Raw genomic sequence first — 230,686 nt, forward strand, 5'->3', positions numbered from 1 at the left:
AGATAATAGTATTCATATAGAATCATTTAGTGATATTAGATATTTTCAAAAAGATATTTTATTAACTCGTTTTGAGTTTATTACTTTATCTTCTTTGCTTATATTTAAAAGTTATAATTTGGATATAATGATTTTAGAAGTAGGTTTAGGTGGTAAATTAGATGCTACTAATATTTTGGATTATGACATTTCTGTTATAACTAATATAGGTTTAGATCATATGAATGTATTAGGTAGAGATCGTAAATCTATTAGTATTCAAAAATCTGGAATATTTAGAAAGAACAAGATTTGTGTTATTGGAGATAAAAATCTTCCTACAGTTTCTAAAAATATTGCTAAAGCACGACAAGTTAAGTTAAAAATAATTGATGAAGATTGGATGTATACAAAGTCACAGTCTAGTTGGAATTTTTTTAGTAAACGTGTAGAATGGTTAAATTTATCGTTACCAAAAATATCTTTAGAAAGTGCTGCCATAGCTTTAATGGTTGTCTTAGAATCTGGAATTAGCATTCAAAAAAAAATTTTTAGGAAAAGTGTTTCTAAAATAAAATTAAAAGGTCGTTTTGAAATTATACATAATGACCCCACTATTATTTTAGATGTTGCTCATAATTATCATGCTGTTTATCATTTGTTTAATAACTTCTTATCTAAAATAAAAGTAAAAGGAAAACTTTATGCAATAGTAGGAATGATGAAGGATAAGGATATACGTAGTACGATGATACCATTGATTTCAATAGTGAATTATTGGTATTGTGTAACATTATGTACTAATCGAAGTGCTACTTCTAAACAAATATTACAGTATTTACCTGTTTCTGTATCTCAGCGTGTTAAAAACATGAACATTGCTTTAAAATCTGTATTAGATAGAATTAAATATTCTGATACAATTTTAGTATTTGGGTCATTTCATGCAGTATTTGAAGCTAGACATTTCTTAATAAAAAATAAAATTTTTAAGGTATAAATTAAATTATAAGAAATATTATTTATTAGAATAATTTATGAATATAATCGATTATATTTCAATAACTATTGTTATTTTTTCAGCTGTAATGAGTTTTTTTAAAGGATTTTTACAAGAATTATCTTCAATATTGATATGGGTGTTAGGTATATATTTATTTTGTAAGTATTATAATTGTTTCTCCATATTTTCTATATATGTACGTAATTTATTTTTACAGTATGTAGTTACTTTTTTAGTATTTTTTATTTTTATCGTAGTGATAAAAAGTTTTTCAAATTATTGTATTTCTATTACTATAGATCAATTTGGAATGTCGTTTCTTAACAAAATATTAGGAATATTTTTTGGAATATTTCGTGGTGTATTAATTTTGTGTATTATAATATTTATATTAAGATTATTTACGAATATTTCTGATAATTATTATTTTAAAAATTCATTTTTTATTCCATATTTTAATTATTTTATTAAATGTATTGTAAAATTTTTTGTTAAAAATATATTTTTTTTAAAAACTAAATATTAATTTAATACAGTTAATTTTAAGTGTTTTTCGTTTAGAAATTTTTAGACTATTTTTAATATAGTTTGTAGTAATGATTTGTTTTTGTAATAGAGATTTTTTAAACATGTTAATTTTTATAAAATATTTTGCGAGTACAATAATATTTATTAGTTTTTTTATAATTTTATTGTATTCGCATGTAAAAATTTTATATATACAAAATATTTTTAGTGTTCAAACATAGCTGAAATAGATTCTTCATTACTAATTCTTCGAATTGCTTCAGCTAGCATTCCTGATAACGTAAGTGTTTTAACTTTAAATAGCATTTTTATTTTTTGAGATAAAGGAATAGTATCACATACTACTACTTCATCAATATGTGAATTTTTTAGGTTTTCTGAGGCATTTCCTGAAAATATTGGATGAGTTGCATACGCAAAAACTCGATTTGCTCCTCTTATTTTTAATGCTTCAGCAGCTTTACATAAAGTATCTCCTGTATCAATCATATCATCTACTAAAATACAATCTCTATTAGATACTTCTCCAATGATGTGCATTACTTGTGATACATTTACATTTGGTCTTCGTTTGTCTATTATAGCCATATCTGTATCATGAAGAAGTTTTGCGATGGCTCGTGCTCGTACAACACCACCTATATCTGGAGAAACTACAATAGGATTTTTTAATTTTTTTTTAAGCATATCTTCTAATAGAATTAGACTCCCGAAGACATTATCTACAGGAACATCAAAGAATCCTTGTATTTGTTCTGCGTGCAAATCTACTGTTAATACTCTATCTATACCAACACTAGAAAAAAAGTCAGCTACTACTTTTGCAGTAATAGGAACACGAGATGATCTTACTCTTCTGTCTTGTCTTGCATATCCGAAATAAGGAATTACTGTTGTGATTCTTCCTGCTGATGCTCTTCTTAGAGCATCTACCATAACTACTAGTTCCATTAAATTATCGTTAGTGGGGTAACAAGTAGATTGAATTATAAAGACATCACTTCCTCGAACGTTTTCATTTATTTGTACGCTTATTTCTCCGTCACTAAATTTTCCAACAGATGCATTTCCTAAATTAATATATAATTTATTAGCAATAGATTTAGCTAATTTTGGAATAGAATTTCCAGAAAATAATTTCATATCAGGCACAAGAAAAACCTCAATAGTGTATAAACATTTTTACGTTTATTTATACTAAAAATTTGCGACTATTTTAATTAATGTTAACATAATTATTTATGTGAAATATAAAATATTATTGTTACAAGGTAAAATTAATTTTGAAAAAGACTTTTTTTGTAATTATAAGATATAAGATGTTAAGATAGATATTGAGTATATATTTTATATAATTAAAAATTTATACATGTTAAAACAATAAAATTTTTAACTTAAAAATTAATTAAATATTAATATAATATTTTTATAATGTGATTTACTATAAATTAGTTGTTTTAGTTGATAGATTTAAAAAAATTTAGGTTTTTGTTATCTAATTATTCCATTATAGATATATATTTTAATGTATATAGAATTATTTTGTATAAAAATTTTTTTAGGAAATGGTAAACTTTTTTTAGTGGTGTTATATGAATATGTTATATTCCAGATTTTTTTTAGATAAATATATTTAATTAATTTAGTATCTTTATTTTTATAAATTTCTTTTATTTTAGATTTTCCAGGCATTTCAAACATCCATTGATTTAAACATGTAAACGGTATATTAAATCCTGTTTCTTGTAGTAGTTCGTTTTCTGATTTTTTATTAAGTTTTATTTTTCCAGTATGATCAAATATTGTTATTTTATTTTTTTTTATGTAGCATTTGAGTGATATTTGTCCTATTGGATTTATTAAGAGTATTAAATAATTATTAGATGAAAATTGTTGTAGATATAATCTTCCAAAAAATTTTATTTTATTAGTAAAATATAGAATAATATATCCTTGAATATAAAATCTTTTAAATTTTTTAAGTTTTTGTGTATTGGATATATGCAAATTATTTTTTTTTAATTCTAAGTTATTAGTTGTGCAGCATGAAGAAGAAAATATGCATAAATTTAAAATTAGTATTTTAGATAAATATTGAAGTTGTGCCATAAGAATTATGTTTTTAAGAAAAATAGTTATAAAATTTTTTATTTAATGTGTAATATATGTTAAAGGTTTTTATGAATAATTTTAGTATTTTAAATATACGTATTGAGTATTTTTTATATAAATTTTTTAAAATTCATCAATATTGAATTAATTATACTATGTTTTTTGTTAAAATATATTTAATTACATGATTATATTTTATTATCAATGAATAAGTATCACAATAATAATTTTTATGTATTATTTAAAATAGTTTTTATTAATTAATAATAGTTAATAATAATTTATAAGTATTTTAAGATAGTAAGTGAGTATTTTAATTGTATTTTTTTAAATTGTTATCAGTTAGTTTATATAAAATAAATTAAATGAATATTATTAAAGGTATGTAGATATTTATAGTTAATGCAAAATAATAGTTGTATTAATTTTGCAAATTAATTGAAGGATATAACTAAAACTTATGAAAAGTTCTGTTATAGAAAAGTTAGAATCTTTGCATAAAAGATATGAAGAAATTGAAAGTATGTTGTCTGATAGTAAAATTATTTCAAATCAAGAAGAATTTTGTAAATTATCTAAAGAATATTTAAGATTAACTAATATTAATAGTTGTTATATGAAGTGGAAAAAAAGTACAAATGATATTAAATCAATTAAATTATTAATGTTGGATAATGAATTACGTGACATAGCTGAAGAAGAGTTTAAGATTATTTCAGCTAAAATAGAAAAATTAGAAACTAAGATAAATTCTTTATTGTTACCGTTAGATTTTAATGATGTAAAAGGTTGTTTTATTGAAATTAGAGCGGCAACAGGAGGTGATGAAGCAGCTATTTTTTCAGGGGATTTGCTTCGTATGTATGTTAGATATTCTGAATTTTATAATTGGAAAACGGAAATTATTAATAGTACGTATGGAATTAAAGGAGGTTATAAAGATGTCATTGTAAAAATCATTGGAAAATATTCGTATGGAAGATTAAAATTTGAATCTGGTGGTCATAGAGTTCAGAGAGTTCCCAAGACAGAATCTCAAGGTAGAATTCATACTTCAACTTGTACAGTAGCTGTTATTCCTGTAATTCCAGAAAAAGAAGTCAAACAAATAAATATGAGTGATTTAAAAATTGATACATTTAAGTCATCCGGAGCTGGAGGACAACATGTCAATACAACAGATTCAGCGATTAGAATTACACATATTCCTACAGGTCAAGTAGTAGAATGCCAAGATGAGAGGTCACAACATAAAAATAAGGCTAAAGCACTTTCTGTATTAATTTCTAGACTTCATGCATTAGAATTATGCAGTCGTCGTGAGAAAAATGCTCTTATTCGACGTGATTTATTAGGTACCGGTGTGAGATCTGATAGAAATAGAACTTATAATTTTTCAAAAAACAGAGTAACTGATCATAGAATTAATTTAGTTGTATATTGTTTAGAAGAAGTATTAAATGGCAAGTTAGATGTATTAATTGAACCTATTATTCGCAATCATAATGCAGAACTTTTATCTAATATATCAAATATTGAATTATTATGAACATTCAAAATTGGTTAGAATGTGCTAAAAAAAAATTAAAAAAAATTAGTTTAAGTCCTAATTTAGATGCAGAAATTTTATTAAGTTATGTATTAAATAAAAGTAGAACGTGGATAATTGGATATAATTTTTCTGTGTTGACTAATTATCACATGGATAAACTAAATTATTTATTAGGTAGAAGAATAAGTGGAGAACCTATTGCATATTTAATTAAAAAAAAAGAATTTTGGTCTTATTCTTTTTTAGTTACACATAATACTTTAATACCTAGGTTAGATACTGAGATTTTAGTGGAAAATGCTTTATTTTATTTAGAAAGTTTTAAAAATGCAAAAATATTAGATTTAGGAACTGGATGTGGTTGTATCGCTATTTCATTAGCTATTGAAAGACCTGATTGTAAGATAACTGGTATAGATTATAATTTTCAATCAATCAATGTTGCTAAAAAAAATGCTAAAAGATTTAAAGTAAAAAATGTTCGTTTTTTATATAGTTTTTGGTTTTCTAAAATTAATTGTGTATTTGATATGATTGTTTGTAATCCTCCTTATATTGGTTTTCATGAAATTAAAGATTTAAGAAAAGAAGTTTTATTTGAACCACTATCAGCTTTAGTATCTTCTAAGTGTGGTTTGGAATCTATTATTTATATTATAAAATTTTCTAAGAAATATTTATGTTCTAGAGGATGGTTATTAGTTGAACATGGTTGGAAACAAAAAAATTCAGTTCAGAAATTATTTTATAAATATAATTTTATTAACATAATTACATATCAAGATTATTGTGGTAATGATCGCATAACAGTAGGACAAACTTATTAAAATGATAATTTTATTTTTAAAATATATTAATTTATTAAATGGTTTTATTTTGTTGTATTAATGTATAAATTTAAATTAATTTTATCAAATTATGTTATGTTAGTATTTAAAATAAAATTTTATTTTGTTATTGGAAATATTATGAAACGTGCATTAGATTTTGATTTTTCGGAATTATCATTATTTGAATCTATTTGTTCTGCTTCTAAATTTATTCGAAGTGATTTTCCTGTAAAATATGTAGTTCAGAAATTAGAATCTATGATAAAAGAAACACAAGATGTCATTATGTCTGAACAAGACACTTATTTTAAATTAAAACGGTTAATAAAATTATTTTATAGAGATTGGAAATTTGAATGTGCTTGTGGAGTATATAAATTATCTGACACTTTATGGTTAGATTATGTATTAAATACTTGTCATGGAACAGCTGTTTCATTAGGAATAATATTTTTATATCTTGCTAAAAAGTTTAATCTAAATGTTGAACCGGTAATTTTTCCAACACAGTTAATTTTAAGTTCTCATGATTTGCAAGGTAATGTGTGGTTTATTAATCCTTTAAATGGAGAAACTTTAAATAAACGTATTTTACGTGTTTGGTTACAAGGAAGTGTTAGTCCTACAGCAGAACTATATGATAATTATTTAAGTAAAGCAAAATCATTAGACGTAGTTAGAAAAATGTTAGATATCTTAAAAATTGCTTTAATGGAAGAAAAAAATATGGAATTGGCATTAAATGTAAGTAATTTATTATTAAAGATTAATCCAAAAGATCCTTATGAAATTCGTGATCGAGGATTAATTTATGCACAGTTAGAATGCAATCATGTAGCTTTAGCTGATTTGATATATTTTATTAAGCATTGTCCTGAAGATCCTATTAGTGAAATATTGAAAATACAAGTACATTCTATGGAACAAAAAACGACTATTTTACATTAGTAAAAAAATGTTTGTTTTTAAAAAAAAATTGTTGTGCTTAAAAAACAGTGTTTATTAGTTTTATAACTTTTTTGAAAATACAATTTAAGATAATAAAATTTAGATATTTTTCAGAAAAATTTTTTATTTTTATTTTTTATGTATTATATATTTATGAACATTGTTTGATTGTTATAAGTTTAATTATTTTTTTAAAGAAATTTATTTTTTTGATGATAAATAGTATATTACTCTTTTTTTAATTTATTTATTTATAATATAAAACTTAGTTGCTTATTGGTATTTTTATTTTTTATTTAAAAGTAAAGGTATATAAGATATTAAGTTTAGAGAGAGTTATATTTTCAGAATATATTTTAAATAAATATGATTATTAAATATTTTTTTAAATAGCGTGTAATAAAATTTAATATTTAATTACAAATTAAAAAATTTTATATAAGGGATACGTATTGAATAAGTTAATATTAGTATTAAACTTTGGTAGTTCTTCTTTAAAATTTTCAGTAATTAGCAATAAAAATTATTTTATAAAATTAAAAGGAATAATTGAATTTTCTAATTTTGAAAAAACAAAAATATCCTGGAAAATTTTTGAAAAAGATTATAATAGTACTATATATAAAAATTTTTCGTATGAAGATGCATTGAATTTTCTTTTAGTAAACATTTTAAAAAAACAACCAGAAATTTTTTTTAACATTGATTGTATTGGACATAGAATTGTACATGGCGGTAGAGAGATTAAAACGTCTGTATTAATCACAAACAAAATACTTGAATATATTAAAGATGCGTGTAAATTTTCGCCATTACATAATCCTATTAATTTATTGGGTATTAAAGCATCTTTTAATATTTTTCCTAATTTAAAGAAAAAAAATGTAGCTGTTTTCGATACTTCTTTTCATAGTTACATTTCTAAAGTAGCTTATTTATATGCTATTCCATATGAATTTTATACAAAATATGGTATTAAGAAATATGGTGCTCATGGAATTAGTTGTCAATATTCTATGTATCGTTCTTCTAAAATTTTAGATATTAAGATACCAGATTTAAATTTAATTATTTGTCATTTAGGTAGTGGTGCATCTGTATCTGTGGTAAAAAAGGGTGTATGTATTGATACATCAATGGGATTAACTCCTTTAGAAGGATTGGTAATGGGAACAAGAAGTGGTGATATTGATCCATCAATTATATTTTTTATGCATCAAGAATTGAAGTTAAGTATGAATGAAATAAGTAATATTATAATTTATAAGTCTGGTTTATTTGGTTTAAGTGGAATTAGTAATGATTGTCGTGATTTAGAAAATAAATATGGTTATGATTCTAGATCAAAGTTAGCTATAGATGTATTTTGTTATCGTTTATTAAAATATATTAGTTTTTATATTTCTTTAGTATCAGGTAAACTAAATGCTATTGTATTTACTGGAGGTATTGGAGAAAATTCCGACTTAATTCGTACTATAATTATTTCTAAATTGTCTTTTTTAGGTTTTAAATTAGATGTTAAAAAAAATTTGTTAGTGCGTTTTGGAAAAGAAGGATTTATTAATGAAGTCAATACTATTCCTATATTAGTGATTCCTTCGAATGAAGATTTAGTTATAGCTAGAGAATCTTTTTCTGTTATTAAAAAACTTTTTAAGGACGAGATAAGTAAGTAATATTTTATTCATTGTGTAATTTAAGGAGAGATTTATGACAAAACGAGTGATAATGTTAATTCCATTAGGGAAAAATATTGGATTAACAACTGTAAGTTTAGGATTAATTGAATCATTGCATCAAAAAAAAGTGGTTGTTAGATTTTTAAAATCTTTAGTTGAAAACTTTAATATTAAAAATGTGGATATTGATGATACTTCTAAAATTATAAGAGATGCTAATTTTGTTGATTATATTGATCCGTTTATAGCTGATATAAATAGCAATTATTCTTTATCACAAAATAGACAAAAAATTATAGATTATGTTTTATCAAAAATATTTGATAAAAATATTAAATATGATGTATTGTTAATTGAAGGAATAAATATTAGACCTGAAAATTTTTTGGTTTTTAGTGAAATTAATTATGATATTGCTAAAAGTCTTAATGCAGAAATTATTTTTTTTTGTTCTTTAGAAAAAAATAATTTTTTTAACACTAATAATGTAATTAATATTATTAATAGGGTATTTAGAAAAGATACAAATTTAAATATAAAAGGAATAATTGTAAATGAAATAATGGTTAATCAAATGAATAATCTTATATCTTTTAATTTATTTGATATTTTTCAATTTACAGACAAAAGAATACGTTCAGATTTTTTTCATCACAAACTTTTATTTGAAAAAAATAATATAAAAATATTAGGATGTATTCCATGGTTTAATAAATTAATACAGCCTTTAGTTAAAGATGTATGTTGTAAGTATTTAAATGCGAATATAATTCAGTATTCATCTGTAGATTTTAAGTATATCAAAAAATTTTTTATATATGATGAAAATGAAATTTTTGATCGTACAATTAACTTAGATTATTCTTTAATAATTGTATCAAATGTATTTAGTAGTTCTAAAATTAAAATTTTATTTAATTATATAAAAAATAATAGTTTAATTAGTGCTGTTCTATTGACTAGTTTTTCTAATTCTAATAAACGATATAATGATATTATGAGTATATTTAAAAAATTAGATTTTACTATATATATTACTTCAGATAATATTTTAACTGTAATTTCATTATTATATAAATTTAATTTTAAATGTTCTAATAGTATTGATAGATTAAATATGATTAGAAATTATATACCTAAGTACATTGATATAAATTGGATTAGATTTACTAAATCTGTTGATTTTTTTGTAAAATATAAATATCCTACTCCACCTTTATTTATATACTCTTTAAAAAAGTTAGCAAAAAAATCTATGAAACATATTCTTCTTCCAGAGGGAAATGAATTACGAATTATTAAGGCAGCATCTATTTGTGCGAGTAGTAATTTAGCTTATTGTACTTTATTAGGGAATCCTAGTGAAATTAGAAATATAGCTATATCTAATAATATTGTTTTAAATTCCAATGTAACTATTTTGGATCCAAAATTAATTAGGAAAAATTATGTAGAACGTTTATTATATTTAAGAAAAAAAAATAATATAACTACTTTTCAAGCTAACGAATTAGTAAAAGATGATTCTATTTTATCTACTTTATTATTAGAAGCACAAGAAGTGGATGGTGTAGTGTCTGGATCTGTAAATACTACTTCTAGTACTATTCTTCCAGCGCTGCAATTAATAAAAACATCTAAAAATTCTTCTTTGATATCTTCTGTTTTTTTTATGTTGTTGCCAGATCATGTAGTATTGTATTCGGATTGCGCTATAAATATTAATCCTACTGCTATTCAATTATCAGAAATAGCAATTCAATCTTCTAATACTGCGAGTTTATTTGGAATAGAATCTAAAATTGCAATGTTATCTTATTCTACAGGAAGCTCTGGTTTGGGTAGTTCTGTAGATAAAGTAAAAAATGCAACAGAGATAACTAGACTATCTAGACCTGATTTAGTAATTGATGGTCCAATACAATATGATGCAGCTGTCAGTGAGATTGTATCTAAACTTAAATGTTCAAACTCTTTTATTTCTGGTAAAGCAACAATTTTTATATTTCCGGATCTTGATGCTGGTAATATTACTTATAAAGCTGTTCAACGTTCTACTGGAGTTATAGCTATTGGACCAATTCTTCAGGGAATAAATAGACCAGTTAATGATTTATCTAGAGGTTCATCAGTTCAAGATATAATTTATACTATTGCAGTTACAGCAGTTCAATCTGGATCTAATATAATATAAAATAAAAATTATGAAAAATATATTTACTAAAATTTAATATGTGAATTTTTAATGTTAATGAAAATTATTTAGTAGAATATTTGATATATTAAGTAGTAATATGTGTTTTATTTTAAAAATTTACTAAAATATTTCCATTAGCTATACAACAACATGGGAAAATTTCACCAGGTTTGTAAGAGGCTAATGGTAAGTTTTTATTGTAAATAATTTTCCCTTTTAATAATTGAATTCTACATGTTCCACAATAACCTTGTCTGCATTCTGAATTTATAAAAATATTGTGTATTTCAAATATAGTAATTAAAGCTATATTTGTTTTTTTATAGTAAATGACGTTATTTTTATTTAAAATTTTAATTTTTGAAAAACACATATATATTTATTTATAGTTTAAATTTTTTAAAATCAGAACTATCAAATTCTGAATTAATTTGTCCAACTAGATATGAACTGACAGCTATTTCTTGAGGCGCTACTTGAACATTGTCTGATATTAGCCATGAATTAATCCATGGAATTGGGTTAGATGTAATTTTAAATGGTAATGGTAGTCCTATTGCTTTCATACGAATATTTGTAATATATTCGATATATTGAGATAGTATTTCTTGATTTAAACCCAACATAGATCCGTTTTGAAATAAGTATTTAGCCCATGTTTTTTCTTGATTAGCAACTCTAATGAATAAATTATAACATTCTTCTGAACAGTCTTTTGTTATTTCTGACATGTTTTCATTATTTTTGTCGTTTTGTAAAATATTTAAAATATGTTGGGTGCTTGTTAAGTGTAATGCTTCATCTCTTGCAATTAATCGAATTATTTTAGCATTTCCTTCCATTTTTTCTCTTTCAGCAAATGCAAAAGAACAAGCAAAACTAACATAAAATCTAATAGCTTCTAATGCGTTTACGCTAATTAAACATAGATATAATTTTTTTTTTAACTCGTATAAATTCACATTTATTTTTTTTCCATTGAGGTTATGATATCCTGAACCAAATAGATGCCAATAACTAGTGATTTCTATGAGATCATCATAGTATTTTGAGATATCTTTTGCTCGATTTGCTATATTTTTATTATTGATAATATCATCAAATACTAAAGAAGGTGTATTTATAATATTTCTAATAATATGAGTGTATGATCTAGAGTGTATAGTTTCTGAAAATGACCAAGTTTCTATCCATGTTTCTAACTCTGGTAATGAAACAATAGGAAGCAATGCAATATTTGGACTTCTTCCTTGAATGGAATCTAATAGTGTTTGATATTTTAAATTACTAATAAAAATATGTTTTTCATTTTCTGGAAGATTCTGAAAATCTATAAAATCTCTTGATAAATCTACTTCTTCAGGTCTCCAAAAAAAGGATAGTTGTTTTTCGATTAATTTTTCAAATATTTCATATTTTTGTTGATCATATCTTGAAATATTAACAGATTGTCCAAAAAACATAGGTTCTGACAGTTGATCATTTTTATTTTTAGAGAATGTAGTGTAAGCCATATGTATCCAGATAGTAGTGGTAATGTAAATAATTTTATAGTTTTTAAAATATAAAATATAAGTTTTTTGTTTTATTTATATTTTACAAGCTCCATCGTTACAATGATGGTTATGATTTAATTGTATGTTATCAGTTTGATTGTCTTTTGCACCATCTCGAGTATTTTGATAATATAATGTTTTTATTCCTAGTTTATATGCTGTTAATAGATCTAGTATTAATTGTTTCATGGGGATTTTATTATTAGGAAATAATTTTGGATCGTAATTTGTATTTACAGAAATTGATTGGTCAATGAATTTTTGCATAATGCTAGTTAATTGTAAATATCCTGTATTATTTGGCATATTCCATAATAATTCGTATTTATCTTTTAGATTTTTGTACTCTGGAACTACTTGTCGTAACATTCCTTCTTTTGATGCTTTAATACTTATAAATCCTCTAGGAGGTTCTATTCCGTTAGTGGCATTGGAAATTTGTGATGAAGTTTCTGATGGCATTAGTGCTGATAATGTAGAATTTCTTAATCCATATTTTTTTATTTTTTTTCTTAGTTTTTCCCAATTTAAATGTAGCGGTTCTTGGCATATCTTATCTACACTTTTTTTATATGTATCTATAGGTAGAATTCCTTTATAATAGTTTGTATGATTAAACCATGTACAAGTTCCTTTTTCTTTTGCTAATTTATATGATGCTGTAAGTAGATGGTATTGTATTGCTTCAAAGGTTTTATGTGTTAAATTATTTGCACTTCCATCTGAGTATTTTACTCCATTTTTTGCTAAGTAATAAGCATAATTTATAACTCCAATTCCTAGAGTTCGTCTTGATAAAGCAGATTTTTTAGCGCTTATAATAGGATATTGTTGGTAATCTAGTATTGAGTCTAGAGCTCTAACTATTAAATTAGATATTTCAGATAAATCTGTAAGTGTTTTTATAGATCCTAAATTTATTGCTGATAAAGTACAAAGTGAAATTTCTCCATTTTTATCATTGATATCATTTAAGGGTTTAGTAGGTAAAGTAATTTCTAAACATAAATTAGATTGACGTATTGGTGCAATTTCTGAATTAAAAGAGCTATGAGAATTACAATGATCAACATTTTGTATGTATATTCTTCCTGTTGAAGTTCTTTCTTGCATCATTAATGAGAACAAATATAATGCTTGTACTTTTTTTTGTCTAATGGTATTGTCGTTTTCATATTTTACGTATAAAGATTCAAATTTTTTTTGATTATTAAAAAAAGAATCATATAGATTTGGGACATCTGAAGGACTAAATAAAGTAATATGTTTTCCTAATATTAGACGTTTATACATTAATTTATTTAATTGTACACTATAATCTATATGTCTTACTCTATTTTCTTCTATTCCTCGATTGTTTTTAAGAACAAGTAGATTTTCTATTTCAAGATGCCATATTGGATAAAATATGGTTGCAGCACCTCCTCTTATTCCTCCTTGAGAACATGATTTTACGGCGCTTTGAAAGTGTTTATAAAATGGTATACATCCTGTATGAAATGTTTCTCCATTTCTAATAGGACTTCCTAATGCTCTAATTCTTCCTGCGTTGATACCTATTCCTGCTCTTTGAGAAATATATTTAACAATAGCGCTAGTTGTTGCATTAATTGAATTTAAACTATCTTCTGTTTCAATTAATACACATGAACTGAATTGTTTTGTAGGTGTTCTTAGTCCAGCCATAATAGGTGTTGGTAAAGAAATTTTAAATTTAGAAATTGCATTATAGAAGTCTTTGATGTATTTCATTCTAGTTTTTGATGGATATTTTGAAAACAAGCAAGCAGATATTAACATATATAAAAATTGTGCACTTTCGTAAATTTTTTTAGTAATTCTATTTTGTATTAAATACTTTCTTTCTAACTGTTTTACCCCTGAATATGAAAAATTCATATCTCGATAGTGTTTGATAAAATTATCCATGATTAAAAAATCTTTTTTAGTATAATCATTAAGTAAATGTGCATCGTACTTTTTCAATTTTACCATTTTTTTAACGTGGTTATATAATGTAGGTGGATTAAATTGTCCGAATGCTTTCTTTCTAAGATGAAATATAGCTAGTCTAGCAGCCATGTACTGATAATCTGGTGCGTTTTCTGAAATTAAATCAGCTGCTGCTTTAATAATTGTTTCATGTATAACTGTTGTTTTGATATTATTATAGAATTGTATTCTGGATTTGAGTGCTACTTGTGATATGGAAATATTTTCTAATCCTTGTGATGCCCAGTTTAGAACTCTATGAATTTTATCTAAGTTGATTAATTCTATTTTACCATTTCTTTTTGTAACAAATAACATTTGATTCATATGTTTTACCAAATTTAAAATTTAGAATATAAATTTATTTTATTGATAATATTTCACACAAGATTTTTATATTATACATTATGTTTAAGAAGTATTTTTTTAGTATTAATAAGAAGTATAAAAAATTATTTTAGTTAATTAAAAAAAAACAATCATGTTTTTAGTATAATGTAATATTAGTATTTATTTTAAAAAAGTGCATTAGCTTTTTGTAGAGCTACTACTTTTTCTTGTTTGGAGGTTCTAATAAGAATTACTCCTTGTGTGTTTCTTTTTAATATTCCAATTTCTGATACTCGAGTTCGTACTAATGTTCCTGCATTGGTAATGATCATGATTTGATCTTTATTTATAACTTGCATGGTGCCAATCATAACTCCATTTTTTTTTGTTATTTTTATTGCAATACTTCCTTGTGTAGCTCTAGATTTAATAGGAAATTCATGTATTTCAGTTCTTTTTCCATATCCGTGTTCTGTAACCATTAATATATTTCCATTTTGTTTTGGAACTACTAAAGACACTACTTTATCTGATTTTTTTATTTTGATTCCTTTAACACCTATAGCATTTCTTCCCATTTTTCGAACTAATAATTCAGAAAAATGAACAGCTTTTCCATTAGCTGTAAAAAGCATAATGGTATCATTACCTTTCGTTAGAGATACTCCAATTAATTCATCATTTGGTTTTAAACTGATAGCAATGATTCCTTTAGTTCTTGGATTTTTGAATTCATATAAACTAGTTTTTTTTACTATTCCTTGAGCAGTTGCCATAAATATGTTTATGTTATCTTTGTATTTTGGAATGGGTAGTATTGCTGTAATTCTTTCTTTTGGTTGTAGAGGTAATAGATTTACAATAGGGCGTCCACGTGCATGTCTGCTAGCTTCCGGTAATTGATAAACTTTCATCCAATATAGAATTCCTTTACTAGAAAAGCATAGTATAGTATCATGAGTACTAGCTACTAGTAAATTGGCTATAAAATCTTCTTCCTTAGTTTTAACTGCTAATTTTCCTTTTCCTCCTCTTTTTTGTGCTTCGTAACTAGATAGTGGTTGATATTTTACGTATCCAGAATATGATAATGTAATAATTACATTTTCTTTATTAATCATATCTGAAACATTAATATCGGAGTAGTTGATATTTATTTTTGTACGTCGTTTGTCTCCAAAGCTATTTTTTATATTTATTAATTCATTTTTCATAATTTTAGTTAGTTCAAATGAATTTTGTAAAATATTATTTAAATTTTGTGCTTTTCTAAAAAGTTTGTGGTGTTCAGAAATTATTTTTGAATATTCTAGATTAGTTAATTTTTGAAGACGCAAATCTAGAATAGCTTGAATTTGTTCTTTAGTGAATATTAATATTTCTTGCTGTATGGAGAGAAATGATGTTTTATAAAATTCAGAAGAAAAAGTATTATTTTTTATTATTTTTATGTATTTTGAGTTTTTAGAATACCAATTTTTTTTCTTTAATTTTTTTTTAGCTTCGGTTAATGTAGATGAAGTTTTTATTAAGTTTATAATTATATCAATATTTTCTAAAGATATCATTAATCCTTCAAGTATATGTATCTTTTTTTGTATTTTTTTTAATTCAAAAAGACTTCTTCGAGAAATTATTTTTCTTCTATGATTTATAAAAGCATATAATATTTCTTTCAATGTCATTATTTTAGGTTGACCATAAATTAATGCTACCATATTAATTCCAAAAGATGTTTCTAATTGTGTTAAAGAAAAAAGTTTATTTAAAATAATTTCTGATTTCATTTCTTTTTTAACTTCAATTACAATTCTCATTCCATCTTTGTCTGATTCATCTCGTAATGTACTAATACCTTCTATTTTTTTCTCTTTGACTAAATCAGCTATTTTTTTTATAACTCGCGCCTTGTTGACTTGATAAGGTAATTCTGAAATTATTATAGATTCTTTTTTTGTTTTTTGGTGGATTTCTATTTTGTTTTTAGCTCGAATATAAATTTTTCCTTTACCAGTGCGATATGCTTCTTCTATTCCGTTTATTCCATTGATTAATCCAGCTGTAGGAAAATCAGGTCCTGGTATGTGTTGCATAAGTTCTTGAAGAGAAATATTTTCGTTATCAATATAAGCTAAACATCCATTGATAATCTCTGTAAGATTATGGGGTGGTATATTAGTAGCCATTCCTACTGCTATTCCAGAAGATCCATTGATAAGTAGATTAGGGATTTTTGTTGGTAAAACGTCTGGAATTTTTTCTGTTTCGTCATAATTAGGGGAAAATGGAACTGTATCTTTATCTAAATCGCTTAGTAATTCATATGCAATTTTAGACATTTTTATTTCTGTATATCTCATTGCTGCTGCTGAATCACCATCTATAGATCCAAAATTACCTTGTCCATCAATTAATGTATATCTTAATGAAAAAGGTTGTGCCATTCTTACTATTGTATCATATACAGCTGAATCTCCATGTGGATGATATTTTCCGATAACATCACCTACTATTCTTGCAGATTTTTTATATTTATTATTCCAATCATTGTTTAGTATTTTCATAGCAAATAATATTCTTCTATGAACAGGTTTTAAACCATCTCGTACATCGGGTAAAGCTCGTCCAATAATAACTGACATAGCATAATCTAAATATGATTGTTTTAGTTCATCATCTAGATTTATTTTTATAATTTCTTTGGCAATATCTTGCATGAAGTTTTTCTCTAAGGATTTTATTTTGAAGTAATTTAATTTTAATTAAATAATATTAAAGTATATATTAAAAGATATTATTGTAAGTATTTTGTACCTTAATATTTTAAAAATAAATAGTTTTTATTTAAAAAAATACTTATTGTTTTTATTGAGAGTAGTGAATTATAACAAATATTTTATCATGTATTATTGTTCATTTATAAAGATGTTGTATTACATTTTGATATAATGTATGATAAACTGTTAAATATTTTTAATTTTTTTAATATGTAAATGTTATTTTAAATTTTTTTAAATTTAAAAAATATGCTTTAATTTAACCATTTTATTGACTCTATTTAAGTAATAAAAAAAAGTATGTTTTTTTTATAAAATGAGGTTTTTTATTATGAATAGTGAAGAACAAAGGTTAATAGAGAACTTGTTTGTACGGTTTCATAAAACTGAACATGATTTTCCAAACAGAGATAATGAAGCTGAAAAATTGATAAGTGATTTGTTTAAAAAATATAGTAATGTATCTTATTATATGGTTCAAACGATTTTAATTCAAGAAACTGCAATAAAAAAACTAAGTGAGAAAAATTCTGAATTAGAAAAGAAAATATCTTTGAAAGAAACAGATATTAAAGATAAATCATCTGGTTTTTTATCGGGTTTATTTAAATCTAAAAAGAAGTTAAAAAATTACAATAGTCAGAAATTAACAAGTGATAATTGTAAAAATATTCCTTCTAATTTATCATCTAACACTGGTTGTAATAATGGAAATTTAGAGTCACCATCATCTAATTTTGGAAGAGTTTCTTCCCCTGTAACGGGTGGTGTTGGTGGTGGTTATACTTCAGCTGCTTCTAATGTGTCTTCTCCTATGTCTAGTTTTCTCAGTGGTTCTTTACAAACAGCAGCAGGTGTAGCTGGTGGTATGGTAATGGCTAATGTTTTAATGAATTTATTTCAAAACAAAAGACCTGAAGAAGAAATCATTAGTCATATTAGTAGAGATGATTTTTCTCCTGTTTATGTAAATTCTGAAAATGAATCTTTTTCATTTTTTAATTCTCATGATAAAGAAGATAATTTTTTTGGAGATAATTCTTCTCGAGAAGATCATACTTTTGTAGAAGATTTAAAAAATGAAGGTGAACAAGATAGTAATGAGAAAATTTTAGATAATCGTAATAATTTTGAATACAATAATCATTCTGATTCTTTACAAAATTATAGCGAAAATGTTATTAATAATCGTGATGACAATAATAACTTTTATAATGTTGTAAGTAGTCATGAAGATAATAGTAATGATTCTAGCGATAGTTTCAGTGATGTTGATGACGAAACTTTTATATAAGATAAAAATATAGTTTTTGGTTTTATTTTTAAGTATAAAATAGATTAATTTGTGGTTTATTATATTTAATGTTAGAAATAAAAAAAGTAGTAATGATTTGTTTAATTAAATTTTATAAAACCAGCAACAAATTTTTTTATGCTGGTTTTTAGTAGTTTTATTATTTTATAAACAAGTATAGTTTTAAAGATTTTTCTAAATTAATAGATTGTATTAGAAGAAATCATATCTAGGTATTTTGCAACACTTTCTTTTGTTGCTTGCATGCTCATTTGGCCTTTTTCCCAATTAGCAGGACATATTTCTCCATGTTGTTCGTTTAAATGCAGTGCATCTATCATTCGAACAGTTTCTTGTATGTTTCTACCAAATGGTAGATCATTTACTACTTGATGACGAATAATTCTATTCTTATCAATTAAAAATGTAGCTCTTAATGCGATTCCTAATTTTTGGTGTTCAATTCCGTATGAACGCTGTATTTCTCGTTTTATATCTGACACCATAGTAAAACTTATTTCTTTTATTTTTTTGTTATTTGTTAATTGTTTTTTCCACTCTTGATGTGCATAGATTGAATCAATGGAAACGCCAACAAGTTTTACGTTTCGTTGATTAAATTCAGGAAGAGCTTGATTAAATGCTATAATTTCTGATGGGCATACGAATGTAAAATCCATAGGCCAAAAAAATAATATAGTAGTTTTATTATTGGTAAATTCTTTAAAATTGAAATTGTTATTTATAGTTCCATTCGGTAAGATAGCTGGTGCTGTAAAGTCTGGTGCTGGATAGGTTACTAAAACCATATTTTTTGAATCTCCATTTTGATATGAATATAAATATTAGTATATCATATTTAATTTAACAATAAATTGAAAAAGTATTTTATTTATATAAAGATAGAGATTAAATCTAAAATTTGATATTATATAGTTAATTATATATTAAAAGAATATAAATAATTAAACATGTAGATATATTCTATTTATAGAATAATGAAAATAATGTTTTATATTAGACAGTTGTATGTTAGGTATATTATGAATAATCGTGCGTATTTTACTTGGTTTGATATATTAAGCAGTGAAAAAAAAAAAATTATTTTACTAATATTATTAAAAAGTTAGCTAAAGAGAGATTAAGTAAGTTAGTTTTTCCGCCTAAAGGAAAAGTATTCAACGCGTTTTCATGTACTCAATTTAAAAATATTAAAGTAGTTATACTTGGACAAGATCCTTATTATAAATTTAATCAAGCTAATGGTTTATCATTTTCTGTAGAAAAACATGTTTCTATTCCTCCTTCTTTGAAAAATATTCAAAAAGAAATAATTAATGATTTAGGATGCAATCATATTTATTCACATGGTTGTTTAGAATCGTGGGCATATCAAGGAGTTTTATTGTTAAATTCGGTGTTGACGGTGGTATCAGAACAACCCGGATCTCATGAAAAATTAGGATGGGGAATTTTTACTGATCAAGTTATAAAATATATTAGCTTGTATTGTGATGGTATAGTGTTTTTATTATGGGGAGATAAAGCAAAGAAAAAATTGTGTTTAATAGATCAAAGTAAGCATCATGTTTTTTTGGCGTCACATCCATCACCATTGTCAGTACATCGAGGATTTTTTGGATGCCGCCATTTTTCAAAAACAAATAAAATTTTAATTCGTCAAAAAAAAAGTCCTATTAATTGGTTATTTTAGTTTTTAATGTTATTGGTATTGATGTGTTTTGTTTTTTTTGAATTTATTCAGAAATATAATATGAGTATTTTAAGTATTATTTTTTTTATTTGATATTTCAACTAGAGCTTTTCTAATAATATTATTATTTAAAGTGTATCCATGTTGTAGTACATCAGTTATATAATATTTTTTGGAATCTAAAATTTTTGTATTTTGTTTAGTTTTATGTAATAAAAAATTAAAGACATGTCCTTGGCTTCCTTCTTCTTTTAATCCAAATTTATTAGTAATAGTTAGTAGAGATTTTAATATTAATGGAATTCCTTGAATCATATTATGGTCTTTAATACCTGTTTCATTAACATTTTTATTTATCTTTTTAAAATTATCAATAATTGGAATTAAATCTTTGAAAAAGTTTTTAAGTTTTATGTTTTTTATTTCTGTTATTTTTTTTTGATGGTTTTTTTTTATATTTTCTATTTCAGCTTGTTCTCTTATGTTTATATCATGAATTTTTTTTTTAATTTTTAGTATTTTTTTGTTTAGTTCATTAATATTTTTTTCGTATATTTGTTTTTTATTCTTTTCATCTTCAACTACGTTTTTATTACTTTTATAATCTTGTTCTTTAAGATTAATAGATTTTTTTTTTTTAATTATGTCATTCATATGTATTCCTTTAGTATTAATATTATTTTTTGTTTGCTTATTATAAAAACAAGATATACAGTATTTCATGTTTATATTTTGTATGTTGAATACAATTTATTATAAGGAAACTATTTTTGTGAAACAATACTTTAATTTTATTGGTATTATTGGTTGTCCTCGTCACCGTCAAGCATTAAATACGCATAAATTTTTATATAGTTGGTTGATAAATCAGGGTTACAATGTAATTTTTGAACATGAAGTTGCATCTAAATTAAAATTAAAAGATATAAATATCGATTCTTTAGATAATATAGGTATTAAATGCGATTTAGCAATAGTAGTTGGTGGGGACGGGAATATGTTAAGAGCGTCTCGTGTTTTATCTTATTATGATATTAAAATAATTGGGATTAATCGTGGTACATTAGGATTTTTAACTGATTTGAATCCTGATACTGCATTGCAACAGCTATTTCAAGTTCTTTCTGGAAAGTATTTTGTAGAACAACGTTTTTTATTAGAACTCAAAGTTATTAAAGATGATGGTTCTTATTTGATAAATCAAGCTATAAATGAAGTCGTGCTGCATTCTGGAAATGTTGCTTATATGATTGATTTTGAAGTTTATATAAATAACGAATTTTCTTTTGCTCAAAGAGCAGATGGATTAATTATTGCTACTCCTACTGGATCAACTGGATATTCTTTATCAGCTGGAGGGCCGATTCTTGTTTCTTCTTTAGAAGCAATGGTATTAGTTCCTATGTTTCCACACACTTTATCTTCTCGTCCATTAGTAATTGATAGTTCCAGTGTTATTTTTTTTAAGGTGGTTAGCAATTTAGATTTTGAATTTAAAATTAGTTGTGATAGTCAAACGGTTGTTTCAGTCAGTGAAAACGATAATATTTTTATAAGTAAGAGTAAAAATTTTTTACATTTATTACATCCTAAAAACTATAATTATTTTGACACTTTAAATTCTAAATTGAATTGGTCTAAAAAGTGTATGTAATAAATTAAAATTATAGTTTTATTTATTAGATTAATTATTATAAATGTAAATTTAGTTGGAGCTGGCGGGAATCGAACCCGCGTCCAAAATTTTTACGACGTTAGTACTACATGTTTAGTCTATATTTTTTTTTTGTATCTATGAATTTATAGACAAATTATAGATATATATTCTGAAAGTATTATTTAGCAATATAAATTTTCAAAATAAATTTATTTTGCGATCTCTTTTAAATTGACCTTCTTATATTTTCAGTTTAAACTTCAAGAGAAAAGTTATAAAAAAGAAGGGCTTTATACAGATTATTAGGCTGCTAAAGCGTATTTTTCTTGTTTTGCTACTATTTTTTTATGGCTTTTTAACGAGGCAAACCATTCCTCGACATGCACTGCAGTTTTCAATAATTCTGTCGAATCCAACATCAGCCCCTAATTAATTATAAAAATCATTGAATTATACAACATATTTAAATAATTTTCAACTGTTTGTTATATATCAAATAATATAATTTTTTAAATGGATAGTAGAGAGGTTATTAATTCATATGAATGATGTTATAAAAAAGATTAAAAATCAAATTAAAGTGAATCCAATTATAATTTATATGAAAGGATCTCCTAATTCTCCTAGTTGTGGATTTTCTTCTCAAGCTATTGAAGCACTTTCTAAATGTGGGAAAAAATTTGCATACGTAGATGTCCTTGAAAATCCAGATATTAGGCTAGAATTACCTAAATATTCTAATTGGCCTACTTTTCCTCAATTATGGATAAATGAAGAGTTAATTGGTGGGTGTAATATTATTTTAGAATTATTTGAAACAGGAGAATTAAAACGACTTATTACTAACAGTAGCACAGAAAAAAATATTAATAAAAATGAATAATATATCGGATATTTATTTATTTTTATAAAATTATAATAAAATTGTGTATGAATGAATTATCAGCTAGTCAAGTAATTTAGTATGATTTCTATCATTGGGTGGCCAACCGCCCAATGTTTTCCATCGATTTACAATTAAACAAAATAATTCGGCTGTTTTTTGTGTATCATATAAAGCAGAATGCGCTTGATTATTATCAAAAGTTAATCCAATTGATTTACAAGCGCGTGCAAGAACGGTTTGACCTAATGCTAATCCACTTAATGTAGCTGTATCAAATATAACAAATGAGTGAAAAGGATTGTTTTTTATTCCTGTTCGTGTTATAGCAGCAGTTAAAAAATTATAGTCAAAAATGGCATTATGAGCAACTATAATACTTTTTGTACATTTATTTAATTTAATTTCTTTTTTAATTAAATTAAATATAGAATTAAGAGCTTTATATTCGCTAACTGCACCTCTGAGTGGGCTAAATGGATCTATTCCATGAAATAAAATTGAATTTTTATCTATTTTAGCTCCTTTAAAAGGTTTAATATGAAAATGTAATAAATGTTCTTTTTCTAGAAATCCTAATTTATTCATTTTAAGTGTCATAATAGCTATTTCTAATATAGCATCGGTTTTTGGATTAAATCCTGCTGTTTCTATATCCAGTACTACTGGATAAAATGTTCTAAATCTTTTTCTTAAAAAATAATTTGAATTATTATATTGCATGTAGAGTCTCATTTTTAAAAATTTATTAAAGATGTTTATATTTTTATATAAAATATATTTTAATTTTACTATAAAATTTATAGAATTTAAATGGTAATATTGATACTATAGACTTTAATTTATTAAATAAATAAAATTTTATGTTATTAAATTAGAGTTTAGAATTTTATTTATAGGTTGATCTTTGTTTGTGTAAAAAATAAAAGAGGTGCTTGAAATATGGTGTATAAATTACCGTCATTAAAATATTCTTATGATGCTTTAGAACCACATTTTGATGAAGAAACAATGAGAATTCATCATACTAAACATCATCAAACATATATAAATAATACCAATAATATTCTTATAAATACTTCTTATTGCAATTTATCTATTCAGGAATTAGTTTCAAATTTAAATATAATGGTTATTGACAATAAATTATCACTACAAAATAATTCCGGAGGACATCTTAACCATACTTTATTTTGGACTGGGTTAAAAACTAATTCTATTTTAAATTGTGATTTTGAAGATGTATTAAAGAAAAATTTTGGATCATTTGAGAGTTTTAAAAATGCTTTTGAACAGAAAGCTATGAATCATTTTGGTTCTGGTTGGATATGGTTAATTAAGCGGGATGATAATACTTTATATATTGCTTCAACTATTAATCAAAATAATCCATTGATGGGAATAAAAATATCAGGTGTTTCAGGAAAACCTATTTTAGGTTTAGATCTATGGGAACATGCATATTATTTAAAATACAAAAATAATCGTATAGATTATATTAATTCATTTTGGAACGTAGTTAATTGGGATGAAATTAGTACTAGATTTTTTGAAAAATAAATTTAACGCTTATAGTTTTAAAATATTTAAAAGTGACAGTGTTATGTTAATATATTTTTGATATAGAATAAATAAATTTATATTTTTTTTAAAATGGAAAAATATTTGAAGAGAGTTAAATTAATAGTTGGTTTAGCTAATCCAATTGAAAAATATGATCATACTCGTCATAATATTGGGGCGTGGTTTATTCAAGAATTAGCTTTTAAATATAATAAAAAATTAAAAAAAAATAAAAAATTTTTAGGTTATTTTTCTAAAATCGATCTCTTGTCTAAAGAGATCTATTTATTGATTCCAAATACGTTTATGAATTTAAGTGGTGTATCAGTATCTTCTATATTAAAATATTATAATATAAAATTAAATGAAATATTAGTAGTACATGATGAATTAGATTTAATGCCAGGTGTTTTAAAATTTAAATTAGGATGTTCTCATAATGGACATAATGGACTGAGAAATATTATTTCTATATTAGGTAGTAATATAAATTTTTTAAGAGTTAGAATTGGTATTGGTCGACCTAAAAACATATATGAAAAAATTTCAAATTTTGTTTTATCTAGACCTACAAAATCTGAATTAATATTAATTAAACAATCGATATATAATTCAATAAATACTTTTTGTTATTTAATAGAAAATGATAATAATATTTCTATGAATAGTATTTTAGATATTAATTTGAGACTTGATTTTAATAGAAAACTATAAATGATATTTGTTATAGTAAGGTTAAATATATTATGGAAGTGAAATTTGGTTTAGTAGGTTTACCTAATGTAGGAAAGTCTACTATTTTTAATGTATTAACTAGATTAAAAATTCCAGCAGAAAATTTTCCCTTTTGTACTATTAAACCTAATATTGGTAAAGTTCCAATTTTTGATAGTCGTCTTTTTAAACTTTCTAAAATAGTTTTATCAGATAAAGTTATTCCAATTATTATTGAATTAGTAGATATTGCTGGATTAGTAAAAAATGCACATAAAGGTGAAGGATTAGGTAATCAGTTTTTAGATCATATTAAAGATACTAATGTTATACTTCATGTTGTGCGTTGTTTTAAAAATGATAATGTCACTCATATTTATGGAAAGATAGAACCTATACAAGACATTAATGTTATTAATTTAGAGCTTATATTAGCAGATCTTGAAGTATGTCATAATAGACTTATTAAACTTAAAAAAATAAATTTATTTGATACAAATTCAAAGATTAAAAAAGAAATATTAATGTTAAAGCGTTTTATTGATCATTTAGAACGAAATAGAAGTTTAAGATCTTTAAATTTAACAACAGAAGATTTTTTTTTAGTAAATCATTTAAGATTAATTACATTAAAACCTATGATATATATTTTAAATATGAATAGAGAAAGTATGTTTAATAATATATATGAAAAAGAAACTATTAATTTTATACGAGGTGAATGTAATGCTGCAGTAGTTAAGATATTTTTAGATGAAATGAATGATATTTTGCAAGATAATTTATTGAATAAAAATACTTTATTTTCTAAGAAAAATATAATCAATGAAAAATTAAATGAAATTTTTTTGTTAGGATTTCATTCATTAAATTTAGTGACTTTTTTTACAGCAGGCTCTAAAGAAGTTAGAGCTTGGATAACTACTAAAAATTCGTTTATTTATAAATCTGTAAAATGTATTCATTCTGATTTTAGTAGGGGTTTTATTAGAGCTCAGATAATTTCTTATTGTGATTTTATTAAATATGGTGATAAACAATCTAAAAAATTAGGAAAAATGAAAACAGTAGGAAAGAAATATTTTATTTGTGATGGTGATATTGTTTACGTTTTATATAAAGTGTAAATTTTTATATGAGTATTATTTTTCGTAATTTTATTTGTATATAGAGAGAAAATCTCTCTCTATAAAATAACTAGATTATTTTGTTAGTAAGAAGTTTCTTAATTTTACAAAATCTGGATTTATATTGTAGGATAAGAGTGGTAGTTTAATTGGATTACGTAGTTCTGATGGTAACAACAAGTTAATATTTAATATTTTTTCTATAGTGTTTTTAAATTTTGCAGGATGAGCTGTTCCTAAAAACAATCCAAATTCATTTTTTTTTAATTTATGTTTTAATGTATAATATGCTATTGCTGCATGAGGTTCTGATATATAACCTAATTGAGCTAATTCCTTTAAACTGTCTTTAGTTAGTTCATCTGATATACTTTTGAATTTTAAATCTTGTAACAACCATTTTTTTCGTTTAAATAATTCTTCTACTCTTATCCAATTGTTAGGTTGACTAATGTCCATAGCATTGGAAATAGTAGATATGGTAGGATAAGGTTTCCAAACACCTGTTTTAAGAAAGCGTGGAACTGTATCGTTTAAATTTGTAGATGCAATGAATGATTTTATAGGTAATCCTAATGATTTCGATAATAGTCCAGCTGTTAGATTTCCAAAATTCCCGCATGGTACAGAGATGATTAAATTATTTTTTTGTTTTTTATTTATTAAGGAAAACGCTTCGAAATAGTAACAAATTTGTGCTAATAGTCGACTAATATTAATAGAATTTGCTGAATTTAAACCTATTTCTTTTTTTAATTCGATATCGTTGAATGCTTGTTTAACTAGATTTTGACATTCATCAAAACTTCCGTTGATTGAAATAGTTGTAATGTTTTCACCTAGAGTACAAAATAATTTTTCTTGTAATTGACTTATTTTTCCTTTTGGATATAAGATAATAACTCTTACGTTTTTCATTTTAAAAAAGGCATGTGCTACTGCTGCTCCTGTATCTCCTGATGTAGCTGTTAAAATAGTAATAGTATCATTTTTATCGCAATTTAAAAAAGATATAATTTGAGCCATAAATCTAGCTCCAAAATCTTTAAAAGCTAAGGTAGGGCCATGAAATAGTTCTAAACAAGCGATATTTTTAGATACAAATACTATTTTAGGTGCTGTAAACGAAAATGCATTTTTGACCAGTGTTTGTAATTTATAATAATTAATTTCATTTCCAATCAGCATGGATAGAATTTTACTACTACGTTTTAAAAAATTCATGTTGAGTAGTTGTGTAAGGTCTTCGTTGTTGAGGATTGGTAATTTTTTAGGGAAAAATAATCCTTGATTTTTACCTAAACCCAATTTTACAGCTTGAGAAAAATTAACTATTTCGTTATTGTTTTTAAGATTATATAATTTCATTTATAGTCCTATAGTACGAGCTCCAATGGTATCTAACTTACAAATATGAACGAATCCCTGATCGTTTTGAAGATAATTTTTAGTTAACCATTTAGAAATTTTATTAGAAACGTTTAGATTATCTGAAATTGCAAAAATTGTAGGTCCTGATCCAGAAATTCCACATGCAATTGCTCCTATATTTTTAATTTTTTGCTTTGTTTCTATAAAATTAGGAAGTAATTTCATTCTGTAAGGTTCAGCAATGACATCATTTATTAACATTGAAGCAAGACGTGGTTGATTGGTATATATAGCATGAATGAATCCAGCCAAATTTTGGCTATGTTGTATACAGATTTCTTTGCTGTATTTTAATGGTAATAAATTCCTGGCTTTTTCTGTGGATACTTTTAGACCTGGCCAGGCAATAATCCAAAACCAATCTTTAAAAATTGATATATTTTGACATATTATATTATTTTTTTTTATAATTAATTGTAGTCCTCCTAAATATGCTGGAGCAACATTATCATAATGTGTACTTCCTGAAATTTCTCCTTCTAATTTCCCCATTAGTTTTAGTAGTTTAATATTATTAATAGGATTATTAAAAAATTTGTTCATAGCAACTATTGTCGCTACAATAGAACAAGCACTCGATCCTAAACCTGATCCTATAGGCATGTTTTTTTCAAGAATAATTGAAATAGGAAGAGTTCTTTTTAATATAGAACAAAACAGATTCCAACATTTCCATACTATATTTTTATTAACATCAACAGGTAATTGATATGAAAATATACCTTTATTTATTAAATTAAATTTTTTGGCAGTAGTAATAGTTATGAAATCTCCTAAATAAGAGCCATCTATTGGTGCAATAGCTGCACCTAGAATATCAAAACCTACTCCTACATTTCCAATGGATGCAGGAGCATAAACTTTTATCATTTTTAATTTTCCTTGTATATTATGATAATATTCGAAGTACATCAGAAAATATACCTGATGCTGTTACGTTGTTTCCAGCTCCGTAACCTCTTAAAATTAGCGGAAGTGGTTGATAGTATTTACTATAAAATACTAATGCATTTTCTCCATTTTTAACGTTATATAATGGATCATTTTTATGAACTTCATCTAATTTAACTTGACAATTTCCATCTTTGTTTATTATTCCAATAAATTTTAAATGATTGCCTGATTTTTTTGCTTTTTTAACTTTATTTAAAAATGTTTCATCTAAATCTTTTAGTTTAATTATAAAATCATTTACGTTGGATATTTTATAAAGTTCTTTGGGCAATAGAGGTTCAATTTTTATATCTTTTAATTCTAGTTCATATCCTACTTCTCTAGCTAAGATTAATAGTTTTCGTGCGACATCAATTCCAGATAGATCGTCTTTTGGATGTGGTTCAGTTAATCCTAGAGTTTGCGCTTTTTTTGTGGCTTGAGATAATGTGATACCATCTTCTAATTGACCAAAAATAAATGATAATGATCCTGACAAAATTCCTTTAAAATGTATTAACTTATCTCCGGTATTTAGTAGTTGTTTTAGATTTTCTATTACAGGTAGTCCTGCTCCTACATTGGTATCGTAAAAAAATTTTTTTTTAGATGTTATTAATGCTGATCTTATTTTTTTATAGTAGATTAAATTTGAAGTATTAGCTTTTTTATTTGGAGTAACAACGTGAAATCCAGCATTGATAAAGGATACATATTGATTTGCTATATTTTGATTTGATGTACAATCTATTATTGTTGGATTAATTAAATAATGATTTTTTATCTTGTTAAGTAAATATTGAAGATTAAATGGATGTTGAATTTTGTTTATATTTTCTTCCCAATTTTTTAGATTTAGTCCATTTGGATTTATAATGCAGTTTTTAGAATTTGATATTCCAATAATTTTAAGAAATATATTTTTAGAATGTAGATATTGTGTTTGTTTTTTTAGTTGTTGTAAAAATGTTTTTCCAATTCCACCTATGCCAATTAAAAATATTTCAATAGTATTTTTATTGCTAAATATTTCTTGATGTATAGCTCTCATTCCTAAGATGACGTTTTTGTTTTTTATTACTATAGAAATGGAAAGTTTTGATGATCCTTTTGAAATTGCAATGGTGTTTATATTAACTTTTTTAAGTGATGAAAAAATTTTTTTAGAAATTTCAGTTTCTGATTGTGTATTTGAATTTACAATAGAAATAGTTGCTAATTTATTTATTATTTTTATGGGTTTTAATAATTTATTTTTTAATTCGAATTCAAATGTATTGTTTAATACATCTAAAGTTTTTTTAGATTCAGTAGTAAGTATACAAAAACTAATTGAGTTGTTGGCACTTGCTTGATTTATTATAATAACCCAAATTTTAGCTAACGATATACAAGAGAAGATTCTTGGAATCACATCTATCATAGTATTTCTATTATAACTAGAAATTATAAACATGGTAACATCGTTAAGATAAGTAATACCTTTTATAGAATTACATTCATTATTATAGTTATTATGTACAATTTTAGTTCCAATAGCTGATGGATTATGTGTATTTTTTATTTTGCATAGAATGTTATATTTTTTTAATGGATATATAGTTCTTGGATGTAAAACTTTAGCTCCAAAATGGGATAGTTCTATTGCTTCTTGATAAGATAGAGTTGGCAATAATTTAGCATTAGAAATTATTTTTGGATCACATGTATATATTCCATCTACGTCTGTCCAAATTTCACACGTACTATTTTTGAAGCATGTTGATAATATAGCTGCAGAATAATCTGATCCATTTCTTCCTAGTATTACTGTTTCTTGTTTTTTATTTCCAGCTGTGAAACCAGCCATTAGAATTATATGGTTTTTTGGGATATTCATAGAATGAATTTTGGACTGAGATATCTTTATATCTATGCTAGCATTTAGATAATTATTTCCTTTTGCTAAAAATTTTTTAACAGGATTAATGATTGTAATATTATGTAATTTTGCTTTTAAAATTACATTAATAATAGCAACAGATAAATATTCTCCTAAACAAATTATTTTAGCTTTAATATTATCTGGACATTTTTTTAAAAAATAAATTTCTTGAAATAGATGGTTAAGTTTTAAAAATTTGTTATTAATTATTTCTAGAATTTTTGTATCAATAATTTTTTTTTCTATTTGTTTAATATCATAAACTAATTTTAAAAAAAAATTTTTGATTTCGTCAATTATAATTGAAATTTTTTTTTTGTCTTTTCGGTTATCGATGGTGGATACTAATAAATTAGTAATTTTTTCTGGTGCTGATAATACTACAGCAACTTGTTCTGTTTGTGATTTTTTTTCGATAATAGTTACCACATTGAAAAAATTTTTTGCGTTAGATAATGAAGTTCCGCCAAATTTAAGTATTTTCATATTTATTTATTCTCTAACATATTTATATTAAAAAAGCTCACACTGATTAAAGTGTAAGCATTAATTCTAATTTAGTTTTTTTTAGATTTTTGTACTATTTTTTTGTGATTATTTTAATAATAAAGATTAATTTAAATATAAATTTTAGATTGTATTAATGTAATAAATATTTAAGAGTATGTTTTTATTAATTTTTAATATATTTGTTAATAATAATTATAAATAGAATTTTAATATTATTATGTTTTTTTTTAAAGGAAATAATTATATTTATTTAGAAATTCTGTTATTTAGTATAAGATTAAATGTCGATTTTAAAAATAGTGTAATTTTATTTTAAAGAATTGTTAAAAATTATTTTGGTTTTTAATGTTGAGAACATTTTTTAACAATAAAAATTTTATTTAGAAATTAATTTTTTATAACATAAAAAATATATTTTTAATTTTATTGAATTGATTTTAAAAATTTGTTAATTAATTTTATATCTTATAAAATAAATTTTAAAATTATATTTATTATAAATTATTTTATCAGTCTTTAGAATTGTTAATAAATGTTTTGTAAATGTACTTAAAAATTTTTAATTATAGTTTAATTATACTATTTTTTTTTAATTGAATTGTTTAAATGTTAATAATATGAACAATTGTTAATGAAATTAGATTATAAAAATAACTGAATTATTAATATTTAAGTGTTATTTATTAGAAGTGAAACGGGTAATTTCCCGTTCACTAAAAGTGTATTATTTTTTATATTTTTTATCCTTGTGTTTGTTTTTCACGAATTTCGGAAAGTGTTTTACAATCTATACATAAATTAGCTGTTGGTCTAGCCTCGAGTCTTTTAATTCCTATTTCTATTCCACATGCATCGCAATATCCAAATTCTTTTGTTTCTACTTTATAAAGTGTTTTTTCAATTTTTTCTATTAATTTTCTTTCTCTATCTCGATGACGTAATTCGAAGCTAAATTCTTCTTCTTGTACAGCTCTATCTATTGGATCAGGATAATTTGTGGCTTTATCTTGTATATTTAGTTGCGTTGTAGAGATATCTGTTTTTAATTGATTTTTCCAAGCAATAAGTATTTTTTTAAAATGATAAATTTGTTTAGGATTCATATATTTTTCATGTTTTTCATTTTGATAAGGTTGTACTCCTGCTATAAATAATATATTTAATGATGATTGTTTTTTATTATTTTTTTGTTGCATAAGGTTATATCTCATTTTGAAATTATATTAATTTGTTGTTGAGGATTATATAATTTTTTTCGTACTTTCTATTTTTTAGTATTTTTGATAATATAAAAGTATATATTTTTTATAAATTTTAACAACTATATTTCATTTTATGTAATTAATACGTAACATGTGATTAAAATTATTTGTTTTTTTTTAATTACATAAAACCATTTTACAATTTTAACTGAATTTATTTTTTTATTTAAATCAAATGAAAAAAAAAATTTTTAAAGTAGCTTTAGGTATTGAATATAATGGTAGTGCTTATCATGGATGGCAATATCAAAGTTTTGCATCAAATATTCAAGAAAAAATAGAATTTGCATTATCTATTATAGCTGATCATCCTATTCGAGTATATTGCGCAGGAAGAACTGATGCAGGTGTTCATAGTACTGGACAAGTAGTACATTTTTATACTTATGCTATTAGAAGTAATTATTCTTGGGTCATTGGTGTAAATAGCTATTTACCTAATGATATTTCAGTAATATGGAAACATGATGTGCCTGACGATTTTCATGCACGTTATAGTGCGTTATCTCGTCGATATCGATATGTTATATACAATCATTACTACCGATCATCAATTTTTTATCAGGGATTATATTATTTCTATAAAAAATTAAATATTACAAGTATGAATTTGGCAGCAAAATATTTAGTAGGAGAACATGATTTTACTGCATTTAGATCTAGTAGATGTCAATCTAATACTCCTATTAGAAGAATTTTATATTTAAATATTTTTAGAGTACAACGTAATTTAGTAATAATAGATATTATTGCTAATTCTTTTTTACATCATATGGTAAGAAAGATTGTTGGATGTTTATTGGAGGTAGGTACTTCTAGAAAAAAAGATTTTTGGATAAAAGATATTTTAAAGTCTAAAAATAAAAATTTTTCTATTTTAACAGTCAAACCTAATGGATTATATTTAGTTCAAGTTACATATTCTTCTTTATTTAAATTACCGAATATCCCTATCGGCCCTTTTTTTATATGAATTCTTTGTGGTGAGTTTTTAAAAATTTTATATATGATTTATATATCATACTAAATTTATTAATTTTATTTTTTTAGAATTTGAGTATAAAAGTTAAAATATTTTAAAATAAATTATAAAATGATTGTTTTTAGATATTTTAAATATATTAGATAGTTTATTAATTTATATTATTTATTTAAAGTTTTATTTTAAGAATAAGAATAAGTAACTTTAATATAATAATGGGTGCCTAGTGTGTTTAAAATAAATTTAAAATGGAATGTAAAAATTTTTTGTTTATTTTTTATTTTTTTGTTGGTAATAATTTTATATGGAATTTATTTAGATTTGAAAATTAATATATTATTATGTGATAAAATATGGAAAGTACCAGTTTCAGCTTATAGTAGGATTATTACCTTAAAAGTAGGTGATTGTTATAATAAAAATGAAATTGTCTTAATGTTAAAAAATAATCGATATAAACAAGTTAGTTATTTGTCTATGTCTGGAGAATTTTTAGTATATGAACATTCTCTAATTTTAATTAGGAGATCTTTTTATTTTTTAAATGGTTTTGAAAAAAAAATAGTTGTTAAATTGATTTTTAACAAAAATAAATTAGTTAAAATTATAAATTTATCTCAAAATAAAATTTTTAATGAATTACGATTAGATTCTCAATTAATTTCTATGATAAAAGTTTTTAAAGGAGAAAAATATTTATTTTTATCTAAAAATAATTTTCCTAAAATATTAATTAAATCTTTATTAGCCATTGAAGATAAAGATTTTTATAATCATAGTGGAATAAGTTTATATGCTATTTTTAGAGCTTTCTTAACAAATATAGTTTTTGGTCATATAATGCAGGGTGGTAGTACATTAACTCAGCAATTGATTAAAAATTTATTTTTAACTAATGCACGTACTGTATGGAGAAAATTTAATGAGATATATATGGCGTTAATTTTAGATTTTAAATATAGTAAAAATAGAATACTTGAATTATATTTAAATGAAATTTATTTAGGACAAAGTGGAAATAAACAGATTCGTGGATTTCCTTTAGCAAGTATTTATTATTTTGATCGACCTATTAATGAGTTGAGGCTGGATCAATATGCTTTATTAGTAGGTATGGTAAAAGGTGCTTCATTATATAATCCTTTTAAGAATCCAGAATTAACGTTATATCGTAGAAACAGAGTGCTGTGTTTGTTATTTCAACAAAACATTATTGATAGGTATTTATTTGATAAATTTAGAATTAAACCTTTGGATATAAAATCTAACAAATTTGTTTTTTGGAATTTTGATGATTTACATCAATTTTAGAAACAGATTTTTATTAGATAATAACATATGGTATTAAAAAGTGTTAGGAAGTTAATTTTTTTTTATTATCTGAGATGTAAGAGCTAAAATATTAATAGAGAGTATTTTAAGAAATTGCATAATTAGATTAAATAAAGAAAAATTTAAAAAAATAGTTGTATCTAAAAATATAATTGATAAAGTTAGTGGATAATTTAAATTTATTTTGGAAGGGTATATTTTTAATATTAATAAAAATTATTATTTTAATAATTACTATAATTCATTTATTAAAATATTTTTAAATTGATTTTTTATTTTAATTTATACTATTGAAAAATAATTTTTTTAAAATAATATTTTAGGTAGTGAAATTTTAAATAATTTTTAATATAGAATATTATAGAATAACGTGTATAAAAATTTTAGTATATTTATTAAAAAATTACATTAATTTTTCTAATTTGAATTTTTCATATTAGTAAATTTTGAAACAAATAATGAACAATCATTTTTTATTAAAAAATATTTAGATATCATATTTTTTTTATCGTTTCTAAAATCTATAAATTCAATTTTAATGATTTTGTTTAATTTTTTAAATTTGTTTTTAATAAATACAGAATTGTAAATTTTAAATTTATTCAATGTTGTACTATCTTAAAATAGTCATTTATTATATATTTATATTTAAATAATATTTGGTTAAAGTAGTTACTGAATGTGGATATATTATGTATTATTAAATTTATTATTCAATGTTTTATTACTAAAAAATGAGTATATAGCACTTAATAACAAATGTATTTTTTTTAGTAAATTATAAAATTGTGATTTTAATTAATTATTGGTTAATTATATGTTGATTTGTAAAATATTAGTTTTTTTTCTATTTTGATGTGAAATAATAATTAATTTATTTCATTTTATTTTTTTTATTTTTAAAATAAAAATTTTGGTAAATTATTATATTTGAAGACTTAATGAATATTTGTCATTATTCATTATGTTTATAAATTTTTTATTCTGTATTTTTTTATATTAAATGCAAGCTTTGCAACAAGATTTAATTTATTTAAAAATATAAAATAAATTTTATATAGATATTATTTTTTATATAATATTTATTTTTTTTGATTATTTATAGATAATTTATTAAGTATAATTTTATAATTAATTTATTTTTAGTTTGTTTAAAAAACATATAAATTTTTAATAATTTTTTAATATTAAATATTTTTAATTTTTATATATTGAATTTTAATTTACAATTTTATTCAATATAAAATAATTTTATGTTTATATTTTTGTAAAAAACAATAAAGTTAGGCTATGTAATTTATGCATAATTTTATCATATGAATATATTCTTATAAATTAATTATATTGGTATATATAATAAATATGATTTGGAAAATATTTTAGATATGAGTATTTTAATATGATGAAAAAATTTTTTAGAAAGTTATTTATTAATAGAAATGATAGAATATTAAAAAATCTTGAAAAAATTGTTTATAAAATTAATAGTATAGAATGTAATTTCAAAAAATTATCAGATTTAGAATTAAAAGAAAAAACATATCAATTTCGTACACGTTTGAAACATGGAGAAACTTTAGATGAGTTACTTCCTGAATCTTTCGCAACAGTAAGAGAAGCTAGTAAGCGTATATTTGGTATGCGTCATTTTGATGTTCAGTTGGTAGGAGGTATAGTACTTCATCAAAGATGTATAGCTGAAATGCAAACTGGAGAAGGTAAAACTTTAACTTCAACATTGCCAATTTATTTGAATGCACTACAAAAGGAAGGTGTTCATATTGTAACTATGAATGATTATTTAGCTAAACGAGATGCTGAAAAAAATAGTATTTTATTTAATTTTTTAGGTTTAACTGTTGGTGTTAACGTATCTGGGTTATCCTCTGTATTAAAAAAATTGGCTTATAATGCAGATATAACTTATGGAACTAACAATGAATTTTGCTTTGATTATTTAAGAGATAATATGGTTTTTTCTAGTAAAGACAAAGTTCAAAGAGAATTAAATTATGCACTTGTAGATGAAGTGGATTCTATTTTAATTGACGAATCTAGAACTCCTTTAGTAATTTCTGGATTTATTGAAGATGATTTGGAATTATACGTAAAAATTAATAAAATTGTTCCAATTTTATTGAGTCAAGAAAAAGAAGATTCAGATGAATTTATTGGAAAGGGACATTTTTATATTGATGAAAAACAACGTCAAGTATTTTTAACAGAAAGAGGATTGATTAAAATAGAAGAGTGGTTAATAGGTGCAAAATTAATAAAAACTCGAGAATCTTTATACACTGCTAAAAAAATATCTTTAATGAATGGTATAATTTCTGCTTTACGAGCTAATTATTTATTTTTTAAAAATATTGACTATATAGTTAAAAATAATGAAATAGTAATTGTAGATGAGCATACAGGAAGAACAATGGAAGGTAGAAGATGGTCTGATGGATTGCATCAAGCTATAGAGGCTAAAGAAGGAGTAGAAATAAAACATGAGAATCAAACATTAGCATCTATTACTTTTCAAAATTATTTTCGTTTATATAATAAATTATCAGGTATGACTGGAACTGCTATTACTGAAGAGTTTGAGTTTCGTTCAATTTATGATTTAGATACGGTAGTTATTCCAACTAATTCCCCTATGATAAGAAAGGATATGCCTGATTTAGTGTATATGACTGAATTAGAAAAGATTGACGCAATTATAGAAGATATTAAAAACTGTTTTAAACGAAAACAACCAGTATTAGTAGGTACTGTATCGATTGAAAAATCAGAATTTATTTCTAAAAAATTATCTCAATTAAAAATAAAACATAATGTACTTAATGCTAAATACCATGCAAAAGAAGCTGAAATCATTTCTCAAGCGGGAAAATTACAAGCAATTACTATTGCAACTAATATGGCAGGTAGAGGTACAGATATAGTATTAGGAGGAAATTTAGATTTTTCTGTATTAAAACAGACGTCTTATAATGATACAAAATTAAAAGATAAAATTAGTAAATGGCAGAAAGAACATGATTTAGTATTACAATCTGGTGGTTTACATATTATAGGTACTGAGAGGCATGAATCGCGTAGAATTGATAATCAATTAAGAGGTAGATCCGGTCGTCAAGGAGATCCTGGTTCATCTCGTTTTTATTTATCTATGGAAGATTCTTTATTGAGGATTTTTATTTCTGAACGTATTATAAACATTATGAGAGCAATAGGAATAAAAAGTGGTGAAGCAATTACGCATCCATTTGTTACTAAAGCTATTTTAAACGCTCAGGAAAAAGTTGAAAGTCGTAATTTTGATTTAAGAAAACAATTATTAGATTATGATAATGTATTTAATGATCAAAGAAAAGTATTTTATTATATTCGTAATTATATAATAAATTCAACACATATTTATATTCATAGTGTTATAAAAAATATTTATAATGATGTGGTATCTAAAATTATAGATGGTTTTATAAAAAAAGAATTAATAAAAGACTCTCTACAAATTTTAGAACTAGAAGTTTATCTAAAACAGAAATATCAAATACTATGTTGTGTTTTTAATCGATTTAAAAATAATGTTGCTATCTATAAATCGGATATAATAAGTTTTATCGTTCAAATAATGTATGATAAATATAGAAAAAAAATTAGTACACTTAATAAAAATGATGTTCATGAATATGAAAGGTTGATTTTGTTAGAATCTTTAGATTATTTTTGGCAAGAGCATTTATCTGCTATGGAATATTTACGTCAAAGTATTCATTTAAGAGGTTATGCTCAAAAAGATCCTAAACAGGAATATAAACGAGAATCTTTTTTTATGTTTGAAAGCATGTTAAAATCTATTAGGTATGAAATATTTTCTATTTTATCAGACGTCAATGTTTTTAAAAATTAAATTAATAATATTTAATGATCTTTTTAATAAAATATGTTTTTTATAAAACAAAGGTTAATACTTGTTTGTAAATTTTGTTAAAAAATTTTTAATAATTATTTATATTTTTTAAATTATTTATGGATTAGTTTTTAGTATAGTGTTAAATTTGAAGAATAATACAAAAATTTTTATTTTTAAACATTTACTATTTGTTATGTAAGTTAATTCTTAATTCATCTCCCATCATAAATTATTTTCAATAAAATAACTAAGTATTATTTTCAAATTCAATAATATATTATTGATTTATTCTTATTTTTTTAAATTAATATTTTATTGTTTTATAAAATTTTTGTTTGTTTTATTTATGTTTGTATTTTAATAAAATAAGAATTTTGATGTAAAGTATAATATTTAACATTTATGAATTTACTGATATTTAATTTTTATTGCTCTATATTTTTGTTTTTATATATTTTGTGTTTTAAGTGTATGTGTAGTTTGATTTTTGTGTTAATTATTTAAATATTATATCAAATTATTTTAAATTTTATACTTTTAATTAATTTCAATTAAATTATTTAATATAAATTTTGTAATTTTAATTTTAGAAATGTTTTATTGAAATTTTCAAGTATTTTTTAATTATTAAAGATTATAATTGTGAGTATTTTACCTGTTTAGTGTTTTTAAATGATGTATTTTTCAAAAAGAGATAAATGAAAAGATATGCGTATTGAAGAGGATATTAAATTAGGTTTTAAAGATGTATTAATTAGGCCTAAAAGATCTATATTAAATAGTAGATCTCAAGTTGATTTGACACGTAATTTTATATTTAAAAATTCTAAGAAACAGTGGTTAGGAATTCCTCTTATTGCTTCTAATATGGATACTATTGGTACTTTTAAAATGGCTGAAGTGTTATCGTCTTTTGGTATATTAACAGCTATTCATAAATATTATTCTTATTGTAGTTGGAAAAATTTTATTAATAATACTTCTACTAAAGTAGTAAAGCATGTAATGGTATCTACTGGTATGTTAGATGAAGATTTTTTAAAATTAAAAAAAATTTTATCGTTATCTTCTTATTTGCAATATATTTGTATAGATGTAGCAAATGGATATTCTGAGAAATTTGTAACTTTTTTAAAAAAAATTAGAGAATGTTTTCAGGATAAAATTATATGTGCAGGGAATGTAGTTACTGTAGAAATGGTTGAAGAATTAATTTTATCTGGTGCTGATATAGTTAAAGTAGGTCTTGGTCCTGGATCTGTGTGTACTACACGTGTTAAAACGGCTATAGGATATCCTCAATTATCTGCTGTTATTGAATGTTCAGATGCGGCACATGGTTTAGGGGGACAAATTATTAGTGATGGAGGATGCATTGTATCAGGAGATATTGCAAAGGCTTTTGGTGGAGGAGCTGATTTTGTAATGTTAGGAGGTATGTTAGCAGGACATAGAGAATGTGAAGGTGTTGTTTTTGAAGAAGATAATAAACAATATATGGTTTTTTATGGAATGAGTTCTAAATCTGCTATGGATCGTCATATTGGTGGTGTGGCTAGATATAGAACTCCGGAAGGTAAAACAGTAAAAGTATTATTTCGTGGTTCTGTAAAGAAAACTATTAGTGATATTTTAGGTGGTTTACGTTCTACTTGTACTTATGTTGGTGCTTTCACTTTAAAAGAATTAACAAAACGAACAACTTTTATAAAAGTTTCAGAACAAGAAAATATGATATTTAATAATCAAGAAATATAAAATTAATTTTTTTAGTCAAATTTTTTATAGAAATATGTAACTTTTGTATATTTAATTTTATGTTTAATATTTTTATGTAAATTTCAATATCTATTATTTTTATTTTTGATGAGTAATCGAAAAATAAAAACTGAATTTTTATTGATATTTTATATAACAGAATATATGGATATCTTAAATTTTTTGTAAAGATAGTTAATGGTATAATTTAATTAAGTAACAATATTTTGTATATTATGTTAAATAGTTTTTATTTTTTTAAGTCAAAATATAAAAATTTAGAATATAGAAATTAAATTAGATTAATAAATAAATTTGCTAAAATAATTAATAAGGAATATTTTATGATAGAGTATTTGTCAGAGGATATAGATCCACTTGAAACACATGAATGGATAGAATCTATTGAATCAGTTATTTCAAAGGAAGGTTTAGATAGAGCTGTTTTTATTTTTACTGCTGTCAGTAAATTTTTATCTAAGAAGGGTATTAAGGTTATTACAGATAATGCTGGAGAAAATTATATTAATACTATACCAGTAGAGTTAGAGCCTAAATATCCAGGAGATTTGTATATAGAGTATAAAATACGTTCTGTTATTCGTTGGAATGCTATAATGATGGTATTAAGAGCTTCAAAAAAGAATTTAGAATTGGGAGGACATTTGTCTTCTTTTCAATCAGCAGCGACTATTTATGAAGTATGCTTTAATCATTTTTTTCGTGGAGTTAATGAAAAAGATGGTGGAGATTTGGTGTATTTTCAAGGCCACATTTCACCTGGAATTTATTCTCGAGCTTTTATTGAAGGAAGATTTAGTGAAGAACAGTTAGATAATTTTAGACAAGAAATTGGAGGTTTGGGTTTATCTTCTTATCCACATCCTAAATTAATGCCAAAATTTTGGCAATTTCCTACTGTTTCTATGGGATTAAGTTCTGTATGTGCGATTTATCAAGCTAAATTTTTAAAATATTTACAGCATAGAAATTTACAGGATACTCAGAACAAAAAAGTTTATGCATTTTTAGGAGATGGTGAAATGGATGAACCTGAATCAAAAGGAGTTATTTCTATTGCTGCACGTGAAAAATTAGATAATTTAATATTTATTGTAAATTGTAATTTGCAAAGATTAGATGGTCCAGTTATAGGTAATGGTAAAGTTATTTCTGAATTAGAAAATGTATTTAAAGGATGTGGTTGGGAAGTTATTAAAGTAATTTGGGGTAGTAAATGGGATATTTTGTTTAAAAAGGATGTTAGCGGAAAATTAATAGAATTAATGAACGAAACTTTAGATGGAGATTATCAAACATATAAATCTAAAAATGGTGCTTATATAAGAAAACATTTTTTTGGAAAGTATATAGAAACGAGACGTTTAGTAGAGGATATGTCAGATGAACAAATTTGGAATTTAGATAGAGGAGGTCATGATTCTAAGAAAATTTATGCAGCTCTTAAAAAAGCTAATTCTGTTAAAGAAAAACCAGTAATAATATTAATGCATACGGTTAAAGGATATGGAATGGGAGATATTGCAGAAGGTAAAAATATAGCTCATCAAATCAAAAAAATAGATATTAATGGTCTAATTCATATTAAAAATAGGTTTAAAATTCCAGTAAAGAATCATGAAATTGAATCATTACCGTATGTATCTTTTGATATTAATAGTAAAGAACATAGGTATCTTCATGAACGTAGAAAAATATTAGGTGGATATCTTCCTACGAGATTATCTAATTTTACTAATACTATTGTTTTACCTGAATTGAGTGATTTTAATTCTTTGTTAGAAAAACAAAGAAAAGAAATTTCTACTACTGTAGTATTTATTCGTATATTGAATATTTTATTAAGAAATACTTTTATTAAAAACAGAATTGTTCCAATAGTTGCAGACGAAGCACGTACATTTGGGATGGAAGGATTGTTTCAAAAAATAGGAATTTATAGTTTTAATGGACAAAAATATATACCTCAAGATAAAGAATTATTTTCTTATTATAAAGAGGATAAGCAAGGACAAATTTTACAGGAAGGAATAAATGAATTAGGAGCTGCTGCTTCTTGGTTAGCTGCTGCTACATCTTATAGTACAAATAATTTTCCTATGATTCCGTTTTATATTTTTTATTCTATTTTTGGATTTCAAAGAATTGGTGATTTATTTTGGGCTGCAGGGGATCAACAGGCAAGAGGGTTTTTAATAGGAGGTACTTCGGGAAAAACTACATTAAATGGAGAGGGATTACAACATGGTGATGGGCATAGTCATATTCAAGCATTAACTATTCCCAACTGTATATCGTACAATCCTTCTTATGCTTATGAACTTGCTGTAATTATAAATGATGGTTTGAATAGAATGTATGGTTCTAATCAAGAAAATATTTATTATTATATTACAACGATGAATGAAAGTTATTTAATGCCAGGTATGTTGGATAATATTAATGAGGGTATTTGTAAAGGAATTTATAGATTAAAATGTTTTGGTAAAACTAATATTAAGGTTCAAATATTAGGTTCTGGTTCTATACTTCAATGTGTATTGCGAGCATCGAAAATTTTATTAAAAAATTATGATATAGGATCAGAAGTATATAGTGTAACTTCATTTACTGAGTTAGCTAGAAATGGACAAGATTGCGAAAGATGGAATTTATTACATCCAACGAAAGAAAAAAAAGTTCCTTTTATTTCTAAAAGTATGAGTAAATTACCAGCTATTGCTGTAACTGATTATATGAAATTATTTGCTGAACAAGTTAGAGCTTATGTTCCTTCAATAAGCTATCGCGTTTTAGGAACGGATGGATTTGGACGTTCTGATAGTCGTCCAAAATTGCGCAGTTATTTTGAAATTGATGAGCATTATATAGTTCTTGCTGTTCTCGGAGAATTATCAAAACTTGGGAGTGTGGATAACAATACTATTGTTAACGCGATAAATCGGTTCAATATTGATATAGACAAAATTAACCCGCGTTTAGCATAGGAGTAAAAATTAATGGATATTGAAGTTAAAATGCCTGAACTTGGTATAGAATTAGTAGAAGTTGTTGAGATTTTAGTAAAAATTGGAGATCAAGTTAAAAAAAATGATTCAATAATTACAGTTGAGGGACAAAAAGCATCAATCGAAATACCAACTTTGCATTCAGGAAAAATTAAGGATATAAAAGTACATGTGGGAAGTAAAATAGCAACTGGTGGACTAATTTTAATATTAAATAATTTAGATTCTTCACGATTAAATAAAAATTCATTATTATCTTCTGAACATAGTGTTAGTAAATATGTTAGTTCAAAGGAAAAAGACATAACATGTAATGATACTAATAAGAATTATGTTGTGTATGCTAGTCCAATAGTTCGTCGTTTGGCTAGAAAATATGATATAAAATTAGAGAACGTCGTAGGTAGTGGTAGAAAATTTAGAATTTTAAAAGAAGATGTAATTTTTTATCGTAATAAATCACAAAAACAACAAAATAAGCGTAATTATGCAGATAATAATAAAAAAATGAATTATCATGGTGATAATAATGTCATTGATGATTTGTCGAAGAATATTGAATTAACTAAAATACAAAGAATTTCTAGTGAAAATTTACTTTCAAGTTGGTTAACAATTCCACATGTCACACAATTTGATGAGTCGGATATTACTGAATTAGATATTTTTAGAAAAAAATATAATGATAGTTTATCGGATACTTCTAAAAAATTGACTATTTTAGTTTTTGTTATAAAAGCTGTTGCTGTTGCATTAGAAAAATTTTCTAAATTTAATAGTCGTTTATTGATTAAAAAAGATAGAAGTTTTTTAGTACAAAATAACAGTATAAATATAGGTATTGCGGTTAATACGAATCAAGGATTATTAGTTCCTGTGATTAGTCATGTAAATAAAAAACGTATTTTTAATTTATTTTCTGAAATGTGTATTTTATTGGATAATGCTCGTTTAGGGAAAATAAATTTTTCGGATGTTCAAGTAAAGAGTAGTTTTACAGTATCTAATTTGGGTGGAATAGGAGGTACATATTTTACGCCAATTATAAATTATCCTGAATTAGCAATTTTAGGTATTTCTAGAACTTCAATTAAACCATATTGGAACAATGATCGTTTTATTCCAAAATTGTTTTTACCTTTATCGTTGTCTTATGATCATCGTGCTATTGATGGGGTAGAAGCTGCTAAATTCATTACTTTTATAAGTAATGTTTTATCTGATATTCGTTTATTGTTAATGTAACGTGAGATTATAACTATGAAAAAATTATTTTTCTTATTATATATTATATTTATGTAATTTTTGTCTTTTTGATAAAGAAGTATTAGAGATCTATATTCCTATAGATAGTTGTACTAAATTAATCACAACATAACTATATTAAATAGGTAGATAATGACAAGTAAAAAAATTAATACACAGATAGTAATTATTGGTTCTGGTCCATCTGGGTATTCTGCTGCATTTCGTTGTGCAGATTTGGGTTTAAATACTGTATTAGTAGAACAATATGATACTTTAGGAGGTGTGTGTTTAAATGTTGGTTGTATTCCTTCTAAATATTTATTACATATAGCTAAAGTTATTAAAGATTCTAGGAAATTATCTGAATTAGGAATAAGTTTTTCGGATTTTTCTATAGATTTAAAAAAAGTTCAAGATAGTCAAAAGAAAATAATAAATGATTTTAGTGTTGGCATAGAAAGTATGGCACGTAAAAGAAATGTTAAAGTAGTAATTGGTCATGCTGAATTTTTAAATACTAATAGTATTATTGTAAAGAATTGTGATAATACTTGCGTTATTTCATTTGACAAGATTGTTATTGCAACAGGTTCCATTGCTAAAAAATTATCTTATATTCCATATAATGATTCTAGAGTTTGGGATTCTAGTAAAGCAGTATTAATTCCAGATATTCCAAAACGTTTGCTGATTATAGGAGGTGGTATTATAGGTTTAGAAATGGCTACTGTATATAGTTCTTTAGGTTCTAAAATAGATATCATAGAAAATTCTCATGAAATATTATCTCATTTAGATAGGGATGTAATGAATACTTTCATTTCTTCTATTCAAAGTGATTTTAATATTTTATTAAATTCTAAAGTCATCAACATTGTATCTAAACCAGAAGGATTGCTAACTTATATAAAAAATGATAGTAATAGTGAATTTTCTTCATTGTATGATGTTGTTTTAGTAGCTACAGGAAGAATTCCTAATATAGATACATTAAAAATTTCTAATACAGGAGTTAAAATAAATTCTCATGGATTTATTAATGTAGATAAGCAATTTTGTACTAATATTTCTAATATTTACGCAATTGGAGATGTTATCGGTCAACCTATGTTAGCTCATAAAGGAGCACATGAAGGTCATATAGTTGCAGAAGTTATATCTGGTAAAAATCATTATTTTGATCCGTATGTTATTCCATGTGTAGCGTATACTAATCCTGAAATTGCTTGGGTAGGTATTACTGAAAAAGAAGCTATTAGAAATAATATTAGTTATGAAGCTTCTTTATTTTCTTGGAAAACTTTAGGACGTGCAGTATCTTCACAATGTCAAAATGGTGTGACTAAGTTAATATTTAATAAAAAAACTAACCAAATTATAGGTGGTTTTATAGTTGGCGTCAATGCAGGTGAATTATTAGGAGAATTATCATTGGCAATTGAAATGGGATGTGATGCTGAAGATTTATCTCTAACAATACATGCTCATCCTACTTTATATGAATCAATTAATTTATCTTCTCAAATTTTTCAAGGAACAATTACTGATTTAATTAATAATAAATTATAATATTTATACTTTAATAATAAAAACTGATGTATGTGGATATTTTTATAAAAATTTTACAATATTTATTATGCAACGAAGTATATTTAAATGTTTTATTGTTCAGTAGCAAATGTATATTTAATTTTTAAGTTAAAGTTAAAATAATTCTATTTAAAATATTTTATATTTTTCTATCGCAGATATTATATGTAGATAAGTGGTATTTTATTAAAGTATCAATTATTAATTGGCAGTATTTTTACTATATTGTATAGTTATTATAAAAATAAATTTTATTAATAAATATTGATAAAATTTTTTAGTGTATATTGAATTTATTTTTTTTTAATTCAATATATTTAGACATTTATATTTTTTATTATTAAAATTTTTAAGCGTTTTTAATAAAAAAAATATAAACAGTATAGTTTTGTATGATGAATAAAATTTTTTATTAATTTAAAGATAAGTTTATTTTTTACAAGATAATTTAGGACAATTTTATATTTGTCCTAAATTGTGTTTAAAGTTATTAAGATAGATTTTTTTAATAGAAAAACAATTATAAAAGTAATTTTTATTTAATAAGTTTTAACGTAATATAAGTTTTTTATTAATAAATAATTTTGTTTTATATTTATATCACAGAAATGTAGTATTTTTTTTAAGATTGTTTCTAATTTTTATAGTTAAATTTAAATAATTTTTATATTATTTAAATTTTAAAGATGTTATGTTTATATATTATTAGTAAGAAATGTGGTGAATTTTATCTTTAATATGAAATTAATTTGGAATTTTAGATTTTTAGTTTTTTTTATTAATTACGATTGTTATTTTGTTTTAGATACTGAATGAAGATCCGCATCCACAGGTAATTTTAGCTTGTGGATTAGATATTATAAACTTTGATCCTTCTAAATTTTCTATGTAATCTATGTTTCCACCTTGAAGATATTGAAAACTAATTGGATCTATGATTATGACATTATCATATATATTTATGATAATATCATTTTCATTTTTATTTGTTTCAAATTTGAATTTATATTGAAATCCACTACATCCTCCTCCTATTATATAAATTCTAAATTTTAGATTTGGAATATTTTTTTTTTTAACTACATATTTTATTTTTTTTATTGCTGAGTTAGAAAATGATAAATTTATATTTTTTGCGCTGATATTTATGTTCATAAAATTTTATTTGAAAGTATTGAAATATGTTTTTTACGATTAGATATTTATAATAGATATTATTATATATAAATTTATAAGAAAAAAAATATATATAAAATATTTTAATTAACTTTAGTTATATATAGTTAATTTAAATGTATATAAATTTTATTTAATAAATACATTTTAACATTTTTGTTTATAACAATTTTTTTTAAAATTTTAAATTTTAGTAATAAATATATATGTTATACATTTAATTTTATTCATATTTTTTTCTTAAAAATGCAGGTATATCTAGATAATCGGTATTTTTGTCTATTTTTGAATTTTTATTGAATTCATTATAGATATTTTTTTTAGAATAGTCTTGTGTATAAGAAATTTGATTGGGTTTAATACTATCGGAATGCAATAAAACATTTTTAGGAGGTTGATCTTTGGAAGGATTAGTAGTATTTTGTTTAATTGTTTTACCAATTCCTGTTGCTACTATAGTAACTCTTAACGTATTTTCTATATTTGTATCTAAAGATGTTCCAATTACAATAGTTGCATGATTGGATGAAAATGATCGAATGGTATTTCCTATAGTTTCAAATTCATCTAATTTTATATCTAATCCTGATGTAATATTAACTAGTACACCTTTAGCTCCAGATAAATCAATATCTTCTAATAGTGGGCTAGAAATTGCTATTTCTGATGCTTTTTTTGCTCTTTCTTCCCCAGATGATATTCCAGTTCCCATCATTGCATGTCCCATTTTAGACATTACAGTTTTTACATCAGCAAAATCTACATTGATTAATCCTGGTTTAGTAATTAGTTCTGAAATTCCTTGAACTGCTCCTTTTAAAACGTTATTAGCTGTATCAAATGCTTCTAATAAAGAAATACCTTTAGAAAGTACTTTTAATAATTTGTCGTTTGGAATGATGATAATTGAATCTACATGCTCAGATAATTCACAGATGCCTTGTTCAGCAAAATTCATTCTTTTTGTCCCCTCGAAATGAAAGGGTTTTGTAACTATTGCAACTGTTAAGATTCCTAGTTTTTTTGAAATTTTAGCAATTATAGGTGCTGCTCCTGTTCCTGTACCTCCTCCCATTCCTGCGGCTATAAATACCATATCTGCTCCTTCTAAAATGGATTTTAAGTTTTCTTTATCTTCTTCAGCTGCATTTTTTCCTATTTCTGGGTTGGAACCAGCTCCTAGTCCTTTTGTTATATTAGTTCCTATTTGTATTGTTTGGTCCACTTTAATTTTTCGTAGTGCTTGTGAATCTGTATTTACGGCAAAAAATTCTACTCCTTCTATATTTTCTTTTACCATGTATTCTATTGCATTTCCTCCTCCTCCGCCTATTCCAATAACTTTTATTATCGCATTATTATTTAATTGTTTTGATTCGAACATAATTTTATATCCTTGTTAAGTTTTAAAACAAAAATTTAAAATTCTTTTTTAATCCAGTTATTAATATGTTTCAAACATTTTACAAAAAAATTACTAGAATTATTTAGTTTTTCAGTAGAAAAATAATATTTTTTTCCAAAATGTAATAATCCAGTGGCAGTGGAATAACACATCTGTTTTATATTGTAATTATCTTTAATGTTTATATTTATTTTGTGAGGATATCCTATTCTAATTGGAAAATTAAATATTTTTTCTGCGCAATTCTTGAGTAATTTAATATTTGAAGCACCTCCTGTTAGTACTATTCCAGCCCGTAATTTATTTATATTTCCAAAATTATTGAGTTTTTTTTGAGTATTATTAATTTCTAAATTAATTAGTGTTAATAGTTCTGTATATCGTGGTTCGATAATTTCATTTAATTTTTTTTGTTCGATAGTTTTAATTATGATGTTGTCAAGATTTATTATTTTAATTTCTTCAGATGTAGAGTTAGTATTTTGTACAGCACATCCATATTTTATTTTTATTTGTTCAGCATTTAAAAATGGTATATTAAATGCGTAAGAAATATCATTAGTTACAGTGTTTCCTGCATATGGTATGACGCAACTATGTTGTAATTTTCCGTCAATGTAAATTACAATATCTATTGTTCCTCCTCCTATATCTGCAATACACACTCCAAGATTTTTTTCTTCTTTTGTTAATACTGATTCTCCTGAAGCTATTCCTGAGAATATTGAGTAATCAACTTTTATTCCGCAATTTTCTACTGCTTTGATAATATTTTTTTTTATTTCTGTGTGACAAGTTATTAAATGTACTTTAGCTTGCATTCTAAATCCAGATAATCCAATTGGATTTTTTATTCCTGTGTATTGATCAATAGAATATTCTTGTGGAATTACGTGTAATATTTTATGTTCATTGCGTATTTTTACGCATTTTGCAGTATGTATTACGTAATCTACATCTTCTTGAGTTATTTCTTCTTTTGAAATAGGAATTATGCCTATTTCATTTTGACAGTTTATATATTTGTTAGATAAAGATAAATATATAGAAGAAATTGTGCAATTAGCCATTTTTTCAGCTTGATGAATAACTTGTTTTACAGATTTTACTATAGATTTGAGATCATTTATCACGCCTCGATCTATTCCTATAGAATTACTTGTACCTATTCCGATAATATTGATGATTCCTTCATCTAATATTTCTCCTACTATTACTACCGTTTTAGTTGTTCCGATTTCCAATCCCACTATCAGTTTTTTTTTTATTACTTTAATCATAATTTATCTCAAAAAATAAGATGTTTTTTATATTTGAAGTTTATTTTAAACAAATATGTATTATTTTTAATATTTTATCGTGTTAAATGCAGTTAACTGTAAGAATTTTTTAAATTAGTATTGAAAATTTATTAGTTAAATTGATATGGAACATATTCCAATAAATTTAATATTAACAATATATTGTGGTAATTATTATTATTTAAAAAAAATTACAAAGTGTTATATTGATTTTAAAATATAGGAATATTTAATAAATTAATTATTTAATTATTTTTCATTCTCATTTTGTTAAATAAAAATTGATAATTTTAGCTTTTTCTATGAATATTATTATTTTACAAATATTTTATATTAAAGTATTTAAAGAATTAAAAAAAAATAAGGATGCATTTGTATTGTTTAATTTGTTTAATTGTATGTTGAACTGTAATTGTGTTTTTTATATTATTAAATAGATTAATTTTAATTTGCTAATTCTAGAATTTGTTTTACTAGTTCTGAAAAAGATATACCTGCTTTTTTTGCTGAAAAAGGAAATAGACTTTTTTTTGTCATTCCTGGACAAGTATTTGCTTCTAGCAACCAAAATCTTTTTTTGTAATCCATAATTGCATCAATTCTCCCCCATCCTGATCCTTCTAAAGTTTTCCATGCTAATAATGCCATTTTTTTTAGTTCTAATTCTTGTTCTGTATTTAGTCCGCTGGAGCATAAATATTTTGTAGATTTAGAAAAATATTTAGCTTGATAATTATAAAATTCATTATTTTCAAGATTTATTTTTATAATAGGAAGTATTGTTTTGTCTAAAAAACTAATTGTATATTCTTGTCCATATATGAATTTTTCGATTAAGATTAAATCATCAAACAAAAATGCTGTTTTACATGCTTTGTATAAGTATTCGTATTTATTTACAATTGTGATACCAATACTGGATCCTTCTTGATTTGGTTTTATAATTATAGGTAATTTTAATGGCAAAATATGTTTTTTGAATATTTTGAAAAATTTTTTTTTGAATTCATTTTTTTTAATGTAACAAAAAGGAATAATGGGTAAATTATTACCTTTCCACAATATTTTTGTTTTTAATTTATTTAGTGATATAGCAGAAGCAAGTGTTTTACTTCCTGTAAAAGGAATGTTGAGATAATGTAAAATACTTTGTACAGTACCGTTTTCTCCATCTTTACCGTGTAAAGCTATAAAGACTTTTGTAAAATTTTGATATGCTAATTGTGTGATAGGAAAAAATTTTGTATCTACAGGCACAGCATTAATTTTAGATTTTAATAGGCTTTTAAGTATGTTGTTTCCTGATAGTAAAGATATATTTCTTTCTTGTGATACTCCGCCTAATAGAACAGCTACTTTTTCAATTTTTTTTTTCATAATATTCACTTTATAGTTTTTGTATAATGAATTTTTCGATAATATCGTCTATATTTCCTGCACCTTGTGCTAGTATTAAATCGTTTCCTGATAGTTTTGACGTAACTTTTTTAAATAGTGTATTTAAATCTATAATTAAAGTTGCAGAAATATTTTTGTTTTTTTTAATTTCTTTGTATAAAGAAAAACTGTTTGATCCATAAGATTCTAATTCATTAGCAGGATATACTTGTAAAAGAAATAATTCATCTACATTGGAAAGCACATGACTAAATTCTTTTTTAAAAGTTTTTGTTCGAGTATATCTATGTGGTTGAAAAATCATTATTAATTTTTTATTTGGCCATCCAGTTCTTGCTGTGTGAATACTTTCTAAAATTTCAGTTGGATGATGTCCGTAATCGTTAATTAGTAAAAATTTCCCCTGTTTATGTAATTTTAAAGGAATTTTGAATACACCGTGTGATTCAAATCTTCTGTTTACGCCTTGAAAATTTTTTAATGACTTTAGGATTATTTTATCACTTATATGTTCTTGAATAGCTACAGCAATGGAAGCAGTAGCGTTTAAAGCATTAAATTTTCCTGGTGCGTTAAGATTTATTTTTAGAATAGGTTTATTTTTTCTTATTACGATAAATGTACTAGTAAATTTTTTTTGTTGGTAATTATTTATTCTTAAATCAGCATTTTTATTAAACCCATAGGTAATAATTTTTCTTTTTATGTGTGGAATTATACTCTGAATAGTATTGTCGTCCAGGCATAAAATTGCAGTTCCGTTTATGGGAAGATTATGGATAAATTTTATAAATGCTGATTTTAGGTTATTAAAATTTTTTTTGTATTTTTCTATATGGTCTTTATCTATATTAGTTATAACACTAATATTTGGTGTAAAATATAGAAAAGAAGCATCACTTTCATCTGCTTCTAAAATGCAATAAAATGGATTTTTTCCTATTTTCACATTGTTGTTGATTGATTTTACATATCCTCCGTTAATCAGTGTAGGATATAGTTTGTTTTCTTCAAATATATTAAATATCATTGCGGTTGTAGATGTTTTTCCATGAGTTCCGGCAATTATTATATTGTATTTAGAATAGATAATTTTAGAAATTAGTTCTGCTCTTAGCATTATAGGTATTTTTGAATTGTTAGCTGCTATTATTTCCGGATTGTTTGGTTGAATTGCACTAGATACAACTATTAAATTTGCATTTTGGATATTCTTTTTTTGGTGAGTTGAAAATATTTTTATTCCTAAATTAGATAATTTTTTTGTAATATTATTAGAAATAATGTCTGATCCAGTAATAGTAAAGTTTTTTTTAAACAAAATTTCAGCTATTCCTCCCATGCTGGATCCTCCAATTCCTATAAGATGAATGTGTGAGATATTTTTCATATTTAAAATAGATAAATAAAGAGTATTAATTTTTATAAAATTTTTATTTTATATAAAATTTACGTTTAACTAGTTTTAAGTCATTTTTAATAATATTTAAAAGAATTAAAGTACTAATTTTTCAATAATTTGAGTGATTTTTTGTGTGGAGTTTATTTTATAATTAGTAGATAAATTTTTAGACATTTTAATTAATGTTTTTCTATCTAAATTTTTTAAGATAGAAATTATAATATCAGCATTAAAGTTAGATTGCATAATTATTTTTGCTCCTTTAGCTGTTTTTAAAGGTAAAGCATTCCAGTATTGGTGTTTATCTTTATGTGGGTATGGTACAAATATTGCAGGTAAACAAACATGTTGTATTTCACTTACTGTTAAAGCTCCTGATCGGCAGATTATTAAATCTGCCCAATAGTATGCTTTGGATATATCTTTAATAAATGGTGTAACTTTATATATATTATAATTAATCATTTTTTCATATATTTTTTTCATTATTTTTATATTTGTATTTCCAACTTGATGCCATAAAATTATTTTATTTTTTAGTACTTTTACTACTTTAGGAAAAGTAAAATTAAATATTTCTGCTCCTTGACTTCCTCCAATTACTAATATTTTTAGTGGTCCTAATCTATTTTTAAATCGTTTGTAAGAAAATTTTAGATTATTAATAGATTTTCGAATAGGATTTCCAACAGTAATACTATTTTTTTTAATTCTGATTGTATTAGGAAAGGCTTGCATATTTATTGTAGCAAATTTTGATAATAGCTTATTAGCTAATCCTAACACTCTATTTTGTTCATGTATGATTAATGGTTTATTATATAAATATGATATTATGCCTCCTGGAACAGAAATATAATTTCCCATGCCTAGAATAACATCAGGATTTATTTTTTTTATAATTATTTGAGCTTGATAACAAGCTCTTATTATTTTTATAGGAATAGTAATTAGGTTTAAAAAACTTTTTCCTCGAACTCCGGTTGTATTGATAAAATTTATCGGGATATTATATTTTGGTATTATTTTAGCTTCCATAGTATTAGCACATCCTATCCAAAATATTTTCCATCCATTTTTTTGTAGAGATTTAGCTATTTCTAGACCAGGAGATATGTGTCCTAATGTTCCTCCTGCCATAATAATAATTTTTTTTTTCATATATTATTTTTTTGGAATGCTTGTATTTGTGTTATACGTGATTCAAAATCGATGCGTAAAAGTATCATAATAGAAATGGAAGCAATAATTAAACTAGATCCTCCATAACTAATTAAAGGTAATGTTAATCCTTTAGTGGGTAATAAACCAATAGTTGTTCCAACGTTAATCAAAGTTTGGAATATTAACCATAATCCGATTGAAATTGCAAGATATCCAGAAAACATATTTTTATATTTTAGTGATTTTTTTCCTATTTGAATTGCTCTAAATGAAACAAAAAATAACATAGATAATATTATACATATCCCAATATATCCTAATTCTTCACCTATAATGGAAAGTATAAAATCTGTATACGCTTCAGGTAAATATTCGAGTTTTTGTATTGAGTTTCCTAAACCTGTTCCGAAGACATTTCCTCTTCCTAATGCCATTAATGATTGAGTAAGTTGATATCCTTTTCCAAAAGGATCTTCCCAAGGATGTAAAAAAGATATTATTCTTTTAATTCGATAAGGAGTGTGTATTATTAAGCTGATAAAAGTTATTAAAAACATCAATACAATAAATAAAAATTTCCATATTTTTGTTCCTAAAATAAATAATATAGATATTGTAGTTAAAAGGATTATTGTTACACTTCCTAGATCAGGTTCAGCTAATAATAAAATAGATATAAGAGATATTATAATTATTGGTTTATAAAATCCCCAGAAGTTACTTATTATTTCGGAATGTTTTCTAGATAAATAATCGGATAAATAAAAGAATATTGATAGTTTTGCTAATTCAGATGGTTGCATACTTATAGAATAGTTTATTGTAATCCATCTTGAAGCCCCATTGATAGAATGTCCAAATATTAATACTAGTAATAATGTAATTATGGAAAAAAAAAGTATAATTTTATTATTTTTTTTCCAAAAAGAAATGGGTATATTAAGAAATATTTTAAACAGAAATAATAATATTATTAAGTATAAAGATTGTTTTTTAACAAATATAAATATATCATGGTATATGTGTTCAGCTATAGATATAGAAGAAGAAATAATCATTGTAGTGCCTATAAGAATTAGACATATAGTAACCCATAATAATTTTATATCGTATAATTTCGTTTGAAAGTTTTTATACATTTTTAAAATAAACTAAAATTATTTTTGTGTTTTAATTAAGTGTTTTATTAATCTTGTAAAAGTGTTTCCTCTTTCTCTAAATCCAGAAAATTGATCTAAACTACTGCATGCAGGAGATAGTAAGACTATGTCTGTAGGTTTTACTTGCTTAAATATTAAATATATAATTTCTGATAGTGTATCAGAACATATAGATTTATGTGGATGTAAGTTAAATATTTTTTTTTTGCATTTTCCATAACAATAAATCACAATAGATTTATTTGTGAGTATATTTTTTAATGGTGTAAAATTTGCAGATTTACTATCTCCTCCTAATATTAATCTAATTTTGCTTTGTGTGGTTTTTTGTATGCTATTTATTGCAGATACAGTGCTTGCTACGTTGGTTGATTTAGAATCATTAATCCATAAAATATTATTACTTTTATTGACTATTTGAAATCTATGTGGTAATCCTAAGAAATTTTTTAGTACAGAAAGGCTATCATCTAGATTTATTTTAAGTTCATGTACTATGGATAATGCTGATAAAACATTAATATAGTTATGTTGTCCAAATATTTTTAATTCTTTAGTATTTAATAACTTTTGTTGTTTATAACAAATCCATGTGTTGTTTTTTTGATAGTCAAGATGATAATCTCCTTTTTTAAGTCCAAAAGAAATATATTTTTTATTTTTTATTTTTTTGTTGCAAGATAATGGATCATCTATATTGATTATACATATCTTAGAATATTTATAAATTTTTTGTTTGATTTTGATATATTGTTCCATTCCTAAATGATGTCTATCCATATGGTCAGGTGTAATATTTAATATAGTTGAAATATATGATTTTAAATTAAATATATATTCTAATTGAAAACTAGATAGTTCTAATATAAAATAATCAGCGGGTTTATTAAGAATACTTAATGCTGGAATTCCTATATTTCCACCTATGTAGGCACGAAATCTAGATTTTTGAATTATTTTGTTTACCATCATAGTAACTGAGCTTTTTCCATTTGAACCTGTAATGGAAATTATTGGAGTATTAGTTTCTCTTAAAAATAGTTCAATATCTCCAATAATTTCTATATTATTTTTCAGTGCAAATGTAATTGCAGGATGTGTAGAATTTATACCTGGGCTGACAATTATTAGTGTAGATTCTAGTATCCAAGAATAATTAATAGATCCTATGTGATAGGATATATTTTTAAATTTTAATATCTTTTTTATGTATTTAGGATTTTTGCAAGTATCCATAACTTTAGGAAATATTCCTTTAGATAAAAAAAAATTTATACATGATATACCTGTTATACCCATTCCAAATATAAGAATTTTTTTATTAGAATAGTTACAAATCATTGTTAAACCTTTAAGATGATTAATCCAATTAACATTAATATGAATGAAATTATCCAGCATCTAACTACTAATTGTGGTTCAGGACATCCTTTTAGTTCATAATGATGATGAATAGGAGTCATATTAAATATTTTTTTTTGAGTAAATTTATAATATGTTACTTGAATAATTACTGATAATGTTTCTATTACAAATAATCCTCCTAAGATAACTAGAAGTAATTCTTGTCGTAGTAAAACAGTAATAATACTAATAATTCCACCTAAAGACAAAGATCCTACATCACCCATAAATATTCTAGCCGGATAGGTATTAAACCATAAAAATCCTATGCTAGCACCTATAATAGCAGTACAAATAGTTGTTAATTCGTTAGCATAAGGTATATAAATTGTATTAAAATACTGTGAAAAGTTTATGTTTCCACTAATTATTGATATTATTGATAAACTAGTAGCGACGAAAATTATAGGCACTATTGCTAATCCATCTAGTCCGTCTGTTAGATTGACAGCGTTACTGGTTCCAACTATTGTAAAATATGATAGTAATATACATATAATTTTATTTTTAAAAGTAATTTCTTCTAAAAATGGACATATTAATTTATTCATAGATTGATCATTAAATTTATAATATATTAATAATATCACTATAAAAGCAATACTTGATAGAAGAAAAAATTTTTTAAAATTTGATAAACCGTTTTCGTTTTGGTAAATAATTTTTTTATAATCATCTATGAATCCTACTACTCCATATCCAATTAGAATTATAATGGAAAATATTACGTAAGGGTTGGATAATTTTGTCCATAGAAGCGTTGACATAATAATTGAAAATATTATTAGTATTCCACCCATGGTGGGTGTATATTTTTTTTTTAAATGTGATTTAGGATTGCATTTTCTAATTATTTGATGAATCTGACTTTTTTTTAGCTGTTTGATTAAATATGGTCCCAGTATTAGAAAAATGGATAAAGACGTAAAAAAGCTTAGTATAGGATTAATGATCATATATTTTATTTAATATTTTAAAGTAAAGATCATAAAATTAAATTTTTTTAGGTAATTGTATTTTTGTATGTTTCTATTAATTTTTGAACAATTTTTTCTAATTTGTAGATTCTAGATGCTTTTACTAAGATAGTAATAATTTTTTTATTTAATAATTTATTTATCAAAGCATCTAATAAATTTTGAGAATTGTTGAAATGTTGTCCCTTTTTACTATTTTTGCTAATATTTTTACTCAAATCACCAATACTAAAAACTTTATTTATATTAGAATTATATAGATAATTTCCAACAGTTTTGTGATAAAAAATATTTTTTTTCCCTAATTCAGCCATATCTCCTGATACGAAAATTTTGTATCCTGGCATTTTTTCTAATACTTTAATGGCTGCAGCCATAGATCCTACATTAGCGTTGTATGTGTCATTAATAACAGTTTTATACTTGTTGAGTCTAATACTTTGTAGTCTGTTTTTCAGTAATGGTAGTTTAGCAAGACTTGTTTGAATTATTTTTAAGGGAATATTTAAAGATATTGCAATTGAGGCGGCTGCTAAGGCATTAGAAATATTGTGATGACCTAGTAATGGTAGAGAAATATATATTTCTCCTTGAGGACAATGTAATTTAAATTTTGACCCTTTATTATTAATTTTTATGTCACTAGCAAAAACAGTGCTGTTTTGTTTCATTGAAAAACTAATTATTTTTTGAGTAGATAAAGATTTTTTCCACATTGGCCAAAAGTTGTTGTCTTGATTGAAAATTGCTGTTCCATTTTTTGGTAATCCTAAAAAAATTTCTTTTTTAGCTGCAGCTACTCCAGATATATTTTTAAAGCCAGCTAGGTGTGCATTGTAGATATTATTTATAAGTGCTATATTCGGTTTTGTTATATTAACTGTATATTCTATGTTTTTGGGATAGTTTGCTCCTAATTCTATTACTGCATATTTATGAAATTTTTTCAATTTTAATAGAGTAAGTGGAACACCAATGTGATTATTTAGATTATGAAAAGTAGAAATTGTATTTCCATGATTTTTTAAGATAGAAGCAGTCATTTCTTTTACAGAAGTTTTTCCTGACGATCCGGTAATTGCAATAATAGTAGTATTTACTTGTTTTCTTGTCCAAGCTGCAATTTGGCCTAAAGCAATATTTGTATTTTTAACTATAATTTGTGGTATATTACATTTTTTTAAATATTTTGTTTGAATAAGTAACGCACGAGCTCTTTTAGTTATAGCTTCGTGTATAAAAGAGTGTGCGTTAAATTTTTTTCCGATCAAAGCAATAAATAAACATCCAGGAGTAATTTTTCTAGTGTCAGTAGATATTGAACAAATTTTTATAGAATTTACATGACATAATTTTCCTGAATAATATAATTTTCCATTAGTGATATATTGTATTTGTTTTAAACTAATTGGTATCATATTTTATTTTAATAGTTTATTTATTACGTCTTGATCGGAATAATAGTAATATTTGTTATTTATAATTTGATATTTTTCGTGACCTTTACCAGAGATAATTATTATATCTTGAATATTTGCATTATTTAATGCAAATTTTATTGCTTTTTCTCTATTTAAAATCACATGAATTTTATTTTTGTTTTTACATCCAGAGAGAATATCCTGAATAATATCTAATGGATTTTCGTTTCTTGGATTATCGTTAGTTAATATTATCTTATCTGATAAAATTTCAGCAATTTTTCCCATATGAGGACGTTTATTTTTATCTCGGTTTCCACCGCATCCAAAGATACACCATATTTTTTTATTTTTAAATTTCATTTTTATGGTGTTTAATAGATTTTTTAATGCATCTTTATTGTGTGCATAATCTATGATGATTTTTGGTTTATTAGGAAATTTAAAATACTGCATTCTACCTGATATGGTTTTAATTTTATTGCATACTTTAATTAAATCTTGAATAGGATATTTTAATTCTAATAGGCTAGCTAAAGCAAGTAATAGATTTGTTACATTAAATAGTCCAATTAGTTTACTACTTAATATCCCGCTACCCCAAGTAGAATTGAAAGAAATAGTGGTATAATCATGTTTTTCCTCTATTTTATTTACATTAATCCATTTCTTAGATAAGAATGAGGAGTAATGATTGTTTATAGTTACAGAAATTATATTTTTATTAGATAATTTTTTAATACAAGATCGTGCTATGGGATCATCTATATTAATTATAAAGGTATTAATATTATATTGTAATAAAAATGATAGTTTCGCATGTATATATTGTTGTATTGTTTGATGATAGTCAAGATGTTCTGATGTTATATTTGTTAATATAGCAATATTAAAAGGTAACCCTAGAATTCTATTTTGAGATATTCCATGTGAAGAAATTTCCATTGCTATAGTATCAATATTTTTATATAACATATTTTGTATAAACTTATATATATTTTCTGGTGATTCAGTTGTGTTTTTTGTTAACGTTAATTTTTTATAGCATCCATATCCTAATGTACCCATAATTCCTATTTTTTTATTTAATAGGTTAGTCCATTGTGCAATTATATGTGTAGTAGTGCTTTTCCCATTTGTTCCAGTTATTCCTATTAGTGTAATTTTTTTTTGAAATGAATAATATCTTTTTAAAATTAAAGGAAAATATTTTGATAACTCAAAAAAATAAATGATCGGTATATCGTTTTTAATTTTTTTTATAGTTCCATGTTGGATTTTTTTTTTGTGTCGTAAAGAATTATAGATGTTCCATTTTTTATTGCTTGTAAAATATATATTTTTTTTTGAGTAGAATTATTCTTTATTGCACAAAATAAATTTCCAGGTTTAATGTATTGGCTGTTAGAATTTATCCCTGTAATATTAAATGAATATTCAGTTTTTATCCAGGGTAATATTAGTTTTTTAAAATTTTTATTCATAATAAGAAGTATGTTTTATAAAAAGTTAGTGGTGTAGTGTTATATTTTTAATATTTTTGTAAATTATCTGGAAGAATATTGTTTAGTTTTAGAATTTGACTCATTATAATTTTAAATACTGGAGCTGACACGTCTCCTCCATAGTATTTTTTAGATTTAGGTTCATTAATCATGATTATTAATGAGAATTTAGGATGACTCATAGGAACAATACCAGCAATATAAGAAATATATTTTTTTACATAATGTTTTTTAGAATTTAGTTTTTTAGTCGTTCCAGTTTTTGCTGCTATTCTATAGCCCTTAATTGCTGCTTTTCGCCCTGCTCCTCCTGGTTGAGTTACTGTTTCTAACATTTTTGATACGATTTTAATTATTTTTTTAGAAAATACTTGTTCAGTAGAGTTGTTTTTTATTTTTTGATAATCTTTTGCTATTATAGATAATGGTTGTGAACTTCCATTTCTTCCTATAATAGTATATACACGTGCGAGTTGTAGTGGTGTTGCCATTACTCCGTAACCAAATGATAATGATACTTTATCAAGATCTGAAAAATGTTTATTTTTTGAGTATAGGAATCCAGATTTTTCTCCTATTAATCCTATATTAGTAGATTTTCCAAGTTTAAATTTAGCATAAATATCAATAATTTCAGACATAGGCATAAGTAGTGACAATTTTGATACTCCTATATTACTTGATTTTTTTAGAATATCAGTAATTGAGAGTTTTCCATGGCATGGAAATACATCTTTTATTGTATGCTTATTAATTGTAATAGGAGATATATTCATAATAGTATTAGGTGTGGCTATTTTTTTTTCTAATGCCTTCATAATAATCATTGGTTTTACAGTAGATCCTAGTTCAAACATATCAGTAATAGCTTTATTTCTAATAGTTGGATTTTCTTTAAATAATTGTTTTGAATTATTGGGATCAAACGAAGGACTATTTACTATAGATAATATTTCTCCTGTTTCTATATTTATTAAAACAGCACTTCCAGAATTAGCTTTATTAGATATAACAGCATTATTAAGTGCGCAATATACTATTTTTTGATATCTTGAATCTATACTTAAAGTAATATCATTTGGTGGAATGCTTTTTTTTATGGTGTACTTTTCTATCACTTTTCCATTTTTATCTATTCTAACTTTTATTGTTTCAGGTTTACCGGTTAGTAGTTTATCAAAGCTTTTTTCTACCCCTTCAATTCCTTTATTATCAATATTAGTAAATCCTACAAGTTGTGATGTTAATTTTCCTAGTGGATAATACCGTTTATAATCATTTATTAGATATATTCCTGGTATATTTAGATCTTTTATTTTTTTTGCAAGTTCAAAACTAATTTTACGAGCAAGATATATGAAGTGTTTGTTTTTATTTAATTTAATTTCATAAAATATTTTTTCTAAGGGTATTGATAAAACTTTTGATAAATTTTTCCATTTTAAAGTAGAATTGATATCTTCTTCTTTAAAAAAAAAATTGAGGGTCAAAACAAATACTTTTTACCGGTAAACTAACAGCTATTAAATTTCCTAATCTATCTTTAATATTTCCTCTTTGAATTATTTCTATTCGTGTTCTTAAAGAACGTAGATCACTTTGATGTGTAAGGTGTTTAGATTGAATTATTTGTAAGAAAAAAATTCTTATAAATACCACACTGGAAATAAATGTGATTAATAAAAATAAAAGTAACATTCTTTTATTATTGAATGTTTTATTTTTTATTTTAAAGTATCGTTTTTTTTTTGAAATATATATCATAGATTTAAAATATTTCTAATAATTATTTTAAAAATTATTTTAGATAATTTTTATATATAATATTATAATAGGAAACATAAAAATTGTTAAATTTTATTTAATATTTTTTATTTTGTAAATATTTTTTAATTGTAAATTTTTATTTATGCTTAACTTAATTGATTCTTTTTTTAATTTTTCTATTTCAGATATTAGTAGACGTGTTTTATGTATTATGATAACTAACAATATTGATGAAAATAATATCATAAAAAGAAGTGCAATTTGTGTTTTATGAAAAGAAAGCATATCATCTAAAATTATTTTTGATAAATTATAATTCTTGTCCATGTGTATTTATTTTTTCAGCAATTCGTAATATTGCACTACGTGACCTTTTATTTATATTCATTTCTATTTTACTAGGAAATATTTTTTTAAAAATTTTTAGTTGTATTTTATTAAGAGATTTTAATTGTTGTTCAGTTATTGGAAATCCTGAAGGAGCGTATGGTAATTTACTATGTTTATTCATAAAGTTTTTTACAATACGATCTTCTAATGAATGAAAACTGATAACTAGTAATCTTCCATGATGAGTAAGTAGATTTAAAATGGTTTTTAGTGCTGTTTTTAATTCATAGATTTCTTGATTTATATAAATTCTAATTGCTTGAAACGTTAGTCTTGCTGGATGTTTGTTATATTTAGTATATGGTATAATTTTTTTTATTATATCAGATAATTCTATTGTTCTGGTAATTTGTGTTTTTTTGTTGTACTTAAGTATTTCTAGAGATATTTTTTTTGCAAATCTTTCTTCTCCATATTTTTTCAGTATATGATATAATTTCTTAGCGCTAGTTTTTTTTAGCCATTGATATGCTGGAATACCTTGATTTGGATTCATTCTCATATCCAACGGTCCATCTGATAGAAAAGAAAATCCTCTATTTGGATTGTCTATTTGCATAGATGACATACCTAAATCTAATAGTATACCGTTTACTTTTTTTTGTGTATAATTTTTATTAAAGTTTTTTAATATGTTAGAAAATGATCCATGAAGGATATTAAATCTACTATCGTATTTTAATTTATTAGCTATTTGAATGGCATCGGGATCTTTATCAATGCTATAAAGTTTTCCATTTTTTCCTAAATTTTTTAAAATTTCTTTTGAATGGCCACCATATCCAAATGTACAATCTATATATATTCCATCTGGTTTTATATTTAAATTTGTAATTGTTTCGTTTAATAATACAGACGTATGTTTGTAATTATCATTCATAATTGATTGTAGTTTAATTATATAGTCAGTAAAAAATTTATAATAATGTTATTTTTTATAAGAAAAAATTTAATTTTTTGTAAATTTTTAATTTTTAGAGATGCTGATTATTCCTGATCTAGAAATTTCTATAATTTCTGTAAAATTTTTTATAATTTCTATATATTTGTTTAGTTTTTTACTATTTCCTGATAATTGTATAATAGAGCTATTTGAGTTTATATTAACGACTTTGCCTTTAAATATATTTGTAATATTGTGTATTTTATGATACTGATCATTAGTATTGTTTATTTTAATTAGTAGAATTTCTCTTTCTATATGATCTAAATGTCCAATTTCTGTGACTTTAAGTACATTTATTAGTTTATGTAATTGTTTTTCAATTTGTTCAAGAATTTGTTCGTTACCAATAGTTTGTATGGTGATTTTAGATATAGATAAATCTTCTGTGGGTGCTACTGTTATACTTTCGATATTATATCCTCTTTGAGAAAATAAACCAACAACTCTAGATAAGGCTCCAGATTCATTTTCTAATAGAATGGATAAGATGCGTTTCATTTAGATATGTTCTCCATATTTCTTAACAGCATTTCATTCATTCCTCCATCTTTAATTTGCATAGGATAAACATGTTCTTCTGGATCAATGTTGATATCTACGAAAACTAAACTACCTTTTTTTAAATTTGTTAGTGCAAATTTTAATTTTTTTTCTAATTCTTTAGAAGTGTGAATGGATAGTCCTATATGACCGTAGGATTCAGATAATTTTACAAAATCAGGTAATGATTTCATATATGAATGAGAATGTCTACCTGAATATATGATATCTTGCCATTGCTTTACCATTCCTAAAGAGCGATTGTTTAAATTTAGTATTAATATTGAAATTTTATATTGCATTGCTGTAGATAGTTCTTGAATGTTCATTTGAATACTTCCATCTCCAGTAATACAAATTACAATTTCTTTAGGTAAAGCAAGTTTTACACCTAATGCAGCGGGTAATCCAAACCCCATTGTTCCTAATCCTCCTGAATTTATCCATCTTCTAGGTTTTTTAAATGAATAATATAGTGCTGTAAACATTTGATGTTGACCAACATCTGATGTAATAAAAGCATTTCCGTGAGTTAATTGAGATATTTTTTTAATAACCTGTTGTGGTTTAATTTTTTCACTATTTTTATTAAAATTTAGACTATTGATAGATTTCCATTGATTTATTTTGTTCCACCATGTTTCTAAATTTGTTATTTTATTTTTAGGAATTTTTTTGTTTAATAAATATAATATTTGTTTTAAAACATTTTTAGCATCTCCTACTATCGGAATATGTGAAGAAATAGTTTTAGATATAGATGTAGGATCAATGTCAATATGTATAATAGTAGCGTTAGGACAGTATTTATCTACGTTGTTTGTTGTTCTATCATCAAATCTTACTCCAATTGCTAGAATTGCATCTGATTCATGCATAGCCATATTAGCTTCATAAGTTCCGTGCATGCCTAGCATTTTTAGGTTTTGTGGATGGTCATAAGGAATAGCTCCTAGAGCCATCAATGAAGTAGTAACTGGAATATTTAATCTTTCAGCAATTAATTTTAATTCTCTATGACTATTTGAACTTATTATACCACCACCGATATAGATTATTGGTTGTTGTGCTGCTATTAAGGTATATAAGGCTCTTTTAATTTGTCCCTGATGACCTTTTAAAATCGGATTATATGATCTTAGACTAATTGATTTCGGCCAAATATATGGTTTTTTTACTAAAGGATTTAAAATATCTTTGGGTAAATCAATTACCACTGGTCCAGGTCTACCACTAGATGCTAACCAAAAAGCTTTTTTAAATATCAAAGGGATGTCTTCAGTGTTTTTAACTAAAAAGCTATGTTTAACTATTGGTCTTGAGATTCCTATCATATCACATTCTTGAAAAGCGTCATATCCAATTAAAGATGATGCAACTTGTCCAGAAATTACGACGAGTGGTATAGAATCCATATATGCAGTTGCGATTCCAGTAATTGCGTTTGTAGCACCAGGTCCTGATGTTACTAATACTACTCCAGTTTTTCCAGTAGCTCTAGCGTATCCATCGGCCATATGTGTTGCACTTTGTTCATGTCTAACAAGAATATGTGTAATTCCTTCAATTGTTTTTAAAGAATCGTATATGTCTAAAACAGCTCCTCCAGGGTATCCAAATATATGTTTGATACCTTGATCAATTAATGATCTAATTACCATTTCAGATCCTGATAACATTTCCGCTTCAGATCCTGATAACATTTCCATTTTTTCTCCAAAGGTACGAGTTTATTGAGAATAAATTAAATTTTTATGTTTTTTGATTTTTGATCAGATTATTTTAAAGATATAGTAAATTTTTAAATTGTTACTAAATTCATATTTTTTAGGTTTTTAAAATAATGGATGATAATAAAATGTTTGTATTTAAATGTAAACATATATGTAATGGTGTTTTATATATTGATAGGAAAGTTTTTTGTTTTATACATTTGTAATATTATGTTGGCTGATTAATTAAAAATTTTTTAAATTGTGGAGATATCCAAGTAAATAAATGTGACGCTTCTCGTTTTATTAAACAGACAGCTAATTTTTCTGAGATAGCTATATTTTTTGCTTGTTGAAATCCTAATAACATTAATCCTGTATCCCAAAGGTCTGACTCTAATGCTGATTTTGAAATAACACTAACTGAAATTAAGTTAGTATTAGAGGGGTTTCCTGTAATAGGATCAATTAAATGAATAATGTTTTTTTTATTAATTAAATAGTAATTTCTATATGTTCCTGATGTACTAATTCCATTATTTTTTAAAGATACAAACATATGAATTTGGTGTCCTAATTCTTCTGGTTTTTGGATTGCTATTATTTTAGGTTTAGAATTACAACATGGTGTATGTGTTCTAATGGCTCCACCTACTAAAACAGTATAGTTTGTTATTTTTTCTCTATTTAAAATTTCTGCTAAATTATCAGCTGCGAATCCTTCACCTATACTAGATAAATTAATTTGTAGTTGTGGTATATCTTTTTGTAAGTAATTTGTATTTTTTTTTTTTATAATTTTGATATGTTTATATCCAGATGTTGATTTAGCTGTTTTTATTTCGCTTAAAGAAGGAATTTTATTTATTGAGTGTTTAGGTCCAAAACCCCACAGATTTATTAATGTTCCTGAAGTAATATCTAATAAATTGTGTGTTTTGTGTCCAATTAATAAACTCATTGAAATTAGTTTAGATAAGATGTTATTAATTTTTTGCGGTTTTGTTGTAAAATTGTTATTAAAGTTAGATATATCAGAAGTATTATTCCACGAAGATATTTGATGATTATCAAAATTAAGTTGTGTTTGTATTTTTTTCATTAGATAATTAAATTTTAATTTTTGATCGTTTATGAATTTTATCTTCCAAATTGTCCCCATTGTATGACCGTATAAACACATAACATTATGTTTTTGGTCTGTTATATGAATATTCATTAAAATTAATAAATAAAATAAAATACATATATTTATTATATATGTCATAATTTCATCCTAACAATATATATCTATATTAGAGTATTTATAATAATTAAATAATATGGTTATGTAAAATTGTATGTTAATAGAAAAATTTATTTTAAACATTATAAGTAAAGAGTAGATTTATATTTTATATATAATATTTGTTATTTATATATTTCATTTTAAATTTTTTTAATAAAATAATATTGTATTTATTAAAATATTTAATTAAGTAGTGATTAAAATTTATTTATGTTAGATTTTTATTATACAGAATATTATTTATTTTATAAATTTGTGATTTAATTTTTCTGATATTATTATGAGATGGAAACATGAAAAGAATTACTACATTTTTACGTACTACATCAACATTTCTAATTTTTTTATTAGTTTCTGGTTGTTTATCTGGGCATGAATCAAAAAATTTTTCCAAACAGATTTTATTTACACCGAAATTGTCTAATCTTGCTCCTATGTTGGAACATGTTATTCCATCTGTCGTTAGTATTACAGTGGAAAGTGGTGTAAATAAATTTTCAAGGGTATCTAGTCATACTTCATCTTTGTATTCTAAAAGTATTCTATTCAGCCATTCTGTTCAATCTGATAAATTTCGTATATTAGGTTCAGGGGTAATTATAGATTCTCAATATGGATATATAGTGACTAATAGTCATGTAGTTGATAGAGCAGATAAAATTTATGTAAAATTAAGTAATGGAAGTACGTATAATGCTATTATAGTTGGAAAAGATTCTCGTTTTGATATAGCGTTACTTCAGTTAAAACAATTTAAAACATTACATCAAATTAAGATTTCGAATTCAGATGATCTTAGAGTAGGTGATTATGTAATTGCCATTGGAAATCCTTATGGACTAGGAGAAACTGTTACATCTGGTATTATTTCAGCTTTACATAGAAGTGGTTTAAATATTGAAAATTATGAAAACTTTATTCAAACTGATGCTGCAATTAATAGAGGAAATTCTGGTGGTGCATTAATTAATTTAAAAGGAGAGTTGATAGGGATTAATACTGCTATTTTAGCTCCTGATGGAGGTAATATTGGTATAGGTTTTTCTATTCCAATTAACATGGTAAAAAATTTAGTATCTCAAATATTAAAGTATGGTCAAATACAAAGAAATGAATTAGGTATTGTTGGTACAGAATTAACGTTAGATTTAGTTAAAGTGATGAAGATAGCGATTCATAGGGGTGCGTTTGTAAGTCAAGTGTTATCTCAATCTTCTGCAGAAATATCAGGAATAAGACCTGGAGATGTGATTATTTCATTGAACAAAAAACCGGTTTTTAGTTTTTCTTCTTTAAGAGCCGAAATAGCATCTCAATTAATACATACTAAAGTAGAATTGGGATTGTTGAGAAAAGGAAAATTTGAGTCTGTTTTGGTAGAACTAAATCCTAGAATTCAAAATGAAATTGATTCTTCTGCTTTACATAAATCTATTTCAGGTGCTAAGTTAAGAAATTTTATATTAAGTGGAAAAAGTCAAGGTATATGTGTGGATGATGTTAAGATTAAAACACCGGCAGATCATATTGGATTGAAAAAAAATGATATTATTTTTGAAATTAATAAAAATAATATACTATCTTTAAATGATTTTAGACGTTTATTACATACTCATCCTGAGATATTAGTTCTTCATATTAAAAGAGGAAATGAAATTTTATATCTTGTGGTACATTATTATTAAAGATTATTTTAAATGCAGACATTCATTTAGTTATTTTTTTCCTACCTAGATAAATAGTAAATATTTTAGGTAGGATGTGATATTTAATTATTTTATTATGTTTTTAATAGTTATAAGGGATTTTTATTTTTTTACTCGTTTATATTTCTTAGTAATTTATTAATACTTGTTTTTTTTAAAGTTTGTTCGTCTATTTTTTTTACAATTACAGCACAGTATAGATTACAATTATTAGTACTAGGTAAACTGCCTGGAACTACAACAGAACCAGAGGGAACTCTTCCGTAAATTATTTTTTTATTGATTCTATCGTATATTTTAGTACTTTGTCCGATATATACTCCCATAGAAATTACAGAATTAGATTCAATAATTACTCCTTCGACAATTTCAGATCTAGCACCAATAAAGCAGTTGTTTTCTATAATAGTAGGATTTTGTTGTATTGGTTCTAGAACTCCTCCAATACCAACTCCTCCAGATATATGCACGTTTTTTCCAATTTGTGCACATGATCCTATGGTAGCCCATGTATCTATCATTGTGCCTTCATCAATATAAGCCCCTATGTTTACGTAGCATGGCATTAATACTGTATTTTTTCCGATAAAGGAAGCATACCGTACAGTTGCTGGAGGCACTATTCTAACATTGTCTTTTATAAAATTTTCTTGAGTGTAATTTGAGTATTTTAATTTAATTTTATCGTAAAAGTTTGTATGGTTATTAGATATGAGTGTATTTTTATTTACTATAAAAGATAATAAGATAGCTTTTTTTAACCATTGATGTGTAATCCAATTTTTATTTATTTTTTCCGATATTCTTAGTTCTCCTGTATTTAGCATGTACAAAACTGTTTTTATAGATTCGTAAGTTTTTTTATCAATATTATTATGACTAATTTCTGACTTTTTTTTAAAGATTTCATTTATTTGATTTTTTAAAGTTTTCATATATAAGTAATTAGTATTTTAAGAAAAATGTTTTTAATGTTAATAAATTTTTAATTTTTATTATTTAATATTTTTGGTATATTTTCTCCTTTTTGTAGAGTGAGTATTTCACATCCTGCTTTATTTACTAAAATTGTATGTTCATATTGAGCTGATAGGCTGTTATCTGCTGTTTTAACTGTCCATCCATCGTTCATGCATGTTACTTTACTAGAACCAACATTAATCATAGGTTCAATAGTAAATGTCATGCCGGATTTGAGAATTATTTTTTCATTTTTATAGTATGTATGATGTAAAATATGAGGAGGTTCATGAAAATTTTTTCCAATCCCATGTCCACAGTATTCTTTAACTATAGAAAAGTTGTTTTTTTCTACATAGTTTTGTATAGTTTCGCTAATGTTGTGTAAATATATTCCAGATTTTATTTTGTTTAATGCTAAATATAAACTTTTTTTAGCAACATGGCATAATTTTTGACTTAATAGAGTTGGTTTTCCTACAAAAAACATTTTTGATGCATCACTGTAATATTGATTTTTTACAATAGCAATATCTATATTAACAATATCACCATTTTGTAGTATTTCGTTTTTATTAGGGATACCATGACAAACAATGTTGTTTTTAGATATACATATAGATTTTGGAAAACCTTGATAGTTTAAACATGCTGGTTGTGCATGTTGTTTGTTTATTATATAATTATGACAAATATCATTTATTTTTTGTGTTGTTACACCAGGAACGATATAATTTTCAATCATCTCAAGAACATCTGCAACAAGTTTTCCTGATAATCTCATTTTATTAATTTCATTATTATTTTTTATAGAAATTATGGTCATTATTTACTCAATTTATATATTAAAATTTTATTTAATTTAATAATTAGATTATTTATAGAATGTTATTTAAGGATTTTATATATTGGTTTAATATTTGATTGTTTAATTTTCTATATTTTTGTTAATAAGTTTATGTAGGATTAATTTTATAGCTTATAAATGTATGTTAATATGTTTTTATAATTTAATAAATTAAAAATTATTTTTAATAACATATTGTATTTTGTTTTGAATTTAGTATTTTTACATTTTAATTTTATTTTTTTAATTTACTTATACAGTGAGGTCTTTTATTTTTATGATGGTATCAATGAGAGATATGTTAAATGCTGGTGTGCATTTTGGTCATCAGACTCGTTATTGGAATCCTAAAATGAAGCCATTTATTTTTGGATCAAAAAATAAAGTGCATATAATTAATTTAGAAAAGACCATGATTATGTTTAATATAGCATTGTCTGAAATAAAAAAAATTTCATTTCATAAAGGAAAAATTTTATTTGTTGGAACTAAGAAAGCCGCTGTTAAAACTATTAAAGAATCAGCAATTTTATGTAAACAATTTTATGTTAATTATCGTTGGTTAGGTGGTATGTTAACTAATTGGAAAACTGTGCGTCAATCTATAAGACGTTTAAAAGATTTAGAATTAGAATCTCGAGATGGAACTTTTTTAAAGCTTACAAAAAAAGAAGCATTATTGCGTACACGAGAATTATTAAAATTAGAAAATAGTTTTGGTGGTATTAAAAATATGGGTGGATTGCCTGATGCATTATTTGTAATTGATGCAGAGCATGAACACATAGCAATTAAAGAAGCTAATAATTTAGGTATTTCTGTATTTTCAGTAGTAGATACTAATTCTAATCCAGATGGTGTAGATTATGTTATTCCTGGTAATGATGATGCAATAAGAGCTATTAATTTATATTTACGTATTGTATCGGAAGTTATTTCCAAAAATGTAAAAGCTGATAATATAAAAAAATTAATAGCATAGAAACATTTATAATTAAATTAAAAAAATATTTTTTTAAACAATTTTAATTTTGAATTTTTATATGATTTTTAAGGATGATCAATGGTAAAAGAAATAACTTTAACTCTTATAAAAGAACTTCGAGCTAGAACTGGAGTAGGAGTTATAGATTGTAAAAGAGCATTAGTTTTTTGCAAAGGAAATATAGAAAAGGCAATTGATTTTTTAAGAAAAATGGGTCAAGTTAAAGCTGAAAACAAACAATTCATATCAACTAAATGCGGTTTAATTTTTGTTAGTTCTAATGATCAGTATGGTATTATTATGGAATTAAACTGTGAAACTGATTTTGTAGCGAAAAGTTTAGAATTTATATCGTTTGGAAAAAAAATTTTAGATTATTCTTTAACTGGAAATATTTGTGATGTAAATCTTATAAAAAAATATTTCGAAGACTTAAGAATTGATTTAATAATGAAAATGAATGAAAATATTGTAATTAGTAGAATAAATGTATTAAAAGGAAAATATATTACACATTATTTGCATGGTAATCGAATTGGAGTATTATTGCGTATTAATATACATAATAATGTTTTGGGAAAAAAAATAGCAATGCATATTTCTGCTAGTAATCCTAAATATTTAAAGCCAGATCTTATTCCTAAGTCTATTATGGAACGAGAGTATGAAATTCAGTTAGAATTAGCTATGAAGTCTAAAAAGCCTGAATTGATTTTAGAAAAGATAATTAAAGGCAGAATGATAAAATTTGCGAATGAAATTTCTTTACTAGGACAAAATTTTATTTTTGATCCTAAAAAAAGAATAAGTGACTTGCTTTTGGAAAATAATTTTGATGTTATTTCATTTATTAGATTTGAAATTGGAGAACAGTATTAAATAGATATTTTATTGAACATATTTTATAAAATAATATGTGTTTATTTTAAAAACCGCCCGGTGGCGGTTGATCGATTTTTTTAGAATTTAATTACTGATTTAAAAAATTTATTAAGAATTTTTATATTTTTAATTCAAAAATTATTTTATTGATAACGAGTTATTTTATAATGACAAATTCCTTTAACAAAAAATATTTAAAATTTAAACGTATAATAATAAAATTAAGTGGTGAATCATTACAAGGAAATAAGGATTTTGGAATTGATATAACAGAATTGAATCGCATTGTAAAAGAAATAAAGATTATTGTTGATTTAGGTGTACAAGTAGGTATTGTTATTGGAGGTGGAAATATATTTAGAGGAGAAAAATTAATTAATATTGGTATTAATAAAGTGATTTCTGATTATGTAGGTATGTTGTCTACAGTTATAAACGGTTTATTGTTATGTGATTCTATGAGTGGTATTGATCTTAATACGTACTTAATGTCTTCAATATGTATCGATCAAATTTGTAAAAAATATAATTTTAAGAAAGCATTACATTTATTACAAAAAAATTGTGTTTTAGTTTTCTCTGGAGGTTTAGGAAATCCATTTTTTACAACAGATTCAGCTGCATGTTTACGCGCTATTGAAATGAGTGCTAATATTGTTTTAAAAGGTACTAAAGTTGATGGATTATATTCAAAAGACCCAATGAAATATCCGAATTCTAAATTATATAAAAATATAACTTACGATGAAGTATTACAAAAAAAATTTAAGGTAATGGATTTATCTGCTTTTTCATTAGCTAGAGATTATAGATTACCTATTTGTATTTTTAATATAAATAAACCTAAAGCATTATATTATATAGTAACTGGAAAACATGAAGGTACTTTTATAAGATAAAGATATGATTTTTATATAATTGAGTAGTTTTATATATTGTAAAAAGTTTGAACGTTATTTTAAAGGATAGTATGTAATGCATCATATTAAACAATTTACTATTTCTAAAATGGATAACTGTATTAAGGTATTTTTAGAACAACTTAATACTTTAAGAAGTTCTAGAGTGTCTCCATCTATTTTAGATTCTATTTTTATTGATTATTTAGGACAAAAAGTACAATTAAAGAAATTATCTAATATTGTTGTAGATAATTTTAATACTTTAAAAGTTACTTTATTTGATAATTCTATTAAACATAATGCAGAAAAAGCAATTATGAATTCTAAATTAGATTTAACTCCAATTTTTATTAAAGATTACTTTAAAATTACAATTCCAGTATTAACAGAAGAGAGAAGAGTAAAATTAATAAAGTTATCTAGAAATATGGCAGAAAATAGTCGTATCTGTATTAGAAATATTCGTAGAATATCCAACGAAAAGATAAAACTATTATTTCAAGATAAAATTATTGGGAATGATACTGAGCGTAGTTTTCAAGATATTATTCAGCGTATTACAGATAAATATATAAGTAAAATAAATGTAACGTTAAATAAAAAAGAGAAGGATTTAATGATAATATAATATTTTTTTTTAAATATATTTTTCTATAGGATATTCTGAATTCGTTAGTTTAATTATGCTATAAATACTATCTACTATTTTTTATAGTTAATGGAATAAAATTAAATTGTGAATTTAACATAATTATTATTTATATTTATGCGTATAATTTTTACGATTATATTTTACGATACGTATTTTGATTTTAGTATTTTTTATGTATTGTTTTAGTGAATGACATTCAATAAAACAATATTGAATTTTTAAAAATTTAAAAATTTTATCTTATGTAAACTATATATGTTATTAAAAAATTTATTAAAATATAATAAAAAAATACCTATGCATGTGGCTATTATTATGGATGGTAATGGAAGGTGGGCGAAAAAAAATGGAAAATCACGCGTATTTGGTCATTTTGCAGGATTTAAAGCTGCAAAAAAAGCTATTTCTTGTGCTTTATTTTATAAGTTAAAAAAGCTTACTTTATATGCTTTTAGTAGTGAAAATTGGGACCGTCCTATATTGGAAATAAAAGTATTAATGGAATTATTTTTTTATGCTTTATCAAGTGAACTAGCTAAATTAAATAAATATAACATTCGTTTAAAAATTATTGGTGATAAGCAGCGTTTTAATAACGTACTAAGAGATAGAATGGATGTTATTGAAAATTCAACTATTAAAAATAATGGGTTAATATTAAACATAGCTGCTAATTATGGTGGTCGCTGGGAAATAGTAGAAGTAATAAAAAAATTATTGTTTGAAATTAAAGCAGGAAGATTATCTGAAAGTGATATTACTGAATCTACTATATCTAAATTTCTTTTAATTAAAGATGATATTCCTGTAGATTTAGTTATTAGAACTGGAGGAGAATATCGATTAAGCAATTTTTTAATATGGCAAATTACGTATTCAGAATTATATTTTACTAATTTGTTTTGGCCTGATTTTAACAGAAAAGAATTTGAAAGAGCTATATGTTTTTTTCTTAAGAGAAAACGTAGATTTGGTAAAATAAATGTAAAATAAAGGAATAGATGTTTTTTAAATTTTTTATCTAGTGTGTAATGCATACATATTAGTATTTAAATATATATTATGAATGGTATGTAAAAATTTCGTTTTATAGTGAGCAACAAATGTATTAATTTTATATGTTAAATATTTTAGGTAGATTTTTTCATAAAGAAGAATTTCAATATAATTTAAAATTACAAAAATTAATTTTTAAAAAAATGGTGTTTTACTATTATAATTTTAAATATATTTATTTTCCATTATTAGGTGATATATGTATTCAAAATAAATTTTATGTAATTTTTATTTTTTAAATTAAGTAGGTTTTTATGAATATTTTATATAGATATATTATTAATATTAATTAGTGTTCTTGAAAAATAATGTATAATTTTGAAAATAAAGATATTATTCAATTATTACCTCATAAATATCCCTTCTTGTTTGTTGATAAAATTGTTAAATATAAAAAAAATAATAATATTTCGACAATAAAAAATGTTTCTTATAGTGATTTTTGTTTTATGGGACATTTTTATGATAATCCTGTATTTCCAGGAGTTTTAGTTTTAGAGTCTATAGCTCAAACAGCTTGTCTCTTAGTATATAAAAGTTTTAATATTTCTCATAAAAATAGTTGTTTATATTTAACTAATGTTCATCATACAGTGTTTAAAAAAAAAGTATTTCCAGGTGATCAAATGTTAATAAACGTTTCTATTGACAAAATTTATCGAAAGTTAATTTATTTTTCTGGTGTAGTATCAGTTAATAATATTATTGTATGTAAATCGTCTATTTCATGTATGTTAAAATAGAAATTATTTTTTTTTTGAATTAGTTAAGTTAATTACTTCGTCGATATTTTATTTTTTTAAGATTTATTATTTTTGAAATATAATATGATTAAATTTTTTATTTTATTTTTAAGATAGTTTTTGTTGGATGTATTAAAATAGTTAAATGAAATATAATTTTTGATTTAGAATATATTGGTTATAATATTTCATAAAAAACTTTTTAATTTTAGTTTGAGTTTTATAGATATTTAGTATTTGTTTTAAAATTAATGTTATTGGAAAATTTAATGTCTAATGTTAAGTTTATTCATTTAAGAGTCCATAGTGATTTTTCTATGTCAGATGGATTAGCTAAACCTGAAATGTTGGTTAGATATGCAGAAAAATTAAATATGCCTGCTTTAGCCATAACTGATGAAAATAATTTATATGGAATGATAAAATTTTATAAAAAATCTTTAAGTTGTGGGCTTAAACCAATTTTAGGAGTAGATCTTCAACTTTCTTCTAATGAAGGATATGTATTTAAAAATCAAGTAACTAAGATTACCGCATTAGTTTCTAATAGTACTGGATATTATAATCTTATCGCTTTACTTTCGAGTGCATATAAGTTGGGATATAATAATAATATAGGAATTGTTATAAAAAGACGGTGGTTAGTGAAATATAGAGCAGGAATAATTTTATTATCAGGAGGATTACAGGGAGATGTTGGAATTAATTTATTAAATAATAATCAGAATTTAGTATTAAAATGTTTATCATTTTATAATAAATATTTTAAAAATTCCTATTATTTAGAAATAACTCGTATTGGAAAAAAACCAGAAGAGGAATACATTTCTAAAATTAAAGAATTAGTTATTAAATATAATTTTCCTGTTGTAGCTACTAACAAAGTTTGTTTTCTACATGAAAGTGATTTTAAAGCACATAAAATTCGTTTTTGTATTAATCAAAGTTGTACCATACAAGACAAATTACTAAATTATAATTATACAAGTCAACAATTTATGAAAACTAGTGATCAAATGGTACAATTGTTTTTGGATTTTCCCGATGCAGTTAGAAACACTGTAGAAATTTCTAAGCGTTGTAATATAATTTTAAAATTTGATAAATATTTTTTACCTAAGTTTCCAGTTAAAAGTAAAAACATTGATGATTTTTTAGTTATCCAAGCTAAATTAGGTTTAGAAAAAAGATTAATAAAATTATTTCCAAATAAAAAAGATAGAATGAATAATTTTTTTAAATATAATTCTAGATTGACATCTGAACTTAAAGTTATTAATAAAATGGGTTTTTCTGGGTATTTTTTAATTGTTATGGAATTTATAAATTGGGCTAAGGAGAATAATATTCCTGTAGGCCCAGGCAGGGGATCTGGAGCTGGATCATTAGTTTCTTATTCTTTGAATATTACTGAAGTAGATCCTATTTTTTTTGATTTATTATTTGAAAGATTTTTAAATCAAGAACGTGTTTTTATGCCTGATTTAGATGTTGATTTTTGTATGGAAAGACGTGATCAAGTTATTGAACATGTATCGAATTTATATGGCCAAGAGTCCGTTTCTCAGATTATTTCTTTTGGTACTTTGACAGCCAGAGCTGTGATTAAAGATGTAGGTAGAGTTTTCGGTTTTCCATATGGATTTTTAAATAGAATATCAAAATTAGTTCCTTCAGATCCAGGTATAACATTAAAAAAAGCTATTTTGCAAGAATCTGAATTATTTGAGTTGTATCAATTTGACAAAGAAGTACAATCTTTGATAAATATATCTAAAAAATTAGAAGGAATTATTCGTAATATAAGTAAGCATGCAGGAGGAGTAGTTATCGCTCCAGGAAAAATTACTGATTTTGTCCCATTGTATTATGATGAAATTGGAAATAATCCAATCACACAATTTGATAAGAATGATATTGAATCTATAGGATTAGTTAAATTTGATTTTCTTGGTTTAAAAACGTTAACTATTATTGATTCAGCAATAAAGATGTTAAATATTAGATTAGTAAGAAATAATCAAAAAATAATTGATATACATTCTATTTCTTTAAATGATGAATTATGTTTTAATTTTTTAAGATCTGCTAGAACTATTGGGGTATTTCAACTTGAATCTCATGGTATGAGAGATTTAATTAGGCGTCTAAAACCTGATTCATTTGAAGATTTAGTTGCTTTAGTTGCTTTATTCAGGCCGGGTCCATTACAATCAGGTATGGTGGATAATTTTATAAATAGAAAAAGTGGATTAGAAAAATTATTTTATCCAGATGAACAATGTCAACATATTTTATTAAAACCTATTTTAAAATCAACATATGGTATTATTTTATATCAAGAACAGGTAATGAAAATAGCTCAAGTTATAGCAAATTATAGTTTAGGTAATGCGGATCTTTTACGTCGTGCTATGGAAAAGAAAGATAAACTAGAAATGACACGACATCGTGTTATGTTTCAAGAAGGAGCAAAAAAAAATGGAATTAGCATTACCTTTGCAACAAACATGTTTAGTTTATTAGAAAAATTTGCTGGATATGCTTTTAATAAGTCACATTCAGTTTCATACGCATTAATTTCATATCAAACTTTGTGGTTAAAGGTATATTATCCTGAAGAATTAATGTCATCTGCAATGAATGCAGATATAGATAATATTGAAAAGATTGCTGTTTTCATTAGGGAATGTAAACTTTTAAAATTAAAAATTATTCCTCCTGATATTAATGTAAGTGAGTATTATTTTCGAGTGGATGATAAAAAAAATATAGTATATGGATTAGGTGCAATTAAAGGAATAGGTAAAAACATAGTTTTAGATATCATTAATGTTAGAAAAAAACAAAATCGTTTTTCTGGGCTATTTGAATTATGTATATCTTTAGATTCTAAAAAATTAACTCGAAAAGTAATAGAAAAATTAATTATGTCTGGTGCTTGTGATAGTTTTGGGTTAAATAGAAATGTTTTGATGAATTCTTGTGAGTATATAATAAAATCATCAAAGCAATATTTAAATTCTCTTGTATCAAAAAAAGTAGATTTATTTGGATCTTTGTTAGAAGAATTAACGATTATGGAAAAAAAAACTGATTTTATTCAAAAAAAATTTTCTTGGAGAGAAATATTAGATTGGGAAAAAGATAGTTTAGGATTTTATTTAACTCGACATCCTATTGATGAATTCTGTAATATGATTTGTAATCGCAATAATAAAGTTTTTCGTTTAAAAGATTTTTTTAATATTCACAATATGAGAAATAAGCAAATTGTTTCCATATTAGGTATAGTTTTATTTTTAAAATTTAAAATTACTAAATTCAAAAAGAAAATGTTATTTCTAATATTGGAAGATAGTTTTTTTCAAATAGATGTAGTTATGTTTGATGACATATTTAATAAATATAAAAATGTTATAAAAAAGGACAAAATAGTAATAGTTACAGGATATTTAAAATTGTCTAATTTTAGGAAAAAGCATACGATTGTAGCATATTCGTTAAAAATTTTAGAATAAAACAATTTATTTGATATTTATTATGGATAACAGAATAAATAATATATCAAAAAATTAATATATTATTTATTTTAATATGAATTATTATATAAACTGAATAATAGTATAAATATAATTTTATTTGTGTAGGCATGTTTCTAGAATAATTTTTAAAATATTATTTATGTTAAAAAATTTTTTAGAATTGTCACATCTTGTACGATATTCTACAATGTTATTTCTTAATAATTTTTCACTAATGATAATGCTATGTGGAATTCCGATTAATTCTATTTCCGAAATAATTTCACCAAAGCTTTTTTCTCTATCATCCAGTATTACTTCAATGTTATTTTTTTTGCAAAAGTAATATATATTTTTTGAATTTTTCTTGACTAATTTTGATTTGTAGAAGTTAATAGGTATTATAGCTATTTGGAAAGGAGAAATGTTTTTTGGAAAAATTATTCCATATTGATCGTGATTTTGTTCAATAATAGCTGCTAATATTCTAGTAATACCAATACCATAGCATCCCATTGTGATATTTTTTTTATCTCCAGTTGTATCTTGTATTTGCATATTCATAGTTTTAGAGTATGTCTTTCCTAATTGAAATATGTGTGCTATTTCAATACTATTTCTTAAGACTAAGGTGCCTTTTCCATCAGGACTTGGATCGCCGTGAGTAACATATCTAATATCATAAAACATTTTAGGTTTGGAAATATTTTTGTGCCAATTCATGTGATTAAAATATTGATTTTCAATATTAGATCCAATGGTAAAATTTTTTAGATTCATCACGGAAAAATCAGCTATTATTGGTATTTTTAAATTTATAGGACTAATGAATTTTTTTTTAGAACCTGTTATTTTTAGAATTTGTTCATTAGATGCAAATGTTATAGGGATAAAAATTTCTTTTATTTTTGATAATTTATATTCATTTATGGAATAATCTCCTCTTATTAATAAAGCTAAAAATGAATAATTACTGTTTTTATTTGCTTTTACTAATATAGTTTTAACAAAATTATTGTTAAGTGAATTAGGTGTATTTGATAATTTTGTAAGTGTATTTTCTTGTGTATTTATTATTTTAATTATGCTATTTAAGTCATACGTGATTAAATTTTTGGTGGTGGATTTATTTTTGGTAGAAGTTGCACTTTGTAGATTAGCAGCATAGTTAGATTGGGTAGAATGTACAATAGTATTTTCTCCATGGATCGCAGGTGCTTGGAATTCATGAGATATTTTTCCTCCCATTAAACCTGAGTCTGCTGCCACTACATGAAACTTTAATTGCATTTGTTTAAATATTTTTTTATAGATTTTATATATTTTGTTGTACGTTATTTTTAAAGAATTTGAATTAAGATGAAATGAATATGCGTCTTTCATTAAAAATTCTTTTGTTCTTATTATTCCAAAACGAGGTCTTATTTCGTCTCTAAATTTAGTTTGAATTTGATATAATGTTATTGGAAGTTGTTTATAGGATTTTAATTCATTTCGCATAAAGCATGTTATTATTTCTTCGTGCGTTGGTCCTAAAACAAATTCTTTATTTTGTCTATCTAAAATGTGAAATAGTTCTTTTCCGTATGTTTTTAAACGTCCACTAATTTTCCATAAATCTTTTTTTTGTAAGAATGGCATGGATATTTCCATAGCTCCACATTGATTCATTTCTTTTTTTATAATATTAGTAATTTTTTTTAGTATTTTAATTCCTGTAGGTAACCAAATATATGTTCCTGAACTATTTTGACGAATAATTCCCGCTCTTATCATAAGAGTATGACTAATGCAATCCGAATTATGTGGTGTTTCTTTTAATGTAGAAAATAAATATTTTTTTGCTCTCATTGTTTTCTAGTTGTGTAATAATATTTAAGTGTAAGTGTATTTAAAAATATTTTATTAGTAATATTAAAATTTTATTTTTATAAAATAGTATTTTAGAGAAGTTTTATATTTTAAATGGGTATAATTAACGAATAAAATATTTTTTAGTATGTATTTATATGTATTTTAACGTGTACTAATTTTATTGATTAAGTTTTATTTAAAATAATATTTTAAATTCTAATATTTATTTAAACAAATAATATCATAAATTTTATTAAGTAAAAAAACATTATTAAGTTAAAATTACCATGGATAAATTAAACTATATTTTATATTTATATATAAATAAATATTTTTATAATTATTTTATTTTTTTTATTACATAATTAAGGTATTGTTTTAATGAATCATAACTCTTCTGAGGAAAAAACTGAAAATCCCACTAGCTATAGATTAAACTTATCCAAAAAACAAGGAGGGAGTAGATATTCTCGCGAATTATGTTCGTTGCTAATTCTAGCAGTAACGTTATTTAATTTTTGGTATAACAAGATTAAAATTTATAATTTATTAAAGAAAATTATTTTTTACAGTTTTTCTTTTGATCATTCTATTGTTAAAAATGATTTTATTTTACAAAATGATTTTTTTTTATTTTGCCAAGATAGTATTATTTCTTTGTTAAAAATAATTTTTTTACCTATTTTTTGTTCAATGTTATTTTCAATAATTTTTAGTTGTTCTAATTTTAATGTAAAATTTATAAAATTTGATTTAGATAAATTAAATTTATACTCAGGGTTTAAAAGATTATTTTCTACTAGTAGTGTGATTGAATTATGTAAAACTGTTTTTAAAATTATTGTAGTAGGAATGGTAGTTTTTTATTTTTCATTTTATTATTTTTTTAAAAAATACATTATTTTTAGTATTAAATTTAATTGTATATTAAATTATGGCATACATATTATTTTTTTATGTCTGTGTATAGTTTTATTATGTTTAATACCTATTGTAGTAATTGATATTTTTTGGGAAAAATATCATTTTTATCAAAAATTACGCATGACTCGAAGAGAAGTTAGCGATGATTTGAAAACAATGGAAGGTAATCCTTACATAAAATCTCGTATTAAAAAAGTTATGTTTGAATTATCTAGTCGTCGTATGTTATCACATGTTTTTAAATCTGATGTAATTATTGCAAATCCAACACATTATGCTGTTGCTATTCGATACGATGAAAAGAAAATGAATGCTCCAAAAATATTAGCTAAAGGTATGGACAGTTTAGCAAAAAAAATTATAAAAATTGGTAATAATCATTCTATTCCAATTCTTATATCATATCCTTTAGCTCGTGTTTTATATTTTAATGTTGAAGTAGGAGAATATATACCTAGTTTGTTATATGCTTCTATTGCTGAAGTTTTAGCTTGGGTATGGAAAATTAGGAACTGGAAAAAAACAGGAGGGATATTTCCTCATCAACCCAAGAATATTTTTATTCCTTCAGAATTATATAATGATAAGAGGATAAAAACAAATGAGTAGTATTTTTTCTATATTTAAAATATCGGAGTTTAAAAAATTATTTCAGTTTCAGGTATTATCTGGTCCAATATTAATTTTAATAATTTTGTCTATGATGGTATTACCTTTATCTCCATTATTTTTAGATTTGTTTTTTACGTTTAATATAGCATTATCAATAGTTGTTTTATTAATGTCTATGTTTACTGTTAAAACTTTAGAATTTACTTCTTTTCCAACAATTTTATTATTTTCTACGTTGTTGAGATTGGCTTTAAATATTGCTTCAACAAGAATTATTCTTTTGGATGGTCATAATGGATCTTATTCTGCTGGACATGTGATACAAGCTTTTGGTCATTTTTTAGTGGGTGGTAATTTTGCTATTGGGATAATAGTTTTTGTAATTTTAGTAATTATAAATTTTATGGTTATTACTAAAGGGGCTAGTAGAATAGCAGAGGTTGGAGCAAGATTTATATTAGATGGCATGCCAGGAAAACAAATGGCTATCGATGCGGATTTAAATGCTGGTTTAATTGGTGAAGCAAAAGCTAAAAAAAGACGTATAGAAATTAATCAAGAAGCAGATTTTTATGGTTCAATGGATGGAGCTAGCAAATTTATTAGAGGAGATGCTGTAGCTGGTATTTTAATTATGATTGTAAATATTATTGGTGGATTAATTGTTGGTATGTTACAGCATAATATGAATTTTTTAAAAGCATCTCAAATATACACCATTTTAACAATTGGTGATGGACTTGTTGCTCAAATTCCTGCTTTGGTAATTTCTACGGCTTCAGGTGTTGTGGTAACTCGTGTTAGTACAAATCAAAATGTTAGTGAACAAATAGTTAGTCAATTGTTTTGCAATTCTCAAGTGATTTTTTTAAGTGGTATTGTTTTAGGAATATTAGGATTAGTTCCTGGAATGCCTAATATTATTTTTTTAATATTTACTGCTGCATTATTTTTATTATCTTGGTTAATATATCAAAATCCTACCATATTTTCAAAAATTTCATCTAAAACACAAAACAAAAATCGTCATGGTAATATTATTTCTTTAAATGATGTAACTTGGAATGATGTTCCATTAGAACATTCTATTAGTATTGAATTAGGAAGTTTATTAGTTCCAATGGTAATTACTAAAAACATTAATATAGAAAATACTTTATTAAGTAAGATTCGTGATGTAAGAAAAAAATGTGCTAAAAATATTGGTTTTTTACCTCCGTCGGTGCATATTCGAGATAATAATATTTTACCTAAAGACCATTATCGTATTTTAGTTAAAGGTATAGAAGTAGGAAGAGGTAGAGTACAATATGGTGATTGGTTAGCAATTGATTTGGATAATATTTCTGAATCTTTACCATGTGAAGAAATATTGGATCCAATATTTCAACTTAAAGCTTATTGGATTGATTTTGCTCTTATAAAAACAGCTAAAAAATTAGGTTTTAATGTTTTGGAAGATAGTGATGTTATTTCAACACATTTAAATAATATTATTTTAACCTATTCAAGTATGTTATTTGGGCGTCAAGAAGCACAACAGTTATTAGATCATGTAGGTAAGTTTTTTCCTAAATTAACTGAAGATTTAATTCCTAATATTATTAGTTTGACTATGTTACATCAAGTATTACAAAATTTGTTAGTTGAGAATGTACCAATTTGTGATATGCAAACTATTTTGGAAACATTAATTATACATGCTCCTAATTATCCAAATGATGCACAATCTTTGACTAGTTTAGTTAGAATTTCTTTAGGAAAATTAATTGTTCAAAATGTTTTTAAAGGAAAAACAATTGAGGTTTTTAAATTAGATGTATCATTAGAAAACATTTTGCTTAATATTGCTTTAAATAAAGAGAACAATATTATTGAACCTGGATTATATGATTATATTGTAACTACTTTAAAACAAGAATGTAGTAATAGAAATTTAAAAAATATATCTCATGTTTTATTAGTACATCATAATTTGCGTATTTTTTTATCAAATCTTTTATTAAAAGTTATTCCTCAATTAGTTATTTTGTCTAATTTGGAATTAGAATATGTGTCAAATATACAAGTAATTAGTGTAATTGGTACTCACATGAAAGATTAAGATTTTTTTTATTATTTAAAAAATTTAAAATATATTGGAATTAGAAATATGTAATTTTTAATATTTAAATTTTATATATTAGGATTTTTGAAATTAAATTTTATAAATGAACAGTATTTTATTTACATGTATGAAACCGTAGATACGCCTATCATATGTAAGCCTTTTTTTAATGTTCTAGCAGTTATGAAAGATAATAATAATCTACTTTTCTGAATTTTTCTGTCTTTAGAAAATAGAATAGAACATTTTTCGTAAAATATAGAAAAAATTGTAGATAATTCATATAAATATTTACATATTAAATGTGGTGTACTATTTTCTGATGATTCTAATATTATTTCTTCGAATTGTAATAGTTTCATTGTTAGTTTTTTTTCATATACATTTGTTAATATAATTTTTCCAGTTAGTTTAAACATAGGTGTGTTTAATTTTTTAAATATAGATAATATTCTTATATAAGCGTATTGCATGTATGGTGCTGTATTTCCATTAAAGGATAACATTTTATCCCATTTAAATATATAATCTGTTAGTCTATGTTTAGATAAATCAAAGTATTTTATTGCACTAATTCCTATTTTTTCGGATAAATAATCCAATTGTTGATCAGAAAGATTTTTATTTTTGCTTTTTGTAATTTTTCTTGCTCTTGTTATTGATTCGTTTAAAAGTTTGGATAGTTTTATATTTTCTCCAGAGCGTGTTTTAAAAGGATTTTTATTTTTTGAGCATATCATTCCAAACGCATGGTGTTTAATTATTGTATTTTTTGGTATATATCCAGATTTTTTAGCTATTTCAAAAATTTGTTTAAAATATTGTTGCTGTCTAGAATCAACATAATATAAGATTTGGTCAGCTTTAAGTGTATTGCAACGATATTTTAAACATGCAAGATCAATTGTAGCATATAAGTAAGCTCCATCTTGTTTTTGAATTAAAATTCCCATAGGGTTTCCATTTCTATTTTTGAATTTATTTAAAAATACTATTATAGCTCCATTATGTTCTATTGCTATTTTTTTGTCTTTTAGTTCTTGAGTAATTTGGGGTAACATATCATTGTAAAAACTTTCTCCAATAATATGTTTATTAGTCAAAGTAATATTTAATTTTTTGTAAATTTTGTCATTTTTAATAATTGTATGAGTAACAATTTTTTTCCATATTTTAAGACATGATTTTTCTTTATTTTGTAATTTTAGAGCTTGGTTTCGAGCATTTTGAGAAAATTTTTGATCAGTATCAAAAAGTTTTTTAGATTTTTGGTAGATTGTTTCTAAATTTATTTTATTAATATCTTGGTATAATAGAAAGTTTTTTTTTAGATAGGCAATAATCATTCCAAGATTTGTCCCGCAATCTCCAATATGATTTGTTCGTATTACATTGTGTCCGAGAAACTCCATTATTTTAGCAATTGAATCTCCGAGAATTGTTGAACGAAGATGCCCTATATGCATTTCTTTAGCTATATTTGGTGATGAATAATCTATTATTATTTTTTGTGGTTTAACTTTTTTTATACCTAGTCTAGAAGAGTATATTCTTTTTTGTATGTCTATTTCCATCCATTTATTATTAATATAAATATTAATAAATCCTGGTTTAGAAACTTCTAGTTTTTTATATATTGAATAATTATAGCAGTTTATTTGAGTAACAATAGACGTAGATATTGTGTATGGATCTTGATTTAAAGATTTTGATATTTTAATTATTCCATTTACTTGATAATCCCATTTTTTTTTATCTGAAGTTCTTATGATCATTAAATCGTTAGAAACGATAATATTTTTATTTTTTAGTGTTTTTTTTATGTGTTCTGATATTATAAGTTTTATATTCATATATATGTAAGTAAAATTTTTAGTGTTTATTATTTTACATCAAATATATTTCGAATAAAATAAAATATTTTTAAATAGTTTTTGATATTTTATTATCGTAAATTTTAAATAAAATTTATTTAAAATTATTCAGAAAAGTCATAAAATATAAACATATTTGCAAATTTTTTAAAAATATGTTTAAAAATGTTGACAAATTATGTAAAAGATGTAAGTATATGTTTGTATTAAACGCTCTTTAAAAAGATATCAGAAAATTCATGTGGGCACACCAAATTTAAGATGAATTCAGTTTAAATTTTATAAAAGAATTGTTCTTTTTTTTTTAAAGAACATAATTGAAGAGTTTGATCATGGCTCAGATTGAACGCTGGCGGCAAGCTTAACACATGCAAGTCGAGCGGCAGCGAAAAAAGGTAAAACTTTTTGACGGCGAGCGGCAAACGGGTGAGTAGTATCTGGGGATCTGCCTAAAAGAGGGGGACAACCATTGGAAACGGTGGCTAATACCGCATAATGTTGTTATATATTATAAATATAATACAACCAAAGTAGGGGACTGAAAGTAATTTCAGCCTTATGCTTTTAGATGAACCCAGACGGGATTAGCTTGATGGTAAGGTAATGGCTTACCAAGGCTACGATCTCTAGCTGGTCTTAGAGGATGTCCAGCCACACTGGAACTGAGATACGGTCCAGACTCCTACGGGAGGCAGCAGTGGGGAATATTGCACAATGGGCGAAAGCCTGATGCAGCTATGCCGCGTGTATGAAGAAGGCCTTAGGGTTGTAAAGTACTTTCAGCGGGGAAGAAAGAAGTATATTTAATAAATATATTTTGTGACGTTACCCGAAGAAGAAGCACCGGCTAACTCCGTGCCAGCAGCCGCGGTAATACGGGGGGTGCTAGCGTTAATCAGAATTACTGGGCGTAAAGAGCTCGTAGGTGGTTTTTTAAGTCAGATGTGAAATCCCTAAGCTTAACTTAGGAACTGCATTTGAAACTAAGAGACTAGAGTCTCATAGAGGGAGGTAGAATTCTAGGTGTAGCGGTGAAATGCGTAGATATCTAGAGGAATACCTGTGGCGAAAGCGGCCTCCTGGATGAAAACTGACACTGAGGTGCGAAAGCGTGGGGAGCAAACAGGATTAGATACCCTGGTAGTCCATGCTGTAAACGATGTCGACTTGGAGGTTTCTTCCTAGAGAAGTGGCTTCCGAAGCTAACGCATTAAGTCGACCGCCTGGGGAGTACGGTCGCAAGGCTAAAACTCAAATGAATTGACGGGGGCCCGCACAAGCGGTGGAGCATGTGGTTTAATTCGATGCAACGCGAAGAACCTTACCTGGTCTTGACATCCATAGAATTTTTTAGAGATAGAAAAGTGCCTTCGGGAACTATGAGACAGGTGCTGCATGGCTGTCGTCAGCTCGTGTTGTGAAATGTTGGGTTAAGTCCCGCAACGAGCGCAACCCTTGTCCTCTGTTGCCAGCGGTTAGGCCGGGAACTCAGAGGAAACTGCCGGTTATAAACCGGAGGAAGGTGGGGATGACGTCAAGTCATCATGGCCCTTACGACCAGGGCTACACACGTGCTACAATGGCATGTACAAAGAGATGCAGCTCTGCAAAGATAAGCTAACCTCATAAAGTATGTCGTAGTCCGGACTGGAGTCTGCAACTCGACTCCACGAAGTAGGAATCGCTAGTAATCGTGGATCAGAATGCCACGGTGAATACGTTCCCGGGCCTTGTACACACCGCCCGTCACACCATGGGAGTGGATTGCAAAAGAAGTAGATAGTTTAACTAAAAGAATTTTTTTAGAGGACATTTACCACTTTGTGGTTCATGACTGGGGTGAAGTCGTAACAAGGTAACCGTAGGGGAACCTGCGGTTGGATCACCTCCTTAAAATAAAATAGTAATCTTTGATTTAGGATGTGCCCACATTAATTTTCTGATAACGACACAGGCTTGTAGCTCAGCTTGGTTAGAGCACACCCCTGATAAGGGTGAGGTCGGTGGTTCAATTCCACTCAGGCCTATATTTTTTAATTTTATTTATTAATAATAATTTTTAGTATTTAATACAAAAATAGGGGCTATAGCTCAGCTGGGAGAGCATCTGCTTTGCACGCAGGAGGTCAGCGGTTCGATCCCGCTTAGCTCCATTTTATTTTCTTTTATTTTTCTTAAAATATTTAACATATTTAATTCAAATATCAAATCTAAATTTAATCCTATTTTCTTTCTTAAAGACACATCATTTAATCTTAAAAACGGATTAATTTTTTTTTCTATTTTTAGAATACTAGGTAATGTGTGTATATATTTATTATAAGATTTAATTTTTTTATAATATTTATTTATTAATATATCATTTGGAAATATTCTTTTAAAAAATTTTAAATTAGATCTTGTATATTCATGTGCACAATAAATCAATGTATTATTAGGTAAACGAGAAATAGTTTTTAAGGAATTATACATTTTTGTAATCATTCCTGTTTTTATTTTTCCGCATCCTCCAGAAAATAACGTGTCACCACAAAACAAATTTGGTTTAGAGTAATATGAAATATGTTCCTTAGTATGACCAGGAGTAGATATAACAGAAAACATAAACTTTTTTATTTTAATTATATCCTTATGTTTTACTAGATTAGTCATTCCATATTTATATGTTTCTAATGGGCCATAAATAGGAATTTTAGGATATTTATATATAAATTTTTTAACTCCTGCAACGTGATCATTGTGACAATGTGTTAAAAAAATAGCTTTAAGATTTAATTTTAAAGTTTTTATATATTTATAAATAGAAGTATATTTTCCTGGATCAATAATGATACAATTATTTTTTGAGTCATAAACTATCCATACATAATTATTTTCAAGTATTCTTAAGAATGTAATATTCATTTTCATAGTAATTTAAAATTTTTAAAATTAATTTATAAAATTTATTTTTTAGAAATAACATATTCTATATCTTTAAAAATAGGATTTTTTGCTGCTTGACGTGCTAAATAATCACATTTTTCATTTTGTATATTTCCAGAATGACTTTTAATCCAATTCCAAGTAACTGTATGCTGTATCAGTAATTTTTCTAATCTCATCCATAGATCAATATTTTTTACAATAGTGTTTTTTGATGTTTTCCATCCTTTATTTTTCCAGTTTTTTATCCAATATGATATTCCGTGATTGACATATTGACTATCTGTACAAATAATAATTTCGAAACATTTTTTTAATGATTCTAATGCTATTATAATTCCCATTAGTTCCATGCGATTATTTGTAGTTAAATAAAATCCAGAACTATATGTTTCTTCATGTGTATTATATTGTATAATGCAACTGTATCCTCCTGGTCCTGGATTTTTTAAACAAGATCCGTCGGAAAATATTTTAATTAATTCTAACATAATATATTTTTCTCGTGATTTAAATATATAATGAGTATATAGGATTATATGAAAAAATGTGATAGAAAAATTGCTTTAGATACTGAAACAACTGGAATGAATCATACTGGTGTATTTTATGAAAACCATAAAATTATTGAAATTGGAGCAGTAGAAATTATTAATAATGATTTCACAGGTAATGATTTTCATTGTTATATTCAACCAAATAGACCTATTGATAAAGATTCTTTTAAAGTTCATGGAATTTCTGAAAAATTTTTGTTAAAAAAACCTGAATTTCGAGATATAGCTGAAAATTTTTTAAATTATATTAATAATTCTACTCTAATTATTCATAATGCTAAGTTTGATGTAGATTTTATAAATTATGAATTGAGTATGACTGATTTAGATTCTAAAAATTTACTTAATTTTTGTAATGTAATTGATACTTTGTCATTAGCACGTCAATTGTTTCCGGGTAAAAAAAATAGTTTAGATGCATTATGTAGTAGATATAAAATTAGCATTAAGCATAGAACTGTTCATAGTGCATTAGTTGATGCAAAATTGTTAGCAAAAGTCTACATTTTTATGACTAATATTCAAAAATCTATTTTGATTTTCGACAGAGAAAATAGTTCTAGTATTAATAAAAAAAATGTAAATGATTCTTCTCAACTGTTTTTTAAATCAAGATTATTATTAGCAACTAAACAAGAAATTTATAAACATAATGAATTTTTAAAATTTATTAAGAACAAAACTGGAAAATGTCTTTGGTTAGATAAATAAATGTAATTAAAAACCATATTGACATTATTAGTGTTAAATTATACAATAAATATCTTTTAATAAGATATGTTATTTTAAATAATAATAATTTTTTACAAGGTGCGGTAGTTCAGATGGTTAGAATACTGGCCTGTCACGCCGGGGGTCGCGGGTTCAAATCCCGTCCGCACCGTTAAATGTTATATTTATAAAGATTTTTTTTTAAATAAATCAATGTTTTAAAATATTTTAGGTTTTTTAATTTATTTTTAAAAACACTTTTAGTATTATACGATAATAATTATTTTAGCATAAATTTATAGATTTCTTATTTCTATAAACAGAAATACTATTTGAATTTTAGGTGTGTTATGAGTAAGAAATATATTGTTACTTGGGATATGCTACAAATTTATGCTAGACAATTAGCACATAAATTATTACCTGTAAAACAATGGAAAGGAATTATTGCAGTAAGTCGAGGTGGATTAATTCCATCCGCATTACTAGCTAGAGAATTAAACATTCGATTGGTAGATACTATTTGCGTATCTAGTTATGATCATAACTGTTTACGTGATTTAAAAATATTAAAACACGCTACTGGAAATAGTTCTCAGGTTATTATTGTAGATGATTTAGTAGATACAGGAGGTACAGGGAAAATAATTAGAAATTTATATCCAAAAGCAAAATTCGTTACTATTTTTGCTAAACCTCTTGGTAAATTTTTGGTGGATGAATATATTATAGATATACCTCAAACCGTTTGGATTGAACAACCATGGGATATGGGAATGAAATATCAATCTCCTTTAGTTAGTGATTTATAAAATTTTTAAAAAATTAATATATAAAATATTTCTATTTAGGATTTTAAAATTATGAATGTTGAAAATGATATTTCAGATTTAAAAATTAAATCTAATAGTACGTGTAAAAATAATGTTAATCATGAAAACATTAATAACAATGATGAAAAAGATATTATATATAATGAGAAATTAGACAATCTTAATAAAAAAATTATTGATTTGAATTTAGAATTTTTAAATAAAAATCTTTTAATGAAAAATAATTTAAAATTGTATAAAATAAGAATTGAAACTGAAATTAATAAAATACATAAATTTTCTTTAGCAAATTTTTTTATTGAATTATTTCCTGTCATTGATAGTATTGAATGTGCATTAAATATTTTTAATAATAATGATAAAATTTTGTATCCTATATTTAAAATGTTAGATGAAATCTATAAATCTTTAGTGGATTTACTTATAAATTATGGATTAATAGTAATAAAAGATGTGAATGTTCCATTTAATCCCGATATTCATCAAGCTATTACTTTAAAATATGTTGATAATATTAAAGAAAATCATGTGGTATCTATTATGCAAAAAGGTTATTTACTACATGATAGATTATTACGTCCTGCTATGGTAATTGTTTCTAAAAAATAATTTTTATCTTTTTTATATTTGGAAATTTTTAATGTTATTTTAGCAATTTATTTTATAAGAATTTTTTTTAAATAGTATTAAACTATTTTTTTTTTTTTTATTTTTTTTATTCTTAATTCTTTTGGATTTATTTTTAATGGTTGATAAATTTCAATTCTATCATTATTATTTAAAATATAGTCAAAAGAAATTAGTTCTCCATAAATTCCAATGTTATTATTAGTAATATTCAAATGTTTATTATTAATAATTTTAGATATTTTTAATGCATCTTTCACACATATTCCATTTTTCACTTTAAACTTTTTTATATATTGTATTTTTTTTAAAAAATATACAATATAAATTGTAATTTTTTTTTTATAATTTATCATGAAATAAATAATTTTAAATATTTTTATTATAATTTAATAAATAATACATGTAATATTAAAAAATTTATTTTTAATATAAGATTAAAATAAATCTTTAAATAATTGTATCATATAAAATTTTTATGAAAAAACAAAATTGTAATATTATTTTTAATAAAAAAGCCAGCTATAATTTTTTTATAGAAGAAACATTTGAAGCAGGAATAGTATTATTAGGATGGGAAGTAAAATCTTTGAGATCAAAAAAAGTTAACATTACTAATAGTTATATTTCCTTTAAATCAAAAGAAGCATATTTAGTAGGAATGAATATAGATCCTATATCATCAGAATCTAATTTTAATATTCTTAATGAATCTAACAGAATACGAAAGATACTATTAAAAAAAAATGAAATTTTGTATTTATGTAATAAATTATTAAAAAATAGATTGTCGGTTATAGTTTTATCAATATTTTTTAAGAAAAATTGGTGTAAAATAAAAATTGGATTAGCTAAGGGGAAAAATTTAAAAGATAAGCGAGAACATAAAAAATGTATAGAATGGAAAAAAACTCGTAGTAAATTTTTAAGAACATTTCATACTTAAATAAATATGTTTTTTAAAATTTTAAATTTTTAAAGAAATTATTATGAAAAAAATTTTATCTTCATACAATTTTAATGATGAATATTTTATGAAATATGCTATCTATTTAGCTAAATTAGCTGAAATTGGTGGTGATGTTCCTGTTGGCTCTGTATTGGTATTAGATAATACTATTATTGGAACAGGAATTAATAGTTCTATATTGAATAGCGATCCTACAGCTCATGCAGAAATATTAGCATTGCGAAAAGGAGCTAAATATTTAAAGAATTATCGTTTATTAAATTCTACACTGTATGTAACGTTAGAACCTTGTTGTATGTGTTATGGTGCAATCTTTCACAGTAGGATTTCTCGTTTAGTTTTTGGAACAAGATATAAGAATTCAAAAAAATATATGATGTGTTGTAAAAATTATATAGTATATAAAAATTTTTTTAAAAATTTTTCAGTTACTCGAGAAATACTTAAAAAAGAATGCTCCTATCTTTTAAACAATTTTTTTAAAAAAAAACGAAAATAATTTTATAAATATTTCTAAGTAAATTAATGGAATTACAAAAATATACATTTTTTATTAAAAAATAAACAATATTATTAGTTTTCGATAATTACTATTGCACATACATATAGTTTTTCGTCACTAAGACTAATATGTATGTTTTTAATATTTATATTTTTCGTAATTTTTTTTGCATGAGACAAAAATTTCAAATAAGGTTTACCTTCTTTATTGTGTCTAATTTCTAAATTATTAAATTTTAATCCATATTTCATACCAGTACCTAAAGCTTTAGAGACTGCTTCTTTAATAACAAATCTATTAGCTAAAAATTTTGTATAATTTTTTTTATTATAATTATTATAAAGTAATATATTTAGTTCATAGTTAGATAATATTCTATAGGAAAATTTTTTATCTAATTTTTTTTTAATTATATTTGTAATTCGTTTAATTGATAAAATATCAATACCTATTCCAAAAATGCTCATAATATTTTGTTATTTTAGTCACTTCTAATGATAAATATATTTTTTTTTTAATAAATATTTCGATAGCTTTTCTTGCTAATGTTCCGCATAGTTTTATTTTTTGTCCATTCTTTCCAATAATTATTTTTTTATGTTGGCCTTTGTTTATTAAAATTAAAGATTTTATATACAATGTATTATTACATCTATCTATAATTTTAGTAATTATAACTTTTATTGAATAAGGTAGTTCATCGCCTAGATACAATATAAATTTTTCTCGAATTATTTCTGAAAGATATTTATAGATATTAGAAGTTGTTTTAACATTAATAGGGAATTTATGTTGTGATACTAATGACAGTTTATTTTTAATTATGTTGGATAATAAATTAATATTTTCTCCAGTTTTACCAGATACAGGAATAATATTTTCGAACACATGTTTTTTATTAAGATTAAAAATATATGGCAATAAAAGTTTTTTATCATTAATTTTATCTATTTTATTAATAATAACAAATGTAGGTTTAGAATATTTTTTTATAATTTTTAAAATATACTCATCTTCAAAAGTCCAATTTGTTTTATCGAGAACAAAAAATATGAAATTTACTTCGTATAATAAAGCTATTATATTTTTAAAAATTTTATTTTGAATGGTATAAATATGTTTTGTAGATATTCCAGGTGTATCAACATAAATTAGTTGATGTGTTATACCTATATTTTTGATTCCGAAAATATTATTTTGTGTAGTATGTGGTTTTTTAGATACAATGGATATTTTTGTTTTTATTAATTTGTTAATGATAGTTGATTTACCAACATTTGATTTTCCAATTAAAATACTTTTTCCAAAATATTTTTTTTGATTATTCACTCTAACCCCAATTTTATTAGTGCATTTTGCGCTGCTTCTTGTTCAGCTTTTCTTCTATTAGAACCAATTCCAATTATTTTTTCATTAATTCCAATGATTTCACAGTAAATAGTAAATAATTGATTATGTGCTTCTCCATATACTTGTTCTACTAAATACGATGGTAATGGTAAATGTTTAGATTGCAAATATTCTTGTAATCTAGTTTTTGGATCTTTTTGTGTATCGCTAGGATTAATAGCTTTTAACCTTTTTTTATACCATTTTAAAATTAGTTTTTCTATAGTACATAAATTGCTATCTAAAAAAATACTTCCAATAAGTGCTTCCACAGTATTTGCAAGAATCGATTCTCTTTTAAATCCTCCGCTTTTTAATTCTCCTTGTCCTAATTGTAAATAATCTCCTAAGTCAAATTCATACGCAATTTTTGCTAATGTATGTCCTCTTACTAAAGTAGCTCTCATTCTACTCATATCTCCTTCATTGACATATGGAAAATAATGATATAACGCATTTGCAATAACAAAACTTAAAATAGAATCTCCTAAAAATTCTAGTCTTTCATTATGTTTACTATTTGCACTTCTATGAGTTAAAGCTTGAACTAAAAGATCTTTTTTAATGAAAGTATATCCCAATATTTTTTGTAATTTTTGTATTACAGTATGATTCATGTGCATGCCGATTTTACTAATTTAAAGATTAGTGAATTAGTAATAAAAAATAATAATAAGAATACTCATCGTAAATTTTATCGTTGTATCAACGAAAAATTTTTAATTAATACGTCCAATTCTATTTAATTGAATACCTGTAGGCCATTCCTTTTGTTCTTTAATTAAATGCATCCATATAAATACTGCTTTTCCTATTAAATTGTCTTTTGATACAAAACCCCAGTATCGACTATCAAAGCTATTATCTCTATTATCTCCTAATACAAAATAATGATTTTTTGGAACAACCCAAGTTCCTAGCTTTTGATTTGGTTGTTGATAATATAAATTTTTTTGATCAAATATATTATCTATTAATAATATATTATATGTTAAAGAATCTAATTTTTCTTTATGAATTTTAAATTGAATAAATTTGTTTTTATTATATTTAACAATATTTTTATATACAGAAAGTGTATCAGGTTCAAGTTTTTTAAAAGACTCATTGACAGTAGTTTTTAAATGATTTACAAAATTTAATTTTATATGTTTTTTTTTATCACTATTGGAAGTTATCATTAATTGTTTAGTTAATATATCGTATGTAATTATGTCACCTGGTAACCCAATTATTCTTTTAATATAGTTTAGAGAAGTATTTTTAGGATGGCGAAAGACAACAACATCACCTCTTTTTGGAGAATTTTTAAAAAAAATTATATTTTGAGAGATAGGGCTTTTGATTCCATAAGAAAATTTTTCTACTAAAATAAAATCTCCTGGAAATAAACTAGGTATCATAGATTCAGATGGAATTTGAAATGGCTCATAAATATATGTGCGTATTATAAATGCTGTTATTATAATAGGAAAAAATGATGCAATTATTTGAATAAAATTTTTTATTTTTACATAATTACAAGTGTAGTTTAATAATGAAATAGTTTTGTTTTTATATAAAAAAGCAAAAATTTTATTTAAACACCATAGAATTCCAGTTACTAATGAACAAATTAATAAAAAAGTTGATAAATAATTAGACATATGTTTATTTATCCTATATTTTAAATGAAACAGAATATTGATAATTAATTAGAATTATTATTTAACACTGCTAAAAATACTTCATGAGGTATATTAACATTACCAATTTTTTTCATTCTTTTTTTTCCTAGTTTTTGTTTATATAATAGTTTTTTTTTCCTAGTAATATCTCCACCATAACATTTTGCTAAAACATTTTTTCTTAGTTGTTTAATAGTGCTTTTAATAATTACTTTTTTACCTACCATAGCTTGAATTATAATATCAAATTGATGTCTAGGAATTAAATTAGTTATTTTTTTTACTATTTCTTTGGAACAAACTGATATTTTTGAATAATGAATCATTGTTGACAAAGCGTCTATTTTTTTATAATTTATAAAAATATCTAAACATTTTACATTAGAATGTTTATATGATTCAAAATTATATTCTAATGAAGCATAACCACTAGATACTGATTTTAATTGATCAAAAAAATTTAGAACTACTTCTGACATTGGTATACTGTAATCTAATATAATTTGATTGTTATAATACAAAATATTGTTTTGTGTTCCTCTTCTTTTTGAACATAATAATAATATATTTCCTAAGTATTTTTCTGGTGATAAAATTAAACATTTTGCAATAGGCTCTTTAATTTCTTTTATATTTTTTAACTCTGATAATTTGTGTGGTGAATCTAAATAATGAGTTTTGTTATTCAACATTAATATTTTGTAAACAACAGTTGGCGGTGTAGATATTATTACAAGATTATACTCTCTTTCTAATCTAGCTTGAATAATTTCCATATGTAAAAGTCCTAAAAAACCACATCTAAAACCAAACCCTAACGCTAAAGAGTGTTCAGATTCATAAAATAAAGACGAATCATTTAAACTTAATTTTTCTAATGCATCTCTGAAAATATTAAATTGATTAGATTGAGTAGTAAATAATCCTGCATAAATTTTAGGTTTAATTTTTTTAAACCCCGGTAATGCTTGATTGGCACTATTTTTATATTGAGTAATAGTGTCACCAACAGGAGCTCCGGTAATATTTCGTATTCCACAAATGATCCATCCAATTTCACCACATTTTAAAAATTCTTTCAGTATTGGTTTAGGAGTAAAAATTCCTATTTTTTCTACATTGTAAGTTTTTTCTGTACTCATGATTTTAATTTTATGTTTTTTAGTTAAAATACCATTTTTTATTCTAATTAATGATACTACTCCTAAATAACAATCAAACCAAGAATCTATAATTAATGCTTGTAATGGAGCATGAGGATTACCTTTTGGATATGGAATAGTAAATATTATTTGTTCTAATAAATTAGTAATACCTTCTCCAGTTTTAGCAGAACATAAAATTATATTTTTAGTAGATAATCCAATAACATGTTTAATTTCATTTTTTATTTGTTGAGGATTTGCGGTTGGTAAGTCAATTTTGTTTAATACAGGTATAATTTTTAAATTCATGTCTAAAGCGGCACGACAGTTTGCTATAGTTTGTGCTTCTATTCCTTGTGAGGCATCAATTATTAATAATGCACCTTCACATGCAGATAAAGATCTAGATACTTCGTACGAAAAATCTACATGTCCAGGAGTATCAATAAAATTAAATTTAAAAATTTTATTGTATGAATTTTTATATTTAATAGTGACACTTTGAGATTTTATTGTAATACCTCTTTCTTTTTCTAACTCCATAGAATCCAATACTTGATCTCGCATTTCTCTTTTTGATAATCCTCCACATATTTGTATTAATCTGTCTGAAATAGTAGATTTTCCATGATCAATATGTGCAATAATTGAAAAGTTTCTAATTGTTTCCATGTATTAAAAGAATAGCCCTCAATGTAAAAATTGATTCATATGCTATTAATTATATTTATTAATAGTGCGATTTATATATGTTTCTTAGAATGTTTAATTAATGTAAGAGCTTTACGAATTATAATTTTATTCTGGTAAATTTTATTTTTATTATTAAGATATTATATACTATAATTTTTTTTTTTAATAAAAATTCTAGATTTTATAAAATTTATTGTTATTTATAATAGTGATTTTTATTAAAATGATTAAATTTTTTAAAACTTACTACAATTAATATTTAAAGTTAAATAAAAAACATGTGTAAATTAAATAAAACAGTAATTTTAGCAATGTCAGGTGGTGTAGATTCATCAGTATCAGCATATATTTTAAAAAATCAGGGATATTGTGTTAAGGGATTGTTCATGAAAAATTGGGAAGAAGATGATAATATTTCTCATTGTTCTTCAATACAAGATTTAAGAGATGCAAAAAACGTATGCAAACAACTAAATATTCCTTTATACAATGTTAATTTTTCTTATGAATATTGGGAACATGTATTTAAAAAAGTTTTATCTGAATATAAAATAGGAAGAACTCCAAATCCTGATATTTTATGTAATAAAGAAATTAAATTTAAAGTTTTTTTTGAATATTCAATAACAGATTTAAAAGCTGATTATATTGCTACAGGGCACTATGTTCGAAAAGGTATTATGAATAATAAATATTTATTGTTAAGAGGTGTAGATAAAAATAAAGATCAAAGTTATTTTTTATATACTATTACTCAAAAAGTATTAAAAAAATGTTTATTTCCTATTGGAAATTTAACTAAAATTCAAGTTAGATCAATTGCTCATAGAAATAATTTAGTAGTCGCTAATAAAAAAGATTCAGTTGGAATTTGTTTCATTAATCCTAAAAATATTAGAAAATTTTTAAATCGTTATTTGCCACATAAAAAAGGAAATATTATTACTACTTCAGGCACCAAAATAGGTCAACATTATGGGTTAATACATTATACTTTAGGTCAACGTAAAGGATTAGGTATAGGAGGTTTAAAAGGTTTTAAAAACATTTCTTGGTATGTAGTTAATAAAAATATTTCTAATAATACTTTAATCGTTTCACAAGGTAAAAATAATTCAGAGTTAATGTCACAAGGATTAATAGCAGATGAAGTACATTGGATTTGTGATATTGATATTAAAAAATCATTGAATTGCACAATAAAAACTAGATATCGTCATTTAGACGTTGCATGTAAAATAACCTTTTTAACAAAAGAAAATATTAAGATTATTTTTTATAAACCGGAATCTTCTATTACTCCAGGACAATCAGTAGTTTTTTATGTATCAGATATATGTCTTGGAGGTGGTATTATAAAAAAAAGATTGCCTGTTTAAAATAATAGTTTTTTTTATTTTTCATAAATATTTTATATTTTGTTTAGATAATGTTAAAAATTAACATTAAAAATTTTTATTTTATGAAATAATTTTTTTCAAGAATATGTTAGTTTATTGTGTTGATGTATAAATTATTATCAACAGGATTTTGTTATAATAAGTTATTTCAAGTATTTCATTAATAGCACTTTAGTTCTTAATCTTAAAGCTATGTTATCGGTATACAAAAATGATGAATAAAATGTAGAATTAGACATAAAAACGATAATATCTTGGTTTTAAAAATATTAATGTTTTATATTTCAAGAATAAATATTATGAGAGTATTGTACATTGTATTTTAGATTTAATAATTTTGGAACATAAATTACAAAAATTTTTATATTTTTGAATATTTTATCTCAAAAGTTATTTTTATTAAAAATAGGAAATATAGATAAAAATTTTACCTATAATATTTTAGAAGAAAAATTGTCTAATATATATTTAGATAAAATTAGCATTTTAAATTTTATAACATAAATTTTTAGGTTAAAGAAATATTGTATGATGTATCGATACAAAAATAGTACAAGACATTTATCACTATCAAGTATTAAATCAATAGTTTTATAGAAACAGGTAGAAAAAAGTTTTTCTAGTTAATTTTTAAAAAAAAATATGTATATTGTTATGTTAATATTGTTTTGAAAAGATTAATAAAACAAATATAAATTATTGTATGTTATATTTTTCTATAAAACGTTATGAGAGGTGTTTGTTAAATGAGTTTATCTTCGCTTTTTGCTATCTCTCCAATAGATGGACGTTATAGTAGTAAAACTATTAAATTACGTTGTTATTTTAGTGAATATGCTTTTTTAAAATTCAGAGTAAAAATTGAAATATTATGGCTAAAAAGAATTCTTTCATTAAAAAGCTTAGGAATTAATTATAATAGTAAAATTTTTAAGTATTTAGATAATATTATAATAAATTTTAATGAAAAAGATGCATATCAAATAAAAAAGTTAGAAAAAAAAAATAATCATGATGTAAAATCTATAGAATATTTTTTAAAGAATAAATTATCTAAACTTTTAGGAAAACATTCTATTTTAGAATTTATTCATTTTAGCTGTACTTCAGAAGATATTAATAATTTAGCATATGGTTTAATATTAAAAAACTCCAAAAAAAAATTAATTATTCCTATTTGGAAAAAAATTTTAATAGAAATAAAAAATATGGCTTTTCGTTATCATGATGTTCCTATGTTATCTCGAACTCATGGTCAACCAGCAACTCCTACTACCATGGGTAAAGAACTTATTAATTTTGTATATAGATTACAACGTCAATTAAAACAATTTAAAAACATAGAAATTTTAGGAAAACTTAATGGATCGGTAGGTAATTATAATGCACATTATTTTTCTTATTCTAATTTAGATTGGTATAAAATTAGTCAAGAATTTGTAAATTCTCTTGGATTAGTGTGGAATCCATATACTACTCAAATAGAGCCTCATGATTATATTTCTGAGTTTTTTAGCTGTATTTCGCGTGTTAATACTATTTTAATTGATTTTAATAGAGATATTTGGGGTTACATTTCTTTGAATTATTTTAATCAAAAATTAAAAATTCAAGAAATTGGTTCTTCTATTATGCCTCATAAAATTAATCCTATTGATTTTGAAAATTCTGAAGGTAATTTAGGATTATCAAATGCTATTATTAATTATTTTATTGAAAAATTACCTATTTCTCGTTGGCAAAGAGATTTGAGTGATTCCACAGTACTTAGGAATATTGGAACAGCGATATCTTATTCTATAATTGCATATGATTCTATTATTTTGGGTATTAAAAAATTACAAATAAATAAGAAAATATTACTTAAAGATTTAAATAGACATTGGGAAGTATTAGCAGAACCTATTCAAACAATTATGCGTAAATATGGAGTAAAAAATTCTTATCAGAAATTAAAAAATTTAACTAGAGGTAAAAAAATAACTTCTAATATCATTTTAAATTATATTAAAACATTAAAAATTAAAGATGAAGATAAAAAAAAATTAATTAATTTAACTCCAGAAAATTATTTAGGTTTAGCTTCTCAGTTAGTTAAAATGTTTGATAAAAAAATTTTTTAAGATTAATTATTATTTTAATTTTACAGTTATACTAATAGGATTAAGTTTTTTTGGTAATTTATTGTGTAATTTATATATAATTGTGATAAATAAAATATATAAGTAAAATGACAAAATTTAATTTTATTTATATATTTAATTATTTATACAAAATATTTATTTAAACATACATTTTTTTATTCAAAATAATATTTATAATTTTAAAAAAAAGTTGTTATTAGAAAATTCTAAATTTATTAAACTAATTTCAATTAATCTGTTTAATAAAAATAAAAACGTTTGCTGCTATATCAAAGTAAAATAGATTATATTATCTCCATCTTATTTTATTAAATAAAAAAATCAATGTTTAATAGATACAGCATATATTAATATTTTATGTAATAAAATTTTATTTAAATTTCATAATTTTAAAATATTACGTTATGTTATAATTATTTTTTATATTAATCTTTTAAACAGGTTTTTAAGAGTTTTTAATGTTAAAAATGAATTATAAATAACATTTCATTGAACTTTTTTAAAAGTTTTGTGTTATAAATTACATTGAAAAAATCAATTTAATTGTATTTTTAAAATATCATGGTTTTATATAATGTAATATAATTCTAGAAGGAAGTATGTCATACTATATTAAATTTTTATTGTTTATATTTTCATCATAATCAAAATATATAAATTGTTTTAGGTGTTATATGGGTTTATTAGATGGAAAAAAAATTTTAGTTACAGGTATAGCAAATAAATATTCTATTGCATATGGTATAGCACAATCTTTATATAAACAAAATGCTACATTAGCTTTTACATATCATACTGAAAAAACAAGAAAAAAAGTGCTTAATATAGCAAATGAAATGGGAGTAAAACTTGTGATTCCGTGTGATGTTACTAATGATAACAGTATTAAAAAATTATTTTTTTGTATTAAAAAAAAATGGAATAAATTTGATGGTTTTGTTCATTCAATTGCTCATTCTTCTAAAAAACAGTTATCTGGAGATTATATAAATAATATTACTAGAACTGATTTTTCTAGGGTGTTAGATGTAAGTTGTTATAGTTTTTCTGGTATGGCTAAAGAATGTAGAAATATATTAAAAACTAATGCTTCCTTATTAACTTTAAGTTATATAGGATCTCAACGAGTTATTCCTAATTATAATGTTATGGGAATCGCTAAAGCAGCATTAGAATCTAATGTAAAGTATATGGCTTATTATATGGGGCCAAATGGTATTCGCGTTAATGCCATATCTCCATCTCCACTCAAAACATTGTCTATATATGGTATTAAAAATTTTAAAAAATTGCTAAATTTTACTACTATGTGTTCTCCTAATAAAAATCCTATTACTATCCAAGATGTAGGAAATGTTGCTGCATTTTTATCTTCAGATTTATCTAAAGGAATTACAGGGCAAATAATTTATGTAGATGGAGGATTACATATCACTGCTATGAATAACTTCAAATAGCTCTATATATATTTTATTTAAAAAAGATTTATATATCTATTTCAAAATAGGTTGTAGAACTATGTTTCATAATAATCCATTATTATTTAAATTAAAAAAAAAATTAAGCTCAAAAACATCTAGAATAGAGGGTATAGTAAAAAGTACTGATAAAGGATTTGGTTTTTTAGAAATAGATTCTAATACTAGTTATTTTATCCCACCTACAAAAATGAAAAAAGTAATGCATGGAGATCGCATTACTGCATTATTAAAAATAGAAAATTTTAGAGAAATTGCTGACCCTGAAAAATTAATTGAACCTTTTTTGACTAGATTTGTTGGAAAAATTCAAATTAATCAATCTGTAGTATCTATTATACCAAATTATCCGTTTTTAAAAACTGGGATTGTTTGTATTGTCTCTTGTAATTTACCTAAACATGCAAAAACAGGAGATTGGGCTACAGCAATATTAGTCAAACATAAATTAATATCTGGACATCATAAATTTTTAGCTAAATTAACGGAATATATAATAAACAAAGAAGATTTTTTAGCTCCTTGGTTAGTGACTCTTGCACATTATCAATTAGAGTCTCAATGTCATGAATTAAATTCTAGTTCAATTACTTTTGATAGTTCTGTATTAAGAAAAGATTTAACACATTTGAATTTTATTACTATTGATAGTATTACTACACGAGACATTGATGATGCTGTATATGTAGAATCATATTCTCAAGGTGTTTTTGATTTAATAGTTGCTATTGCAGATTCTACTTCATATATCCCGTTAAGTAGCTCATTAGATAAATATGCGTTAGAAAGAAGTTATACTAATTATTTGCCAGGATTAACTATTCCAATGTTACCATTGCAATTATCTGAACACAAATGTTCTTTAGAATTAAATAGACGTCGTCCAGTACTTGCTTGCAAAATTAGAATAGATAAAGATGGTTCTATTTTACACAATTATACTTATTTTTTTTTAGCATGGATTAAATCTAAAGCAAAATTGGTATATGAACATGTATCCGATTGGTTAGAACATACAGGACATTGGATTCCAGAATCTAGAGATACAGCTAATCAGTTATGTATGTTAAATGATATATTTATTATAAGAAATTCATGGAGGAAGAATTATGCATTATTATTTCAAGAAAATCCTGAATATCGTTTTAAATTATCTAATGATTTTAAAGTTTTAAGTATTTCTTTAGAAAATAGAAGAATAGCTCATAAAATTATAGAAGAAGTTATGATTACAGCTAATATATGTGCAGCACAAAAATTGTCTGAAAAATTAGGATTTGGAATTTATAATGTTCATCTTGGTTTTGATTCTACTAATAGTGAATATATAGCAAAATTATTATGTGAATATGGTATTGTAATTGATAGTAAAGAAATTCAAACATTAGAAGGATTTTGTAAATTAAAACGTTTTTTAAATAATAATTCATATCGATATTTGAATAATAGAATTACAAAAAGCCAATCTTTTGCAGAAATACAGTGCATTCCAGGACCTCATTTCTCGTTAGGATTAAAAAATTATGCCACATGGACATCACCAATTAGAAAATATAGTGACATGATAAATCATAGATTGTTAAAATCTATTGTTACAGATACAAATGCTACTAGACCTGGAATTGATGTTTTATTAAAAATTAATAATCGACGTAAACTTTTAAAAATGGCCGAAAGAGATATAATAGATTGGTTATATATACAATTTTTTTCTTCAGAGAAGTATCAAAACAAAATTTTTAAAGCAGAAATTGTTGATGTTTTTAAATCTGGTATAAAAGTAAAATCTCTAAAATATGGTGCAAATATTTTTATCCCCGCTTCTTTTTTACATGATTTTCATCGAGAATTATTTTTTAATCATGAAAAAGGAACAGTTTATATCAATGAAAAAAAAATATATTGTGTATCTGATATAATTAAAGTTAAATTGATCAATGTGCGAATAAATACTAGAAGTTTAATAGGAAAACCTATTTAAATTTTTAAAATATAATTTATAAAATATGTTTCTAATTAATTTTCAATATGAAAACAGTAATTTACTTATAAATTTGTAATATTTAGAGTTTAATTAACTTATTTATAAAAAATTTTAATATAAATTATTTGTATACACTAATTATATAAAACATAAATGTCAAATTAAATTTTGAATTTATTTTTTATTTATTTTTTCTATTTTAACTCAATTTTATTTTTGGAGGAAAATATGAATATTTTTATGTTTGATTTATCAATTTATATTAGTTTTTTTTTCAGTTTATGCGCCTTAGTGAATCCTATTGGTATGATTCCAATTTTTACTAGTATGACTCATCATCAATCTATGTCTGAAAGAAATAAAACTAATTTTATAACTAATTTTTCAGTGACAATTATTTTATCTATGTCTTTATTGTTTGGAAACTATATTTTAGATTTATTTGGTATTTCAATTAATTCTTTTAGAATTTCTGGAGGTATATTAATTATAATGATAGCTATGTCTATGATTAGCGGAAAATTAGTTAATAATAAAAATAGTCATAAAAATAAAAAATTTGAAAATAAAACATCTCAAAATATTTCTATTGTGCCTTTAGCTATGCCTTTGATAGCAGGTCCTGGTGCTATTAGTTCTACAATTGTTTGGAGTACACATCATTCTAGCATAATAAATATATTAGGATGTATAATAACTATTATTTTATTTTCATGTTTTTGTTGGACTTTATTTAAAATTTCTCCTATGGTGGTTGGAGCTTTAGGTGTTTCTGGAATTGATATTATGACTAGAATTATGGGTTTATTATTAATGTCTCTAGGAATAGAATTTATAGTACTTGGTGTAAAATCTATTTTTTTTTAGGATATATTATATACATTAATATATATGATTTAATATTAAATATGACATTGATAAATTTATTTTACGATAAAACAATTATTCTATATTATTGATTTTTAATACTAAACAATTTAATTGTGATTTAATAAGAGCTATATTATGTATATAAAAAGCATAAAAATACGTAATTTAGGTTTACGTAGTGTTCAAAATGTATGTTCTAATATGTATAATTTCACTATTAATAGAACGAATTTTACTAAAGATGAAGTATGGTTAGTTCAACATTATCCAGTTTTTACTATAGGTGTTCAAGAAAATAAAATTAAATTTTTAATTGAAAATAATATACCTGTTGTATTTAGTAATAGAGGGGGTAAAATTACATACCATGCTCCAGGACAGTTAATCATGTATTTTTTAATTAATTTATCACGTCGAAAAATTACAGTAAGAAAATTAATTTCATGTATGTATGATACTATACTGTCTACTTTAAAATATTTTTCTATTAATTCATACTTACTAAATAATTTTCCTGGGATTTATGTTAATAATAAGAAAATATGTTCTATAGGTCTTCGTATAAAAAATGGTTGTTCGTTTCATGGAATGTCTTTAAATATAAATATGAATTTATTACCTTTTCGATATATTTATGCTTGTGGTAATGATTTTGAGAGTACACAAATAGCTGATATACAACCTAATTTATGTTTTAAAACAATTCAACGTGTATTAATACAAAAAATAAAAAAAAATTTTTTATAAATCTTACTTTATAGTAAATTATTTTAGTTATTTTGTATTTCAAATATACAAATCTATAATTTATATATATTATTAATTTCAAAAAATATTTATAATTTTTTCTAAATATAAGGATTTTATAAGTTATGAATAGAAATAATCTATTGAATATTGGTGTCAAAAAAAAACTTCCATATAAAAAAAATATTCCAATAACATTTTTATCTAATTATAATTCTAAGATATTAAAAAAACCTAATTGGATAAAGACAAAATTACCAATAAGTTTTAAAAAGATACAACATATTATGTCTATTTTACGAAAATATAATTTACATACTGTATGTGAGCAAGCGTTATGTCCTAATTTAACTGAATGTTTTCATCAAGGAACAGCAACGTTTATGATTTTAGGTTCTATATGTACACGACGTTGTCCATTTTGTGCTGTAGATCATGGAAAACCTAGTTTTGTGAATAAAGATGAACCGGCTTTTCTTGCTAAAGCTATATTTGATATGAAAATACGTCATGTAGTTATTACTTCTGTAGTAAGAGATGATTTAGAAGATCGTGGAGCTCGACATTTTTCTAACTGTATTCAAGCTATTAGACAAAATAAAAATGTTACAATTGAGATATTAGTACCTGATTTTAGAGGTGTAATGAAAAAATCGTGTAAAATTATAAGCATTTCACCTCCAGATATTTTTAATCATAATTTAGAAAACGTTCCTAGATTATATAAATTAATAAGACCCGGTGCTAGCTATAAAAATTCTCTACAATTACTAGAATATTTTAAAAAATTAAATCCTAATGTACCGACTAAATCTGGTTTAATGTTAGGTTTAGGAGAAACATATAAGGAAACTATGAATGTCATGAAAGATTTATTAAGTCATGGAGTAACTATTTTAACTATAGGTCAATATCTTCAACCTAGTTTAGATCATTTTCCTGTGCAAAAATATATTACCCCTAATGAATTTCAAGAAATTAAAAAAGAAGCATTATCTTTTGGATTTAAAAAGGTCTTTTGTGGATCATTAGTGCGTTCTTCATATCATGCTGAAGAACAATTCAATTGTGCTAATTAATAATTAATATTCAATAAGTAAAATAAATAAATTAAATTTTTAAAAAATATTTTAATTATTATATAATATAACAAATACTGTACTATTTTTTTTGTGATTAATTTTACTATATAAATTTTATATTTCGTATATTTTAATGAAATAAGTTATTAAAAAATTATTCAATAATAAAATAGTAAATTATTGAAACTCTATATTGAATATTTTTAAAATTAAATAATTTATATATTTTGGCGTATTAATATAACTCTATCGTTTAGAAACTATTTTTTTAAATCAAAATTTATTTTCAACAAGATTATAATATTTTAATACTTAAATTAAAAATTTTAAATAGTTTATGTTTAGAAAGATGATAAATTTATAAGTATAATATTATTATATAGTTATTTTAAATTTAAAAAGTTTAAATATATTTTTATATAAAAATTTTTTATATTAATATTTAAAACATATATAATATTCTTGGAAAGCATATGAATCTTAGAAAAATAGCAGAAGCACAGTTACCTACTTCTTTTGGTGAATTTTTAGTGATTTCATTTGAAGAAAAAGATACAAAAAAAAATCATATAGCATTAGTTTATGGAAATATTAACAATAAAAGTAGTCCAATATTATCTAGAGTTCATTCTGAATGTTTGACTGGTGATGCATTATTTAGCAAACGATGTGATTGCGGTTTCCAACTAAAATTAGCCTTAAGTAAAATAGTTAAAGAAGGTTGTGGTATTTTAATATATCATCGTCAAGAAGGAAGAAATATTGGATTATCTAATAAAATACTTGCATATTCATTACAAGATGTTGGTTTAGATACTGTTGAGGCTAATCATTATTTAGGATTTTCTGCAGATGAGCGAGATTTTACTGTGTGCGCAGATATATTTAAAATATTAGATATTCAACAAATAAAATTATTAACAAATAATCCTTTAAAAGTCACCATTTTAAATAGTTTAGGAATTAAAATCATTGAAAGAATATCTCTCATTGTAGGTAGAAATTCAAAAAATACTAAGTATCTAAATACCAAAGCAGATAAAATGGGTCATTTTTTACCCATTGAAAAATAACGAAAAATAGCCTACTTATATTATATATTATAATATAGATTTTAATACATATAAATATTTTTTATAAAGAATGTTTAGTGATTTTTAAGTTTTATTTTTAGTCTTATCAAGTAATATTAATTTTAATAATTTTAGTGATAAAATATATTTTTGTTGTATAACTAGAATTATAAATTTGACGTGAATATATTCATATTATTAATATAATTTTAAAATTATTTTGATATTGTATAAAATTCTATATTTTATAACTAAAAATAGTTTAATAATAAAAGATATAGTTTTGTATACTTTTTTAGATATATATAATATTAAAAAATAAAAATTTATTTTATATAGAATAAATTTAAAAATAATTTTTTAATATTTAAAATATTTGTACATTATTTTTAAAAAAATTTTATTTATTAATTATGTTGATTAATATTTTAATATTAAGAAATAAATAGTTAAAGTTATACTTTAATAGATAAAAATTATGTATTAATTTATGATAATTTTTTCAAAATAAAAATCATCAAAAATTTAATAGTATTAAATAAATATTTTATATTGAAAAAATATATTTATTTTTAAATTAATTATAGGATAAAAAATTTTAATGGAAAGATTAATTGAAAAAACAATTTATGCTTCACGTTGGCTAATGTTTCCAGTGTATATTGGTTTATCGTTTGGTTTTATATTATTAACATTGAAATTTTTTCAACAAATAATTCTTGTTATTCCAAAAATTTTAGTCATGTCTGAATCAGGATTAATCTTAATAGTGTTATCTCTAATTGATATTGCATTAGTTGGGGGACTTTTAGTTATGGTAATGTTTTCTGGGTATGAAAATTTTATTTCTAAAATGGATATTAAAGTAAATAGCAAGAAATTAGGATGGATGGGTACCATGGATGTAAATTCTATAAAAAACAAAGTAGCATCTTCAATTGTAGCTATTTCTTCTGTGCATTTGTTAAGATTATTCATGGATGCAGATAAAATATCTAACGATAAAATTATGTGGTGTGTATTAATACATTTGACATTTGTTTTATCTGCGTTTGGAATGGCGTGTATAGATAAGATGAGTAAAAAAAATTATTCGTAAATATAAAATTTATGTTTTAGTGCCTGAATCAAAAAATTTAAGTTAGAAATAATTATAATACTTATATAATAATAAAATTTAATTATAGTAAAAATCACAAAAATAAAATTGTTTTTGATGATAAAGATTTAGCTATCTTTTAAATATTATATTTTATTTTTTAATAAGTTTTTATAGAAAAAAATAAAAAAATCAATATGCATTAAAAAATGTAATTAATATGAAAAAATGAATTTTACTTAATGATTAAAAAATATTATATTGTTTTAATCATATTAAAAAAATAAAATAAAAATATAATTTTTATTTTGTACGTATCTGTAATAAATACATTGACTTTAATATAAGAATAATTATAATTTAAAAAACATTTAAGTAAAATTTATAAAAATAAGGTTTATAGAAATATTTTACTTAATAATATATTTTTAAATTATTAATTTCATAAATTTTGCATTTATAATTATAATAGTGGACTTAAAAAATAAAAAATTTTTTCTATTATTTTTTTCCAGAAAGATCTCATATTCCAGCTTTTTAAATCAAGTAATGTTGAATTAGAAATATATTCTTTATGTATAATAGATAGGGACTTTCCGAAATTTTTATCATCTATTACTAGTGTGATTTCAAAGTTTAACCATAAACTTCTCATATCTAAATTTACTGTTCCTATTAAGCTTAATTGTGTATCTACTAAAACACTTTTACTATGAAGTATTCCATTTTCAAATTGATAAACATTGACTCCTGATTCTAATAATTCACTAAAAAAGACTCTACTTGCCCATTTAACTAATAAAGAATCATTACTTTTTGGTATAATTAAGTTTACATTTACTCCTCTTTGAGCAGCTGTACATATTGCATATAATAAATCATCACTAGGAACTAAATAAGGAGTAGTCATAGTCAATTCTGTTTTTGCAGAATAAATAGCTATTAACAAAGCTTGGTGAATCATATTTTCGGTGAATCCTGGCCCAGAAGCTATTATTTGAATTATAGAAGTATAATTTTTTATTGAATATATAGAAGATTTAAAATTATATCTTATTTTTCTAGGAAAAATTTTTTTTCCGGTTTCCATTTCCCAATCACAAGAATATATCATTCCCATAGTAGTTGTTGCAGGTCCTTCTATTCGAATCATTAAATCTATCCATTTTCCTATTCCTAATGATTTTTTAAATAAATCTGGATCTACTAGATTCATACTCCCTGTATATGCTATATAATTATCAATTAATATAAATTTTCTATGTTGTCTAAGATCCATTCTTCTAAAAAATAGTTGCAATAAATTTATTTTTAATGCTTCAACTATTTGAATACCTGATTGTTTCATAATTTTAACCCATTTACTTCGAAAAAAATCTAAACTTCCAGCTGAATCTAGCATTAATCTACATTTTATTCCTTTCTTGGCTGATTGAATTAAAGCTACGGCTACATTATCTGCTAATCCTCCAGGTTTCCAAATATAAAAAACTATTTCAATAGTATTTTTAGCCAGTGAAATATCTCGAATTAAATTTTTTATTATTTCTTGAGTATTTTTTAATATTTTTAATTTATTAAATTTTATCCCTGATATTCCTTGCCTGTGTTTACATAATTGAAATAGTGATTTAGCTACTTCGCTAATATTTTTACTCTCATAAATATAGTTATAAGATTTTAATCTTTTTAAATATTTATGTTTTTTAGACCATATAGTTTTTGATAATTTTAACCTTCGTTCTCCGAGATATGATTCTGAAAATAAAAACCAAATTAACATACCTATGAGTGGAAAAATATGAATCACTAAAATCCATGCAATAATAGATGAAATAGTTCTTCGTTTAGACAGTATTCGAAAAGTAACTATAATAATCATTGACCAATAGCTAAAAATAATTAACCAAGGTATTATTATAGGTATATAATGCATCATATAATAAAATTCCTATTAATTTTGTAAATTGTTTCAACAAAAAGTAATTTTTTAATATTATATGTTGTTAAAATTTATATTTCTGGTACTTTTTTTAAGTATATAATTGAAACATATTAAATATTTAATTTTATTTGTTAACTTAGTTTAATTTTAATATATCAATATAGTGTATATAATATATATTGATTTTTTTTAAACATATTTATTAAAAATTTAAAATTTATAATTAAAAATGAGTATTTTTGATATTATTATTAAAAATGTTACTAAATCATAGTATTATTTATTGGAAGAATAGTTCTAGGTTGCCCTAGTTCATCTACAGCTACATAAACAAATATTGCTTCTGTTGTACAATAAGATTGTCCTAATAATTCAGAAGATACTTTTTTTATCCATACTTCTATTTTTATAGTAATAGATGTATTTCCTACACGAATGCATTGTGCATAACAACTTACTACATCACCTACTGCAACAGATTTTAAAAAAGTCATTCCGTTTACACTTACTGTAACTACACGTCCTCTTACTAATTCTTTAGCTAATATAGCTCCTCCTATATCCATTTGAGACATGATCCATCCTCCGAAAATATCTCCATTTGCATTAGTGTCAGCAGGCATTGCAAGAGTTCTCAAAACAATTTTACCTTTTGGTTTTTGATTTTTTATATTCATGTGTGTAAAAATATATTAAAGTTTTTAATTATTTTGTTGGTTTATTTTTAAAGAATATGTATATAGTCCACTGATAATTATAGCTATTAACATTAATGTAGTTAATCCAAAGACTTTAAATGTAACCCATGTTTTTTCTGAGCAAAGAAAAATTACGTAGGTATTAATAATAGAACACATTAAAAAAAATAAGCTCCACAAGATGTTTAATTTTTTCCAAGAGTGTTTTGATATATGTATTTTATTTTCAAAAATGATTTCTAAAAAAGTTTTTTTCATAAAAAATATATTTATTAAAAATCCTAAAAAAATTAATAAATATAATATTGTTATTTTCCATTTTATGTAATCACTGTTATGACTAAAAAAGGTTAATAATCCAAAAAAAATAATACAGATTAGATTGAATAAGTCATGTTTACTAATTGATTTATATGCTAATTTCGTAATTATCAATGAAATAAATGAAGTTATTACTAGTGTAATAGATGAAATAAAAATATTGTAAAATATGTATGAAATAAAAAATGATAACGTAGGAATTATATTTAAAAAATATTTCATAATTTTGTTTATACCTATATTTGTTATGATTATTTCTGATTTTTAGAAAATAACATATAAAAGCGAAATAAATAAATTATTAAAATCGACGAAATGAAGTTCATACATAAATTAAGTATAAATAGTTCTGTATATTCAGATAAAATTTTTATATGTGAAATAATTAATATAATCAATACTTTTAAACACAACCAAAATGTTATAGCTGGTATTATAATTTTAAAGTGTTGAAATATAATTTTAGTACTTAAATAAATAGAATCAAAAACGGTTTTATTTTCAGTAATTAGTATTATTGGTGACAACGAAAAAAAAATAAAAAAAATCATACCTGGAATAACAAAAGATAAAAATCCTAATTGAGTAATAAAAGTAGTGATAAAAATTAGTTGCATTAATCTAAAAAACAACCTAAAAGATAAATTATTTGACGCAAAAAAATTAGTAAGTTTATTGCATGAAGTATTTTGAATAAATTTAATTAAATTTCCTAATAATAGTGTATTTCCTATTAATAACGAAAAAGATCTAGTTATTGAAGATAATAACAACATTTTTTGTTGATCTAAATTGAGAGTTTTAAAAAAATTTAATACAGAATAATATTTATCAATATTCAATTGATTTAAATCAAATGTAAATTTTATGTTAGGAGTAATAATACTATCTATAGTTAAAGTTAAACTAGATGATAATAATATAAAAATAATTATTGTAGATCGTTTTAATTTAAAAAAATTAATAGTATCACGGAATAATAAATTAGCCGTAATATGCATTTTTTCTCCTAGATATAAGATATCAAAGTAGTAGTGTAATAATAGAAATTATTAATTTTACTCATTATGATAAGTAAATATAACAATTATTATATTTTTTATATTTAATATAAATTCAAGTTAAAATAGTTGTAGCTTGTTTAAGGGTTTTAGATAATTTTTTTAGTTGATTAAGCATGATTTGATAATCATATAGATTATTTTCTATTGTATCAATGATAACAGATCCACAAATCACACCAGATGCTCCTGATAAAACAATATTCTTAATTTGTTGTGCGTTAGTTATTCCAAAACCTTGTATAATAGGAAATAATGTTAATTTTTTTAATTTTAAAATAAGATCTTGTAGTAAAAATATATTAAATTTATTAATTCCTGTAACACCTGGTCTTGATAATAAATAAATATATGCAGTATTATAAACAGATATTTTTTTTAATAAAATTTTATTAGCGTTTGGAGGACAAATAAATACAGGATTAATATCATTTCTTTTAGCATGTGTTCTAAAAATTAAAGATTCTTCTATTGGTAAATCTGCTATTAAAACTGAATCAATATCTATTTTTTTACATTTTTTATAAAAATTCTCTATACCATATCTAAAAATTAAATTAGCATAAATTAAGATTCCTATTGGAAGTTTGGGGTATATATTGCGTAATTTTGACAACATGTTAAAACATTTATGAATATTAATATTAGCTTTAAAAGCTCGTAAATTAGCTTTTTGTATTGTAGGACCATCGGCTAATGGATCAGAAAATGGAATTCCTAGTTCTAATCCATCTGCTCCATTTTTTATTAGTGTGTGTATTATTTTAAATGATATTTCTATAGAAGGATCACCTAAAACTAAAAATGGTATAAAAAAACGACTTTTTTCTAATATAAGTTGGTTATTTACTTTACAATAACGATTTATCATTATTATAAACTCCTTGAATTATATAAATATTTTTTAACAGTATCAATGTCTTTATCTCCTCTTCCTGAAATATTTACTATAATTGTTTGTGTTTTTTTTGGATTTTTGGAAATTAATTTTATAGCATATGCTAATGCATGAGAAGATTCTAGAGCAGGTATAATACCTTCTAATTCACACAATTTTTTAAAAGCAAAAACCGCTTCTTTATCAGTAATAGAAACATAAATTACTCTACCAATACTTTTTAACCAAGCATGTTCAGGTCCTACTCCTGGAAAGTTCAATCCTGAAGAAATAGACCAAGATGTTTTTATTTGACCTTCTTTTGTTTGAATAATAGGTGATTTCATTCCAAAATAAATTCCTGTACTACCATATTGTAAAGTTGATCCATGAGCTCCTGTTTTAATTCCTTCTCCAGCCGGTTCTACACCAATTAATTTTACTGATTTATTTTCTAAAAACGATGAAAATATTCCTATGGCATTTGATCCTCCTCCAACACATGCAATGACTTTATGAGGTAAGCATGATTCTGCTTGAATAATTTGTTTTTTTGTTTCTATTCCAATAATACTTTGAAATTTTTTTACTATAGTGGGATAGGGATGTGGGCCAACAACTGTTCCAAGCATATAATGTGATGTTTGATAATTTTCTGACCAATCTCGAATAGCTTCATTGCATGCATCTTTTAAAGTTCCTGATCCATTTTTTACAGATATTATTTTAGCACCGAATAATTTCATACGAGTAACATTTTGTTTTTGACGAATAATATCTTGTTCCCCCATATATATTTTACATTTTAAATTAAACAGTGCACAAGATAATGCTGCAGCCACTCCATGTTGTCCAGCTCCTGTTTCAGCAATAATATTTTTTTTATTCATTTGTTTTGCTAAAAGCGCTTGTCCTAAAACTTGATTTGTTTTATGTGCTCCTCCGTGTAATAAATCTTCTCGTTTAAGATATAATTTTGTATTTGTTCCCTTGGTTAAATTTCTACATAATGTTAATGGAGTAGGTCTACCAGCATAGTTATTTAATAGTTTTGACAATTCATCATTAAATTGATTGTTATTTAAAGCTTTTATAAATTCTTTTTCTAATGTATATAAAGCTGGCATTAAAATTTGTGGAACATACATTCCACCAAATTCTCCGAAATATGAATTTAATAAAGTCATAATTTTATATTTCTCTAAATTAGTTTGTTTTTGATATTGTAACTTGATGTGTTCTTAAAGAATTATAGAGTTGTTTTATTTTTTTTGAACTTTTAATACCTGGAGATATTTCTACTCCTGTATTAAAATCTAATCCAAAACAATTTAAATTCGTTGCTAGTATACAATTACTAATGTTTAATCCACCAGCTAATAAAATATTATTTAATTTATAATTTTTTATGTATTCCCAATTAAAACATTTACCACTTCCGCCTTGTTTATTGTCAACAACATATTTATTTACATTACGTAATAAACATTTTTGTTTAATAAATTCTAGATAAGTTAATGCTTTCCATATTTTTACACTTCTAGGAATTAAAGATTTTAATGTATTTATATATATCTGATTTTCATTTCCATGTAATTGAATAGAATATAATGAAAGCATATTCACTATTTTACTGATTATTTTAAAACGTTCATTACAAAATACGCCAACATATTTTAATTTTTCATTATTTGTAATGTGAACCGCATGTTTATAATTAATATATCTAGGTGAAGATTTACAAAATATTAGTCCTCCATAAATAATTCCATATTTTTTTAATGTTTTTACATCTTTTAATCTAGTTAATCCACATATTTTATTATTTCCTACGATGATTTTACAAATTGCTGTTTCTAAATCTTTTTGTTTCATTAAATGTGAACCAATTAAAAATCCTTGTACAAAAGGTGTTAATTGTCTTATTTGAATATAGTTTGTTATTCCAGATTCGCTTATAGTGGTTATATTAGATGGAATTAGAGGTGCTAATTTTTTAGTTTTTTCTATATTGATAGAAAAATCATGTAAATTTCTATTATTAATTCCAATGATATTAGATTTTAAATATAAAGCTCTACGTAATTCTGTTTTATTTTCAACTTCTGTTAGTACATCCATGTTTAAATCATAAGCTAAATTTCTAAGTAATATATATTGATTATCATTAAGTATTGATAACATTAATAAAATAGAATCAGCTTGATAATATCTAGCTAAATATATTTGGTATGGATCAATAAAAAAATCTTTACATAATATTGGTTGATTAATTGCAATTTTTCTCACTTGAGGAATAAATTCAAAATTTCCATGAAAATATTTTTCATCTGTTAATACTGAAATAGATGACGCGTATTTTTTATAAATAGATGATATGAATTTTAAATCTAAATTAGGTTGTATTTCACCAAGTGAAGGAGATTTTTTTTTAATTTCTAATATGTAAGATGGGTGGATAGATTGTAATGATTTTTTAAAATTATAATTAGATTTTTTTATTTTATATTTAAAGGATATTAATGGTTGTTTCTTTTTTCGATTTTGTATCCATAATATTTTATCTGATATTATTTTTTTTAAGATACTTTCCAAAATAAAAACCCTCTTTAAACTTGAGAAAGTTTAATAATTTTTTCATATACTTTCCCATTTTGAATAATGTCTAATACATTTTTAGTATTTTCTTGTAAATTTGAATATCCAAAAATTAATAGCAACACAGCCACATTGACTGCTATTGTTTCTGTAATAGATTTAGGCCCTTTTCCTTGTAAAACATATTTTATGATTTCATAATTTTCTTTAGATGTTCCTCCTTGAATTTCGCTTTTATTGTAATAGTTTACTCCAAAATCATGTGGATCTAGAATATATGAAGTTATTTTTTTATTTTTTAATTCGATAATTTTGGTAGTGCTATGTAATGTTATTTCATCAGTATTATTGCTATGCAATATAATAGCATGATGATAATTTAATTTTTTTAGTATTTCTGCTATTAAAAACATAATTTTTGGATCAGATACTCCAATAACAATATGTTTTGGCATAGCAGGATTTAATAACGGTCCTATTATATTAAAAATAGTTTTAGTTTTTAGTAATTTTCTAACAAACATACTATTTACGAAGCTATCATGGTATTTTTGAGAAAATAAAAAACATATATTTAATTGATCAAGTATTTCTCTAGATTTATAGGCATCATATTGAATGTTAATCCCAAATTTTTTTAAAATATCAACAGATCCACATTTGCTAGATATTTTTTTATTACAATGTTTAATAATTTTTAAGTTACATGTAGATGCAACTAAAGCACTAGTAGTAGAAATATTTATGCTATTACTATTATCTCCACCTGTTCCTACAATATCAGCAAAGATATAATTAGGTCTAGGAAAAAATTTTATATATTCTAAATGTGCTTTTACTGCACCTAAAATTTCATTTGTTGTTTCTCCTTTTGTCTTTAGAGCAATTAAAACCGCTGATAATTCAATATCACTGATTTTTTTTAATATAATAGATTTAAAAAGTGTATAAGATTCTAATTCATTTAATTCAATACTGTTATAGACTTTCTGTAATATGTTTTGCATTTTTTTTCTTAAAAATATGATATTTGATGTTAAATTTAATCTTTTACGTTCTAAAGTATATTTTTAATTTTTATATACATTCAAATATGTTGTTAATTAATTTTAAAATATTTTTTATATTAGACATTTCTTTAAAAAGTAGAATAAAATATTATATTTAAATTTAACTTAATTATTTTAAAATAATTAATTAATATAATAAATTAATAAAAGATTTTTTTATATTTATAAATAATATTTAAAGTTAAGAACAATTAATTTAATATTTATTTTTTAAAAATAATATTTTTATAATATTAATATTATTAATTTATATAATGTTTATATATATTTAAGATTTAAAATAAATATTTTATAAAATATTTATTATATAGAAAATTTATATAATAAATTTAGGATAATTATGTATGATACAAAGATTAACTACAATGTTTTTATTTTTAATAGTATCTTTTTTTTGGGGAACAACATTTATAGCCATGAAAGTTGCTGTAAATACTATTCCTCCTATTTTTGCAACTAGCATTCGATTTCTATTATCTGCTCCTATATTAATAGTAATATCTTATTATTTTCATACCCCATTGTTATTTCCTGTTAAAAAAAAAATATTTCAATTATGTATATGTATATTTTATTTTATTATACCTTTTTCGTTAATGTTATATAGCAGTCAATATGTTAATTCTACAATATCATCAATTATTTTTTCAACAACACCAAGTATGGTTCTGCTGTTTAATAAATTATTTTTTAAAAAAAAAATATATTTTTTACAAAATCTTGGTTTGATTTTAGTTTGGGTAACATTATTTGTTATATTGTATACAGAAATACAATTAAAAAGTGTGGAAATTTTAAAAGGAGTATTTTTTTTAATATTATCTATGGTCAGTCATGCCATAATATATTTATATTATGAAAACAAATATAGAAATATATCTATTTTTACATTTAATACAATTCCTTCATTATGTTCTGGTTTATTTTTGTTATTTATTTCTTTTTTATATGAACATCCTTCAATTAAACATTTTTCTAATATTTCAATATTTGCTTTAATATATCTTGGTTTATTTTCAGGAAATATTGGTATATTAACGTATTTTTATTTACAAAAAAGAGTTAATGTTATTAATTCTTTAATAGTTTTTTTTCTATTTCCATTAATTACATTATTTTTAGATTATTATATTTATGGAAATAATTTAGATAATTTTACAATCAGTTTTATTATTCTTTTAATGTTCAGTGTATTATTAACAGTAATTCCAATACATTTTATATACATAAAAAAGTTATAAAATATATTTTTATAAAATTTTAATTTCTAGATTTTTTAATATAATTAATATTAAAATATCAATATTATTAAGATAACTTATTACATTTTACATCACATGATGCAACAAGAAAAAATACAAAAAATTTTAGCTAATTATGGATACGGATCACGTCGTTATATAGAGTCATTAATTAAACTAAATAAAATTAAAATTAACGATCAAACGGTTGGTATAGGTCAACGTATGTCTTTAATTACTATAAAAACTGTTACTATCGAAAAAACAAAATACAGCTTTAAACAGAATAATTATCATATTAAAAAAGTAATATTATATAATAAACCTGAAGGAGAATTATGTACTAGAAAAGATTATCAAAATAGAAAAATAGTATTTGATAAATTACCTTGTTTACATAATTTTAAATGGATTAACATTGGAAGATTAGATATTAACTCTTGTGGATTATTATTATTTACTACGGATGGACAATTAGCGCATCGATTAATGCATCCCAGTTTTAATATAGAAAAAATATATAAAGTTAGAGTATATGGAACATTTAATTATGATTGTTATCAAAAGTTAAAACACGGAGTATATTTATCAGATGGATATACATGTTTTAATAAAGTAATATTTAAATATGGAACGGGGAAAAACAAATGGTTCCATGTTTCTATATTTGAAGGAAAAAACAGAATAGTTAGAAGAATATGGAATAAATTAGGTTTTAAAGTGAGTAAATTAATAAGAATTGGTTATTCTGATGTGAAATTGCCTAATTCACTTCATCCAGGCCAATGGATGAAATTAAATGATGTACAAATAAATGAATTATATAAAAGAGTAAATTTAAAATAACTTAAATATTTATTTTATTTAAAACAATATTTTTTTAATTAAAGAATTTTTTATATTTTATAGCTCTATATACATTATGGTTTTTATGTTTTTAATATAAAATATGTTTGCTATTTATTGAACATTAAATACTTGTTTAAAAATATTTATTAAAATATAAATTCATATTTATAAAATTTTATTTATATGAAGTTTTTATTTGTCATAATTGAATAATTCTCTAATTTTTATCAGAATGATTCTCATTAATTTTGAATTTCCTGTAAGTATAAATTTTGATGTGTCATAACTATGACCTCCATAAATATCACTAATTAATCCTCCAGATTCTTTTATTTGTAAAAAACCAGGTATAAATAAATATGGTGTTAAATTATAATTAAATAAATAATCTAGTCTACCCATAGCTAAATATGTACAGTCTAAACTAATACATCCCGTGCATCTTAATTTAACTTGATTAGATATTAATAAATTTATTATTTTATAAAAATAATTTTGAAAGTTTGGTTTATCATATAAATAGACAAGACCAACTAAGCTATTTTTTAATATATTTGTATTTTTACATCTCATTCTATAACCATTTAATTGTGCTCCTTGCCCTTTTACAGAAGTAAACAATTCATCTTTAATAGGATCGTATATTACTGATATTTGAGTTATATTTCGAATAATGACTGATAAGGTAATGCAAAAATGTGGAAAATAATTTTCAAAATTGTTTTTTCCATCTAATGCGTTAATTAACCATATTATTTCTTCGTTATTCATAATTTTTATTTTATTGTGAAATGTAACAATTGAATGTTCTGGATATGATTTATGAATCATATTAATCATAATTTTTTCTAACGTAATGATTATTTTAGATGAAAAATCTTTTTTTAAATATTCAGAATTATTATTGTTTTTATACCTATCATAATGTTGAATAAGAATATTTCCGCATTTTCGTATAATACGAATGGCAATATTAAGTATTGGATGCATATATTTCCTAATAATTTATGTTGAAAAAAATATATTTAATAGTTTTTTTAGTAATTTTTTTTTACTATATATTTAGCATTTTTTATGTATTTCAATAACAAATAGTTATTTTTATAAAAATAATTTTATATGTATTAAGAATTTTATGTTTATGATTTTTTAAATAAGTATTTTAATTTCAAACATTTAGATCATAGAAAGGATATTAATTCTTTTAATCATTTTTATGATTTTATTTAGTGTTATAAAATTTAAAATTAAAATGTCAATATTTTTAATTAGTTTAGGATGGTATTAAATTTTAAAGTTTAAAAATAATATAAATATTTAGATTTTATTAATTATAAATTACTTATTTAAATACAATACTTAGAAATATTATACGAATGTATTTCTTTTTAAATGTTACCTTTTTTTTCAAGTTAATATTATTTGCTATATAATTTTAATGTTAATACATTTATTTCTGTATAAAATATTTATATATTTTTTTAAATTAAAATTTATTTATTGACGCTAAATTTTAAGTAATAAAACTTGTATTAAGTTAAAATATAAAAATATTTATCAATGACTAAATAACTGATGTTTGAATAAATTAGAATTATGTTAAATAGTTCATTCTAATATTATTTTAAAGCATATAAAACAATTTTTATACATCAATAAATATATTTTTAAATCTATAAGTATAATTTTCTAAAAATAGAATATAGTATGATATAAATTATTTAATATTAAATAACATTTTTAAATATATGGTTAATGAACTAATATATACTTTAATATAAATGATCATTTAAAAAAAATATTTTAAAAACTAAAAGGTAAGTTCAGCATTGAATGAAATAACACAACCTATAAAAGGAATGCATGATTATATTCCTTCTACAGTAATTATTTGGCAATACATAGAAAATATTATAAAACAAATATTAAAAAATTATTGTTATGAAGAAATTAGATTTCCTATTTTAGAAAATACTTCATTATTCACTCATAATATAGGTGATGCTACTGATATTATAGAAAAAGAAATGTATTCTTTTCAAGATAAAAATGAAAAATCAATTACATTACGACCAGAAGGTACAATTGGATGTATGAGATCCTGTATAAATAATGGATTACTTCGTTTTTCTGAACAAAAATTATGGTATTTAGGACCTATGTTTCGTTATGAAAAACCGCAATATGGAAGATATCGTCAATTTCATCAATTAGGAATAGAAGTTTTTGGTTTAATAGGTCCAGATATTGATTTAGAAATAATTTTAATAATGGATCGAATTCTAAAACAATTAAATGTATTTAAAGATATAAAATTAGAGTTAAATTCTATAGGAACTTATGAATCAAGATTACGTTATGCAAAATCATTATTTTCTTATTTAAAAAAATATGAAAAATTTTTAGATGAAGATTGTAAGAAGCGTTTGTATATTAATCCTCTACGAATTTTAGATAGTAAAAATAAAAATTTATCATCTATATTAAAAGATTCACCTATATTAATTGATTTTCTTGACCACGATTCATTATTACATTTTAAAAATTTATGTGAATTAATAAATAGCGTAGGTATTTCTTATAAAATAAATTATCGTTTGATTCGAGGATTAGATTATTATAACAATACTGTGTTTGAATGGAAAAGTGATAAATTAGGTTCTAAAAAAACAATTTGTGCAGGAGGAAGATATGATTATTTATCTAAATCATTAGGAGAAAATTATATTCCGGCTATTGGTTGTGCAATTGGTATGGAAAGATTACTTTTATTAGTAAGTACTTTAGAAATTATTCCTAAAATAAAATTATATATTGATGTTTATATAATATTTTTACAAGAAGACATAAAATTAGAAGCTATAAAATTATCTGAATTTATTAGAACTGCTTTTCCAAAAAAAAAAATAAAAATAAGCTTTTCATGCAGAACTCTTAAAAAAAAATTTAGTACAGCAAATAAATCTGGTGCTCGCATAGTATTATTATTAGGGCCTAATGAAATTAATAATAATACAATTTTGTTAAAAGATTTAAAATATGGATATCAGAAATCGTTGTTTAAAAACGAAATAGTTCAAGAATTAAAAAATATTTTAAGATAAATTTATATATTGTATATAAATTTTACTAATAAAAACAACTCAGATGTTATCATATATTCATTTAAATTTATATAGATAAAATAAGTTTAGTTAGAATATTAACAATTTTTGGACAAACAAATGTTAATTAAAAAAAATATTTTTAACTATGATCCTGATTTATATAGGATTATACAAAAAGAAAAAAAAAGACAAGAAAACCATATTGAATTAATTGCTTCTGAAAATTATGTTAGTACATGTATAATGGAAGCACAAGGTTCATTATTAACTAATAAATATGCAGAAGGATATCCTCAAAAAAGGTATTATGGAGGTTGTAAATATATAGATGAAATTGAAGAATTAGCTATTTTTAGAGCTAAGAAATTATTTAATGCTGATTATGTAAACGTACAACCTCATTCTGGATCTCAAGCTAACTTTGCTGTTTATAATGCATTATTAAAGTTAAATGATATAGTATTAGGAATGGATTTATTACATGGAGGACATTTAACTCATGGTTCTTCAGTAAATTTTTCTGGCAAATTATATAGATTTATTTCTTATGGTGTAGATCAAAACGGTGAAATTAATTATTTACAAATAAGAGAATTAGCAAGAAAATATAAACCAAAAATGATTGTAGGAGGTTTTTCTTCTTATTCTGGTTTATGTGATTGGGAATTATTAAAAGACATTGCAAATGAAGTTAATGCGTATTTGTTTGTTGATATGGCACATATTGCAGGTTTAGTTGCAGTTGGATTATATCCTAATCCATTAGATTACGCTGATGTAGTAACTTGCACAACTCATAAAACTTTATCTGGTCCTAGAGGAGGGTTGATTTTAGCACGAGGTAAAAATGTATCTTTATTTAATAAATTAGACGCGTCTATTTTTCCTGGATGCCAAGGTGGACCCTTAATGCACATTATTGCAGCAAAAGCAATAGCTTTTAAAGAAGCATTAGAACCAAAATTTAAGGAATATCAATCACAAGTAATAAAAAACTCAAAAACTATGGTAAAAAGATTTATACAAAGAGGGTATAAAATTGTTTCAGGCAAGACGGAAAATCATTTATTATTATTAGATTTATCTAATAGAAATATAACCGGAAAAGATGCTGATATTTCACTTAGTTTAGCTAATATTATTGTAAATAAAAACACTATACCAAATGATACACTGAGCCCTTTTGTTACTTCAGGTATTCGTATAGGAACACCTGCAATCACTAAAAGAGGTCTTAAAGAATTAGAAGCTGATATAATATCAAATTGGATCAGTGATATATTGGATAACATAAAAAATTTTGATAAAATAGCTGAAATTAAAAAAAATGTTTTAAATTTATGTAAAAATTATCCTGTTTATGATAATTAAATCTAAATATATTATACCATCTAAATAGATGGTGTAATATTTAATTACTAAATATTAAATATAAATAATATATAATGTAACATGTATTTTGACTTTTTTTTTAATGTTATGTAATAATTTTTAATTAAGTTAACAATGTTCTATTTATAAATATATATTTTATAATTTATAATTATCTTAAATAACAACAAAATAAGAATTAAATATAAGTGCTAAAAATTTTGGTTAGACTTTTTAATAATGAAATTTTATATCATTTTAAAATACTTTAATAATATTAAAATTATTAAAAATAATTCAATTGAATTATATATAGTATGTTGTATATTGATTTTATGTTTTTTTTATATTCTTGTTGGAGTGTATTAAAAATACATTTAATAAAATTTTAAAAAAGTAATTATATTTATTTTTAATAAAATTATATTGCATTATAAAATTGTGTATCATTAATTTTAAAAATATGATTTTTTGTCATAATATTATTGTTTTTTATATATTTACTTTTTTCAATATTTAAATTTAGTTTAGAAAATAATGCTAAATCTGTTTTTTCGTCAGGGTTAGAAGTAGTTAATAGTTTACAACCATAAAAAATAGAGTTAGCACCAGACATAAAACACATAGCTTGCATTTGTTCGTTCATATTTTCTCTTCCAGCTGATAATCGTATATAAGAATTTGGCATCATAATTCGTGTTACAGCAATAGTCTTAATGAAATCAAATGCGTTTAATTCTTTACTATTTTCCAAAGGAGTTCCTTTAACTTTTACTAGCATATTAATAGGAATACTTTCTGGCGCTTTTTTTAAATTAGATAACTCAATTAATAATTCTATTCTATCTTTTAAATTTTCTCCTAAACCTAATATTCCTCCAGAACAAACTTTTATTCCGGATTCTCGGACTACTTTTAAAGTATTTAATCTATCTTCATATGTTCTAGTGGTAATAATTTTTTTATAAAAATTTTTTGAAGTATCTAAATTATGATTATAAAAATCTAGTCCTGCTTTTGCTAATTGATCAGCTTGATTACGATGTAGTGTTCCTAATGTCATACAAGTTTCTAGCCCTAATTTTTTTACTTCTTTAATAATATTTGTTAAAAATACAATATCTTTATTTTTAGGATTTTTCCAAGCTGCACCCATACAAAATCGAGTAGATCCAGACTTTTTTGCTTTTTTAGCTGATGTAAGTATTTTTTCTAATGTTAAAATTTTTTCATTTGGAATATTAGTTTTGTATCTAGCACTTTGAGGACAATATTTACAATCTTCAGGACACGCTCCTGTTTTTATTGATAATAAAGTACTAATTTGTATTTTATTTGCATTAAAATTTTTTCTATGAATTGTTTGTGCTAAAAACAATACATCAAAAAACGGTTTATTAAAAAGAGAACTTACTTTTTTAAAGTTCCATTGTTTTCTCATGTGTTATTCCAAAATTAATAGTTTTATAAAAAAATCATAATTATTATTAAATAATATTAGTCATATAAATAATTTATCATAGTAAGAATAAATTTATGACATCATGGTTTAAAAAAAAATTGTCTGTCATAATATGTTTATTCATATCTTGATAATCTCTAAAAATTAATTTTTTAAAAATCCCAACATATAAAAATTTTAAATATTTAATGTTTTTATTTTCCATAAAAACTATAAAAGATAAATATTATAAAATTAATATTTTAAAATATAAAAAAAAATATATTTTTTATTTGAATGAATTTTTTTGGAATTAATTTTTTTATTTTAAATATATTCACTTGTTTTACAAATGATATTATTAGTGAAAAATATAAATTCTTATTTTTTATAATATAATACTAGATATCCATACTGGTCTTAATCCGATAGTAGATTGTGTATTTTTTAATTCTAAACATCCTGTTGCTTGTGAAATTTTATATATACTAAAATTATGAGATTTTTCCCCAATAATAAATAAATTTTCTCCTGTACTATTAATATGGAATGTTCTAGGTTGTTTTAATTCTGTTTTCACTGTATTTATTTTTTTTACTTTTTTAATATCTTTATTAATTTTAATAATTGAAATTGTATTTTCCGTTCTATCGGATGCATACAAATATTTTTTACAAGAAGAAAGACTTAAATCAGATGACCATGCTTTTTTAGTATTTTTATCAGAAAGAATATTAATATTTTTCATTAACTCTATTGTTTTTTTTTGTTGATTAAAAAACCATATATCTATTGATCCATTTAATTCATTAATACTAAATAACCAATTTTTGTGTTTATAAAATTCTAAATTTCGTGGACCAAAATTAGCATGTGTTATTACAAAATTATATTTGTTAGTTAATAAAATTCCTTTTTTTATAAAGTCAAATATGTAGATTCTATTTTTGTGAAGAGAGGAAACAAATAAAGTATTATTTTGATCATTAATTTTAGATGCATGACATCCATGTATATTGTTAATAACTTGTATAAAAGGTTGAGGATTTCCACTAAAATCAATAGGAGTAACGCTAATACAATTAAAGTGATAAGAACTAGAAAATAAGAATTTTTCTGTAATGTCTATTTCAAAGTGATTAGGACTTCCTGGAAGGATAGCTGAAGATTGTTCTTTTAAAGTTCCATTAGATTGTATTGTATAAGAATAAATTCCAAAATTAGGTCTTAATCCTACATATAATAGTTTTTTGCTTTTTAAAATTAGTATAGGTTGAGGTTCTCCTGGTAATGATATTTTTTGAAGTAGTGTTAATGAAAAATCATCATGTAATTTCCATACTTCAATTTCTTTTGTAGTAGCTAAAGATATATAGATTATTTGTTTCATAAGATTTTCGCGATTTAAACTGTAAAAATTGATTTAGATTTATATAGTAATATAAACAAAGATAATATATTTTATTTATATGTTAAATATGTAACATTCAAAAATAGTTTTTATGCATAATAATACTTTAAATTATATATAAATTATACTATTCAATAATGTATTAATTAATAATTTATTTTAGTATTAATCGAATAAATAAACATATAATTATTATATTAATAATTTAAATATAATTTAAAACATATTAGTTTTATGTATTTTTTTATATAGAAATATATTTATTAAAAATTGTAAACGTTTATATTAATAATAATTTTTTTATAAAAATGTTACATTTTAAAAAATTTGGATTTTTTTAAACATATTTAAAAATTCAAACTTTTAAAGTTTTAAAATTCATAATTTAATTAAATTACATGTATTTTTTTATTATGATATTTTTATAAGTAATCTAACTATTAATATTTATTAACATGTTTAAAATCCAATTTATTCTTTTCGTTTCATCCTGAAAATTTTTACAAAATTTTAATCGTGTAGAAGAATCAAACTTCCAACAATTTACTTCTTTTTGAAATTCACTGAGTAAAATTTTTATATTTACTTTATTTTTTTTTGAAAACTCTATATATCCTTCTTTATTATTAGATTTTATTTTTTTTATGCCTATTTTTTTGGAAATTAATCTCATTTTAGATATTTTAATTAAAAACATTCCTTCTTTTGGTAAATTTCCAAATTTATTTTGTAATTCTGTTTGTATTTCATCTAACTCTAATAAGCTATTTGCCATAGAAATTTTATTATAAAATAATAATCTGTTATTTACTTGCTGAATATAATATTCAGGTAATAAATTAGATACATTTAATTCAATATTAGGATATTGATTATTTAACATATCATTGAATGTGAATTGAGTTCCTTGTTTTAGATTTTTTATAGCATTTTTTAAGAATTTCATATACAATGAAAATCCTATTTTTGTTATATGTCCACTTTGATTATTTCCCAATATTTCTCCAACTCCTCTAATTTCTAAATCATGATTTGATAATTCAAATCCTGAACTAAAATTTTTTATAGAAGAAATAGCATCAATTCTTTTTTTTGCATCGCGAGTCATGTTTTTGAAAGAAGAAATTAATAACCATGCATACGCTTGATTTTGAGAACGACCTACTCGTCCTCTTAACTGATGTAATTGCGTAAGTCCTAAATGGTCAGCATTTTCGATAATTATTGTATTAGCATTAGGAATGTCAATACCTGTTTCAATAATAGTAGTACACACTAATACATCAAAACGTTTATAATAAAAATCATTTATAATTAATTCTAAGTTTTTACTATTTAATTGACCATGACCTAATTTAATTTTTGCTTCTGGAATAAGATATTTCAATTTTATTCTTTTGCTATTGATTTTATTTACGTCATTATAAATATAATATACTTGTCCTCCTCTAAGTATTTCTTTAAGAATTGCTTTTCTCACTAAATCGTAATTAAATTCTCTAACAAAGGTTTTTACTATTTTTCTATTTTCTGGAGGAGTAGAAATTATTGATAAATCTCTCATTCCTGTAAATGCCATATTTAATGTTCTTGGTATCGGTGTAGCGGTTAATGTTAAAACATCAATATTATTAAATATTGATTTAATTTTTTCTTTATGATGTACTCCAAACTTATGTTCTTCATCAATTATTAATAATCCTAAATTTTTCCATTTTAGATTTTTAAGTAAAATTTTATGTGTACCAATGAGTATGTTAGTTTTTCCAGAATTGACATTTTTAATTATTTTGTTACATTCTGTTTCTGATTGAAAACGAGAAAAAATCATAACTTTTGTTGGCCAAGATTTAAAACGAATTTTAAAATTGTAAAAATGTTGTTGTGCTAATAAAGTAGTAGGAACTAAAATGACTACCTGTTTTTGATTAATTGTGGCTAAAAAAGAAGCTCTCATAGCAATTTCTGTTTTTCCAAAACCGACATCTCCACAAATTAATCTATCCATAGGAACAGGACTATACATATCTTTTAAAACAGAATTAATGACATTGTTTTGGTCAAATGTAAGTTTAAATGGAAAATGACTACAAAATATTTTATATTGATCATTATATTTCTTAAAAGAAAATCCTTTTTGTGATATTCTATGTGAATAAATATTTAAAAGTATTGCCGCAGAATCATATGCTTTTTTATTAGCTTTAATTTTTTCTTTATTCCATATATCATTTCCAAGTTTATGTAATGGCGCGTTATCTTCAGATGTACCTATATATTTACTAACTAAATATAAATATGAAATTGGAACATAAAGTTTAGAATTTTCTGCATAATTTATCATTATACATTCAGTTTTTATATTTCGAATAGTTATAGTAATTAACCCTTGATACCTTCCCACACCATGTTCAAAATGAACAATTGGTTGATTAATTTTTAATTGAGATAAATCAAATGTATTTTTTTCAGTTATAGTATTATTAATAGATTGTATTAGATTTTTTTTTAATAATTTTTTTATTAGCATAAAGAATAATAATTCGTTAATATTTCATTCATTGTTTTACTAAAAAAATAATATCATATTTTTTTCAAATTTATTATTATTAAATAAATTTCAAAAAAATAAAATAATTTCATGTACACAAAGATTTTAGTTGATTAATAATTTGATGGATTTATTAATAATATTTTTTTAACAAAAAGTTAATAATTAAGATTGTATAATATTTAAATTGTAATTATATTTTTATAGTTTTACAAATAAAAATTTTTCTAAAACAATAGATATAAAATTTACATTTATGATTTAAAATTTGTTAAATTTATTATAAGATGAAATATTTTATGAATTTTTATATTCCAATGTTTATTGGATTTCGTTTTTTTTTAGGAAAATTTAATTTTTTCTTTAACAAATTGGTAACTGTATTATCTATTATTAGTATTACTATTGGTGTTTCTTCAATTATAATAATAATTTCTATTATGAATGGATGTGAAGATACATTTAAAAACAAAGTTTTAAAATTTATTCCTCATATTATTGTTACTAATAATCAAGATAATATTAATTCATCTAATCATATTAAAAACATAATAACAAATAAATATATAAAAGACGTTTCTGAAATAGTCACTAGTGATGTTTTGTTACAAAGTAAATATGCTTTTTCTACAGGTATAGCTTTAGGTGTTAAATTAAATACACAATATAAATATTTATTAAAACATTTTTTAATTAATCAAAATCTATTAAATAAACTTATTCAAAGTCCTTATACTTCTATTATTGGAAAAAATTTAGCTGAACAATTAAATTTAAATTTAGGTGACACTTTTTATATAGCATCTTCTAAATTTCATCAAATATCTATGTTCGGGAATATTCCAAGTAAAAAAATGTTTAAATTAATAGGAACTTTTTCAGTAAGTAATGAAATTGATAGTTATCAAGTATTAGTTAACCAAGATGATTTATCAAAATTTTTACATCATCCTAAAAATTATATTACAGGATGGAGATTATGGTTATTTAATCCGTTAAGTATTAAAAAATTTTTAAATGATATCCCTCACTTTTATAATATAAAATTTAGAGATTGGAGAGAAACTAAAGGAGAATTATTTCAAGCAATCGAAATAGAACAATATATGATGGTTTTTTTATTTAGTTTAATAATTATTAAAGCTATTTTTAGTCTTACTACTTCTATTAGTATGATGATTATGGAAAAAGAAAGAGATATCGCTATTTTTCAAACATTAGGTTTATCTAAATTTAAAATTATAATGATCTTTATTATTCAAGGTTTAATTAATGGAATTATAGGAACATTGTTAGGAACAATATTAAGTTTTTTATGTTTAAATAAAGAACATGGTTTATTGAGTATCATTTCAATATTTTTTGGTAATGTTTCATTACCTATTTTGATAATTCCATTTCAAATTGTTTTAATTAATTTAATTACTTTAATATTAATCATAGCTTTTATACTTTATCCTGCATTTAAAATTATTAGTGTTAATCCGGTTAAAAGATTATTTTATGAATAAACTAGCGTTAATAAAATGTAATTCTATATTTAAATTATATACTTACAATGATAAAATACTAAGACCTATTCTAAACAACATTTCTTTTTCTTTAAATTCAGGCGAAATAATGATTATTACAGGTTCTTCTGGATCTGGAAAAAGCACTTTATTACATATTATAAGTGGTTTAGATACTCCAAGTTCTGGAAGTGTATTTTTTTTAGGAAGAGATATACATTCTATGTCTAATTCTGAACAATCTATATTTAGAAATTCTAACTTAGGTTTTATATATCAATTTCATCATTTATTATTAGATTTTACAGCTATTGAAAATGTAGCTTTACCTTTATTAATTAAAAAAATAGGTAAAAAAACAGCATTTAAGGATGCATACTTAATGTTAAAAAATTTAGGGATAGAAAAAAAATCTCAAAAATATCCTTCAGAATTGTCTGGAGGTGAAAGACAAAGAATTGCAATTGCTCGTGCATTAATTACTCGTCCTGATTTAATTATTGCTGATGAACCTACTGGATATTTAGATTCTGTTAATTCTAAAAAAGTTTTTAATTTGCTAATTAATTTTAATAAAAAATATTCTACGACTTATATTATTGTGACACATGATACTCTTTTTTTAAAAAAAAATTTTATTAAAATGAACATGTGTTCTGGATATTTAAATATTATTTAAATTAGAAATAGGACTAATTTCAAAGTGGTATATTTATATTATTTATTATTAGTTAAATTTAGTGCGCAATTTAAAAAAAATAGTATTTCTCCATTTATTGAAAAACTTTCAAAATTCGGAATATTTTTAGGAGTATTTATTTTAATTATTAGTTTTAGTTTATTAAATGGTTTTATACATGAATTAAATAATCGTGTTATATCAATAATTCCTCATGGAGAAATTGTTTCTCTTGATAAAAGATTTTATAATTGGAAAAACATTTATAAAAAATTGAAATCCTGTTCTGATATTATTTCTATCGAACCTTATATTACTACAATATCATTAATTCAAAACACCCAAGGAATTAAAAGTGTCCAAATAAGAGGTATAGATTTTTCAAATCCAACTAGAATAAAAAAATTATCTCAATTTATTGATATTAACACACTAAAAAAGATAAAAAATAATAAGAATCAAATTATTATTGGAAAAAATATAGCAGAATATTTATCATTGAAAAAAAATGATTGGATTAATATAATTATTCCAAAATATTCAAAACATTATACTATATTTCATGCAGAATATATTTCTATGCAAGTTATAGATTTTTTTAAAATGAACGGGATTGCTGATTCTACACTAGCTTTAGTTCCGATTTTAGATTTAAAGAAATATGTTAAAAATAAATCAAATAGCACTGGATTAGAAATATTTATAAAAAATCCTTTTAATTCTGATCAAGTATTTAAACAAATAAAAATTCAATTACCAAACAATATTGTTATAAAAAATTGGAGTGATAATTACGGATATATTTATCGAGATTTACAACTTGTCAGAATGGTTATATTTTTAACTATGATATTTATTATTATAATTTCGTGTTTAAACATATCTTCAATAACCTTATTTAATATATCAAAAAAAATTAATAGCATTGCTATACTTAAAACCTTAGGTATAAGTAATTTAATAATTAATATCACTTTTATAATGTATAGTTTATATTCAGTATTAAAAACTGGATTACAATCATTATTATTTAGTATAGTTTTAATATATAATTATAAATTTTTATTTATAAATATAGAAAAACTATTAGGAAAAAAATTGTTATCTAACAATATATATTTTATTGATTTTATTCCTATGTCTATATCTTACATCAATATTTTAGTTATTTTTAGTATATTAGTTGTCATTGGAATACTTTCTAGTTGTTATCCTGCATATTATGCTAGTAAAATTATTCCGGCAGAAGTTTTAAAAACACGTTAAAATTTTATAATTAAAATTTATATTATTGTTTTAGAAAAACACTTAAATTAATATATAATAGATTCAAAGATATTAGGATAAAATATGAATATTGTTAATCCAAGATTACGAATTGTACGCTATAAAAAGAATAGGAAAAAAATGCATCAAAGATTTAGAAAAAATATTTTTGAACGAGAAATTCCTCAGACATCCTTAAAAAATCCAGTTTTTTTTTAAAAAATTAAATTATATATTTTGATATGTTCTGAGTATATTATAAATTTATATTATACTGTTAATGAATAGTTTTTATCTTTGAATTTAAATTTAAATTTAAAATATAAATATTATATTTTTTAAAAAAATATTTTTCTATATTTAAAAAATAATGTGTATAACAAAATAAAATTATTTCTAAAAATTTTTATATAAAATAAAAATAATATTTTCAATTTTTAATAAAATCATAGGAAAAATATGACAATTAAACTTGGTATTAATGGATTCGGTAGAATTGGGAGAATTGTTTTTAGATTAGCTCAATTACGTTCTAATATTGAAATATTAGCTATTAATGATTTAGTCAACATTGAATATTTAGCTTATATGTTAAAGTATGATTCTACGCATGGAAATTTTTGCAAAAAAATTGCAATAAAAGATAAAAATACTTTACTTATCAACGAAAAAGAAATAAGAATAACTAGTGAAACTAATCCAAAAAATTTAGCGTGGCGAGATTTAGATATTGATGTTGTAATAGAGTCAACTGGAATTTTCTTAACGACTGAATCTGCGTATAAACATATACAAGCTGGAGCAAAAAAAGTAGTTATCACAGGACCATCAAAGGATAATACTCCAATGTTTGTCAAGGGGGTTAATTTTGATAAATATATAGGACAAAATATTGTTTCTAATGCATCTTGTACTACAAATTGTTTAGCTCCTTTAGCTAAAATAATAAATGATGAATTTGGTATTATTGAAGGATTAATGACTACAATACATGCGACTACAGCTACACAAAAAACTGTTGACAGTCCTTCTCAAAAGGATTGGAGAGGAGGTAGAGGTGCTTTACAAAATATTATACCTTCTACTACAGGTGCCGCACAAGCTGTAGGGAAAGTATTACCAGAATTAGATGGAAAACTGACTGGAATAGCATTTAGAGTTCCTGTAGCAAATGTTTCTGTAATAGATTTTACTTTTAGACAAACAAAGAATGTTAAATACCAAGAAATATGTGAAATAATAAAACACTATTCTAATCATGAAATGAAAGACATAATTGGATATACTGAAGATCATGTAGTATCAACAGATTTTAATGGAAATACATTAACTTCAATTTTTGATGCTAAAGCTGGATTATCATTAAATGGAAACTTTATAAAATTAATTTCATGGTATGATAATGAAAGTGGATATTCTAGTAAAGTATTAGATTTATCTGAACTAGTATATTCTTTTATTTAATTGATTTATGTTGGTTTATTTTATAAATTTCATATTGACATTAAATTTTTTAACGTCATATGAAATTTATTTTTCAAAAAATTTTAAAATATTTTATATTTTAATAATTAATTTATTAAATAAAAACTTTTAGTTCTTTTTTTAATTGTGTACTCCACTGTTTTATTCTTTTTTTACTTTTTTCTGGTTGTCTGTCTTCGTCAATAGTTAAACCAATAAATTTATTTTTATTAGACATTAAAGCTTTAGAGCATTCAAATGAATATCCTTCTATAGGCCAAGTCCCAATTAACTGAAATTTATTTTCTTGTTTTATACTATTATATAATATTCCAATTGCATCACAAAAATATTCAGCATAATCTTCTTGATCTCCACACCCAAAAAACGCTAATATTTTTTTATTGAAATTGATTTTTTTAAACGTAGAAAAAAAATCATCCCAATCACATTGAAGTTCACCGTAATACCAAGTAGATACACCAAATATTAAAATATCAAATGACTCGATATCTTTTTTTTTAATATGTTCAATATCATAAATAAAAGAATTTTCTGTTCCTATATTTTGTTGAATATTTTTAGCTACATTTTCTGTATTGCCAGTATCACTTCCAAAAAAAATTCCAATTTTTTTCATGATTATTCCTAAATATTTTATAAAATTATAATTTTTTTAATATACTCCTATTTAAAAATATTTTTTAATATTTAATCTTTATTAATAATAATATATAATAAAAAACCATTTTTAATATAAGAATATTATTTAATTAACAATTGTTGATTTATTAGTATAAATAATATTTTATTAGATATATTAGTGTTTTTTAAAAAATACATAATAATTTATTATCGTATTTTTATACTATAATATTCAAAATTTTAGTTTTATAAAAATTTTAAATATTTTAATGCATATAATTTTTATATTAACATAAGGGATATAAAATATGCATAATGTAAATCTAATATGGTTTAGAAATGATTTACGTACTCTAGATAATCCAGCATTATATTTCGCTTGTAAAAACAATACTTTAAAAATTATATTAGCATTATTTATATCTACTCCAAAACAATGGAAGCAAAATGTTATATCTCCAAGAAAAATATCATTAATATATGAAAACATAATTTATTTACAAAAAAAATTAAATCAATTAGGAATACACTTTTTTTACCATGAATCTAGTGATTATCTAGATTCTATAAATTATATATCTTCATTTTGTCATGTACATCATGTAACTTCTATATTTTTTAACTGTGAATATGGTTTTTTAGAATACAAACGAGATAAAATAGTAAAACAAAAGTTAAAAAGAAAAAATATTTCTATCAATACTTTTCATGATTCAACATTAATTGAACCAGATATTATAAAAAGTAAAAAAAACACAGTGTACAAAAGCTACAGTCATTTTAAAAAAAAATATATTTTAGAATTAAAAAAAAATATCCCAAAATGTTTTTCTATACCAATAAAAAATAATTTTGAAAACCATAGTAATTTATTATTTAAAATTCCTAAATTTTCAATCAATTTTGATGATTTTGATCATGATTTATTTCCTATTGGTGAAGACTCAGTGCTAAATGTTTTGAAATTATTTTTAAAAAATAATTTTTCTATATATTCTCACGATAACAATTTATTAAATATGAATGTTACTAGTTTATTATCTCCTCATTTATCAATTGGAGTAATATCTTCTAGACAATGTATTAATTTGTTATTAAAAAAATATCCTAATGTAATTAATTCTCTAGATACATGTAGTTGGATTAATGAATTAATATGGAGGGAATTTTATAAGTATCTATTATATTTTTATCCAGATTTCTATCAAAAAAATAACATATACTCTTGGGAGCACAAAATCAAATGGAATCAAAACTCATATCATTTTAAATTATGGAAACAAGGGCAAACAGGGTATCCCATTGTAGATGCAGGAATAAAACAATTAAGACAATTAGGATGGATTAATAATAGACTTAGAATGATTTTAGCAAGTTTTTTAGTTAAAAATTTATTAATTCATTGGAAACAAGGTGAAAGATATTTTATGTCTAAATTAATTGATGGAGATTATGCATCTAATAATGGAAATTGGAGATGGATGTCATCAATAGATATGGATCATGTTCCATATTTTCGTATTTTCAATCCTATGTTACAATCTAAAAAATTTGATAAACATGCAAAATATATACGAAAATATATCCCGGAATTAAAGAATACTTCTATAAGCGACATTCATAATCCTTGCAATTTAAATAAAATAAAAAAAATATGTTTTAAATATCCAATGCCTATGGTTAATTATTACCATTCAAGAAACAACACATTGCTTGTTTTAAAACGTGCTAAATATGAATTGAATAAATAATTTATTAGAGATTAACATGAAAAATTTTGAATTAGAAAACGTAATTAACGAAAAATTAAGTTCTAAAAAATATAATGATTTTTGTCCAAATGGACTGCAAATAGAAGGTTGTCCAAATATAAAAAAAATAATTACTGGTGTTACTGCATGTCAATCCTTAATTGATTTAGCTATTTTAAATAAAGCAAATGCCATCATTGTACATCATGGTATATTTTGGAATAATGATGATAGAACTATCACAGGCATGAATAGAAAAAGAATAAAATCTTTACTAAAAAACGATATTAATTTATACAGCTGGCATTTACCGCTAGATCTACATCCGATTTTAGGAAATAATATTCAAATAGGAAAAATATTAAATATCAATATTAAAGGATACATTACACCTATGATTCCATGGGGTTTTTTTGAGAAACCTATTACATTAGAAACAATGACTAACTTATTGACAAAAAAATTAGATAGGATTCCATTGTATTATGGTGCTAATACTATAACAAAAAAAATTTATAAAGTTGCTTGGAGTAGCGGAAAAGGACAAAAACTAATAAATTTTACTTCACGATCTGAAATAGATACATTTTTAACAGGCGAAGTATCTGAAGAAACTATTCATTATGTGAGAGAAAATAACATACATTTTTTTTCTATAGGTCATCACGCTAGTGAAATAGGAGGAATACAAGCTTTAACTAATTGGTTAAAATCTCAATTTAATTTAAATATTAAATTTATTAATATTAACAATCCTATATAATTATCACCTTAAACATACTTCTTAATTATCAACTTAAAAAATACTTATTAATTGTCAATAAGGCGTTGATAATAAAAAAATAAATTAATATTATTTTTATTGATTTTTATTCAAATTTTTAAATATTTAATATTAAAATATTTAACATCATATATTTATACAAAGAGTGTTTATAAAAAATTTTAGCATAATTTATTATATAAATATTAAAATATTTAACATAAAAATTTTAATATTTATTAAATAGTTTTATGTTTTTAACTTAGGGTAACATTTATAGAGTTTTATAATATATTCATGAGAAAATTAGATTATGTACAAACATATGTTTCGATTATCATGGTTAACTAGTTCGAATTATTCTTATTTAAATAATTTATACAAAAAATTTTTATTAGATCCAGATTCAATAAGTAATTCATGGAAAACTATTTTTCAAGAACTATCAAAAAATAATCATTTAAATTTAGAATCTACAACATCATCACTACATTCTAAAAAACAAAATCATAACAATATAGTGTTAGCCATAAAACTAATTAATTTGTTTCGTACTATAGGATATAAATTTGCAAATATTAATCCTTTAACATGTTTTAAAAATTCTAAAAAATTTTCTTGGAATACATTTTTGAAAAAAAATAATAATTTTAATTTACAAGCAATTTTTTCAATAAATTTATCCAAACATGTTTTAAATAATATTAATTTGGAAATTTTATTCTCACATTTAAAAAAAATTTATAGTAATACTATTGGGTATCAATATATGCATATTGATAACACTAAAGAAAGAAAGTGGATCCAAAATTATATTGAAAATAGAAATAATGAAGATTTTCTAAAAAACAATGAAAAAATAAAACTATTTAAAAATTTAATTATATCTGAAACATTAGAACAATATTTTTCTGCTAAATTTCCTGGTTCTAAACGTTTTTCTATAGAAGGTTCTGAAACCTTAATACCTATTCTAAAAGAAATAATACATTATACACAAAAATTTAATGTAAATAAAATAATTTTTGGAATGCCCCACAGAGGTCGATTAAATGTACTAGCTAACATTCTAAATAAACCTATTGAGAATATTTTTAACGAATTTTTTGAAAATAATTTAAATTTTTCTCATAGTGGTGATGTTAAATATCATATGGGATTTAATTACATTAAAAAAATAGGACTTAAAAAAATTATTTTGGAATTAAAATCAAATCCTTCTCATTTAGAAATTATTAATCCTGTAGTTATCGGATCATCTCGAGCGTATATTGAATCTCATACAAATTTAACATCTAATAATGTTTTGCCAATAATTATACATGGTGATGCAGCTATTTCTGGACAAGGGGTAGTTCAAGAATTACTTAACATGTCTCAAGTTAGGGGATATGAAGTAGGAGGAAGTATTCATATCGTCATAGATAATCAAATAGGATTCACTACTTCACAAAAAAAAGATTTACGTACTAGTGAATATTGTACAGATATTGCCAAAATGATTGATTCACCTATTTTTCATATTAATGCTAATGATCCAGAATCTTCAATTTTTATAATACGTTTAGCACTAGATTATAGATTTTATTTTAAAAAAGATGTTTTTATAAATTTAACTTGTTATAGACGTCATGGACATAATGAAATCGATAATCCGAAAGTGACACAACCCTTAATGTACTCTAAAATTGATACTATTCCCACTGTAGTAAATATTTATAATAAAAAACTACTGTTAAAAAAAATAATTGATGAAAATTATTTAAAAAATTATAAAAATTCTTTTAAAACAAAAATAGATATATCATATAATTTATGTAAGAGTAATTATGTTAAATATGATAGCAATAAATTTTTATTATCTAACTCTAATAAATTTAAAGTGTTAGATTATTCTATTAAAAACATTTCTATAGATAATTTAAAATTATTAGCGAAAAAAATTTTTTATCTTCCTCTCGATATATCATTACATAATCGTGTATTTAAAATATACCAAGATAGATTAGATATGGCTAATGAACAAAAATTATTTGATTGGAGTTCTGCAGAATTATTAGCTTATGCATCATTATTAAATCATGGTATATCATGTCGATTATCTGGTGAAGATGTTTGTAGAGGAACATTTTTTCAAAGACATGCAGTAATATATGACCAAAAAAATAATTCGGAATACATTCCTTTAAATCATATAAATTCGAACCAAGGAAAATTTTATATTTGGAACTCTGTTTTATCAGAAGAAGCCGCTTTAGCATTTGAATACGGATATTCTATAGAACAAAAAAATATATTAAATATATGGGAAGCTCAATTTGGAGATTTTGCTAATGGAGCACAAATTGTTATCGATCAATTTATTTGTTCAGGTGAACAAAAATGGAACATTACATGTAATTTAATAATTTTTTTACCACATGGTTATGAAGGACAAGGACCTGAACATTCATCAGCTCGTATAGAAAGATACCTTCAATTATCATCTGATAATAATATTAGAGTGGTAATACCTACAACAGCATTTCAAATTTATCACATTATACGACAACAAGCATTGTGTAAAATAAAAAAACCACTAATTATTATGTCACCGAAATCTATTTTAAGATTACCATTAACTTTTTCTTCATTTTCAGAATTTTCTAATAGCAAATTTAAAGAAGTTATTGATGAAATTGATATATTTGATAATAATAAAGTAAAAAAAATAATTTTATGTTCAGGAAAGATATATTATGATTTATTAGTACAACGTCGATTTAATAAACAGAATAATATAGCCATTCTTCGTATAGAACAATTATATCCCTTTCCTACTCAAAAATTATTAAAAATATTTAAAACTTATAAACATGTAAAAAATTTTATCTGGTGTCAAGAAGAACCTCTTAATCAAGGAGCTTGGTATTATAGCAAACTTTATTTAAAAAAAATATTACCTAAAATGTCTATATTAAATTATATTGGAAGACCTGAATCTTCGTCTACAGCTACAGGATATAGTAAAGTTCATCAAAAACAACAAAAAACAATAATTAATAATGCTTTAAACATAGATTAGATCAAGAGATAAAAATGACAATAATTAATATTCTTATTCCAGATCTTCCCGAGTCTGTCAATAATGCTACAATAATATCATGGTATAAAAAGAAAGGAGAATTTGTTAAAGAAGATGAGATTTTAATAGATATTGAAACTGATAAAGTAGTATTAGAAATACCATCTCCAGATACTGGAATATTAAATTCCATTCTTGCAAAAAGTGGACACAAAGTTTCTTCAAAACAAGTTATAGGAACATTACTTAAAAAAAATATTACAAAAAATGATTTATTTTTAGTTAAAAACACTAATAATATTAAAATATCTAATTTTTCGACTGTGAATTTTTTAAAATCAATAAAAAATCTTTATAGTCCCGCTGTAAGACGTCTTATTTGTTCATATAACTTAAAAAAATTTAATATATTAGCTACTGGAATAAAAAATAGATTAACCCGAACGGATGTTTTAAATTATTTAAACACTATTTTTTTAAAAAAAAACATGACAGAAAAAAGTTCTAATAAAAACAACAATTTTTTAAATCAAACAGAGCAAAATAGAAGCATAAAAAGAATTCCTATGACGAATCTAAGAAAAAAAATTGCTGAAAGATTGCTTGAAACCAAACGAAATACAGCTTCTTTAACAACATTTAATGAAGTCGATATGACATGTATAATTAATTTAAGACAGAAATATGGAGAACTATTTAAAAAAAAATATGGGATTAAATTAGGATTAATGTCTTTTTATGTAAAATCAGTCGTTGAAGCATTAAAAAGTTTTCCCGAAATTAATGCATCTATTGATAACGAAGAAATCATTTATTACAATTATTTTGATATTAGTATTGCTATTTCTACACCTAGAGGACTAGTAACGCCAGTATTAAGAAATGTAGATTTAATGAGTATGTCAGAAATAGAACGAGAAATAAAAAATTTTTCTGAAAAAGGAAAAAATTCAAAATTAACTATTGATGATTTAATAGGAGGAAATTTTACCATTACCAATGGAGGTGTGTTTGGATCATTATTTTCTACACCATTATTAAACCCACCTCAATCAGCAATTTTAGGAATGCATATTATAAAAAAAAGACCCGTTGTTGTAAAAGAAAATATAAAAATTCTTCCGATGATGTATTTAGCATTATCTTATGACCATCGATTAATTGATGGTAAAGAATCTGTAGGTTTTTTATTAAAAATAAAAGAACTACTGGAAGATTTTAATCGTATCATTTTAAATATATAAAGTTAATATTAATAAATTAAATTTATTTTTTTAACTTGGTGCTATGATTAATCTTAGCACCAATTATAAAGTAAATACAAAATTATCTATATACAATTACAGAACGTCTATTTTTTGCGTATGTACTTTCCTTATCTCCTGCTTCAAAAGGTTTATTTGGTCCATAAGACACAGTAGAAATTTGTTCGTCTGATACACCTTTACTTTTTAAATATAATTTTACTGAATTCGCTCTTTTTTCTCCTAAGTGAAGATTATAATTAATGGTTCCACGATTGTCTGTGTGGCCTTCAATAAGAATCTTTTGACTTGGATGATCACATAAGAATTTAGCTAAATCATTTAAGTTTTGAGAAAACTTTGAATTTATATTGTAATCGTTAAAAGAAAAATAAATCAAATTTTCTTGTTTAAATGGTGTTAATTGTTCATCAGTGTTTTTTTCAGAAAAACTCACACTAACAGAATGTTTAGGAGTCGTACTGCTACTTTTTTCTGTTGTAGTTGGTGGTGTAGTTTCAACATTAGAACTGATTTTACTATCTTTAACAATTTTATCATTTGGTAAACTACAAGAAAATGCTGTTGTTATTGGTAATGTAAGCATTATTATTTTAAATATTATATTTGATTTCATTTTTAAATTCCTAATTTTAATATAATTAAATTTTATTTATTGCTATTATATAAACAGAAATGTATTTAAACTAATATATCATTAAAATAATTAACACAAACTAAATTTATTTGTAATATTGAAATATTTTTTAGTATGAATTAATAAATAGTTTATCGTACCATATTAAAGATTATATACATGTATTAGCTTTATACTATTATTAAATTTTTATAAAAACATTTTAATAAATTTTAGAAGTTATACTTTATAATTTAATGCATTGATTATTTAATTATTATTGAATTCTACAAAAATTAAGGTAGCATTGTAAATAATTTTAAAAAATAATTTCATAAAAAATTAGATACAATATATAATTCTTTTTTTTAATAAAAAAAAAATAAACTAAAAACCTTAATATACATACTATAATAATAAAACAAAAAAATAATTAGAACAATAACTATCTAATATTTTAAAATATTTAATATAAAAAAATTATGTTTATAAGTACAAAATAACTTATTAATATTAACAATTATATATTTTTTTAGATAATGTATATATAAAATATATTTTAAATAAAATTAGTAATTATTGTTTTAAGAACATTATATAATTTTATTTATATTTAACAAGGTAAAAAACTATGAAAACATATAAATTAGTTTTAATGCGACATGGCGAAAGTAAATGGAATCAATTAAATAGATTTACTGGATGGCATGATATAGATTTATCTGAAAACGGAGTACAAGAAGCATTACAAGCAGCAATATTTTTAGAAAAAAAAGGATTTAATAACTTTAATTATGCATATACATCAGTATTAAAACGAGCTATTCATACATTATGGATTATTATCAAATATCTTAACAAATCCTGGATTCCAATAAAAAAAACTTGGAGGTTAAATGAACGACACTATGGAGCATTAGAAGGAAAAAATAAAAATGACATTATTAAAAAATATGGAAATACCAAAGTACAAATGTGGAGAAGAAGTTTTCATGTCACTCCTCCTAAAATATCACATGAAAAAAAAGCAATGTTAGCTACTAATCCTCAATATCATGATATAGATATTAATATATTACCTAGATCAGAAAGTTTACAATTAACTACTAGTAGAGTATTACCTTATTGGCATAATGAGATTTTACCTTGTTTAAAAAAAAATAATAGTATTATTGTAGTAGCACATGGAAATTCTTTAAGAGCTTTAATAAAATATCTTAGTAACATTGATGACGCTGATATTATAAATTTAGATATTCCTACTGGATCTCCGATAATATATGAATTTGATGAAAAACTTGAACCTACAAAATATTATCATTTGAAATAATATTTTCAATATACTTTATGCATAATAAACAAATTTAAAATTGTAAAAGTTAATTTTATATTATTTCTTATATTAATTTAAGTTAAATTATTTATTTGAATTCTTCATCAACTATATAATTTTAAGAAAATTTTATGACTAAAAAAATTGGTGTTTTAACAAGTGGTGGTGATGCTCCAGGAATGAATGCCGCCATTAGGGGAGTCGTAAGAACTGCCTTAAGTAAAAATTTAGAGGTGTTTGGAATATACGATGGTTATTTTGGATTATATGAAAATAGAATGTCTCGTTTAGATAGATATAGTGTTTCCGATATAATTAATAAAGGAGGGACATTTTTAGGATCAGCAAGATTTTCTGATTTCCATAAAAAAGAAATAAGATCTATTGCAATTGAAAATATGAAAAAAAGAAAAATTGAATTTTTAGTAATAATTGGAGGAAATGGTTCATATATTGGAGCAAAAAAATTAACAGAAATGGGATTTCCTTGCATTAGTATACCAGGAACTATTGATAATGACGTAGCTGGTACAGATTATACTATAGGATATTTTACCGCTCTAGACACTGTAGTAAAAGCTATTGATAAATTAAGAGATACTTCTTCTTCACATCAAAGAATTTCTATTGTAGAGGTAATGGGAAGAAAATGTGGTGATTTAACTTTATCTGCTGCTATAGCTGGAGGATGCGAATTCATAGTTTTACCAGAAATAAAATTTACTAAAGAAGAATTAGTTCAAGAAATAAAAGCTGGAATAAAAAAAGGGAAAAAACACGCAATAGTAGCTATTACAGAATCCATTTGTAATGTCGATAAATTAGCAAAATATATTCAAAAAAAAACAAATAGAGATACTAGAGCAACAATATTGGGACATATACAAAGAGGAGGTGTTCCAGTAGCATATGATAGAATTCTTGCTTCTAGAATGGGTGAATATTCGGTAAAATTAATATTAAAAGGAATAAAAGGCAGATGTATAGGCACTATAAATGAACGCATGGTCAATCATGATATTACACATGCATTAGAAAAAATGCCACGTTCATTAAAATTTGATTGGTTAAAAACAGCTAAAAAATTGTATTAGAACATTTCAACAGAGCGAAAAAAATCATGTTCATATAAATATTTATTTTATTTTCCTAAAATAGAATACGTGTGTTAATTTTTATAAAATTAGTTTTTATATTCATTGAATTTATACACTGTAAAAATCATATTTGTTATAAATTCAATTTTATACATTAGTTATTTATTTTAATTGATTACTATAAATTTTTATTTAAAAACATTTAAATCATAATAAATTTAGAATAGTTATTCTACAGAAATTTATTGAGATAAAAATATTATCTATGAATATTATTTGAGAAAATTCTATAGAATTTATTTCAAAAAAAAACTAATATAAACATTAATTTCATTATATTGTAGATTTAATAAATATGTTATTAAAATAAAAAATATTATTTTATACTATTTAACAAAAATTTTTTTCATTTATCTAAAAATAATTTTTATAATTTTTTTATAATATCTATAAAACATTCTAATGACAATGATGAAGAACCGATTAAATATCCATCTATACAATTAACATTTTCAAATTCTGTAACATTGTTATTGTTTATTGCACCTCCATATTGAACATGAAAAGATTTTTTATTTGAATTTTGTTTTTTTAAAATATAATTTGTAATAAATGTTAATATGTTTGTTATAAACGAAATAGAAGGTATATTTTTAGAACCAATAACCCATCTAGGTTCATATGCTATAATAGAATTACAAAATCCAGTTTTTCCTAATAAATCAAAAATTGATTTTATTTGAGTTTTACATATTTCTTGAGTACGAGATAATAAATAATCTTTTTTCGTTTCTCCGATACATAATATTGGAATTAAGTTAGCATCTTTAACTAACTTAAATTTTTTAGCTATACTAATATCATTTTCTTGATGATGTTCTCGTCTTTCAGAATGTCCTACTAAAACATATTTTACTCCAATATCTTTTAACATATCAATAGATATTTCTCCAGTAAAAGCCCCAGATAAATTTACATCTACGTTTTGTGAACCTATAAAAATATTTTTACAAGAAATGATTTTTTTAGCTGGATATAAATATAAATAAGGAGGAAGAATAATTAATTTCTTAAATTTATTCTTTTGAGTATATTGAGAAAAAAACTTATTTAATGGTTGTAATAGTGTTTCTAATAATTTCATGTTTCCATGCAATTTCCAATTAGAAATAATAATTTTTTTTTTCATAACATGTTTCCAAAGATGAGCATATTTAATTTTCATTAATAGTACTAAATTGCTGAGATGTTAATTTATATCTAGCAACTTAGTACTATTAATATCTAATTATAAATAATGAACATTGAATAACAAAAATTAAGTGTAATTTTAAAAAATTTAATATAATAAAAAGTTAATTTTATATATATTACGTTATATAAATAAATAAAATAACATATAAAATTTAGTCAGTAGTTTGTGCTGCTTTAAAAGCTTCAATCATAGCATTAGAAAAATTTTTTTCTTTCTTTTTATCTTTTATAGTGTTATTATTTTCATTCAAACTATTCATTTCTAATTTTTTTTTCAAAATCATAGATAAATAAATTATTCTTGCTTTTTTATCTATACTATTTATTTTTGATTCGATAATATCTCCAACTATCATTTTTTTCCAATATTTTTTATTTTCTAAATCATCTTCAGATAAATTAGATAATGTTATATGTCCTTCTATATATTGTGATAATAAAACTATAACTACTTTATCATTAACTTTTTTAATAGTTCCAGATACTATGCTTCCTTGGGGATTATTAGTAATATATTTTAAAAATGGATCTTCTTCTAATTGTTTAATACCTAATGAAATCCGTTCTCTAATTGGATCAACTTGTAAAACAATAGCAGAGATATCTTTTCCTTTTTTATACTTAATAATTACTTCTTCTCCAGGAATGTTCCAAGATATATCTGATAAATGAACTAGACCATCAATACCACCTTCTAAACCAATAAATATTCCAAAATCTGTAATAGATTTGATCTTTCCTTGAACACAACTTCCTTTATTATATTTTGCTGAAAATTCTTTCCATGGATTCTTTTTGCATTGTTTTAATCCTAAAGAAATCCTTCTTCTTTTTTCATCTATATCTAATATAATAACTTGTACAATAGAGTCAACTTGTACAACTTTTGATGGGTGAATATTTTTATTCGTCCAATCCATTTCTGAAACATGAACTAATCCTTCTACACCTTCTGAGATTTCTACAAAACATCCATATTCTGTTAAATTAGTCACTCTTCCTGTAGTTTTAGTCTTTTCAGGATAACGCACTGAAATATTAGTCCATGGATCTTCACTAAGTTGTTTTAAACCTAAAGATACTCTAGTTTTTTCTCGATCAAATTTTAAAATTTGAACTTTTATTTCATCACCTATACTGACAATTTCACTAGGATGTTTTACTCTTTTCCATGCCATATCAGTTATATGTAATAATCCATCAATACCACCTAAGTCTACAAATGCTCCGTAATCAGTAAGATTTTTAATTATTCCTTTTACCTGTATTCCTTCTTTCAAGTTTTCTAACAATAAACTTTTTTCAGCATGATAATCCGATTCAATAACTGCTCTTCGTGAGACTACTACATTATTACGTTTTTGATCTAGCTTTATTACTTTAAATTCTAATTCTTTTCCTTCTAAATGAATGGTATCTCTCATAGGACGAACATCTACTAAAGAACCAGGTAAAAATGCACGAATTTCATCTAATTCGACTGTAAACCCCCCTTTTACTTTTCCGTTAATTAAACCAATAATTGTTTTAGAATCTTTATAAGCTTGTTCTAAAATTAACCATGCTTCATGCCTTTTTGCTTTTTCTCGTGATAATATAGTTTCTCCAAATCCATCTTCAATAGCATCTAAAGCTACATCTATTCGATCACCTATTTTTACTTCAAGTTCTCCTTGGGAATTTTTAAATTGATCTACAGGAATTTCAGATTCAGATTTTAATCCTGCATCTACTAATATGGTATCTTTGTTAATAGAAATAACAGTACCTTTAATAATTGATCCAGGTTTAGTGTTAATATTTTCCAGAGATTGTTCGAATAATTCAGCAAAAGATTCAGTCATTTCAATGTCATAAAATGTGATGTAATATTTATTTTAGCTTCTCTGCTAAAAATAATATTTTTAAAATTCTATAATATCCTTATCATAGGATTAATAAACATGTCAATTAATACCGATATTAAAAATATAATTCAGTATTATTTTAATAACTTTTTTTAAACTAATGTAAGTAGAATCTATTAAAATAGCATTTTTGGAAGGTATTAACGGAGATATATTTCTAGTAAAATCGCGAATATCACGCTTTTTCATTTCAAAAAAAATGTGTTGATAAGTATAATCATCAATACCTCTATTTTTGTATTCTATTAAACGTCGATTAACTCTTACTTTAAAATCTGATATTAAAAAAAATTTTATTGTTGCATCTGGAAAAATTGTAGTTCCCATATCACGTCCATTAGCTACTAATCCAGGGAATTGTCTGAACAATCTTTGATGATGTAAAAGAAATTGTCTAACATAAGGAATAGAAGCTAATTTTGAAGCTAAGTTTCCAATATATTCTTGATTAATATCATTAAATAACTTTTTAGCTTTTATACAATGATTTGAATTTATAAGTGTAATTAAATTAAAAAAATTTAAACTATTAGATAAACACTTTAAATTCTTTTTAGAAATATATATGTTATCTTTTAAAATAAAAACAGCTAAAATTCTGTATATCCAGCCTGATTCTAATTCATGCCAATTTAAAATTTTAGAAATTTTTTTAGATATGGTACTTTTTCCAACCCCACTAGGTCCATCAATAGTAATAACAGGAGCTAACTTTTTATAAGACATATTAAGAAAAAATTTTATTAAAATAATAAAAATTCTACATTTAAAAATATTTTTAATATTAATTTATGTTTTACAAATTTACATATATATTAAAGAATATATTTTATTACAATTAAATAAACATTATATATAAAAACTATACATTAAAATTTAATTTATGCAAATAGATTTTAATACTTCAAAATAATTTGGAAATGTTTTTTTTACACAATCTGGGTTTAATAATGTTACCTTAGTGTCAGATAGTGCTATTAAAGAAAAACACATAGCTATCCGATGATCATTATATGTATCTATTGTAGCATAAAGAAATGTTGTAGGAGGTATGATTTCAATAAAATCTTTTCCTTCTATAATTTTTGCACCAATTTTTGTTAATTCATGCGCCATTGCTGATAATCGATCAGTTTCTTTCACTCGCCAATTATATATGTTTCTAATAATAGTTTTTCCTTTAGAAAAAAGCGCTACTATAGCTATAGTCATTGCTGAATCAGGAATGTCATTCATATCTAAATTAATTCCATATAATTCTCCTCGCTGACAAGTAATAAAATTTTTTCCAAAAGTAATATTAGCACCCATTTTTTTTAAAATATTAGCAAATTTAATGTCACCCTGTATGCTGTGTTTTCCAATTCCAGTTACAGATACCGATCCACCTTTAATAGCAGCCGCTGCTAAAAAATATGATGCTGAAGAAGCATCTCCTTCTATTTTATATTTTTTTGGAGATTTATATTTTTGACATCCTACTATATTAAACTGATTATATTGTTCGTGTATTATGTTTATACCAAATTTTTTCATTAAATTTAATGTTATATCTATATATGGTTTTGAAACTAATGTATTTTTTACTATAATAACAGAGTTTAATTTAGCTAAAGGGGTTGAAATAAGTAGTGCACTTAAAAATTGACTAGAAATAGTTCCATTAATAACAATTTTACCGCCTAAAAAACCACCTTTTACATTAATTGGTGGATAATTTTGTTTATCTAGATACTTTATGTTTGCATTTCCTTGTGTTAATGCTTGGACTAAATGTCTTATAGGCCTATCTTTCATGCGTTCATCTCCAGTTAATAATACATCATTATTTTCTAAAGACAAAGCTGCAGTTAATGAACGAAATGCTGTACCTGCATTACCTAAAAACAAAGAAATTTTTTTATTAATATATAAAGGGTGTGCATATCCATGAATTATACAATTCATTTTTTTTCTAGAATAATGAATATTAATTCCACATTTTATCAACGCTTTTAACATATATTCTGTATCTTGACTAAATAACATATTTGTTAAATGTGTCTGTCCTTCTGAAATTGCTGACAGTAATAAAGCTCTATTAGTAATACTTTTTGATCCAGGTAATTTGACAGTTCCATTCACTAAAGAAATAGGATTCAACGTCAATACATTATTCATGTAAAATAATTCTCCATATATAAATCTTACTTTACTAGCAAACAGTAAAATATTTATTTAATAAATTTTAGATTAGGTGTTTATCCATATTTTTTTTCAAAAATTTTCATAAATTTAGTTAATTGTATTACGCCTTTCAATGGCATAGCATTATAAAGAGAAGCTCTAATACCTCCTAATATACTATGACCTTTTAAAGAATATAATCTATATTTTTCAGCTTCGATTAAGAACAAACTATGTAATCGAGAATCAACAATCCTAAAAGGAATATTCATTCTAGAACGATTACACTTGTCTATATTATTTATGTAGAAATCTGTACTGTCTATAACATTATATAACATATTTGATTTTTCTATATTTTTTTTTTCAATTTTACTAATTCCACCTAATTGTTTTAACCATCTGATTACTAGATTAGATAAGTATAGAGAAAATGTATTTGGAGTATTAAACATTGAATTACTATCAACAAGTATTTTGTAGTTTAAAATCGAAGGTACATAAAAGTTAATATTTTTTAATAAATTTTTACGAATTATTATCAATGTCACTCCCGATGGACCAATGTTTTTCTGTGAGCTAGCATAAATGATACCATATTTTTTTATACATATATTTTGTGATAGAATAGTAGAGGAAAAATCTCCTACTACTATAATATCATCACTAAAAAATGGTTCTTCATAAATAGCTATTCCATTAATAGTTTCATTTGGACAATAATGAAGGTATTTACTATTATTATTAATGTTCCAATCTTTCATAGAAGATATTTTTATCTTATTATGTTTCATTTTATTTATATTAATAATATTTATATTATTGCAATATTTCATAGCTTCTTGTGTAGCGCAATTAGACCAGTAACCACTATTTACATAATCAACTTGATTTTTTTTAATATTATTATTATTTAATAAATTCATTGGAACTGCAGAAAATTGTCCTCGTGCACCCCCATGAGAAAAAATAATTTCATAATTATCGGGAATATTCAATAATATCTTTAGATTTTTTTTCATTTCTTGGATAACAGATATAAATTCTTCACTTCTATGACTAATTTCCATAATAGATTTATTTTTATTATTCCAATTACAAAATTCTTTTTTAGCTTGCAATAATACTTTCTTTGGAATCATAGAAGGACCAGGACTAAAATTGTAAATTTCAGTAATTTCATGCATTAAATTTCACCTAAAAAATTTAATTAAAAATTAAAAATTTTTATTATTTATAATCAAATTAATAATTTACTTAATAATTTATTGTAATATAATACAATTTAATTTATCCTAAAAATTTTAAACCGTTCATATAATTATCTTGTAATATTTCTGGAATTTTAATCCTTCCATCTGGTTGTTGATAGTTTTCTAAAATTGAGGCTAAAGTTCTACCAATAGCTAATCCAGAACCATTAATAGTGTGTATAAATATTTTTTTATTCTTCTTTTTACAATGAAATCTAGCTTTTATTCTTCTTGCTTGAAAATCTAACATATTTGAACAAGATGAAACTTCTCTATAAGTATTTTGGTAAGGAAACCATGCTTCTAAATCATAAGTTTTAGAAGATGAAAACCCCATATCTCCTGCACATAACAAAATCTTTCGATAAGGTAATTTTAATAGTTTTAACACACATTCTGCATGAGATGTCAATTCTTCCAATTTTTCCATAGAATGTTCTGGATGAACAATTTGAACAATTTCTACTTTATCAAATTGATGTGTTCGAATTAAACCTTGTGTATCACGTCCATATGATAAAGCTTCTGATCGGAAGCAAGGTGTATTTGATACTAACATAATTGGTAATTGAAGTTCATCCAATATGCAATCTCTAAACAAATTTGTTAATGGTACTTCAGCTGTAGGAATTAATATTAAATTGTTTAAAATACTATCATTAAATTTTTCATCAGATAATTTTACATAAAATAGATCTGATTTAAATTTAGGTAATTGACCTGTACCATATAAACTTTTTTGATTAACTAAATAAGGAACATACATTTCTAGATATTTATGTTTCTTAACATGTAAATCTAACATAAATTGACTCAGTGCTCTATATAACAAAGCAAGATTTCCTTTCATGATAAAAAATCTTGACCCTGAAATTTTTGAAGATGATTTCCAATCAAAATAATTTAAATGATTTCCTAACTCTACATGACTTTTTATTTTAAAATCATAATTTTTAATCACACCCCAACGACTAATTTCTTGATTATAGTTTTTATCTAATCCATCAGGAACACTAATGTCTGGTAGATTAGGTAGATTCATAGAAAAAATGTAAATTTGTTCTTTCAGTTGTTTTAATTTTATTTTAACAAGATTTAAATCTTCAACTAATTTTTTTGCTTTATATTTCAAATAAAAAAATTTTTTTCGTTGATTTTTATTTTTCCCAATTAATTTAGATATAATATTGTGTTTTGATTGCAGTGTTTCAACGTAAACTTGCAAATCTTTTCTTTCTTTTTCCATTTGTACGATATTTTTTATATCTAAAGAAAAACCTCTTTTATTCAATTGTTCTTTAACAAATTCTATATTATTTCGTAATAAAGTAGGATTTAACATAATTTATTATTTTATATATATTTTAAAGTATAATATTTAATATTTTAAATTTAATTTTATAAAAATAATATAAAAATTGTAATATTTTATATAGTGTTATTTTATCTTATCGTTGATCGTCAATGGATAAGTCTGAAAAAGTTTTAAATTTAAAATTATTATTATTTAATGATATTTTTCTGTAATTATATAAATAAATAATATTTTTAAACATATTTTTTTCCATTGATTCTATTTTTCGAATTACTCCATATTTATCAATACAAATAGAACAATATTTAATTATTGTGTTTATATTTACTTTAGGTGTTAATACAAAACAATCTCCATTTTTTATAATTTTATAATCATTCAACAAAGAAAAGTGCTTATGAGTAAACACAATAAAAGGCGTGTGATCCATAATATCTTTGATAGAAAAAATACTAACATGATGAATTAATGGATCATAAAACCAAACAATATTTCCATCAGAAATAATTTCATTCTCATGTGGAAATAATAAATGCCATTTAAATTTCCCAGGAGTTTTTACCAAAATTTTTCCTATTCCTTTTTGAATTTGAACACCACTAGCATCAATAACAATTTGTTTAAAATTAGAGCAAAAACTATTTATTTTGTTAATTCTATCTTTAAAAGTAAAATCATTAGCAAACGAAGTTGTTGTATTAACAAGTAAAAATAAAATATAAAAACAAATTATATAAAAATTTTTTCTAATATTCATAAATTATTAATTCCAAAACAAATGCATGAATTTTAAATTATTTGTATAAAATAATTATAGTAACAATTTAAATTTAACTGTTAGTTCAATATTAAATTAAAATATAAACTATGATATAATTATTATATTTAATCAAATATAAAATTAACTAATAATTTTTAAATTTTCGCATCGAAATTGACTAAATATGGAAAATAATATAACTTCACACCATAAACTAATTATTTTAGGTTCTGGACCTGCAGGATATACTGCAGCAATTTATGCCTCTCGAGCAAATTTACAACCATTATTATTTACAGGTACTAACCCAGGAGGACAACTAGTAAATACACATCAAATAGAAAATTGGCCAGGAGATTTTAAAAAACTCACTGGTTTAGAATTAATGAACAGAATGCATGATCATGCAAAATTACTAAATACTAATATTTTATTTAATGAAATTAAAAGGGTAAATTTCAAACAGTTACCATTTTTATTAGTTAGCGATACAAACGAAAAATTTACCTGTGATTCGCTAATTATAGCAACCGGATCTTCACCAAAGTACTTAGGATTATCTACAGAAACTAAATTCTTAGGACATGGAGTATCAACATGTGCTGTTTGTGATGGGTTTTTTTATAAAAATAAAATAGTTGCTGTTGTTGGAGGTGGAAATACAGCTGTAGAAGAAGCATTATATCTATCAAATATAGCTCGTACGGTACATTTAATTCATAGAAGAAATATTTTTAAAGCAGAAAAAAGATTAATAGAACATTTGTTAAAAAAAGTAGGTAAAAATATAATTTTACACAAACAATGTACTGTCAATAAAATTTTAGGAGATAAATCAGGTGTCACTGGAATAAATATAATAAATAAGAATTTTCCTAAACAAAACATCATGATAAATATATCTGGAATATTTATAGCTATTGGTAATATTCCGAATACTAATATTTTTCATGATCAACTTTTAATGAGTAAAAATTATATTGTGATACAATCAGGAATACATGAAAATTCTACTCAAACAAATATACCGGGAATTTTTGCTGCAGGAGATGTTGTTGATCATGTTTATAGACAAGCAATTACATCTTCAGCTAGTGGATGTATGGCTGCTTTAGATGCAGAAAAATTTCTCGATAAAAAATATAGTTTATAAATGAATTTTTTAAAGGTTATGTTTTTATACATAATTTAATCAATATCAATAAAAGCAAATAAGGAAAAATAATGGTGAAAGAAGATTGTATTGAAATGCAAGGGGTAGTCATTGATACTCTTCCTAATACTATGTTTCGAGTAGAATTAGATAATAAACATATTATTACAGCGCATATTTCAGGAAAAATGCGAAAAAATTATATAAGAATTTTAACTGGAGATAAGGTAACTGTAGAGTTAACTTCATATGATTTAAGCAAGGGTAGAATTATATTTCGAAGCAGATAATTTTTTTATAAATAAAATATTGTGACTAGATTTTATATCTTATAATTCACAAAATAATTATTGAAAAGAGAAAATATTGTAATGAGAACTCATTTTTGTGGAACAATAAATAACTTTCATATAGGAAAAAAAATAAGAATATGTGGATGGATAAATAAATTTAGAAATTTAGGGGAAATATTATTTATTGATATAAGAGATCGTACAGGAATAGTACAAGTTTTTTTTAAAAAAACATCTAAATCTTTATTTACAACAGCCACTAGTTTACGTAACGAATTTTGTGTACAGATTTCTGGAATAGTTTGTAAGCGCATTAAAAAAAATAAAAATAAAAAAATATCGACAGGTGAAATAGAAATCCATGCTTCAAAATTAAAAATTTTTAATCAATCATTGCCTTTACCTATAGATTTAAAGTCAAAGAATATAGAAGAAATACGATTGAAATTTCGTTATCTAGATTTAAGACGTCCTGATATGATTAATAATATTATTATAAGAAATAATATAACAAATATTATTAGAAAATTCATGCAAAAAAATCATTTTTTAGATATTGAAACTCCAATACTTACTAAATCTACACCCGAAGGTGCAAGAGACTATATTGTCCCAAGTAGACTTCATAAAAACAAATATTATGCATTACCTCAATCCCCTCAATTATTTAAACAATTATTAATGATATCTGGAATAGATAGATATTATCAAATTGCTAAATGTTTCAGAGATGAAGATTTAAGATCAGATAGACAACCTGAATTTACCCAAATAGATATTGAAGCATCATTTTTAAACGCACAAAAAATAAGAAAAATTATCGAACGAATGATTATAAATATTTGGAAAAATATTAAGAATATTTCTCTTGATAAATTTCCACAAATAACATTTCAAGATTCTATGAAAATATATGGAACTGATAAACCAGATTTACGAAATCCTATAAAATTAGTAGATATTAAAACACTTGTTTTAAAAACTAACAATACTTTTTTTCATGATCATAATAAATTTAATTTTAATACTGTTGTTATGTGTATTCCAGGTGGTTCATCTTTGAACATACAAAAAATATATGAGTATAAAAATTTTGTAACAAAATACACAAAAAGTTGTTTATTTCATATTAAAGTAAATAAAAATTTATTTAATAACGAAAAACAATCACAAAAAATATTATTTGATAAAAATTTTTTATATGGCTTAATTTCTAAATTATCAGCAAAAGATGGAGATATTATATTTTTATTAAGTGAAAAAAATGATTTAGTATTTAAAATTATGGGTATGTTAAGAAATAAATTAGGAACTGAATTTAATTTAATTGATTGTTCTGCCTGGAAACCTACTTGGGTAATTAATTTTCCATTGTTTACAAAAAATGAATTTGGAAATATTGTTTCTACACATCATCCTTTTACCTCTCCTAAAAATACAAATACAGATTTTTCTAAAAAAAATTTTGAAAACATAATTTCAGATTCATACGATTTAGTCATTAATGGTTGCGAAATAGGAAGTGGCTCTGTTAGAATAAATAATTATAAATTACAAAAAACTATTTTTAATATTTTAGGGATAAATAAACAATCACAAAATGATAATTTCGACTTTTTTTTGCAAGCGTTAAAATATGGAACGCCTCCTCATGCTGGTATTGCACTAGGATTAGATAGAATGTCTATGTTGTTAACTGACAATAAAAGTATTCGAGATGTAATTGCATTTCCGAAAACAACTACAGGTACTTGTTTGATTACTAACGCTCCAAGTAAAATAAATATTTATAATTAAACGCGTTATTTTTAGATAGAGTGAAATTTACATTATTTTTTTATATTACTTATTAAAAATATAATTGAAGAACATAATACTATTGCAGGATTAGTTGAAACATTTTTATAAAACATAGATAACATTATACCTCCAGTAATTGATAGTATTCCAAATATTGTAGATAAAAAAGCCATTTTTTCTGGAGAGTTAGAAAAACGCTGTGCTGTAGACGCTGGAATCACTAACAACGACATAACTATAAGCGATCCTAAAAATTTTATTGAAATTCCTATTGTTAAAGATATTAAAAGAATCAAAATAAAATTTATTTTAGTAATATTTATCCCGTCTATCTTAGCTAAATCAGAATTAATAGTGACTAATAACATAAAATTCCAGTATTTTTTTAAAACATAAAGTATAATAATACAACTAATAGCTATTAAGATAATATCTACATAAGTAACTTCTAATAAATTTCCAAAAATGTAGTTAGTAAACTGATTTTTTTTATAAGAATTATTAGAAATAAAATTCATTAATATCATTCCTAATGATAATAAACTATAACTAATAATACTTAAAATAGCATCCAATGATAATACTGTTGTGTTATTGAACCAAATAATTAACATTCCAAACAAAAGAATTACACAAAATACTGTTAAACAAGGATGTAAATTTAATAAAATAGCACATGATATTCCTAAAAGAGAAGAATGAGATAATGTATCTCCAAATGAAGACATACGTTTCCATATTATAAAAGATCCTAAAGGTCCAGTGATTATTGTTAATAATACTCCAGCTAGCCAACCTAAAAAAAAAGACTTATACATTATTTAACAAACTCTTGACTAAAATAAAATGATAATATTTTTAAAAATCGTGATTATGATCATGTTTATGACAATACGGTGCGAAAGAATTTTTTCCTATTTCTCCAAAAATAGCGAGAAATTTTGAATTTTTAGATACAGATTCTGGAGGACCAAAACAACATATGTGATTATTTAAACAAACAACTTGATCTGTATTTGCCATAACTATATTTAAATCATGTGAAACCATAAAAATAGAACATTCTAATTCATATTTAATTTGATTTAACAATTTATAAAATTCTATTTGTCCAATAATATCTATTCCTTGAGTAGGTTCATCTAATACTAAAAGTTCTGGTTGATTTAATAAAGCTCGGGCTAATAATATCTTTTGCATTTCACCACTAGATAATTTTTGTAATGGAATATTTATTAAATTACTAGCATGAACTTTATTTAACACATTTTTAATCAACAACTGATTTTTATATTGAGATAGATTCATAAAACGATTCACTGAAATCGGTAAAGAAGAATGTAATTTTAAATTTTGAGGTATATAACCTATACGTAAATTATTTTTATAATATACTTTTCCTTGATTAGGTTTTAATAATCCTAAAATTACTTTAACTAATGTAGATTTACCTGCTCCATTAGGACCTACTAAAGTTAAAATACAATTTGATGTTAAAATTAATGAAATATTTGATAAAATAGATCTATTATTAAAATTAACAAAAATTTTTTTTAATCTAATGCATACAGACATATTTAATTTACGTAAAATATATAAAAATTATTAATGCTAAATGATATCATATTAAAATACATTTATAAATTTATAATAAATCTAAATAAATTCAAAAAAAATTCAGCAAAATATAAATATATAAAAATATAAATTATTTTTATGAAATTCTATATTGAAATAGAAAATTAAAAGTATTTTATCAATTATTTTTTATATTTTTTTAGACATGTTGTAATTATGAAATGATATTAATCACAAATTAAAATTATTTTTTATAAAAAAATTAAGTGTTATTTATTTTTAATAAAAAATAAATAATGGTTAATTTTATACTGAAAAATCACGCCACTAAATATAATTTTGTACTCATTACTAAATATATATTTTTAAAAAATTAAATTAATGTATAAATTTTATTTTTAATAAAGTTCAATATAAAAGATAATATAATCAATTAATTGATAAAAACAAAAAAAATAAATAAATTTATAATTCACTAAAAATTTAGTAATTTTTAATTTAAAAATTCCATAAGCAAAAATACATTAAACAAAAAGTCTGATAATACTTCAATACAAAATTAAATACTTATTAATGTTTATTTAAACTTGTATAATTCTACTAGTATTAGTTTTTCCTATTTTTCCCATAATGTCTCCTTGAGTTACAATAACTAAATTTCCAGATTCTAATAATCCTCGATTTTTTAATATACATATTGCTTCATTAGCAGCAGCCACACCTTCTTTATTGCTTTTAAATAAAATAGGAGTTACTCCTCGATATAAAGAAGTTAATTTTAATGTTGCTATATGTTCAGATAATGCAAAAATTGGTAAACCTGAAGTAATTCTAGAAGTCATTAAAGCTGTATTTCCTGATTCAGTCATAGTAATAATAGCAGTAACTCCATTTAAATGATTAGCAGTATACATTGTTGACATAGCAATAGCTTCTTCAATATTATTAAATTTATCATGAATTCTATGTCTAGAAACATTAATACTGGGCATTTTTTCAGCACCTTGGCAGATTTTAGACATAATTTTAATCGTTTCAGCAGGATATTTTCCTGATGCAGTTTCGGCAGATAACATTACTGCATCACTGCCATCTAATACTGAATTAGCAACGTCCATAACTTCAGCACGAGTTGGCATAGGATTAGTTATCATAGATTCCATCATTTGAGTAGCTGTGATCACAATTCTATTTAATTGACGAGATCTTCTAATTAAAGTTTTTTGAATTCCAGCTAATTCAGACTCTCCTATTTCTACACCTAAATCACCTCGAGCAACCATAATAGCATCAGAGGCTAATATTATTTCATCAATTATTTTTAAATCTCTAACAGCTTCTGCTCTTTCTATTTTAGCTATAATTTTTGCTTTATTGCCAATTCTCAATGCAAAATTTCTTGCTTGATGTAAATCATCACCATATCTTGGAAAGGAAACAGCTAAATAATCTATTCCTAACTCCATAGAAGTAATGATATCATTTTTATCTTTATCAGTTAAAATTTTAGCTGATAAACCACCTCCTAATTTATTAATTCCTTTATTATTAGATAAAAATCCTCCTATAATAACTTTAGTAAATATTTCTGTATTAATAATATTAATAACTTTTAATTGTATTCGTCCATCATCTAATAATAAAATATCATCTTTATTTACATCTCTAGATAAGTTTTTATAATCAACTCCTACTTTATTTATATTGCCATGGTTTTTATTAAAATCAGTATCTAGGATAAAAATTTGATGTTTTTTTAAAAAAATTTTATTTTCTTGAAATTTACAAACTCTAATTTTAGGCCCTTGTAAATCACCTAAAAGCGCAACATAACAATTTAATTTTTTTGTAATTTCTGTCACCATATTTACTCGATAAATATGTTCTTGTTTAGTACCATGAGAAAAATTTAAACGAAAAACATTAACACCAAACCTAACCATTTTTTCTAAAACATTATAATCATCAGTTGAAGGACCTAATGTAGCAATAATTTTAGTGCGTCTAAAACGTTTCATTATTTATATTATTCCTTTTATATGTTAAATAATTTATACTATAAACAATAAATTATAAATGATTCATATATTTAATATAAAATTTAAAGCATATAATTTATTAACAAAATTACACCTTACAAATTAATATCTTAATATTAGTTATTAAAACAAAAGTTTATTCTTTATATATAACAAACTTTTTTTACATAAATAATTATGAAATATATTAAAATCATAATTTTATATCAGTTAAAAATTCTCAGATAATACTTGATAAAATATTTATACATATGTAATTAAAATACAATCTTTATTTTTATAATAAACTAATATTAATAAAACTAAAAATATTAAATAAAATATATAAAAATTATTATTTAAACTAATTTAAAAAAATAATTTGAGACTATTATGAATAAGAAAAACATGGGATGCGATTTAATCATTTTTGGTGCAAAAGGGGATTTAGCTTGTAGAAAATTATTACCTGCTTTATATCAATTGGAAAAAAAAAATAAATTGTATAAAAATACAAGGATTATAGGAGTAGGACGTGCTAACTGGGATAAAACTATTTATTCTAATATAGTGTATGATTCATTAAAAAAATTTATGAATGATGTCATTGTTGAATCTACTTGGAAAAATTTTTCTTCCAGATTGTATTTTTGTAATATTGACGTTAATTATATTAATAATTTTAAAAAATTAAAAAATATCATCCTTCTAAGTAAAAATATTATAATAAATTATCTTGCAGTTCCTCCAAATATGTTCGAAAAAATCTGTATAGGATTAAGTTCAATAAATTTAAATATAGAACCCACTCGAATAATAATAGAAAAACCATTAGGATCTTCTTTAAAAACATCTATGGAAGTTAATGATAAAATTTCTAAATTTTTCAAAGAACATCAAATATTTAGAATAGATCACTATCTTGGAAAAGAAACAATACAAAATTTATTAGCATTTAGATTTTACAATTCTTTATTTTATTATAATTGGAATAATGAATTTATCGATCATGTTCAAATTACTATTTCAGAAAAAATAGGAGTGGAAGGAAGATTAAACTATTTTAATAAAGTAGGACAATTAAAAGATATGGTACAAAATCATTTACTTCAGATATTAACTATGATTACTATGTCACTTCCAAAAGATCTTACTTCAGATAGTATACGTAATGAAAAAATAAAGATTTTAAAATCATTAAGACCATTCAACACAAATACAATTCAAAAAAATTTAATATTAGGACAATATACATCAGGAAAAATTAATAATATAAATGTTCCCTCTTATATCGATGATATGAATCATCAAATAAGTCAAACAAAAGAAAATACTGAAACTTTTGTATCTATGAAAATATATATTGATAATAACCAATGGTTTGGTATTCCATTTTATTTAAGAACAGGAAAACGTCTTCCTAAAAAATGTTCAGAAATTGTTGTTTTCTTTAAACATCCCATGACAAATATTTTCAAAAAAAATTTTAATACATTACCAAAAAATAAACTTGTCCTTTCATTACAACCAAATGAAGGAATACAAATATACATATTAAATAAAAAACCTCAATTGACTTCTCAATATAAGTTAGATTTAGTTTGCTTAGACTTTAACTATTCCGATTTATATCAAAAAACACAATTATCAGATGCATATGAAAAATTATTGCTGGAAAGTATGTATGGTATTCAATCTTTATTCGTTAGACGAGATGAAATAGAATTAGCTTGGGAATGGATAGATTCAATTTTTTATTGCTTAAAAATAAAGCCTCAAAATTTAGATTTGTATCCAGCTGGAACTTGGGGACCTGAACGTTCAAAAACAATGATCGTAAAAGATGGTTACGAATGGAATCAATAAATCGTAAAATTATTTTTAAATAATAAAATGTTTCATGATATCTATATAACTAAATACATTCAAAAAATAGAAAAATATTCTCGTTATTTATAAAAAATAAAATTTATACAAACATAAAAATTTATGTATAATTTATAATTGTTTATATAAGAATATTTTTTTTAATATAAATATTCTAAAATTATTTTTTTATCTTAATAAATAATTTATTATGATATACTTTCTATATTAATTGGGAAGATATGATATTATGATTCGAATAATTCTTTTTTTATTAACTAATTTATCAGTTATATTTATATTTAATTTAATTTTAAGTTTTACAGGTGTTAATTCTAAAAGTGTTCATGGATTATTAATATTTTCTAGTGTTTTTGGGTTTGGTGGAGCAATAATATCGTTATTACTATCAAAATGGATTGCTTTAAAATCTATCAACGCAAAAATAATTCAGTGTCCTATAAATGATACTGAACGATGGTTAATAAATACTGTTAAGAATCAAGCTAACACAATGGGTCTTAAAACACCTGACATTGCTATATATCACGCACTTGATATGAATGCATTTGCAACTGGAGCACGTAAAAATTCAGCATTAATTGCTGTTTCTACAGGTCTATTAGAAAATATGAATCGCAATGAAGCTGAAGCTGTTTTAGCTCATGAAATAAGTCATATTGCTAATGGTGATATGGTGACTATGACATTAATACAAGGTGTAATGAATACCTTTGTAATATTCATTTCTCGTATTATTGCTCAAATTATTTCATCAATTTTTTCCGAAGAAAAAAATGATAATTCTTCTAATCAAGATACATGGATATATACAATTTGTTCTGTTACATTAGAACTATTATTTGGTATACTTGCTAGTATAATAACAATGTGGTTTTCTAGACATCGAGAATTTTATGCTGATTCAGGTTCTGCTAAATTAGTAGGTCGAGAAAATATGATTGCTGCTTTACAAAAGTTAAAAATAAGTTATGAACCTCAAGAGCAAAGTAATCTATTAGCTTTATGCATTCATGGAAAAAATAATTCTTTATTAAATTTGTTTATGTCTCATCCATCATTAAATAAAAGAATTCAAGCTTTATATAATCAAGATTATATGTAAAAATAAAATTTTATTTTTTTTGATAATTGAACAAAAAATATTAAATTATATAGAATAATGTGTAAAATTTTTTAAAATCGATTTAATAAACATTTATTTTATCAAATGATTTTATTATAATATATTTTAAAAAATTATTTTTAAGAAACTATTATTATCAGAAAATTTACATAACTTAAGTTTATCTAAATAATATTATTACAATAATAGTAAAATTTTATATCAGCTTTACTTGTAAAATATTAAATTTTCATACAATAAAATACCCTAATGTTTTTTATATTATTAACATTTATTTATAAAAATATACGATGAAAAATATTTGATTATTTAATTTATTTAAAACTATTTTGAATTTTTTTACATCTATTTGTTAATAAAATGATTATTAATTTTTCAAACAAAATTTTTTTATTTAAAATTAAATTTAAACATCATAAATTTAATATATTAAATAAAAATAATACATAAAATTGTAACAAAGGCCTTTTAATTTTATATTAAGGCCTTTGCTGTTGAATAAATAATAATTTGTTAAAATAAAAAAAATTATTATCTGTATTTTAATTATAAAAACAATATAATTTATTCTAATTCTGTCCTTATATTTTTTTTCGGAGTTTCTAAATGACACTACTTTTAGATCCGTCAACGTGGGCAGGTCTGTTAACACTTATTATATTAGAAATCGTTTTAGGTATTGATAACTTAGTTTTTGTAGCTATTTTATCAGAAAAGCTACCTCCATGTAAACAAGATAAAGCTCGCTTAATTGGTTTAAGCGCAGCTTTAATAATGAGGCTAGGTTTACTTATATTGATGTCATGGATGATTACTTTAACATCTCCAATAATTAATAATAAATACTTTTCTTTTTCCGGAAGAGATTTAATATTATTGTTTGGAGGATTATTTCTATCATTTAAAGCAATAATTGAACTAAATGAAAGATTAGATAGTAATATTCACAAAAACAAGAATAATAAACATCGTGCTGAATTTTGGACTATAGTAATTCAAATTGTTATTTTAGATTCTGTTTTTTCTTTAGATGCTATTGTAACAGCTGTGGGTATGATAAATAAATTACCAATTATGATGATGGCTGTAATTATTGCTATGATATTAATGTTATTAGCTTCTAAACCATTAACAAAATTTATTAATAGTCATCAAACAGTAGTAGTATTATGCCTTAGCTTTCTCTTAATGGTTGGATGTAATTTAGTATCAGAAGCATTAGGTCTAGATGTTCCTAAAGGTTATTTATATGCTGCTATCGGTTTTTCTATAATTATAGAAATACTAAATCAAATAGCTCGTAGAAATTTTATATTGCATCAATTTCGAAAACCAATGAGACAAAGAGTAGCTGAATCAGTATTAAAATTAATGATAGGAAACCAATTTAAAAATAAAACTATACAATACAATTCTTCTAAAAAAAATGAAAAACAAAAAAATAATTATACTTCTATAGATTCAGAATCTTTTAAAGAAGAAGAAAAATACATGATACATAGTGTATTAACACTAGCTGCTAGATCGATTAGAAGTATTATGACACCGAGAAATGAAATTTCTTGGGTAGATATTTATCAACAAAAAAATAAAATTAGGTGTCAATTGCTAGATACACCTCATAGTTTATTTCCAGTATGTAAAGGTCAATTAGATGAAGTTATAGGTATAGTTCGTGCTAAAGAATTACTAATTGCATTAGAAAAAACAATAAATATAATTGAATTTTGTTCTACTATATCTCCTATTATTATACCAGATACACTTGATCCTATAAATTTATTAGGAGTATTAAGACGTGCTAAAGGAAGTTTAGTAATTATCACCAATGAATTTGGAGCTGTACAAGGATTAATTACTCCTTTAGATGTTTTAGAAGCAATTGCTGGTGAATTTCCAGATGCAGATGAAACACCAGATATTATTTTTGAAAAAGATGGATGGTTAGTAAAAGGAGGAACGGATTTACATTCTTTAAAACAATGCCTTAATATTACTAATTTAATTCAAGAAGAAAAAAGCTATGCATCTTTAGCTGGATTATTAATTTCTCATACAGGTCAATTACCTATACCTGGTGAAACTATTATTATTCCCCCTTTAAAATTTCATATCTTGGAAGCTACACAATACCAAATACATTTAGTTCGTATAACAAAAGAACAACCAAAAAATATAAGTTTTAAACCATAAATTTAAATACTATAATGAAACGTAATCATAAAAACAAAAAATTTAGATATTGTAAATATGTTTATAATTCATATAAAAAATTATTATTTAAAATTAAATTATGACAATAATAAAAAAAACAATTTTAGCTTTTGATACATCTATGTCTCAATGTTCTATCGCGTTGTTATATAATAAAAATATTTATTGTATTAATAGAATATGTATAAAAAATCATTCTAATTATGTATTACCTATGATAAAAGAAATATTACAAAAAAAAAAAATTTCTTTACATAATATAGATTATATTTCTACTTTACAAGGTCCTGGAAATTTTTCAGGAATTAGATTATCTCTTTCAATCATTCAAGGATTATCATTAGGATTAAACAATATCTCTTTTATTCCATTATCTACTATATTAGTAATGGCGCAACAAGCTTGGAAAATATATAAAATCAAAAAAGTGTTAATTTTATTTGTTATAGATAAAAAAAATATATACTGGATTCAATATATTAGAAATAAACAAAAAAAAATATGGGTGCTTTACTCACCAGGAGAAATATTAAATATTTATAGTATATATAAAAAAATAAATTTATTGCGTGATAAATGGATTGTAGTAGGTAATGGTATAAATTTGTTATTAAATAAATTAACTATAAAAAATATTTTTATTACAAATATCCAATCTCCAAATGCAAAATATATTATTTCTTTAATTTTATCAAATGAATTTTATCAACAAAAAGTATCGCTCTCTAATATTACTCCAACATATTTACAAAATACAAAATAAAAAATTAATTTTCTATATTTTATTCAGAAAATGTAACATTTAATTCTAATACAGACATGTTTTTCTTTTTTTTATCTAATTGAATTTTTATCATATTCGGTGTAACATTAATATATTTGCAAAGTACTTGTAATATTTCTTTTTTAAGTTTTGGTAAATATTTTGGTGTACTACCATTTAATCTTCGTTCAGCTACAATAATTTGAAGTCTTTCTTTTGCTATACTAGCTGTAGTATGTTTATTTCTGGATAAAAAAAAATCTAATAAAGCCATTGATTTATCTCCTAAATAATCTACTTAAAAAACTTTTTTTTTCTTCTTTAATAAAACGAAATGGACAAGTTTTACCCAACAAACGATTTACTGTATCACAATAAGCTTTTCCTGCAATTGAATCATAATTCAAAATTACAGGTTTACCTTGATTAGAAGCTTTTAAAACTGATGAATCTTCTGGAATTACACCTACTAAAGGAATTCTAAGAATATCTAACACATCATCAGTACTCAACATTTCACCTTGACGAACGCGTCTAGGATTATAACGTGTTAACAATAAATGTTCTTTTATAGGTTTACAATTTCTTTTAGAGCGTTGTGAAGTAGATGCTATTATTCCTAATATTCTATCTGAATCTCTAACTGAAGAAACTTCTGGATTTGTAGTTATAATTGCCTCATCTGCAAAATATATTGCTAAAACAGCTCCAGATTCTATTCCTGCTGGAGAATCACAAATTATAAAATCAAATTTCATATTTATTAATTTATGTATTACTCGTTCTATTCCTAATTTTGTTAATGCATTTTTATCTCTAGTTTGTGATGCAGGCAAAATAAATAAATTATCTGTTCTTTTATCTTTAATTAAAGCTTGATTAATATTTACTTCATTGTTTATTACATTAATAAAATCATATACAACTCTTCTTTCACAACCCATAATTAAATCTAAATTTCTCAATCCTATATCAAAATCAATTACTACAGTTTTTTTTCCTAATTTTGCAAACCCTGTTGCAATTGCAGCACTAGAAGTAGTTTTACCTACACCTCCTTTACCTGAAGTTACTACAATAATACGCGTCATATATTTTCCTTAATTATAAAATATATTTTTAATTCAATTTCACGATGTGTAATTGATGATTTTTTAACATACATATTTTTACACTATTTCCAAATATATCTGAAGAAAGTTGTTCACTTAATAAATATTTACCAGAAATAGCTATTAATTCAGAAAAAAATTTCATACAAAATATTTGACACGTATTATCTCCTTTAGCACCTGCTAAAATACGCCCTCTTACTTCACCGTATACATGAATATTCCCATCAGCAATAATTTCTGCTCCAGAATTAACATTATTAGTGATGATTAAATCAGAATTGCTAGCATAAATTTTTTGCCCAGAACGAACAGGATAATTAATTACTTTAGTTTTATTAAAATAATTTCCTGAACAAGATGGAATTTTATTATCATGCTTAATATCTTTATAGTCAAAACACTCTTTTCCTTCAGATAAAATAGGTAAACCAGATTTAATAATATTATTTTTTAATTTATTATTATGACAACCGCTCACTCCAATAATATAAAAACCACATGAAACAATTGCATTTTTCATATTTTTCCAATTAATCTTATCAGATACTTCTTCGACATTTATAGCTATAGGAGTATTTTTAAAGAAAATTGGAAATTTTTTTATTTTTTTTAATAATTCATGTTTAATATATTCTACTGAATTATTTTTTAGATATAAAACTAATAATGTAAATACACGTCCTTTTAATTCAATTGGTAATATTTTCATATTCTATTTAATTTACTATATAAATTAATTTTACTAATAATTAAAATCATATTTAATAAATATTCAATTAAATATAATATAAATAGTTCATAAAATATTGTTCATTTATAAAAATTAAAACCAATGATTAAAAAATTTTCTGTTTAAAATAGTAAACAAACGATAATTTTTTTATTTTAAAATAAATATTTTTTAAGCATTAAATATTCTATACTAATAAAATCATTTTACATATAAAATTTTTATATATTTTTAAATTATATGATTTATATTTATATCTTATATTATAAAAATAACGATTTATATATAAAATTATTATATATTTCCTTTTTATATAAAAAATTCTATAATAAAAAAAATTGTGAATATAAAAATAATCAGTAAAATTTTAATTACATACACTCAACAAAACAAATTTATTTCTAAACAAAAGAATATTCTTATTACAGGAAATATTAATAATATTTTAATTCCTAGTCTACCAAATATTAAAATTAAAATACATACTCAAGATCTATGCATTTTGAAAAATCAGAAAAAAAATGATGTAAATAAAATAATATTTAGTTTATTAATAAAAAAAGAAATAATTAATAGTTCTGAAATATTAATATATATTTGGACAAAAAGTAAACATGAAGTGTTATTTCAACTCAATTATATTTTTTCACTATTAAATAGTAATCAAAAAATTTTTATTTTAGGAGAAAATAAAAGTGGTATAAAATGTGCAAAAAAAATATTGAAAAAATGGATTATTTTAACAAAGTTACATTCAATTAATCATTATACAGTGTATATTGGAAAAATTTTTTGTACACCTAGATTTGAATATTACAATTTTATAAAACATCATGAGTGGAATAATATTATTGTTAAAACAATTCCTGGAGTTTTTAGTTATAATAAAATTGATAACGGAACAAAATTATTAATATCTACATTTAATAATACAGAAACATGGAAAACAGCATTAGATATAGGTTGTGGATCAGGTATTTTGTCTGTGTTTTTAGCAAAAAATTATCCCAAAATAAAGTTAACATTGTTAGATTCTCATATATCAGCTTTAGAATCTAGTAAATTAACATTAAAATTTAATAATATTCAAGCAAAAATATTAGCTAGTGATATTTATTCTAATATAAATTATAAAAAATTTGATTTAATTATATCTAACCCTCCTTTGCATCAAGGAAATAAAATAAATTTTAATACATTAAAAAATATTATACAACAATCAGTAGAACACTTATCAAAACGGGGGGAGATTAGAATTGTAACTTTAAAAAATACACCTTGTTATAAGATTTTTAAATTATTTTTTTTTAAAATTAATGTATTAAAAGAAACTACCTGTTACAAAGTTTATCAAGTTAAAAAAAAAGACTACATTGTTTCATTTAAAAAAAAATATATTAAAACAACCAAATAAAATAATTTTTTAAAAAATATTATTTTTAAGTACATAATTATTTATGTAATTAAAAATTTGTTACATAAAAAATAAATTTTACCCAGAGCGGGACTTGAACCCGCAAAGCCATAAGGCCGAGGGATTTTAAATCCCTTGTGTTTACCAATTTCACCATCCGGGCAAAGAAATAATAAATATATTAATTTTTTTATAAGTTTAATAATTTATTTTAAGGCGCATCCCGGAATTGAACCGAGGTAAACGGATTTGCAGTCCGCTACATAAAACCACTCTGTCAATGCGCCATAAAATTTTCTACATTTTAACAATATTAATAAATAATTACAAGGTATTTAAATTGAATTAAAAATAATTTAACAATTTTAAATAAATTTTCTCAATTTAAGAAAAATTAAGTAAATATTTTCTTTTAAAAGATTTAATATAAGAGTATAATACTTTTTTATTTTAATAACAAATATAAATCAATTTAAAATCGAAGTGTTTGTTATTATTAGGAGGAATGGCCGAGTGGTTTAAGGCGGCGGTCTTGAAAACCGCTGATGAGAAATCATCCGAGAGTTCGAATCCCTCTTCCTCCAAATTATTTGTATATTTTTTTAAGGACTTTTAACTTTATCAAACGGTGATAAAAAATGATTTAAACGAATTCCTAAACAATATAAAGTTAATAAATAACCACTACCAGAAAATATACATGTATATAACAAACGAATTATTTTGAAAAATAAACGGTGTTCACATTCAATAGGAAATATTTTAATATTTATAAATAATAAAATAAACATTACTATAGCTGAAATAACAATTTTTGATAGAAAATTAAACCAGTTTTTTGAAGTAATAAATATATTATTTTCACATAATTTTTTATACAACAAAAAAAAATTTATCCAAGAAGATATACTAATAGCTAAAGCAAAACTAGTATATTGAAGATTTTTTATAAAAATAAGATTTAAAAATTGTGTTAATATTACAATAAAAATAGAAATTCTCATTGGAGTTTTTATATTTTGATTTGAATAAAAACCAACTAATAAGATTTTTATTAAAACAAATGGAAGTACTCCAATAGAATAAAATTCTAAAATTTTTTTCGTCATAATGACGTCATTATAAGTAAATGCACCATACTTAAATAATATAGTTATTAAAGATTCAGAAAGCATAAATAATATTATAGCGCTAGGAATAACTAATATAAACACAAGTTTTAGAGCCCAATTTAATAAATTAGAATATTCTTTATGATTTGCATTATTAATACTTTTAGATAATAAAGGCAACAGCAAAGTACTTAATGAAACTCCAAAAATACTAGAAATGAATTCTATTAATCGATCTGAATAATAAATCCATGATATAGATCCTGATATTAAAAATGAAGAACTCATTGTAGCAATTATTATCGATATCTGATTTATTGATGTTCCTAAAATCACTACGCTAATTTGTTTCAAAAATTTTATTAAACCTAAATTTAGTACATTAAATTTAGGAAATACCAACATGTTAATTTTTATTAAGTAAGGAAAATGATATAACAATTGAAGTATTCCACCTACTATAATAGCCCAAGCTAAAGAAAAAATTTTAGGATTAAAATAAGGTGTCATAAATATCATAAAAATTATTATACTAATATTCAAAAAAATTGAAGAACATGCGGGCATAGAAAAATAATTCCATGAATTCAAAATTGACCCTGTTAAAGACGATAAAGAAATAAGGAGTACGTATGGAAACATTACTTTCAACAATTGAGAAGTTAAATATAACTTATCCGGGTGATTAAAAAATCCTGGAGCACAAATATTAATAATGTCAGAAGCAAAATATATTCCAAATATTGTGAATAAACTTAAAACTACTATCATAAAACCAAAAATATTTGCAATAAAATTTTTTGTCGACTTAATATCTTTATTAATTTTATATTCTGATAAAATAGGAATGAAAACTTGAGAAAAAGAGCTTTCAGCAAAAACACGACGAAACAAATTTGGCACTTTAAATGCTAAAAAAAAAGAATCTGTTATTCCGGATGCACCAAACATATATGCAAGTAATAAATCTCGTACGAAACCTAATATTCTAGATATAAAAGTTACAAAACTTAAAGATATCAATGATTTTAAAATATTCACAATAAAACTACCTTTTTACAATCTTAAATTATATCGTCTAAAATTAAGTGATAAATTATTACTTCAGTATTTAATATATGTTAAATTTGTATTTCGTTTTTAAAAATTTAAATTTTATATTTCATATTGTGTAAATTGAAAACTTTTTAACATACAAAATCAATTAATTAAAATAAATAAAAAGGAATGTTAATAATGAAATTTTATAAATGTTTTAAAAACTATACTAAAAAAATATTCTTAAAAATTAAACATGCTAAAAAAATTTAAATTACAAATAAATTATATTGTAAAATTTAATTTTACAGCTATTCACATCAAAAACTTAAAATTTTACGTTTTCTAACCATATATAATATTATTTAATATTTCATCTTTAAAATTGAATACACTTCATGTTTACAAAATAATTAAATAATTTTATTTTACAAAAAATCAATAACGATTTTTATCATGATATTTATTATACTTATAAATTTATATTTTAGTATTTAATAGTACCTTTTCATTTTTATTTTTAAAAGAAATATTTATAGCTTTATCAAATAATATTTTTGAAAAATTTTAAAACATATAAAATAAATTTTAATTTTTAATTTTTAATAATCAAAGCAAGATAAACTCTAACTATTTATTTTTGAATCATTATTTTTAAAATATTTTTGTACTCATAAAACTTAATATTAATTTATAATTTGAAAAAAATAACATGAATAAATCTTTAAATATTTATTTCTTTTTGAAAAATATAATTGAATTCTTCTTTGTTTGAAAATATATTTAAAAAACATAATCTAATAATTAAAATCTTGTATGCAAATTAGAAAAAATATATGATTCTACACTATAAACTATTTTACTTAAATATAATTTACCTGAATTTAGGAATATTTTAAAATAAATCAATGACAATTTATTAAACTAATAGTTTAACATTATTAATGATTAAAAATAAAATAATATACATAAAATCACTTAAAAATAAAAATATTCTTACTTATAGTATAAAATTATTAATAATAATACATTTAAAACTTTCTCCTTAAGTTGTATTATATATGAATATATACTAAAATAAATGCAATAAAAATAAATAAATTTGAAACATTTACAATAAATTTAATTTATTTTTCTTGTATGTTTAAAAATATTATATATTTTACATGTGTTACAATAACTTAAAAAATAAAATCACTATAAAAACAAATATTTATAACTCAATTTAGAGGTTACGTATGTTAGATAAAATAAATCATGATCTTAATAAAACTAAATTATCTTTAAACTTGCATTCGTATCGACAATCATTATTAGCATCTAATATTTCTAATGCAAAAACACCAAAATATCAAGCGTCTGACATAAACTTTTCTAAAATATTTAATAAAATATTAGATATAGCTCATGAAGTAGCAAAAAAAACCTTAAGCACAACATCTAACAAACACATTAAAAACAAAAATAATTCAAAAAACTTTGAACAAAATAAATTACTAAATAATAATTATGTTTCTAAAAACGGAGCAGTTAACGTTGATATTGAAAAAATAAAATTTGTTCATAACGGTTTAAAATATCATGCAGACGTAGTATTTATTAATAACAAACTTAGAAATATTACAAACGTCCTACAAGGATGATATAAGATATGTCATTATTTAGTATTTTTGATATTGCAGGATCATCATTAATCGCACAATCAAAAAAAATGTCTATTCACGCAACAAATTTAGCTAATATTGATTCCTTAATATACACCAATAAAAAATTAAGTCCTTATATCGCTAAAAAAGTAATACTAAAATTTAACTCTTGTTTAAAAAATAAGTTAGGAGGAGTTAAAATAGATAAAATTATTGATGATAAATCTCCTTTAAAATCAATATATAATCCTAATAGTCCTATCGCAGATTCGAGTGGGTTTGCTAAAACATCAAATGTGAATTTAATTTCAGAGACAATTGATGCCATTACAGCAGCGAGAGATTTTGAAACAAATTTAGAAATGCTAAATACAACAAAAAATTTAATTATGAAAACATTAACTATTGGTAATTAAAATAAATATCATATATTATTCTACTATAAAATTAATATTTTAGAGATGACAATTCTAAAAAAATTAATAAAGATTATCATTTATAATATTTAGAACAATTTTTGTATAATAATAAAAAACTTTTTGAAAATTTTTTTTAAAATTTTCAAAAAGTAAAAAAAAAATAAAACTATTAAATTGTTATTTTAAGACTTAATAAAAATTAAATTTTAATAAGTACAAAAAATTATAAATTTTTATATTTTTAAAAAGTTGATATAATACGAATTTAATTTATTTTACAAAAAATATATATTCTGAATACTATTTATAGAAATAAAATTTAGAATTTTAAAAAAATATAGACATTTAAATAAATATAATATAGATGAGATTAAATAATTTTTATGGAATCTTTAATAAACACTATAGAAAATACATGTAGTAAAATATTTCAAAACCAGGAAATTATAGCCAATAATATAGCTAATGCTTCTACAACAGGGTTTAAATCAGAATTAGAATCTAAAATTATTTTGTCTCACAATAATAAAAATAATCTTATAGAAACAAAAAATATATACAAACATTATAAAAATAATACTCAAGGAATGTTCAAAAAAACAAATCAACCTCTAGACTTTGCTATTAAAAATAAAAACAGTTGGTTTGTAATAAAACTTAATCCTAAAACTATTGCTTATACTAAAAACGGACATTTTAAAATAAATTCAAATAGAAAATTAATGATCCAAAATCATGCAGTATTAGGAACTAATGGTGACATTGTCATACCAAATAACACAGAAATAATTATATCTTCTAATGGTGTAGTAAGTATTAAAAAAGATAATGAAACAAATTATCCTATTGCTAAATTAAGATTTAAAACATTTAATATAAATAATTTAATACATGATAAAAATGGATTTTATTTATTAAATAAAAATTCAAAAATAGAAAAAAACAAAGAAAATAATGCAAACGTTCAGTTAATACCTGGAACATTAGAAGACAGCAATGTAAATTTAGAAGAAAATCTTATTAATATGATTGAAAATTCAAGAAAATTTGACACTCAAATGAAAATTTTGTCTATGTATAACGAGAATACACAATTATATAATAAATTTTTAAACTTAAATTAAATCTTTAACAATTTTCTTAAAAATAAAAGGTAAATATGATTCCTTCATTATGGATTTCAAAAACAGGATTAGATGCTCAACAAATAAATATGGATACCATTGCTAACAATTTAGCCAATATTAGTACAAATGGATTCAAACGTTCCAAAGTAATATTCGAAGATTTAATTTATCATACTGTTCAACAAGCTGGTTCTAAATCTTATGGAGATTCTATATCTCCATCAGGGTTACAGTTAGGAACAGGTGTTACACCAATATCTACTGAACGTGAACATAACCAAGGACATCTTTCAAAAACAAATTCTCTTAAAGATATAGCAATAAATGGAAACGGTTTTTTTCAAGTACAACTTTCTGACGGAACAGTTGCATATACTCGAGATGGATCCTTTAGAATAGATCAAAATGGTCAATTAGTAACAAATAATGGATTTTTAATTCAACCAACAATTAGTGTTCCATCTAATGGGAGTAATTTGCATGTAAGCAGAGATGGAATTATGACAGTTACTGTTCCTGGACAACCTACACCGCTACAAATTGGACAAATAAATTTATATAATTTTATTAATAGTTCTGGATTATCAAATTTAGGAGAAAACCTATATCAAGAAACCGAAGCATCTGGTAATCCTATATCTTCTATTCCAGGTGCTAATGGAACAGGATTATTGTATCAAGGTTATGTAGAAACATCTAATGTAAACGTTGCAGAAGAATTAGTAAATATGATTCAAACACAAAGAGCATATGAAATAAATAGTAAAGTCATTACTGCTTCGGATCAAATGCTGCAAAAATTATCACAACTATAATTAGTTTAAAAAAACATGATTTAATTATTTGTAATTTCATGATTTAATTAAATATATTAATTATAAATAAAAACTTTCTCTGTTGTATGGTGACTAAGTTGTTTACTTTAAAAAAAAAATATCTTTTATTAACTACAGTAATAATAATACTTAACGGATGCGCAATTCATTCTAATTCTAAATTAAATGAACAAAAACATGAAAATATTGATAAAAACGACTCTGTTAAACAAAAATCTAAATCAATGAATATTTTTAATTTTCCAAAAAATGAATTTAACAATACTTCTTTTGAAAAATTTTTTGAAAATTATACACCACAAAAAGTAGGAGATACATTAACTGTAATTTTACAAGAAAATATGACAGCTAGTAATAATATCTCTAATAATTTTATAAACAAAGAAAACACTGGAATTGGTATAAATCATGGCTATGAAAAAAAAAATAATTCACCCGAAAAAAAAAATCATTTATTCGAATTCAATACAGCTATTAAAAATGATTTTATAGGAAGAGGTGGGTCCTTTGCTAATAATAAAATTGTTGGACTAATAACAGTCACAATTAATAAAATATTACCTAATGGAAATTTAGAAGTATCAGGAAATAAAAACATTGTAATAAATAATGGAACAGAAAAAATACGATTTTATGGAATCGTGAATCCTTATACTATTTCTAAAAACAATTCCGTATTATCAACAGAAATTGCTAATACTGATATCACTTATATTAGTGAAAAAAATAACAAATTAAAAAACATAAATTTATTTACTTGGCTTAAAAAAATTTTTTTGAGTTTATTTTCTCTATAAAAATGATTTAAACCTTAAAAATCTAAACATAACAGTATTATTTAAATAATATTAAAAAATAGTATTTCATATCTATCACAATGAATTTAATAAAATTAGAGCATAATATGTTAAAAAAATATATTTTAATTAGTTTATTATGTTTATTTAGTACACCTGTTTTAGCTTATAAAATTAGAGATTTAATCACTATACAAGGAATAAGAAATTATCCATTAATAGGTTATGGATTAGTGATTGGGCTTGATGGAACTGGAGATCAAACTAATCAAATACCTTATACAACGAATTCAATAAAAAACATGTTATCAAAACTTGGAACAAATATTCCAAATGATAAAAATACTCAATTTAAAAATATTGCTTCCGTAATGGTAACTGCTAATTTTCCAAATTTTATTCATATAGGACAACAAATAGATGTTACAGTATCATCTATAGGTAATGCTAAAAGTCTCAAAGGGGGCACTCTTCTTGTAACTCCATTGAAGGGAACTGATAACAAAGTTTATGCTATTGCACAAGGGAACATACTAATTAATACAAAAACATATTTTGATAAAAACTTTGAAAAACAATATTCTCTAGATAATCATTTTAACAATGGTAAAATAATTAATGGAGCAATTATAGAAAAAGAAATTGCTAATTTTAACTTTGGAAATAATAAAACATTAAACTTACAATTAAATAAAGAAGATTTTAATGTAGCAAAAAAAATAAGTAATAAAATTAATAATTTATATCCTAATTCTTCTATTGCTTTAAACTCTAAAACCATTCAAATTCAACTTCCTAATGATATCGATGAACAAGTAACAGTATTAGCTAATATTCAAAATATGAATATACATACACCTATTCAGGATTCCAAAATAATTATTAATACTAGAACAGGTGATATTGTTACTAATCAAATAATTAAAATCAATACTTGTGTTATTAACCATAAAAATATATCAGTAATCGTTAATAATAATAAATCAACTAATAATAAAATTATTTTAAAAATGATTCCTAAAATAGAAAATAACGAGTATATTTATAAATCTAAAACATATAAAAGCTATGATACTCATGAAAATAAAAACATCCAAAAGTACATTAAAATAATAAACCAAAATATTAATCTCAATGATATTATTAATACATTATATTCTATAGGAATAACCACTTCAGAATTAATTTCAATATTACAATCTATGAGTAATGCTGGCTGTTTTCATGCTAAATTAGAGATAATATAAAAAACTATGAATATTGTAAAATTATTAAATTTAATTTTTTTTAACAAAAACAAAAATTCACTTAATGAACAAAAATTTATCATTAAAAAAAATAAAAATAAAACTAAAAACTTTAAAATTTCTCAACAAATAGAAAATTTTTTTCTTTATATGATGTTAAAAAGTATGAAGAAAAATATTTGTAAAAATGAAGCTTGGATTAATACTCAAAAAGAATCTATATATCAAGATATGTATGATCATATTATTACTCAAATATACAGCAAAAAAAGTATAGGATTAGCAAAAATAATAAACAAACAAATAAGTCAAAATCAAAATGAAAGCGTATCAAATAATGATGATCAAGAAAATTTAAAAGTAAATAAAAATTTTTTAGAAAAAATAAATTTTTATAATATAACACATAATAATGATAACATTGCTAATTATATTAATGCTATCAAAAATTCAAAACTAATTTATTAAAAATTTTTAGATTGATATGAAATTATTTATTAATTATGTTATGACATAAGATTTTTACATTTAGAACAAACATTATAATTAACTTTATTCGAAAAATGACCTAAACTTTGTCGTGACATTTCTAGCAAACCAAAACGAGAAATAGATCCTATTTTTACTCTTGCTCTATCTTTTTTTAATAACTTATGTAAATAAAGTTCAATAATTTTTTTATTTTTTAAAAAACTCATATCTATAAAATCAATAATAATCAATCCGCTTATATCACGTAATTTTAATTGTCGACAAATTTCATTAATTGCTTCTAAATTTGTATTTAATGCGGTTTCTTCTAAACTTTGTCCTTGAGTAGATGAACAAGAATTTACATCAATAACTGTTAAAGCTTCTGTAGTATCAATTATAATTTTTCCACCAGATGCAAGTTTAATACTACGTTGAAAAACAACATTAACTTGATATTCTACATCATAATATTGAAACAAAGATTGTTTGCCTTGATATAATTTTATTTTATTTTTAAAATCAGCTCGGTTTAATAAAAAAATATATTTATGTATCACATTCAATAATTTTTTATTATCAACAATAATTTCTTGAACATCTTTTAGTAAATAATCTCTTAACATACAAATTAAAATATTTTTTTTTTATAAATTAAACAAGGAGCTGAATATCTTATTAAAGACTTTTGAATTTTATTCCAATCATTAATACAAAATTCTAAATCCTTTTGTAAAATTTCAATTGATTGGTTTTCTCCAGCAGTTCGAATAATCACCCCCATATTATTAGGAATATTTAACATAGATATCATTTTTTTTAATAAAATTCTATTATGTCCCTTTATCTTTTTTGAAATCCCTTTAACATTAAAATTGTACGGCAGTAATACTAAATAACTTCCAACTAAACTAATAAAAGTTGTTAATAATGCACCTTTTGTTCCTCTTTCATTTTTAATCACTTGTACAATAAATTCTTGTCCTTCTATTAAAGGATGATGAATTTTATAATTACAAGTATTTAAAAATTTTAGAGGAAAATACTCTTTATGAATTTCTTTAAATGGTAAAAATCCATTTCTTTTCAATCCATAATCAATAAATACTGCTTCTAAACTAGATTCTATACGTGTAATTCTACCTTTATAAATGTTTGACATAATTGATTGTCTATCAAAACTTGCTATATCTAAATTACATAGTTTGTTTCCATGAATGATAGCAACACGAATCTCATTTTCATGAATGGAATTAATTAAAATTTTTTTCATTATACAACCATTTTTTTTACAAAATAATATTTCTCTTCAAAAAATAAATCTTAAATAAAAACTTTTATAAAAAATATACAATTAATAAAAATGCATCTATATTATAAAAAATTATTTCACAAAATCCAATTCACTAAATTATATTACCAGGAATCATGTTATGATAAAAAAATCTTTACCTGTGTCTTTTATAAATATCACTAAAAATATTGAAACACAAAGGATAGATAATTTTCTTCAATCAAAATTTAAAACACTACCCAAAAGTCTAATTTACAAAATATTAAGAAACGGTCAAATTAGGGTAAATAAGAAAAGAATAGCACCAAGTTATAAATTACAATCACATGATTGTATTAGAATACCACCTATCTATATAAAAAGCATAAAAAAAATAAAAAAACCTAATGAAAAGTTATCCATGTTGTTTAATAATATAAAATTATATGAAGATAATTATTTATTAATACTCAACAAACCTACAGGATTAGCAGTACATAGTGGTAGTGGAATAAATTATGGAATGATAGAAAATCTTAGAATACAAAGACCAGATGAAAATAATCTTGATTTAGTACATCGATTAGATAGAGAAACTTCAGGTATACTAATAATAGCTAAGAAACGATCAATCTTAAAAAATTTACATACACAACTTAGAGAACGAAAAATAAAAAAAAAATATATTGCATTAGTACATGGAAGATGGCCAAATAAATTAAAATCTATTTCAATGCCATTATCAACAATTACATCAGAAAAACATCAACATATAACAAAAATCAATAAAACTGGAAAAGATTCTATTACACATTTTAAAATCAAAACAAAATATAAAAAACATACTTTAATATCTGTTACTCCAATTACTGGAAGAACTCATCAAATAAGAGTTCACTTATTACATTTAAACTATCCAGTTGTATTAGATAGCAAATATGGAAATAAAGAATTAGATAAACTTATAAAAAATAAATTTAAAGTCAATAGACTATTATTACATGCTGAAAAAATTAAATTTTTTCACCCTTTTTATAAAAAGAATATATCTATTACTGCACCAATAGATTATCAATTTAAAAAAATTTTAAACAATATTACATAAAAATTCATTTTAAAATTTTTATAATTTATAAAAATATTTAATTCATATTAAAAAATATTTTTATTATAAGTATAATGGATTTAAATAAATTTTTTAAATTATTTCTATTCAATAAAGTGTTATCATAAGAATAAAAATTCATTCTTAAAATTATTAAATTTAAAATCTTTACAATAAACAATTTAACAAGAGACTATATTTATGGCTGTTCAAAAAAGCAAACCTAGTAGATCCATACGAGGTAAAAGAAGATCACATGATTCTTTAAAAATACCTTTACTATCTAAAGATAAATTATCTAAAGAAATCCATATTAGACATCATATTACTAATAATGGTTATTATAAAGGAAAAAAAGTCATAGAATTAAATAAAAAACAATTCAAATAAAAATTGTTATAAATAAACAGTGTGTAAGATTAACAACACTCTGTTTATAAATATAATTTAATAAAATTTATACAACTATAATAATCAGATCATCATAAAAATATATATTTAATTTTAAATTTAAAACGTCATTTAAAATAATTAATGCATAGATCTTAAATATAATATTTTCAAAAGGTGCTATAATTAAATGCATAAATATGCAATGCTATTTCCCGGACAGAAATTCAATGAAAAAAAAATATCTTCTTATTTTACTACAAATAAAATATTTCAAAATATATTCACTGATGCATCAGAATATGCCAAATACGATTTATGGAAGTTAATTCATGATTATCCAAATGGAAAAATAAAAAGAAATAAATATCTACAATTAATTAATTTAGTTTCATCTGTTGCAATATATAAATTGTGGATAATGAAACAAAAAATACAACCGACATTAATGATAGGTCATAGCTTAGGAGAATATACTGCATTAATATGTTCTGAATCACTAAAACTATCTGATGCTATAAAATTAATTATTTTACGCTATAAATTTGTGCAAGAAATAATGTTAAATAAAAAAGGTTTAATGACAATTTTAATAGGAATAAATCAGAAAACTATAAAAAAAATTTTATCTAAATATGATACTGAGAAACAAGTTTCTATTGCGTGTATTAACAGTTCTAATCAAATAGTCATATCAGGAGAAAAACATGCCATAGAAAAGATTAATACATATTGTAAAATATTTCAAACAAAAAAAATTATCAATCTTCCTATTGATTTTCCTTATCATTGTTCACTTATAAAAAAAGCTTCACAAAAATTTTCAAAAATATTAGATACTGTTAGATTCAAAAAACCAAAATATTCAGTAATAAGTAGCACTAGTCTAAAACTTCAAAACTCTGAAACATCTATTCGATGCTCATTAAAAAAACAATTATATCGTACTGTAAATTGGCATACTATAATTAAAAATGTACAAAATAATATCACATTGTTTATTGAAGTTAGTTCAGAAAATGTATTAACTAATCTTAACAAAAAAAACACAAATAAATTATCAATGTCTTTAAATAATAATATAAATTTTATAAACACACTAAAATTATTTTATAAAAATATATAATATGAATATTAAAAAAAAAATAGTCGTTATCACCGGTGCTAACAAGGGATTAGGAAAATATATTACACAAGAGTTCTCAAATAAAAAAAAATTCATTGTGATAGGAACATCAACTTCTCAATTAGGTTGCGATAATATAAATAAATACCTAAAAAATAAAGATGGCATAGGAATAAAATTAGATATTACTAATCCTAATAATATTTATAAAGCTATTAATTTTATTTATGAAAAATATGGATTTATTGATATTTTAATCAATAATGCAGGTGTTATACAAGATAAATTATTAATAAATATGACCACAAATGAATGGGAAAAAGTATTAAATGTGAATTTAAATTCAATATTTTACATGTCAAAATCTGTTATTAAACCTATGATAAAAAAAAAACAAGGAAAAATCATAACCATAGGTTCTGCTCTTGCACATATTGGAAGTTTGGGACAAACTAATTATACTGCATCGAAACTTGGATTAGTAGGCTTTCATAAATCATTAGCATTAGAATTAGCTTCTCACGGTATTACTGTTAATATGGTAGCACCAGGATTAATTAAAACGGATATGACTAGTAATTTAAACAAAAGAAAAATAAAAAATTTTCTCTTAAAAATACCTATGAAAAGATTTGGTAAAACAAAAGAAATTTCTAAAACAATCTTATTCTTAACCTCTGACTATGCAAATTATATTACAGGACAAGTAATACACGTTAATGGAGGAATTTATATGCCATAAAATTTACATATTTATATCTTTATCCATAAATAAAGTTAATTCACATACAAATTATCATTATAAATTTAAATTCTAATAACATTACTTCACATGTCTTATTAAAAAAATAATTATATGAAAAACATAAAAAAAAAAGTACAACAAATTATTATGCAACAACTAAATATCACAGAACAAGAAATCACTGATACATCACTCATTGTAAAAGATCTAGGTGCAGATTCATTAGATATAATCGAACTAATCATGTCTTTTGAAGAAGAATTTGATATAGAAATTTCAGATGAAGAAATTGAAAAAATTACTTCAATACAATCACTATTAGAATTAATAAAAAAACACACTATAGAAAAATAAAAAAAAATTTTTTGTAATCTATATCACTATACGTTTATATACATAAATAATTAATATTAAAACATCTATATAAATAATTACTTGAATTTAAACAAAAAATATTACAATTTTTATATAGAGTTTCTAAAAAATTAATATAAAATTAATAACTGATGATAAAACATAATATATTAAAAATATTACAATAAAATTTCTTTCGGTGTAAATAATATGTCAGAAGGTAAATTTATAGTTGTTGAAGGAATCGAAGGATCTGGAAAAACTACTATATGTAAAAAAATAATAAAAAAAATATTATATCAACATAATATAACTAATACTATATATGTCAGAGAACCTGGAAGTACACCTTTATCAGAAAAAATTCGTCACTTATTAAAGTTTGAAAATAATATAAATGAAAAAATAAGTAATGAAACAGAATTATTACTATTTTATGCTGCTAGAATGCAACTAATCAATAATATAGTTAAACCTAAATTAAAAAAAGGAATTTGGGTAATTGGAGATAGACATATTTTATCATCATTTGCATATCAATCTGTAAAAAAAAATACAAATATAAATGTTATTAGTTCATTAAATTCTTTATTTTTAAAAAACTTTTATCCAAATATAACTTTTTATTTAGATGTAATTCCAGAAATTGGACTAAATAGAATAAAAAATAGAATAAATATTGATAGAATAGAAAAAAAAAACATAAAGTTTTTTCATAACGTTAGAAATAATTATTTAAAATTAATTAAGACTTATCCAAAAATAATTAAGATAAATGCTAACTATGATAAAAAAACAGTTCACACATCCTTTAAATCTAAATTTCATTCATGGTTAAATCAAAGAAATGAATTTATACCCTTGGTTAAAAAATGATTACGAAAAAATAATTTATCCACATTATATAAATAAAAACCATCATGCTATTATCATAGAATCACAAACAGGACTTGGAAGTGTTTGTTTACTAAAAAACATTGGATTATGGATATTATGTAAAAATAAAACCATGTATTCATGTGGAATATGTAAAAGTTGTCGACTTATGCATACCAATAATCATCCTGATTGGCACGACTTAAAATTACTACAACATTTTTCTAAAGACCTTTCAAAAAAAATAAGTATCAATACTATTAGGTACATATCTAATATTATTTTCAAAAGTGCTCATCAAGGAGAAAACAAAATTATATACATTTCAAATATTAATGATTTAACAGAATCGGCTATTAATGCTTTATTAAAAATAGTTGAAGAACCACCAAAAAACACATATTTTTTATTTATAAACTATATTCCACATAAATTTATTTCTACATTAAAAAGCAGGTGTATCATTTATAATATATCTACTCCAAAAATTCAAAAAAGTATACAATGGTTAAAAAAAAAATATCCAAATTTAAACAAAACTGAATATATTACTGCATTAAAAACCAACCATGAAGCTCCACTGCTAGCAGAAAAATATATTACTTCATCCTGTCCTCAAGAAAGAAAACTGTTTTTTAAATATTTTTTGCATTCCATTCAAAAAAAAAATTTATTACATATAATTGACATAATAATAAAAACTAAAAATTTAGAAAAAAAAATTTTTTGGATATGTAGTATTATTTTAGATGCAATAAAATGGAAATATAATATTAATCAAACTATAATTAATATTGATCAAATAAATATTATAAAAATTTTATCATTAAAATTTTCAATCAAACTATTAAGTCAAAGTTATCAATTATGGATAAATTGTTTAAAAACAATTAAGAATATCCCAAATATTAACTTAGAATTATTACTTATTAAAAAAATATTATCTTGGGAAGAAATTTTAAAAATTTTTATTACTTAACTAAATTTTATTTTGGAAAAAAAATGTTTCTCGTAGATTCTCACTGTCATTTAGACCTTCTAAACTATACTAGTATACATTCAGACTTAAATGATGTAATAAAAAAATCAGAAAGTAAAGGTATTAAATTAATACTTACAGTATCTACATCTATAAAAAATTTTTGTGATTTATTACATTTCATAAAAAATAATAACAAAATACTTTTATCTTGTGGGATTCATCCCTGTAACATACCAAAAAACAAAAATGATATATCAAAATTAAAACAATATGCTACAAGCAACAAAGTTCATGCAATAGGAGAAACTGGTTTAGATTATATTTCTACACATGATAAAAAATCTCAACAAATATTATTTAGAAAACATATAAGAATTGCTAAAAAATTAAATAAACCTTTATTAGTTCATACCAGAAAAGCAATAAATGATACGATAAATATTTTAAAAGAAGAAAACACAACAAGCAATAAAGTTATTTTTCATTCATTTACCGAAAATATTCATTTTGCAAAAATATTATTAGATATGGGATTTTACATCTCTTTTTCTGGAATAGTTACTTTTAAAAACGCTAATATTGTAAGAGAAACAGCTAAATTTGTACCGATAGAAAACATGCTAATTGAAACCGACTCTCCTTATTTATCTCCAGTCCCATATAGAGGAAAAGAAAACCAACCAGCATATCTTTATAAAACTACATCGTTTATTTCCAAACTAAAAAAAATAGATCCTGATAATTTTTCACAACAAACTACAAAAAATTTTTTAAAATTATTTAACTATTCGCTAAATTCACTTTAAAATAATTATCTTAATATTTATAAAAAAAATTGTTAGATTATATGATTACATGTTTATGTATTATCATAAATGTATTTAAAATAAAATTTAAAAAAAATCTTTAAAAAAAATACATATAAAAATTAAATTATAGGAAATATAAAAAAATGTTTAAAAATACATTTTCATGTTTACAAAAAATAGGTAAATCACTCATGTTACCGGTATCTGTTCTCCCAGTTGCTGGAATTTTATTTGGTATAGGTTCAGCTAACTTCACTATTGTTCCTCATACTTTCTCAAAAATATTAGCTGAAGCTGGAGGTTCAGTTTTTTCTAATATGCCTTTAATTTTTTCTATTGGAATAGCATTAGGTTTTACTAAAAATGATGGAGTTGCAGCATTAGCTGCAGTAATATCACATGGAATGATGATGAAAACGTTATCAATAACTTTACCTATTATTTTAAACATATTAGAAATAAATATTAATCAAAAATATTTATTAGATACAGGAATATTAGGAGGAATAATATCTGGATCAATTTCTGCTTACATGTTTAATAAATTTTATCGTATACAACTACCAGATTATTTAGGATTTTTTACCGGGAAAAGATTTATACCAATTATTTCAGGATTTACTGCAATATTGTTTGGTTTTATTTTATCAATTATATGGCCTCCATTGGGTTATATAATTAAAGTTTTTTCCGAATGGGCTGCATATCAAAATCCTAATTTAGCATTTTGTATTTATGGAACTGTTGAACGTGCATTAGTGCCATTTGGATTACATCATATATGGAACGTTCCTTTTCAAATGCAAATAGGAGAATATAACAATGGATTTGGACAAATTTTTCATGGGGATATTGCTAGATATATGGCTGGAGATTCTACTGCAGGAAAACTATCTGGTGGATTTATATTCAAAATGTACGGTTTACCTGGTGCTGCATTAGCTATTTGGAAATGTGCTAATAAAAAACACAAATCTAATATAGGAGGAATTATGATTTCTGGAGCTCTAACTGCTATCTTTACTGGAATTACAGAACCTATTGAGTTTTCTTTTCTGTTAACAGCTCCAATATTATATGTAATTCATTCAATCTTAGCTGGATTAGCTTTTCCTATCTGCATTCTATTAGATATGAGATCTGGTACAAGTTTTTCACATGGATTAATAGATTTTATAGTTTTAAGCGGAAAAAGTAATAACTTTTGGTTGTTTCCAATAATTGGTTGTCTGTATGGCGCAATATATTTTATTATTTTCTACCTAATGATAAAAATATTAAATTTAAAAACACCTGGAAGAGACAATACTTTAAAAATAACAAAAACTAACAAAACAATACAAGAAATAGCTTTATTAATACTATCGGGGTTAGGTGGAAAAAAAAATATTGAAAATTTAGATTCATGTATTACACGTTTACGTATTACCGTGTTTGAAATATCTAAAATTAATAAAAATATGTTTAAAAATCTTGGAGCTTCTGGTACAATAATTTCTGGTAATGGTATTCAAATTGTATTTGGAACAAAATCAGAAATAATAAAACAAGAAATAGAAAAAATTTGTTCTTTTTAAATAAATATAAAAAAATAAAAATAGCTTTCAAAATTATTTTTAAAATGAAAAACTTTATCTTTACTAACCTAAATAGTCATATAAAAAAGTATGTGTAAAAATATATTTGAAAAAATAATTAAACGTACTATTCCTGCAAATATAATTTATCAAGATCAAGAAATAACTGCATTTCACGACATTAATCCAGTAGCTCCAATACATATTTTAATTGTTCCTAACGTATCAATTAAATCTTTAAATGAGATAAATAAAACAAATAAAAAAATTTTAGGGGAAATGATATATATTGCTGTAAAAATTTCTAAACAATTAAAAATTTCTAATAATGGATATCGTTTAATTATAAATTGTAATAATCACGGAGGGCAAGAAATAAAACATTTACACATTCATTTACTAGGTGGGAAAAAACTTAATAAAATTTAAATTTTCAAAATTACAAAACAATAATCTGACAAATTTTAAAAATCAGATTTATGTATTGTTCTAGGAAAAGGGCATACATCTTTAATATTTTTAATACCTAAAAAGTAAGAAAAAATTCGTTCAAAACCTATACCAAATCCAGAATGTGGAACTGTTCCATATTTTCTAAGATCTCGATACCACCCATAATCATTTTTATTAAGTTTTAATTCATAAAATCTAGAATCTAATATACTTAAACGTTCTTCTCTTTCAGAACCTCCTACGACTTCTCCAATACCAGGAACTAATATATCCATAGCTGATACTGTTTCACCATCATCATTCAATCTCATATAAAAAGCTTTCAAAGATTTAGGATAATTGATTATTATTACAGGAAATTTAAAATATTCTTCTACTAAAAATCTTTCATGATCAGATGACAATTCAGAACCAAAAAACAAATTCTGAGTAGAAAAACGATTGGAATTATTTAATATTTTTATTGCTTCTTTGTATTCTATTTGAAAAAATTTTTTTTTAGAAAAGTCATATAAACGCTTGAAAATATTTTTATCAACAGTATCTTGAAAAAATTTAATATCATTAGAACATTTTTCTAATATAATGTTCACAACATACTTCAACATATTTTCACAAAAATTAATTATATCGTATAATCTTGAAAAAGCAGTTTCTACTTCTAACATCCAAAATTCAGATAAATGTCTACTAGTATTAGAATTTTCAGCTCTAAATATAGGTCCAAAAGCATAAACTTTAGATAACGCGCATGCATACGTTTCTAAAGTTAGTTGCCCTGATACACTTAAAAAACTTTCTTTATTAAAAAAATCTTTTCTAAAATCAACGTCTCCATTTTTATTTATAGGGATTTTTTTAAAATCTAATGTAGAAACTCTAAACATATCTCCAGCTCCTTCAGAATTTAATCCTGTTATAATAGGTGTAGAAACCCAATAATATCCATTCTTATAAAGAAAATTATGAAAAGCATGAAATAAACAATTTCTAACTCTAGAAACTGCACCAAAAAAATTAGTTCTAGCTCTTAAATGAGAAAAATTTCTTAAATGTTTCATTGTATGTTTTTTAGATGAAATAGGATATGATCCTGGATTATCTATTAAACCAAGTACTTTTATATCATTAGCTTTAACATCATATTTTTGATTATTACCAATCGATTTTATTAATTTTCCAAAAACTATTATCGAACAACCAGAAGTTAGTTTTAAAATTTCATTAGCATAGTTTTGTAACTTGTTTTGTGCTAAAACTTGAATACAATACACGCATGATCCATCATAAAGATCAATGAAAGATAAACCCATTTTAGATGTTCGTTTGTTTTTTATCCATCCTTGAATACAAATAGAACTATTTAATTTTATTTTATCTAAAAATACATCCGAAATTGAGACTATAGTCATTTAATTACCTTTTAACCATATCAAATATTCATTTAAATTCATTGTATTAATAATATATGTAATAATATTACACCTAAATATGTACATAACTGTTGTAATTTTGTTTAAAAAATTAATTTAACAATGTTAAATTCATTAAATATTTTATATTATAAAACTATATAAAAATTTTAGACATTGTTTTTTTTAAATGAAATTATAATATATAAAAAATTTTTATTTATAAAAAAAGTTTTTTAATTTTACTTAAAAACATTATAAATTTAATAGAAATATATTACTAAACACAAAATGAATATAAATCATTGTAAATTCCTTACATAATACTCTATGTATAAATATGTACATATAAATAAACTAGTACTGTAATATTTTATGAACAAAATTAAAAATTACTAAAACTAATTACCAAATTCAAACATATTCCACTAAAATCTTAACAAAACAAACCATAAATAAAAAATATTAAGAATATTTATATTTTTTACGTAAATAATTTATACAATTTATTGAACAACAACTATGGAATTTTTTACGACATGAACGACATTGAATAAATAAATTATGACAAAAATTATTAAAACAATTTGTATACACATCACATACACAACTACATTGTTTACATACGCCTAAAATATCATTAGAAACTTTTTCACTCATTCTTTCATCAAAAACAAAATTCTTTCCTTTAAATTTAATTGGTAATTTATTTTTTTTTGCATCGTTTACATATTTAATAATCCCTCCTTTAATATGATAAACATATTTAAATCCATTGTATTTTATCCATGCTGTAGACTTTTCACATCTAATTCCTCCAGTACAATACATAATAATTTTTTTATCTCGATAATTTTTTAAAAAATCAACTAAATTATGTAATTGTTCTCTAAATGTATTAACTGGATAATTTATTGCATTTTCAAAATGACCAATTTGATATTCATAATTATTTCTCATATCTACAAATATAGAATCTCGATCTTCAAACATAATATTCACTTCTTCAGCAGATAAATATTTTCCTACAATGTTTGAATTAAAAAAATCTACAGATAAGTCATCACACAGTAACTTTTTTTTTACTTTTATACGCAATACCCAAAATGATTTTCTATAATCTAATGCTTCATTAATATCTATATTTTTAAAAATAATAAAAAAATTTTTCATAAAAGTAATAAATTTTTTATACGATTTCTTTAAAATACTCACTTGAGCATTAATTCCTTCATTAGCAATATACACCCTCCCCAAAACATTAAATTTTGAAAAAAATTTATACAATGAATCACGAAATTTTTTTGGTTCTTTTATAAAAATATATTTATAAAATGAAACCGTAATACGTGAATTTTTATCAAAAATCATAGAATTTCTTAAAACCATATTAGAATGTGTATTATGTAAAAAACGCATAAATAAACCTTAAGTATAGAATATTGATCAAAATATATAAAAATTAATAAATATTAATTATTTTTTATTTATAATTAAACTTTTAATATATGTTTTTTTTTAAGAAGTAATTGACATTCTTTTTCTTTATAAAGAGTTAATTGTTTTTTGTATTTATCAATAATATAATTGGGCGCTTGATTAATAAATTTTTGATCTTGTACTCTTTCATATAACCTACTAATTTTTAGCTGAATTTTAAAAATTTCTTTTTCTAAATCTTTTAGTATTAATTCTTTTGAAAATGTTTCTGAATAAGGAATTAATACTTCAGCACCATAGATTAAACGTGACTCAAGAAACTCATTTAAATTATTATTAGTAGCAATAATAGTAATTGTTTTTAAATAAGATATTTTTTTTATATAACTTTGATATTTTTCTATTAAATTATTAACTTTACAATTAACATTTTTAAAAAATATAGGTATTAATGTATTAAACGGAAGTTTTAATTTTTTTCTAAATTGTTTTATTACTAAAAATAAATTCTTAATCCAATCCATATCTTCTATAATATTTTCACTGGCTAACATCTCATTATGTTCTGGAAAACTTTGTAACATGATGGTTGTATTACATCCTTTTTTTAAGAAATGTTTCAGTTTTTGCCAAATTTCTTCAGTAATAAAAGGAATTATAGGATGTGCTAAACGTAATATAGACTCTAAAACAAAAACCAATGTATATTTTGTATTTTTTGATTCTAAATTGGAATCAGAAACAATGTATGGCTTAGATAATTCTAAATAAATATCACAAAATTTATTCCATATAAATTCATATAACATATTAGCAGCAAGATCAAATCTATAATTATCCAAAGCATATCTATAATTTTTTACCAAAACATTAAATTCAACAATAATCCATTTGTCAGATAACAATACATTTTGATTCATAGGATATATGTCTATAAATTCTATTTTATTAATATTCATTAATACAAACCGACTAGCATTCCATAATTTATTACAAAAATTTCTATATCCATATAAACGATTAATATTCCATTTTATATATCTTGTAGGTGAAGACAATGCTGCACAAGTAAATCTTAATGCATCCGTTCCTGAAGAAGTAATTCCATTAGGAAATAAACTTTTAGTTTGTTTTTTAATTATATTTACATGTCTTGAAATCATCATATTATTTGTGCGTTTTTGGATTAATTCTTCTAAAGATATTCCATAAATCATATCTAATGGATCAATTACATTTCCCTTAGATTTAGACATTTTTTGACCATTTTCATCACAAATTAAACCAGTAATATAAACTTTTTTAAATGGAACTTTATTTTGTTCTGTTTTATTTCGTATCATATGCATGCTTAACATAATCATTCGAGCAATCCAAAAAAAAATTATATCAAAACCACTAACAATTACATTTGTAGGATAAAATCGATTAAAAAAATTGTTTATATTAGGCCAACCTAATGAAGATAATACCCATAAACTGGAAGAAAACCATGTATCTAAAACATCATTTTCTTGATTCAAAACAATATTTTTTGATAAAGAATATTTTTTTCGAACATCATTTTCATCATGACCAACATAAATATTATTTTTAATATCATACCAAATAGGAATACGATGCCCCCATATTAATTGTCTAGAAATACACCAATCTTGAATATTGTTCATCCAAGAATAATAAATTTTTTCATATTTTTTAGGTATGAATACAATATCTCCATTCTTAACAGCTTTAATTGCAGTTTTAGATAACAAAGTAACATTTAAATACCATTGATCAGTTAAAAATGGCTCAATAATAGATCCACTTCTCTCTCCATAAGGAATAACTAAATCATGTGATTCAATTTTTTCTAATAATTGTAAAGATATTAATGTTTCTACAATTTTATCTCTTGCAACCAGACGATCTAAATTATGGAATTTCTTAGGAATATGCTCATGATACACACTACAGTGTTTTCCAAAAATATCGTAAGATTGTATAAAATTTAAAATTGTTCCATCTTCTTTTAAAATATTAATTATAGGTAATTTATGTCTAATAGCAACTTTATAATCATCAAAATCATGCGCTGGCGTTATTTTTACACATCCCGTTCCTTTTTTAGGATCTACAAACTCATCACCAACAACAGGAACTATTCTATTAATAATGGGTACTAAAACTTTTTTACCAATATATTTTTTATAACGATTATCACCTGGATTAACTGCTATTGCTGTATCTCCAAATAATGTTTCAGGACGAGTGGTAGAAACAACGATATAATTTTTTAACTTATTATTATCATTCTTTATATTATTTTCTAATAAAGAATACTTTATGTACCACATTTTCCCTACTAATTTTCTATGTTCTACTTCTAAATCAGAAATTACAGTTTTTAAAATAGGATCCCAATTTACTAATTTTTTTCTTTTATATATTAAATTTTCTTTATATAAAATTATAAATGCTTTTCTAACAGAATATGAAATTTTAGCATCTAAAGTAAATCTTTCTTGTGTCCAATCTACTGAAATTCCTAATGTGCGCATTTGATGAGTAATCATTTTTCCAAATTTATTCTTCCATTCCCAAATCTTTTCTAAAAAAATTTCACGACTATACTGTCGAATAGTTTTTTTTTCCTCATGTAACATTTTTTTTTCAACTAAAATTTGTGTTGCAATACCTGCATGATCAGTTCCAACTTGCCAAAAGGTATTTTTTCCCTGCATACGATTATATCTTATTAAGATATCCATAATAGTTTGTTGAAATGCATGACCAAGATGCAAATTACCAGTAATGTTAGGAGGTGGAATAACTATACAAAAATTAGACCTATCAAGTTTTCCATCTGGTTTAAAATAACCATTTTTTTCCCAAAAGGTATATATTTTATTTTCAATTTGTAAAGGATTGAAATGTTTTTTCATGATATGCAACCTAACAAATATAATTTGATATTTATATTATATAAACGTTAACAGATAAATAATATCTGTTTTACAAAATATTATTTTTTGATTGATTTATTAAAAACTGAGATAATAAATCAATTGGACGACCAGTAGAACCTTTATTTTTACCCGAAATCCATGCAGTACCAGCAATATCTAAATGAGCCCAAATATATTTTTTAGCAAAATTAGACAAAAAACAAGCAGCAGTAATCATTCCAGCTGAATTGTTTCCAATATTAGTCATATCAGCAATATTTGAATTTAAATCTTTATAATACTCTTTAAATAAAGGCATTTCCCATATTAAATCTCCAGTTTGATTACTGGACCGTTGTAAATCCTGCACTAAATTTTTATTATTAGATAATACACCAGTAACATATGTTCCTAATGCAACAACACATGCACCAGTTAAAGTAGCAATATCAAGCACAATATCAGGATTGAATTTGTCTACATAGGTTAACACATCACATAATATCAATCTTCCTTCAGCATCTGTATCTAAAATTTCTACTGTTTTGCCAGACATAGTTGTTAATATATCACCTGGACGAAAAGATTTACTACCAACCATATTTTCAGACGCTGCTAATACTCCTATTAAATTTAATGGTAATTGTAATTCAGCTACTATAGACATTAAACCAAAAACTATTGATGCACCTGACATATCAAATTTCATCTCATCTAATTTAGAAGAAGGTTTAATCGAAATTCCTCCTGCATCAAATGTAACACCCTTACCTATTAACACAATATTCTTAACCTTATTATCTGTACTACCTTTATATTTAATAATAGACATTAAAGACTTATTATTAGATCCCATACCTACTGATACATACGCATTCATACCTAAATTTTTCATATCTTGGTAATTGACTATATCTATAGTTATACAATTAGGATAATTTTGAGATAATTCTATTGCTTTAGTAGCTAAATAAGTAGGATTACAAATATTAGGAGGCATATTAGAAAGATCTTTAGAAATTTTTTTACCTTTAGAAATAGCTAATCCATATTTAATTGCATTATTTCCTAAAACAATATCATTATCTGAAAAAACACTAAAATTAATACTATCTATTAAACTAGTAATTTTTTTTTTGTTTGTATCTGTTTTGAAATTTTTGAAAGAATACAAACTATCTTCAATTTCAGATATAGCAAATCTAACTTTCCAATATATATCAATACCTTCAATATTTAATTCAGTGAGAAAATAAGTTATAGTTTTTAATGATAAATTCTTAATAATTTTAATACTAGTTTGAAACAATTGTTTATATCTATCAGCATTTAAATCTTTTCTTCGTCCACACCCCAATAATATAATTTTAGTACTATATACATTAGGAATAGAATACAAAAATAAAGATTCGTTAAATTTTCCAAAAAAATCCTTATTTTTTATTAATTGATTGATATAACCATTAGAATCTTCATCAATTTTTTTAATTGAAAAACATAATTTAAAATCTTCAAAAATTCCAAATACAAAACAATCACTATGTTGTTTTTCTAAAAATAGTGTCTGAATATTATATTTCATTGTTTTCCTCTAAAAATTATTTAAAAATAATATTTTTTTAAAACACTAAAAAAATTATCTTAAATATGTAAAATATATTTGAAATTAATATAAACAATGTAAAATCATTTTTTGTTTAAAAACTTTTAAATATAATACATAATACAATCAATAATATAAATACATAAAATAAATAATTTAAACATACAAAACATATTTTTATATTACTAACTATTTAATATCTAAATATAAATTTTTCACACAAACATGATAATTAACTATATTTTGCATAACATCAAAAATATTTTTATATAAAATAAATAACATAAAAACATTTATAATATAAATATTGATTCTTAATAACTATATTTCAGAGTTAACTATAAAAATTTAATTAAAATCTTTATGAATACACTATATAGAAGAAACTTTTTAAAAATATCAGACTTTAATGCTTCAGAAATTATAACTATTATAAATCTTTCTAAAATCCTTAAACAAAAAAAAAAAAATAAAATAGAATCTCATAATTTAAAAAATAAAAACATTGTATTAATTTTTGAAAAAGAATCTACTAGAACTAGATGTGCTTTTGAAGTTGCTGCTTTTGATCAAGGTGCAAATATTACATATTTAGGACCTGGTACTACTCATTTAGGATATAAAGAATCTATAAAAGACACAGCTAAAGTACTTGGACGTATGTACGATGGAATTCAATATCGAGGACATGATCACAAAAATATAGAAATATTAGCAAAATACTCAAATGTTCCAGTTTGGAATGGACTTACAGAAAAATTTCATCCCACTCAATTACTAGCGGATTTACTTACTATACACGAAATATTACCTAAAAAATTATTTTCAGAGATAAGTTGTGCCTACATAGGAGACATTCAAAATAATATAGGAAACACTTTATTAGAAACTGCAGTGTTAATGGGAATTAATTTAAGATTAATTTCACCAAAATGTTTATGGCCAAAATCATCTATAATTTTAAAATATAAAAAAAAATCAAAAAAAAACTTTGGTAATATAATTTTTACCGAAAATATAAAAGAAGGGATAGAATACGTAGATTTTATTTATACAGATGTATGGATATCTATGGGTGAAAATGAAAATTCATGGGAGAAAAAAATTCAATTATTAAAAAAATATCAAATAAATTCCAAAATATTAGCTTTAACAAAAAATAAAAAAACAAAAATACTACATTGTTTACCATCTTTTCACGATAAAAACACCATTTTAGGAAAAAAAATAATAGAAAAATATAATCTAAAAAATGGAATAGAAATCACAAATGAAATTTTTAAAGATCAATCTAAAACTATTTTTGAACAATCTGAAAATAGATTACATACAATTAAAGCTTTAATGATAGCTACACTTGTAAAAAATTTTTCTAAAATATAAAAATTTATATAACTATTATTTTTAATAAAGCTTAAATAATATTATAAAAGATATGAATATAAAAAAGTTTTTCAATTAAAAATATAAGTATGTTAAATATTTACACGCGAAAAAATCAAACTAAAAATATATTTGTAATAATAAAATTTAAATAATTTTACTTAAAATTTTAATTTAATATATTTCGGAAGTGAATGATGAGTAAAATAATTAGCACAAAAAAATTACCCAATCCCATAGGTCCATATGTTCCAGCCATACAAATACAAAATTTTATTTTTTTATCAGGACAAATATCTCAAGGAGACAATACTAAAAAAAATATTTCTACTCAAACACAAGAAATATTAACAAATATTAATATTATTTTAGAATCAATTAATATAAATGTAAGTAATATTATTAAAACTACAATATTTATGATTAATTTAAAAGATATTAATATTGTCAATGACATATATAAAAACTTTTTTTTTAAATATAGTAATAATTTACCAGCAAGATCATGTGTAGAAGTATCTAAACTTCCACAATATGCAAAAATAGAAATTGAAGCAATTGCTTTTAAACACCCTAAAAGTTAAAAAATTAATATCAAAGGCAAAGAAAGGTTCTTTGCCTTACTATTTTTATTCATTAATTGTAATAAATTTTATCTAATAAATATCAAATTAAATATTTTAAAAAATATAAATTTCACTTAGAAATAATAAAAATTACCTATATATTTTTTTGACGATTTTTAAATCCATATACTAAAGCACTTTTCTTGAAATTACTATTAGTTGAAGTAAATTTTTTATTAACTTGTTTAGTATGTAATCGTCGATTATTATATATTTTTTGTTCTGGAATATTATATTTAGATGTATCTTTTAACTCTCTATTATATAATAATTTTATATGAGTATATTTATTTAAAATTTTAACACGAGTAAATTTTCTACATACAATTTCTGACAAACCTTTTTTTAATTCTAAAGTAGAATAATTAGAAAACAATCTAATGTTACCAATATTACGATTATTAATATCGCCCTTATTAGAAATTGCATTAATAATATGACGTATTTCTACTCCATCACTTCTTCCTATACCAACACGATATAAATCAAAATTTTTATTTTTATTATAAATTGATGTTTTTTCCATAAATTTCCTTTTATCACTATATCTAAACCCTAACGTCTCTCTTCGCCTAATATTTTTAAAATCCTTTATTACATCAGGCTTAACAATCAGAGATCTTTCTCCCTGTGCAATCTTTAATAATGCGGCTGCTAATAATTCCATTTCTAATTTATCATTAAGATGTATTAGTTTTAATAATAATTTTCGATATTCATTTAAATCTTTACTTTCTAATTGAATTTTAACTTTTTCAGAAAATTTTTCAAGACGACGCTTACTTAAAAATTCTGATTTTGGCAAACTAATTTCTTTAATTGAAATTTTCATTACACGTTCAATATTACGCAATAATCGTCTTTCTCTATTTTCAACAAACAAAAGAGCTTTACCTTTTCTTCCTGCTCTACCAGTTCTTCCAATTCTATGTACATAAGATTCAGAATCCATAGGAATATCATAATTAATTACTAAACTAATTCTATCTACATCTAATCCTCTAGCTGCAACATCAGTAGCTATTAAAATATCTAATCTTCCATCTCTCAATTTAGTTAAAGTTTGTTCTCTTAATGTTTGATTCATATCTCCGTTTAATGCAGCACTATTATAACCATTTTTTTCTAAAACGTCTGATATTTCTAATGTAGCATTTTTAGTACGCACAAAAATAATTATAGCTGAAAAATCTTCAACTTCTAAAAAACGTATTAAAGCATCAGTCTTTTTTCCATAAACTACCCAATAACTTTGTTGAATATCTGGTCTGGTAGTGATACTAGATTGAATACGAACTTCTTTTGGATTTTTCATAAATCTTTTAGAAATACGTCTTATAACTTCTGGCATAGTAGCAGAAAATAAAGCTGTTTGATGAACTTTTGGGACTTTTGACATAATAGTTTCTACGTCTTCAATAAATCCCATTCTTAACATTTCATCAGCTTCATCTAATACTAAACTAGTTAGATAAGATAAATTTAATGTACCCCTTTTTAAATGATCTAATAACCTTCCTGGAGTTCCAACAACGATATGTGGACCTCTACGTAACGATCTTAATTGTAAATCGTATTTTTGACCGCCATATACTGCCAGTATATGAATACCTATTAAATTTTTCGAAAAAGTAGCAAAAGCATTAGCAACTTGCACAGCTAATTCACGAGTAGGTGTTAAAACCAAAATTTGAGGATGATTTATATTTATTTTAATATTATGTAATAGTGGTAATGCAAATGCAGCAGTTTTACCACTTCCTGTTTGAGCCATTCCTAATACATCATTACCGCGTAAAAGATAAGGAATGCAGGTCACCTGAATTGGTGATGGTGTTGTATAGCCTATTGTATTCAATGTTTTAACAAGAGATGAATTTAAACCAAGATCAAAAAATGTTATATTAGTATGCGTCATGCAATACGTATTACCCCTTAAAGTTAAATTGACTAGTTTAAAAATTGTTACTGACAATAAAAATATTATTTTTTTGTAAAAAAATAAAAACTTATTTAAAAATTTAATAATTTATTAAATAACACATAAAAATTATTTATAAAAATATAATTATGTAAATCTATTAGAAAATGAAAAAATTATATCGATTTTTATTTGGTTAACATTTTTTAAAATTATAAAAAGTATATATATTATTAAATAAAACCATAAAATATTTTAGATATAAAAACATTATATAGATAATTATCATAACAAGATAGTTGTCAATAAATTTCTCACATAAATAATTAAAAAAAAATATTAATAATTTATAAATATTATATTACATATTTATTTATTAAAAATTTTATACTTATTTTTATATACAATTTATTAAATATCTTATTAATACTTTATGAATAATTATCATCCTACTAAAAGTGTTAACAATAAATTTATACGAATTTACTAAAAATTTTCTTTTACTCCCTTGATACTTAATTTTAAACGACCTTGCCTATCTATTTCTAATACTTTTACAAAAATTTCTTGATGAAGATGAAGATAATCTGATACTTTTTCAACACGTTTATGAGCAATTTGTGAAATATGAACTAACCCTTCTTTTCCAATCCCAATAGATACAAATGCACCAAAATCAACTATTTTAGTAACTTTACCATCGTAAATACGTCCAACTTCAATTTCTGCAGTAATTTCCTTAATTCTCTGAATAGCATATTTAGCTTTATCTTGCATTATTGCTGAAATTTTTACAGTTCCATCATCTTCAATTTCAATTGTAGTACCAGTTTCTTCAGTTAACATTCTGATGACTGAACCACCTTTACCAATAACATCTTTTATTTTTTCTGGGTTAATTTTAATAGTATGAATCCTAGGTGCAAAAATAGAAATATCTTTTTTAGGAAAATTTAAAGATTGTTTCATAATATTAAGAATATGCATTCTAGCCTTTTTGGCTTGATATAATGTTAATTGAATAATTTCATTGGTAATACTTTCTATTTTTATGTCCATTTGTAATGCTGTAATTCCATTTATTCCTCCAGAAACTTTAAAGTCCATATCTCCTAAGTAATCTTCATCTCCTAAAATATCCGACAAAATAATAAATTTATTTCCTTCCCTTACTAATCCCATTGCCACACCTGCTACAGCTGTTGATATAGGAACTCCAGCATCCATAAGTGCTAAAGAAGCACCACAAACCGAAGCCATAGAAGAAGAACCATTAGATTCAGTAATTTCTGAAACAATACGTATTGTATAAGGAAATAAATCTAAACTAGGCATAACTGCTAATACACTTCTTTTAGCTAATTTCCCATGACCGATTTCTCGACGTTTAGGTGTTCCTACTATTCCAATTTCTCCTACAGCATAAGGAGGAAAATTATAATGAAACAAAAAATTATCAGTTCGATCACCTAATAATTCATCTAAATTCTGAGCATCTCTAGATGTTCCTAACGTAACTGACACTAAAGATTGTGTTTCACCACGAGTGAATAATGCTGATCCATGAGCTCTGGGTAATATACCTGTTCGAATATCTACAGATCTAATTGTATCTTGCTTACGACCATCTATACGTAATCCATATTTTAAAATTTTTTCTCTAACTATTTTTTTTTCAATTTTAGAAAAAATTAATAAAATTTCAGATTCATCAATGTTTAAATTTTCACTAATAATAGCTTTTACTACATTAGATTTTACTTGATCTAACACATTAGTACGTATAGTTTTATCAAAAATATTATAAGCTTTTGCTATTTCTATTTTAGAAATATCAGAGATCATGTTTTCTAAATCTTTATTAATAGGACATAAATAATCTTCCCATGCAGGTGTATTGACTTCGTTAGAAAATTTTATAATATTTTTAATTACCGTTTTTTGTTGTTCGTGTCCATAATGAATTGCTTTAATAATTTGCTCTTCAGATAACATATTAGCTTCTGCTTCAACCATTAATACAGAATTTATTGTGCCAGAAACAATTAAATCTAAAGTACTAGTTTTAATTTCGTTAACATTAGGATTTAAAACGTACTTATTATTAATGTAACCTACTCTAGCTGCTCCAATTGGACCTAAAAAAGGTATTCCCGATATACTCAGTGCTGCAGAAGAACCTATTATCGCTACTATATCTGGATTTATTAAAGGATTTAATGAAACTACAGTAGCAATAATTTGAATTTCATTAAAGAATCTTTCAGGAAATAATGGACGAATAGGACGATCTATTAAACGAGCAACTAATATTTCATTTTCACTAGGCCTTCCTTCTCTACGAAAAAAACCACCTGGAATACGCCCTGCAGCATATGTTCTTTCTTGATAATTTACAGTCATTGGAAAAAAATTTTTTTCTAATTGTAATTTTTTTTGACCAACAACAGTTACAAATACTGAAGTATCATCCATAGTAGTCATTACTGCAGCTGTAGCTTGCCGTGCCATTAAACCAGTTTCTAATGTAACAGTATGTTGACCATATTGAAATTTGTGTACAATAGGGTTTAGCAAAATAATATCCTTAATAAACATATCGAATTAACATTGTGTTCACATAAAATAAAAAATCACAGTAAAAATTTTATCAAAAACAAAAATATACCAAAAAATAATTAAAAAATTACTAAAAATATTTCTAATAATCTAAAATTATTTATGAAAATAACTATATGTTTTATAAAATAATATTTTAAATAAGATTTCTAAAAAAACTATATATTTCAAATATAAAAATTAATTATATCAATATTTTATTATTATCAATTATCGACGTAACTGCAATTTACTAATAATATTAGAATAACGTAATAAACTTATACCTTTTAAATAATTCAATAATTTACGACGTTTAGACACCATTTTTAAGAGACCACGACGACTACAATGATCTTTTTTATGAATAGAAAAATGATTTTGTAAATAGTTAATTCTATGTGTTAATAAAGCTATTTGAACTTCAGATTTACCACTATCTTTTTTATTTTTACCAAATTGTTCTATTATTTCATTTTTCTTAATTTTACTTAAATGCATATTAATCCTCATAATTTTAATATTTTAATACTATAAAATAAATTATTCACACCAATATTTTTTTTATAATATCGATATGTTACTATGAATGTGTATATTTTAGCAAATGACATCACATAAACTTTTATAAGATTAAATAAAAAGGAAATAATTCATTATTATTATAATTAATTTTTCCAATACCAATAAATTTTTTACTTAAACCTTCTGTAATACGAACAAATTGATTTTTAATACTACTTTTAATATTTACTGATTGTCTATATTTTAAATACTTACTTATTTGTGAAGTGATATTAACCTCTGGAAAACATAAAGAAAAATCATCCATAGATATAAAAATTTTATTTAATCCATTTATATTATATTTTTCTAGTGTATTTAGTTCCGATAAATTAATCATTTTAGAGTAAGAATAATTTCCTACTTGTAAACGACGTAAAGAAATAACATGAGCGCAACAACCTAGTTTTTCTCCTAAATCTTCTATTAACGTTCTAATATATGTTCCTTTAGAACAAATAATGTCTAATTCTAAAAATTTACTTTTATAACCTAATAATTTTAATTGGTAAATATAAACTTTTCTACTTTGTCTTAATATTACAATTCCTTTTCTCGCATATTTATACAATTCTTTTCCTTTATATTTAATTGCAGAATACATAGAAGGTGTTTGTTGAATTGTTCCATGAAATCTTCTTAAAACATATAATAATTTATCAATAGTAAAATTTATTGATTTAACTTTAATAATTTCTCCTTCAGAATCTGAAGTAGAAGTTTGTTGACCAAGTTTTGCAATGACATGATATCTTTTATTAGAGTTAATTAAAAACTGAGATAACTTAGTAGCGCGACCACAACAAATAGGTAACATTCCAGTAGCACAAGGATCTAAAGATCCCGTATGGCCAATTTTATTTATCTTTAAAATTCTTTTGATTATTTTTAATACACTATTAGAAGACAAACCATATGGCTTATCAATTAAAAAAATTCCATTAAGATTCCTATATTTAGTAAAAAGCACCTATATTACCTTTTAAATTATTTATTATTACATTTATTTAAAATATCATTAATTAATAATGTTATTTCTACTCCGTTATTATACGAATTATCATGAAAAAAATGTAATTTTGGAATAATTCTCAAACGAAGCTGTCTAGCTAGTAAGTATCTTATATACTTAGAAGAACTTTGAAGTACATGTAATAAAGTTTTATAACATAATTTTTTTTTATTATTTAAAAAACTAACATATATCTTTGCATGACTATAATCTTTAGAAATACAAACATCAAAAATAGAAATCAATATGTTATATAACCTAGGATCATTAAGTTTGTAATCAATAATCCAAGAAATTTTTTTTTTATTTCGCAAGATACTTTTAAAGAACGAGTACAATATTTCATAAAAATGATACTCCATTAATTAATAATTTTTATATGTTATTAATAACTAATTACTAAATTTTTACTACATTGAATACTTCTATTAAATCTTCAATAATTACATCATTATAATTTTTTATTCCAATTCCACATTCCATACCACATTTAACTTCTGAAATGTCTTCTTTAAATCGACGTAAGGATATTAATTCTCCTTCATACACAACTAAATTTTTTCTTAATATTCTAATTGAACTATTTCTTTTCACTACACCATCTATTACCATACATCCAACAATTACTCCTAATTTAGGAGATTTAAAAATATTCCTAACTTTTGCTAAACCAATGACTTCTTGCTTGTATTTTGGAGATAACATTCCACACATAAAATTTTTTATTTCGTCAACAATATGATATATTACTGAATAATAACGTAACTTTACATTTTCTGATTTAATGATTTTTATTGCTTTGGAATCAGCACAAACATTAAATCCTATAATAAAAGCCCCAGATGCGACAGCTAATAAAACATCAGTTTCTGTAACACCACCAACACCTTTTCCTACTATTTTTATATTAATTTCATTAGTTGATAACTTTAGTAATGCATCTGAAATAGCTTCTAAAGATCCTTGAAAATCAGACTTAATAATAATATTTAATTCTGAAAAATCTTTATTTTTTATATTACTAAAAATATCTGATGATTTTGATATTTGTTGTTTAAATATTTTCTTTTCTCTAAATTTATTTAGACGATACAAAGCAACCAATCTAGCCTTTTTTTCATCACGAACAACAAAAATTTCTTCTCCAGAAATCAATATTCCAGATAATCCAAATATCTTAACCGGAACAGAAGGACCTGCTGAATTAATTACATTTCCTAAATCATCATTAATAGCTCTTATTCGTCCATATTCAGATCCACATAACACTACATCTCCCTTGCAAAGATTTCCTTTTTTAACTAGTATTGTTGCAGTAGGACCTCTATTTTTATCCAAATAAGACTCAATTACTAATCCTGAAGCCATTCCACTAAATGTCGATTTTAATTCTAAAACTTCTGATTGCATTAAAATAGCATGTAATAAATTTTTAATACCTGTACCAGATTTTGCAGAAACATTTACAAAAATATTATCTCCACCCCACTCTTCTGGAATAATATTGTATTTTGTTAATTCATTTTTTATTTTTTCTAAATTTATAGTAGTTTTATCTATTTTATTAATAGCAACTAATATTGGAACTGAAGCTGCTTGAGCATGTTGTATTGCTTCTATAGTTTGAGGTTTTATTCCATCATCCGCTGCAATTACTAAAACTACAATATCTGTAATTTTAGCACCTCTAGCTCTCATAGCAGTAAATGCTGAATGACCTGGTGTATCTAAAAAAGTGATAATTTTATCATCAACATTTACGTAATATGCACCAATGCTTTGAGTAATACCTCCAAATTCTAAACTAGCTACTTTAGTTGATCTGATTTTATCTAATAACGATGTTTTTCCATGATCGACATGTCCCATAATAGTTACTACAGGGGGGCGAAATTTTTTAATTCCATTGCCAAAATCTCGATCCTTCATAATTTGCTCTTCTAAATAATTTTCAGAATATATTGTAACTTTATGCCCCATTTCTTCAGCTACCAATTGAGCAATATCCTGTTCAATAACTTGATTAATAGTTACTATATAACCTAATTTCATCATTATTTTGATTATTTCAGAACTTTTTCTTGCCATTTTATTAGCTAAATCATATATAGAAATAGAACCATTCAAAATTATATTTCTATTAACTATATGTAATGGTTTAGTAAAAACTTGTTTTAATAAAGTATTATTTTGATTTTGTTTATAATTTTTATTTGAATTCGTCTCTATTTTAGAATGTATTGTATTTTTAATTTTTTCATAATAACTATTATTTTTTTTATTATTTTTTTTAATTGCTTTATTTCTAAAAAAACGATAATTTTCTATACTATTGTTTTTATTTGAGTTTTTTGAATTATTTAAATTCGAATCTTTAAAATTATTATTTATATTTATAGATTTTATACGATGACTTGGCTTAGATTTAATTCCTTTTTTAGCGTCTAGAAATGAATTTTTAATGTTTACATTTTTTTTTAATATCTTTTTCATATTTAAATATTTAGAATGATTTTTTTTATCTATTTGATTTACAATACTAATTTTTCGTTTTCTTATATCCAATTCTGTTTTTTTTTGAACTATAACGTTATTATAATTAATCTTGTTTTTAATATCATTTAACAAATTATTTGAAATGTTTTCTTGAACATTATTATCTTTGTCTCTAAAAATTTTTTCTTGCACACAATTATTGTTATTTTTCTTTAATGATAATTCTTTTATACTGTTATCAGTTTTAAAATATTTCTTGTTTTTTCTAACTTCAATAGAAACATTCTTACTTTTTTTTCCAAAACTAGCAACGTTTACAATACTTCTAATTTTTCTTTTCAACACAAAAATGTTTTTATCTTTTAAAAGTTCATTTTCATTTAAATGTTTTATCAAATATTTTTTTTCTAATATAGAAACAGTATCGTACTTGGTTTTTACAATTCCTATCTTTAAAAATTCTTGTATTAATTTTTCTACTGTCATATTTACTTCATTTGAAAAGTTCTGCATATTTATTATTTCCATAATTAAATCTATTCCTAAGCATCAGTTTTATTACCGAACCAACATATATTACGCGCAGTCATAATTAAGACTCCAGCGGTACTAGAATTTAAACCTTCAATATCTATTAAATCATCAACTCCTTGATCAGCTAAATCCTCTAAATTTAAAATATTTTTTTCTGCTAATTTACACGCTATTTTGTGATTCATACCCTTTAAATTCAATAAATCGCTATGAGGTTGCTTATTATTTATCATTTTTTCGTTTTCTATTTCAATAATAGATAAAGCTTCTCTTGCATTATTTTGTATTAAATAAGCTAATTCACTAGTAATACCAGGAATATTTAAAAATTCACTAAATGGAATATAAGCTAATTCTTCTATAGAAATAAAACCTTCATTAATTAAAATATTAGAAATATCCTTATTGAGTTTTAAATATTTGGTAAAAATATTTAGTACTTTTTCTTTTTCTTCTTGATGTTTTAATTCCAAATCACCTGCAGTCATTACATTTATTTCCCATCCACTTAATTGAGAAGCTAAACGTACATTTTGTCCGTTTCTTCCAATGGCTTGAGCTAAATTATTAGGTTCCACTGCTATGTCTATAGTATTATGATCTTCATCTAAAATTATAGAAGAAACATCCGCTGGAGCCATAGAATTAATAATAAATTGAGCAGGATTATCATCCCACAAAACAATATCTATTCTTTCTCCACATAATTCACTAGAAACAGCTTGAACACGAGCTCCTCTCATACCTACACAAGCACCAACTGCATCAATTCTTTTATCATTACTTTTTACAGCTATTTTAGCACGAGATCCTGGATCACGTGCAGCTGATTTAATCTCAATTATTTCTTCTCCTATTTCTGGAACTTCTATCTTAAATAATTCAATTAACATTTCAGGTTTAGATCGAGTTACAAACAATTGAGCACCACGAAATTCTGGATAAATAGCATATAATACTCCTTTAACTCTATCACCTATTCTAAAATTTTCTCTAGGTAACATATCTTCTTTTAAAATTAATGCTTCTGCATTATTTCCAAGATCTAAAGTAATGCTTTCTCTATTAATTTTTTTTACTATTCCTGTTAATATTTTTCCAAAATAACTTCTAAATTGTTCAACTATCATTGCTCTTTCTGCTTCTCTAACTTTTTGAACAATAACCTGCTTAGCAGTTTGAGTTGTTATTCTATCAAAGGTTACAGAAATTATTTTATCCTCAATGTAATCATTAACGTTTATTTCAAGATTATCTAATCTAGCAGCAGCTAATGTAATCTCTTTAGTAGGATGACATACTTGATTCACTACTAACCATCGACGAAATGTTTTAAAATTTCCATTTTTTCTGTCAATTTTAACTCTTACTTCAATTTCTTGCTCATATTTTTTTTTAGTAGCTATTGCTAACGCACACTCTAACGCCTCAAAAATTTTCTCTCTAGGTAATGCTTTTTCATTGGATACTGCTTCTACAACAGCTAAAATTTCTTTATTCATTATTTTTTATTCACCCTAACTTAAGTATAATTTTTTTAAAAAAACATCGCTAAAGTGATTAGATTTAATAAATACACTATGATAATTTACATTTATTTATTTTGTATTTTATTCATTTATAACACTAAAAATCCCCAAAATACGGGGATTTTTAGTGTTATAAATCATCATATTATTTTTTATTTTAATCCGCTTTAATTAAATTTATAATTACCGAGAGCGGGACTTGAACCCGCATACCTAAAATAGGCACTACCCCCTCAAGATAGCGTGTTTACCAATTTCACCATCTCGGCTAAATAAATAATCAAACTATCACTAATTTTATTTTACAGAAAAAAATTTTTTGTGATCATGTAGTAGTATTTTATTTTCATAACTCTCATGATAATTAATATTAGATATTATTAAACTAATTAAAAAAAATAAACTAGATAGTATAGAAGTAGCATAAATTAGTTTATTTTGATGATGAAATGATACAGAAAATTTTTCACTACTCATTGAATGACATGAAAAATTTGTTTCATTACTGGTTCTATTTTGTATCATAATTAAAAACACTAAAAAAATGTCTACTATAACAAACATAATTACAAAAAAATTATACATAAATCTAACCTAAATATCTTAGTAATTCAAAATTAAAAATTAGGATAAAAAATAAAACTATTAATAAATTATATCACTAATCATGAACATTTAAAAAATAAAATTCAAACTTTCTATATAATATAAGTAAAAATATTTTATAATAGTTATAAAAATTTATATTAACAAACCGTTACTACAGAACAGTCAACTTTTTCTATTGAAGTTATAAGACGAATTAATTCTTTAGAAAAATTATTTACTTGAATTGAACTATATCCTTCAATCATAATTCTAACACATTTTTCTGTTCCTGATAATCTTAATATTATTCGACTATGTTTTCCTAAAAACTTTCTATATTTAGATAAATATGATCTTACTTTAAAATGCTTTAAAAAATTAATATCATTGTATTTTTTAATATTTACAATAATTTGAGGTAATAATCGTATATCACTACACAAATTTTTTAGAGTTGTTTTTTCTTCAATAATAATCTTCACAATTTGTAAACTAGCAATAATTCCATCGCCAACTGAAATTTTATCTAACAAAATAATATGACCTGAACTTTCAGCACCTAAAATCCAATTTTTTTCTTGAAGTTTATTTAGTATATTACGATCACCTACACTCACTTGAACATATGAAATATGTTTATTTAACGCCAATAATAATCCTTTATTACTAAACTGCGTACAAACAACTCCTCCTTTTAATTTTTTATTCTTTTGGTAATTCTTTGCTAAAATGTATAATATTTGATCTCCATTTACTATATTTCCAATATGATCAATAAAAAGAACACGGTCACCGTCACCATCAAAAGCAATTCCTAAATCCGCTTTCTCTGATATAACACGTTTTCGCAAATTGTTTAAATTTGTAGTACCACATTTATTATTAATATTATATCCATTTGGATAATTAAATATCGAAATTACATCAGCACCTAAATCTTTAAAAATTTTTGGAGCTACTAAATATGTGGATCCATTAGCACAATCTAAAACAATTGTAACATTTTTAAAACTAAGATTCTTAGATAAAGTTGACTTACAAAAATCTACATATTTATATTTCCAACTATCTCGATAAATTATAGAACCTAACTTTAAAATCACTCTATTAATCACTAATTTTTTTAATTCTTGTTCTATTTGTTGTTCTAATAAAATAGGTAATTTTAAACCTCCTTTAATAAAAATTTTTATTCCATTGTCTTGATATTGATTATGTGAAGCTGAAATCATTATTCCTACTTCAAGATTAAATAATTTTACAAAATATGCAATAGCAGAAGTAGGAACTATTCCTACAGAAATTATCGATACATCTGATGAAAACAAACCAAACCTCAACGCTGATTCTAATAAATCACCAGAAACACGTGTATCTCTTCCTATAACTATACTTTTTGATTTACATGAAAATAATAATCGTCCAATAACCACGCCTAATTTAAAAAAAAAATCAGGAGTAATAGGAAAATTACCTACAATTCCACGAATACCATCAGTACCAAAATATTTTATTTTCATCAAAACATTTTTCTCTTATAAAAACCTATATAAAAATAAAAAAAATAATTTTAATATTCATATACTTAAAATATTAAAGACGTACTATGACTATTAACTTGATCTAAGGCTATCCCCTATTTATATATAATTAAGAGATAGCATAAAAAAAGATATTATTTTTGATACATATATACAAAATAAATTTTAAAAAATAAATAATAATATTTTAATAATAAATAATTAAAATTCTTAAAATTAATTTTAAAATTAACACAAACACAAAAAATTTTAAAAATATAATTAATTATAATATATATAAAATTTTTAAAAAACTAGTTATTAACTATTTTTTATCATCTAAATGATTTAGTGTAGAATTACTATCTAAATTATTATTAATAGGTTTTCTAGACATTAAACTATCAATTTGAGTTGCATTAATAGTTTCATATTTCATCAATGCATCCTTCATAGAATGTAAAATATCTAAATTATCTTCTAAAATTTTTTTTGCTCTATCATAATTTTTTTCTATTAAAAATTTTACCTCTTCATCTATTATTCTAGCTGTTTCATCAGACACATTTTTAGATTTTGTTACAGTTTTCCCTAAAAAAATTTCTCCCTCTTCTTCCGCGTATAATAAAGGTCCAAGTTTTTTAGAAAATCCCCACTGTGTGACCATGTTTCTAGCTAAAGTGGTTGCAACTTTAATATCATTATAAGCGCCAGTAGAAACATTTTTGCTACCATAAACTATTTCTTCCGCTAAACGACCACCATATAATGTTGATATTTGACTTTCTAACTTATTCTTATTAATGCTTAACACATCATTTTTAGGTAAAAAAAATGTTACACCTAAAGCTTGACCACGAGGAATAATAGTGACTTTATGTGCTGGATCATGTTCAGGCACCAATCGTCCAACAATGACATGTCCAGCTTCATGATAAGCGGTAGATTCCTTTTGTCGTTCTGTCATAACTAATGATCTTCTTTCTAAACCCATAATAATCTTATCTTTAGAACGTTCAAAATCAGACATCATCACAACTCTTCGATTATATCTAGCTGCTAATAATGCTGCTTCATTAACTAAATTTGCTAAATCAGCACCAGAAAAACCTGGCGTGCTTCTAGCTATAATTCTCGGATTAACGTCCTTACCTAAAGGTACTAGTTTCATGTGAATTTTAATAATTTTTTCTCTACCACTAATATCTGGTAATGCTACAAAAACTTGTCTGTCAAATCTACCTGGCCTTAGCAAGGCTGGATCAAGAACATCTGGACGATTAGTAGCTGCAATCAAAATAATTCCTTCATTTTTATCAAAACCATCCATTTCTACTAACATTTGATTTAACGTTTGTTCTCGTTCATCATGTCCACCACCTAAACCAGCTCCTCTTTGACGTCCTACAGCATCTATCTCATCTATAAAAATAATGCATGGTGATACTTTTCGAGCATGTTCAAACATATCTCTTACTCTAGATGCACCTACACCTACAAACATTTCAACAAAATCTGATCCAGAAATCGTAAAAAAAGGAACTTGAGCTTCTCCAGCAATAGCTTTAGCTAAGAGTGTCTTTCCAGTACCAGGAGGACCAACCATTAAAATTCCTTTAGGTATTTTACCACCTAATTTTTTAAATCTACTCGGTTCTCTGAGATATTCCACCAATTCTTGAACTTCTTCTTTTGCTTCATCACATCCAGCGACATCAGAAAAAGTAATTTTTATTTCGTCTTTAGATAACATTTTAGCTTTACTTCTTCCAAAAGACATTGCTCCTTTTCCACCACCAATTTGCATCTGCCTCATAAAAAAAACCCATATACCAATCAATAAAAACATAGGAAACCAAGAAATAAAAATAGAAGTAAGTAAGCCTTGTTCTTCTTGAACTTCTCCAAAAATTTTTACATTTTTTACTAATAGGTCATCTAACAATTTTGGATCATGAACTGGAATATAAGTTACATATTTAGAATTATCTTTTTTTGTAATTTGAATTTCTCGTCCGTGAATATATACTGCACGAACTTGTTCACGGTTTACTTCCGATAAAAAAGTTGAATAATCAATTCTATGACTGCTAATATTATTAGAATTAAAATTCTGAAAAATGGACATTAATATAACTGCAATTACTAACCAAAGTATCAGATTTTTAGCCATATCACTCAAGAGACGAACCTCACATTTACAACTTATTTAAAAAAAAATAGCATTAAAGTAAATTAATTTTTTTTACCAGATGCTAAAATATAAACTTCTCTTGAACGATTTCGAGAAGAATTTGGTTTACATATCTTTACGTTTGAAAAAAACACACGAATTTCCTGTAAAAATTCGTTAAAATCTCGCCCATAAAAAGCTTTTACTAATAAACTACCATCTTTTAATAAAATTTTAATAGATATATCTAATGCTAATCTGCTAAGAAGTATAGCTCGATAATAATCAACAAAACTATTGCCTGTCATATTAGGAGCCATATCAGACATCACTAAATTAATTTTTTTATAATTTAAATCAACTGATAAAGAATTAAAAAAACATTTTTTTTGAACATCTTTTTGAAAAAAAATAACATTTTTAATAGATAACATAGGTAATTTATCATAAGCTATAACACGCCCAAATTTACCTACTTTTTTAATAGCATATTCTGACCAGCTACCTGGTGAAGCACCCAAATCAATGACTGTCATACCAGATTTTAATATACCATGAGATAATTGTATCTCATGTAACTTAAACCAAGCTCTAGAACGAATTTTATATTTATGAACTTTTTTTACATACGGATCTTTAAAATGTTCATTTAACCAATGAGTAGAACTAGAAGAACGTCTATTAGACATAACAAAAATTACTTATCACTAAAAAAAATAATAATATAATAAATTAATTAAAAAAATATGATTTTTAAAATATAAAAATTTAATTATATTCAATTTTTAAAATCTTATATTTAACATTTCCGGAAGGTGTTTTTACTAAAACTATATCAGAAGCACGTTTACCTACTAAACCTCTAGACATAGGAGAATTTATAGAAATCATTTTTTTTTTTAAATCCGATTCATCATCTCCTACAATACGATATGTAAATCTTTCATTAGTAACTAAATTTAGTACAGTAACCGTAGCACCAAAAATAATATTTCCGTTATTTTTTATTTTTGTGATATCAATAACTTGTGCTTTAGATAACTTAAATTCTAATTCCTGAATCCTTCCTTCACAAAAACCCTGTTCTTCTTTTGCAGCATGATATTCAGCATTTTCTTTTAAATCACCATGTTGTCTAGCTTCAGTAATTGCTTTTATAATTTTAGGTCTTTTTACATTTTTTAATATTTCAAGCTCTTTACGAAGTTTTTTAGCACCCAATAATGTCATTGGAATTTGATCATCCATACGAAATCCCTCACGAAATACTTAACATCTTTTTATACTATAACTCAAGTTTAAATATTAGATATAAATATATTTTATAAAATATTTTACTAATTTGTATATAAAATTGTTATTAACTACAAGAATAAAATATAAAAAAATAAAAATATTAAGTTTTATTCAATATTTATTTTATTTAAAACAAAAAAATAAACTTTTTATATAATTATACAAACATATTAAATCTAAAATTTTAATATATATTCATATTAAAACTTCTGATATTATATATCATATTTATTACATAACAAAATAAATTATAATGATTATAAAAACAATTAAAAATTTACTAAAAAAAAAATTATCTCCACATATAATTCATGTGACCGGGAATAGCAATCATATAAATATCTTTATTGTAAGTGACATATTTCATAACATGAAAGAATTAAAAAGACAACAAATAATATATGAACCATTAACACCATATATTCAAAATAAAACTCTTCATGCTATTTCAATAAAAACATACTCTTTACAAGAATATAAACAACATAATTAAATAAATAAAAATTATGAATCAATATCAAGTATCTGGACCAACCAGCCTATTTGGTGAAATAAAAATATCTGGTTCCAAAAATGCAGCTTTGCCTATATTATTTACATCTTTATTAACACCAGAATTAGTAGAACTAAAAAATATACCAATTTTAAAAGATACAAAATATGCAATAAAAATATTAACTAAATTAGGAGCAAAAATTGAAATCAAAAATAAAATTATATATATAAACTCAGAAACAATTAAAATATGCAAAATACCCTATAGTTTAACTAATAAAATAAGAGCTTCGATTTGGATATTAGGAGTACTATTAGCTAGATTTAGAGAAGCTAAAGTATCTTTTCCTGGAGGTTGCAATATAGGAAATAGAAAAATTAACTTACATTTACTAGGATTAAAACAGTTAGGGGCTGAAATAACTGTTACTAAAAATTATATTATAGGTTCAGTAAAAAAAAAGCTAGTAGGAAATACTATTAAATTATCTATTGTTAGTGTAGGAGCTACTATTACAATTATGAGTGCAGCCACAATATCTACAGGCACAACTGTAATTAAAAATGCTGCGCGTGAACCTGAAATAATTGATTTAGCTAATTTTCTTAATAAATTAGGAGCAAAAATTATTGGAGCTGGAAACAAAAATATATTGATTCATGGTGTAAAAAAATTACACGGAGGATCATATAAAATTATGTCAGATAGAATTGAAACAGGTACTTTTTTAATTGCTGCTGCTATTTCAAACGGGCATATTATCTGTCATAATACTCAACCTAAAACACTCACACATGTTATTAAAAAATTAAATCAAACAGGAGCTAAAATAAAAACAGGTCAAACTTGGATTAGTCTAAATATGAAAAACATACATCCACGATCTGTAAATATAACAACAAAACCTTATCCAGGATTTCCTACAGATATCCAATCTATTTTTACTTTATTAAATTTAATTTCTCATGGAAATAGTATAGTTACTGAAACAATATTTGAAAATAGATTTGCATATATTAAAGAATTAAAAAAAATGGGAGCTAAAGCTATAATAAAAAACAATTCAGTAATGTGCTATGGAGTAAAAAAATTATATTCAGCTAAAGTATTAGCTTCAGATTTGAGATCATGTGCTAGTTTGATATTAGCAGGATGTATTGCAGAAGGAAACTCTAAAATATATAACACACATTATATTAAAAGAGGGTATGAAAACTTTTATGAAAAATTAAAATCAATTGGAGCTAACATAAAAAATTAAATACTAAAATTAAATTTTTACAACAACAATTATATAAAATATAAAATTTATTCATATAATAAATAATGTCTTATATGTTAAGACTAAACTTTATATATCCAATAAATGTCATTTATTAAACATTTAATCAATAATAGTTTAAAAATATTTAAACAGTTGTTATGAGGCACATATTAATGTATGCAATATTTTGTAGTGGTGGAAAACAACATGCAGCTAAAGAAGGGAAAATAATTAGATTAGAAAAAATAAATCAAGATGTAGGAACAAAAATAAACTTCAAACAAGTTTTAATGTATTGTAATGGAACTGACGTTATAATAGGCAAACCTAATATATCTAATAATTTCATAACAGCTAACATTATCAAACATGGAAGACATAAAAAAATAAATATTATAAAATTCAATCGAAGAAAACATTATAAAAAAAAACAAGGACATCGTCAATATTTCACCGACGTATTAATTATTAAAATAAACAATACACAAGGAACTAAAAATGGCACATAAAAAAGCAGGTGGGTCAAGTAGAAATGGAAGAGATTCACATTCAAAAAGACTCGGAGTAAAACATTTCGGAGGAGAATTAATATTTTCAGGTAGTATTATTGTAAAACAAAGAGGTACAAAATTTCATGCAGGAAAAAACGTTGGATGTGCAAGAGATCACACTTTATTTGCTAAATCTAATGGACGAGTAAGCTTTAAAAAAAAAGGAAAGAAAAATAGGGTGTATGTTAATATTATATCGGAATAACGTACCATTGTACTAAAAATAAAATAATGAAAAACATATATGCCAATATGTAATTGTTTTATTACGTTATATATATATTTAAAATAAATTATATCAAATAATTCTAAAAATTAAATATTAATTTATATTAATTTAAAAAATATATCTACCTTGTAAATAAATTTTTGTTAAAAATTTAAATCATAAACTTAAATTTTTAAATATCTAGAGACATACAATGAAATTTCTTGATACAGCTATAATTCATGTAATTGCAGGTAATGGAGGTGACGGGAATACTAGTTTTAGAAGAGAAAAGTACATTCCTAAAGGCGGACCTGATGGTGGAGATGGTGGAAATGGAGGAAATATATGGTTAAAGTCAGAAATGAATCTAAATACCTTAATTGATTTTAGATTTAAAAAAATTTTTAGAGCACAAAATGGAAACAAGGGTTCTAATAAAAACAAATCTGGTAAAAAAGGAAATGATATTATAATTCATGTACCCATTGGAACAAAAATAATTGATAATAACACCAATGAAATTATACAAGACATGGTTAAAAATCAAGAATTAATATTAGTAGCAAAAGGAGGTTGGCATGGATTAGGAAACACAAGATTTAAATCATCAAAAAATAGAACACCTATAACACATACTAAAGGAAAAAAAGGAGAAAATAGAACTTTAAAATTAGAACTAATTCTTATAGCACATGTAGGAACTTTAGGATTACCAAATTCTGGAAAATCAACACTGGTAAAAAGCATTTCTTCAGCAAGGACTAAAATAGGAAATTATCCTTTTACGACATTAATTCCTGTATTAGGAACAGTGAATATAGATCACACAAAAAAATTTATTATTGCTGATTTACCTGGACTAATTCAAGGTTCGTCGCAAGGAGTAGGATTAGGATATAAATTTTTAAAACATTTAGAAAGATGCCATTTATTATTACACATAATTGATCTTTCCCAAATAAATAAAGAAACAGTTCTATTTTATATAAACACTATCATCAATGAATTAACAAAATATAATAAAACAGTATTACAAAAACCAAGATGGTTAATATTCAATAAAATTGATTTACTTAATAAAATTGAAATAGAAAAAAAAATAAAACTATTTTTTTTAAAGCTAAACAAAAAAGAACCTTACTTTTTAATGTCAGCTAAAGAAAAAATTGGAACAAATAAAATAAAGAAATCTATATATAAATTTTTAAACTATCAAAAACTAATATCATCGTAATTTTATATAATATAAAATTTTTATTAAAAATAACTTAATTAAAAATAATATTTCTACATCCAAATAATTATTATTTTAATATCAAACCCGGTTTTTACCGGGTATTTTAAAATTTTTATTAAATACCAAAAAATAAATCATCGTTTTGAAAATTGAGGTTTTTTTCTTGCTTTACGTAATCCTATTTTTTTTCGTTCTACCTGTCTGGAATCTCGAGTTAAAAATCCAAATTTTCTTAATTCATTACGAAACGAAGCATCATAGTTAACTAATGCTCTAGAAATACCATGACGAATAGCACCAACCTGACCTGAAATTCCACCTCCTTTGACTGTAATATATAAATCAAATTTATTAGACATATTAACAAGTTCTAAGGGTTTTAAAATGACTAAATATGAAGTTTTTCTACTAAAATATTTATTTAATTCACAATTATTAATTTTAATTTTACCATTTCCCAATTTTAAAAATACACGAGCAGAAGAGCTTTTTCGCCGACCAGTGCCATATTTGTATACTTTATCCATTTTTATGTCCTAATTAAATATTTAAAATTTTTGGGTTTTGAGCAGTATGATTATGATCTTCATGTGCGTATACTTTTAATTTTTTTAACATTAAACGACCTAAAGGCCCTCTTGGTAACATTCCTTTAACCGCCATTTTTATTAGTCTATCAGGATATTTAAGTAAAATATCTTTAAAAGTTGTTTTTTTGATTCCTCCAATATATCCTGTATGATGATAATAAAATTTATCAGTATACTTTTTTCCAGTTACTTGAATATTCTTAGCATTAATCACAATCAAATAATCTCCTACATCAACATGAGGAGTATATTGCACTTTATGTTTACCACGTAATCTTGACGCTAATAAAGTCGCTAATCTTCCTAATATTTTTCCAGTAGCATCAATACAATACCATTGTCTCACTACATCACTAGACTTTGCAGAAAAACTCTTCATATAAAAAATTTCCCATAATTATAAAATATAACTAAATGAATTACCAAAAACTAAAAAAACACAAATTACAATAAAATAAATACTCTGTACTTATAAATAATTCAATTATAAATTATTCAAAAATATTACTGAATTAAAAATATATTAAAAAATTAATTAATTCTATAATCATAAAATATTTAAAATCAACAAATTCTATTTAAAATCTAAAATATAAATTATAGTTTATCACAACAAATTTTATAAAAATAAACTAAAATAATATTAAAAAAATATTAATTATCTTAAAATTGAAATTTAAATAATTCTATTATTATTTTATATTACAAAATTAATAAATACACTTTTCAATAACATTTTAAATTAACATTCGACTTATATTATCAACAGTAATCATAAAAACATTGAATTATTTACACTACATACTAAAATATGTAAAAGGCTGTAAAATATGGAATTAAAAACTCATTTATTAAAATTAAGACATGCTATTAGCAATCTAGACAAAAACATAGTAAAATTACTATCACAACGAAAAATTTTATCCATAAAAGTTGCTAATGTAAAAATTCAACAAAATTATCCAATACGAGATATTATTAGAGAACAAACTTTATTAGAAAAACTCATTACTATTGGAAAAAAATATTCTCTTGATAAAAAATATATTATAAATTTATTCAAAATCATTATTAATGACTCTGTATTAACTCAAACTACATGGATAGAAAAAAATTCACATCATTCACTACTTAAATCAGCAAAAATATCATTTTTAGGAGATATTGGATCATACTCCTATTTAGCAGCTAAAAAATATGCATATAATAATTTCGAATATTTTATTAAAAAATCATATCAAAATTTTTCTGAAATTATTATTTCAGTAGAAAACGAACAATCCGATTATGCTGTATTACCAATCGAAAATACCTCTTCAGGATTAATTCGAGAAGCTTATAGTGCTTTAAAAAACACTTCTTTATTTATTGTAGCAGATATTTTTATTAATACTAATCACTGTTTATTAGCAAAAAAATCTACTCAAATACCTAATATAAAAGAAATCTATAGCCATATACAACCACTTAAACAATGTAGCAAATTTATTAATTATTTTCCTAACTGGAAATTAATAAATACTACTAGCACCACCGATGCTATAAAAAAAATATCATACTATAATGACGATACTAAAGCTGCATTAGGAAACAAAAACTATGGAACATTGTATAAATTAGAAGTATTGGCAAAAAATATCTGTAATAAAAACAACAACATTACTAGATTTGTTATTTTAAATAAAAAAAACATGAATCAAATTAATAAAAATACTTCTTTAATAAAAATAATACTTATTGAACAAAAAATGACAGAATTTACAAAAATAATAAAAATAATATTAAAAAAACACAATTTTGCTATACATAAATTGAAACTTTATGTTATATCACAAACATCTCTAGAAAAAATATTTTTTATCGAAATAAAAAAACTAAAAAATTCTGCTTGTATAGAAAATTTATTAGAAAACATTCATAAAAAAATCAAATATATAAAAATATTAGGTGTATTTCCATTAAAAATTTTTTCTTAACAAATAATTACCAAATAACATACTTGCTCTATTTATTCCAATATAGAAAAATAGAGCTTTAACGTTTAAAAATAATTTTTTTATTACTATTAAATATAGTTTTTAAAATAAGTTTTAAAATAATAAAATTATTTATGAAATTAAAATATTTTTTTAAAAAATATACTATTTTATAAAATAAAAAATATTTTGCAAATATATAATGTGCTATTAAAATAATCCTATATACAAAAACTTAAATCTATTTTAAATTCAAATATATTTACTAATCTAATATGAATTTATTTTAAAATTAGTGTTTTAATAAATACAAAACTAAAAAATAATATTTTGGAAAAAATTATGTTTAATCATTTAACAGAAAAGTTTTTACAAATTATAAATAAAATATCCAATAAAGGAAAATTAACTGAAAAAAATATTAAAGAAACATTAAGAGACATAAGAAGAACATTATTAGAAGCTGATGTAGCTTTACCTGTAATAAAAACGTTTATAGAATCAATACAAAAAAAAGTTCTTGGAAATCAAATAAACAAAAATTTTACTCCAGGTCAAGAATTAATAAAAATAGTTAAAAAGGAATTAATATCAATCTTGGGAGAAAAAAATGATCCTTTAAATTTATCTGCTAAACCTCCAATAGTAATATTAATGATTGGACTACAAGGATCAGGAAAAACTACTACTACTGCAAAACTAGGAAAACTAATTAAGGAAAAATATAAAAAAAAAATCATAATTACTTCTACAGATATATATAGATCAGCCGCAATTAAACAATTAGAAATCCTATCTAAACAGATAAATATAGATTTTTTTCCATCAAACAATACACAAAATCCAATAGAAATTACTAAAAAATCCATAAAATATGCACAAAAAAATTTATATGATATATTAATCATTGATACTGCAGGAAGATTACATGTTGACAAAAAAATGATGAACGAAATTTTGGAAATATATAATATTACCCATCCAACTGAAACACTCTTTGTCATAGATGCTATGATTGGACAAGATATCATAAACATTGTAAATAAGTTTAGTGAATGCATTTCCATTTCAGGGTTTATAATCACTAAAACAGATAGCGATACTAGAGCTGGAATTACTTTATCTATAAAATTTATAACTAAAAAACCCATTAAATTCATAGGAACTGGAGAAAAATTAGAAGCATTAGAACTGTTTCATCCAGATAGAATTGCTAAAAGAATATTAGGAATGGGTGATATGTTGTCTTTAATAGAAAACATAGAAAAAAAAATCAATAAAAAAAATATTTCAAAATTTCAAAAACAAATAAAAAAAAGTACTTCGTTTAATTTTAACGATGTATTATTTCAAATCAATCAAATAAAAAAAATTGGAGGAATACATTCAATATTAGGAAAATTACCAAAAACTCAAACAATATTTTCTCAAATACAAAATAATATAGATGACGATATAATATTTAAAATGAAAATTATGATTAATTCTATGACTCATGTTGAAAGAATACATCCTGAATTAATAAAAGGATCAAGAAAACGTCGTATTTCTTCTGGATCTGGAATGTCTATACAAAAAATAAATCAATTGTTAAAGCAATTTTATCATATAAAAAAAATTTTTAGAACTATTAAAAATAACGGAATCACTAAGATATTAAACAACATAAATTCTATACCTAAAAATAAAATTCATTAACATATAAATCTAATTAGAAAACATGTTCTATTTAAGATATACTTGTAATATTAAAAATAATAATTAATGTCATAAAGGAAAATTATTTTATGGTAAAAATTAGATTAGCAAGATTAGGATCAAAAAAAAAACCATTTTATAAAATAATAATCACCGATAGTAGATGTCCTAGAAACGGTAAATTTATTGAACAAGTGGGATTTTTTAAACCTACACCTAATTTAGATACATTAAAAAATATATCTATAAACACTTCAAGATTAAAATATTGGGAAAATAATGGTGCTATCATGTCACCAAGAGTAATAAAATTAACAAAAACATACTTTAAAATCATCAATAATACAACTACAAATAAATAATAACTAGTGTGATGATAACTAGAAAATCATATTTATATAAAAACAATTTAATTATTGCTAAATTTGGTGCTCCGTACGGAATATTAGGATGGATACATGTTTTTTCTTATACACAACAAAAAGAAAAAATATTTAGTTATATTCCCTGGATGATTCAACACAAAGAAAATATAAAAATATTATCACCAGAAAATTGGAAAACAGCAAAAAAAACATTTATAGTAAAAATTAAAAATTTTACAACTCGTTGTATGGCAAAAACATTAACTAATTGCAATATTTTCATTAACGAAAGTAAACTTCCAAAACTTAAAAAAAATAACTACTACTGGAAAGACATTATTAATTGCACAGTATTTACAAATAATTTTAATCAATTAGGAAAAATAATTAATTTAATAACTACACTAACACACGATGTTTTAGTTATTAAAACAACTGAAGAAAATAATTTAAATCAACATGATATACTGATACCATTTATTTATCCTAATATAATAAAAGAAGTAAATATTTGCAAAAAAAAAATAATAGTAAATTGGAAAAAAAACTTTTGAATAATTCTAAACTAAATAAAAAATTACCATTTTTAATTAATATAATCAGTATTTTTCCAGACATGTTTAATGCTATTAAAGAATATGGTATTACTAAAAAAGCAATTAAAAATAATATTATAAAATTAAATATTATTAACCCAAGAAAATTTACAACAACAAAATATAAAAATGTTGATGATTATCCGTACGGTGGAGGATTAGGTATGATTATGACTGCTGAACCTCTATTTTTAGCTATTCAACAAGCGAAATTAAATTCTAATAACACTTCTACAAAAGTATTTTATTTATCACCACAAGGAAAAAAATTAAATCAAAAAAAAATTATACAGTTATCTCACAATCAATGCATAATTTTACTATGTGGAAGATATGAAGGTATAGATGAAAGATTAATTAAAAAAAAAATAATTAATGAAGAAATCTCCATTGGAGACTATGTACTAAGTGGAGGTGAACTACCAGCTATGATATTAATTGATTCATTATGTCGAATACTTCCAGGTGTACTAAAAACTTCACAAACATTTCAAGAAGATTCATTTTATAACGGATTGTTAGATTATCCCCATTATACTAGACCTAAAATATTTCTCGGAATGAAAGTTCCTGATGTTTTATTATCAGGAAATCACAGTAAAATTAAATATTGGAAATTAATGCAATCTTTAAAAAAAACATGGACTAAAAGACCAGATTTATTAAATAATTTAACTCTTACAAAAGAACAAAATACACTACTAGAAAGTTTCAAAAAAAATAAAGTATAAAATATAAATTTATTCAGGAAAAAAAATGAATGATTTTCAAAGCTCCAAAAAAAAAATAAAAAAAATATTTCCAAATTTTAAATCAGGCGATACAATTACAGTCAATATATGGGTAATAGAAGGAACAAAAAAAAGAATACAAGTATTTGAAGGAATTGTTATAGCAATTAAAAATAGAGGTGTGAACTCATCTTTTTGTGTAAGAAAAATATCACACGGAGAAGGTATTGAAAGAACCTTTCCAAAGTATTCTCCTATTATTGAGAAAATAATTATAAAAAAATTTGGTGACGTAAGAAAATCTAAACTATACTATTTGCGTAATAGAATCGGTAAATCAGCAAAAATAAAAGAACTTTTACACAAAAAAATATTAAATTAAAATGAATTACATATCATTCAACATAAAACATAATTAATTGTTCATGCAGTTTTTATATTTTATAACTGCATGAAATATAAAATATTTATCAAAGATTATATTTATAAATTATCAACCATATCAATTAAAAATAAAATGTTAATGCGTACCTCCTACTGTTAAATAATCTAATTTTATAGTCGGTTGACCGACTCCAACTGGAATACTTTGACCATTTTTAACACAAATACCCATTCCTCCATCAAGTTCTAAATCATTTCCTACCATGGAAATTTTCTTCATAGCATTCATTCCAGAACCAATCAACATTGCATTTTTTATAGACTTGTTAATTTTTCCTTTCTTTATCAGATAAGCTTCAGATGTGAAGAATACAAATTTTCCAGAAGTAATATCTACCTGTCCTCCACTAAAATTTAATGCGTAAATTCCGTAATCAACACTATTAATAATATCTTGAGGAGTTGACTTTCCAGAAAGTAAATATGTATTTGTCATACGTGGCAAAGGAAGATAAGCATATGATGTCCTTCTTCCATTGCCAGTTGGTTCAACAGACATTAAACGAGCATTAGTCTTATCTTGTAAATATTTTTTTAAAATACCTTCTTCTATCAATACGTTATATTTCCCTGGAACACCTTCATCATCGATTGTTAAAGATCCTCTTCTATTATTTAATGTACCATCATCGACAACAGTACAAAATTTAGATGCCACTTTTTGACCAATTTTATCTGAAAATATAGAAGTTCCTTGTCGATTAAAATCACCTTCTAATCCATGTCCTACTGCTTCGTGTAATAAAATCCCAGGCCATCCTGGTCCTAATACTACAGGAAAAGTACCTGAAGGTGCTGCTTTTGCTGATAAATTAATCAATGCAATTCTAACTGCTTCTATAGCATAATATTCTGCTAATATTTTTCCAGAAACGTGTTTCTTTAAAAAAAAAGAATATCCAGAACGACTACCACCTCCACTACTGCCTCTTTCATATTTACCTTTGTCCTGCACTAATACACTTACTGATAAACGTATTAAAGGACGGATATCTGCTGATAAATTACCATCAGATGAGGCCACTAAAATTTCATCAAAACTACCACTGAGTTCGGCATTTACGCTCATTACTCTATGATCACAATTTTTAGCAACAACATTAATTCTACGTAATATTTCCAACTTATCTGTAGTATTAATACTACTAAATGGACTACATGATGTATATATCTTTTTATTTTGTGTTTTTAACAAAGGAGGAAAATTTGTTTTTAAAATACTGTTATCTATAGAATTTAAAATTAACTTAGAACTTTTAATTAAAGAGTCTAATGAAATTTCATTAGAATAAGAAAAACTAGTTTTAGCATTAGAAACAACTCTAACTCCAATTCCTTTGTTTATATTAAACGTTCCTTCTTTAATAATATCATTCTCTAATATCCACGATTCACAAGTTATTGATTGAAAATATAAATCTGAATAATCTATTTGTTTTTTTGAAATATCACTTAAAACTGAAAAAATATTTTGATGATTAATATTATTTTTTAATAACAAACTTTCAGTTACTTTATCAAGAATCATTGTTTACCTACTGTTAAAATAAAACGATAAAATTAAAAAACGATTAAAATAAAAACTATTTATAAACTCAAATTAACGCACTAATATATATTTCATTAACATAAATCTACAACTATATATAATGATATTGTCAAAAATAATACAAAGTAAAAATATTAAAATTTTTAATATTGTATAAATTACCTATAATTATTGTTATAATGAACATCCTAACTAAAATTTTAAAAATTTTTTATTAAATATATTATATATACTGCAATTCACACATTAATATATATTTAGAAAAAATAAAAAAACAAGGATTATACATGAATCAGTTAATGAATATTTTATTAATAAATGGTCCTAATCTTAATTTATTAGGAACTAGAGAACCAAATATTTATGGAATCAAAACATTACAAGAATTAATAAAAAAATTAACAAATGAAGCAAAAAAATTAAACATAAACTTACATCATATTCAATCCAATTCAGAAAGTAAACTAATCACAAAAATACATAATTCTAAAGATAATATCAATTATATTATAATAAATGCAGGTGCATTATCACATACCAGCATCTCGCTTAGAGATGCATTATCTAGTACAGATATACCATTCATTGAAGTTCATATTTCTAATATCTATCAAAGAGAATACTTTAGATCACATTCATGGTTATCTGACATTTCATCTGGAGTAATTTGCGGATTAGGAATTGATGGTTATATATGGGCTTTAAGAACAGCTGCAAAAAGAATTCATAAAATTTAAAAAAAACTATCTTATAAAAAATAATTTATACTATGTTAATGAAATAAATATTAATTTTTAAATAAAAATTATATTACATATTACAGTTCAATAATTTAATTAAGTTTAATATATCCTTGGGTAATTCACTATTCCATTCCATAAAACACTGAGTAACAGGATGATATAAACATAACTTACTAGCATGCAAAGCTTGACGAGAAAAAGCTCGTATTTCTTGAAAAAACTCTTCTTTGATATTTTTATAAAATTTATATTTATTACCATATAACTGATCACCTACTATCGGAAAATTAATATATAACATATGCACTCTAATTTGATGTGTCCTACCTGTTTCTAATTTTATTTTCAAATGTGTATGATAACTGTAACGCTGAATAACTCTATAATGTGTAATTGCAATTTTTCCACACTGATTTACCATCATAGATATCCTTTTATAAGGATTTCTAATGATAGGTTTAATAATCGTTCCTCCAGAAATTACTCTACCATATACTATAGCCTGATATTCTCTAACTACTTTTTTAAGTTTTATTTGATTAATTAAATTGTAATAAGCTAAAACAGTTTTAGCAATTACCATTAATCCAGTAGTATTTTTATCCAATCTATGAACAATTCCTGCACGAGGAACATTAAAAAATACATTATCTTTATATAATAATGCATTTAAAAGAGTTCCTGATTTTATTCCAGCGCCAGGATGAACAATAAAATTATCTTGTTTATCTATTACCAAAATATCGTTATCTTCATAAACAATATTTAAAGAAATTTTTTCAGCTAAATAGTATTTTTCTTTATAAATTGTAAAACTTATAACTATCAAATCTTTATATGATATTTTTTTATCTGGATTACAACAGATATTTCCATTAATAAAAACTTCATTATTTAATATTATTTTTTTTAAAAAAGTTCGAGAATATTGAGAAAATAAAATCTTTAAAAAAAGATCTAATCGACAACCCAATACAGGAATTTTAAAAACTGAAAACATTAACGTTACTTTATTAGACACAATATAATTTCCAAATTAAATTTAAAATTCAATAAAATGTTTATAAACTAATAACATTATTACTCTGATTTTTGTTTATTTCATTATTATATTTAGTCTTAACATGATTATTAATATTAATAAAACTAATACATGTTATGAATGTATTATAAACTTTCATAAAAAATAAAACTATAAAATTTAAAAAAAAATAAAATCTAAAAATAATTTTAATATTCACATTAGGAAAAAATATGAATTTTACTTCTAAAGAAATAAGAAAGATGTTTTTAAAATTTTTTCATGAAAAAAAACACACTATTATTTCAGGTAGTGAATTAGTTAATAATAATGATTCATCATTACTATTTACTAACGCTGGTATGAATCAATTTAAAAATATCTTTTTAGAAAAAAATTATGACTTTAAATATACTAAAGTTGCAACTATACAAAAATGTTTAAGAACAGGCGGCAAACATAATGATTTCGAAAATGTAGGTTACACATCAAAACATCATACATTTTTTGAAATGCTAGGAAATTTTAGTTTTAGAGATTACTTTAAAATAGAAGCTATATCATATGCATGGGAATTCTTAACATCACATGAACAATTAAATCTATCAAAAGAGAAAATATGGATTACAGTATATAAAAATGACATAGAATCTTATAACATTTGGAAAAATATAATTAAAATTGACGATACAAAAATTATTAAAATTGGTGACAAAAAAGAAAAATATTGCTCAGATAATTTTTGGCAAATGGGAGATACAGGTCCATGCGGACCATCTACAGAAATATTTTATGATTATGGAAAAAATTTTTTAGGAACACCACCTGGATATCATGGAAACAGCTCTCCTAGATTTTTAGAAATATGGAATATTGTTTTTATACAATTTAACAAACTTAAAAACAAACAACTTATAAAATTAGAAACACCTTCTGTAGATACAGGAATGGGATTAGAAAGAATTTTAGCTGTAGTTAATAACGTTGTATCAAATTATGAGACCGATTTATTTCAACCTCTTATTAAAAAAATCTTAAGTTTAAGTACAAAAAATATAATCAATAATACATCTTTATACGTAATAGCAGATCATATTCGATCATCTTCTTTCATTATATCAGAAAATATTATCCCATCAAACGAAAAACATGGATACATTCTTAGAAGAATTATAAGAAGAGCAATACGATATGGACATAATTTAGGAATAAAAAATTTATTTTTATATAAATTAGTTCCTACTTTAATAAAAATTATGGGAAAAACTGAAATAAAACTAAAACAAAACCAAACAAAAATTCAAAATATACTTAAATTAGAAGAAAAAAATTTTATTACTACACTAGATAAAGGATTAAAAATTTTAAAAAATAAAATTATTCAACTACCAAATAAAATATTAAGTGGAAAATTAGCATTTAATTTATACGATACATGTGGATTTCCTATAGATTTAACCATAGATATCTGTAAAGAACATAAAATTTCCGTAGATTTACTAGAATTTAATAAATATCTACAAAAACATAAAAAAAATAGTTTAAACAAAAATTTCTTATACACTAAAAAATTTTATAATTTTACACTACAAGAAAAAGACAAAAAAACTATTTTTATAGGTTATAATCTTAATA

Annotated in this window: 192 protein-coding genes, 7 tRNA genes, 1 rRNA gene, 1 other RNA gene and 1 pseudogene (2 of these 202 cut by a window edge); 105 read left to right on the forward strand and 97 right to left on the reverse strand. The window is 23.2% G+C overall.

The annotated features are described in order from the left end of the window. Together folC and UAR70_00790 are read left to right on the forward strand one after the other, a co-directional pair. Window positions 1–979, forward strand: the 3' portion of a protein-coding gene (folC, locus tag UAR70_00785) for a bifunctional tetrahydrofolate synthase/dihydrofolate synthase (protein ID XBC39883.1). Its footprint begins 299 nt before the window's first position; 979 of the gene's 1,278 nt are visible here — the last part of the coding sequence; its start codon lies beyond the left edge, outside the window; its stop codon occupies window positions 977–979. A 37-nt stretch (window positions 980–1,016) separates the two neighbouring features. Then, window positions 1,017–1,508 carry a CvpA family protein gene (locus UAR70_00790; protein XBC39884.1) on the forward strand — a complete coding sequence of 164 codons (492 nt, stop codon included), beginning with the start codon at window positions 1,017–1,019 and terminating at the stop codon, window positions 1,506–1,508. Between the two features lie 206 nt (window positions 1,509–1,714). Here UAR70_00790 and UAR70_00795 read toward each other — a convergent pair whose 3' ends face one another. Together UAR70_00795 and lolB are read right to left on the reverse strand one after the other, a co-directional pair. After that, window positions 1,715–2,662, reverse strand: a complete 948-nt coding sequence (locus tag UAR70_00795) for a ribose-phosphate pyrophosphokinase (GenBank protein ID XBC39885.1) — start codon at window positions 2,660–2,662, stop codon at window positions 1,715–1,717. A gap of 339 nt (window positions 2,663–3,001) precedes the next feature. Then, entirely contained in the window at window positions 3,002–3,619 is a 618-nt protein-coding gene (gene lolB, locus UAR70_00800; protein ID XBC39886.1) for a lipoprotein insertase outer membrane protein LolB, read from the reverse strand. Between the two features lie 463 nt (window positions 3,620–4,082). Between lolB and prfA the strand changes: the two genes are divergently transcribed. From prfA to pta, 5 genes are all read left to right on the forward strand, one after another. Then, on the forward strand, window positions 4,083–5,171 hold the full coding sequence (prfA, locus tag UAR70_00805; protein ID XBC39887.1) for a peptide chain release factor 1: 1,089 nt from the start codon (window positions 4,083–4,085) through the stop codon (window positions 5,169–5,171). Next, complete coding sequence (gene prmC, locus UAR70_00810) at window positions 5,168–6,001, forward strand: peptide chain release factor N(5)-glutamine methyltransferase (GenBank protein XBC39888.1); 834 nt, start codon at window positions 5,168–5,170, stop codon at window positions 5,999–6,001. The genes prfA and prmC overlap by 4 nt, the downstream gene beginning before the upstream one ends. A gap of 141 nt (window positions 6,002–6,142) precedes the next feature. Then, entirely contained in the window at window positions 6,143–6,952 is an 810-nt protein-coding gene (sirB1, locus tag UAR70_00815) for an invasion regulator SirB1 (GenBank protein XBC39889.1), read from the forward strand. Window positions 6,953–7,404: 452 nt separating this feature from the next. Next, entirely contained in the window at window positions 7,405–8,631 is a 1,227-nt protein-coding gene (locus UAR70_00820; protein ID XBC39890.1) for an acetate kinase, read from the forward strand. A gap of 34 nt (window positions 8,632–8,665) precedes the next feature. After that, window positions 8,666–10,828, forward strand: coding sequence for a phosphate acetyltransferase (pta, locus tag UAR70_00825; GenBank protein XBC39891.1), 2,163 nt, complete (start codon window positions 8,666–8,668; stop codon window positions 10,826–10,828). Between the two features lie 112 nt (window positions 10,829–10,940). On the opposite strand, the gene yfaE is transcribed toward pta, so the two are convergent. From yfaE to gyrA, 4 genes are all read right to left on the reverse strand, one after another. Then, window positions 10,941–11,204: a class I ribonucleotide reductase maintenance protein YfaE gene (gene yfaE / locus UAR70_00830; protein ID XBC39892.1), complete on the reverse strand. Its 264-nt coding sequence runs from the start codon at window positions 11,202–11,204 to the stop codon at window positions 10,941–10,943. A 10-nt stretch (window positions 11,205–11,214) separates the two neighbouring features. Further along, window positions 11,215–12,345, reverse strand: coding sequence for a class Ia ribonucleoside-diphosphate reductase subunit beta (gene nrdB / locus UAR70_00835; GenBank protein XBC39893.1), 1,131 nt, complete (start codon window positions 12,343–12,345; stop codon window positions 11,215–11,217). Between the two features lie 75 nt (window positions 12,346–12,420). Continuing rightward, complete coding sequence (gene nrdA, locus UAR70_00840; GenBank protein ID XBC39894.1) at window positions 12,421–14,706, reverse strand: class 1a ribonucleoside-diphosphate reductase subunit alpha; 2,286 nt, start codon at window positions 14,704–14,706, stop codon at window positions 12,421–12,423. A gap of 188 nt (window positions 14,707–14,894) precedes the next feature. Then, complete coding sequence (gyrA, locus tag UAR70_00845) at window positions 14,895–17,426, reverse strand: DNA topoisomerase (ATP-hydrolyzing) subunit A (GenBank protein ID XBC39895.1); 2,532 nt, start codon at window positions 17,424–17,426, stop codon at window positions 14,895–14,897. A 391-nt stretch (window positions 17,427–17,817) separates the two neighbouring features. On the opposite strand from gyrA, the gene UAR70_00850 reads away from it, so the two are divergent. Then, window positions 17,818–18,780 carry a DUF2076 family protein gene (locus UAR70_00850; GenBank protein ID XBC39896.1) on the forward strand — a complete coding sequence of 321 codons (963 nt, stop codon included), beginning with the start codon at window positions 17,818–17,820 and terminating at the stop codon, window positions 18,778–18,780. A gap of 200 nt (window positions 18,781–18,980) precedes the next feature. Here UAR70_00850 and UAR70_00855 read toward each other — a convergent pair whose 3' ends face one another. Beyond that, window positions 18,981–19,589, reverse strand: coding sequence for a redoxin domain-containing protein (locus UAR70_00855; protein XBC39897.1), 609 nt, complete (start codon window positions 19,587–19,589; stop codon window positions 18,981–18,983). 234 nt (window positions 19,590–19,823) lie between these two features. Here UAR70_00855 and ung point away from each other — a divergent pair. Continuing rightward, window positions 19,824–20,494 (forward strand): annotated as a pseudogene (gene ung / locus UAR70_00860) (uracil-DNA glycosylase). A 69-nt stretch (window positions 20,495–20,563) separates the two neighbouring features. On the opposite strand, the gene grpE (UAR70_00865) reads toward ung, so the two are convergent. After that, entirely contained in the window at window positions 20,564–21,217 is a 654-nt protein-coding gene (gene grpE / locus UAR70_00865; GenBank protein XBC39898.1) for a nucleotide exchange factor GrpE, read from the reverse strand. A 49-nt stretch (window positions 21,218–21,266) separates the two neighbouring features. Here grpE (UAR70_00865) and nadK point away from each other — a divergent pair, with 49 nt between their 5' ends. Next, window positions 21,267–22,148 carry an NAD(+) kinase gene (nadK, locus tag UAR70_00870; protein XBC39899.1) on the forward strand — a complete coding sequence of 294 codons (882 nt, stop codon included), beginning with the start codon at window positions 21,267–21,269 and terminating at the stop codon, window positions 22,146–22,148. 53 nt (window positions 22,149–22,201) lie between these two features. Here the strand turns inward: nadK and ssrA are convergent. Beyond that, window positions 22,202–22,577: a transfer-messenger RNA gene (gene ssrA, locus UAR70_00875) on the reverse strand. A gap of 115 nt (window positions 22,578–22,692) precedes the next feature. Between ssrA and grxD the strand changes: the two genes are divergently transcribed. Further along, window positions 22,693–23,034: a Grx4 family monothiol glutaredoxin gene (grxD, locus tag UAR70_00880; protein ID XBC39900.1), complete on the forward strand. Its 342-nt coding sequence runs from the start codon at window positions 22,693–22,695 to the stop codon at window positions 23,032–23,034. A 63-nt stretch (window positions 23,035–23,097) separates the two neighbouring features. Here the strand turns inward: grxD and rnt are convergent, their stop codons facing one another. Then, window positions 23,098–23,757 (reverse strand): ribonuclease T, encoded by a 660-nt coding sequence (gene rnt, locus UAR70_00885; GenBank protein ID XBC39901.1) that lies wholly within the window; start codon window positions 23,755–23,757, stop codon window positions 23,098–23,100. A gap of 219 nt (window positions 23,758–23,976) precedes the next feature. Here rnt and UAR70_00890 point away from each other — a divergent pair, with 219 nt between their 5' ends. The 3 genes from UAR70_00890 (at window position 23,977) to ychF (ending at window position 26,438) form a co-directional block, all read left to right on the forward strand. Further along, a complete protein-coding gene (locus tag UAR70_00890) occupies window positions 23,977–24,594 on the forward strand; it encodes a Fe-Mn family superoxide dismutase (protein XBC39902.1) in 618 nt (205 codons plus the stop codon). Window positions 24,595–24,699: 105 nt separating this feature from the next. Then, entirely contained in the window at window positions 24,700–25,311 is a 612-nt protein-coding gene (gene pth / locus UAR70_00895; protein ID XBC39903.1) for an aminoacyl-tRNA hydrolase, read from the forward strand. Between the two features lie 32 nt (window positions 25,312–25,343). Beyond that, window positions 25,344–26,438, forward strand: a complete 1,095-nt coding sequence (gene ychF / locus UAR70_00900) for a redox-regulated ATPase YchF (GenBank protein XBC39904.1) — start codon at window positions 25,344–25,346, stop codon at window positions 26,436–26,438. 75 nt (window positions 26,439–26,513) lie between these two features. Here ychF and thrC read toward each other — a convergent pair whose 3' ends face one another. From thrC to dksA, 4 genes are all read right to left on the reverse strand, one after another. Beyond that, on the reverse strand, window positions 26,514–27,806 hold the full coding sequence (gene thrC / locus UAR70_00905; protein ID XBC39905.1) for a threonine synthase: 1,293 nt from the start codon (window positions 27,804–27,806) through the stop codon (window positions 26,514–26,516). Then, window positions 27,807–28,739 carry a homoserine kinase gene (gene thrB, locus UAR70_00910; GenBank protein XBC39906.1) on the reverse strand — a complete coding sequence of 311 codons (933 nt, stop codon included), beginning with the start codon at window positions 28,737–28,739 and terminating at the stop codon, window positions 27,807–27,809. Between the two features lie 19 nt (window positions 28,740–28,758). Then, window positions 28,759–31,212, reverse strand: a complete 2,454-nt coding sequence (gene thrA / locus UAR70_00915) for a bifunctional aspartate kinase/homoserine dehydrogenase I (GenBank protein ID XBC39907.1) — start codon at window positions 31,210–31,212, stop codon at window positions 28,759–28,761. A gap of 764 nt (window positions 31,213–31,976) precedes the next feature. Then, window positions 31,977–32,432 carry an RNA polymerase-binding protein DksA gene (dksA, locus tag UAR70_00920; protein XBC39908.1) on the reverse strand — a complete coding sequence of 152 codons (456 nt, stop codon included), beginning with the start codon at window positions 32,430–32,432 and terminating at the stop codon, window positions 31,977–31,979. A gap of 241 nt (window positions 32,433–32,673) precedes the next feature. Here dksA and truA point away from each other — a divergent pair, with 241 nt between their 5' ends. From truA to lpdA, 7 genes are all read left to right on the forward strand, one after another. Further along, window positions 32,674–33,471, forward strand: coding sequence for a tRNA pseudouridine(38-40) synthase TruA (gene truA, locus UAR70_00925; GenBank protein XBC39909.1), 798 nt, complete (start codon window positions 32,674–32,676; stop codon window positions 33,469–33,471). 237 nt (window positions 33,472–33,708) lie between these two features. Further along, window positions 33,709–34,791: a transglycosylase domain-containing protein gene (locus UAR70_00930; GenBank protein ID XBC39910.1), complete on the forward strand. Its 1,083-nt coding sequence runs from the start codon at window positions 33,709–33,711 to the stop codon at window positions 34,789–34,791. 1,420 nt (window positions 34,792–36,211) lie between these two features. Further along, entirely contained in the window at window positions 36,212–38,722 is a 2,511-nt protein-coding gene (secA, locus tag UAR70_00935) for a preprotein translocase subunit SecA (protein XBC39911.1), read from the forward strand. 711 nt (window positions 38,723–39,433) lie between these two features. Next, on the forward strand, window positions 39,434–40,483 hold the full coding sequence (locus UAR70_00940) for a GMP reductase (GenBank protein XBC39912.1): 1,050 nt from the start codon (window positions 39,434–39,436) through the stop codon (window positions 40,481–40,483). A gap of 344 nt (window positions 40,484–40,827) precedes the next feature. Continuing rightward, on the forward strand, window positions 40,828–43,491 hold the full coding sequence (gene aceE / locus UAR70_00945) for a pyruvate dehydrogenase (acetyl-transferring), homodimeric type (GenBank protein XBC39913.1): 2,664 nt from the start codon (window positions 40,828–40,830) through the stop codon (window positions 43,489–43,491). Between the two features lie 12 nt (window positions 43,492–43,503). Beyond that, a complete protein-coding gene (locus tag UAR70_00950) occupies window positions 43,504–44,757 on the forward strand; it encodes a 2-oxo acid dehydrogenase subunit E2 (protein ID XBC39914.1) in 1,254 nt (417 codons plus the stop codon). 153 nt (window positions 44,758–44,910) lie between these two features. Next, window positions 44,911–46,329: a dihydrolipoyl dehydrogenase gene (gene lpdA / locus UAR70_00955; GenBank protein ID XBC39915.1), complete on the forward strand. Its 1,419-nt coding sequence runs from the start codon at window positions 44,911–44,913 to the stop codon at window positions 46,327–46,329. Window positions 46,330–47,151: 822 nt separating this feature from the next. Here the strand turns inward: lpdA and erpA are convergent. The 19 genes from erpA to UAR70_01050 all read right to left on the reverse strand — a co-directional run bounded on the left by erpA (window position 47,152) and on the right by UAR70_01050 (window position 67,285). Continuing rightward, a complete protein-coding gene (erpA, locus tag UAR70_00960) occupies window positions 47,152–47,505 on the reverse strand; it encodes an iron-sulfur cluster insertion protein ErpA (GenBank protein XBC39916.1) in 354 nt (117 codons plus the stop codon). Window positions 47,506–47,749: 244 nt separating this feature from the next. After that, complete coding sequence (gene ftsZ / locus UAR70_00965; GenBank protein ID XBC39917.1) at window positions 47,750–48,910, reverse strand: cell division protein FtsZ; 1,161 nt, start codon at window positions 48,908–48,910, stop codon at window positions 47,750–47,752. 35 nt (window positions 48,911–48,945) lie between these two features. Further along, entirely contained in the window at window positions 48,946–50,211 is a 1,266-nt protein-coding gene (gene ftsA / locus UAR70_00970; GenBank protein XBC39918.1) for a cell division protein FtsA, read from the reverse strand. Window positions 50,212–50,676: 465 nt separating this feature from the next. Beyond that, on the reverse strand, window positions 50,677–51,609 hold the full coding sequence (locus tag UAR70_00975; GenBank protein ID XBC39919.1) for a D-alanine--D-alanine ligase: 933 nt from the start codon (window positions 51,607–51,609) through the stop codon (window positions 50,677–50,679). 10 nt (window positions 51,610–51,619) lie between these two features. After that, complete coding sequence (gene murC / locus UAR70_00980) at window positions 51,620–53,020, reverse strand: UDP-N-acetylmuramate--L-alanine ligase (protein XBC39920.1); 1,401 nt, start codon at window positions 53,018–53,020, stop codon at window positions 51,620–51,622. A gap of 105 nt (window positions 53,021–53,125) precedes the next feature. After that, entirely contained in the window at window positions 53,126–54,193 is a 1,068-nt protein-coding gene (gene murG / locus UAR70_00985; protein XBC39921.1) for an undecaprenyldiphospho-muramoylpentapeptide beta-N-acetylglucosaminyltransferase, read from the reverse strand. Further along, window positions 54,190–55,335: a cell division protein FtsW gene (gene ftsW / locus UAR70_00990; GenBank protein XBC39922.1), complete on the reverse strand. Its 1,146-nt coding sequence runs from the start codon at window positions 55,333–55,335 to the stop codon at window positions 54,190–54,192. The genes murG and ftsW overlap by 4 nt, the downstream gene beginning before the upstream one ends. Before the next feature lie 18 nt (window positions 55,336–55,353). Beyond that, window positions 55,354–56,697, reverse strand: coding sequence for a UDP-N-acetylmuramoyl-L-alanine--D-glutamate ligase (murD, locus tag UAR70_00995; GenBank protein ID XBC39980.1), 1,344 nt, complete (start codon window positions 56,695–56,697; stop codon window positions 55,354–55,356). Between the two features lie 2 nt (window positions 56,698–56,699). Next, the gene (gene mraY / locus UAR70_01000) at window positions 56,700–57,716 is read right to left on the reverse strand and encodes a phospho-N-acetylmuramoyl-pentapeptide-transferase (GenBank protein ID XBC39923.1); all 1,017 of its coding nucleotides are present in this window, start codon (window positions 57,714–57,716) and stop codon (window positions 56,700–56,702) included. Between the two features lie 47 nt (window positions 57,717–57,763). Next, window positions 57,764–59,155 (reverse strand): UDP-N-acetylmuramoyl-tripeptide--D-alanyl-D-alanine ligase, encoded by a 1,392-nt coding sequence (murF, locus tag UAR70_01005; GenBank protein ID XBC39924.1) that lies wholly within the window; start codon window positions 59,153–59,155, stop codon window positions 57,764–57,766. A gap of 3 nt (window positions 59,156–59,158) precedes the next feature. Then, on the reverse strand, window positions 59,159–60,496 hold the full coding sequence (locus UAR70_01010) for a UDP-N-acetylmuramoyl-L-alanyl-D-glutamate--2,6-diaminopimelate ligase (protein ID XBC39981.1): 1,338 nt from the start codon (window positions 60,494–60,496) through the stop codon (window positions 59,159–59,161). Next, on the reverse strand, window positions 60,418–60,642 hold the full coding sequence (locus tag UAR70_01015) for a hypothetical protein (GenBank protein ID XBC39925.1): 225 nt from the start codon (window positions 60,640–60,642) through the stop codon (window positions 60,418–60,420). The genes UAR70_01010 and UAR70_01015 overlap by 79 nt, the downstream gene beginning before the upstream one ends. Window positions 60,643–60,689: 47 nt before the next feature. Next, window positions 60,690–62,153, reverse strand: coding sequence for a penicillin-binding transpeptidase domain-containing protein (locus UAR70_01020; protein ID XBC39926.1), 1,464 nt, complete (start codon window positions 62,151–62,153; stop codon window positions 60,690–60,692). Continuing rightward, the gene (locus tag UAR70_01025; GenBank protein XBC39927.1) at window positions 62,131–62,427 is read right to left on the reverse strand and encodes a hypothetical protein; all 297 of its coding nucleotides are present in this window, start codon (window positions 62,425–62,427) and stop codon (window positions 62,131–62,133) included. The genes UAR70_01020 and UAR70_01025 overlap by 23 nt, the downstream gene beginning before the upstream one ends. Before the next feature lie 93 nt (window positions 62,428–62,520). Then, entirely contained in the window at window positions 62,521–62,757 is a 237-nt protein-coding gene (locus UAR70_01030; GenBank protein XBC39928.1) for a cell division protein FtsL, read from the reverse strand. Beyond that, window positions 62,741–63,700 carry a 16S rRNA (cytosine(1402)-N(4))-methyltransferase RsmH gene (gene rsmH / locus UAR70_01035; GenBank protein ID XBC39929.1) on the reverse strand — a complete coding sequence of 320 codons (960 nt, stop codon included), beginning with the start codon at window positions 63,698–63,700 and terminating at the stop codon, window positions 62,741–62,743. Before rsmH ends, UAR70_01030 begins: the two co-directional genes overlap by 17 nt. An 87-nt stretch (window positions 63,701–63,787) precedes the next feature. Beyond that, window positions 63,788–64,264, reverse strand: a complete 477-nt coding sequence (ilvN, locus tag UAR70_01040; GenBank protein ID XBC39930.1) for an acetolactate synthase small subunit — start codon at window positions 64,262–64,264, stop codon at window positions 63,788–63,790. Beyond that, on the reverse strand, window positions 64,261–66,009 hold the full coding sequence (gene ilvB, locus UAR70_01045; protein XBC39982.1) for a biosynthetic-type acetolactate synthase large subunit: 1,749 nt from the start codon (window positions 66,007–66,009) through the stop codon (window positions 64,261–64,263). The genes ilvN and ilvB overlap by 4 nt, the downstream gene beginning before the upstream one ends. A gap of 238 nt (window positions 66,010–66,247) precedes the next feature. After that, on the reverse strand, window positions 66,248–67,285 hold the full coding sequence (locus UAR70_01050) for an FAD:protein FMN transferase (protein ID XBC39931.1): 1,038 nt from the start codon (window positions 67,283–67,285) through the stop codon (window positions 66,248–66,250). A 314-nt stretch (window positions 67,286–67,599) separates the two neighbouring features. On the opposite strand from UAR70_01050, the gene UAR70_01055 reads away from it, so the two are divergent. Next, on the forward strand, window positions 67,600–68,991 hold the full coding sequence (locus UAR70_01055) for a Do family serine endopeptidase (protein XBC39932.1): 1,392 nt from the start codon (window positions 67,600–67,602) through the stop codon (window positions 68,989–68,991). A gap of 131 nt (window positions 68,992–69,122) precedes the next feature. Here the strand turns inward: UAR70_01055 and dapD are convergent, their stop codons facing one another. After that, a complete protein-coding gene (dapD, locus tag UAR70_01060; protein ID XBC39933.1) occupies window positions 69,123–69,947 on the reverse strand; it encodes a 2,3,4,5-tetrahydropyridine-2,6-dicarboxylate N-succinyltransferase in 825 nt (274 codons plus the stop codon). Window positions 69,948–69,997: 50 nt separating this feature from the next. After that, the gene (gene map / locus UAR70_01065; protein ID XBC39934.1) at window positions 69,998–70,798 is read right to left on the reverse strand and encodes a type I methionyl aminopeptidase; all 801 of its coding nucleotides are present in this window, start codon (window positions 70,796–70,798) and stop codon (window positions 69,998–70,000) included. Between the two features lie 298 nt (window positions 70,799–71,096). On the opposite strand from map, the gene rpsB reads away from it, so the two are divergent. The 7 genes from rpsB to dnaE all read left to right on the forward strand — a co-directional run bounded on the left by rpsB (window position 71,097) and on the right by dnaE (window position 79,560). Next, window positions 71,097–71,801: a 30S ribosomal protein S2 gene (rpsB, locus tag UAR70_01070; GenBank protein XBC39935.1), complete on the forward strand. Its 705-nt coding sequence runs from the start codon at window positions 71,097–71,099 to the stop codon at window positions 71,799–71,801. Window positions 71,802–71,882: 81 nt separating this feature from the next. Further along, window positions 71,883–72,683 (forward strand): translation elongation factor Ts, encoded by an 801-nt coding sequence (gene tsf, locus UAR70_01075; protein XBC39936.1) that lies wholly within the window; start codon window positions 71,883–71,885, stop codon window positions 72,681–72,683. Between the two features lie 170 nt (window positions 72,684–72,853). Continuing rightward, window positions 72,854–73,585, forward strand: coding sequence for a UMP kinase (pyrH, locus tag UAR70_01080; GenBank protein ID XBC39937.1), 732 nt, complete (start codon window positions 72,854–72,856; stop codon window positions 73,583–73,585). A 76-nt stretch (window positions 73,586–73,661) separates the two neighbouring features. Next, window positions 73,662–74,216, forward strand: coding sequence for a ribosome recycling factor (frr, locus tag UAR70_01085; GenBank protein XBC39938.1), 555 nt, complete (start codon window positions 73,662–73,664; stop codon window positions 74,214–74,216). Window positions 74,217–74,495: 279 nt separating this feature from the next. Then, complete coding sequence (gene uppS / locus UAR70_01090; protein XBC39939.1) at window positions 74,496–75,233, forward strand: polyprenyl diphosphate synthase; 738 nt, start codon at window positions 74,496–74,498, stop codon at window positions 75,231–75,233. Window positions 75,234–75,604: 371 nt separating this feature from the next. Continuing rightward, window positions 75,605–76,039, forward strand: coding sequence for a 3-hydroxyacyl-ACP dehydratase FabZ (gene fabZ, locus UAR70_01095; protein XBC39940.1), 435 nt, complete (start codon window positions 75,605–75,607; stop codon window positions 76,037–76,039). 269 nt (window positions 76,040–76,308) lie between these two features. After that, window positions 76,309–79,560 carry a DNA polymerase III subunit alpha gene (gene dnaE / locus UAR70_01100; GenBank protein ID XBC39941.1) on the forward strand — a complete coding sequence of 1,084 codons (3,252 nt, stop codon included), beginning with the start codon at window positions 76,309–76,311 and terminating at the stop codon, window positions 79,558–79,560. 117 nt (window positions 79,561–79,677) lie between these two features. On the opposite strand, the gene UAR70_01105 is transcribed toward dnaE, so the two are convergent. After that, window positions 79,678–81,414, reverse strand: a complete 1,737-nt coding sequence (locus UAR70_01105; protein ID XBC39942.1) for a proline--tRNA ligase — start codon at window positions 81,412–81,414, stop codon at window positions 79,678–79,680. 384 nt (window positions 81,415–81,798) lie between these two features. On the opposite strand from UAR70_01105, the gene UAR70_01110 reads away from it, so the two are divergent. Together UAR70_01110 and UAR70_01115 are read left to right on the forward strand one after the other, a co-directional pair. Beyond that, window positions 81,799–82,950, forward strand: a complete 1,152-nt coding sequence (locus UAR70_01110; GenBank protein XBC39943.1) for a flagellar type III secretion system protein FlhB — start codon at window positions 81,799–81,801, stop codon at window positions 82,948–82,950. Further along, window positions 82,943–85,057: a flagellar biosynthesis protein FlhA gene (locus UAR70_01115; protein XBC39944.1), complete on the forward strand. Its 2,115-nt coding sequence runs from the start codon at window positions 82,943–82,945 to the stop codon at window positions 85,055–85,057. Before UAR70_01110 ends, UAR70_01115 begins: the two co-directional genes overlap by 8 nt. A gap of 122 nt (window positions 85,058–85,179) precedes the next feature. Here UAR70_01115 and argS read toward each other — a convergent pair whose 3' ends face one another. Then, window positions 85,180–86,913, reverse strand: coding sequence for an arginine--tRNA ligase (gene argS, locus UAR70_01120; protein ID XBC39945.1), 1,734 nt, complete (start codon window positions 86,911–86,913; stop codon window positions 85,180–85,182). Window positions 86,914–87,248: 335 nt separating this feature from the next. Between argS and UAR70_01125 the strand changes: the two genes are divergently transcribed. The 3 genes from UAR70_01125 to UAR70_01135 all read left to right on the forward strand — a co-directional run bounded on the left by UAR70_01125 (window position 87,249) and on the right by UAR70_01135 (window position 89,087). Continuing rightward, window positions 87,249–88,827, forward strand: a 16S ribosomal RNA gene (locus UAR70_01125). Between the two features lie 59 nt (window positions 88,828–88,886). Beyond that, window positions 88,887–88,961: transfer RNA gene (locus tag UAR70_01130), tRNA-Ile, on the forward strand. A gap of 53 nt (window positions 88,962–89,014) precedes the next feature. Continuing rightward, window positions 89,015–89,087, forward strand: a tRNA-Ala gene (locus UAR70_01135). Window positions 89,088–89,879: 792 nt separating this feature from the next. On the opposite strand, the gene rnhA is transcribed toward UAR70_01135, so the two are convergent. Continuing rightward, complete coding sequence (gene rnhA / locus UAR70_01140; GenBank protein ID XBC39946.1) at window positions 89,880–90,350, reverse strand: ribonuclease HI; 471 nt, start codon at window positions 90,348–90,350, stop codon at window positions 89,880–89,882. Window positions 90,351–90,398: 48 nt separating this feature from the next. Between rnhA and dnaQ the strand changes: the two genes are divergently transcribed. The 4 genes from dnaQ to grpE (UAR70_01160) all read left to right on the forward strand — a co-directional run bounded on the left by dnaQ (window position 90,399) and on the right by grpE (UAR70_01160) (window position 92,569). After that, a complete protein-coding gene (dnaQ, locus tag UAR70_01145; protein XBC39947.1) occupies window positions 90,399–91,127 on the forward strand; it encodes a DNA polymerase III subunit epsilon in 729 nt (242 codons plus the stop codon). 98 nt (window positions 91,128–91,225) lie between these two features. Then, window positions 91,226–91,299, forward strand: a tRNA-Asp gene (locus UAR70_01150). Between the two features lie 178 nt (window positions 91,300–91,477). Beyond that, on the forward strand, window positions 91,478–91,939 hold the full coding sequence (gene gpt / locus UAR70_01155; GenBank protein ID XBC39948.1) for a xanthine phosphoribosyltransferase: 462 nt from the start codon (window positions 91,478–91,480) through the stop codon (window positions 91,937–91,939). 51 nt (window positions 91,940–91,990) lie between these two features. Then, complete coding sequence (grpE, locus tag UAR70_01160) at window positions 91,991–92,569, forward strand: nucleotide exchange factor GrpE (protein XBC39949.1); 579 nt, start codon at window positions 91,991–91,993, stop codon at window positions 92,567–92,569. A 77-nt stretch (window positions 92,570–92,646) separates the two neighbouring features. Here grpE (UAR70_01160) and UAR70_01165 read toward each other — a convergent pair whose 3' ends face one another. Then, the gene (locus tag UAR70_01165; protein XBC39950.1) at window positions 92,647–92,943 is read right to left on the reverse strand and encodes an RnfH family protein; all 297 of its coding nucleotides are present in this window, start codon (window positions 92,941–92,943) and stop codon (window positions 92,647–92,649) included. Between the two features lie 122 nt (window positions 92,944–93,065). Between UAR70_01165 and smpB the strand changes: the two genes are divergently transcribed. Together smpB and tadA are read left to right on the forward strand one after the other, a co-directional pair. Further along, window positions 93,066–93,533 carry an SsrA-binding protein SmpB gene (gene smpB, locus UAR70_01170; protein ID XBC39951.1) on the forward strand — a complete coding sequence of 156 codons (468 nt, stop codon included), beginning with the start codon at window positions 93,066–93,068 and terminating at the stop codon, window positions 93,531–93,533. Between the two features lie 43 nt (window positions 93,534–93,576). After that, the gene (tadA, locus tag UAR70_01175; protein ID XBC39952.1) at window positions 93,577–94,056 is read left to right on the forward strand and encodes a tRNA adenosine(34) deaminase TadA; all 480 of its coding nucleotides are present in this window, start codon (window positions 93,577–93,579) and stop codon (window positions 94,054–94,056) included. Window positions 94,057–94,130: 74 nt separating this feature from the next. Here tadA and acpS read toward each other — a convergent pair whose 3' ends face one another. The 5 genes from acpS to lepA all read right to left on the reverse strand — a co-directional run bounded on the left by acpS (window position 94,131) and on the right by lepA (window position 98,932). Then, window positions 94,131–94,526, reverse strand: coding sequence for a holo-ACP synthase (acpS, locus tag UAR70_01180; GenBank protein XBC39953.1), 396 nt, complete (start codon window positions 94,524–94,526; stop codon window positions 94,131–94,133). Further along, on the reverse strand, window positions 94,501–95,388 hold the full coding sequence (gene era / locus UAR70_01185; protein XBC39954.1) for a GTPase Era: 888 nt from the start codon (window positions 95,386–95,388) through the stop codon (window positions 94,501–94,503). The genes acpS and era overlap by 26 nt, the downstream gene beginning before the upstream one ends. Further along, window positions 95,385–96,065 carry a ribonuclease III gene (gene rnc / locus UAR70_01190; GenBank protein XBC39955.1) on the reverse strand — a complete coding sequence of 227 codons (681 nt, stop codon included), beginning with the start codon at window positions 96,063–96,065 and terminating at the stop codon, window positions 95,385–95,387. Before rnc ends, era begins: the two co-directional genes overlap by 4 nt. Before the next feature lie 102 nt (window positions 96,066–96,167). After that, the gene (gene lepB / locus UAR70_01195) at window positions 96,168–97,094 is read right to left on the reverse strand and encodes a signal peptidase I (GenBank protein XBC39956.1); all 927 of its coding nucleotides are present in this window, start codon (window positions 97,092–97,094) and stop codon (window positions 96,168–96,170) included. Between the two features lie 44 nt (window positions 97,095–97,138). Beyond that, window positions 97,139–98,932: a translation elongation factor 4 gene (gene lepA, locus UAR70_01200; GenBank protein XBC39957.1), complete on the reverse strand. Its 1,794-nt coding sequence runs from the start codon at window positions 98,930–98,932 to the stop codon at window positions 97,139–97,141. 299 nt (window positions 98,933–99,231) lie between these two features. Here lepA and mnmA point away from each other — a divergent pair, with 299 nt between their 5' ends. From mnmA to UAR70_01245, 9 genes are all read left to right on the forward strand, one after another. Further along, window positions 99,232–100,332 (forward strand): tRNA 2-thiouridine(34) synthase MnmA, encoded by a 1,101-nt coding sequence (mnmA, locus tag UAR70_01205; protein ID XBC39958.1) that lies wholly within the window; start codon window positions 99,232–99,234, stop codon window positions 100,330–100,332. A 767-nt stretch (window positions 100,333–101,099) separates the two neighbouring features. Then, entirely contained in the window at window positions 101,100–102,476 is a 1,377-nt protein-coding gene (purB, locus tag UAR70_01210; GenBank protein XBC39959.1) for an adenylosuccinate lyase, read from the forward strand. A gap of 695 nt (window positions 102,477–103,171) precedes the next feature. After that, a complete protein-coding gene (locus UAR70_01215; GenBank protein XBC39960.1) occupies window positions 103,172–103,954 on the forward strand; it encodes an enoyl-ACP reductase in 783 nt (260 codons plus the stop codon). Between the two features lie 61 nt (window positions 103,955–104,015). Then, window positions 104,016–105,956: an exoribonuclease II gene (locus tag UAR70_01220; protein XBC39961.1), complete on the forward strand. Its 1,941-nt coding sequence runs from the start codon at window positions 104,016–104,018 to the stop codon at window positions 105,954–105,956. Between the two features lie 231 nt (window positions 105,957–106,187). Beyond that, window positions 106,188–106,826 carry a YchE family NAAT transporter gene (locus UAR70_01225; GenBank protein ID XBC39962.1) on the forward strand — a complete coding sequence of 213 codons (639 nt, stop codon included), beginning with the start codon at window positions 106,188–106,190 and terminating at the stop codon, window positions 106,824–106,826. Window positions 106,827–106,964: 138 nt separating this feature from the next. Beyond that, window positions 106,965–107,576, forward strand: coding sequence for a lipoyl(octanoyl) transferase LipB (lipB, locus tag UAR70_01230; GenBank protein XBC39963.1), 612 nt, complete (start codon window positions 106,965–106,967; stop codon window positions 107,574–107,576). 125 nt (window positions 107,577–107,701) lie between these two features. After that, window positions 107,702–108,655, forward strand: coding sequence for a lipoyl synthase (lipA, locus tag UAR70_01235; GenBank protein ID XBC39964.1), 954 nt, complete (start codon window positions 107,702–107,704; stop codon window positions 108,653–108,655). 476 nt (window positions 108,656–109,131) lie between these two features. Further along, complete coding sequence (ribA, locus tag UAR70_01240; protein ID XBC39965.1) at window positions 109,132–109,731, forward strand: GTP cyclohydrolase II; 600 nt, start codon at window positions 109,132–109,134, stop codon at window positions 109,729–109,731. Window positions 109,732–110,332: 601 nt separating this feature from the next. After that, complete coding sequence (locus UAR70_01245; GenBank protein XBC39966.1) at window positions 110,333–110,830, forward strand: TIGR00645 family protein; 498 nt, start codon at window positions 110,333–110,335, stop codon at window positions 110,828–110,830. A 463-nt stretch (window positions 110,831–111,293) separates the two neighbouring features. On the opposite strand, the gene cls is transcribed toward UAR70_01245, so the two are convergent. From cls to trpD, 8 genes are all read right to left on the reverse strand, one after another. Further along, entirely contained in the window at window positions 111,294–112,766 is a 1,473-nt protein-coding gene (cls, locus tag UAR70_01250) for a cardiolipin synthase (GenBank protein XBC39983.1), read from the reverse strand. 272 nt (window positions 112,767–113,038) lie between these two features. Then, a complete protein-coding gene (gene yciA, locus UAR70_01255) occupies window positions 113,039–113,452 on the reverse strand; it encodes an acyl-CoA thioester hydrolase YciA (GenBank protein ID XBC39967.1) in 414 nt (137 codons plus the stop codon). A gap of 24 nt (window positions 113,453–113,476) precedes the next feature. Continuing rightward, window positions 113,477–114,016: an inner membrane-spanning protein YciB gene (locus UAR70_01260; GenBank protein ID XBC39968.1), complete on the reverse strand. Its 540-nt coding sequence runs from the start codon at window positions 114,014–114,016 to the stop codon at window positions 113,477–113,479. Between the two features lie 29 nt (window positions 114,017–114,045). After that, a complete protein-coding gene (locus tag UAR70_01265; GenBank protein XBC39969.1) occupies window positions 114,046–114,795 on the reverse strand; it encodes a YciC family protein in 750 nt (249 codons plus the stop codon). Between the two features lie 115 nt (window positions 114,796–114,910). Next, complete coding sequence (gene trpA / locus UAR70_01270) at window positions 114,911–115,726, reverse strand: tryptophan synthase subunit alpha (GenBank protein ID XBC39970.1); 816 nt, start codon at window positions 115,724–115,726, stop codon at window positions 114,911–114,913. Window positions 115,727–115,728: 2 nt separating this feature from the next. Beyond that, window positions 115,729–116,919: a tryptophan synthase subunit beta gene (trpB, locus tag UAR70_01275; protein XBC39971.1), complete on the reverse strand. Its 1,191-nt coding sequence runs from the start codon at window positions 116,917–116,919 to the stop codon at window positions 115,729–115,731. 19 nt (window positions 116,920–116,938) lie between these two features. After that, entirely contained in the window at window positions 116,939–118,330 is a 1,392-nt protein-coding gene (trpCF, locus tag UAR70_01280) for a bifunctional indole-3-glycerol-phosphate synthase TrpC/phosphoribosylanthranilate isomerase TrpF (GenBank protein XBC39984.1), read from the reverse strand. Between the two features lie 11 nt (window positions 118,331–118,341). Beyond that, window positions 118,342–119,337 carry an anthranilate phosphoribosyltransferase gene (trpD, locus tag UAR70_01285; GenBank protein ID XBC39972.1) on the reverse strand — a complete coding sequence of 332 codons (996 nt, stop codon included), beginning with the start codon at window positions 119,335–119,337 and terminating at the stop codon, window positions 118,342–118,344. A 407-nt stretch (window positions 119,338–119,744) separates the two neighbouring features. Between trpD and UAR70_01290 the strand changes: the two genes are divergently transcribed. Together UAR70_01290 and UAR70_01295 are read left to right on the forward strand one after the other, a co-directional pair. Beyond that, window positions 119,745–120,641 (forward strand): DMT family transporter, encoded by an 897-nt coding sequence (locus UAR70_01290; GenBank protein ID XBC39973.1) that lies wholly within the window; start codon window positions 119,745–119,747, stop codon window positions 120,639–120,641. A gap of 96 nt (window positions 120,642–120,737) precedes the next feature. Beyond that, window positions 120,738–121,487 (forward strand): pseudouridine synthase, encoded by a 750-nt coding sequence (locus tag UAR70_01295; GenBank protein XBC39974.1) that lies wholly within the window; start codon window positions 120,738–120,740, stop codon window positions 121,485–121,487. Window positions 121,488–121,682: 195 nt separating this feature from the next. Here the strand turns inward: UAR70_01295 and UAR70_01300 are convergent, their stop codons facing one another. Further along, on the reverse strand, window positions 121,683–122,480 hold the full coding sequence (locus UAR70_01300) for an inositol monophosphatase family protein (protein ID XBC39512.1): 798 nt from the start codon (window positions 122,478–122,480) through the stop codon (window positions 121,683–121,685). Between the two features lie 839 nt (window positions 122,481–123,319). Here UAR70_01300 and hisS point away from each other — a divergent pair. Together hisS and glyA are read left to right on the forward strand one after the other, a co-directional pair. Continuing rightward, entirely contained in the window at window positions 123,320–124,594 is a 1,275-nt protein-coding gene (gene hisS, locus UAR70_01305; GenBank protein XBC39513.1) for a histidine--tRNA ligase, read from the forward strand. A gap of 120 nt (window positions 124,595–124,714) precedes the next feature. After that, complete coding sequence (glyA, locus tag UAR70_01310; protein ID XBC39514.1) at window positions 124,715–125,968, forward strand: serine hydroxymethyltransferase; 1,254 nt, start codon at window positions 124,715–124,717, stop codon at window positions 125,966–125,968. A 421-nt stretch (window positions 125,969–126,389) separates the two neighbouring features. Here the strand turns inward: glyA and bioB are convergent, their stop codons facing one another. The 3 genes from bioB to mfd form a co-directional block, all read right to left on the reverse strand. Further along, entirely contained in the window at window positions 126,390–127,409 is a 1,020-nt protein-coding gene (gene bioB, locus UAR70_01315) for a biotin synthase BioB (GenBank protein ID XBC39515.1), read from the reverse strand. Between the two features lie 388 nt (window positions 127,410–127,797). After that, window positions 127,798–128,799 carry a beta-propeller fold lactonase family protein gene (locus UAR70_01320; GenBank protein XBC39516.1) on the reverse strand — a complete coding sequence of 334 codons (1,002 nt, stop codon included), beginning with the start codon at window positions 128,797–128,799 and terminating at the stop codon, window positions 127,798–127,800. A gap of 454 nt (window positions 128,800–129,253) precedes the next feature. Next, window positions 129,254–131,350 carry a transcription-repair coupling factor gene (gene mfd, locus UAR70_01325; protein ID XBC39517.1) on the reverse strand — a complete coding sequence of 699 codons (2,097 nt, stop codon included), beginning with the start codon at window positions 131,348–131,350 and terminating at the stop codon, window positions 129,254–129,256. A gap of 320 nt (window positions 131,351–131,670) precedes the next feature. Between mfd and UAR70_01330 the strand changes: the two genes are divergently transcribed. The 5 genes from UAR70_01330 to gap all read left to right on the forward strand — a co-directional run bounded on the left by UAR70_01330 (window position 131,671) and on the right by gap (window position 136,291). After that, window positions 131,671–132,882 (forward strand): FtsX-like permease family protein, encoded by a 1,212-nt coding sequence (locus UAR70_01330; protein XBC39518.1) that lies wholly within the window; start codon window positions 131,671–131,673, stop codon window positions 132,880–132,882. Continuing rightward, entirely contained in the window at window positions 132,875–133,561 is a 687-nt protein-coding gene (locus UAR70_01335) for an ATP-binding cassette domain-containing protein (GenBank protein XBC39519.1), read from the forward strand. The genes UAR70_01330 and UAR70_01335 overlap by 8 nt, the downstream gene beginning before the upstream one ends. A gap of 24 nt (window positions 133,562–133,585) precedes the next feature. Further along, window positions 133,586–134,827, forward strand: coding sequence for an FtsX-like permease family protein (locus tag UAR70_01340; protein XBC39520.1), 1,242 nt, complete (start codon window positions 133,586–133,588; stop codon window positions 134,825–134,827). Window positions 134,828–134,911: 84 nt separating this feature from the next. After that, window positions 134,912–135,046, forward strand: a complete 135-nt coding sequence (locus UAR70_01345) for a hypothetical protein (GenBank protein ID XBC39521.1) — start codon at window positions 134,912–134,914, stop codon at window positions 135,044–135,046. 240 nt (window positions 135,047–135,286) lie between these two features. Beyond that, window positions 135,287–136,291, forward strand: coding sequence for a type I glyceraldehyde-3-phosphate dehydrogenase (gene gap / locus UAR70_01350; GenBank protein ID XBC39522.1), 1,005 nt, complete (start codon window positions 135,287–135,289; stop codon window positions 136,289–136,291). A gap of 115 nt (window positions 136,292–136,406) precedes the next feature. Here gap and fldA read toward each other — a convergent pair whose 3' ends face one another. Beyond that, window positions 136,407–136,931 carry a flavodoxin FldA gene (gene fldA, locus UAR70_01355; protein XBC39523.1) on the reverse strand — a complete coding sequence of 175 codons (525 nt, stop codon included), beginning with the start codon at window positions 136,929–136,931 and terminating at the stop codon, window positions 136,407–136,409. A gap of 313 nt (window positions 136,932–137,244) precedes the next feature. On the opposite strand from fldA, the gene phrB reads away from it, so the two are divergent. From phrB to sucB, 4 genes are all read left to right on the forward strand, one after another. Then, entirely contained in the window at window positions 137,245–138,687 is a 1,443-nt protein-coding gene (gene phrB, locus UAR70_01360; protein XBC39524.1) for a deoxyribodipyrimidine photo-lyase, read from the forward strand. Window positions 138,688–138,703: 16 nt separating this feature from the next. Beyond that, window positions 138,704–139,450: a Nif3-like dinuclear metal center hexameric protein gene (locus tag UAR70_01365; GenBank protein ID XBC39525.1), complete on the forward strand. Its 747-nt coding sequence runs from the start codon at window positions 138,704–138,706 to the stop codon at window positions 139,448–139,450. A 313-nt stretch (window positions 139,451–139,763) separates the two neighbouring features. After that, on the forward strand, window positions 139,764–142,514 hold the full coding sequence (locus UAR70_01370; GenBank protein ID XBC39526.1) for a 2-oxoglutarate dehydrogenase E1 component: 2,751 nt from the start codon (window positions 139,764–139,766) through the stop codon (window positions 142,512–142,514). A 14-nt stretch (window positions 142,515–142,528) separates the two neighbouring features. Beyond that, the gene (gene sucB, locus UAR70_01375) at window positions 142,529–143,758 is read left to right on the forward strand and encodes a dihydrolipoyllysine-residue succinyltransferase (protein ID XBC39527.1); all 1,230 of its coding nucleotides are present in this window, start codon (window positions 142,529–142,531) and stop codon (window positions 143,756–143,758) included. Window positions 143,759–143,840: 82 nt separating this feature from the next. On the opposite strand, the gene UAR70_01380 is transcribed toward sucB, so the two are convergent. Then, window positions 143,841–144,395, reverse strand: coding sequence for an OmpA family protein (locus UAR70_01380; protein ID XBC39528.1), 555 nt, complete (start codon window positions 144,393–144,395; stop codon window positions 143,841–143,843). Window positions 144,396–145,026: 631 nt separating this feature from the next. On the opposite strand from UAR70_01380, the gene gpmA reads away from it, so the two are divergent. Next, entirely contained in the window at window positions 145,027–145,725 is a 699-nt protein-coding gene (gpmA, locus tag UAR70_01385; protein XBC39529.1) for a 2,3-diphosphoglycerate-dependent phosphoglycerate mutase, read from the forward strand. A 134-nt stretch (window positions 145,726–145,859) separates the two neighbouring features. Continuing rightward, window positions 145,860–146,822: a 6-phosphofructokinase gene (pfkA, locus tag UAR70_01390; protein XBC39530.1), complete on the forward strand. Its 963-nt coding sequence runs from the start codon at window positions 145,860–145,862 to the stop codon at window positions 146,820–146,822. A gap of 430 nt (window positions 146,823–147,252) precedes the next feature. Here pfkA and tpiA read toward each other — a convergent pair whose 3' ends face one another. From tpiA to lolA, 7 genes are all read right to left on the reverse strand, one after another. Next, window positions 147,253–148,014 (reverse strand): triose-phosphate isomerase, encoded by a 762-nt coding sequence (gene tpiA / locus UAR70_01395; GenBank protein ID XBC39531.1) that lies wholly within the window; start codon window positions 148,012–148,014, stop codon window positions 147,253–147,255. A 217-nt stretch (window positions 148,015–148,231) separates the two neighbouring features. Continuing rightward, window positions 148,232–149,923 carry a 30S ribosomal protein S1 gene (gene rpsA, locus UAR70_01400; protein ID XBC39532.1) on the reverse strand — a complete coding sequence of 564 codons (1,692 nt, stop codon included), beginning with the start codon at window positions 149,921–149,923 and terminating at the stop codon, window positions 148,232–148,234. Window positions 149,924–150,025: 102 nt separating this feature from the next. Next, window positions 150,026–150,712: a (d)CMP kinase gene (gene cmk / locus UAR70_01405; GenBank protein ID XBC39533.1), complete on the reverse strand. Its 687-nt coding sequence runs from the start codon at window positions 150,710–150,712 to the stop codon at window positions 150,026–150,028. A 150-nt stretch (window positions 150,713–150,862) separates the two neighbouring features. Beyond that, entirely contained in the window at window positions 150,863–152,146 is a 1,284-nt protein-coding gene (gene aroA / locus UAR70_01410; protein XBC39534.1) for a 3-phosphoshikimate 1-carboxyvinyltransferase, read from the reverse strand. Between the two features lie 80 nt (window positions 152,147–152,226). Continuing rightward, window positions 152,227–153,330: a 3-phosphoserine/phosphohydroxythreonine transaminase gene (serC, locus tag UAR70_01415; GenBank protein XBC39985.1), complete on the reverse strand. Its 1,104-nt coding sequence runs from the start codon at window positions 153,328–153,330 to the stop codon at window positions 152,227–152,229. Between the two features lie 112 nt (window positions 153,331–153,442). Beyond that, window positions 153,443–154,747 (reverse strand): serine--tRNA ligase, encoded by a 1,305-nt coding sequence (gene serS / locus UAR70_01420; protein XBC39535.1) that lies wholly within the window; start codon window positions 154,745–154,747, stop codon window positions 153,443–153,445. A gap of 106 nt (window positions 154,748–154,853) precedes the next feature. Then, window positions 154,854–155,477, reverse strand: a complete 624-nt coding sequence (lolA, locus tag UAR70_01425) for an outer membrane lipoprotein chaperone LolA (GenBank protein XBC39536.1) — start codon at window positions 155,475–155,477, stop codon at window positions 154,854–154,856. A gap of 187 nt (window positions 155,478–155,664) precedes the next feature. On the opposite strand from lolA, the gene trxB reads away from it, so the two are divergent. The 3 genes from trxB (at window position 155,665) to aspS (ending at window position 158,723) form a co-directional block, all read left to right on the forward strand. Then, the gene (trxB, locus tag UAR70_01430) at window positions 155,665–156,633 is read left to right on the forward strand and encodes a thioredoxin-disulfide reductase (GenBank protein XBC39537.1); all 969 of its coding nucleotides are present in this window, start codon (window positions 155,665–155,667) and stop codon (window positions 156,631–156,633) included. A gap of 71 nt (window positions 156,634–156,704) precedes the next feature. Next, window positions 156,705–156,923 (forward strand): translation initiation factor IF-1, encoded by a 219-nt coding sequence (gene infA, locus UAR70_01435; GenBank protein XBC39538.1) that lies wholly within the window; start codon window positions 156,705–156,707, stop codon window positions 156,921–156,923. 81 nt (window positions 156,924–157,004) lie between these two features. Continuing rightward, complete coding sequence (aspS, locus tag UAR70_01440) at window positions 157,005–158,723, forward strand: aspartate--tRNA ligase (protein XBC39986.1); 1,719 nt, start codon at window positions 157,005–157,007, stop codon at window positions 158,721–158,723. 32 nt (window positions 158,724–158,755) lie between these two features. Here the strand turns inward: aspS and UAR70_01445 are convergent, their stop codons facing one another. From UAR70_01445 to pyk, 3 genes are all read right to left on the reverse strand, one after another. Beyond that, entirely contained in the window at window positions 158,756–159,544 is a 789-nt protein-coding gene (locus UAR70_01445; protein ID XBC39539.1) for an iron chelate uptake ABC transporter family permease subunit, read from the reverse strand. Between the two features lie 40 nt (window positions 159,545–159,584). After that, on the reverse strand, window positions 159,585–160,301 hold the full coding sequence (gene znuC, locus UAR70_01450; GenBank protein ID XBC39540.1) for a zinc ABC transporter ATP-binding protein ZnuC: 717 nt from the start codon (window positions 160,299–160,301) through the stop codon (window positions 159,585–159,587). A gap of 584 nt (window positions 160,302–160,885) precedes the next feature. After that, complete coding sequence (pyk, locus tag UAR70_01455; protein XBC39987.1) at window positions 160,886–162,325, reverse strand: pyruvate kinase; 1,440 nt, start codon at window positions 162,323–162,325, stop codon at window positions 160,886–160,888. Between the two features lie 390 nt (window positions 162,326–162,715). Here pyk and zwf point away from each other — a divergent pair, with 390 nt between their 5' ends. The 4 genes from zwf (at window position 162,716) to tsaB (ending at window position 168,312) form a co-directional block, all read left to right on the forward strand. Further along, window positions 162,716–164,188, forward strand: coding sequence for a glucose-6-phosphate dehydrogenase (gene zwf / locus UAR70_01460; protein ID XBC39541.1), 1,473 nt, complete (start codon window positions 162,716–162,718; stop codon window positions 164,186–164,188). 250 nt (window positions 164,189–164,438) lie between these two features. After that, entirely contained in the window at window positions 164,439–165,314 is an 876-nt protein-coding gene (gene htpX / locus UAR70_01465; GenBank protein ID XBC39542.1) for a protease HtpX, read from the forward strand. Window positions 165,315–165,941: 627 nt separating this feature from the next. Further along, window positions 165,942–167,528 (forward strand): TerC family protein, encoded by a 1,587-nt coding sequence (locus tag UAR70_01470; protein XBC39543.1) that lies wholly within the window; start codon window positions 165,942–165,944, stop codon window positions 167,526–167,528. A 100-nt stretch (window positions 167,529–167,628) separates the two neighbouring features. Beyond that, window positions 167,629–168,312 (forward strand): tRNA (adenosine(37)-N6)-threonylcarbamoyltransferase complex dimerization subunit type 1 TsaB, encoded by a 684-nt coding sequence (gene tsaB, locus UAR70_01475; protein ID XBC39544.1) that lies wholly within the window; start codon window positions 167,629–167,631, stop codon window positions 168,310–168,312. Between the two features lie 19 nt (window positions 168,313–168,331). Here tsaB and minE read toward each other — a convergent pair whose 3' ends face one another. The 3 genes from minE to minC are packed head-to-tail and all read right to left on the reverse strand — an operon-like array spanning window position 168,332 to window position 170,136. Continuing rightward, window positions 168,332–168,586, reverse strand: coding sequence for a cell division topological specificity factor MinE (gene minE / locus UAR70_01480; GenBank protein ID XBC39545.1), 255 nt, complete (start codon window positions 168,584–168,586; stop codon window positions 168,332–168,334). A 4-nt stretch (window positions 168,587–168,590) separates the two neighbouring features. After that, the gene (minD, locus tag UAR70_01485) at window positions 168,591–169,403 is read right to left on the reverse strand and encodes a septum site-determining protein MinD (protein XBC39546.1); all 813 of its coding nucleotides are present in this window, start codon (window positions 169,401–169,403) and stop codon (window positions 168,591–168,593) included. Between the two features lie 28 nt (window positions 169,404–169,431). Further along, on the reverse strand, window positions 169,432–170,136 hold the full coding sequence (gene minC / locus UAR70_01490) for a septum site-determining protein MinC (protein ID XBC39547.1): 705 nt from the start codon (window positions 170,134–170,136) through the stop codon (window positions 169,432–169,434). Window positions 170,137–170,497: 361 nt separating this feature from the next. Between minC and UAR70_01495 the strand changes: the two genes are divergently transcribed. Then, window positions 170,498–171,571, forward strand: a complete 1,074-nt coding sequence (locus tag UAR70_01495; GenBank protein XBC39548.1) for a methyltransferase — start codon at window positions 170,498–170,500, stop codon at window positions 171,569–171,571. Window positions 171,572–171,650: 79 nt separating this feature from the next. Here the strand turns inward: UAR70_01495 and UAR70_01500 are convergent. Both UAR70_01500 and UAR70_01505 read right to left on the reverse strand, forming a co-directional pair. Further along, a tRNA-Leu gene (locus UAR70_01500) sits at window positions 171,651–171,734 on the reverse strand. Window positions 171,735–171,785: 51 nt separating this feature from the next. Beyond that, window positions 171,786–171,858, reverse strand: a tRNA-Cys gene (locus UAR70_01505). Between the two features lie 212 nt (window positions 171,859–172,070). On the opposite strand from UAR70_01505, the gene UAR70_01510 reads away from it, so the two are divergent. Further along, window positions 172,071–172,155: transfer RNA gene (locus tag UAR70_01510), tRNA-Ser, on the forward strand. Window positions 172,156–172,173: 18 nt separating this feature from the next. On the opposite strand, the gene murJ is transcribed toward UAR70_01510, so the two are convergent. Further along, window positions 172,174–173,724: a murein biosynthesis integral membrane protein MurJ gene (murJ, locus tag UAR70_01515; GenBank protein ID XBC39549.1), complete on the reverse strand. Its 1,551-nt coding sequence runs from the start codon at window positions 173,722–173,724 to the stop codon at window positions 172,174–172,176. A 1,235-nt stretch (window positions 173,725–174,959) separates the two neighbouring features. Between murJ and flgB the strand changes: the two genes are divergently transcribed. The 7 genes from flgB to UAR70_01550 all read left to right on the forward strand — a co-directional run bounded on the left by flgB (window position 174,960) and on the right by UAR70_01550 (window position 180,261). Continuing rightward, window positions 174,960–175,364, forward strand: a complete 405-nt coding sequence (gene flgB / locus UAR70_01520) for a flagellar basal body rod protein FlgB (protein XBC39550.1) — start codon at window positions 174,960–174,962, stop codon at window positions 175,362–175,364. 8 nt (window positions 175,365–175,372) lie between these two features. After that, window positions 175,373–175,783, forward strand: a complete 411-nt coding sequence (gene flgC, locus UAR70_01525; GenBank protein XBC39551.1) for a flagellar basal body rod protein FlgC — start codon at window positions 175,373–175,375, stop codon at window positions 175,781–175,783. Between the two features lie 386 nt (window positions 175,784–176,169). Beyond that, window positions 176,170–176,910 (forward strand): flagellar basal-body rod protein FlgF, encoded by a 741-nt coding sequence (flgF, locus tag UAR70_01530; protein ID XBC39552.1) that lies wholly within the window; start codon window positions 176,170–176,172, stop codon window positions 176,908–176,910. Between the two features lie 35 nt (window positions 176,911–176,945). Continuing rightward, the gene (flgG, locus tag UAR70_01535; protein ID XBC39553.1) at window positions 176,946–177,728 is read left to right on the forward strand and encodes a flagellar basal-body rod protein FlgG; all 783 of its coding nucleotides are present in this window, start codon (window positions 176,946–176,948) and stop codon (window positions 177,726–177,728) included. A gap of 86 nt (window positions 177,729–177,814) precedes the next feature. Next, the gene (locus UAR70_01540) at window positions 177,815–178,546 is read left to right on the forward strand and encodes a flagellar basal body L-ring protein FlgH (GenBank protein ID XBC39554.1); all 732 of its coding nucleotides are present in this window, start codon (window positions 177,815–177,817) and stop codon (window positions 178,544–178,546) included. A 107-nt stretch (window positions 178,547–178,653) separates the two neighbouring features. Further along, window positions 178,654–179,793, forward strand: a complete 1,140-nt coding sequence (locus tag UAR70_01545) for a flagellar basal body P-ring protein FlgI (protein ID XBC39555.1) — start codon at window positions 178,654–178,656, stop codon at window positions 179,791–179,793. A gap of 6 nt (window positions 179,794–179,799) precedes the next feature. Then, the gene (locus tag UAR70_01550; protein XBC39556.1) at window positions 179,800–180,261 is read left to right on the forward strand and encodes a rod-binding protein; all 462 of its coding nucleotides are present in this window, start codon (window positions 179,800–179,802) and stop codon (window positions 180,259–180,261) included. A 38-nt stretch (window positions 180,262–180,299) separates the two neighbouring features. Here the strand turns inward: UAR70_01550 and UAR70_01555 are convergent, their stop codons facing one another. Together UAR70_01555 and UAR70_01560 are read right to left on the reverse strand one after the other, a co-directional pair. After that, window positions 180,300–180,890 (reverse strand): ribonuclease E/G, encoded by a 591-nt coding sequence (locus UAR70_01555; GenBank protein ID XBC39557.1) that lies wholly within the window; start codon window positions 180,888–180,890, stop codon window positions 180,300–180,302. 5 nt (window positions 180,891–180,895) lie between these two features. Then, window positions 180,896–181,537, reverse strand: a complete 642-nt coding sequence (locus UAR70_01560) for a ribonuclease E/G (protein XBC39558.1) — start codon at window positions 181,535–181,537, stop codon at window positions 180,896–180,898. Between the two features lie 160 nt (window positions 181,538–181,697). Here UAR70_01560 and UAR70_01565 point away from each other — a divergent pair, with 160 nt between their 5' ends. From UAR70_01565 to UAR70_01610, 10 genes are all read left to right on the forward strand, one after another. Continuing rightward, complete coding sequence (locus UAR70_01565; GenBank protein ID XBC39559.1) at window positions 181,698–182,642, forward strand: RluA family pseudouridine synthase; 945 nt, start codon at window positions 181,698–181,700, stop codon at window positions 182,640–182,642. A gap of 201 nt (window positions 182,643–182,843) precedes the next feature. Continuing rightward, a complete protein-coding gene (gene rpmF / locus UAR70_01570) occupies window positions 182,844–183,032 on the forward strand; it encodes a 50S ribosomal protein L32 (GenBank protein XBC39560.1) in 189 nt (62 codons plus the stop codon). A gap of 190 nt (window positions 183,033–183,222) precedes the next feature. Continuing rightward, entirely contained in the window at window positions 183,223–184,158 is a 936-nt protein-coding gene (locus UAR70_01575; protein XBC39561.1) for an acyltransferase domain-containing protein, read from the forward strand. A 1-nt stretch (window position 184,159) separates the two neighbouring features. Beyond that, the gene (gene fabG / locus UAR70_01580; GenBank protein XBC39562.1) at window positions 184,160–184,900 is read left to right on the forward strand and encodes a 3-oxoacyl-ACP reductase FabG; all 741 of its coding nucleotides are present in this window, start codon (window positions 184,160–184,162) and stop codon (window positions 184,898–184,900) included. Between the two features lie 114 nt (window positions 184,901–185,014). Continuing rightward, a complete protein-coding gene (gene acpP, locus UAR70_01585) occupies window positions 185,015–185,257 on the forward strand; it encodes an acyl carrier protein (protein XBC39563.1) in 243 nt (80 codons plus the stop codon). 210 nt (window positions 185,258–185,467) lie between these two features. Further along, window positions 185,468–186,133, forward strand: coding sequence for a dTMP kinase (gene tmk, locus UAR70_01590; protein XBC39564.1), 666 nt, complete (start codon window positions 185,468–185,470; stop codon window positions 186,131–186,133). Further along, entirely contained in the window at window positions 186,105–187,112 is a 1,008-nt protein-coding gene (locus tag UAR70_01595; GenBank protein XBC39565.1) for a DNA polymerase III subunit delta' C-terminal domain-containing protein, read from the forward strand. Before tmk ends, UAR70_01595 begins: the two co-directional genes overlap by 29 nt. 23 nt (window positions 187,113–187,135) lie before the next feature. Beyond that, window positions 187,136–187,921: a YchF/TatD family DNA exonuclease gene (locus UAR70_01600; protein ID XBC39566.1), complete on the forward strand. Its 786-nt coding sequence runs from the start codon at window positions 187,136–187,138 to the stop codon at window positions 187,919–187,921. A 146-nt stretch (window positions 187,922–188,067) separates the two neighbouring features. Then, window positions 188,068–189,501 (forward strand): PTS glucose transporter subunit IIBC, encoded by a 1,434-nt coding sequence (gene ptsG, locus UAR70_01605; GenBank protein ID XBC39567.1) that lies wholly within the window; start codon window positions 188,068–188,070, stop codon window positions 189,499–189,501. A 90-nt stretch (window positions 189,502–189,591) separates the two neighbouring features. Continuing rightward, window positions 189,592–189,930 carry a histidine triad nucleotide-binding protein gene (locus UAR70_01610; GenBank protein ID XBC39568.1) on the forward strand — a complete coding sequence of 113 codons (339 nt, stop codon included), beginning with the start codon at window positions 189,592–189,594 and terminating at the stop codon, window positions 189,928–189,930. A gap of 35 nt (window positions 189,931–189,965) precedes the next feature. On the opposite strand, the gene asnS is transcribed toward UAR70_01610, so the two are convergent. From asnS to UAR70_01630, 4 genes are all read right to left on the reverse strand, one after another. Next, on the reverse strand, window positions 189,966–191,366 hold the full coding sequence (gene asnS, locus UAR70_01615) for an asparagine--tRNA ligase (GenBank protein ID XBC39569.1): 1,401 nt from the start codon (window positions 191,364–191,366) through the stop codon (window positions 189,966–189,968). Between the two features lie 465 nt (window positions 191,367–191,831). After that, the gene (locus UAR70_01620) at window positions 191,832–192,785 is read right to left on the reverse strand and encodes a rhodanese-related sulfurtransferase (GenBank protein ID XBC39570.1); all 954 of its coding nucleotides are present in this window, start codon (window positions 192,783–192,785) and stop codon (window positions 191,832–191,834) included. Window positions 192,786–192,859: 74 nt separating this feature from the next. Next, window positions 192,860–195,733 carry a valine--tRNA ligase gene (locus tag UAR70_01625; protein ID XBC39571.1) on the reverse strand — a complete coding sequence of 958 codons (2,874 nt, stop codon included), beginning with the start codon at window positions 195,731–195,733 and terminating at the stop codon, window positions 192,860–192,862. Window positions 195,734–195,803: 70 nt separating this feature from the next. Beyond that, window positions 195,804–197,318, reverse strand: a complete 1,515-nt coding sequence (locus tag UAR70_01630; protein ID XBC39572.1) for a leucyl aminopeptidase — start codon at window positions 197,316–197,318, stop codon at window positions 195,804–195,806. A gap of 384 nt (window positions 197,319–197,702) precedes the next feature. Between UAR70_01630 and argF the strand changes: the two genes are divergently transcribed. Further along, the gene (gene argF, locus UAR70_01635) at window positions 197,703–198,722 is read left to right on the forward strand and encodes an ornithine carbamoyltransferase (GenBank protein ID XBC39573.1); all 1,020 of its coding nucleotides are present in this window, start codon (window positions 197,703–197,705) and stop codon (window positions 198,720–198,722) included. A gap of 197 nt (window positions 198,723–198,919) precedes the next feature. After that, window positions 198,920–199,306: a Rid family detoxifying hydrolase gene (locus UAR70_01640; protein XBC39988.1), complete on the forward strand. Its 387-nt coding sequence runs from the start codon at window positions 198,920–198,922 to the stop codon at window positions 199,304–199,306. A gap of 136 nt (window positions 199,307–199,442) precedes the next feature. Here the strand turns inward: UAR70_01640 and UAR70_01645 are convergent, their stop codons facing one another. From UAR70_01645 to greA, 13 genes are all read right to left on the reverse strand, one after another. Beyond that, window positions 199,443–201,266 carry a DEAD/DEAH box helicase gene (locus UAR70_01645; protein ID XBC39574.1) on the reverse strand — a complete coding sequence of 608 codons (1,824 nt, stop codon included), beginning with the start codon at window positions 201,264–201,266 and terminating at the stop codon, window positions 199,443–199,445. 489 nt (window positions 201,267–201,755) lie between these two features. Then, entirely contained in the window at window positions 201,756–203,846 is a 2,091-nt protein-coding gene (pnp, locus tag UAR70_01650) for a polyribonucleotide nucleotidyltransferase (protein XBC39575.1), read from the reverse strand. A 252-nt stretch (window positions 203,847–204,098) separates the two neighbouring features. After that, on the reverse strand, window positions 204,099–204,368 hold the full coding sequence (rpsO, locus tag UAR70_01655) for a 30S ribosomal protein S15 (GenBank protein XBC39576.1): 270 nt from the start codon (window positions 204,366–204,368) through the stop codon (window positions 204,099–204,101). Window positions 204,369–204,492: 124 nt separating this feature from the next. Next, complete coding sequence (gene truB / locus UAR70_01660; GenBank protein XBC39577.1) at window positions 204,493–205,401, reverse strand: tRNA pseudouridine(55) synthase TruB; 909 nt, start codon at window positions 205,399–205,401, stop codon at window positions 204,493–204,495. Window positions 205,402–205,418: 17 nt separating this feature from the next. Then, the gene (gene rbfA / locus UAR70_01665) at window positions 205,419–205,757 is read right to left on the reverse strand and encodes a 30S ribosome-binding factor RbfA (GenBank protein XBC39578.1); all 339 of its coding nucleotides are present in this window, start codon (window positions 205,755–205,757) and stop codon (window positions 205,419–205,421) included. Between the two features lie 85 nt (window positions 205,758–205,842). Further along, window positions 205,843–208,467: a translation initiation factor IF-2 gene (infB, locus tag UAR70_01670; GenBank protein XBC39579.1), complete on the reverse strand. Its 2,625-nt coding sequence runs from the start codon at window positions 208,465–208,467 to the stop codon at window positions 205,843–205,845. Between the two features lie 14 nt (window positions 208,468–208,481). Continuing rightward, entirely contained in the window at window positions 208,482–209,975 is a 1,494-nt protein-coding gene (gene nusA / locus UAR70_01675) for a transcription termination factor NusA (GenBank protein XBC39580.1), read from the reverse strand. Window positions 209,976–210,186: 211 nt separating this feature from the next. Further along, window positions 210,187–210,271 (reverse strand) — tRNA-Leu (locus tag UAR70_01680). 28 nt (window positions 210,272–210,299) lie between these two features. Beyond that, window positions 210,300–210,587 (reverse strand): preprotein translocase subunit SecG, encoded by a 288-nt coding sequence (gene secG / locus UAR70_01685; GenBank protein ID XBC39581.1) that lies wholly within the window; start codon window positions 210,585–210,587, stop codon window positions 210,300–210,302. 161 nt (window positions 210,588–210,748) lie between these two features. Continuing rightward, window positions 210,749–212,113, reverse strand: a complete 1,365-nt coding sequence (gene glmM / locus UAR70_01690; GenBank protein ID XBC39582.1) for a phosphoglucosamine mutase — start codon at window positions 212,111–212,113, stop codon at window positions 210,749–210,751. Window positions 212,114–212,435: 322 nt separating this feature from the next. Then, window positions 212,436–214,283 carry an ATP-dependent zinc metalloprotease FtsH gene (gene ftsH, locus UAR70_01695; GenBank protein XBC39583.1) on the reverse strand — a complete coding sequence of 616 codons (1,848 nt, stop codon included), beginning with the start codon at window positions 214,281–214,283 and terminating at the stop codon, window positions 212,436–212,438. A 62-nt stretch (window positions 214,284–214,345) separates the two neighbouring features. Continuing rightward, window positions 214,346–214,972 carry an SAM-dependent methyltransferase gene (locus tag UAR70_01700; GenBank protein ID XBC39584.1) on the reverse strand — a complete coding sequence of 209 codons (627 nt, stop codon included), beginning with the start codon at window positions 214,970–214,972 and terminating at the stop codon, window positions 214,346–214,348. A 79-nt stretch (window positions 214,973–215,051) separates the two neighbouring features. After that, complete coding sequence (greA, locus tag UAR70_01705; GenBank protein ID XBC39585.1) at window positions 215,052–215,531, reverse strand: transcription elongation factor GreA; 480 nt, start codon at window positions 215,529–215,531, stop codon at window positions 215,052–215,054. A gap of 301 nt (window positions 215,532–215,832) precedes the next feature. Here greA and UAR70_01710 point away from each other — a divergent pair, with 301 nt between their 5' ends. The 5 genes from UAR70_01710 to cgtA all read left to right on the forward strand — a co-directional run bounded on the left by UAR70_01710 (window position 215,833) and on the right by cgtA (window position 219,335). Continuing rightward, window positions 215,833–216,072 carry a BolA/IbaG family iron-sulfur metabolism protein gene (locus UAR70_01710; protein XBC39586.1) on the forward strand — a complete coding sequence of 80 codons (240 nt, stop codon included), beginning with the start codon at window positions 215,833–215,835 and terminating at the stop codon, window positions 216,070–216,072. 13 nt (window positions 216,073–216,085) lie between these two features. Then, window positions 216,086–217,336, forward strand: coding sequence for a UDP-N-acetylglucosamine 1-carboxyvinyltransferase (gene murA / locus UAR70_01715; GenBank protein ID XBC39587.1), 1,251 nt, complete (start codon window positions 216,086–216,088; stop codon window positions 217,334–217,336). 176 nt (window positions 217,337–217,512) lie between these two features. Beyond that, window positions 217,513–217,848: a 50S ribosomal protein L21 gene (gene rplU / locus UAR70_01720; GenBank protein XBC39989.1), complete on the forward strand. Its 336-nt coding sequence runs from the start codon at window positions 217,513–217,515 to the stop codon at window positions 217,846–217,848. Then, complete coding sequence (gene rpmA / locus UAR70_01725; GenBank protein XBC39588.1) at window positions 217,838–218,095, forward strand: 50S ribosomal protein L27; 258 nt, start codon at window positions 217,838–217,840, stop codon at window positions 218,093–218,095. The genes rplU and rpmA overlap by 11 nt, the downstream gene beginning before the upstream one ends. Window positions 218,096–218,312: 217 nt before the next feature. After that, complete coding sequence (cgtA, locus tag UAR70_01730; GenBank protein ID XBC39589.1) at window positions 218,313–219,335, forward strand: Obg family GTPase CgtA; 1,023 nt, start codon at window positions 218,313–218,315, stop codon at window positions 219,333–219,335. 137 nt (window positions 219,336–219,472) lie between these two features. On the opposite strand, the gene rpsI is transcribed toward cgtA, so the two are convergent. Together rpsI and rplM are read right to left on the reverse strand one after the other, a co-directional pair. After that, window positions 219,473–219,865 (reverse strand): 30S ribosomal protein S9, encoded by a 393-nt coding sequence (gene rpsI / locus UAR70_01735; protein XBC39590.1) that lies wholly within the window; start codon window positions 219,863–219,865, stop codon window positions 219,473–219,475. Between the two features lie 13 nt (window positions 219,866–219,878). Next, window positions 219,879–220,307: a 50S ribosomal protein L13 gene (gene rplM, locus UAR70_01740; GenBank protein XBC39591.1), complete on the reverse strand. Its 429-nt coding sequence runs from the start codon at window positions 220,305–220,307 to the stop codon at window positions 219,879–219,881. A gap of 451 nt (window positions 220,308–220,758) precedes the next feature. On the opposite strand from rplM, the gene UAR70_01745 reads away from it, so the two are divergent. From UAR70_01745 to rplS, 6 genes are all read left to right on the forward strand, one after another. Further along, the gene (locus tag UAR70_01745) at window positions 220,759–221,904 is read left to right on the forward strand and encodes a chorismate mutase (GenBank protein ID XBC39592.1); all 1,146 of its coding nucleotides are present in this window, start codon (window positions 220,759–220,761) and stop codon (window positions 221,902–221,904) included. 342 nt (window positions 221,905–222,246) lie between these two features. Next, window positions 222,247–223,602 carry a signal recognition particle protein gene (gene ffh, locus UAR70_01750; GenBank protein ID XBC39593.1) on the forward strand — a complete coding sequence of 452 codons (1,356 nt, stop codon included), beginning with the start codon at window positions 222,247–222,249 and terminating at the stop codon, window positions 223,600–223,602. Window positions 223,603–223,691: 89 nt separating this feature from the next. Next, window positions 223,692–223,964: a 30S ribosomal protein S16 gene (rpsP, locus tag UAR70_01755; protein XBC39594.1), complete on the forward strand. Its 273-nt coding sequence runs from the start codon at window positions 223,692–223,694 to the stop codon at window positions 223,962–223,964. 11 nt (window positions 223,965–223,975) lie between these two features. Beyond that, entirely contained in the window at window positions 223,976–224,521 is a 546-nt protein-coding gene (rimM, locus tag UAR70_01760; protein XBC39595.1) for a ribosome maturation factor RimM, read from the forward strand. After that, window positions 224,518–225,294, forward strand: coding sequence for a tRNA (guanosine(37)-N1)-methyltransferase TrmD (gene trmD, locus UAR70_01765; GenBank protein ID XBC39596.1), 777 nt, complete (start codon window positions 224,518–224,520; stop codon window positions 225,292–225,294). The genes rimM and trmD overlap by 4 nt, the downstream gene beginning before the upstream one ends. Before the next feature lie 25 nt (window positions 225,295–225,319). Beyond that, window positions 225,320–225,676, forward strand: coding sequence for a 50S ribosomal protein L19 (rplS, locus tag UAR70_01770; protein ID XBC39597.1), 357 nt, complete (start codon window positions 225,320–225,322; stop codon window positions 225,674–225,676). A gap of 138 nt (window positions 225,677–225,814) precedes the next feature. Here the strand turns inward: rplS and tldD are convergent, their stop codons facing one another. Next, window positions 225,815–227,266 (reverse strand): metalloprotease TldD, encoded by a 1,452-nt coding sequence (gene tldD, locus UAR70_01775; GenBank protein XBC39598.1) that lies wholly within the window; start codon window positions 227,264–227,266, stop codon window positions 225,815–225,817. Window positions 227,267–227,574: 308 nt separating this feature from the next. On the opposite strand from tldD, the gene aroQ reads away from it, so the two are divergent. After that, window positions 227,575–228,024, forward strand: a complete 450-nt coding sequence (aroQ, locus tag UAR70_01780; protein ID XBC39599.1) for a type II 3-dehydroquinate dehydratase — start codon at window positions 227,575–227,577, stop codon at window positions 228,022–228,024. Window positions 228,025–228,097: 73 nt separating this feature from the next. On the opposite strand, the gene rluD is transcribed toward aroQ, so the two are convergent. Beyond that, a complete protein-coding gene (gene rluD, locus UAR70_01785; protein ID XBC39990.1) occupies window positions 228,098–229,030 on the reverse strand; it encodes a 23S rRNA pseudouridine(1911/1915/1917) synthase RluD in 933 nt (310 codons plus the stop codon). A gap of 254 nt (window positions 229,031–229,284) precedes the next feature. Here rluD and alaS point away from each other — a divergent pair, with 254 nt between their 5' ends. Next, a protein-coding gene (gene alaS / locus UAR70_01790) for an alanine--tRNA ligase (protein ID XBC39600.1) crosses the window boundary here: on the forward strand, window positions 229,285–230,686 show its 5' portion. The gene runs 1,235 nt beyond the window's last position; the window shows 1,402 of its 2,637 coding nt (coding positions 1–1,402); the start codon lies at window positions 229,285–229,287; its stop codon lies off the right edge, out of view.

Origin of the sequence: Buchnera aphidicola (Chaetogeoica yunlongensis) (assembly GCA_039829965.1) — a bacterium.
GTDB lineage: Bacteria > Pseudomonadota > Gammaproteobacteria > Enterobacterales > Enterobacteriaceae > Buchnera_B > Buchnera_B aphidicola_BA.

Coding starts and splice junctions, on each gene's coding strand:
- UAR70_00790 (XBC39884.1), top strand. CDS start 1,017: ATGAATATAATCGATTATATTTCAATAACTATTGTTATTTTTTCAGCT.
- lolB (XBC39886.1), bottom strand. CDS start 3,619: ATGGCACAACTTCAATATTTATCTAAAATACTAATTTTAAATTTATGC.
- prfA (XBC39887.1), top strand. CDS start 4,083: ATGAAAAGTTCTGTTATAGAAAAGTTAGAATCTTTGCATAAAAGATAT.
- prmC (XBC39888.1), top strand. CDS start 5,168: ATGAACATTCAAAATTGGTTAGAATGTGCTAAAAAAAAATTAAAAAAA.
- sirB1 (XBC39889.1), top strand. CDS start 6,143: ATGAAACGTGCATTAGATTTTGATTTTTCGGAATTATCATTATTTGAA.
- pta (XBC39891.1), top strand. CDS start 8,666: ATGACAAAACGAGTGATAATGTTAATTCCATTAGGGAAAAATATTGGA.
- yfaE (XBC39892.1), bottom strand. CDS start 11,204: ATGTGTTTTTCAAAAATTAAAATTTTAAATAAAAATAACGTCATTTAC.
- nrdB (XBC39893.1), bottom strand. CDS start 12,345: ATGGCTTACACTACATTCTCTAAAAATAAAAATGATCAACTGTCAGAA.
- nrdA (XBC39894.1), bottom strand. CDS start 14,706: ATGAATCAAATGTTATTTGTTACAAAAAGAAATGGTAAAATAGAATTA.
- gyrA (XBC39895.1), bottom strand. CDS start 17,426: ATGCAAGATATTGCCAAAGAAATTATAAAAATAAATCTAGATGATGAA.
- UAR70_00850 (XBC39896.1), top strand. CDS start 17,818: ATGAATAGTGAAGAACAAAGGTTAATAGAGAACTTGTTTGTACGGTTT.
- UAR70_00855 (XBC39897.1), bottom strand. CDS start 19,589: ATGGTTTTAGTAACCTATCCAGCACCAGACTTTACAGCACCAGCTATC.
- grpE (XBC39898.1), bottom strand. CDS start 21,217: ATGAAATACTGTATATCTTGTTTTTATAATAAGCAAACAAAAAATAAT.
- grxD (XBC39900.1), top strand. CDS start 22,693: ATGAATGATGTTATAAAAAAGATTAAAAATCAAATTAAAGTGAATCCA.
- rnt (XBC39901.1), bottom strand. CDS start 23,757: ATGCAATATAATAATTCAAATTATTTTTTAAGAAAAAGATTTAGAACA.
- UAR70_00890 (XBC39902.1), top strand. CDS start 23,977: ATGGTGTATAAATTACCGTCATTAAAATATTCTTATGATGCTTTAGAA.
- ychF (XBC39904.1), top strand. CDS start 25,344: ATGGAAGTGAAATTTGGTTTAGTAGGTTTACCTAATGTAGGAAAGTCT.
- thrC (XBC39905.1), bottom strand. CDS start 27,806: ATGAAATTATATAATCTTAAAAACAATAACGAAATAGTTAATTTTTCT.
- thrB (XBC39906.1), bottom strand. CDS start 28,739: ATGATAAAAGTTTATGCTCCTGCATCCATTGGAAATGTAGGAGTAGGT.
- thrA (XBC39907.1), bottom strand. CDS start 31,212: ATGAAAATACTTAAATTTGGCGGAACTTCATTATCTAACGCAAAAAAT.
- dksA (XBC39908.1), bottom strand. CDS start 32,432: ATGCAACAAAAAAATAATAAAAAACAATCATCATTAAATATATTATTT.
- truA (XBC39909.1), top strand. CDS start 32,674: ATGAAAAAAAAAATTTTTAAAGTAGCTTTAGGTATTGAATATAATGGT.
- secA (XBC39911.1), top strand. CDS start 36,212: ATGATGAAAAAATTTTTTAGAAAGTTATTTATTAATAGAAATGATAGA.
- UAR70_00940 (XBC39912.1), top strand. CDS start 39,434: ATGCGTATTGAAGAGGATATTAAATTAGGTTTTAAAGATGTATTAATT.
- aceE (XBC39913.1), top strand. CDS start 40,828: ATGATAGAGTATTTGTCAGAGGATATAGATCCACTTGAAACACATGAA.
- UAR70_00950 (XBC39914.1), top strand. CDS start 43,504: ATGGATATTGAAGTTAAAATGCCTGAACTTGGTATAGAATTAGTAGAA.
- lpdA (XBC39915.1), top strand. CDS start 44,911: ATGACAAGTAAAAAAATTAATACACAGATAGTAATTATTGGTTCTGGT.
- erpA (XBC39916.1), bottom strand. CDS start 47,505: ATGAACATAAATATCAGCGCAAAAAATATAAATTTATCATTTTCTAAC.
- ftsZ (XBC39917.1), bottom strand. CDS start 48,910: ATGTTCGAATCAAAACAATTAAATAATAATGCGATAATAAAAGTTATT.
- ftsA (XBC39918.1), bottom strand. CDS start 50,211: ATGATTAAAGTAATAAAAAAAAAACTGATAGTGGGATTGGAAATCGGA.
- UAR70_00975 (XBC39919.1), bottom strand. CDS start 51,609: ATGAAAAAAAAAATTGAAAAAGTAGCTGTTCTATTAGGCGGAGTATCA.
- murC (XBC39920.1), bottom strand. CDS start 53,020: ATGAAAAATATCTCACACATTCATCTTATAGGAATTGGAGGATCCAGC.
- murG (XBC39921.1), bottom strand. CDS start 54,193: ATGAAAAAAAAAATTATTATTATGGCAGGAGGAACATTAGGACACATA.
- ftsW (XBC39922.1), bottom strand. CDS start 55,335: ATGTATAAAAACTTTCAAACGAAATTATACGATATAAAATTATTATGG.
- murD (XBC39980.1), bottom strand. CDS start 56,697: ATGATTTGTAACTATTCTAATAAAAAAATTCTTATATTTGGAATGGGT.
- mraY (XBC39923.1), bottom strand. CDS start 57,716: ATGATCATTAATCCTATACTAAGCTTTTTTACGTCTTTATCCATTTTT.
- murF (XBC39924.1), bottom strand. CDS start 59,155: ATGATACCAATTAGTTTAAAACAAATACAATATATCACTAATGGAAAA.
- UAR70_01015 (XBC39925.1), bottom strand. CDS start 60,642: ATGAATAAAAATTTTAAAAAACTAATATTACCCTGGATAAAAACTGAA.
- UAR70_01025 (XBC39927.1), bottom strand. CDS start 62,427: ATGATATATATTTCAAAAAAAAAACGATACTTTAAAATAAAAAATAAA.
- UAR70_01030 (XBC39928.1), bottom strand. CDS start 62,757: ATGGACAAGAATTATAATTTATCAAAAATAATTTTAGATGATATGCTT.
- rsmH (XBC39929.1), bottom strand. CDS start 63,700: ATGAATGATAATTACAAACATACGTCTGTATTATTAAACGAAACAATT.
- ilvN (XBC39930.1), bottom strand. CDS start 64,264: ATGAAACGCATCTTATCCATTCTATTAGAAAATGAATCTGGAGCCTTA.
- ilvB (XBC39982.1), bottom strand. CDS start 66,009: ATGTTATCAGGATCTGAAGCGGAAATGTTATCAGGATCTGAAATGGTA.
- UAR70_01050 (XBC39931.1), bottom strand. CDS start 67,285: ATGACATATATAATAAATATATGTATTTTATTTTATTTATTAATTTTA.
- UAR70_01055 (XBC39932.1), top strand. CDS start 67,600: ATGAAAAGAATTACTACATTTTTACGTACTACATCAACATTTCTAATT.
- dapD (XBC39933.1), bottom strand. CDS start 69,947: ATGAAAACTTTAAAAAATCAAATAAATGAAATCTTTAAAAAAAAGTCA.
- map (XBC39934.1), bottom strand. CDS start 70,798: ATGACCATAATTTCTATAAAAAATAATAATGAAATTAATAAAATGAGA.
- rpsB (XBC39935.1), top strand. CDS start 71,097: ATGATGGTATCAATGAGAGATATGTTAAATGCTGGTGTGCATTTTGGT.
- tsf (XBC39936.1), top strand. CDS start 71,883: ATGGTAAAAGAAATAACTTTAACTCTTATAAAAGAACTTCGAGCTAGA.
- pyrH (XBC39937.1), top strand. CDS start 72,854: ATGACAAATTCCTTTAACAAAAAATATTTAAAATTTAAACGTATAATA.
- frr (XBC39938.1), top strand. CDS start 73,662: ATGCATCATATTAAACAATTTACTATTTCTAAAATGGATAACTGTATT.
- uppS (XBC39939.1), top strand. CDS start 74,496: ATGTTATTAAAAAATTTATTAAAATATAATAAAAAAATACCTATGCAT.
- fabZ (XBC39940.1), top strand. CDS start 75,605: ATGTATAATTTTGAAAATAAAGATATTATTCAATTATTACCTCATAAA.
- dnaE (XBC39941.1), top strand. CDS start 76,309: ATGTCTAATGTTAAGTTTATTCATTTAAGAGTCCATAGTGATTTTTCT.
- UAR70_01105 (XBC39942.1), bottom strand. CDS start 81,414: ATGAGAGCAAAAAAATATTTATTTTCTACATTAAAAGAAACACCACAT.
- UAR70_01110 (XBC39943.1), top strand. CDS start 81,799: ATGAATCATAACTCTTCTGAGGAAAAAACTGAAAATCCCACTAGCTAT.
- UAR70_01115 (XBC39944.1), top strand. CDS start 82,943: ATGAGTAGTATTTTTTCTATATTTAAAATATCGGAGTTTAAAAAATTA.
- argS (XBC39945.1), bottom strand. CDS start 86,913: ATGAATATAAAACTTATAATATCAGAACACATAAAAAAAACACTAAAA.
- rnhA (XBC39946.1), bottom strand. CDS start 90,350: ATGTTAGAATTAATTAAAATATTTTCCGACGGATCTTGTTTAAAAAAT.
- dnaQ (XBC39947.1), top strand. CDS start 90,399: ATGAAAAAATGTGATAGAAAAATTGCTTTAGATACTGAAACAACTGGA.
- gpt (XBC39948.1), top strand. CDS start 91,478: ATGAGTAAGAAATATATTGTTACTTGGGATATGCTACAAATTTATGCT.
- grpE (XBC39949.1), top strand. CDS start 91,991: ATGAATGTTGAAAATGATATTTCAGATTTAAAAATTAAATCTAATAGT.
- UAR70_01165 (XBC39950.1), bottom strand. CDS start 92,943: ATGATAAATTATAAAAAAAAAATTACAATTTATATTGTATATTTTTTA.
- smpB (XBC39951.1), top strand. CDS start 93,066: ATGAAAAAACAAAATTGTAATATTATTTTTAATAAAAAAGCCAGCTAT.
- tadA (XBC39952.1), top strand. CDS start 93,577: ATGAAAAAAATTTTATCTTCATACAATTTTAATGATGAATATTTTATG.
- acpS (XBC39953.1), bottom strand. CDS start 94,526: ATGAGCATTTTTGGAATAGGTATTGATATTTTATCAATTAAACGAATT.
- rnc (XBC39955.1), bottom strand. CDS start 96,065: ATGAATCATACTGTAATACAAAAATTACAAAAAATATTGGGATATACT.
- lepB (XBC39956.1), bottom strand. CDS start 97,094: ATGTCTAATTATTTATCAACTTTTTTATTAATTTGTTCATTAGTAACT.
- lepA (XBC39957.1), bottom strand. CDS start 98,932: ATGGAAACAATTAGAAACTTTTCAATTATTGCACATATTGATCATGGA.
- mnmA (XBC39958.1), top strand. CDS start 99,232: ATGTGTAAATTAAATAAAACAGTAATTTTAGCAATGTCAGGTGGTGTA.
- purB (XBC39959.1), top strand. CDS start 101,100: ATGAGTTTATCTTCGCTTTTTGCTATCTCTCCAATAGATGGACGTTAT.
- UAR70_01215 (XBC39960.1), top strand. CDS start 103,172: ATGGGTTTATTAGATGGAAAAAAAATTTTAGTTACAGGTATAGCAAAT.
- UAR70_01220 (XBC39961.1), top strand. CDS start 104,016: ATGTTTCATAATAATCCATTATTATTTAAATTAAAAAAAAAATTAAGC.
- UAR70_01225 (XBC39962.1), top strand. CDS start 106,188: ATGAATATTTTTATGTTTGATTTATCAATTTATATTAGTTTTTTTTTC.
- lipB (XBC39963.1), top strand. CDS start 106,965: ATGTATATAAAAAGCATAAAAATACGTAATTTAGGTTTACGTAGTGTT.
- lipA (XBC39964.1), top strand. CDS start 107,702: ATGAATAGAAATAATCTATTGAATATTGGTGTCAAAAAAAAACTTCCA.
- ribA (XBC39965.1), top strand. CDS start 109,132: ATGAATCTTAGAAAAATAGCAGAAGCACAGTTACCTACTTCTTTTGGT.
- UAR70_01245 (XBC39966.1), top strand. CDS start 110,333: ATGGAAAGATTAATTGAAAAAACAATTTATGCTTCACGTTGGCTAATG.
- cls (XBC39983.1), bottom strand. CDS start 112,766: ATGCATTATATACCTATAATAATACCTTGGTTAATTATTTTTAGCTAT.
- yciA (XBC39967.1), bottom strand. CDS start 113,452: ATGAATATAAAAAATCAAAAACCAAAAGGTAAAATTGTTTTGAGAACT.
- UAR70_01260 (XBC39968.1), bottom strand. CDS start 114,016: ATGAAATATTTTTTAAATATAATTCCTACGTTATCATTTTTTATTTCA.
- UAR70_01265 (XBC39969.1), bottom strand. CDS start 114,795: ATGCATATTACGGCTAATTTATTATTCCGTGATACTATTAATTTTTTT.
- trpA (XBC39970.1), bottom strand. CDS start 115,726: ATGATAAATCGTTATTGTAAAGTAAATAACCAACTTATATTAGAAAAA.
- trpB (XBC39971.1), bottom strand. CDS start 116,919: ATGACTTTATTAAATTCATATTTCGGAGAATTTGGTGGAATGTATGTT.
- trpD (XBC39972.1), bottom strand. CDS start 119,337: ATGCAAAACATATTACAGAAAGTCTATAACAGTATTGAATTAAATGAA.
- UAR70_01290 (XBC39973.1), top strand. CDS start 119,745: ATGATACAAAGATTAACTACAATGTTTTTATTTTTAATAGTATCTTTT.
- UAR70_01295 (XBC39974.1), top strand. CDS start 120,738: ATGATGCAACAAGAAAAAATACAAAAAATTTTAGCTAATTATGGATAC.
- UAR70_01300 (XBC39512.1), bottom strand. CDS start 122,480: ATGCATCCAATACTTAATATTGCCATTCGTATTATACGAAAATGCGGA.
- glyA (XBC39514.1), top strand. CDS start 124,715: ATGTTAATTAAAAAAAATATTTTTAACTATGATCCTGATTTATATAGG.
- bioB (XBC39515.1), bottom strand. CDS start 127,409: ATGAGAAAACAATGGAACTTTAAAAAAGTAAGTTCTCTTTTTAATAAA.
- UAR70_01320 (XBC39516.1), bottom strand. CDS start 128,799: ATGAAACAAATAATCTATATATCTTTAGCTACTACAAAAGAAATTGAA.
- mfd (XBC39517.1), bottom strand. CDS start 131,350: ATGCTAATAAAAAAATTATTAAAAAAAAATCTAATACAATCTATTAAT.
- UAR70_01330 (XBC39518.1), top strand. CDS start 131,671: ATGAATTTTTATATTCCAATGTTTATTGGATTTCGTTTTTTTTTAGGA.
- UAR70_01335 (XBC39519.1), top strand. CDS start 132,875: ATGAATAAACTAGCGTTAATAAAATGTAATTCTATATTTAAATTATAT.
- UAR70_01345 (XBC39521.1), top strand. CDS start 134,912: ATGAATATTGTTAATCCAAGATTACGAATTGTACGCTATAAAAAGAAT.
- gap (XBC39522.1), top strand. CDS start 135,287: ATGACAATTAAACTTGGTATTAATGGATTCGGTAGAATTGGGAGAATT.
- fldA (XBC39523.1), bottom strand. CDS start 136,931: ATGAAAAAAATTGGAATTTTTTTTGGAAGTGATACTGGCAATACAGAA.
- phrB (XBC39524.1), top strand. CDS start 137,245: ATGCATAATGTAAATCTAATATGGTTTAGAAATGATTTACGTACTCTA.
- UAR70_01365 (XBC39525.1), top strand. CDS start 138,704: ATGAAAAATTTTGAATTAGAAAACGTAATTAACGAAAAATTAAGTTCT.
- UAR70_01370 (XBC39526.1), top strand. CDS start 139,764: ATGTACAAACATATGTTTCGATTATCATGGTTAACTAGTTCGAATTAT.
- sucB (XBC39527.1), top strand. CDS start 142,529: ATGACAATAATTAATATTCTTATTCCAGATCTTCCCGAGTCTGTCAAT.
- UAR70_01380 (XBC39528.1), bottom strand. CDS start 144,395: ATGAAATCAAATATAATATTTAAAATAATAATGCTTACATTACCAATA.
- gpmA (XBC39529.1), top strand. CDS start 145,027: ATGAAAACATATAAATTAGTTTTAATGCGACATGGCGAAAGTAAATGG.
- pfkA (XBC39530.1), top strand. CDS start 145,860: ATGACTAAAAAAATTGGTGTTTTAACAAGTGGTGGTGATGCTCCAGGA.
- tpiA (XBC39531.1), bottom strand. CDS start 148,014: ATGAAAAAAAAAATTATTATTTCTAATTGGAAATTGCATGGAAACATG.
- rpsA (XBC39532.1), bottom strand. CDS start 149,923: ATGACTGAATCTTTTGCTGAATTATTCGAACAATCTCTGGAAAATATT.
- cmk (XBC39533.1), bottom strand. CDS start 150,712: ATGTCTTATAAAAAGTTAGCTCCTGTTATTACTATTGATGGACCTAGT.
- aroA (XBC39534.1), bottom strand. CDS start 152,146: ATGAATAATGTATTGACGTTGAATCCTATTTCTTTAGTGAATGGAACT.
- serS (XBC39535.1), bottom strand. CDS start 154,747: ATGTTAAATCCTACTTTATTACGAAATAATATAGAATTTGTTAAAGAA.
- lolA (XBC39536.1), bottom strand. CDS start 155,477: ATGAATATTAGAAAAAATTTTTATATAATTTGTTTTTATATTTTATTT.
- trxB (XBC39537.1), top strand. CDS start 155,665: ATGGAAAATAATATAACTTCACACCATAAACTAATTATTTTAGGTTCT.
- infA (XBC39538.1), top strand. CDS start 156,705: ATGGTGAAAGAAGATTGTATTGAAATGCAAGGGGTAGTCATTGATACT.
- aspS (XBC39986.1), top strand. CDS start 157,005: ATGAGAACTCATTTTTGTGGAACAATAAATAACTTTCATATAGGAAAA.
- UAR70_01445 (XBC39539.1), bottom strand. CDS start 159,544: ATGTATAAGTCTTTTTTTTTAGGTTGGCTAGCTGGAGTATTATTAACA.
- znuC (XBC39540.1), bottom strand. CDS start 160,301: ATGTCTGTATGCATTAGATTAAAAAAAATTTTTGTTAATTTTAATAAT.
- zwf (XBC39541.1), top strand. CDS start 162,716: ATGAATAAGAAAAACATGGGATGCGATTTAATCATTTTTGGTGCAAAA.
- htpX (XBC39542.1), top strand. CDS start 164,439: ATGATTCGAATAATTCTTTTTTTATTAACTAATTTATCAGTTATATTT.
- UAR70_01470 (XBC39543.1), top strand. CDS start 165,942: ATGACACTACTTTTAGATCCGTCAACGTGGGCAGGTCTGTTAACACTT.
- tsaB (XBC39544.1), top strand. CDS start 167,629: ATGACAATAATAAAAAAAACAATTTTAGCTTTTGATACATCTATGTCT.
- minE (XBC39545.1), bottom strand. CDS start 168,586: ATGGCTTTATTAGATTTTTTTTTATCCAGAAATAAACATACTACAGCT.
- minD (XBC39546.1), bottom strand. CDS start 169,403: ATGACGCGTATTATTGTAGTAACTTCAGGTAAAGGAGGTGTAGGTAAA.
- minC (XBC39547.1), bottom strand. CDS start 170,136: ATGAAAATATTACCAATTGAATTAAAAGGACGTGTATTTACATTATTA.
- flgB (XBC39550.1), top strand. CDS start 174,960: ATGTTAGATAAAATAAATCATGATCTTAATAAAACTAAATTATCTTTA.
- flgC (XBC39551.1), top strand. CDS start 175,373: ATGTCATTATTTAGTATTTTTGATATTGCAGGATCATCATTAATCGCA.
- flgF (XBC39552.1), top strand. CDS start 176,170: ATGGAATCTTTAATAAACACTATAGAAAATACATGTAGTAAAATATTT.
- flgG (XBC39553.1), top strand. CDS start 176,946: ATGATTCCTTCATTATGGATTTCAAAAACAGGATTAGATGCTCAACAA.
- UAR70_01540 (XBC39554.1), top strand. CDS start 177,815: ATGGTGACTAAGTTGTTTACTTTAAAAAAAAAATATCTTTTATTAACT.
- UAR70_01545 (XBC39555.1), top strand. CDS start 178,654: ATGTTAAAAAAATATATTTTAATTAGTTTATTATGTTTATTTAGTACA.
- UAR70_01550 (XBC39556.1), top strand. CDS start 179,800: ATGAATATTGTAAAATTATTAAATTTAATTTTTTTTAACAAAAACAAA.
- UAR70_01555 (XBC39557.1), bottom strand. CDS start 180,890: ATGTTAAGAGATTATTTACTAAAAGATGTTCAAGAAATTATTGTTGAT.
- UAR70_01560 (XBC39558.1), bottom strand. CDS start 181,537: ATGAAAAAAATTTTAATTAATTCCATTCATGAAAATGAGATTCGTGTT.
- UAR70_01565 (XBC39559.1), top strand. CDS start 181,698: ATGATAAAAAAATCTTTACCTGTGTCTTTTATAAATATCACTAAAAAT.
- rpmF (XBC39560.1), top strand. CDS start 182,844: ATGGCTGTTCAAAAAAGCAAACCTAGTAGATCCATACGAGGTAAAAGA.
- UAR70_01575 (XBC39561.1), top strand. CDS start 183,223: ATGCATAAATATGCAATGCTATTTCCCGGACAGAAATTCAATGAAAAA.
- fabG (XBC39562.1), top strand. CDS start 184,160: ATGAATATTAAAAAAAAAATAGTCGTTATCACCGGTGCTAACAAGGGA.
- acpP (XBC39563.1), top strand. CDS start 185,015: ATGAAAAACATAAAAAAAAAAGTACAACAAATTATTATGCAACAACTA.
- tmk (XBC39564.1), top strand. CDS start 185,468: ATGTCAGAAGGTAAATTTATAGTTGTTGAAGGAATCGAAGGATCTGGA.
- UAR70_01595 (XBC39565.1), top strand. CDS start 186,105: ATGAATTTATACCCTTGGTTAAAAAATGATTACGAAAAAATAATTTAT.
- UAR70_01600 (XBC39566.1), top strand. CDS start 187,136: ATGTTTCTCGTAGATTCTCACTGTCATTTAGACCTTCTAAACTATACT.
- ptsG (XBC39567.1), top strand. CDS start 188,068: ATGTTTAAAAATACATTTTCATGTTTACAAAAAATAGGTAAATCACTC.
- UAR70_01610 (XBC39568.1), top strand. CDS start 189,592: ATGTGTAAAAATATATTTGAAAAAATAATTAAACGTACTATTCCTGCA.
- asnS (XBC39569.1), bottom strand. CDS start 191,366: ATGACTATAGTCTCAATTTCGGATGTATTTTTAGATAAAATAAAATTA.
- UAR70_01620 (XBC39570.1), bottom strand. CDS start 192,785: ATGCGTTTTTTACATAATACACATTCTAATATGGTTTTAAGAAATTCT.
- UAR70_01625 (XBC39571.1), bottom strand. CDS start 195,733: ATGAAAAAACATTTCAATCCTTTACAAATTGAAAATAAAATATATACC.
- UAR70_01630 (XBC39572.1), bottom strand. CDS start 197,318: ATGAAATATAATATTCAGACACTATTTTTAGAAAAACAACATAGTGAT.
- argF (XBC39573.1), top strand. CDS start 197,703: ATGAATACACTATATAGAAGAAACTTTTTAAAAATATCAGACTTTAAT.
- UAR70_01640 (XBC39988.1), top strand. CDS start 198,920: ATGAGTAAAATAATTAGCACAAAAAAATTACCCAATCCCATAGGTCCA.
- UAR70_01645 (XBC39574.1), bottom strand. CDS start 201,266: ATGACGCATACTAATATAACATTTTTTGATCTTGGTTTAAATTCATCT.
- rpsO (XBC39576.1), bottom strand. CDS start 204,368: ATGCATTTAAGTAAAATTAAGAAAAATGAAATAATAGAACAATTTGGT.
- infB (XBC39579.1), bottom strand. CDS start 208,467: ATGGAAATAATAAATATGCAGAACTTTTCAAATGAAGTAAATATGACA.
- nusA (XBC39580.1), bottom strand. CDS start 209,975: ATGAATAAAGAAATTTTAGCTGTTGTAGAAGCAGTATCCAATGAAAAA.
- secG (XBC39581.1), bottom strand. CDS start 210,587: ATGTATAATTTTTTTGTAATTATGTTTGTTATAGTAGACATTTTTTTA.
- ftsH (XBC39583.1), bottom strand. CDS start 214,283: ATGGCTAAAAATCTGATACTTTGGTTAGTAATTGCAGTTATATTAATG.
- UAR70_01700 (XBC39584.1), bottom strand. CDS start 214,972: ATGTCTAATAGACGTTCTTCTAGTTCTACTCATTGGTTAAATGAACAT.
- greA (XBC39585.1), bottom strand. CDS start 215,531: ATGGATGATCAAATTCCAATGACATTATTGGGTGCTAAAAAACTTCGT.
- UAR70_01710 (XBC39586.1), top strand. CDS start 215,833: ATGATTATAAAAACAATTAAAAATTTACTAAAAAAAAAATTATCTCCA.
- murA (XBC39587.1), top strand. CDS start 216,086: ATGAATCAATATCAAGTATCTGGACCAACCAGCCTATTTGGTGAAATA.
- rplU (XBC39989.1), top strand. CDS start 217,513: ATGTATGCAATATTTTGTAGTGGTGGAAAACAACATGCAGCTAAAGAA.
- rpmA (XBC39588.1), top strand. CDS start 217,838: ATGGCACATAAAAAAGCAGGTGGGTCAAGTAGAAATGGAAGAGATTCA.
- cgtA (XBC39589.1), top strand. CDS start 218,313: ATGAAATTTCTTGATACAGCTATAATTCATGTAATTGCAGGTAATGGA.
- rpsI (XBC39590.1), bottom strand. CDS start 219,865: ATGGATAAAGTATACAAATATGGCACTGGTCGGCGAAAAAGCTCTTCT.
- rplM (XBC39591.1), bottom strand. CDS start 220,307: ATGAAGAGTTTTTCTGCAAAGTCTAGTGATGTAGTGAGACAATGGTAT.
- UAR70_01745 (XBC39592.1), top strand. CDS start 220,759: ATGGAATTAAAAACTCATTTATTAAAATTAAGACATGCTATTAGCAAT.
- ffh (XBC39593.1), top strand. CDS start 222,247: ATGTTTAATCATTTAACAGAAAAGTTTTTACAAATTATAAATAAAATA.
- rpsP (XBC39594.1), top strand. CDS start 223,692: ATGGTAAAAATTAGATTAGCAAGATTAGGATCAAAAAAAAAACCATTT.
- rimM (XBC39595.1), top strand. CDS start 223,976: ATGATAACTAGAAAATCATATTTATATAAAAACAATTTAATTATTGCT.
- rplS (XBC39597.1), top strand. CDS start 225,320: ATGAATGATTTTCAAAGCTCCAAAAAAAAAATAAAAAAAATATTTCCA.
- tldD (XBC39598.1), bottom strand. CDS start 227,266: ATGATTCTTGATAAAGTAACTGAAAGTTTGTTATTAAAAAATAATATT.
- aroQ (XBC39599.1), top strand. CDS start 227,575: ATGAATCAGTTAATGAATATTTTATTAATAAATGGTCCTAATCTTAAT.
- rluD (XBC39990.1), bottom strand. CDS start 229,030: ATGTTTTCAGTTTTTAAAATTCCTGTATTGGGTTGTCGATTAGATCTT.